Below are 230686 nucleotides of genomic sequence, written 5' to 3'. Positions count from 1 at the left end.
GATTACGGGGATCACTCGTCCTGACCGGGGAACGGTGCTGATCAATGGAAAGGATATTTTGACCGATACAGTTGCGGCCAAGCGCCAGTTTGGCTTTGTACCCGACAGCCCGGATCTGTTTTTGCGGCTGAGAGGATTGGAATACGTCAATTTCATGGCGGATATGTACGAGGTTCCGCACAGCCTGCGCAAGGAACGGATCGAAGTTCTGGCGAAACGGTTCGACATGATCGATGCCCTGACCGATCCCATCCAGAGCTACTCGCACGGAATGAGGCAAAAAATCATTATCATGGGAGTGCTCATCCACGAGCCGGAAGTCTGGATTATGGACGAACCGCTGACCGGTCTCGATCCGAAATCATCCTATACCCTGAAAGAAATGATGCGGGAGCACGCCGACTCCGGAAGGACTGTGCTTTTCTCGACTCACGTACTGGAAGTGGCGGAAAAGCTGTGCGATCGGGTAGCCATTATCAACAAAGGAGTCCTGCAGTTCTGCGGTACATTCCGCGAGATGCAGGAGCACTTCCAGTCCGATGAATCACTGGAGCGCTTGTTCCTGGAGATGACCGATCATGAATAAGACCTGGCAATTGACAAAAGTGATGCTGAAAAACGGCAGCGGCTTTTTGGGAGGCAAAGCAAAGGACAGGTGGAAAAAGATTGCGCTGCTGCTGTTGGCTTGTCTCGGCCTGTTGCCGTTGATGTCGGCCTACGTCATGATTGCATCAGCGCTCTATGACGGCCTGAAGCTGGTCGGACAGGAAACGGTTCTGTTGGGGTTGGGGCTGGCTGCAGCCTGCTTGGGCATCTTTGTTCTCGGCATTTTTTACGTTCTATCCGTCTTTTTTTATTCACAGGACATTGAGCATCTGCTCCCTCTGCCGCTCAAGCCCGCTCAGATTATCGGCGCGAAGTTTCTCGTCACGCTTCTGTACGAGTATGCGACGGTGGCGATCCTTTTAGGACCTCTTTTGATTACGTACGGATTCAAAAGCGGCGCAGGCGTCCTTTACTACCTGCACATGCTGATCACTTTTTTGGTGCTGCCGGTCATTCCTGTCGTCCTAGCCTCGCTTGTGGCGATGGTGTTCATGCGGTTTACCAACATCGGCAAGAGTAAAGACCGCTTCCGGCTGATCGGCGGATTGGTGGCCATCGCGATCGCGATCGGGTTTCAGGCAATCGTGCAGCGGGGGGCAAGTACGATTGAGAACGCAGAGCAGCTTCAGGAAATGATTTTGTCAGACAAAAATATGTTTTTGTCGCTCGTCACACAGATGTTTCCGACGAGCAGACTGGGCGCGATGGCTTTGGCAGAAGCAGGCACGTTAGTCGGCATCGGCTATCTTGGGGCTTTCCTGTTCATCTCCGCAGCCTTCGGAGCAGCGCTCATCATTCTCGGTGATCGGTTGTATTTGAAAGGCGTTATGGGCATTTCGGAAACGGCTGCGAAGCGCCAGCGGGCCAGTGCGGAAGAGTTTGACCGCATGACGGGAAAACGTTCCGCCTTCCTCGCCTACGCGATCAAAGAGTGGAAAACGCTGTTCCGGACACCTGCCTTTCTGCTCAACTGCGTGCTTTCCAGTCTCTTTTTGCCGTTTATTGCTTTTCTGCCCTTGGCGACACGCTCAGATGGCTTGTCCGGCCTTTCCGCATACGGGGAGATGCTTCAATCGGAGACAGCGGCAGGGATCGGCATTGCAATCGCAGTGGCCGCAGCCATGTTTATTACGACCACGGGGAGCATCTCTGTAACGGCAATTTCTCGGGAGGGACAGAACTTTTTCGTCAACAAGTTTCTGCCGGTTCCCGCTTCGGTGATCATCTTGGCAAAAATTGTACCGGGATGTATTTTAGGCGTTTTCAGCCTGCTATTGATGGAGGTTCTGGCGGGTATCGCACTGCAAGCTCCTGTCTCCTTTCTGCTCCTGTCTTTTGTGGCGGCTGTCCCGGGAATCCTGTTTATCAATCTGATTGGGATCATGATCGACCTGAACATGCCCAAGCTGGATTGGGACTCGGAGCAAAAAGCGGTGAAGCAGAACATGAACACGCTCATACCGCTCATCATCATGCTGGCTGTTTCCGGATTGATTTTCTTCTTTGTGATCCAGGGAGATGCCGCAAGCTCCATGGTTGCCGGCACTGTATGCGTCCTGTTTGTGATCGTGGACCTGATTCTGTATCGTATATTGATGAAAAAAGGACCAGGCTGGATGGAAAAAATCGACTGATCATCTGCAAGCTGTCACCGGGGGCCTCAGGGTCTCCGGTTTTTCTGTTTTCAAAACGATTCTTTGGAACTAACGATGATTGTACATAAAGCCGTTTATTTTTCCTGGTGATGGGCGAAAGGAACTATTTTTAGTTCCTGAAGACTACTTCTATCTGTTCAATTTTTCTGGCAATCTTTACAATTGTAGAAATGATTGGTATTTTTGTCTCGGGTCATATAGTGTTTTAGTAAGGGAAAATGCAACCATTCGGCTAGGTGGACCTGCCAAATGGAGAGGGAATAGTTGGCTTACATATTAGCTTAGCTTTAAAAATAATCTGAAAGGAGTATAGTATGCGCAAACGGCATTCTCTTTTCCTACTCATTGTCGCAATCCTGGTGCAGTCAGTTTTTGCTGTCCAGGCGGGGGCGGCGGAAACTTACTACGATGATATCAGAGGGCACTGGGCTGAAAAGGAGATCCTCTTTCTTGAACAGCGGGGCATATTCAAGCACGGAGGGAACCGCCACTTCAACCCGGACAAGACGGTGTCGCGCGGAGAAGCGCTGGCACTGGTCAACCGCGTTCTGGAGGATGTGTACGGAAGACTTGCAACCCCCGTCCCCCAGCCGTATCTGGATCATCGCTATCCGTTGAAAACGGAAATCGAAGGACTGGTTGCCAACATGCAGGTGTTGCTCGATGTAAACACCGGGTTTGTCAACGATTTCAGGCCGGGCGATCTGATGGTCTACAATCTGCATCTCGCATCAAATGGCATGCTGATGAAAAAACCGCAGAAAGTCAATCCCGAATGGTGGGTGCCTACGCCTTACCTGCAATATCCGATGTCGAGGGAAGAGGCGAGCATGATCCTGTTCCATGTGCTGTCGCCATACAAGCTTCGCATCGTCGAGCCCAAAATCAATGACGTAAGACTGTTTTATGACGGCTATTCCCAGTGGAAGCACAAGAGCAGCTACGTCGATACCGTTTCTCCTTATGCGGAAGCGATTCGGGAATTCCAACTGTTTGGCGGGCAGCGAAATTTTGACCCGTACTCCAACATGACCAGAGCCCAGTTTGCGGTTGTGCTCACCCGCTTGCATCATTTTTTGGAGGGGGACGCCAGCAAGCAGTTCAAGGAAAGCACGAAGCGGCAGCAGATCGCAGCCAACCTGCTGTTGACGGCGGCCAATCGGGCGTTTTTGGACAAAGATCAGCAGCGCTTGTCTTCCTATGTAAGCGAAGCTGCCATAGAGAGTCTGACCAAATTGCAAGCAGCTTTGCCGCTGCATAGTTACATGGCGGAATTGAAGCTCAAAAGGGACGAAAACAGTTCCGATAAATTATGGGTGACCGGCAAGTACGAGCATCGCCAGGTGGGACCCTATGAGCTGGAGTTCCTATTTGAAAAAGACGAATCCAATCCGTTTGGACATAAGATTACGTCGATTGCGTACAGAGAGCGGTAAGAAGAGAAGGGAAGGGAGCAGCCGACAGAAACGTTCGGCATCCCTCCTTTTTTGATTGATTGTCCCAAAAGATGAAAAAGCGTACAGTCTTGCTGTTGCAAAAAATCGGCAAATGGAGATTGCAACGGCTTCTCTTTTCGATTACAATAAAAACTGAACGGTGATTCAGTGTCGGCTGAACTGCCAGACATCTCACGAAAGCGCAAGCAAAAAGTGGTGAGATGTTTTTTTACAAAACAAAAATGAATGAGCATTCATTCAAAGGAGACATGTAAAGCGGAATACAGGAATATTTTTGAACGAGTAGAAATCAGAAAGCAAGGATTTTTTGTTCAGACTATTTCGTATTTACCGCGAGATTCTAGTTTACATGAGGGAGGGTATTGGATGGAACGCAAAATTCGCAAAGCGGCTGTTCTCGGTTCCGGCGTGATGGGAGCAGGTATCGCCGCTCACTTGGCCAATGTGGGTATCCCTGTCTATCTGCTCGACATCGTGCCGCGTGAATTGACGGAAGAAGAGAGTAAAAAAGGGAAAACGCTGGCAGACCCTGCCGTTCGGAATCGGATTGCGCAAAGCGGCAAAGAGCGGCTGTTGAAGGAAAAACCGGCTCCGCTCTACGACAAGGCCAATCTTGAGCTGATCACCGTCGGCAATCTGGAGGATCACCTGTCCTATCTGGGTGAAGTGGATTGGATCATCGAGGTCGTCGTCGAAAATCTCGACGTCAAGAAAAAGGTGTTTGAAACGGTAGAAGCCCATAGAAAGCCTGGAACGATCGTCTCCTCCAATACATCCGGTGTCTCCATCAACGAAATGAGCGAGGGTCGCTCCGAGGAATTCCGCCGGCATTTCCTGGGCACCCACTTCTTTAATCCGCCTCGTTATCTGAAGCTTCTGGAGATTATTCCGGGGCAGGATACCGATCCGGCGATTGTCGACTACATGATGCATTTCGGAGAATTTGTCCTCGGCAAAGGGACGGTTCTTTGCAAGGATACGCCCAACTTTATCGCCAACCGGATTGGCACATACGGCCTCCAGGTCTCCATTCAGGAAATGGTTCGGCTCGGGCTTGGCGTGGACGAAGTAGACGCGTTGACGGGTCCGGCGATCGGCCGTCCGAAAAGCGCCACATTCCGCACGCTTGATGTCGTCGGTCTCGACACCTATGTGCACGTTGCAAACAACGTCAAACAAAAAAGTTCGGACGCGCAGGAGATCGCCGTGTTCGAGGTCCCGACCTTTGTCCTGGAGATGGTGGAGAAACGCTGGCTTGGCCAAAAAGCCGGACAAGGTTTTTTCAAGCAGGTGAAAACAGCGGAAGGCAAGGAAATCCTTGCGCTGGACTACAATACGATGGAGTACCGCCCGCGGGCGAAGGCAAAATACGCTTCGCTGGAGGCGGCCAAGACAGCCAAAACGCTGCCGGAAAAGCTGAAGGCTCTCGTATACGGAAAAGACAAGGGAAGCGAATTTGTCTGGAGCGTCTTCAAAAAGGTCTTGCTCTACTCGGCTGAAAAAGCGCATGAAATCGCGGATGACATCGTCTCTGTCGACCAGGCGATGAAGTGGGGCTTCGGCTGGGAGCTGGGACCGTTTGAGACTTGGGACGCCATCGGGGTGGAAAAATCGGTGGCCCGGATGCGCGAAGAAGGAGAGAGCATCCCGGCACTGGTAGAGGAGCTTTTGGCAAGCGGAAAAACGTCTTTCTATCAAAAACAGGAGGGACGCCGGGCAGCATTCGCAATCGGCGGCGCCTATAAAGACATAGAGGAGAAAAAGGAAAAGATCAACCTGGCCGCGCTCAAGGAGCAAGGCAAGCTGATCAAGAAAAACGCCGGCGCAGCTCTGGTGGATCTGGGCGATGGCGTAGCCTGCCTCGAGTTTACATCGCCGCACAACGCTTTGGGCATGGATGTCCTGCAGTTGGCCGGCTACGCCGTGGAAGAAGTGCAGCGCAATTTCCTCGGCCTGGTCATTGGCAATCAGGGGAAAAACTTCTGCGTCGGCATGAACCTCGGCTACGCCCTGATGGAAGCCCAGGATGAAAACTGGTTTGAGCTGGATATGCTGGTCAGCCGCTTCCACAAGGTAGGCAATGCGATGAAAAGCATGCACAGGCCGGTCGTTGCGGCTCCATTCGGGATGACGCTCGGCGGCGGAGTGGAGATCTGCTACCTCGCAGACCGCGTTCAGGCGTCGGCAGAAACCTATCTCGGACTCGTCGAGGTCGGCGTTGGCCTTTTGCCGGGGGGCGGCGGCACGAAGGAAATGCTGTTCCGCGCCATGGAGCACGTACCGGAGGGAGGCACTGTCCCGGTAGACCCGTTCCCGTTTGTGGCCCGGGCTTTTGAAGCGATTGCCATGGCAAAGGTATCGACCAGCGGCAAGGAAGCGATCAACCTCGGCTATTTGCGCTCCACTGACCGGATCAGCATCAATTCCGACCACCTGCTCTACGATGCCAAGCAGCTGGTGCTGGCGATGGACCGGGAAGGCTATACGCCGCCCAAGCCGCGCAAAATCCGCGTCATTGGAGAGAGCGGCTACGCCAATCTGCGCCAGAATATTTACTCGATGAAAAAGAGCGGGTACATCAGCGACCACGATGAGCTGATCGCCAGCAAGATCGCCTATGTGATGTCGGGCGGAAGCGTTCCTGCGGGCACAGAGGTGTCCGAGGAGTACATCCTGGAGCTGGAGAAGCAGGCGTTTCTGGAGCTGATCAAAACGCCAAAAACACAGCAGCGGATGCAGCACATGCTGACAAAGAACAAGCCGCTGCGGAACTGATCATAACGAGCTTTTGCGGGAGCGCGTCTGCACCTGTAATAGTGATAGGCAAAAGGGGAAGATCCCAGGAAGATCGCCAGAAAGAGGGGAAGAGCCATGAAGGAAGCAGTAATCGTCGCAGGTGCCCGCACTGCTGTTGGCAGAGCCAAGCGGGGCAGCCTGAAGGACGTTCATCCCGTTGATATGGGCGCTGCAGTCGTCAGCAATCTGCTCGGCCGGGTGCCGCAGCTGAATCCGGCTGACATCGAGGACATCATTATCGGCAACGCTGTTCCAGAAGCGGAACAAGGAATGAACATGGCCCGTCTGATCGGTTTGCGGGCAGGGCTTCCGACGAACGTATCCGGCATTACGGTCAACCGTTTCTGTTCATCCGGTCTGCAGACGATCGCCTATGCGGCCCATCAGATCATGGTGGGCGGGGCTGACGTAATCGTCGCTGGCGGTGTAGAAAGCATGAGCCTGCTGCCGATGACCGGTCACAAGGTAGCCTTGAACCCGACGCTGGTCGAGACCATGCCGGAGGCGTACATGGGCATGGGGCATACGGCCGAAGAGGTGGCGAAGCGCTACCGGATCAGCCGCGAGGACCAGGATGCTTTCGCGCTGAGGAGTCACCAGCGTGCGGCAGCCGCACTGGCAGCAGGCAAATTCAGCGGAGAAATCGTCCCGATCACTGTCAAGTCGCATTATCTCGATGAAAATCACAAGCTGCACGTGCAAGAGCGCGTTTTTGATACGGACGAAGGAGTCCGGGCAGACACTTCGCTGGAAGCGCTGGCCAAATTGAAGCCGGTCTTCCACGTCAAAGGCAGCGTCACGGCAGGCAACTCTTCGCAGACGAGCGATGGCGCCGCGGCCGTTCTGGTCATGTCGGCAGAAAAGGCGGCAGAGCTGGGTGTCCAGCCGATCGCCAAGTTCAGATCGTTTACGGTCGGCGGTGTCGATCCGGACGTGATGGGGATCGGACCGGTGGTGGCCATTCCGAAGGCGCTGAAAATGGCGGGACTGAGCATTGCCGATGTAGACCTGTTTGAGCTGAACGAAGCGTTCGCCTCCCAGTCGCTGGCAGTTATCCGAGAGCTTGGCCTTGACGAGGAAAAGGTGAATGTAAACGGCGGAGCGATCGCGCTGGGCCATCCGCTCGGCTGCACAGGCGCCAAGCTGACCGTCTCCCTCCTGAACGAACTGAAACGGCGCGGCGGCAAATACGGCGTCGTGACGATGTGCATCGGCGGCGGAATGGGAGCCGCAGGCGTATTTGAAATGGTGTAGGCAAGCGCATTGACGTTATTCAATCGAAAAGCTAAAGGAGAGAATGGCAATGGCTGATACCAAAGAATTGATCCGCGGCGGCAGCTTTCTGATTGACGCAGGCAGCGCCGACTCGATGTTTGTTCCTGAGGAATACACGGAAGAACAAAAAATGATCGCCAAGACGACAGAAGAGTTCGTCGTCGGTGAAGTTCGCCCCCATTTGGAAGAGATCGAAAACCATAACTTCGACATCTCGGTCCGCCTGCTGAAGGAAGCCGGCGAGCTGGGCCTGCTGGGCGGCGACGTGCCGGAAAAATACGACGGCCTGGGTCTGGACAAAGTGAGCACGGCTTTGGTGACAGAGAAGTTTTCGCTGGCACGCGGCTTTGCGCTCAGCTACGGAGCCCATGTGGGCATTGGTTCCCTGCCGATCGTCTACTTCGGCAATGACGATCAAAAGCGCCGCTACCTGCCCGATCTCGCCTCCGGCAAACGTCTGGCTGCGTATTGCCTGACCGAGCCAGGCTCCGGTTCAGATGCGCTGGGTGCAAAGACGACGGCCAAACTGTCCGAGGACGGCAAGCATTATATTCTGAACGGCGAGAAGCAATGGATCACCAACGCAGGCTTTGCCGATGTCTTTATCGTCTACGCAAAAATCGATGGCGAGCACTTTACCGCTTTTATCGTGGAGCGCGAATTCCCCGGAGTGTCATTTGGACCGGAGGAAAAGAAGATGGGCATCAAGGGTTCCTCTACTCGCACTGTCATTCTGGAGGATGTTCCGGTACCGGTGGAAAACCTGCTGGGCGAGCCGGGCAGAGGCCATGTCATCGCCTTCAACATCCTCAACGTAGGCCGCTACAAGCTGGCCGTAGGAGCGGTCGGCTCCGCGAAACGGGCGCTGGAGCTGGCGACCAACTACGCAAAAGAGCGGAAGCAGTTCAAGACGCCGATTGCCAACTTTACGCTGATCAAAAACAAGCTGGCCAACATGGCGCTGAAAACATACGCATCGGAAAGCTCCGTGTACCGGACCGTCGGCTTGTTCGACACCGCTCTCTCCAGCCTCGGCGACAAGCAAGATGACGGGCGCGAGGTGGCGAAGGCAATCGCCGAATACGCAATCGAATGCTCAATCAACAAGGTGTTTGCTACAGAGGTACTCGACTACTGCGTGGACGAAGGTGTGCAAATCCACGGGGGCTACGGCTTTATGTCGGAGTACGAGATCGAGAACATGTACCGCGACTCCCGGATCAACCGGATCTTTGAAGGGACAAACGAAATCAACCGCATGCTGATCCCTGACATGCTCGTCAAGAAAGCGATGAAAGGAGAGCTGCCTCTGCTGCAAGCGGCAGCCAACCTGCAGGAAGAGTTGATGAGCTACTATCCGGAGGAGATCGAAGACGCACCGCTGGCTCAGGAGAAGCACCTGATCGATATGACCCGCAAAATCATCCTGATGGTGGCCGGTTCCGCCTTGATGAAGTATCAACAGGCGATTGCGAAGGAGCAGGAGCTGCTCGCTCTCGCGGCAGACATGCTGATCGAGCTGTACGCGATGGACAGCGTCGTCAAGCGGACAGAGAAAGCCATTGCCAAAAACGGCGTTGAGAAGGAGCAGCAAAAGCTGGATCTGACGACCGTTTACGTGAGCGATGCGTTTGACAAGGTTGAAGCATGGGCGAAGGAAGCGCTGGCTGCGATGGAGGAAGGCGACGATCTCAGAATCCGCCTCTCGATTTTGAAAAAGCTGACGCGCCGCACTCCGATCAACACGGTTCAGATGAAGCGTGTCATCGCTGATCGTGTCATCGAAGCCGGCGGATATGTGCTGTAGAGTCGGGGGAAGGCCATTTCAATGTAACAACATGCGGCGCTGACCACGTCGACTATTGGCAAAACAGAAGCAGATCACGAAAGGCTGCCTGGCCTGGTGATCTGCTTTGTTATGTTCCGGCTACTTTTTCTGCGTATATATCCGCTGTCCGAAGCGAGCCGCTCCATCGGCGGCTCAGCCCTGTCATCTCCTGTCATCCGCGCCTGTTTTCCGCTGACGCACTTTCGAAATGCCTCCATCGGTTATTTTGACCTCGACCTCAATCGATTTCAAAGAGTCTGGTGTCAAAGGAAGCACGCCCTCCTGATTCAAGTGATGCCATTCGCGGGGAAATTTTCGATAAAAGGAATGTCCCAATTCAAGCGTATCGATTCCCAGCTTCAGCCCGCGGTCATAGAGCGAGCGGACCTCGGCTTCAATCTGTCTGGCTGCATCCTTTTCCAAGAGCGCTATACGGGTTGGCTGAAACAATTGAGTCACGTAGCCCGTTGTCTTGATGGATATGCGAAAGATGGGACGGCCTTTTTCCAATCCCGGTATTATTTTGGGGCGTGGGGACTCCATCACCAGCAGAGCCGATTTTTTTCCCGACTTAAGAAGAGTCCGCCGCGTCTCTTTCTCCAGCCACCGTACGCCTGCGACCTGCTCGTGGGGCAAGCACCCCTTCAGCTCTTTGTTTTGCAGGAAGCAGATTCCGTTAATCTTCAACTGCGGAAGTGGCTTTTTGTTTTCGGTCCACGGTTTTTTTTCCACTGACAGGAAGGGAAGGCGGACTACTCCATTCGGCTCGTTTCTCTCGGAAATGACTCGAAACAATAATAGGGGCCGAATGTACGAAAATTGGCCGTAAATGTCTTTGGGGTCGGCCAGTTGGGAGTAAAGGACGGATATTCCCAGTATCGGCCTGGCGTTGAAGACGTCCTCAAGCGATTCTTTCGTGGCAAAGGACCATACGGAATAACGAAATTCTTGGTACCTGTCTAGCGCATCCATGACCTGATCAAACTTTCCGTGCTTCAAGGCCCGTTCAGTGAAAACAATGGAGTGCACGTGGCTCCATATGAGCCGCTGCTGAGTGGTCGTATAAATCTGATAGATGGCTGAAACGTAGGTGTCGCCTTCGCCTTTTGCAACGGAGACTGGTTCTCTCGTCAATTGTGTATTGCTTTCTTTTTTGGCGATGTTGGAAAAGCCGAGAATTTGCAGATAGACGACTACCTTGTGATTGACGTAATCGACTCCAATCGCATCGATGTAAATAAGCTGTTCGATATCCCGGGCGTTCCAGCAGCCGCCCAGCAGGATCGAAGCAGCCAACACGACGGCTATCATCCGCTTTGTTCGTACCATCCTAAGAATCGTTCTCCTTGCGCGAAGAGCGTTTCAAAATGCTTGCTTTTCCTTCCCATAACCGCCATGGCATGCGAATCAGGACCTTGGCCATGTCTCGCAGGACAGGGGGGGAGAGCGGTGTCAGGTAGTAGACGCCAAAGGAACGGGAGTTGGCAAAGAAGAGGAGTACGCCAATCAGCGCCATCATGAATCCGAATATCCCGAAGACCGAACAAATGATAAGAACGGCAATGCGGAGGAGACTGAGGGTCCCGACTACACTCTGATTCACCATGGTAAAGGTAGCCATAATGGAAATGGCGATAATGACCAGGCTGCCGGGAGCAGTCAAACCGGCAGAAATGGCTGCCTGTCCGACGATCAGTCCGCCGACGACAGAGAGTGTTTGTCCGATGGCCATCGGCATACGCAAACCCGCTTCGCGAAACAACTCAAAAAGCAGAAGCATGAACAATGCTTCCAAGGCGGCCGGAAGCGGCACTCCTTGACGGGAAATCACCATGGTGGCGATCATGGTGTAAGGTAGCTGGTCCTGATGGTATGTTACCAATGCCACCCAAAATCCGGGCAAAAACAAGGCCGCGAACACACTGCACAGGCGAATGATGCGGACAAACACGACCATGTAGATCGAGGTGTTGGCATCCTCCGACGTGTTGATCAAATACGTAAAGTTGGCCGGTGCGACCAATGCGGTCGGAGAACCGTCAACCAAGATGGCAAAGCGCCCGGTCAACAGGCTGTTTACCACGAAATCGGGTCTTCCCGTATGCTCATACAACGGCAGAATCGTAAACGGGGTATCCAGCAAAAGCTCTTCCAGTTGGGTGCTTGTTACGATCCCATTGCTTTTGATCGAGGAGAGCTTGAGCCGGATTTCATCGACAAGCTTTTGGTCAATCGTGTGGTGAAGGTACAACAATCCAACCTTCGTCCGTGTCTGGCTTCCCAGAATGTACGACTCGTAATGCAAGAGCGGAGTTTTCAGCCTCTTGCGGATCAGCGCGACATTCGTCGTGATATCTTCGGTAAAGCCGTCGCGAGGTCCGCGAATGGAAACTTCCGTATTCGGTTCTTCGGGGGAGCGCTGCGGACGATTATCCGCATCTATGCTGTACAGTGCTCCCCACTCGTTGAACAAGATCAGCAATTTTCCCTCGAACACATGGTTTACGATCTCGTCTGCATTGGCCTGAGTCAACTTCCTTAGAAAAAAGGGGCGTTTCTGCTGCAAATCTTGCTCTTCGGTGATCTCTCCGGAGCGAAATAGTTCACTCATTTCCGGGAGGATGTACTCCATGAGGATATGCTTGTCACAAAGGCCTTCCGCATAGATCAGATATACAGTGACGTCTTGCAAATGAGGGAGCATGCCGTAGTGTTCCACAGAGACATCGTGGCAGCCTGAAAAAAGCTGGCGGATCGCTTCAGGACGGAGGCTGTCCAGATGGGGAATCTCACCCGGGGAATTCACTTGATCGGAAGGGTGCTCTCGCGTTTTATTGTTCATGGAGATCCTCCTTCTTGCTGGAGAGTAACGCCAGTAACGTAAGTGTCAAAGTCAGGAGCAAGGCGGCAATGAGCAGGCCGGGCAGCAAAAATCTGGTCAGTGACAAATAGAACCCGATATCGTCATAGGGCCACAATGCCAAACACATGCTCACCAGACAGGCGAAAACGAGGACCCAAACCCGCTTGCGGCCGTCCGGAAAATTGAATATCTCGACGAGCAAATAAAAGGCGAGAGATACGCGGATGAAAGCCCCGCTAAACCATTGATAGATACTGAGAAAATCGACGTGCTCGATATACAGGCCGATTTTCACCAGCCGCCATTCCTCAAAAGCGGGATAACGCAGCTTCGCCGCTTCTGCAGGTCCAAATTCGGTAATGGCACCGGTAAGCGGCCCGATTGTAAGCCATACCATGATGAGGCCAAGGATGGCCAGCCTCCAGAACGTCACCTTTACCCCGACGTGATGCTTGATCAGCAAGAGCAGGAATAATTCCGAAAATCCCGCACCAGCGTACACCATTCCCCTCAAGACGGGCTCCCACCCATACTCCAGTACGGGGAACAGATAAGAATAATCTTTGTACTGCAGGTTGGTGCTCATCACGAAAAAACCCAGAAGAACGACGATCGGCAGCAGAAAGACAGATACCATCGAGATCGAGCGTATGCCAAAGAGAGAGTTGATGAGACAGACAAGAGCAAAAAAAAGCGCATGAATAAACATAGGGGCTTGTGGAGCGAACGTAAGGTTCACCCAGGTAATCGTGTCTTTTATCGTGATTACGGCCAGTCCCACCACATACAAGGCCAACAAAAGAGAGAGAAACCGTGTGACACCGGTTCCGTACTTCCTTTTCATCCATACGAGCAAAGGCTCGTTTCCGGTTTTCCGATAAACGTAGGAAATCATCCAAATCAATAGGAGGTACAGCGGAACTACAGCGATAACAGAGATCCAGGCATCTCGTCTCGCTGCATCCAGAAGTATCGGAATGACAATCACGTGGTTCATCAATCCGTTGGAGAGCATGAGAATAAAGATCAACTGAATAAACGAAATGCCATTTTTCATAGGTTTCCCGCCAGACTTTTCCTGATCTCTCCTAAAGTATGAGCAATTGATGGGGGAGTATACGGCACCCCCGAAAGTTCCGTCCATGTGGGGGCGAAGGTTGGGCGCTGTCAGGACGTGCATATTTTTACAGCAGTTTCCTCACTCTATACGAAAGAATACATTTTTGCTCAAGGGTAGGATCTCATGAGAAATCTGCGAGACTGGCTGCGTGGCAAGAAATCGTTTTTACAACAGGCCGGGGATGCTCAGGTTAGACAACCTGGCTCACCTTCAGCAAAGCCCATAAGTACGAGTCTGTCGGATAATATGCTAGAACTTCGTAAGAGATTTCCCTTAACACCAGATTTGATCATTCGCCATATGGACAATCCTGTGACGAGAGAGCGGGCCATACTGGTTTATCTGAGCGGATTGGTGGATAGAAACGCGATTAACAACAACGTCATCCGGCCGTTTCTGGACAAGCGGCGGTCGAGAGAAAGCAGTATTTTCAATGTCCTTACAGTGGGGAACATGGATTTCATCACAGACTGGAATGACGTCGAATCCTCGATTCTGTTGGGGAACAGCTTGTTGTTCCTTGAGGGGCAAAGCAAGGTTTTCGTGATCGAAGCGCGCGGCTGGCCGCAGCGGGCTATTGAAGACCCCCAGTCCGAAGCATCGCTCCTGGGTGCCCACCAAGGCTTTGTGGAAACGAGCATACAAAATATAGCGATGATTCGCCGGTATATTCCCAACCGCGAGTTGAAAATTCAGGAGTATACCCTCGGGAGTAGAGGGATCAGCAAAGCCTCCGTTCTATACCTGGCTGACGTGGCAAAGCCGGAAGTAGTCAAAGAGATGGTAGACCGGCTTCAACAAGTCAATATCGACACGATCCTAAACACAGGGGAACTGCGGGAAATCATCGAAGACAGCAGGTACTCTCCGTTTCCTCAACTGATCACGACCGAGCGGCCGGATACGGCTGCCTCCCATATCCTGCAAGGGAGAGTTGCGGTCGTCGTGGACCGGACGCCCAAAGTATTGATTGGACCTGCCGGCTTCGTTACCTATTTCCAAAACGTGGACGACTATAATTTGCGCTGGCCTGTCGCTACCTTTATCCGGACACTCCGGTTCATGGCCTTTTTGGTTGCCACCTTTTTGCCAGCCTTGTACATCGCGGTTGTTTCCTTCAATTATGAAATCATCCCGTTGGATTTGCTGCTTTCTGTCGGGGAGTCGAGGGAACGCGTCCCATTTCCGCCGCTTTTGGAGGCGATGCTGATGGAGATTACGCTGGAAATGCTCAGGGAGGCGGGGATACGCCTGCCTGCCCCGATCGGGCAAACCGTCGGCATTGTCGGGGGGATCGTGATCGGCCAAGCCGCCGTACAAGCGGGGATTGTCAGCAACATCATGGTAATCGTCGTCGCGTTCACGGCGATTGCCTCGTTTATCATCCCCAATTACGATATGGCTTCCGCCGTCCGCCTGGTTCGCTTTTTGATGATGGGGCTGTCGGCCATGTTCGGCATCGTGGGGATTGTCATCGGCTTGATGGGATTGATCGGGCATATGATTGCGCTGGAAAGCCTTGGCGTCCCCTATGGGGCTCCGCTGGCGCCTGCGAGATTTGCCGATTGGAAGGACCTGATTCTCCGGATCCCCTTGTGGGATATGGACAAGCGGCCGGTCAGCGCCAGAGCGGTCCAGACCAAAAGGCAGGGTACATCCGGCTCGGGGGAGGAAGGACAGTGAACCCATACGCGACCCGACAGATTACTGTCCTCCAATACATTCTTTTTATCCATGGAGCCCAGGTAGGAATCGGCATTTTGACCATCCCTCGCGATGTAGCGGAAATTGCCGGTACGGATGGATGGATCGGGATTATTCTCGGATGGCTTGCCGCGATTATGGCCAGCTTGATCATTGTCAACACGATGAAGAGGTATCCGGAATGCACCATCATTGACCTGATGCCACTATTCTTTGGAAAATGGCTGGGGAAGTGCCTGATCGCGGTGATTGTGCTCTATTGCGCATACGCTGCCACTACTGTGTTGGCCAATACGGGCGGCATCTTGAAGGTTTGGCTCCTGCCGCTCACTCCTTTTTATCAGATCATGATTTTGCTTTTGATTCCTGTTCTGTTTTTGGTCGGCAAAGGAGTAAAGACGTTGGCGCGGTATGCGGAATTGATTTTTTACTTAAGCCTATGGGTGCCGATCGCTTTGATCGTTTCTCTGAAGGAGCCTCAGTATCTGTATCTTCTGCCCGTTTTGAAGGAGGGCTGGGGACCTGTTCTGAAGGCTGTGCCAACCACGATTCTCTCCTTTTTAGGCTTTGAGCTGGCCTTTTTTCTGTACCCGCATCTGCAAAAGAAACAGTTTGCCGCTGTTGGAATTGTCATTGCCAATACGCTATCGATGCTTCTGTTTCTGTTCGTCACCCTGATTGCTTATGTCATCTTCAGCCCGGATCAAATCACAAAGTTTATCTGGCCTGTTTTAAGCATGTGGAAAGGGGTAGAATACCGGTTTCTGGAAAGGATCGACATCCTGTTTCTTGCTTTCTATCTGTTTATCATTTCGACAACCTGGATGCCGTACATGTACTTTACGGTTTTTGGAGCAGGCCGGTTGTTCAAAAAGTCCAATGAGAAAAAATACCTGCTTGGCTTTATGGCTTTGCTCGTAGCAGTGACAATGTTTTACACCCCTTCCTTTTTCGATATTCGAAAGCTGGGGGAAACATGGAGCAAAGCAGGGATGATTTTCGGATATGCTGTTCCCTTTTTCTTGTGGGGGTATGAGCGCCTGTTTCACAAATACCGGCAGAGGAGGATGCCATGATCTGGCGATTGCACTTCCTGATCCTGACAATGCTGTTGGCCATACTGCCGGGGTGCGCTGATTTGCGAAATCTGGAGGATGTCACCTTGGCGCTCATGGCGGGGATAGACCTGAGCGAAAAAAATGAGCTCTTGTTCTACGTATCAAGTCCTGTATTCAGCAAAGACGCGAAAAAGAAGGTAGAGGAGTACGGAGTAAGAGCCGATAGTATCCGCCAGTCGACCAAAAGGTTTGATGCGCTCGTGACGGCCCTGACGGTAGGAGGAAAAATCCAGCTCATCGTTCTGGGCAAGCGGCTGTTGCAGCATCCCGACTGGTTTTCGCTGCTCGACACTCTCTACAGGGACGGGCGAATGACGGTTAACTCTCGCGTCGTGGTAGTAGATGGTCCCGTGCATTCCGTCTTTCATTTGAATCCTGCGGATAAACCGCGGCTGCCACTTCATTTAACCCAATTGCTCGATACGGCCAACCGCCGGAATTTGACGGTCAAGACAACGACGCAGGAGTTTCACCGCATGATGGCTGAGAAGGGAATGACGCCCTCTATAACGGAGTTCAAAGAGCGAAATAGCGTTGTAGAGGTCATGGGTACGGCTCTGTTGGACCACCAAGGGAAATACGTCACGCTGCTCCTTCCCAAAGATACCATTCTGCTTCAGATTCTCATTCACAAATTGCAGGGAGAAATGACGCTGACAGTGCCGTTGCCAGGGCAATCAGATCAGCAGAAAGTAATCAAGCCGCGGGTCTCCTTCTTTGTGAAGGATGTAACCAGAACAGTAAAAACCGGATACCGCGACAACCGTTTTCGATTTGATGTAGAATTGCAAATGGAAATCTCCCTGGCGGAGCAAATGTTCCCGGTTGAACCGGCAAAGCAATACAAGAAACTGGAACAGTTGATTGAGAAGCAGTTGGCCCAAAAGTACGCCGACCTGATCAAACAATTTCAAAAACAAAAGGTAGATCCTGTCGGCTTCGGGGTGTACGCCCGGGCGTACCAGTACAAGGAATGGAAAAAGGTTCAGGATGATTGGCCGGCGGCATTTGCCAAAGCAGAGGTGCGGGTCAAGCCTGTTATCTCTATCAAAGGAATTGGCATTACGGAATAAAAAACTCTCTTGAGCCAGGCGGAAATGCCGGATGCAGCCAATCCGCCAAGCTCAAGAGAGGGCTCTTTCTGTTATCCGTAAATTAATAAATCGCTTCCCAGCCTGCAGGAGTGACGAACAGGCGGATCGCCTTGATCTTGCGGTCGTCCATCAATGTAAAGTAGTGGCGATAGTTCGGAGGAACGGAGATGAGGTCGCCCGGCTCCATTTCCACATCGAAGTAGCGGTCGTCTTTTCCTTTGATGGCAAAAATGCCGTGGCCGTCTACGCAAAAACGGCATTCGTCATCTGTGTGGTGATGCTCGTTCTTGAATTTGACCAGCAATTCATCCAGATTCGGTGTCTTGTCGGACAGGACAATGATGTCAGCGGTCAAATAGCCGCGGCGCTCGCTGATCGCATCGATTTCCGGTTTAAAAGCGTCGAGGATCTGCTGCTTTTCTTCATCGGTCGGGCTGTAGTTGCTCTTGAGCTGTTCGTCGAGACGGTCAACGCCCCAGTGCTCGTAAATGATTCCCTGCGTGTCCAAAAACGAGATGACACTCTCGCCGGTCAAATACTCGTTGTTGTCGTGAAAGCGTACTTTTGCCATGTTACAGGCCTCCTTGGGGTGGTTGTTTATGGAGCAGCCACAGCGGCTTGGCGAAGCTGCAGCCAGCGCGCGTGGTATTCAAACAGAAATTCAAATGCTTCCAGGTGCCTCTTCGCCGCAAAGTCGCTGTCGCCCCAGGCGTAAATGCCGTGGTTGCGGATCAGCACGCCGGGAACCTCGGGCGTAATGACTTTTTCGATGGCGGAAGCGAGCGTCGGAATATCGGCAAAATTCTCGACAATCGGGACGGTGATGCGGGCGTTTTCTTCCCAGATGCCGAGCCCCTTGATCAATTCCTGTCCTTGTATGGAAAAGGCTCGCTGGCCGAAGTACAGCTCAGAGATGAGGTTGTTCCAGACAGTGTGGACATGGAAGCATGCTTTTGCCGTAGGAATGACGCGGTAGACGACAGCGTGGACCAGCGTCTCTGCTGACGGCTTGAGTGCTGTAGGTTCTACCGGCTGAGAGTTGCCGTCTACGACCAGATAGTCCTCGGGCGAGAGCTTTGTCTTGTCCTTGCCGCTGGCAGTCACGGCAAATTGCAAGGGTTCGTCGCTCAATTTGATCGAAAGGTTGCCGCTGGTGCCGGGAAACCAGTCCCGGCGGGCAAAGGTCAGCTTGGCTTCGTCCAGGCGGCGAAAAGCGTCCAAGCGCTGTTCAAGTGTAATCGTCATGATGATGGTACCTCCTGCCTGCGTTTCAGCTCCTGCAAGATAGCGATGACGTCGTGGAACGTCGCAAACGACTTGAAGGGCAGCCCCAGCTCCTCGCTTTTTTGAGCCAGGAGCGAACGGGCAATGACAAAGTCGGCGATTTTGGCTCCGGCCAGATCGGTGATCGAATCGCCGATGACGACGCGGTAGTATCGCTCTGGATCGTAGCGGCGGATAATGGCTGTTTTGCACATGCCGCAGTTGTTGTCGCAATGCTCGTCGCACGCATGCGGCCAGGTAATCGTGATGCGCGGTCCGCTGAAGTCGCTGCCGTTGCAATAGATCGGCACATCGAGTGCAAACGGGGCAAGGATCGGCTCGACAAAAAAGTCAATGCCGCCGCTGGTGATCAACAGCTCGATGCCTTCCTCCCGGCAGAAGCGGACGAATTCGGCAAATCCGGGGCGAATCGTCGCCTCTTTGACGATGTAGTCTATGATCTCCTGCTTTTTCTCGGATGGGATCAGCTTGAACAACGCGCCGACACCTTCGCGGATCGACACCTTTTGGGTGAGAATCTGCTCGATCAACTCTTCCCGCTCAGGCGGAGCAAAACGTCGCATAATCGCGACAATATTGTCTTTTTCCGTAATTGTTCCGTCAAAATCGCAAAACAGCACGAGTGGCTTGGTCATCATTTTGTTCCCCATTTCTGCAAAGCCTGTGACAGTTCAGCAGATTCGGAGGAAGCGTCCTCCAGCGTTTGTCCTGCCACGACTGCGTTGATCGCTGCGACAAACGCTCGGGCGCCTGCCGTCGCACCACCTGGATGGCCGTGAATGCCCCCACCGGCATTGACCACCTGGTCCAGGCCAAAATCCTCGTACAATTGCGGGACAAGGCCGGGATGGATGCCCGCAGACGGTACCGGAAATGATTTGCGCAAAGTTCCGGTCGGTTCGGTCAAATGCTCCGCCAGCTTGAGCGCTTCTTCTTTGTTCAACGCCACATTTCCGTACGGCGATGGGAAGAGCACCAGGTCTGCGCCAGCCAAGCGCATCAGCTTGCCCAGGAGCAGCGGTGTCCCAATACCGTAGTCGGGCGACGGATAGTAGGCTCCGGCGAGCGCCGGGTGGGCCATAATCGGCACCTGAACATCCGGGTCTGCAGCCAGTCGGTGCAGGGCATCGTAGCCAAAGGCAAGCACGTTAAACAGCAGGCAGTCTGCGCCGGCTTCCACAGCTCTCTTGGCACGTTCGGTCAAGTCGGTGACCGGCCCGGTCAGATTGGCCGCATACAGAACCGGTTTCCCTGTTTCCGCTTCTGTTTCCCGGGCAATCTGTTTAAACGCCCGGATTCGTTCCAGAAAGGGAGCACGGTCATCGGCAAAGAAAATTTCGTCATCTTTTACTAGGTCAACGCCGCCCAGAGCCTGTGCCCGAAACTGGGTTTTCAGATCGTCAAACGGCAGGCCGAGGCAGGATTTGAAAATGCTCATCAAGAGTGGGCGATTATGCGCTCCGAGCCGATCTCTGATGCCTGAGATGCCGTATTTCGGGCCGGGAAAAGCGGCCAAAAACGCTTCCGGAAACTGTATGTCAATCAGCTTGATTTTTCCGTCCATGGACAGTTTCCCAAAGACGCCTGTCAACAAGGACGGAATGTCAGCGGTAAAGTTGCGAACCGGGTAGCTGATCGTAATCAATCCGCGGCTTTCGCCGTTTTCCAGGGTATCGAGCACCTGGGCGCCGACAGCTTCACCCAAATAGGGCTTCAAATCTGCCTGCTTGGCTGCGGGCAGATCGGTCCAACTGCCGACAGTCATCCCGACGGCGATCGCTTCCGCCTTTTTTTGCAAGTCCTTTGCCTGAGTCAAATAGGTGACGAGGATGCGTTGTTCGCTCAATGAGGAAACCTCCTTTTCTCGCAAAAAAACCTCCCCTTCGAGAGGGGAGGCGCTTTCGTCCGATAACGTTTTCGTCTCCTCTCATCTCTCGGTTCAGGGTCGAAGTGGCAGACTTTCGTCAGCGGCTTCGACTCTCACCGTTGGAATTAGCACCGTTTCGCCCCCCTTGCAGGGTAAGCGCCGGTTGCCGGGCATCATAGGGCCAGTCCCTCAGCCAGCTCGCGATAAGAGTTTCATGTACAGTATGCATTTGACTTGCGATAACCCCATGATATGCTGTTCCTTTTCGGGAGTCAACCCTTGTTTTGAGCATTAAAAATTTTGCTGCAGGTGGAACTTTTTCTAAAAAAAGGCGTGGTATCAGGTGAAAGGGTGTGAAGGAATGGGAAAGGCAGGAGTGGAGGATGTGTACCGCCTGCACGTCAATGACATATACCGCTACCTCCGCAAGCTCACCGGCGATGCAGGCTGGGCGGAGGATCTGACGCAGGAGACCTTTTTCCGTGCCTTTCAGCACCTGGATACCTATCGGGGAGAAAAAGTGCGTCCTTGGCTGTTCAAGGTAGCGTACCACGCGTTTATCGACTGGCACCGCAAGCAAAAGCGCAGGCCTGTTCAACTGATCGACACCTTGCCTGAGCAGGCGGATCAGGCGGCGGTCAGTCCGGAATCGGCGGCACTGGCTAGGGAGACGGCGGCCCTCGTGCAGACTGTTCTCCGGGGGCTGCCGGAAAAACAGCGACAGGTGCTGCTGCTTCATGCGGAAAAGCTCAGCTATGCGGAAATAGCCGACGTCCTCGGCATCGATGTGGCCGATGTGAAGCGGTCGATCTACCGGGGACGATTGAAGATGCGAAAATGGTGGGGGGACGGTCAACATGGCGGATAACGGCAAGCTGGAGGATCATAAGCAAAAAAGCCGGGAGCGCGATCAGCTCCTTCTCGCTTATCTGCGGGGGGAGCTTGGCGCTGAGGAGACAGCGCGATTGAGGCAGCGTCTCGCAGACGACCCGGAGTATGCGGAGCGACTGGAGGAGCTTTTGCTGGGAGGCGGGCTGATGCAGACAGAACCGGAAGACAAAGCCGCGGATTTTTTGCCGGAGGAGAAGCAGCGCTCCATCATCCGCTGGGGAAAGTGGAAGAGCAGGCTGTCCAACGCCGCCTACACGGTGGGGATCTCGCTGCTGATCGGCTTTGTCCTGTTGTTTGTCAACTATTGGATTGGCCGGTCGCTGTATGAAGATATGTTTCGCGTCTCCAAGGATTTGGTGAATTTCACTCAGCCGGGGATCGTAGCAGGCAGCAGCGGCGCGCAGGTTGGCCTTTTTTATGGCAGCATTCAAATGGAGCTGCGCGAAAAGGTGGGGGGCGACCGTCAGCAGCCAGGGTATTTCGAGACTACGAATGTGTTTACCAAAGTATCCTCCCGCCCGGTATGGAACGACGGCGTTCGGAAGAAAAATCTGTTTTTCCTGTTCCCGCTTCAGACGAAGCTGCAGGAGGATACCTCTTTCAGACGCGAGCCCGCGTGGAAGACGCTTGAAATGCTGCCGGAGGGGACGGTATCGCAACTGGCGATTTCCTTTGACCGGTTTATGAGCCTGGAGGAAATGTACGCTTTCCTGGCTCCGTATAATTTGGACCTTACCTGGCTGGCCGTGGATACCGGACAGGAGGTGCTGCATGAGGATGCCAAAGAAGGCGTGCTGCTGCTTTCGGCCGGTGACGTCTGGGGTTTTTCCGAACATGGGCTGGACTATGGACCGGGACCGATTCAGGTAAATGGCGAAGCAGATCGCCGCACCCGGGCGTACGTGGAGGAGATGAAATACCTCGCCGAGCAGGAGAGGCTGAGCAGATCGATCGGACAAAGCCTGTTCAACAGCAGATCAGGATTGAAGATCGACGAGCGCTATCGGTATTTGGAGAAAAACGGTATCAAAACGTATGGAATCGTCGTCACCGGTCCGACCAAGGAACTGCTCAAGCTGAAGCAGGAAGCTGCCATCACCGCCGCATTCGTAGGACAAATTGACTGGTGGAACTGGAATCGTCCGAGTGCAAGCGGACAGCAAAACAGCTGGTAAGGCCGAGGATCAGCCGACTGGCAAAAAACAAAAAAGAGTGTTGACAGCGTGCATAGCCGCGTGTATGATTCAAACTAATCAAAACAGCATACGTTGGATACCTTATCCAGAGAAGGTGGAGGGACTGGCCCGATGATACCCGGCAACCGACACAGCGCTTGCCTGTCAGCTAGACTGACGGCGCGATTGCAAGCGATGTGCACGGTGCTAATTCCTGCAGAAGCAAAAGTATTCTGGAAGATAAGGGGGAGACGACACGCCCTGCCGCGTACGTATACGACCTCTTTTCTTCGGGAAAAGAGGTCTTTTTGCATGTCTGGCTGCAAAAACGGCTTGATCGGAGGCGCAGCCTGCAACATACCGTGCGGAATTATCCCCTGCTGAATGGGCCGGGAAAGCCGCTGGAAAGATCCAAATCGATTCACGTGAGGGGAGAAACAAGTTATGGCTTATCGTGCTTTGAGTGAACAAGAAGCAGTACAGTATGTAAAAGAGCTGCCCGGCCTGTTTGAAGCAGGGGCTATCCTGTCCTCCCGCGAGATAGGCGACGGCAACCTGAATCTTGTCTTTCACATCCGCGATGAAGCGACCGGCAAAAGCGTGATTGTGAAGCAGGCTCTGCCTTATGCCCGCGTCGTAGGCGAGTCGTGGCCGCTGACGCTTGATCGCGCCCGCATCGAGAGTGAAGCGCTGCGCATCCAGTACAAATACGTTCCGGACCTCGTGCCGCAGGTGTACCACTACGATCAGGAGCTTGCCTTGACCGTCATGGAGGATCTCAGCGATCACATCCTGATGCGCAAAGGATTGATCGAGGGGCGACGCTATCCAAATTTCGCGAAGCAAATCGGACGTTTCATGGCCCACACGCTCTTTTTCACGTCTGATCTGGGAGCGCATCCCTACGAGAAAAAAGCGCTTGTCGGAACATTCTTGAATCCGGAATTGTGCAAAATTACGGAAGACTTGGTGTTTACCGATCCTTACGAAAATGCGCCGACCAACAGCTTCAACCCGCTGATTCGGCGGGAAGTGGAGGAAATCTGGAAGAACAAGCCGCTCAAGCTGGAAATCGCCAAGCTGAAGTACGATTTCCTCACCCGTGCAGAGGCGCTGCTGCATGGCGACCTTCATACAGGCAGCATTTTCGTCACCGAAACCTCGACCAAGGTCATCGACCCGGAATTCGCTTACTACGGCCCGATCGGCTTTGACATCGGCGCGGTAATCGCCAATCTGCTCCTGAATTATGCCGGCCAGCACGGACTGGAGAAGGATGGAGGAAAGCGGGAGTCTTATCGCGAATACCTGCTTACAACTGTCGAAGACGTCTGGAACGAGTTCGTCTCCCAGTTCGTCCAGCTATGGCACAAGCAGGCGAAAGAGCGCAGCGCACATGTAGAAGGGCTCTGGCAGAGCTACGTGAAGCGGTTGATCCAGGATACGGCCGGGTTTGCAGGCTGTAAAATCCTTCGCCGCGTGATCGGGCTGGCGGGTGTCGCCGATCTGAACAGCATCAGCGACGAAAAAACCCGTGCCGAAGCGGAACGGCTGGCACTGCTGATCGGTCAGGAGCTGATCCTGAAGCGGGGCGGCATCGAAGATTCGACCGACATCACAGACATCGTTCGCAATGCGACAACAAGATTTGATCAGGAGGCAGCAGCGGTATGACCACAATTCATGAAGCATTCGCACCTGTAAAGTGGGAAGGAGACTCTCTTCTTCTGCTCGACCAGACGCGTTTACCGGTAGAAACAGTCTTTCTTTCCCTCCATACGTCTGAGGAAGTATGGGCGGCAATCCGCCACCTGCAGGTTCGCGGCGCCCCTGCGATCGGGATGGCTGCGGCATACGGGCTTTACCTCGGCGTGCGGAACAGCGAAGCGGCAGATTCGTCAGCCCTCTGGAATCAATTGCTCGAGCAGGCTGACTACCTGGCGACAGCACGCCCTACAGCGGTGAACCTGTTCTGGGCGATCGATCGGGTCAAAGCACGCGTCCAGCAGGAGGGAGAAAAACCGGTAGACGCGTTGAAAGCGGCGGTTTTGGACGAAGCTCTCGCGATACAGCGCGAGGATGCCGAAGTATGCCGGACGATAGGCGAACACCTCCTCACCTTGCTGCAGGATGGAATGGGCATCCTGACCCACTGCAATCCAGGGGCGCTGGCTACCGCCGCTTACGGGACGGCGACAGCTCCGCTCTATCTGGCCAAGGAACGCGGCTGGAACCTGAAGGTATACGCTGACGAAACGAGGCCGGTGCTCCAGGGAGCGCGGCTGACCGCCTACGAGCTGCAGCAGGCGGGAATCGACGTCACGCTGATCTGCGACAACATGGCGGCCATGGTGATGGCGCAGGGAAAAGTGCAGGCTGTCATCGTAGGAACCGACCGCGTAGCGGCGAACGGCGACGTCGCCAATAAAATCGGAACGTATGGCGTTGCCGTGCTGGCGAAAGCCCATGGCATCCCGTTTTACGTGGCTGCACCGCTGTCGTCTGTCGATCTGGAAACGCCGACGGGAGCGGACATTCCGATCGAGGAGCGTCCGGCGGAGGAAATCACGCACGGCTTGGGCAAGCAGGTGGCTCCGGACGGCATCAAGGTCTACAACCCGGCATTCGACGTAACGCCAGCGGAATATATAACGGCAATCGTCACCGAAACCGGCATTTTCAAGCCGGAAGATATCCGCAATTCCAAGCAATAAATCGTGGCTGTATAACAAAAGCGCCCTCGGGCGCTCTTTTTCACTTTTGAAGAAGGGGAGAGATGACATGAAGGTTATTCCGATAACGCAGCATGCAGCGTTGAGGCGCTTGGAGCTTGCCGATGCAGAGGAAATGTTCTGGCTGACCGATACCAATCGTCTCCATCTGCGCGAATGGCTTCCGTGGCTGGATATCGTCACAAACGTGGCGGATACCAGAAGGTTCATCTCTGCCACTCTGGATCAGGACAGCCGCAGGCAGGGCACCCATTTCGGGATTTGGTACAACGGTCGTCTGACAGGAACAGTGGGCGTACATCATATCGACTGGACAAACCGGAAGACGTCCATCGGGTATTGGCTCGGAGCCCAGTACACCGGGCACGGACTGATGACGGCCGCCGTCTCGGCCTATCTGGATCACTTGATCTTTGGCGAGTGGGACTTGCAAAAGGTCGCCATTCACGCCGCTACCGAGAACAAAAAGAGCAGGGCCATTCCGGAGCGCCTCGGGTTCAAGCTGGAGGGAATCCTGCGAAGCAACGAATTTCTCTACGATCATTACGTCGATCACGCCGTCTACGGCATGCTGGCGTCAGAGTGGCGTTGAGTCCTTCAGTTTTTTGCTGCCGATAGAAAAAGCTGGATTGACAAGAAATTTTGTGTAAACTACCATGAAGATATTGGAAAAGGGATTGCGTATATCGCATCCCTTTCTTTTGATCGACAGGGTCAAAGTCGTCCCTGTTGATAACCGGATTACGGAGGCTCCGCCACAATCATGGCGGAGCCAAGTTTTCTAATAGGATAAGGAAGGAGGGACGGACGGCGTGGATATTTTGCGGCAATTGTCCTGGTTTTTCAGAAAATATTGGAAACGATATACAGTAGGGATTGCTTTTCTGTTTTTGATTGATCTGCTCATGCTGTGGCCTCCCCGGCTGATCGGGCAAACGGTGGATCAAATCCGCAATGGATCGCTGACGACATCTGGATTGGCGACGACGATTGTCACGCTGCTTTTGATTGGCCTTATCTTGTACGGGCTCCGTTTCTTTTGGCGGTACCTGCTGTTCGGCGGTTCGCTGATGCTGGAGCGGACGCTTCGCGAGCGGCTGTTTGGCCATTTGACCCGGATGTCGCCGTCCTTTTACTCGCGCCGTCGTTCCGGTGATTTGATGGCGCTGGCTACCAACGACATTCCCGCAATCGAACAGACAGCAGGGATGGGCGTACTGACGCTGGTCGACTCCCTGTTCGCCACGCTGTTGACTTTGGCTGTCATGATGGTGGCCATCGACTGGCAGTTGACGCTGGCGGCACTTATTCCGATGCCGTTTTTGGCCTGGGCGACCGCTTATTACGGCAAGCTTTTGCACGACCGGTTTTACCTGGCCCAGGAAGCGTTTGGCGAGATGAACGACCATGTGCAGCAGTCCGTCTCAGGCGTCCGGGTCCTGCGGGCTTTTGTACAGGAAAAAGAGGATGTGGAGGCGTTTCGCCGGGTCAGTGAGAAGACGATGGAGCGGAATATCAGCGTTTCCCGGATCGACGCCCTGTTCGAACCGACGATCGGCATTATCATCGGCTTCAGCTTTCTCATCGGGCTTGGCTACGGGACCTACCTTGTCTTTTCCAGCGCGATTTCCCTGGGCGATCTGGTCGCATTCAACCTTTACCTCGGGCTGCTCATCTGGCCGATGTTTGCCTTTGGCTGGCTGATGAACATCCTTCAGCGGGGGAGCGCTTCGCAAAAGCGGTTGTCGGAATTGTTCGCCGAACGGCCTGACGTGGTGGACAGCGAAACTGTGGTGGAAGATGTTCCGGACAATACTGTCGAGGCGAGAGGCTTTACCTTCCGCTATCCGCAGGCAGAGAAGGACGCCTTGTCGGATATCAGCTTCATGCTGCACGAAGGAGAGACGCTGGGGATCGTGGGCAGGACGGGAAGCGGGAAGTCAACGCTTTGCCGGACTCTGTTGCATCAGTACCCGGTAGAGTCGGACGCCCTGTTTGTCGGAGGGAAGCCGGTAGAACGGATTTCGCTGTCTGCCCTGCGCGGGAAAATCGCCTACGTTCCCCAGGAGCATCTGCTGTTTTCCCGAACGATCGAAGCGAACGTCGCTTTCGGCTCGCCGCAGGCGACTACAGAGGAAGTGTGGCATGCGCTCTCCCTGGCCGAAATGAAAGGCGATGTAGCGCAATTCGCGGAAGGGCTCGGAACCATGGTCGGTGAAAAAGGGGTCACCCTCTCAGGGGGACAGAAGCAGCGCATCTCGATTGCCCGTGCCCTGCTGATGAACGCTGACATCCTCATTCTCGATGACTGTCTGTCCGCAGTCGATGCGAGGACGGAGGAAAGCATTCTTCGCCACCTCCGCGATGAACGCAAAGGAAAGACGACGATCATCACCGCCCACCGGCTCTCTGCGGTCCAGCATGCCCAGTTGATTTTGGTGCTGGACGAGGGCAGGATCGTGGAGCGGGGGACGCATGATGAATTGATGGCGCAAAACGGCTGGTATGCGGAGCAGTACCGCAGGCAGCAGATGGAACAAGACGTCGCGGGTTAAGGGGAGAGAGGGGAACGTGTAATGAACGGCAAACAAGTATGGAAGCGGCTTGTAGAGTACGCCATGCCGTTTCGCAGACAGATCGCAGGGGCCCTGCTGCTGCTCCTGCTCGGTACTGCCGCGGAACTGGCCGGCCCCTTTTTGGCAAAAGTGATGATTGACAATCACATTCTGGCGGTTCAGAAGACGTGGTATCGCTTTGAAAAGGAACCGCTTACCATTGAAGGAAACCAGATCGCGATCCGGCTGGCGGATGAGTATTACGTCCGGGAGGATTGGCTGTCGTCCTTGCCTCCGGATGATGCACAAAAGGCGAAAAAGACACAGGTCGTGACCGAGGGAACGACCTACTATATGCTGGACCGTGAGTTGTCCGAGGACGGGGAGCCGAAGCTTTTGCCGCTTCCGGCCGTCGAGGGAAGGGAGCGGGTCAAGGCGACGCTCGTTCGCTCGGGGCAGGAGGTTGATCAGGCGGAGGGAATCCGCTTGACGGCGGACGAGGTGAAGGCGCTGTACAGCAGGGAGATTGCGCCGATATTGCTTTTGGCAGGCGGCTATGCCTTGTTGATCCTGATCAGCGCGGCATGCAACTATACGCAAATTTTGACGCTGCAGATGACAGCTCAACGCATCATCCAGCGCATGCGGATGATTTTGTTCACCCACCTGCAGAAGCTGCCGGTCTCCTTTTTTGACAAGACACCGGTCGGTCAGATCGTCTCCCGCGTGAGCAACGATACGGAGGCCATTCGTGAACTGTACGTCAGCGTTCTGGCAACTTTTGTGCAGAACGGGGTATACCTCGTGGGGATTTTGATCGCGCTTTTTGTCCTGCAGCCGCAGCTTGCCCTGTTTTGCTTTTTAAGCGTGCCGTTGATCGTCGCGCTCATTATCGTTTACCATCGCTTCAGCTCGCGCTATTATGCGGTCATCCGCAGCAGGCTGAGCGATATGAACGCCACGATCAACGAGATGATTCAAAACATGACGATCGTCCAGGCGTTTCGCCGAGAGTCGGGGGTTCAAGAGGAGTTTGCCAAGGTAAACGAAGAGTATTTTCGGGTTCGTCTGAAGGAGAACAACCTGGAGTCGCTTTTGCTCAGACCAGCCGTTGATCTCATCTGGAAAATCTCTCTCACGGTGATTGTCTGGTATTTCGGCTCGACTTCGTTTCACAGCGCCATTTCGTTCGGCGCGCTGTTTGCCTTCGTCGATTACATGGGACGCTTTTTCGAGCCGATCAGCATGATTATGAACCGTCTTTCGCAATTGCAGCAGGCTGCCATCTCCTCGCAGCGCGTGTTTGACATTCTCGATACGCCGGCTGAAGAGGAGAAGGGAGGCAAGGCTATCGAGCGCTCGCGCGGAGAGGTAGTCTTTGACCGCGTTTCTTTTGCCTATCAGGGTGATCAATACGTCTTGAAAGATGTGTCGTTCACGGCCAAGCCGGGACAGACGGTAGCGCTGGTCGGCCACACCGGGTCGGGAAAAAGCTCGCTGATGAATCTGTTGCTCGGCTTTTATCCGGTGACGAAAGGGCGCATCCTGATCGACGGCATGGACATGGGCGAAATGGATACGCGGACGCTTCGCCGCCATGTAGGGCTGGTGCTGCAGGACCCTTTTTTGTTTACCGGCAGTGTCGGATTCAACATTCGCTTGTACAATGACAAGCTTACGAATGACGATGTAAAACAGGCGGCGGAGGCAGTCAGGGCAGATGAGTTTATACGCCACTTCCCCGAAGGATACGAAGAACCCGTCGTGGAGCGGGGGATGACCTTGTCTGCCGGACAGCGGCAGTTGATTTCGTTTTCCCGGGCGCTCGCAGCCGATCCGGCTATTTTGATCCTGGACGAAGCGACAGCGAGCATCGACAGCGAGACAGAGTCGGCGATCCAGGAGGCGCTGCACGTGCTTTCGGCGGGGCGCACGACGTTTATCATCGCGCATCGCCTGTCTACGATTCAGCATGCCGACCAGATTCTCGTTCTGTCCCGCGGCGAAGTCGTCGAGCGGGGCACGCATGACGAGCTGATGGCGCAGCATGGCCTGTATCAAAAAATGTACCAGCTACAGCAGGGGCAAATCTCTGCTACAGTAGAACAATAGCGATTGATCTTGACCTTGCCGCCGGGTGAGGGGAGATTATGAATAGAGAGAGTGAGTGCAGGAGAGGAGAACGCATACATCATGTCTTCAACACGTTTTACCTTTTGGGTGCTGATATTGGTCGTAGTCATTGCGGGAGCCAGCCAGGGGCTGACGATTCCGCTTTTGGCCGTGATGCTGGAGCAGCAGGGAGTTTCATCGGTCGCCAATGGGTTGAATGCAGCCGCTTTGTATATCGGTATATTGCTTGTGTCACCCTGGCTGGAAATCCCGCTGCGCCGGATCGGTTATCGGTCGACGATTCTGTGCGGGCTGTTAATGGTGACCGCAGCCACCGTCCTGATTCCGGTGTTTTCCCATCTGGCGGTCTGGTTTGTTCTCCGCATGCTGATGGGAATCGGCGACTCCGGTCTTCACTACGCCAGTCAAATGTGGGTGACCAAGATCGCCGCTCCGGAGAGGCGCGGACGGGATTTGTCGCTCTACGGTCTGGCCTACGGCATCGGATTCAGCATAGGGCCGCTGGGGATCAACCTGCTTCCGATAGGATTTTGGGCGCCGTTTGCCGCACTGACCGTGTTGTATGCGGCAGCGTTTATTCTGCTGGCGCGCATCCGCAATGATTTTCCCGAAGAGATCAAGGCAACTGAAGCCGGTGTGAAAAAACAGAACAAATACACCACTGTATTCCGGTTAAGCTGGCTGGCGCTGATCCCGTCGTTTTTGTACGGATTTATGGAAACGTCTTTAAACGGAAGCTTTCCGGTTTACGCTTTGCGGACCGGCATTTCCATCGAGTGGGTATCGGTTATCCTGCCATCCTTTGTAGTGGGCAGCATCATTTTGCAAATTCCGTTGGGCTCATTAAGTGACCGGATCGGCCGGAAGCGGGTCATGTTTGCCTGTGCGCTCGTCGGAGCCGTGGCGTTCATCCTGTTCCCGCTCAGCGGCGACAACGTCTGGATGATGATGTTCCTGCTGGCGATTGCAGGTGCGGCTGTCGGTTCCTTTTACTCGCTCGGTCTTGCCTTTGCGACCGATATTTTGCCGGGTGCGATGGTCCCTACAGCCGGGATCATTGCCAGCATGAATTTCGGCGTCGCCAGCATCCTGGCCCCCAATGTAAACGGACTGTTGATCCAGGTCTGGGACCCGCGGAGCATCTTCTGGCTGATGGGGCTTTTGCTGTTCGGTTTTGCCGCTGCTTGCCTGTTTTTCCGCACGACCCGCTCTTCTCAGGAGACCGCGGTGGCGTCATAAGCATAAAAATGTGAAGAGAGGGGAAGCGTAGGGATACAGTCATCTTTCCCAGAAAGGGGTTTGCCTGATGATGACGCCCTGTGTTTTCAAGCGGGGAATGATCTGGATTCTGTTTTTTATCATCAGTCTGATCGTGATCCCGTTCTTTTCCGATGACACGCCATCCACGCCTGCTCCGACTGTGAACAATGCAAGCAGGTAAAACCCGGGCAAAAAGGACTCGTCTTTTTCCATAAAGGCGAGTCCTTTTCTTTTGCTTCGGCTTACGTACGTTTGCTGTCTCGGATGACATACGTCCTGGCAATCAGATCGTGCCAGCCTTGCTTTTTCCGGTTCCACCCTGCCCACAAATACCCCAGTCCCAGCGGCAGGGCAGAGAGAAATTTGCCCACAACCTCTCGCAGCAATACCTGCCCCAGCGTCAACTGGCTGCGGTGCTGGCGGGCATTGACCACGCGGATGCCGGTGATGAGCTTTCCGAGTGTCTGTCCCGTCCACCAGGTCAGCAGGATGGCATAGGCGAAGTCGAATACGATTTCCAGCAAGTCGATGTACGAAAAGACGTCCGGCCCGGCAGTGAAAGCCCGGCGGAGCGGATTGAAGATCAAAAAGCTGATGCCGGTGAGAAAAAGTCCATCCAGCAGAGCAGCCCCGACCCGAATCCAGAAGCCGGCAAACGCATAGCTGGCCTCCTGGGAGGCATCCTCGCTTCCGGACGGCTCGGCTCCTGCGAAGCCTTGGACAAGCGCGGTCCGTGCGGCGGCATCAGCGGAGAGCAGGGATTCGGGAAAATCAGCTTCAGACGACGATTGGTCCCGCATGGCGGACACCTCCATTAGAAATGGTTACGGGATAAACTGGTACAACAGCTTGGGTGTCGAGCCCTGCTGCAAAATGCGCTCAAGGCCGAGCGGATCAGGGTTGGACCAGTAACGCTGCATGCGGAAGATCAGATTGCCAAGCGATATGTTTTCGGTAAAGCGAACAATCTGCGCTTCCGGCAGTCCAGTCAGGGTCAAGGCATAGCGGGTAGCATCCTCCAGATCGCCAAAGCGATCCACCAGTCCCAGCCGCTTCGCCTGCTCGCCGGAGTAAATGCGGCCGTCGGCTATTTGCAGGACGCGCTCCCGGGGGAGGCTTCTTCCCTTTACGATTACATCGACAAAGCGATCGTAGCTTTGGTTGACCAGCGTTTGGAAAATTTGCCGCTCGGGCTCTGTGAGCGGACGGGCAGGACTGCCGATATCCTTGAAGCGTCCGCTTTTGATCGCATACTCCTGGATTCCCAGCTTGTGTATGGCATTGCTGTAGTTGGTCAGGGTAAAAATGACGCCCAGACTGCCTGTCAGCGTATTGGGATTGGCGAAAATGGCATCTCCCGCTGTAGCCAGGTAGTAGCCTCCCGATGCGGCAGTCGAGCCCATGCTGACAACGAGCGGGATTTGGCGAAGCTCCTTGAGCCGCAGCAGGCGGCGGTGCAGTTCATCCGTAGCGACTACCTCTCCGCCAGGGCTTTCGATCCGCAGGACGACTGCCTTTACTTGCTCGTCCTCCTCGATGCACCTGATTTGTTCGGTCAACAGGTCGGCCATCGGTGTGACAGATGCAGTGGAGCGCTCACTGGTGATCGTGCCATTGACGTAAAGCTGTACGATTTTGGCCGTACCGGAGCCGGAGACGACATGTTCATCCCAGGCATACTCGGGATGGTCGGTCAGATTGCGCATGCCTCCAAAGATGCTTTCGACGCCGATGCCAAGGACAAAAACAGCCAGTACAAGAAAGAGTGCCGTCCATCTTTTACGGTTCATGGAAAACCACCTCAGATGTAGCATTTGCTCTTCTCTTTCCGGTTACGCATGCCTGTCATTTCACAAACTCATGCAATTTTCTAAAAATTGCGGTACAATTGGTCATAAGACAAGAGAGAATATGTTCGGGGGGTACGGAAGCGTGATTATCCAAGTAACGGATTTGAAAAAAAATTACGGCAGCCTGCAGGTGCTCAAAGGAATCACGACACAAGTGGCGGAACGCGAGGTCGTATGCGTGATCGGCCCGTCGGGTTCGGGAAAAAGCACGTTTCTGCGCTGCTTGAATCAATTGGAAGAGATGACGGCCGGGCGCATCGTGATTGACGGCCACGACCTGTCCGATCCGAGGGTGGACATCAACAAGGTGCGCGAAGAGGTAGGAATGGTGTTCCAGCGCTTCAACCTGTTTCCGCACAAAACGGTTCTGGAAAACGTTACGCTCGCGCCGATCAAAGTAAAAAAGATGACCCCCGAGGATGCGAGAAAACAGGGCCTGGCGCTGCTGAAAAAGGTGGGGCTGGAGGACAAGGCCGATGTATATCCGGATCGCCTTTCCGGAGGACAGATGCAGCGGGTGGCGATTGCCAGAGCCTTGGCGATGAACCCCAAGGTCATGCTGTTTGACGAACCGACCTCGGCACTGGATCCGGAGCTGGTCGGAGAAGTCTTGACAGTGATGAAGAATCTGGCCAAGGAAGGCATGACGATGATCGTCGTCACGCATGAGATGGGATTTGCCCGGGAAGTGAGCGACAGAGTGATTTTCATGGATCAAGGCGTCATCATGGAGGAGGGAGCACCCGAAGCCCTGTTGTCCAATCCGAAAAACGAGCGGTTGCGGGCATTTTTGCGCAAGACCTCGGCATAGCGACCGGTATAAAAAAATCGGCCCCCGATACAGGGGGCATTTTTACTTCTTGTTCGCGTCTCGCTTGCTTCCTTTCACATCGAGCAATTGACTGACCGTAACGAACCGATAGCCCTGCCTCCGCAGATCGGTGATCAACTCCTGCAGCGCGGCAATCGTTTCCCGCTGATTCAGCCCGCCGTCGTGGAACAGGATAATGTCTCCGGGAGCCACGTCGTTCTTGACGCTTTTGGCGATGTGGGAAGCCGTCCGGGCCAAAGACCAGTCGCGCGGGTCGACCGACCAGTGGATGATGTCATAGCCGCAGGACTGGACTGCATTCATGACGTCATGCGTCAAGACTCCCCCCGGGGGCCGGTAATATTGGGCAAGCACGCCGGTAGAACGGAGAATCGATTTTTCCCCCAGCTTGATTTCTTCGTAAATCTCCTGCTCCGTCAATTTGTTCAAATCGCCATGATGATAGCCGTGGTTGCCGATTTCATGCCCTGCTTTCTTGATCCAGTGCATAATCTTGGGATACTTGTCTACTTGAGAGCCAAGCACAAAAAAGGTGGCGGGAACCTTGTTGCGGTGCAGAACCTCCAGGATGATGGGCGTGTATTTGGGATCGGGGCCATCGTCGAAAGTAAGGGCAACCACTTTGTTGGTTGTGTCGATCCGGTGAATCGGCTCATAGGCAGGAAGAGGGCTTCTTGCCGCATCTGTCGGCACCACCCCGAACAGCAGACAGGCGATGAAAGACAGAATGAACGCTCGATAGCGCAGAACAATCCCTCCTTCCAAGTAACTATCTTTTAGCTTCACCCGCACAACTCAAATCATCCTGCCAAAAGAAAACAGCAATCAGCCTGCGAGCGGGATATGGTAAAATGAAAGGACTGTACATAGGAGAGGAGAGAATACGGTGGAACTCCGCGGTATTTTGCACGGGTTGACCCATCAGTATCACGGCAAGGATCAGCCTGTTGACTACTATTTGCAGCTGGGCGAAGAGAGACTGCCGTTAAATGAGCTGCTGGGCAGCGAAATAACGATCTCATTTCTGGGCGAGAAAAACTGTATCGCCTGTGGACGAAAAACGAACAAAACCTTTAACAGCGGGTATTGCTATCCCTGTTTTACGAAGCTTCCGGAGAACGATCTGTGCATCGTCAAGCCTCACGAGTGCCACTATGATCAGGGAACATGCCGGGATGCCAGCTTTGGCGAGACTCATTGCATGATTCCGCACTACGTTTATCTGGCTGTTTCCAGTGATGTAAAAGTCGGCCTGACGAGGAAAAACAATCAGCTAAAGCGCTGGGTCGACCAGGGAGCCATTCGCGCGATCCCGATCGCAGAGGTACCGACACGCCGCATGGCAGGTGAGCTTGAATTCCATCTTAGCCAATTTTTGCCGGATAAGACGAACTGGAGAAAAATGCTCAAGGGCGATGTCCGCGAGGTGGACCTGCTCAGCCTCAGAGACGAGGTGTACGCGCATTTCCCGGACGAGTTCAAAGCCTTTCGCTACCGTGAGGACGAGTGGATAGACATTACCTATCCGATCCTGGAGTCATTGGACAAGATCAACTCGCTCACATTGGACAAGCAGGAAAGCGTCGGCGGCAAGTTGGTCGGCGTCAAGGCACAGTATCTGATTTTTGAGAACGGCGTATTCCAGGCGAGAAAGCACGCCGGCTATCAGGTGCAAGTCAGCGCTTCTGCATAAAGCGGCCGCTTTTCCTCCAGACTGAAACAAAAGACTGGAGGAGGCGATCGGCATGGCACCGGAGCGCATTGAATATACGGAACCGTTGACGGGTACCTTGGCAGAAGCAGCCCAGGCCGATCCGCTGGGCATCCCCTACTCGCCGCTTGCCAGGACGTGGCAGGCGAACCCCCGGGCGGAAGCAGATCCTGCCGAGCGGGGTACGGGGAATGTGGCAGAAACAAAAACGGAATAAAAAACGTCTAGAAGGAAAAAGGCAGCCAGACATGATCGGCTGCTTTTTTCTTATCCAAATAACTAGCCATTGGGGAAGGGAAGGGCACTTCATGCGTACATGGGCATTATCCGTCGCGACAGCGTTGCTGATCTGTGGAAGCGCTTGGGCCGGGTATATGGTAGGAACTGATGTGGAAAGCAAAAGAAACGAGGAACAGGCAGGCAGGGTCATAGCGGAAAACGAAGCGTTGCGGTCAAAGCTCCAGAATCAGGCTCCCGCCGCTGAAGCATCCCCTCCGGCAAACAGTGCTCAACAACCGGCTGAGGCGGCCGAGCAAAACGCGAAGGAGCCCGCTTTCATCGACCACGATGCAATCCTGGATGCTTTTCGGCGGACGGACGACAAAGGCGGAAGCTTTGAAATCACGGAAAAAGACAAGCAGGAAATGATGGCCGAACCGCGCAGCAGGGATTACAAATGGGTGCTGCGCACATTTGTAGAGAAAAAGCTCGGAAAAAAGCTGAATACCTTTCAGACGACCAGCCGGACGGTGAACCCGCGTATCCTGCTGGCAACCACTACGGATGGCACCGCGTATGAAATCGAGATGAAAAAATGGCTAGCCTATGACCAGATTTGGACAGTCGAGCGCTTTAACGGCATGTCCCCGGGAGATGTCGGTTCAGTCGCTCCGCTCTATCAGGCGGTGAAAAAGGAGGAAGTGCCCAAAAACGTGCAGGACTGGCTGGAGCCGCTGCTTGCCTCACCGGAATGGAAAACGGAATACTTGCGCGATGGCAAAAAAACGTATGTGCTCATCAAAACGTCGTCTTCGCCGACGGATTCGGTGGAAGTAGAGGATGTTTCGCTATGGATAGAGGAAGTAACGGTGAAGTACCAGACGTACGACTATGCAAACAGTGAAGACCGCTCGTTTGCAAACGATTACGCTTTGTTGGAAATTCCGTATGAAGCCAAGGACGGGGTCCAGTTTACGAAAACATTGTCGATTGTTCGGTAGACAGGCTCTTACGGACAAGTCTTGATCCGGCAGACTGGCGATGTGCCGTCGCGTTGTTAAGGGAGCCGTTTGATAAACGCGGGAACTGCGTTAAAATAAAGGAAAACACTGGGGATACAGCAAGCAGGTATTCGAGACACCATGATGCTTGATAAGAAAGCGAGGATATGCTCCATGACAATCAAAGCCTATCTGTACGACAAATGCGGCACCTGCCGAAAGGCCAAGCAATGGCTGAACCAACACAATATCGCCATCGAGGAGATCCCGATCGTGGATGCCCCTCCGACAGAAGACGAGCTGCGCAGCATGTGGCAGGCAAGCGGACTTCCCTTGACCAAGTTTTTCAACACGAGCGGCCAGTTTTACCGCGAGCTCGGCTTAAAGGACAAGCTGCCATCGATGACGGAAGACGAGATGCTGAAGCTGCTGGCCTCCAACGGGAAGCTGCTAAAAAGGCCGCTCGTCTCTGACGGAAAAACAGTTACGGTCGGGTTCAAGGAAGAGGAGTATGAAAAGGCTTGGGGGGGACGCTGACGATGCGTACCCCTTCCAGGCGCCTTGAACAGCTTTCTTCGGCAATCTTTTCCGAACTGGCCGAACGAAAAAAGAGCGTTGCAACGGGGCGTTCAGTGATCGATCTGAGCATCGGCAGCCCTGATCAGCCGCCAGCTCCGGAGCTGGTGGAGGCGCTGGCCGAGGCGATCCGGGAGCCGGGTGCGTTTGGCTACCCGATGAGTGACGGAACAGAGGAGTTTCGCCAGGAGGTGGCCCACTGGTATCAGTACCGTTTTGGCGTCGAGCTGGACCCGCGCTCGGAGATTCACTCCCTGATGGGTTCTCAGGACGGTCTTGCTCATTTTGCCCTGGCCTGGTCCGATCCCGGAGACATCGTGCTGGTGCCCGATCCCGGCTACCCGATTTATGCCGGCAGCGTTCATCTGGCAGGTGCGGAGCCATACCCCATGCCGCTGCGGGCAGAAAACGCTTTTTTGCCCGATCTGAATGCCATACCGGAAGAGGTGGCCAAACGCGCTCGCTTCATGATTCTGAACTATCCCAATAATCCGGTATCGGCGGTCGCGACGCTTTCCTTCTTTGAAGAGGCTGTCGCTTTTGCCAAGCGGCACGATGTGATTGTCGTGCATGATCTCGCTTATTCCGAAATGGCCTTTGACGGCTACCGGCCGCCCAGCTTTCTGCAGGCAGATGGGGCCAAGGACATCGGCATCGAATTCAATTCCTTTTCCAAAAGCTTCAACATGGCCGGGTGCCGCATCGCTTATGTGGTCGGCAACGCGGAGATCATCAAGCCGCTGGCAGTCGTCAAGTCGAATGTAGACTACGGCGTCTTCCTGCCGGTTCAAAAAATGGCTGTTGCCGCGCTCAGGCGCGACCGGGAAGCGGGGGAGGACAACACGGTTGCTTCAATTTATCAGGAGCGGCGCGATGTCCTGATCAAAGCCCTGCGAGAGGCAGGCTGGGTCATCGAGCCGCCCAAGGCGACGATGTTCGTCTGGGCAAAAATTCCGTCTGGCTGGAACTCCCGCGAATTCGCTTTTGCGCTTTTGGAGGAGGCTGGGGTCGTGGTCGTGCCTGGAAGCGCTTTTGGCGAGCAGGGAGAAGGGTACGTGCGGATCGCGCTGGTGCAGCCGCCGGACCTGCTGCGGGAAGCGGCCAAGCGGATCGCAAAAAGCGGCCTGTTGAACGGCAGAAGATAGCAAAACAGATGTATATCGTGCTGTGAAAGCGGAAAGGATACATCTGGCACCACAAAAACGACAATCAATTGAAAATGATTCCTACATTGTATTGACTATAAACAACAAGGTTGCTATGATGGAACATGTAGGTGAAAAAACTTATTCCAAGGAGGTTTTACATATGGCACAACGTCTTGTAGGTCTTCCAGCTCCTGATTTCACAATGGAAACAGCTCTGGGCAATGGTCAAGATTTCGGAAAGGTATCTCTCTCCGACTACCGTGGCAAATGGCTGGTACTGTTCTTCTATCCACTCGACTTCACGTTCGTTTGCCCGACTGAGATCATCGCGATGAGCGATTCGATCGAAGATTTCAAAGACCTGGATGCGGAAGTTCTCGGTGTATCCGTAGACTCCAAGCATTCCCACCGCGCATGGATCAACACTCCTCGCGATCAAAACGGTCTGGGCGGCCTGAACTACCCGCTCGCTTCCGACTTCCTGAAAACAACCGCTCGCGATTACGGCGTACTGGATGAAGAAGGCGGCGTAGCATTCCGCGGTCTGTTCATCATCGATCCGGAAGGCGTTCTGCGTTACCAAGTTGTAACCGACCTGAACATCGGCCGTTCCGTAGAAGAAACACTGCGCGTTCTGCAAGCTCTGCAATCCGGCGGTCTCTGCCCAGCTAACTGGCGTCCAGGTCAAAGCCACCTGACTGCGAAGTAAGCATCCGCATTGGAGCGCGATTGATCGGGGCAGCCATATAAAGCTTGCTCCTTTTACGAAAAAGGGTCTAACACAACCAGTTGTTAGGCCCTTTTTTTACAAAAAAGAGGCAAATAAGACGGGAAGATTGCTGTCTTTCTCGTTCCACGATCATTTGAAAGGGGTTGTTTTTGATGCGTTTGCGCGAAGAATTGCCCGATTTCCCGGGGATTACCGAATGGGTAAACGGCCAGGTGAGCAAAGCTGATTTGGCAGGAAGTCCCGTATTGATCCATTTCTGGTCCGTAAGCTGCTATATGTGCAAGGAATCGATGCCGCAAATCCTGGAGTGGCGCGACAAATACGCGGCGAACGGCTTGAAGGTGATCGGAATCCACATGCCACGCTCGGAGGCCGATACAGACATCCAAAAGATCAAGGAAACGATCGTCGAGCACAAGCTGACACATCCGATCGCGATCGACAACGAAATGAAGACCGTAGACGCCTTCCAGAATGAGTACGTCCCGGCTTTCTACCTGTTCGATGAAAACCTGCAGCTTCGCCACTTCCAGGCTGGCGAAAAAGGCTTGAACCTGGTGAAAAAACGTCTCCACCGAATTTTGGGGATTGAAGAGGATTCCTAGGCCCTCTGTCCAATTAATATGGAGTACCTGATTGAACCTGATAGGAGGATACGTGAACGATGGAATTTCCTAAACATCTTCTTTACAGCGAAGAGCACGAGTGGGTTCGTGTAGAAGGAAACAAGGCGTATATCGGCATTACTTCTTTTGCTCAATCCGAGCTGGGCGACATCGTCTTTGTCGAACTGCCAGAGGTGGGCAGCACGATTACACAGGACGAACCTTTTGGCAGCGTGGAATCGGTAAAAACCGTTTCTGAACTGTATGCTCCTGTCAGCGGGAAGGTAGTAGAAGTAAACGGCGAATTGGAAAACGCGCCGGAGCTGGTAAACTCTTCTCCTTATGAGCAAGCATGGATGATCGTTGTGGAGCTGTCTGACGAAAGCGAGCTCAAAAAGCTGATGGACGCAGACAAATACGAAGCGATGGTACAAGAGTAAACAACAACTGAAAGTGTGTATCAAGCCAAAAGGCTGGAGACTAATCTCCGGCCTTTTTCCTGTTTCGCAGGCATAAGAGCTCTCCTCTTGCTCCGTTGTACCCACTGGATTTTCATACTTTTGCTGCATGTGGCCTTTTCATCCAAATACTACCATATGGAAAAGAGACGATTGCAGAAAAAGGAATGTCCGGAGAAATAAGGAGGAGCACTGGTGATTCGGAAGCACTATTTGTTATTGATTCTGGCAATGATTCTTTGTCTGCCGCTGGCCACGTATGCAGCAGACAAGCCAAAGCCAAACATGCTGCGCGCAGATGAGCGAAATGATGCGATTTCGGGCGGAACCAGAAGAGAGGGCGCACCTCCCGACGAGCTGATGAGATTCAGGATCATGTACGCGACATATGCGGAAGGAATGTGGGACGGGCGGATACCGGGCCATTTGCGCGGGGATGGGGATGACCTAGGCAGAGGCGGAGACGACCGGGGCAAAGGCGGAGACAACCTGGGCAGAGGCGGAGACGACCGGGGCAAAGGTGGAGACAACCTGGGCAAAGGTGGAGACGACCTAGGCAAAGGTGGAGATGACCGAGGCAAAGGCGGAGACCCGGAGCACGGTACTCCAGCCCATGAAAACACCCGCGCTCCTTTTGATCCTACAGCCAGCGATCTTGACCCAAAAAGCGGCGACCCCGTTGGGAAAGGTGACGAACTGAAAGCAAAAGAGGGCAAGCCAGGCTTTTGGGATTGGCTGATCGGCGGAGCCTCCGAAGCGCTCGACAAAGGCTTGGAGCTTTGGGAGTCCACCGTGGATAGCGTAAAAGAAACAGTAAAGGACGCTATTGACACCGTCGTAGATACTGTGAAAGACGTCGCGACTACCGTCGTTGACGCGGTCGTCGATGCAGGAAAATGGGTTGCGGACCACTGGGAGGTCGTGTTGGTCACGACAGCAGGTGTCGCCCTCACCGTGGGCGGCGTGTTCTTTCCACCGCTGCTGCCGTTTGGCGTCTCGATCCTGGTCGGCGAAGGGATTTCCGGTGTGATCGGGTACGCCTTTGGCATGCGCGGCGATGAGCTGCTGCGGGAAATGGCGCTTGGCGGCGTACTGTCGGCAGCGGGCTTTGGGGCCGGCGCTTTAATTGGAAAGGCGGCTACGGCAGTCGCTCGCCTCAAACCGGTGGCAAATGCCCTTGGCAAAGCATCCGCTTTGACGAGCCGGGCTACCAGCGCTGTCCGGACCGCCGTTGGCAAAGGAGCGCAAGCGGCAGGGGCGGCAGCCAGATGGGTGCGGCAAACCTCGGTTGGCCGTGCCGCAGCCCGCTTGGGAACACAAGCAGCAAATGCGGTACGGTCGGCAACGAGCGCGGCAGGCAAGGCGGGGAATGCTCTTCGCAGCGCTCTGGCAAGCACAGCGAAGCAAGCAGGCGGCGCTCTGAGAGCTGTTGCAGCACGCATCGGGCAAACGCGCCTGGCCCAGAGCGCAGCGTCTGTAGCGAAGAATGTAAGAAGTGCTGTCAGCAGCGCAGGAAATGCTGTGAAAAACAGCAGTGTGTACCGGGCAGTGGCCAGCCTCGGACGAAATACGGGGAAAGGCATCGGGAAGCTGGCAAGCAACGTGGGAAGCGGCTTGCGTACCGTGGCGAAGACGACGGGCAGCAAAATGCAGTCCATCGTCCAGACCGTGAAAAAGACGGTACCTGTCCGGGCTGTCACAGGGTTCACGAGAAAAGCAGGGACGCAAATCAGCCAGGGCTTTCGGCAAATCGGCAGTGCGATCTCCCGCAGTTTGGCAACGACAGTCCTGCGGAGCAAAACGGCGGGGGCTGGCGAAGGCTTTGCCGTCAGCGTGATGGATGACCGGGCGCGTGGGGAAAAGGTGGATTACCGCAAGGCGGTAATTGCTGCGGCCATCGGGGCGCTGCTGGTGACCGGCGGATCGATTGGACTAAACAAAGCGTATTCTACCGGGCAGGAAACGGCGCAGGCTGTGGTGAAGAGCAGTACTGAGCAGAGTGGATCAAAATTCTTGTTACCGATGGATTTACAGTATTTTTCTTCTAAGGGGACGGGTAACCTCACCTATGCCCAAAAGGTTGAAATGTTCCAAGCTAGAGCACAAGCTATTCGTGATACATTGCCAAACAAGTATAAGAATTACGGTAATGTTGCGGTGGCAGATGTGAATATTTCCGGACTTAAAACAGAGTTTAAAGCCCATAGTAGGATTCATAAGGAGAATGCCGACGGTTTTTCAACAGTAACAGGCGAGGGTCAATTCCCTGCAAAATCAGTAAACCAAAAAGGGGAAGTTAACGGTGAGGGGGCTTTTCCTAGGGATAATGACACTGAACGCAAAATTTTAGAGGATATAGCAAATCAATTAGGGAATAACAAGCAAGTTAAAGGCACAATTGATTTATTCACGGAATTACCTGCTTGCGGAAGCTGTTCCGATATTATTCTGAAGTTCAGACAAGAATACCCAAATATCAAATTGAATGTCTACTCAGGGGAGTTTAAAAATTAGAGAGGTGAAGATGCCAATGCTAAGCAGTTATAAGGAACTTGAGCAGTATATTATTGATGATTTTGAAGAGTTCCTAGATGAGGGGCTATCTTTATCGCAAGTAACGGAAAAATTGCTTGTCGAATATCACCGTGGGATTGTCAACAGTCAGGTTGAAAAGTTAGTTGTTTATCTGACAATCGCTCTTCTTTGTCTCGATAAAGGCTATCTTAGAGAGGATATAAAAGATGAATTGAATATCATGATTAGTGATATTGCATCAATGTCATTGAAGGAAGAGTTAGAATCCGAAGATATTACGAAAATTATGAACGGAGTTGAAAAATATAAAGAACAATTAGGGAATATATAGTATGGGGCTACCCAGTAAGGGTCTGTCAAGATTTTTGTGTAAACTCAATCAACCAATATATGAAAAGGTTTCATCCCCCTAATTGGGCCATTTTTCGAAACCAATAGAGTCAAGGGCGTGAGGCGAAGTGAACCCTTGACGCGTTGGTGGAGAAAAAGATAATCCCTTCGGGGATGAAGCCTTTCATTTGTTAACGGATGTACGGCTGTACCCGATCTTCAAAGAAAACGGATAGCTGTAAGAGAATCTGGCCCCAGTTCTGAACTCGTCCCGTCCACTTTCGTAGAACATCCATGGTTACGAGATATAACATCTTCAAAAGGGCATCATCTGTGGGAAACATGGCTTTTCCTTTTGTCACCTTTCGAAGCTGTCGATGATAACTCTCGATCACGTTAGTTGTATAAATCAGCTTTCGAATCTCTGGAGGATATTTAAAGAAAGTGGCAATCTCGTCCCAGTTATTCCGCCAGGAACGAACCATCAAGGGATATCTACTGCCCCAGGTTTGTTCAAACTGATCGAGTTCTTCCAACGCGGCTTGCTCCGTTGGAGCCTTGTAGATAGGTTTTAGCTCGGACGTGATCTTTTTGAGATCCTTATAGGAAACATACTTGATGGAATTTCGGATTTGATGGATAACACATTTCTGAATCTCCGTCTTCGGATAACATGCAGAGATGGCTTCTGTAAAGCCACGAAGATTATCGACGCTTGTAATGAGAATATCCTGGACTCCACGATTTTTCAGTTCGTTGAGGACATGCAGCCAGAATTTTGCCGATTCATTCTCCCCAATCCAGATCCCAAGCACATCTTTATGACCGTCAAGGTCAATACCAATGACCATATAGGCGGCTTTATTGACGATAGCTCCGTCCTGTTTTACCTTAAAGTGAATGGCGTCAAGGAAAACAACAGCATAAACCGCTTGCAAGGGGCGATTTTGCCACTCTTTGATCATCGGTACAATCTTATTCGTTACATTTGATATGAGCGTTGGTGAGACTTCGATGCCATAGAGCTGCTGCAGATGGTCTTGGATATCGCGTGTGGATACGCCTTTGGCATAGAGAGCAAGAATTTGATCTTCGATCCCTGTAACATTGGATTGATGTTTCTTTACAATGTTTGGTTCAAAATCACCCTCTCGATCCCGAGGGACTTGGATGTCGACATCCCCGTACTCAGAACGGACGGTTTTCTTGCTATACCCATTGCGACTGTTGGTTGTCCGCTTGTTTTTCATGTCATGCTTGGCGTATCCAAGAGAGGACTCGATTTCAGCTTCCAGCATTTCTTGGATTGTGTCTGCGAATAGATCCTTTAACGCTGACTGTACGTCGTCCACTGACTTCATGTTTTTCTCTTTGATCCACTGCTTGATCTGCTCTTTTGACATCATAAAAATCTCCCAACCTTTCTACTCCTAATTGTAGTTTAGAGGTTGAGAGTTTACACAAAATATTTTACAGACTCAACCAAAAAGGTCATGAGAGCTTTTACGCCCTCATGACCTTCTTTACTGCCAGCCATCAGCCATCCTATCCTCTACTCACCAAGCCTACAACTTAAACGAACGAATCGAATCGTACAGCTCCGTCGCCATCCGGGCGAGCATTGCGGAAGCTGCAGAGATTTCCTGCATCGAAGCGTTTTGCTCCTCGGCAGCGGCGGCTACCGTCTGGGTATTGCCGGCGGATTGCTCCGAGATCCGGGCGATTTCCTGAATAGCCTCGATCATCGTCTCCATCTGCTTGCTGATCTCCGCCATATACGATGAGACTTCATCGGTCTGGCCAAACAGCACGCGGGTCGACTGTGAAATCTGTTCAAAGGCTTGTCCCGTGGTCTGCACATACGTCATTCCTTCCTGCAAGACGTGAGATCCGTTTTGCATGGCGGCGATGACAGCGGTCGTGTCGCTTTGAATGTCTGTCACGATACGGTGTACCTGGTCGGCGGATGCCGCCGTCTGTTCTGCGAGCTTGCGGACCTCATCGGCAACAACGGCAAAGCCGCGTCCCTGTTCTCCGGCCCGGGCTGCTTCGATCGCGGCGTTGAGCGCGAGCAGGTTGGTCTGGGCGGCGATATCCGTGATCAAGGCGATCATCTGCCCGATCTCCTGCGAACGCTGTCCGAGAATGTTGACCACGTCGGAAGTGTGGGTCATCTGGCCCTCGATCAGATGCATTTGCTCAACGGCTTTGCTGGCCATCTGATTGCCTTCGGCTGCCTGATCCCGCACCGTGGAGGTAGATTCGGTGACGGTTTTTACCGCTTCCTCAATTTGCGAAATGTGGGAAGCGATCTGTGTGACGATTTCTGTGCCCCGTGAAGTCGCTTCCGCTTGTTTATCTGCCCCGTAGGCGATGTCCTGCACGGCTTCGGCGATCTGCTCGGTAGCCTGGCTGGTCTGCTGGGCGCTGGCGGTCAGCTGCTCGGATGTGGCCGCGACTTGCTCGGAGTGAAAGCTGACGCGCTGCAGCGTCTCGCGCAAGGTAGCGGTCATCTCGTTGAATCTGTTTGCCATTTGCCCCAGTTCGTCGGCTGTGTCCAATTGAATCGTTGCAGTAAAGTCTCCCGAGGCCAGCGACTGTGAAAGCCTGTTTGTTTTGTCGAGCTGTCGGGACAGATAACGGCTGAAAAAGTGAATCACCACGACCAGCACGAGAATTCCGGCGACGCTTGTCAAAGAGAGCTTCCAGAGAAGCGAGTTGACCGGTGCCAATAGCTCCGCGTCTGGCATCACGAGAGCCAGCGTCCAGTTCGTTTGGGGAATTTTGTGAAAATAAACGGTATTGCTGCCGTTTTGATCGGTAAAAGCAGCTTGCCCCTCAGGCTCGTCCAGCAAAGTACGGCTGATGGCCGCCAGTGAAGCGTTCTCGTCAGCGGAAATATTCGCTTTCAACAGCTTGGCGGTGTCGGGGAACGAAAGATAGGTTCCCTCGCTGTCGATCAAGAACGACCAGCCGGTTTCCCCGACTTTGATGTCAGAAACCATCTTTTGAATGCTTCCCAGCTCGAGGTCATCGGTAGTCACGCCCATCAGCTTGCCGTTTTGGTCGTAAAAAGGAGCAGTGACGGTGACCATGGCAGCCTTCATTTTTTCATCGTAATACGGGCGCGAAAAGACGTAGGGCTTGTCGGTAGACGCACCGTTTTTGTACCATTCCTGCCCCGTATAGCCAAAGCTCGGGTCATTGTATTCCTCGGTCATGGTGACTGTGCTTTGTGAGCGTTGGCCATATGTCGAGAAGTACTGGATAGCGGGGTCGTATTTGTACGGCTCCATAAAGATGCCCATCCCAAATGATGTCTCATGCAAAGGTACAGTCTTTTTCAGCAGAGCGTGCAGGTCTTGCAGCTTGTAGGAGGAAGGGGCGATCTCAATGGTCTTTGCCAAAGCCTCGGTCACCTTGCCATGGGATTCCAGTTGGCTTTCAATTCGCGCGCTAACCATGCCAAGCTCTTTGCGCATCTTCTCTCCGATTTCTTCAGTTAGGAGGGAATGCGCGGTAAAGGCCGACACGCCCATCACGAGTGCCAACGTCCCCATGATCACAGGGAGCATGATAGCTAGTGTGCGGGTACGAATGCTTTTAAATCGAAACATGATACCTCTCCTCTCAAAAAGGCGTCTCTATTCTATTCCCAATCTGTGGAAGCTTAAAACCGCCGACTCTAACCATTATACAAAATTGGCAGGATAGGCCTATTGTTGGTAAAATGTTCAAATTAGTCAGAAAACATTGGTCATCCCGGTCATTTTTCGCTACAATAGAAATACGTTCCAACCTTTGCAAACTGGTATGATTTTCGACTAGAGACAACACCTTCTTATACGCTACAATGCAAGAAAGACAAAAGACCGCAAAACTTTTTTGAGAAAGTTGCATTTGCGATTTTTACAGGGAAGGAAACAGAAATGCTTTGCGGTCGGGACTTTTGTTCCTCTGATGGACGAGGGAGAATGGTCATACGTTTTGTTTGGCAAAAAGGAGGGAGAGGCATGAGTTTTTGCTGTGGTGCCGGAATGATAGGCTCGATAGGCTCGGTTCGTCATTACAAGACGCTGGTTCACAACGTGCCGATCATGTTTTGTCCGGTTTGTGATAGAATAGAGGTTCACCCTGCTATTGAGGGAGAATACGAAATTTTGGTGGAATACGCACAAGGGGATCGGGCGCCGGAAGTTGACTTTGCCGATTTCGTTAGTGTTGACAATACATCCGAGTTGTTTGAGAATTGTACCATGACGGATGAAGCGGGCAGCTTCGCCGACGTGCTGAAGCAACAGATTGATATATCGCTTGATTTGCTGGGCGTCGCAAAAGAACTGAAAGACGACGACTGGCGTGAAGCGCTGATGCTCAGGCTCAAACGACTCAGTGATCGTTTGAAGCAATACAACCGACGGAAGGAAATGTCAAAGCGCAGCGCGTGACCTGAGTTGACGTGGGAGGCAGTGTAAATGTTTCATTTGAAAGGCGTGCATCACATCGCGTTAAATTGTCAGGATGTGGTGAAGGTAGCTCGTTTTTTTAAGGATATTTTGGAAGTCCCCATCCCGGAAGAAGACATCGAAGAAGGAGCGCCTATCTACTTTCAAATTGGCACTTACACACGGATTGGTCTCCATGCCTATGAGGGCGAGGAAGGAAAAAACGGTGTCGGGCAAGTGGACCATATCGCTTTTTCCCTGACCAGCCGTGCCGAGCTGGACTATCTGGTAGACAAACTGGAAGCGGAAAATATCTGCTACCGCGGACCGATTACGCGTCCGACCAGCTTCAACCTTTACTTTGAAACGCCGGACGGGCATCATCTGGAGGTCCGGCTGGATAAAGACGAGCTGGATGAATAGATATACGAGAGGCACCTTTGGGAGATGCTGCAGCGTCTCGCAACAGGTGCCTTTTTTGCATGCTCCACAAGACAAGCACAGGCCAATGGGCGTTTCCGTGCAAGCAAAAGCTTGTCGAGAAAAAGGCAAACCGTTTGACAGAGACCGACAGCGCTTCTCACCTCTCGTCAAAGGATTCGACTCTGGCTGCCCAGAACCTTGATGGGAGAAGGCGAAGGGGGCGACGGTGATGAATGGAGAAGGTTTGGATTCCTTGCTGGAACGGGTGGCTGGTCAAATACAAGGCAAAGCTTACTTGAAGGGCATCACAGGCGGCTGGGAGAGATGTGTGGGAATCGTCGCCGAGGATGCACAATCGCGGCATTGCCTGCGCTTTTCGCCGGGGGGAATTACCAGGGCAGGGTGGCAGGAGCCGGTGCACCTGGTGGTGAGCGGACAGGAGCGCGATTTGCAGAGACTGTTTGCCGGTGACGAGCTGCTCTACATCAGTGCCAGACAGTCTGTTACCATAAGAGGGCCGCTGCGGGACCAATTGAAACTCGATGCGCTGCTTCGACTCACGTGCTCGTGAGCGAAGCGGCGCTTCTTATTTTTCAGGCATGCTATAATATCCCAGGGAGGGGTACATGGCGTGAGGACAAGCATACTGGGGAAAACAGGATTGACTGTATCGAAGCTAGGCTTTGGCGCCATGCGCCTGCGGGCCATTAGCCATACGGAAGCGGATCGCGTGATCAATCATGCGCTGGATCGCGGCATTACATATATTGATACCGCCGCGAGTTATGGAGACAGCGAGGAGAAGCTGGGGAGCGCCATCAGCCATCGCCGTTCCGAGTATGTGCTGGCCACAAAGACGATGAAGCGCAGCTACGGGGAGGCAAAACAGGAGATCGAACAGAGCCTTCGATTGCTGCGGACCGACTATGTGGACATTTTGCAAATTCACTACGTGAACTATCCGCAGGAGTACCGGGAGGTCAGAGCGGCAGACGGCGCCATACGCGCGGCGGAGGAGCTGCAGTCGAAAGGATACATCGGGCATATTGGGATTACCGGCCATCGTCCTGAGCTGCTGGCCCGTTGGCTTCGGGATTATCCGTTTGCCACCGTGCTGTTTCACCTGAGCATGGTACAGCCCTTTGCCAAACGGGAGCTGATGCCGATGGCCGAATCGCTGGATGTCGGAATGATCGCGATGAAGCCGATCTCCGGTCCCTTTCTGTCGAAGGTAACGGAGTCGCTGCGTTATTCAGCCGCATCATCAGCCCATGTCGTGCTCTCCGGAATGCAGAGCATCGCCGAGGTAGATGCCAACATCGCGGCGCTGGAGAGAAGCGAAGACGCGGAGGAACGCGCCGCTCTGGAGGAAATGGCAGCGGGGCTGGATGAGCACGGCTGCAGACGCTGCAACTATTGCTCATGTCCCTTGGGGATACGGATTCCGGATACGCTGATTCCTTCGAGGTATCGCCAGAAATACGGGCTTTTGGAAGCGGGGGAACTGATGTGGCAGCAGTCGGCTGACAAGTTTGCGCAGTGTATGACCTACGAGCCGTGCAGGGAACAGCCGCTTTGTCAGCAAGCGTGTCCGTATCATTTGCCGATCCAGGCCGAAATCCGCAGGGCGATGGGGTAGTCTGCGAGATTGAGAAAGGATAAAAGGGGATATGGACAAGTGAGGACCTTTGTCATAAGCGATATTCACGGAATGTATGATGAATTTTGTGAAATGCTTGAACAAATTTCGTTTGACGCCGATTCTGACAAGCTGATTCTTCTCGGGGATTACATTGATCGAGGCTGCAAAAGCAAGGAAGTCGTGCAACGGGTGAAAGCATTGACAGAGCAGCAGCAAGCGATTGCCATCAAAGGAAATCACGATGAGATGTTCCTCGAGTTTCTCTACAGCGGCGAGCCGCAAAAGACGGAACGGTATTTGCGCAATGGCGGCAAAGCCACGCTGGAGAGCTTTTGCGGTACCGACTGGTTTCAAAATGAAGTGTCGGACCAGAAGCTCCAGAGTGCCAGGGAGCATATTTTGCAGCACTATGCGGAGGAAGTCGCATTTTTGCAGCAATTGCCCTATTATTATGAGACGAAAGAGCATATTTTTGTGCATGCAGGCATCAATCCGGCGTACGAGGACTGGAGAGAGACTCCTCCCTACGAAATGATCTGGATCAGGGATGCCTTTTATCATCAGCCGGTGAAGGAAGCGCGAACGGTTGTATTTGGCCACACGACTTGCAGTACGCTGCACGAAAAGCCGGATGTATGGTTTGGGGAGAGGAAAATCGGGATTGATGGCGCTTGCGTGTATGGATCTCAGTTGAACTGTCTGGAAATCAAGCCGGATGGGTACGCGGTTCATGTAGTCCGGACCAAAAACCCTCCAAACCTGGCAGAGAAGCAATAAAGGCTGCAGATGTGGCTAGGGAGGCAGCGACGGTCTGTTGCTCTAATCCTTTGCTATTTTCCGCAGGTTCCCTGTTTCTTTGAATGTTGTTTTTCGACAAATGTCATATAATATAGGGAGTCTTGCGTTTGTGGGACGAGCCTTCACATTTTCTTCACACCTAAAAATTAAAATCTTGTAGCTTATTTGATCAAATGTGATATACTAATTGCAAATCAACGATGATTAGAAAACATGTTAACGGATAGATACGGGAAGGAGATCGTTCACACATGGAAACCAAGACGGTTCACAAGCTTGCTGACGTACTGGCTAATACAAAGGTGTATGCAAACTTGCCAGTCGCAAGGCTCGTTGAGATGGCGGTACAGCGCGGCGAAGGCATGATGACAGATAGAGGGGCGCTCAACGCGTTGACAGGTAAGTTTACGGGCCGTTCCCCAAAGGACAAATTCGTAGTGGACGAAGCATCCGTACACGATAAAGTAAACTGGGGCCCTGTGAACCAGCCGATTACCCCGGAAAAATTCCAGGTGCTATACCAGGACGTCATGGAATATCTGCAAACAAAAGAACTGTTTGTCTTCGACGGCTTTGCCGGAGCGGACGAAACCTACCGCCTGCCGATCCGGGTGGTCAATGAATACGCGTGGCACAATTTGTTTGCCCGCCAGCTGTTCATTCGCCCGAGCGCGGAAGAGCTGGCAGCCCATAAAGCGGAGTTTACCGTAGTATACGCACCTACCTTCAAGGCAAATCCGGAAGTGCACGGCACCAACTCGGAGACGTTCATCATCACCAGCTTTGAGCAAAAAACCGTTTTGATCGGCGGTACCGAATACGCCGGCGAGATGAAAAAATCGATTTTCAGCGTAATGAACCTGCTTTTGCCTGAACAAAACGTTCTCTCGATGCACTGCTCAGCAAACGTAGGCAAAGACGGAGATGTGGCTCTTTTCTTCGGTCTGTCAGGAACAGGAAAGACAACATTGTCCGCTGACCCGGACCGCTTCCTGATCGGCGACGACGAGCACGGCTGGTCTGACAACGGCGTGTTCAACATCGAGGGAGGCTGCTACGCCAAGTGCATCCGACTGTCCGAAGAAGGCGAACCACAGATCTGGAAAGCGATCCAGTTCGGTACAGTGCTGGAAAACGTGGAAGTCGATCCTGAGACTCGCGAGGCAAATTACGACAGCGACAAATACACGGAAAATACCCGGGCAGCCTATCCGGTCGAAGCCATTCCAGGGGCTGTAATCCCAGGTGTCGGCGGTCATCCGAATGTGATCATTTTCCTGACAGCTGACTCGTTCGGAGTGCTTCCGCCCATCTCCAAACTGACAAGAGAACAGGCAATGTACCATTTCCTGTCCGGATATACAAGCAAAATGGCTGGGACAGAGCGCGGCGTGACCACTCCGCAAACCGAATTCTCCACTTGCTTCGGTTCCCCGTTCCTGCCGCTTCACCCAGTCGTCTACGCGGAAATGCTCGGGAAAAAGATCGATGAGCGCGACGTGCAGGTGTACCTGGTCAATACCGGCTGGACCGGCGGACCGGTCGGCGTAGGAAAACGCATGAAGCTGTCCTACACCCGCGCAATGGTCACCGCGGCTCTGAACGGCGAGCTGGCCAAGGTCGACTATGTGGCAGACCCGACTTTCGGGGTGCAAGTGCCAACCTCTTGCCCGAACGTCCCGGCGGAAGTCCTGCTCCCGCGCAACACGTGGGCGGACAAAGACGCCTACGACAAGCAGGCCCGCGATCTGGCCAACCGCTTTATCGAAAACTTCCAGAAGAAGTTCCCGAATGCAGCCGAAATCGCTGCAGCAGGTCCAAAGGTTCAGTAAGACCGGGAGCAAGGAACAGGGAATAATGAATAGCGAACATGCGTGGCAACGCCGAGTCGGCAATGTGCAGGCAAAGGCGACCTGAAATCGCATGCGAGAAATCAAGCTATCAAGCGATACAGAGAAATATAGGATATTCCTGGGGCTGTCCCTTTGCATCGGTTCAAACTGCTGCAAGAGGGAACAGCCCTTCTTGAATTGCTTGCAATAAGTTGCGGTCGAAGAACCAAGCTGTAGAGATGAAAAAGGAGAAAACGGAAAAGGTCTTTGGGACACCTCCCAGGCGGAATGGAAAAAGCAAAACACGCTTTTAGCGTCCAACTCTGAGACCCCTCATCGTGTCTACTGCTTTTGGACGCGGTTTTGCTTTTGGAATGGAGCCGGACAGTTCAGCTCCCTCGCAGTGGCCCACCGAACCTGCAGCCGTTTTCTCCTTTTTTCATCTCCACCACCAAAGCCCGGACCGCACCAAAAAACATATCCGCAGCCACTTTGAGAGCAATCCGCATGATTTCTCCAAAATTAGCCAAAATAAGCAAATGCCCGGTCAACGAGGTGATACTTTTTAAATATAATGATTTAAAAATTACAGATATGTTTCATTCCTTGATTTATAATTATTCTTATTATAAGATGGGTATTGAGAATGGATTGAGAATAAGTCAACTCATTTTTGAGTGTCTATGGAGGGAAAAGAAAATGACAGCAGTACCGCATTTGCAGATAAAAAACCTACGCGCCAAGATTGAAGACAAGGAAATCATCAAAGGTCTCAACCTCGAGATCAAAGGCGGAGAAGTGCACGCGATCATGGGACCGAACGGGACGGGGAAATCCACCCTGGCTTCCACTTTGATGGGCCACCCGAAATACGAAGTAACCGATGGGGAAGTGATCCTCAACGGCGAAGACGTTCTGGAAATGGCAGTGGACGAGCGCGCACGCGCAGGTCTGTTCCTGGCGATGCAATATCCGTCCGAAATCAGCGGAGTTACCAACACGGACTTCCTGCGCTCTGCGATCAACGCACGCCGCGGCGAAGGCAATGAAATTTCGCTGATGAAGTTCATCCGCGAGTTGGACAAGAAAATGGGCGCCCTCGAAATGGATGAAGCTTTTGCCCACCGTTATCTGAACGAAGGCTTCTCCGGCGGTGAGAAGAAGCGCAACGAGATTCTGCAAATGATGATGCTGGAGCCTGCCATTTGCATTCTCGACGAAATCGACTCCGGTCTCGACATCGACGCGCTGAAAGTGGTAGCGAACGGCGTAAATGCAATGCGTTCCGCTGATCGCGGCTTCCTGATCATTACCCACTACCAGCGCCTCTTGAACTACGTCAAGCCTGACTTCGTACACGTGATGATGCAAGGACGAATCGTGAAGTCCGGTGGTCCTGAGCTGGCTGAACGCCTGGAGGCGGAAGGCTACGACTGGATCAAGGAAGAACTCGGCATCGTCGATGAAACCGTCAACGCAAACGTGTAAGAGAAGGAGGCAGCAGTGAGATGAGTGTAGATATACAGCTCCGCTTCGATTCCGAAGCGATCACCGAGTTCTCCAAGGCTAATTCTGAACCTGCATGGTTTTTGGAAAAGCGCTTGGCCGGTCTGAAGGCAGCGGGCGAGCTGCAACTGCCCGTCTTGGAGAAAACGAAAATAGACAAGTGGAATATCGATCAGTTTGTACCGTTCCAAACCTCCGGCAAAGTGGCAACAGCCCAAGAGCTGGACGATCTGGTCAAAGGACAAATCGATGCAGATAGCGTAAAAAGTCTGATCGTGCAGAAAAACGCATCCGTCGTTTTTCAGTCCGCAGACGAAGAGCTGAAGAACCAGGGCGTTATCTTTACCGACCTGGCAACTGCGCTGAAAGAACACGGCGAGCTCGTGCAAAAATACTTGGGCACTGTCGTAAAATATGATGAGCACAAGCTGACCGCGCTGCACACAGCAGTGGTCAATGGCGGCGTTTTCCTCTACGTTCCCAAAAACGTGGAAGTAAGCGTGCCTGTGCAAGCCGTATTTGAAGTGGCAGGCGATGATGCGCTTGTTTGTCCGCACGTGCTGATCGTTGCGGAAGCGCACAGCAAGGTTACTTACGTAGACACGTATGTATCCGGCGAAGGCAAAAATATGGTAGCAAACAGCGTTGTTGAAGTATATGTAGGCGCAGGAGCAACCGTGCAAGTCGCATCCGTGCGTTCTCTTTCCACCGAAGTGCACGACTACTCCTTCCGCCGCGCCAGCGTGGACCGCGACGGCAAGATGGAGTGGATCTTGGGCGAGATGAACGACGGAAACACTGTGGCAAACAACACGACCATCCTCCAAGGGGTCGGTTCTATCGCCGAGACCAAGAGCATCTCGGTAGGTACCGGTTCCCAGCGTCAAAACCTGACATCCCAAGTACAGCATATCGGTACTCATTCCGAGTCCGACATGGTCAGCAAAGCCGTCATGACGGATGAAGCGACCAGCATTTTGAACGGAATCACCAAAATCGAAAAAGGCGCCGAAAAGGCAAATGGCGTACAGGCTGAGAACATTCTCATGCTGAGCGAAAAAGCCCGCGGGGACGCCAACCCTATCCTGCTGATCGACGAGGATGATGTAAAGGCAGGCCACGCAGCGTCCGTAGGCCGCGTCAGCGAAGAGAGCATCTACTACCTGATGTCTCGGGGGATCACCCGTCAGGATGCAGAACGCCTGATTATCCTGGGCTTCCTGGACCCTGTCGTAGCCGAGATTCCGGTTGAAGAGGTTCGCAACCGGCTTCGTCAGGCGCTCGAAAGGAAGTTGGGTTAAATGAATGCCAAGGAGCTTCGGAAATACTTTCCCATTCTTCACCAAGAGGTAAATGGCCACCCGCTGGTGTATTTGGACAATGGGGCCACCTCGCAAAAGCCGATTCAGGTTATCGAAGCAATCGATGCGTATTACAAGGAGGTCAACTCCAATGTGCATCGCGGGGTTCACACGCTTGGAAGCCGGGCCACGGACAAATTCGAGGAGGCGCGCGAAAAAGTGCGTGCCTTCGTGAATGCCCGTGAAACGGCAGAGATCGTCTTTACGCGGGGAACGACCACCGCGGTAAATACGATAGCGTACGGCTATGCCCGCGCTACTCTCAAGCCAGGCGATGAAATTGTGACCACCGTGGTTGAGCATCACAGCAACTTCATCCCTTGGCAGCAGGCGGCAAAGGCTACCGGAGCTACCTTCAAATTCATTCCGCTGGCAGAGGACGGTACGATTACGCTGGACGCTGTCAGGGAAACCATAACCGACAATACGAAAATCGTAGCCATTCACCATATTTCCAACGTGCTGGGCGATACGACGCCGATCAAGGAAATCGCACAAATCGCCCACCAGCACGGCGCTGTCCTGTTTGTCGACGGGGCGCAAGGAGCGCCGCACACGAAGGTCGACGTGCAAGATCTCGATTGCGACTTTTACACGTTTTCCGCTCACAAGATGTGCGGGCCGACCGGGATCGGCGTGCTCTACGGCAAGCGCGAGCTTCTGGAGAAAACCGAGCCGATGGAATTTGGCGGCGAAATGATCGACTTCGTAGAGCTGTATGACTCTACCTGGAAGGAGCTGCCGTGGAAGTTTGAAGGCGGCACGCCGATCATCGCCGGCGCGATCGGACTCGGCGCGGCGATCGACTTTTTGCAGGAGATCGGCATGGAAGAAATCGAGCGCCACGAGAAAAAGCTGGTGGCGTACGCGATGGAGCAAATGCTCGAAATGGACGGAGTTTCCGTTTACGGCCCCAAAAAGGACCGCAGCAGTTTAATCACTTTCAACCTGTCAGAGGTTCATCCGCATGATCTGGCCACAGTGCTCGACAGCCACGGGATTGCCATCCGGGCGGGTCACCACTGCGCCCAGCCGCTGATGCGCTGGCTGAATGTCACCGCTAGTGCGCGTGCCAGCTTCTATCTGTACAACACCGAAGAAGAAGTGGATGTTTTCCTGTCGGGCTTGAAAAAGGCGAAGGAGTTTTTCGGCAATGTCTTCTCTTGATGATCTGTACCGCCGCGTGATTATGGACCACTACCAGAAACCGCGCAACCGCGGCAAGCTGGAGGAATCGGAAGGACTCATCGTCAATTTGAACAATCCGACTTGTGGCGACAGCATTTCGCTCTCTTTGAAAGTGGAGGACGGAATTGTCTCGGATGCCAAGTTCCTCGGAGAAGGCTGCTCCATCAGCATGTCATCCGCTTCGATGATGACGGACGCAGTCAAGGGAAAGCCTGTAGAGGAAGCGCTCAAGCTGGCTCAGCTCTTTTCCGATTTGATGCAGGGAAAAGAAGTCGACGATTCTGTCGATCTGGGGGACATCGAGGCGCTCTCCGGAGTAACGAAATTCCCGGCGCGGATCAAATGTGCTACCCTGGCCTGGAAGGCGCTGGAGCAGGGAATCAAGCAGGCTGGACATGAATAAATCGTAAGGAGTGAAATCACATGGCGAAAAAAGCCCCGGAAATACAGGAATACCAGTACGGCTTTCACGACAAGGACGTCTCCATTTTCCGTACCAAGAAGGGTCTGACTCGCGAGATCGTGGAGGAAATCTCCCGCATCAAGGAAGAACCGGAATGGATGCTGGAATTCCGCCTGAAATCACTGGAAATTTTTGAAAAGCTGCCCATGCCGAAATGGGGCGGCGATCTGGACGACCTCAACTTTGACGAAATCACCTACTACGTGAAGCCGTCTGAAAAAGCGGGCCGCAGTTGGGATGAAGTACCGGAAGAAATCAAAGCTACCTTCGACAAGCTGGGTATTCCGGAAGCCGAGCAGAAGTTCCTGGCCGGCGTATCCGCCCAGTACGAATCCGAAGTTGTGTACCACAACATGCAGGAAGACCTGGAAAAACTGGGTGTTCTCTTCTGCGACATGGATTCTGCCGTGAAGCTGTACCCTGACATCGTGAAGGAGTACTTCGCGACAGTCATCCCGCCGGCGGACAACAAGTTCGCGGCGCTGAACTCTGCTGTATGGTCCGGCGGTTCCTTCATCTACGTGCCAAAAGGCGTCAAGGTAGAAACGCCGCTGCAAGCGTACTTCCGCATCAACTCGGAGAACATGGGTCAGTTCGAGCGCACGCTGATCATCGTCGATGAGGATGCGTTCGTGCACTACGTAGAGGGTTGTACCGCACCGATCTACAGCACAGACTCCCTGCACTCCGCAGTCGTGGAAATCATCGTCAAGGAACGCGCTCGCTGCCGTTACACGACCATCCAAAACTGGTCCAACAACGTGTACAACCTCGTGACCAAACGTGCGGTTGCATACGCTGACGCCAACATGGAGTGGATCGACGGCAACATCGGTTCCAAGCTGACGATGAAATACCCTGCGGTGATCATGAAAGGACCGCGTGCCAAAGGTACCGTTCTTTCTATCGCCGTAGCAGGCAAAGGACAGCATCAGGACGCAGGTGCGAAAATGATCCACCTGGCTCCGGACTGCACATCCACGATTATTTCCAAGTCCATCTCTCGCGATGGCGGAAAAGTAACGTATCGCGGACTGGCTCAGTTCGGCCGCAAGTCGGAAGGCTCCAAGTCGAACATCAAATGCGATACGCTGATTCTGGATAAACTGTCCACCTCGGACACGATTCCATACAACGAAATCATGAACGACAACATCACGCTTGAGCACGAGGCGACGGTTTCCAAGGTATCGGAAGACCAGCTCTTCTACCTGATGAGCCGCGGCCTGTCCGAAGCCGAAGCGACTGAAATGATCGTCATGGGCTTCATCGAGCCGTTTACAAAAGAACTGCCGATGGAATACGCTGTCGAGATGAACCGACTGATCAAGTTCGAGATGGAAGGTTCTATCGGTTAACGCTTGCACCACAAGGGTTTCCGGCTTCCGAAACGGGCTTTGCCCCCATTTAGCCCATATTTGGTTTTGGACGCATTGCTCATATAGTGCGAGTGAATCGTCTTCAATCTTCTTTGTAACAAACAGATACGTGTCCATTGCGACCTCACGCTTGCGTGCCTGGTTGCGTGGGCACGTATTTTTGTTTGCACCATCCTCACGTTCCAGATGAAGAGCGATAAAAAATGAACCATTAGTTTTTTAGGGATTTACTTTTTTAAACAATTGGATGATACAATAGATGGAAGCGAGTCTCAGTACAGACGGAGGGACAGTATGTAAAGATGAACTACGATGTTCTCATGAGTCGAATTTATACATTTGGAGACCGAATTAAATCCTTGAATGGCGAGGTTTACGAGATCATTAAAAAACAACCCGCTTCGGATAAACAGATCAAGGATATTGAAGAGCAATTACATGTTTGCTTGCCGGGAAGTTTCAAAAAAGTTCTTTTGGAATTTTCAGCCCGATTCCGTTTCAGATGGTTTCTCCCTGATGAAATTGCATTACCGGAAAAGTTTAGAGGAATATTTTCCGGAGATATGCATTGGGATCTGTCTAAATTAGTTGAGTTAGAACAGGACAGACTAGAGTGGATAAGAGTGGTATTTCCTGACCCACATGATCCTTATGATGCTGTATGGCATGACAAGCTGTCTTTTTATGATGTAGGGAATGGTGATTTTCTTGCCTTTGACCTAAGCCAGGGGGAAGATCCTCCAATTGTTTATCTAAGCCATGATGGATGCACGAGTCATGGCTGCATACTTGCAAATAACTTCATTGACTTGCTTGATAGATGGTCACAACTTGGCTTTGTCGGAGGGGAAGATTGGCAGTGGATGCCATTTACTTCAGATGCAAAGAGCGGGATACTTCCAAACAGTACACAAGGGATTGAGTTTAGAAAGTTTTTGAACTTGAAACAACAAAATTGAACCTTCTTGGAACTTCCTTACCTTCAAACCCTGTCCAGAATAATAGGAATGTACAAGCAGCCCTCCAGCGGTTCTATCGACGGAGGGCTGCTTCTGTGTATTCAAATCGTTAGGACAGGCCTGGTTCCGATGACCACAGTGGCATCCAGCTCCTCGGAGCTAGCTACCTGCGGTATCAGTCCGCTTTGAGAGAAGATCTCGACAGTCAACGGAGCCTGGCGCTGACTGGTTTCGACCAGCAGATGGCCGCCCGGTGCCAGCCAGAGGGGCGCTGTGCCCGCTACACGCCGCTGGATGTCAAGCCCGTCTGTACCTCCGTCGAGGGCCAGCAATGCCTCGTGCATACGGGCCTCTGGGGGTAGCCGTCTGATCGCCTCGGTGGGGACGTAAGGCGCGTTGGCGACCAGGACGTCGATACGTCCCCGGAGGTTGCCTGGGAGAGGTTCGAAGAGGTCTCCTTCGTATACATGGCCGCCAGCGGCGGTGACGTTGCGGAGTGCGCACCGGACCGCGACGGGGTCGATGTCTGAAGCGTACAGCTCGATTCGTTCCGAGGCTGCGGCCAAAGCGGCTGCCACCGCACCGGAGCCGCAGCACAGGTCAACGACGACAGCTTCCGGACGGACGAGCGCAGCGGCCTGATGAACGAGAAACTCGGTGCGGCGGCGGGGTACGAAGACTCCCGGGTCTACGGCGATCCGCAGGCCGCAGAACTCTGCCCAGCCGATGACATGTTCGAGGGGCAAGCCGGCCGCCCGCCGATCTACCATGGCGGCGAGCGACGCCGGCGTTTGCGCTGCAGAGAGGAGCATCCGGGCTTCCTCTTCAGCAAATACACACCCCGCGGCCCGAAGCTTCGTAACGGCCATGGCATACATGGAACTGTCGGGGAAGAGAGCACTGTTCATCCATGGACCCGAGTCTGGCAGCAGTCTTGCTTCGTCTACATTTTGTAAAGACTCACTCTTCCCGCTTGTTTTTCTTTTCTTGCCCGATGACGCTTTTTTTGAGTCCAAATAGGTACCCCATTCCTGACTTGTTATTGTTATATAATGGTTTGTTCCAAAGTCTAACAGTTTCGTTTCAACGATAAAACAATATTTTTTATATTCGCTACTCTTTTAGCCTTTATGAAGCTTACCAACGTAAGAATTTGTTTAAGCCGATACAGCAAACCAGGGAATTCTCAAAATGGTTTCATGCGGGTTTCTGGTTGTCACGGTTTCACTCAATGAATGTCCGATGCATATCATAGATGTGGGATCATCCGGGCATCATATTGGAAGGCTGTTAAACACGCAAGCAATTGCGTTTGGAAGAGGCTATGGGCCTCGAAGCTATGTTATAATGTAAAAGGGCCTGCAAGTAAAAGTCTGGCTATATCAAGAAATTCTACAAGCAAACAGACATGCTTTTGGTACAAACAGTCACGTCTTGCCAAGAGGTCCCGCCTGGTGCAGCATTTGCTGACCGGGTGGGTTCTTTCCATTGGAAAGAAAGCCTGGGCTTGTCTTGTAACAGATGAAGTCATCATTTTACGACTAAAAAGAACGGGGACGCACATATGTTGGTGGCAAGGCAGCTGTACGACCACTGCTCCCGCTTGTTTGGCAGTGACGGAGAGCTCTATTATACGGAAAAGGCGGATACTTTGCTTGCCGTGTTTCCGCCTACGCGCGAGCGCGGCTGGTGGACATACACTACGCTGGAGCTGCACAGGAGTGGAGGAGTCGAGTGCATGCTCTACTCGTACCATTTTGATGGCGCTTTCATTTCGCACTTGGGTCGGGTCGCCGCCGAGGTCGCACGCCGCTGGGAAGAAACAGGCAGAGGATTTGCAAACGGGGATGTTTTCGCACTCGGCAAGCCGATCCAAAAGGGCTCGAGTCTGCAGTTTGTCCTCGCTACCCCCGCTGATTTTGAAGTAGAGGGGTTTGATCTCTTTACCAATGGCAGCGATGTAGTCTGGTTCAAAATGCTGCACGCGATATCCGGGTCGGAGGCAGAGTTTTTGAGCCGCGAAGGCTTGGCAGCTTTGGAGAGACAGTTTGCGGATGCTGAGGTCAACTCTCTGGATGTCATGCGTCCCCCTGTCATGTAAAGGGAGCGAGCAAAAATGAACGAAATTCGTATGCGGGTCACCGTCGTGGTGGAGCATCAGGGTGAGATTTTGGTGATCAAGGAAAAATGCTCAGGCCATCCCTGCTACAATTTGCCTGGAGGGGTCGTCGATTATCTCGAAACAATCCCGGATGCCACTCGCCGGGAAGTGTGGGAGGAAACCGGTTTGCTAGTCGAGTTTGACCGGATGCTATGGGTGGACGAGAGAATTGATGGCACCGGCAACGGGAAGCACACCATTGGCATTGGGGTGCTGGCCAGGCTGATCGGGGAGGACCAGACGCCAATCCCGGGAGGACTAGAGGATGAAGAGATTGAATGGGCGGGCTGGGTTCCGCTGGAGGAGTTCCGCTCCCTGCCGCTGTTCCATCCAGGCCGCCGCGAACAGGTGATACAGGCTTTGACAGAAACCGGCTATATGCCTCGCTATCTTGGCAATATGCTTTCATAGAAACAGCGGTCCTGTTTTGCAGCAGGGCCGCTGTTTCATGACAAGACAAGAATCCGAATGCCATTTGGTCCGTCTTTCTTACTAGAGGGAGTAGAGCGGAACGATGCATATACATACGTGGATTTTCCTTCCAGCGAGTGCGCCGTAAATGCCCCAGGCGACAGTGATCCTTCGGAATCGGCACCGCCCGACAAAAACATTCACCATTTTGAAACATTTTCCGTCCTGGTTCGTATGAACAATAGAGACATAAATGGAAAGGGGTGACAGGATGGATACGTGGGACATCATTTATCTTGTCTGCATGGGTACGGGACTTCTGTATACGTTGATAACGCTCTTTTTCGGGGATACCGTTTCGGACTTGCTAGGTCAAATCGATCTCCCGGTGCTGCAGCCGATTCTTTTGGTCAGCGCCTTGACAGCATTTGGAGCCAGCGGCTTTTTATTGACCCGGTTTACTGCCTTTTCACAATGGTTCGTCTTTGCGATAGCTGTAGCGATTGGGCTAATGCTGGCTGCTGCCGCTTACTTTGTCTGGGTCAAACCGATGGAAAATGCGGAGAGCTCGATCGGCTATTCGATGAAACAACTGGAAGGCATGGTAGGCGAGGTGTTGACGAGCATACCGGCTGAAGGGCTGGGTGAAGTATTGATTACCATGGTCGGCGGCACGACCAATCACATGGCGGCCAGCATTGACCGTGAAGCCATTCGCGAGGGAACGCGCGTCGTGGTCATAGATGTCCGGGATCACGTTCTGTATGTCACTCCCTTTCAAAATCCAATGGAAAAGGAGAGCGTGTGATGAGTATGATGGATTCGACCTTTTTCGTACCAGTCGTCGCTGTCGTCGCCGTCTTTGTCGTCTTGGGAATCGCATTCTGGGCCCGCTACAAGACAGTCGGCGCAGATGAGGCGATGATCGTGACGGGAAGCTTTTTGGGCAGCAAAAACGTCATGAGCGATGAAACCGGACGCAAAATGAAAATCGTCCGCGGCGGCGGCGCCTTTATTTTGCCAATATTCCAGCAAGCCAATTTCCTCAGCCTGCTGTCGCACAAGCTGGATGTATCCACGCCCGAGGTGTACACGGAGCAGGGCGTTCCGGTCATGGCCGACGGTGTGGCTATTATCAAGGTAGGCGGCTCGATTGAGGATATCGCTACGGCGGCCGAGCAGTTCATGGGCAAAACGGATGACGCCCTCAAGTCAGAGGCGCAGGAAGTCCTGGAAGGCTATTTGCGGGCCATCCTGGGCAGTATGACGGTAGAAGAGATCTACAAGAACAGGGAGCGCTTCGCCCAAGAGGTGCAAGCCGTTGCCGCGAAAGACCTGAAAAAAATGGGCCTCTCCGTGGTCAGCTTTACGATCAAGGATGTCCGCGATAAAAACGGTTACCTGGCAGCGCTGGGGATTCCCCAGATTGCCGCTGTGAAGCGGGACGCGACGATCTCGCAGGCGGAGGCGGACAAGGAAGCGCGGATTCGTCAGGCACAGGCCGAGCAGGAGGCGCGCAAGGCAGAGCTGTTGAAAGAGACGCACATCGCCGAGTCGGAAAAAGAAAAGGAACTGAAAATCGCTGCGTTCAAGCAAGAGCAGGACAAGGCGAAAGCTTCCGCTGACCAAGCCTACAAGCTCCAGGAGGCAGTCGCCAAGCAGCAGGTAACGGAAGAGGAAATGAAGATCGAGATCGTCCGAAAGCAAAAAGAGATCGAGCTGGAAGAGAAGGAAATTCTGCGCCGCGAGCGTCAGTACGATGCCGAGGTCAAGAAAAAGGCGGATGCCGACCGCTATGCTGTAGAGCAGGCGGCAGAAGCGGAAAAAGCGAAGAAAATCCGCGAGGCGGACGCGCTCAAGTACCGCATCGAGGCAGAGGCAAAGGCACAGGCCGAGCAGAAGCGTCTGGAAGGGCTTGCGATTGCCGAAGCCGAGAAGGCGCGAGGAAGTGCGGAAGCGGAAGTAACCCGCCTGAAGCTGGAAGCAGAGGCAGAAGGGAAACAGAAGCTGGCGGAAGCATTCGAGAAATTCGGCCACGCCGCTGTCCTCGACATTATCGCCAAGATGCTGCCAGAGCTGGCAGGCAAGATTGCCGAGCCGATGAAAGCGATCGACAAGGTAACGATCGTCGATGCCGGCGGAGGCCAGGGAGACGGCGTCAACCGCCTGAGCGGAAACGTCACCAAGCTGATGGCCCAACTGCCGGAAATGCTCAAGGACGTCTCCGGTGTAGATATGAATAAGATCATTTCCAGCTTCATGAAAGCAGATCAGACCGGCGGATACGCTCCGCCCGTGCAGACTGCGAAAAAAGTTCCTGTAGGCGAGGATACGAGCTCGATTGCGACAATCGCTCCACCCGATGCTGTCAGCCAAGCACAAAGTCCGGGACAAGAGAAATAGCCTGATTTCTACATAAGCAGGATGGAGTATGGTTTTGAGCTGACCAGGCTGGACCAGACCGGACTAAACCAGAACAGACCAGACCGGACATAACCAGACACAAAACCAGACACAAAACCAGACACAAAACCAGACACAAAACCAGACCGGAAGCTTAAAGTAGAGGCGAATCATAAAGCTGGAAAGTACGCTCCAAAAAGGACCCGCCCTCCCACTGGTAGAGCCTCAGTTCGGGGTCATCACCCGCCAATCCCAGTATCCAATAGCCCAATTGGGGGTAATGCCAGCCGCGGTGATCGGCCGCGGAGGGTACAGGCGGGGCAGTCGGGTGACTGTGCAGGACTCCGAGCCATTGCAGCTCTCGCTGTCTGATGATCTGCAGCGCCTGGAAAAAAGCGGAGCCGTCCCATCTGAAGGCATCGGTGGTGTGATGGGCGGAGGGCATCGGGATATGGCCGGTAATACTGGCTTTATGGCCCACCAACAGAGCAGAATACTCCAGAGGGAACGTCTCCTTGGCTTCGGCCAGGAGGCGTTTCGCTACTTTTCGGTCCAGACATGTTTTGGTATGCTTAAACCCAAAGGGTTCGCCTAGCAGGTCGGGAAACATAGAATATACCTCCTGGAGGTTGTCTATCCATGAATACGATTCATGTGGGAGTGTGCGGCTGGGGAGACCATTACGATCTGTATACCCAGGGAGTGCGCAATCAGGACAAGCTCTCCGTCTACGCAGGTCATTTTCCTATCGTGGAATTGGACAGCTCCTTTTACGCCATTTTACCACAGACTCACTATCAAACATGGGTGCGCGAGACACCCAAGTCATTTGGTTTTATCGTCAAGCCTTATCAAGCGATGACCGGTCATCAGCGAGGCGAAGCTCCGGCAGACCGGCGGGAGCTGTTTCGCCAGTTTGAGGAAAGCATTCAGCCATTGGTAGAAGCGGGCAAACTAAAGACGCTTCTGTTTCAGTTTCCGCCTTGGTTTGACTGCACGCGTGAGCATGTTCAATACCTCCGGGCTTGCCGTCAGACGATGGCCGCTTATCCGGTTGCTGTCGAGTTTCGTCACCAGAGCTGGTTTGAACCCCGTTTTCGGGAAAAGACACTGGAGCTGCTGAGGAATCTCGATGCGACACACGTCTTGTGCGACGAGCCGCAAGCGGGGAAAGGCTCTGTTCCTATCGTAGAGGCGGTGACCAATCCGTTCCTGGCTCTGGTGCGCTTCCATGGGCGGAACGTCTCGGGATGGCGTGATCCGGGCGAGGGACAGAAATGGCGAGATGTCCGCTACCTCTACAAGTACTCGGAGGAAGAGCTTGCCGAGTGGGTCCCGCGCATTCGCAGAGTAGCAGAGGAAGCGCAGGAAGTATGCATCCTGTTTAACAACAACTCCGGCGGAGACGCAGTGGGGAACGCCAAGCAGTTTATGAAAATGCTGGGTGTCGACCCTGTCGGTCTTAATCCCCGCCAATTGGAGCTCTTCTGACCCGTTCCGGGAAGGACGGGGAGGCGGAGTCTAGATCAGAGAGAAGGGTAGCACATGATTTATGCTTTGGCAGGCATGTTTCTCATTATCGGCCTGTTCGCTGGAGTCGTCGGCAGCATCGCCGGTTTGGGCGGAGGCATGTTTTTCGTCCCGGCGTTGCTTTATCTCGGCAACGTATATGCACCAGGTTCTGTCAGCCCGCAGATGGCGGCAGGTACGTCATTGATCGTGATTGGAGTGACGGCCCTGTCCTCCTCCGTTTCTTATATCAAACAGAAAAGAGCGGATATCCAAACCGCGCTGCTCTTTTTTTTGGGCAGTGCTCCCGGTGCTATTGTCGGTGTCTATCTTAATACATTACTACCAATAAAGGCATTTTCACTGTTGTTTGGCTTGTTTCAGCTCAGCATGTTTGCCTTGATGATGGTAAAGGACAAACTGAAGCCGCGCAGCGTGAACTGGGATGTCCGGCGGCGATTTGTCGATGCGGAAGGCGTGGAGTACGAATACGGCTACAATCGCTGGCTTGCCGTTTTTGTCGCTTTTTTGGTCGGGATCGTCTCCTCGCTGTTTGGCGTAGGCGGAGGGATTTTGATGGTGCCGGCGATGATGATCCTGTTTCGATTTCCGCCCCATATTGCCGCTGCCACGTCCATGCTGGTTATCTTTTTCTCCGCAATGGTCGGGTCGGCGACAAATATCCTGCATGACCATGTGAACTGGTTGTACGCGGCGATGCTGGCTCCGGGTGCATGGGCAGGAGGCAAGCTGGGGGTACTGGCGGCTAACCGGATGAAAGGGCAGACGATCGTGCTGGTGCTCCGCATCTTGATTTTGGGCATGGCGATTCAGATGATCGGGGAAGCGGTGACGAAGTAAATCGGGCTTGCAGGAAACCCAACGCAATAGACGTCATAGCGGAAAAGATACCAGAGAGAAAAGGGAGGGAAAGTCGTGGCGGACACCTGTACCTTGCATATTTTGCACACCAATGACGTGCACAGCCATTTTTCCAGCATGTCCCGCATTGCCACTTGTCTGCGGCAAAACAGACAGAGGTGGGAAGCGCTGGGAGAGCATGTATTGACAGTAGACATCGGCGATCACGCTGACCGGATGGATGTGAAGACAGAAGCCACATGGGGACGGGCCAATGTAGAAGTGCTGAACCACAGCGGCTATGAGTATGTGACGATAGGAAACAACGAGGGAATCACCTTTCCGAAAGAAAGACTGGATGCTCTCTATGAGCAGGCGACCTTTACAGTTGTACTGGGAAACCTGATCGATCCGGCAACCGGCAGGATACCGCCTTGGGCGGCCTCGCATGCCGTTCATGAGTGGGACGATCTCCGTGTCGGCATTTTGGGTGTCACGGCGTCCTTTCCCCCGTTTTACAAGCTGCTCGGCTGGGAATCCAAAGAGCCTCTCGAGCATTTGCGGGAGCAAGTGGCAGCCTTGCGTCCGAATGTAGACGTTATCGTTCTGTTGTCTCATCTGGGCTATCCCGACGACTGCAGGCTGGCCCGAGAGCTTCAGGGAGTAGACGTCATTTTGGGAGCCCACACTCATCATCAGTTGGAGCGGGGCGAACACATCAACGGCACACTGGTGGCGCAAACAGGCGTGTTTGGCCGCCACGTCGGACATGTGCGGCTGGTGTGGGACAGAGTGGCGAAACGAGTGCGAGAGGCATCTGCAGAGCTGCTTGTTTCCAGCGAGTATCCGTCTGAACCGGTATTAGACGCCCTCTTAGCCAAAAAACAGGAGGCGGCAGAAAAACGGCTCGATCAGACGGCGGTTGAGCTTTCGGTCAACCTGAATATCTCCTGGACGGAAGAAACGGCGTTCGGCTCGATTCTGGCCGCCTCGCTGCGAAAATGGACACAAGCAGAGGTGGGCCTGGCCAACAACGGCCTTTTGCTCGCTCCTTTGAAAAATGGAAGGGTGAGCTATCGGGATTTGCTTCACTGCGTACCCCACCCGATCAACCCGTGCGCTGTTTCGATAACCGGCGAGCAGCTTTACAAAGTGCTGCAGCAGTCGATCCAGCCGCAGACCGTGAATCGGGAGCTGCGGGGATTCGGCTTCCGCGGCAAGGTGACGGGATGGATGGGAATAGACGGTCTCCACGTATGGTATGAAACGGGGGACAGCCCGCGAATTTCAAGGGTCGAGGTCAACGGAGAAGCGCTGGATGCCGGACGCACCTATCGCGTAGGTACCATCGATATGTTCATGTTTAATCGAATGTTTCCCGAACTGGCGGAAGGGGCCGATGTCCGTTTTTACCTCCCGGAAATGCTTCGGGAAATCCTGGCCCAAACATTGGCTGATACGGAGCTGATTGCCGCGGCTCTCCAGCCTCGCTGGCTCCCCCTGGCGCCTTCCTGACGAAAAGCAGGCCGTGGAATAGGGCATGCTAACAGGGAAAAGGAGGGGGCAGCCCATGCGGTTTATCGATGAAGTATACGAGATGTACAAAGGGCACTTCAACGGCGACGAGGAAGACATCGTTGCGATTATCGTAGGTATTCTGGACGAACAATCCCATCAGGATCTCATCAAGCTTGTGACGGAGATGGACGAAGAAGAGCTGTTTCATATGCTGGCCACCTACATGATTGAAGTCATGAAGCGAAAGGTAGCGATGGATGACGAGCGTCCGCCCGTCTCTCTGATCCACTGATGACTGACACCTTCCGGCCAGCAATATCATAGGATGGTAGCGCGCCTACGTGAAGCTGAAAAGAAGGAGGAACTCACGATGATTGAGGTACAGCCTGTTCATTTTGCCGAAGGAACTGCCATCGCTGTTACGGTTCGCCTGCCGAAGACCACTCTGCTGGCGGTTACGACGGATAAAGGATATATCATGTGCGGAGCCCTGGATGTGGGTCTGTTGAATGAAAAGCTGGCTAGCCGGGAAATTATTGCGGGCCGGGCGGTCGGTGTCAAAACGATCGAAGAATTGCTGGACGCTCCGCTGGAGTCAGTCACTCTCACTGCCGAGAAGCTTGGCATTGCCGCCGGAACGATTGGGCGGGATGCGGTACGAAAAATGTTTTAAGAAGAAAAACGCCTTTGTCCTGGGGACGAGGCGTTTTTTCGACAAAATACAACAAAATCAGGAAAAAGAAATGTAGAAGAATCTTGAATCGCGGTATAATAGGGGTACTTTGAAAGAAAGGCGAAGAATGGAAATGAGATTACTCTCTATTCATAAATGTCAGCCTGGTGTCACGCTGGCTCGCTCTGTCTACGCGGAGAACGGAACCATCCTGGTAGGCGCAGGAGTAAGCCTGACACAGCGCATGATCAATCGGCTGATCAATATGAACATCACCAATGTATACATACAGGACAAACGGACAGAGGATATTGTAGTAGAGGCGCCCGTTTCGGAAGAGACACGGCGGGAAGCAATGGGGCTAATCAACGAGACATTCCGCGCTTCCCACCAAAGTCCCCAGAAATGGCAGCAAATGTTTTCAGACAGGCAGTTTGGCAGGCAAATCAGGCAGGTACTTGCGACAGTCGCAGATGAACTAAAGGGCAAGGACTCCGCCATGAACCTGCTGGCTGATGCCTGCGCGTTCGACCATTACATTTTCGCGCATTCATTTAATGTGATGCTCTATTCTACAGCCTTGGCCCTGAAATCCGATTTTGGGGAGAGAGAAGTGCTGGATATCGGCGTGGGAGGCATACTCCACGATATCGGAAAAATGTCGATTCCCGATGAAATTCTGAAGAAACCGGGACGCCTGACCGATGATGAATTTCAAACAATGAAAAAGCACACAGAAATAGGCTTTGAAATGCTGCGGCGCCAGGATGACATTCCGCTGTTGGCGGCACATTGCGCTTTTCAGCATCACGAAAGAATAAATGGGACAGGCTATCCACGCGGGCTGAAGGGAGACGAGATCCATCCCTACGCGCAACTGATGGCGGTCTGCGACGTTTTTGACGCGCTGACGACCCATCGCGTCTATAGACCGCCCATGCTGCCCCACGAGGCGATGGAGCTTTTGTACACAGGTGTCGAGACACTGTACGCCAAAGAATATGTCGAAAGACTTCGCGATACGATTGCGCTTTACCCGCTGGGATTGACGGTCGTGTTAAATACAGGTGAGTCTGGCGTTGTCGTGGACTACAACAAGGGGACACCGAGCAGACCGATCGTTCGCATCTTGTACGATGAGAGCGGAAGTCCCGTAGCAAATCCGTATGAATACGATTTATCCAAACGGCTCCACCTGATGATCGTCTCCTGCGACGGGCTGTTTTAGCGTCCGTGCCCGCCCGTACCGTTAGAGCCATTCCTTCTTTTTGAAGATCAGGTACATGACGATTCCCAGAGAAGCCATAAAGGCCAGAACGATATAATAGCCATGCGGAGATTTCAGCTCGGGCATATACTCGAAATTCATGCCGTATATTCCGGTCACAATCGTGAGCGGCATGAAAATTGTGGTCAATGCTGTAAAAATCCGCATGATATCATTGGCACGGCCAGCTACCGAAGAATGATAGGCTTCACGAAGGTTGCCGATCAGCTCCCGGAACGTTTCGAAGCTCTCCACGATTTTTACTGCGTTTTCCAGGATGTCTCCAAAATACTTCCGCAGTTTGCGGTCGATCAACGGCAGATCTTTTTTGTGCAGAGCATCGATCAGATCCCGCTGCGGCAAGAGCATTTTACGTGCATACAACACTTCACTCCGCAGTCCGATAATCTGGTGGAGCTGCGCCTTTTTTGCATTCACCAGGATTTCTTCCTCCAGCTTTTCGATCAAGTCCTCGATTTTCTCCACGACCTCAAAAAAACTCTCTACAATTTGATCCACCAGATGATAAAGAAAGGCATCCGGCCGGTTGACCTCTTCTTCTCTGATAATTTGCAGCACCCGCGGGTAAAGGCCGGTGTCGTGCTTTGCAACGGTGATGATATAGTGACCGCCGAGAAACAGATTGACCTCGCGCAAAAAAATATCCTGGTTCCCAAATTCCACACTGTTGATCACGATGAAGTAATGGTCCTCGTACACTTCCAGCTTCGGGCGCTGCTCCTCCTCGTCGATGCAGTCCTCGATCGCCAAGTCGTGCAGGCCAAAGAGGTGCTGCAGCACATCGAGGTCAAACAGCGAGGCATCGATCCAATAAAAGCCGTTTCTCGGCGGGAACTGGGTCTGTTCAATATCGTCAATCAGGGTGATCATTCCGTTTTGGACGAGACGAATCTTCATACGCCATACTCCTGCCAGGAATTGATGTATCGGTGCTTGCGCCAGACCGGACTTTTTGTCCTGCCTGTCTGTTCACACGCGGAAATACGTGGTGGATCAGAAAATCACAGGCCGAGCGCAGAGCCGACTCGCTCGGGGAGCGACGGTTTGGGTGCTCCGGGGTAGATCGTTTCATGGCGACGCCCTCCTCATCCAAAGGTTGTTTAGACCAAAGTATGAGGCTGCGTTTGTCCGTTAGCCCTGTTTCCAACAAGAAGGGGAGCAGATGAGTTTTCAGTGAAGCCGCAGAGAGAGCATCTGTCCGGGCCGCTACATGGAATAGTGTGCCTCAGTTACCGGCTTTTGTTGCACGATGGGTTTTAAGTCTTCCTGAGTAGAGATTTTCGCTCTATTTTTTGAAAGCGTTAACATTGTGGACTGGTTTGGGATACAATGGTAGGGGTACGGCCGCACAAGAGAGGGAAGGAAGTCCTTGTTCGCTTGCGGAAAACGGTAAAATTTCTCGTCGTGCTGGGCATTTTTATCTAGGGAGGGCATACCAAACTGGAAAAAATTATAGTATAGTTACTGTAAATACAGTGAAAACGAAAGATTCCAAAGGAGACCATACAATGAGCAAGTGCCCGTTTTCCAGCTGGTTTGGCTTAAAAAAAAGCAAGCAGACGGAATCCTTTTTCCACGGCAAGATGGAAACAGGAGAAGTGATAATTGAATCAAAGTCTGAGCTGTTAAAGCAATTATCCTTGATTGATCTGACTGAGGATGATCTGGCCGCGGTAAAAATGCTGCAACCGCTCGTTGTTCAAAATATTGGCGATATTGTAAATTGTTTCTACGAAAACCTGGAAAAAGAGCCGTCTTTGATGGCTATCATTGATAAGAACAGTACGATTGAAAGATTGAAGGGAACGCTGACCCGGCATATCACGGAGATGTTCAGCGGAAAGATTGATCACAGCTATATTGAACAGCGCAGCCGAATCGCGGTCATGCATTTGAAGATCGGTCTGGAGCCGAAATGGTATATGTGCGCCTTTCAAAACCTGCTTGTATCCTTAATCAATCTTTTGGAGCGGGAAATCGCGGACAAGCGTGAATGTATCCGTGCGATTACCGTTGTCACGAAGATTTTAAACATTGAGCAGCAAATCGTGTTGGAGGAGTACGAAAACAAGCATGAACAAATAAGGCAGGAGGCCCAACGCAAGAAGGACGAGCTGCGGGTCGTCCTCTCCAACTCCGCCCATGAGCTGGCGGCAGTTTCCGAGGAGACGAGCGCATCCGTGCATCAATTGACCGAGCAGTCGCGGGAGGTGCTGCGTTATGCGGAGAACGGAACCGGTTTCTCCAACAAGGCTCAGCACCTCTCTGATGAGGGCAAGCAGAAGCTGGAAAATCAGCAGCAGCAAATGAAGCTGATCCAGCAAAGCGCTGAGCAGATCGCGTCGGAAATGCGGACACTGGAGGAGATCTCGGAGAAAATTCGCGGGATTGTAGATGTGGTCACGGCGATTGCCGAGCAGACAAACCTGCTGGCCTTGAATGCTGCGATTGAAGCAGCCCGTGCCGGAGAGCAGGGCCGCGGCTTTGCCGTCGTCGCCGGGGAAGTGAGAAAGCTGGCTGAACAGACGAAGCAGTCGGTGTCGGGCGTGACCGAGCTGATCGAAAAAACGAATGCGCAGACGGCCAGCCTGTCTGCTGTCGTGGCCGAAGTACGAGAGCTGGTTGCGTCTAGTACGACGATGACCAGCGAGACCAACCGGTTTTTCGATGAAATTCGCAGTGCTGTCACAGACAGCAAAGAGCAGAGCAGCCGGATCCAGCGAGAGCTTGAGAACTTTTTCCACGTGATGGAAGAGATGAACCATGCCGTTTCACAGGTAGCGATTTCCGCTGATCAGTTGTCGGAAATCACGGAAAATCTGTAGGAAACAAGCACACCTTTGCGGGTGTGCTTATGTTTGTTTCCGCAGTAACCGGTTGACGGTCTCCCTGCGCAAACCGAGGAATTGACCGATTTCTTCCTGGGTCAGCAGATCGGTAATCGGGTAATTTCCAATATATTTGCCAAACCACTCTGTCATCAGAGCCAGCTTCTCCTTTGGAGAAGAGGCAGTGAGCTGGTCCATGCGCTGTTGGGTAAACCGCAGCTTCGATTGGAGCTGGAGGGCAATCTCCCTGTATTTGTATGGGTCTTCCTCCAGGGACCGGTACCATTCAGCCGGAGTAATCACATCGACTTCACAGCTCATCAGGGCAACGGCAGTGCCATGGTACTCTTTTGCCGTCAACAAGGAATGGTGAGGTATAGTTTCTCCGGGCAAGATCAGGTTAAAAAGAAAGGGCGATCCGTCCTCTTGCAGGCGAACCACTTTCAAAAGGCCGGTCCGGAGATGAAACAGCGGCCCCGTCTCTCCCTGCCGAAAAAGAACGTCACCTTTGTTTAGTTTCACGCAAATCACTCCCTCCCCCCACCATACCACTTCGAAGCGGATCTAGTAAAATGTTTGCTTGATGAAAAGAAAAAGCTGCCCCACAGTCAGAGGGCAGCGCCTTTTCCGGTGCTCTCCGTTTCAGGCAGAAGACAGTCAGGCGAGATGCGATACTCTTTGCAGCCAGACAGTGGCGGCGAATAGACGTTCAAAGAGATGACCGGAGTCTGTCGTATCTGTCCTTTTTCAATAAAGTACACTTGTCCAGATGCAACAGACATTGTTTCCTGTACGCTGACGTAAGCGGGGGCGCGGGAAGAGCCGGGGATGACGGAATGATTGATATTCATCAATTCACCCTGGAGCACGTATTCCCACCCAAACGACGAACCGTGGTCGTGAGGGGCGGACTCGTGGCCGGGCGGAAGGTAAATGAGAACGATTTCAACATCGTTCGTGCGAAAGAGGACTTCTCTGCCGTAAGGAAGTCCGTCGGAGGACGGCATGCAGGAAGCGAATGCGTCCGCACTGAGCGGGAGGCGGGACAAAACCTCCTTTATTTCACTGGGGGTTGGCTCAGTCAGTATAGCAAAGGCGTTACGAATTTCCTCTACAATCATTTGCATCCTCCAAAGCGTAGTTTTTCTCGCTTATCTGTATGTGTAAAATCGGGAAGGTGTGAAGGGAGACGACAAAATGTTTTTGCTGTTTTGACGTTTTGGCGTTGGAGAAGAGAGCAAACAGGTATATCATGAAAGAGAGACACAAATCGTGTCCATGCAGACGTTTGGGGAGGACGCCCCTGTCAAACAGTGATTTCTCTTTTCCAGCAAAGCAATGATGGATCAAGACCCGTGTATAAGGCAAAGGAGGCTTGCGCATGTCAACTGCCATAATCAGTGTACAAACGCCCTGAACAGGGGCGTAGGAGCTGAACCGTCTGACCGATCAGGGGGTTTAGCAGATGAAAACAAGAAAGTGGTACGTGTATGTAAATGCCTTGTCCGACCTTGGGTCGCGTATGGATTTAATCGCGTTTTCCGCGTTGATTTTTACTTTTGAAAATAGTGCGATGTGGCTGACCGCTTTTTTTCTTGCCAGACAAGTGGGAGGCCTTCTGTTCAGTCTGGCGGCGGGGGTAGTGGCCGACCGCTTTGACCGGCGAAAGGCAATGATTGCAAGTGATCTCGGCTCGGGCCTGGCGATCGCGGCTGTCGTCCTCTTTCCGCATCCGTATACGGTGGTGGCTGCCGCGTTTGTAAAAGGCATCCTGTTCAGCGTATTCCAGATCAGCTTTCGGGCATCGATGCCGAAGCTGTTTCCGGGAGAAGGGCTGGCTGCTGTGAACGGATTGATTGTACGGCTGGAGGCAGTGGCAGGAATGATCGGATTTGTCCTCGGCGGGGTGGCCAGCGACTTGTTCGGGCATATATGGGTCATCGGGTTTGACGCCGCCACGTTTTTTGCTTCTGCGCTTGTCTTGGTGCGGCTGCGGTGGGACAGTTATCCGGCAGCGGCCAGACACAAGCGGCAGCGTGTTTCCTGGATAAAGGACCTGCAGGAAGGCTGGTCATATCTGCGGCAAAACGATGTCTTGCTTGCGGTGATAATCCTGTCTTTCTTCTGGACCGTCAGCGTGGCGGCGTACAACTATGGCCTTCCGCTGCTCGCTGAAATGTCGGTCCGATCCCACGCTTCTTTTCACGGATTGATGTGGTCGCTCTTGAGTGTCGGCACACTCGTCGGGGCGTGGCTGGCGCCGCGTCTTGGCTGGAAGGAGTTTTCGGCACTGAGCATCTCGTTGCTCGCGATGGCCATAGTCATCTCGCTCGCCTTTGCCGGGTGGCATCAGCTGATCATCCTGCTGCTGCTAACCGTGACCGGTGTGCTGGAGGGATGGCGGGAGGTGTTTCAGAGGACGATCGTGCAACAGGCGGACAATACGGTTCGCGGGCGTGCCTTGGGGATGCAGACACTGCTGACGCGTGGAGGGTTTTTTCTCGGCTTTTTGCTGTCCCCGATGATTTTTCAGGCTTATGGCCTGTTTGCCATGGTTGCCGTTTCGCAGGCGGTGCTGGTGCTCGCGGTATCGGGTACGTACTTGTTTGCTCGAAAAAAGACAGGCCAGGGGTAAGGCTGGTCGCATGATAAAAAACGCTCGCGGGCTGTTGATTCGCCTGTGAGCGTTTTTCTGCTGGGAAAGAGTAACATTCCGTTTCATATGCTGAACAAACATAATTGACACTCTTTTTGCAATTGTATTACTATTTTAAAAACATTTTTGTATACAGAATACAGTTTTCATGTTTGGGGTGGGTTGAGCTTATGGCCAAAATGATCAAGCGGAGTGAGACACTCCAGTCCCAGGTGTACGAGTATTTGCGGGAACAGATACTGTTTGGCGGTCTAGCCCCGGGTCAGCGACTGATTGAAGAGAGGATTTGCGAAGAAACTGGCGTGAGCCGGAGCCCGATTCGAGAAGCAATCCGCCGTCTGGAAAAGGACGGCTTAGTTATCGTTCAGGCGCAGGGAGGCGTAACCGTCTACCAGCCCACTCCGGACGACTTTACTCATCTGTATGAGTGCCGTCTGAGTCTGGAGCCGACCGCAGCCATGTTTGCTGCCGAACGCAGGACTGAGGCGGAGGTAAGAGAGCTTCGGGACCTTTTGGAACGGATGAAGGAACTGAACTACCCCAGTGACTCTCGGCGCACGCACGAGTTGAACTTCACGTTTCACCAGCGCATTTCGGAAGCGAGCAAGAATCCGTACCTGACAAAAATCATGAATGAACTGAAAGTGTTGATCTCGTTTTACCGCAATGCCATCCTGGAGGTTCACCCTCGCCGGCCGGAAACGGTCATCTCCGAGCATCAGGCCATCGTAGAGGCGATTGCCCGGCAGGATGGAGAAGAAGCCAAAGCGAGAATGACAGAGCACATCACACGCGATTTTGAGCTGTGCATGGAAGCCGATCGAAAACAAGCAGATGATCAATGAGGAGGGGCCAATGACTACGACGAAGCCGCTGCAAGGCGTGCGTGTTCTGGAGCTGGGAACGCTTGTGGCCGCACCGTTTGCCGGTAAAATTTTCGCTGAATTCGGCGCGGAAGTAATCAAGGTGGAAACCCCGGAAAAGGGCGATCCCTTGCGCAACTGGCGGACGATGCACAAAGACACGTCTGTCTGGTGGTATGTGCAGGCACGCAACAAAAAATCAATCACAGTAGACATGCGCATGGAGGAAGGGCAGGAGATTATTCGCTCCCTGGCCCGGGAAGTGGACATCATCATTGAGAACTTCAGACCCGGAACGCTGGAGAAGTGGGGGATCGGGTACGATGTCCTCAGCGAACTGAATCCCGGCTTGATCATGGTGCGGATTTCAGGCTATGGCCAAACGGGTCCCTACCGCAACAAACCCGGATTTGGAAGCGTGGCTGAAGCCATCGGCGGCCTGCGCTATCTGACCGGCTACCCCGAACTGCCGCCAGTGCGAGTCGGTGTCGCCATCGGCGATTTGACCGCGGGGCTGTACGCCGTGATTGGCGGGATGATGGCCTTGCACGCGCGAGACAGGTCACCTGAGAAAAAGGGACAGATGGTTGATGTGGCGTTGTATGAAGCCGTTTTCAGCCTGCTCGAGGGCGTCCTGCCGGAATACGACTTGAAAGGGCTCGTCCGCGAAAGAACAGGGAGCACGCTCCCGGGAATCGCGCCGTCCAACACGTATTTGTGCGCTGACGGGAAATACATCGTGATCGGAGCAAACGGCGACAGCATTTTCAAACGGCTGATGCATGCGATCGGACGAAGCGATGTGGCGGAAAATCCGCGCTATGCGAACAATCAGGGACGGGCGGAAGACGTCGCCTACATCGATCAGGTGATCGAGGAGTGGACAAAGCAGCATACGCTCAAGGAAGCACAGCGGTTGCTGGACGAGGCTGCTGTTCCCGTCGGACCGATCTACAGCATCGAGGAGATCGTCCAGGACGAGCATTATCGGGAGCGCGGGATGGTCGAAGAAATTGATTTGCCGGACGGTGAAAAGGTGCTCTTTCCCGGCGTAGTGCCGAAGCTTTCCGAAACACCCGGTACCCATGAGTGGGTAGGGCCTTCTCTGGGAGAGCACAACGAGGAGATTTTCGAAAAGCTGCTCCAGCTGGACCCGGCCGTATTGGCCATGCTGAAGGAGAAGAGAGCGATATGACGAGAGATGTAACCATTCTGGAGGTAGGGCCGCGAGACGGATTGCAGAATGAGGCGGGGTTTATTCCTACGGAGAAAAAGCAGCAGTTGATTCGCACGCTGGCCGACGCTGGTCTGACAAGGATTGAAGCCACTTCGTTTGTCCATCCCAAGCGGGTACCGCAGATGGCGGATGCCGAAGAGGTCGCGAGGTCGCTGGCTGACATTCCGCATGTTTCGTTCAGCGCTCTCGTTCCCAACCGGAAAGGGTACGAACGGGCAGCCGGCTACGCACTGGGCGAGATCAACTGGGTGACTTCGGCAAGTCCGGCCTTTAACAAAGCGAATATCAACCAGACGATTGAGGAGAACCTGGAGGCGTTCCGCGAGCTGGTCCCGTTGGCTGGTGAATCGGGACGCTTGCTCAGGTTTTCCATTGCGACCAGCTTCGGTTGTCCGTTTGCAGGCAGAGTGGACCCGGATGTCGTGGTGCGGCTCGCCGAGCAGGCGCTTGATGCGGGCGCAGGAGAGATCAGCATCGCTGACACCATCGGCATCGCTGTCCCGGATGAAGTATTCTCGCTCTGTGATCGCCTGGTCAAAGCGGTGGGCTCTGAGCGATTGTCCCTGCATCTTCACGACACCCGCGGCCTGGCCTTGACCAATACGTATGCGGCATATACCGCAGGCATCCGGACGTTTGAGACGGCTGCAGGGGGCTTGGGAGGCTGTCCGTTTGCGCCCGGAGCTGCGGGCAATGTAGCGACGGAAGACGTCGTGTATATGTTTGAGAGGATGAAGGTAAAGACAGGTATTGAATTTTCAAAACTTTTAGACGCTTCGGAGTACGCCGTCAGCCTCTCGATGAGAATGCCGCTCGGGCGCATCCGTCTCGTAGAAAAGAAAGAGCAATCGACGATTGGCTTTTAAATAAAAGAGGAGGGTTTCGACCATGAAAAAGAAATGGATAGGAGTACTGACGACAATCAGTTTGCTGGGAGGACTGCTGGCAGGCTGTGGAGGAGCCCCTGCGCAAAGCGGGGCCGGAGGCAGCGGAAGCGCTCCTGCAGCGAACAGCTCGCAAGGCGGCACGGCGGCGGCTACAGACGAATACCAGGAAGCGACGATTCGCCTGGCTTACAACCTGCCGCAGGATCACCATATTTCCAAGGGAATCGAGGAGTTTGCCAAAAAAGTAACCGAGCGCTCCGGCGGCAAGGTAAAAGTGCAGGTGTATCCTGCCGGCCAATTGCTCTCTGACAAAGAAATGAACCAGGCCATTTTGACAGGCGGCGTGGAAATGGGCGTCAACTCCACGACGCTGTGGGCATCTGTGGTTCCGGCAATGGGACTGTTCGACGTTCCGTTTGCGCTTCCGACCTCGTACGAATTGGCGGGGAAAGCGCTGTCCGGATCGGTCGGCGAGAAGCTGAACGCGGAAATGGAGAAGAAGGGTGCCAAGGTATTGCTGTTTGCGGACTATGGGTACGCGCAATTTGCAAACAGTGCACGTCCGTTGACCAAGCCGGAAGACTTCCAGGGTCTGAAGATTCGCAGTATCGGCCATATTCCGTCCGTGATGATCCAGGCGTATGGCGCGGCACCGGTCTTTATGGGAGCAGGCGAGGTTTACATGGCTCTGCAGCGCAAGACAATCGACGGTGCGACCTCTGGTACGACAGCGATGGTTCAGCGGAAATACGATGAGGTATCCAAATATTTAACCGTCGTCAACTACGCTTATCTGGAGTTCGTACTTGCCGTCAACAAGAAGTACTGGGATGCTTTGCCGCCAAAAACTCAGGAGCTGCTAACCACTACAGCCAAAGAGACGGAAGACTGGATTCGCCAGCAGGCTGAAGCAGAAGACAAGAAAACCGCCGACGAGTTAAAGCAAAAAGGAATGGAAGTCTACGTTGTGCCAGAGGCGGAACTTCCTGCGTGGAAGGAAGCGGCCAAGCCAGCCTGGGACGAGTACCTGAAAACTGCCGGCGACTTGGGCAAAGAACTGCTGGGAGATCTGCAAAACATCAAGTAAAGCCTGAGGCGAGGAGCAAAGAGGGGACGTTTTCATGAAATTTTTTCAAGTGTTGTATGGCTGGATCGACAGTTTGATCAAGTTCGGCGGAGTGATCGCCGGTATCTTTATCGTATTGGCAACGGGGATGACCTTTTACGAGATCGTCTCCCGCTCTCTTTTTAACGCGCCGACGATTTGGGCAACCGAGCTTACCATTTATGCAATCATGGGAAGCTGCTTCATCGGAGCGGCTTACGCGGTTCGGGTGGACGCCCATATCAAGGTGGACCTGCTGCTGCACAACGTATCTGCGTCCGTGCGCCGCTGGATGCTGATCGCATCGGCCCTGATCGGTCTTTTGTTCAGCTTGGTGTTTTGCTATTTGAGCTGGGAGCATGTCCAACAGTCGATGGAGCTGGGATTCACCTCCGCTTCCCTGCTTCAAATCCCGATGTACATTCCGGAAATGCTGCTGCCCATCGGCGGCGTGCTGCTCGGTCTCGCCTTCCTCTTGCAACTGGTTGACTACATTCGCGGACAGGAAGGAGGCGAGGCGTAATGGGATTGTTTTTTGCGGGAGGAATGGCCTCGCTGATGCTGGTAGGGGTGCCGGTCGCCTTCACCCTCGCGGTGCTGGCGGCAATCGGCATGTACTGGTTCAACGGAGGGGCTCTCGGGCTTTCTCAAGTCCCTATCATTGCATACAAGGCATTGGATGATTTCACGATGAGCGCCTTGCCGATGTACGTGCTGATGAGTCAAATTCTTTTGTTCAGCGGAGTCGGCAAGGAGCTGTATGAGATGGCGAGCCGCTGGCTGCGCCATTTGCCCGGCGGTTTGGCATTGGCGACGCTGGTGTGCTGCGGAATTTTTGCTGCGATCTCCGGGTCCAGCGTCGCGACTGCGGTCACGATCGGGATGGTGGCGATCCCCGAGATGACGGCTCGCGGATATGACAAAAAGGCGGTGCTCGGCCTGCTCGCTGCGGGAGGAACGCTGGGCATTCTAATTCCGCCGAGCGTGCCGATGATCATTTACGGCTCAGTCACTGGCGAATCTGTCGGAAAGCTGTTCATCGCCGGTGTCCTTCCGGGGATCTTGCTGCTGCTGATTTTCATGGGATACGCCTCCTGGAAAATGCGACACATCAAGGAGGCGCCAGCGACCTGGTCAGAGCGCTGGCAAGGAACACGCAAAGCGATTTGGGGGCTGATGATGCCGGTACTGATCATCGGCGGCATCTACTCCGGTATCTTTACCCCGACAGAAGCGGCTGCTGCCGGTGTCGTCTTCAGCGTACTCGTAGCCGGATTCGTGTATCGCAGCCTGTCCTGGGACAACATCAAGAAAATATTGCTCTCGACGGTGGCAACCAATGCGATGATTTTGTTCATCATCGTGGGTGCGATGCTGTTCGGTTTTATCCTGACATCGCTGCAAATCCCGCAGGCCATGACCGAAATGGCGACAAGCCTGCCTGTTTCCAAATGGGTCGTCTTCATTCTCATCAATATCCTGCTGCTCGTTCTGGGCTGCTTTTTGGAGACGGTATCCATTCTCGTCATTACGCTGCCGATCCTGTATCCGATCATCACAGCGCTGGGATTCGACCCGATCTGGTTTGCCATCATCATGGTCGTCAACATGGAGCTGGCGTTGATTACGCCGCCGGTCGGACTCAATCTGTTCGTGCTCAAAGGCGTAGACCCGTCGTCGCCGATATCCACAATCGTTCGGGGCGCCGCGCCGTATGCGGTTATCATGGTTTTGTTCATTGTGCTGCTCGCTGTCTTCCCGTGGCTGTCGCTCGGGTTTATCGACGGCGTGAAATAGAACGAGCAGAAATCCTCTGTACCTTATTGGTTCAGAGGGTTTTTGCTATGCAGGGGAAACAGACGGCAAAACGAAAAACAATAGGAACAATAGAAAAGCCGAGGAGGGGAAACAAGTGAGCAGATGGAAGGAAGTAAACCCGTCGCTTCGCACGATCATGACTCCGGGTCCGGTTGAGGTAGACCCGCGGGTGTTGAGGGTGATGGCTACTCCTGTACTGGGGCAGTTTGATCCCGAATTTACCGATATGATGAATCGCGTGATGGAAATGCTGCGAGAAATGTTCTGCACTCGCAATCAGTGGGCGTATCCGATCGACGGGACTTCCCGCTCGGGGCTTGAGGCCGTGCTGTGCAGCCTGATCGAACCGGGCGACAAGGTGCTCGTTCCCATCTATGGCCGATTTGGCCATCTTCTTACGGAGATTGCCCAGCGCTCAGGTGCGGAGGTGCACACCATGGAAGTGCCGTGGGGCGAAGTGTTTGACGAAGAGGAGATCATCAGGGAAATGGACCGCGTTCGCCCGAAAATTGTTGCGATTGTGCACGGCGAAACCTCGACCGGATGCATGCAGCCGCTAACCCGGATCGGACAAGCGTGCCGTGAACGGGAAATGCTGCTCGTGGTAGACGCTGTGGCAACGCTGGGGGGAACTCCTGTCGATACGGACGGGTGGATGCTCGATGCGGTCATCGGCGGAACGCAAAAGTGCCTGTCCGTTCCCGCTGGAATGGCTCCGATCACCTACAATGAGCGTGCCGAACGTATTATCCAGGCGAGAAAAAGCGTGGAGCGCGGGCTGGCGGGGAATCTCTCTGAGCCGTCAGAGCGGAGAATTCGCAGCAACTACTTTGATCTGGGCATGCTGCAGGACTACTGGAGTCCCAAGCGGTTAAACCACCACACAGAGGCGACCTCGATGCTGTACGCTCTGCATGAAGGGCTGAGAATCATCCTGTATGAAGGGCTTGCAGAACGCTTTGAGCGGCATCGGGTAAACGAACGGGCATTGGTGGCCGGGCTGCAGGCGATGGGTCTTTCGCTTTTCGGAAATCCCGACTGCAAGCTCTCAGTCGTGACGTGTGTCAACATTCCAGAGGGCATCAACGGTGATGCAGTGAGAGAACTTCTGCTGCAACAATTCGGCATCGAAATCGCCAGCTCATTCGGCCCGCTGCATGGCAAGATTTGGCGCATCGGAACGATGGGCTTTAGCTGCCGGAAAAAGAATGTCCTGCACGTGTTGGCCGGTCTTGAGGCGGTGCTGATCCGTGTGGGAGCGAAGGTTCATCGCGGAGAAGCTCTGCAAGCCGCGCTGGATGTATACGAAATTCCTTCATAACTCCTTTTTGGTTACGTATTTTTTACGCCTCCCAGCCATAGGATGTACCAACTGGGAGGTGACGGGCGTGGCCGTGTTTCGACCCCGTCGGCGGTGGAGGAACCCGCTTTCTCGTTCGAAAGCGTTTTTTATCGCACTGGTCATTTTTTTGGCGATGAGCATTCAATTTTTGTTTTTTATCGAAAAGCGCCTGGAACCGACACTGAAGATTCTCGCATCCCAAAAAGCCGAGCAGTTGGCCAAACAAGCGATTACAGATGCGGTCACCAAGCGGATTGCCCAGCAAGGGGTAGATTTCAACCAGATCGTCAAGATTGAAAAAGACAATCAGGGGAGAATCCAGGCGTACCAGTTCAACTTCAAGGAGTATGCCCGGATCGTAGGGGAGACCACCTCCCGCGTACAGAACAGGCTGAAGGAGTTTGAAGAGGAAAAGGTAGACCGCTATATCCCTTTGGGCCTGGCGACAGGCAGCAGTTTTTTTGCCCAAATGGGTCCGGATCTGCCGGTTACGTTTGTGCCGATCGGATCTGTCAAGACAATGCTGGATACGGAATTGACCGAGGCCGGCATTAATATGGTCCTGGCAACCGTCTACATTTTTGTTGAAGTGGATATAAGAATCGTCATTCCTTTTGCCACTGACCAGAAGACGATTACGACGAAGATTCCCATTACCCATTCGCTGATCATTGGAGAAGTGCCTCAGTACTTGTACAACAATCCGGAAGGAAAGCCGGATGTGCCCAGGCTGGAAGACGTATCCGGGCAACCGTAAAGAGCCAAACAGGCGGCTGCCACAAAAACGAGCACTTTCCCGTTGCTTTGGGGAGTGCTCGTTTGGGCATTTCCGGAACAACGCAGTCTTCGAAGTGAGGGAGCGGTTAGGCGACCGCTTTGTGAACGCTGAATCCATGCTCTTCATTTTGCAAAAGCCGATTACGGATTCGGTTGCCTTTTTCACGGAGAAACACGGCATTTATCTCAAGCCGACTGCGAGCATCCAAAAGCTGCTTGTGTTCTCGCCGTTGTCGACAGGAGGGAAACGGCCGACTTCCAATAAAAAAGTGTAGTACTTGTAAAAAAACGTGTTATAATGCAAGCAACTGAATATCCAACCTTCAGGGTAGGGTGAAATTCCCGACCGGCGGTGATGACGAACGCACGTCCGAGCCCGCGACTCGCCCATGAAAGATCTTTCGTGAGCGACTGACTTGGTGAAATTCCAAGGCCGACGGTAAAGTCCGGATGGGAGAAGGTGGCTATAGTCTTTGGCTTTGTTTAAAAAACCGAGCACCAAAGGCTTCTTCTTCTATGCCCTGAAACTTGTTCAAGGGCATTTTTTATTGGGAAAGGGTGATGGCGACTCGCGCGACAGGAAGTAGGAGACATGCCTTGGTAGTCTCCTGGCTCGTGATTGCGGGCTGGCGGCTCGGCAGCAACTGAATAGATGACCTTCAGGGCAGGGTGAAATTCCTGACCGGCGGTAATGACGAAAGCAGCGTCTGAGCCCGCGACTCGCCCATGGCTGAAGCCATGAGCGACTGACTTGGTGAAAATCCAAGGCCGACGGTTACAGTCCGGATGGGAGAAGGTGCATGTGGCCTTCGTTTCTCTGTGAAAAAACAGAAAAACGAGAGGCTTCTTTCCCAATGCCCTGAAGCGTGCTTCGAGGGCATTTTTCATTGGGGAGGAGAGGAACTCATGTCAGGAAATGACTTGTCGTATATGGCGTTGGCACTGGACTTGGCGAGGGCGACAAGAGGACAAACCAGTCCCAATCCGGTAGTGGGAGCCGTTGTCGTCCGGGACGGAGCAGTCGTGGGGATGGGCGCTCACGTAAAAGCGGGTGAACCACATGCCGAGGTGCATGCACTGCGGATGGCTGGTGAGCATGCGAAAGATGCCGTGCTTTACGTCACATTGGAACCTTGCAGTCATCATGGGAGAACCCCTCCTTGTGTGAATGCAATCATTGAAGCCGGCATCAAGCGAGTAGTGGTTGCAGTGGCGGACCCGAATCCGCTTGTCGTCGGTACAGGAATCGCTCGCCTCAGACAGGCGGGTGTGGAAGTAACAGTGGGAGTGGGAGAAGCACAGGCGAAGAAGGCAAACGAAGTCTTTTTCCATTTCATCACGACGAAAACACCGTTTGTGACCGTCAAAACGGCAGCTTCGCTGGATGGGAAAATCGCTACGCATACGGGGCACAGCCGCTGGATTACGGGTGAAGAGGCCCGCCAGCGGGTCCATCAGCTACGGCGAGAGCACGATGCTATTTTGGTTGGGGTTCAGACAGTGCTCGCGGACGACCCTGAGCTCACGGCCCGCCAACAGGGAATAGCCAGGGGAAAGCAGCCGCTTCGTGTCATTCTCGACAACCAGCTGCGGACCCCTTCGGAAGCCCGCGTGATACGGGACGGCAAGGCGCCGACGCTCGTTTTCACAGCGGATGACGCACCCATCGGCAGGCAAAAAGAGCTCGAGAGCCACGGGGCCGAGATTGTGAGACTGGAAGGGCGCGTAACAGTCGAGCAGGTGCTTGCGGTGCTGGGGGAAAGAGGGATCACTTCTCTGTTTGTCGAAGGCGGAGCGGCGGTCAACGGCTCTTTTTTGCAGGCACGGGCCATTCAAAAGGTCGTGCATTTTCTCTCCTACAAGCTGATCGGCGGACAGGGGGCGCCTGCTCCCTACGGGGGACTGGGCGCAGCTCATATGGGGGAAGCCATCTCTCTGGCGGACGTGGATGTCGAGCCGATCGGAGGAAGCGATCTTTGCATTACCGGCTATCCGGTATGGCCGGATGGAGCCAGCAATAGCGAAACGCGCAGGAATGCGGGCTGCAAATGATAGGAGGGGAAGCCGTGTTTACCGGATTGATTGAAGAAGTAGGTACAGTAGATTCCATTGCGGTCACCGAGCGGTCCAGCAAGCTGACGATACGGGCCGCGGCCGTTTTGGAGGATGTTCGCCTGGGTGACAGCATCGCTGTCAACGGCGTTTGTCTGACGGTCACCTCGTTTTCCGCGAGCCGCTTTCAGGCAGATGTCATGCCGGAAACGTGGCGGGTGACGGCCCTGTCCAGCCTGAAGCCGGGGATGCGTGTCAACCTGGAGCGGGCGCTGCAGCTCGGAGATCGTCTCGGCGGCCATCTGGTCTTGGGCCACGTAGACGGCACAGGAAAAATCCTCTCCAAAAAAACGGACAGCAATGCGGTGAGACTTGCGATCCAGGCGAAACCGCACCTGCTTCGCTACGTAGTGCCGCGCGGCTCGATCACTGTAGACGGCATCAGTTTGACCGTAGTGGCCGTTGACGAGGAGAGCCTGTCCGTTTCGATCATTCCGCATACGCTCAAGCAGACCAATCTGCTGGAAAAACAGGTCGGCGATCCGGTCAATCTGGAGACGGATGTGATCGCCAAATACGTGGAGAGGCTGCTTGGCGGCAGGACTCCGGGCGAACAACAGAAAGCACCAGCAGGCCTGAACCTGGCTTTTTTGCAGGAACACGGCTTCGCTTAAGGAGGGAACAACGATGTTTCATACCATTGAAGAGGCGATTGAGGCTTTGCGAAGCGGCCGCCCTGTCATCGTCGTGGATGACGAGGATCGGGAGAATGAAGGCGATTTCGTTTGCCTGGCCGAAGCGGCAACGCCGGAGATGATCAATTTTATGGCAATGCACGGACGCGGTTTGATCTGCGTCCCTGTCACACAAGAGCATGCGGAACGCTTGAAGCTGGCTCCCATGGTGGAAGCAAATACGGATCGCCAAGGCACTGCCTTCACGGTCTCTATCGATGAAACTGGGACGCATACAGGCATTTCTGCGCATGAGCGCTCCCATACGGTGCAATCCATGCTGGACGAGAGCAAAGGCGCAGACGATTTTCGCCGTCCGGGACATATTTTCCCCTTGATCGCCAAAGCAGGAGGCGTGCTGAGGCGCGCAGGACATACCGAGGCAGCAGTCGACCTGGCCAGGCTGGCCGGAGCGAAGCCGGCTGGCGTCATCTGCGAAATCATGAACGAGGACGGGACAATGGCTCGCCTTCCGCAGTTGATCGAGATCGCCAAGCGGTTTGAGCTGAAGCTGATCACGATTGCCGACCTGATCGAGTACCGCATGCAGCATGAAAGATTGGTAAAGCGCGAAGCAGAGGCCAAGCTGCCTTCCGCCTTCGGGGATTTTCGCATTGTCGCCTACACCAATGAACTGGACGGCAAGGAGCATGTGGCGATTGTAAAAGGAGAGATTGACAGCAGCAAGCCCGTCCTGGTAAGGGTCCATTCGGAGTGCCTGACCGGGGACATATTCGGTTCGCATCGCTGCGATTGCGGCCCGCAATTGCATGCTGCCCTGCGCATGATCGAGGCCGAGGGCCGAGGCATCGTTCTCTACATGCGCCAGGAGGGCAGGGGCATCGGACTGATCAACAAGCTGAAGGCTTACCGGCTGCAAGAGCAGGGCTATGATACAGTGGAAGCCAACAAAAAGCTCGGTTTTCCCGCTGATCTTCGCGATTACGGGATCGGGGCGCAAATTCTGCTCGATCTGGGCGTAAAGCAGATGCGGCTGATGACGAACAATCCGCGCAAAATTCGCGGCCTTTCCGGCTATGGAATGCAGGTCGCCGAAAGGGTTCCGCTGCAAATGCCGGAGCATCCCGAAAATGAAAAGTATTTGCACACAAAACAGGACAAACTGGGCCATCTGCTCCAGTTTGCAGGGGAGTGAAGGATCATGAAACATTGGGAAGGAAATTTGATCGGAACTGGCTTGCGTGTCGGGATTGTCGCAGGGAGATTTAACGAGCTGATTGTCAGCAAGCTCGTCGGTGGCGCTCTCGATGCATTGAAGCGGCACGGTGTCGAGGAAGACGCGGTAGAGGTTGCCTGGGTGCCGGGGGCATTTGAAATCCCGCTGATCGCCAAAAAGATGGCGGAGTCCGGAAAGTACGATGCAGTCGTGACCCTGGGAGCGGTCATCCGCGGTTCCACTCCGCACTTTGATTACGTGTGCAGCGAATGCGCCAAAGGGGTAGCATCGGTCTCGCTGAATACGGGGATTCCCGTTATCTTTGGCGTACTCACGACCGACTCGATCGAGCAGGCGATCGAACGAGCGGGGACCAAGGCAGGCAACAAAGGTTGGGAAGCGGCTTCGGCAGCCATCGAAATGGCAAATCTGAGCCGGCAATTTGCTTGACATAGGGGTATCCTATACGGCAAAGCAAAAGCGGGGGCAGGCGCGAGGGCGCATCGTCCCCGCTTTCCTTTTGGATAATTTGACCAGGGATGGGCAAAGTAAGAAGGATTTTCCTGTGCACAGGGGGCGGGATCCATGGATGTAAAAGCGTGGTGGAGAAAGAACGCTGACAAGGTACTGACACGTCCCGGTTCTGGCCATTCTGCGAAAAGGCGCCCAAAACAGGCTGCACACAAGGTCCGAGCCTTGCTGCAAGCGCGAATGCAAAACGTGGATGATTTTACAGTTCTCCATCTGTCGATGAACGATGAACCTGTAGAGGTTTACTTTCTGAATACCTTGGTAGATGAGTCCAATATTTACGAGAGCATCCTTCTTCCTCTTCAGCGAGAAGACGGGCGCCGCCCTGTGCGAGCCCTTCCCTTGGGCCAGTTGGTCAATCCCGATGAGGAAATGAAGATAACGGACAACCTGCTGCGTGGACATACGATTCTCATCTTTCCCGAGCGGGACGAGGTGCTGCAGGTAAATACATTCAAAGCGCCGCACCGTACGATCAGCCCGCCGGAGACGGAATCGACGGTGCTTGGTCCGCAGGATTCATTTGTGGAAATGCTTGAGGTGAATCTCTCGCTGATTCGCCGCCGGATCGCAAACCCTGACCTGAAAATCGAGGTACATAGCATCGGGACTCAATCCAGAAACAAAGTAGCCATCCTGTACCTAGAAGGCATCGCCAACCCGGAAAATATCACTCGCGTTCAGGAACGAATTAAAAATACGGAATATCACGGCTTTGTCGGGATGCCGATTTTGAAGCAGATGCTGGAGGACAAGCCTTATTCGCCATTTCCCCAGTTTGGACTCACCACACGGCCGGACAATGCGGCGGCGGCTTTGCTGGATGGGCGCATTTTGCTCATTTTGAGCGGAAGTCCGGAAGCGGCCATTTGTCCCGCTGCTTTTTTGGAGTTATTCAGCAGCCCGGAGGATTTTTACAACCGCTGGTCGACAGCCAGCCTGCTGCGGATGATCCGTTTCCTGGGACTTTTCCTGACCGTTTTGCTCACTTCCAGCTATGTTTCGGTATTAACCTATCACCCGGAAATGCTGCCCCCGCCACTGCTGACGATTTTATCCGAATCGCGCAACAGAGTGCCGTTTCCGCCTGTAATCGAGGTGCTGATCATCGAGCTTGTCATCGAAATTCTCCGTGAGGCCGGAATACGCATGCCGACCAAAATCGGCCAGACGATCGGTATTGTCGGGGGTATCGTGATCGGGACCGCCTCCGTACAGGCGGGCCTTGCCAGCAATATCTTGATCGTTCTCGTGTCCGTCTCTGCTCTTCTGTCCTTTGTCCCCCCTAACTTCCTCATGAGCAATGCCATTCGGCTGGTTCGCTACGGATTTATTCTGTCGGCCGGGTTCTTGGGGATGTACGGACAAATGTTGATGCTTGCTCTGATGTTTGCCCACTTGCTCAATCTGACCTCGCTCGGTACGCCTTATATGAGCACAGGTATTCCACGCGTCTGGAGCGATGTCTTTAACAGTTTGCTGCGTACTCCATTTAAATTCATCGCATTTCGGAGCGGAATGGCGAACGCCAAGAAAAAGCAGATTTTTCCCATAGACGAGGAGTAGCCGATGGATAAAGGGAAGCTTGAAAAATTGAATCCGTTCCATGTCACGTTTTTGATCATCAACGTGATTGTGGGCATGAATCTGCTGACCTTGCCGCACAGCCTGAGCATGCTTGGATACGATCAATGGTGGATGCCGGTAGTGATGTGCCTCCTAGCGCACTTGACGCTTTTTCCCATGGTGGCTCTTTGCAGGCGTTACCCTGGCGACACTTTGTTTGTCATCAATGAAAAGCTTCTTGGAAAATGGCTTGGCTACGCAGTGAACGGTGTCCTGATTGTTTACGGCTTGCTCATGGTGGCGTCCATCTCTGCTGGCTATATCAGACTGGTGCAAACATCCATGCTGAATACGTCGACAATCACGTATCCGCTCTTGGGTTTGCTTTCGGTCATGATCTATATTTCTCTCGGGGGGATCAAAGCGATCGCCCGTTTTTGCATCTTGACCTTCTTTTTTACTTTTTGGATGCTGTATTACCTGCAGTGGGGGTTTCAAAAAGGGAACATCATGCATATTTTCCCGCTGTTTCAGGTAAATGTCATGGAGATCGTTGCAGGAGTCCATAATGGGTTCTTCAGTTTCCTCGGTTACGAGCTCATCCTTTTTTATTACCCCTACGTGCAAAAGAAGGAACAAGTCTTCAGGCACGCATCGATTGGGCTGTGGGTTGTCTGCGCTATCTATGTGTTCGTCCTCATTGCCAGTGTCAGCTATTTTTCGGTATGGCAGGTTACGCAAGTCGTTTATCCCATTCTGAATCTGTTCAAGGCCGTGGAGCTGTCCTTCATAGAGCGAGTGGAGAATCTCGGGATTGGCCTCTGGGTGTTTTTAGTTCTTTCAACAGGCGCTGGCTATCTGTGGATGGCGAAAAAAGGCATAGACCGGTGGAGGAGAAAAAACAGTGTCCTGCACTTGTACATCGCGACCATAATCGTATATTTCAGCGTCCGCGGTCCGCTTCCGATCCCCATGGAAATTTTATTGTATGGAAATGGAAGCATCTACTTTGCTTACGGGGTCATCCTCTGGCCGTTGGTGCTTCTGCTATTGCATGCCATTCGGGAAAAGCGGGGAGGAGACACGCTGTGAAAAGCGCGCGATGGAGAAGGCTGATGTTCGGGCCGCTGCTGGCCGTTTGTGCGCTGTCTGGAAGCGGATGCGCTCCCGAGATCGAGAAGCCGACGCTCGAAGATATGGCCCTGATCGGTGTCATGGGTATCGACTATGTCGACAAGAAGCATATGAAGGTATCCGTTTCTGTACCAGTACCCTCGGAGAAAGAAAAGGAAAGTACACAGTTGTATGCAGCGGTCAGCAAAATCCCGAGCGAAGCGACGATTATGCTGTCTAGCAAGGCGGATCGAACCATATCGCTTTCCCAATTAAGGGTGATCCTGTTTGGCGAAAAATTCGTCCGCGAATGGGGGCTTCGCGAGACGATCCTGGATTTCTACCGGAATCCGGCCGTCGGAGAGAATGTGGTCGTGGCTGTTGTGGGTGGCAAGGCGGAGGATGTCATCAAAGGCAAGTACGAAAACAAGCCGGAGATCAATACGTATCTGAACAATCTTTTGCGTCCCAGAGAGGAGACGGCGTTCACGTCCTTTGCCACGCTTCACGACCTTGTTTTCATGCTGACCAATCAGGTGAGCGATCCCGAGCTTCCGTATTTGAAAAAGGAAGATGGGGAAATCGTCATTTCAGGGGTTGCGGCTTTTCGGGGAGAGCATATGGTTGGTACCCTTTCGCAAAGGGAAGGGCGATTCATACAGATGGTAAAGGGACGCAGGCATCTTCCCTCCATCAGTTTCATAATCGAAGATGAATACGCTGCCGGAAAAAGGTCACAGCTAGTCTTTGATATTATCCGCTCCCATTCAAAGGTGCGCAGCAACGGGGCTCTCAACAAGCCAGTCGTGGATGTTGCGGTCGAGGTTCGCGGCATCCTGTTCGGGTATACGGGTGCGCGAAATCTGGAGGACCCTTCGGAGCGCAGTGAAATCACCAGAAAGTTAGGAGCGGAAATAGAAAAAGAGATCACATTGCTGCTCAAAAAGCTTCAAAAGAAAAAGTGGGACCCCGCAAGTATCGAAGAGAGCTTCCGGCAAAAATACCGCGGGGAGTGGGGCCGATCAATCGGTCTTGAGCTGTATCAGAAGGCTGAGTTTCGGGTAAAAGCGAAGGTGGAGATTATCGGAACAGGTACGATGAATTAGCGGTTTTGCGGCAAGCTAAAACAGACGTTTCCACTCTCGCCAGGCAGCAAGCAGATTTCGGCTGTTCCAGGTTTGTCCCTTGCCAAACAACGTCTTGGTCAAGCCGACAAACAGCGTCTGCTGCTCCTCCGTATACGGGTACCAGTTGATCTCGCGTTTCTTCTTCCCGGGGTCGTGGATGATCGAGACAGCATGGGTAAAGGCTTGCAAGCCTTCAGGGCCGCGATAGCGCCCGATGCCGCTCTGTTTGACACCGCCGAACGGAAGGTTGGGATTGGCGAAGCTGATAATGACGTCGTTGATGCAGACATTGCCGCTCTCGAGCTGGAGTGCGACTCTTTTTGCCTTTGCTTTGTTCTGTGACCAGACGGAGGCGTTCAAGCCGTAGGGCGTATCATTGGCGAGACGAATCGCCTCTTCCTCTGTGGAAAAGGTCATGATGGGCAGGATCGGGCCAAATGTCTCCTCCCGCATGATTTTCATCTCATGGGTTACGCCGGTCAGTATTGTAGGTGGCAAAAACATGCCGTCCTCGGAAAAGCTCCCGCCGAGCTCTGCAATCGCCCCTTTGGCCAGCGCCTCTTCGACATGCTGCCGAACGATGCCAATCTGCTGCGGCGAGGTCATCGAGCCGACTTCGGCCTGATCGGGAAAACCGTGACGCAGGGCTGCCGTTTTTTCTTTGACCAGGCGAAGGAATTCCGGGTAGACGCGTTCATGCACGTAGACGCGCTCAACAGACATGCAAACCTGCCCGGAGTTGGTAAAGGCACCCCAAACAGCGCCGTTTGCCGCCCGTTCGAGATGGGCGTCCTCCAGCACGATCATCGGGTCTTTGCCGCCGAGCTCCAATTCTACCGGGATCAAATGCTCCGCAGCCTGTGCCATGATCTTTTTCCCTGTGGCTACCGAACCAGTGAAAAAGATTTTGTCCGGCCGCGCCGCCACCAGCGCTTGCCCGACTTGTCTGCCTCCGTGCAGCACCTGGACGATGTGCTGCGGGGCAGGGACAGCCTGAAACAGCTCCTCGATCAGCACACCGACCCCGGGAGTTATCTCGGAAGGCTTCAAAATGACGGTATTCCCCGCAATCAGTGCCGAGAGAACCGGAACGACAGACAGTTGAAACGGATAGTTCCAGGGAGAGATGACGGCGACAACGCCCATCGGCTGGTAGTGAATAGACGACTTCTTCGGAGAGAGGGCGATCGGCGTCGGCACTTTGCGGGGTGCCAGCATGCGCTCCGCGTTTTTTTCATAGAAGTGGATGGTGTCTGCGGTCACGAAAATCTCGGTCATGTACGCTTCCAATGCCACTTTGCCGGTCGCCTCACTGATTTTTTTCGCCAGTTCTTCGCCATGATCCACCAAATAATGGCGGAGGTTGCGAAGGTAGTGAACCCGCGCGGAAACAGGCGTGCTGCCCCAATGACCAAATGCCAGTCTGGCCCGTTCCATGGCCTTGTGAACCTCTTCAGGGGAGTTTTCCTGCAGTGTCCCCATCACTTCTCCGGTAGCCGGATTGCGCAGTGTGAGAGTGCCCATTTGCTTCACCTCGTCTTATGGGAGTCGAAAAGCATAGCCAGCAGCCGGGACAAGTCGCTGTCCAGTTTGGCGATCATTCGGTCTGCTTGCTCTGGTTCCATCAGCAGGGCCTGGAAGAACATGCCGTCCAGCGCAGTGTAGAGGAGATGTACCCATTCCTGGGATGGCGGCGGGGTGTTCTGCCCTTTTTCAGAAAGCAGTTTTTCCAGCATCCGCGAGATCAGGGTGTAAAGCCGTTCGCGAATCTCTCGGACAGGCTGGCGGAAGGCGTCGACGTACATGGCCTGCACCTGTAAGTCGTACCAGAGACGGTGGAGGTTGCGGTCTTCTGTCATAACCTTGCGCAAAAGCGAAGACAGGCGCGTCTGCCACCCGGTGACAGGACCCAAGATGAGATCTTCCTCCAGCTCTTGTAAAAAACGTTCCTTGTAACCGGAAATAACGGAGAGCAGCAGGTCTTCCTTGCTGGCAAAGTAATAGTGCAATATCCCGAGAGAGACTCCCGATTCTCGGGCGATATCCCGAAGCGAGACAGAGGCGTAGCCTTTTTCGGCGAGACATCGAGTCGCCTGTTCGATCAGATGGGCCCGCTTTGCTTCTGCTTTGGCCTGTGCACGGGGAGAACGAGTCATCAGATATGCACCAACTTTTTTGGACGAACGTCCAGTTTTTCTATCTTGATTGTATGTAGGGGAAATGTCCGTGTCAATGGTAAAAGGAAAGTTTGGAAAACGGAGGAACCAACCAATCGAACAAGCTGTGTCTGCATACTGGCAAGCAGCCAAAAGACGCGGGAGAGCAATTCCCGCGCTCATCTTCACCGCTTTTTCTTTTTGCTGTACATCTGCCGCTCCCATCGCTTCAAGTAAGGATACGGATCGAACGCCCACTCATTGCTCCCCGTGTCACTGTACATGCCGTAGTGCAGGTGGGGCGGAAACTTGCCGGAGGTGCCAGGTTTTCCATAGCCGGAGCTGCCGACGTACCCGATCACTTCTCCCGGCTCCACGATATCGCCCGGTTTCAAACCCTTTTTAAACGAAGAAAGGTGGGCGAAATAGTGATAGACGTTGCCGATGTCTCGCATGCCGATCCGCCATCCGCCGTAGCGGTTCCAACCGACGACTTCAATTACTCCATAGCCTGTGCTTAGCACCGGCGTGCCGTATCCGGCGAAGATGTCCGTTCCCTCGTGGATACGTCTGCCTCCCCAGCCGCGGGGATCGCCCCATGTACTGCGATAGCTGTATGTGTAGCGTTTCGGGATGGGAAAATGGTGGTCATCCAGATCAAGCCGCTGAAATTTCTCGAAGACAGAAGCAAACTGGTCGATCGTTTTAACGGCCCTGTCGCGTTTGTAATACGACCAGAGCCCGATCTTCCAATCCTCGCGGGTAAAGCCGTATCGAGACAGAAACAGGGTCATCGTAGTCAGCACGTCGACATCATTTTCCCTGTCTGCTCTGCCGTCCCCATCTCCATCCACACCCAGTCCGCCGAAAAATTGGATGGAAGCGGGAGTGGCATCCCGGTCGTCCGGGTTCAATGGTCCGCCCCACAAGGCAGGAGGAATCTCAATGGCTGTCAAGCGCTGGGGAGCTTGCTGCCGGTTGTCTTTTTGCCTTGAGCGTTTGTTGATGGAACGCTCGTACTGATCCACCGCCGCCAGATATGACCAGGGAATGCCGTATACGGATTCAAAGCGCTGAAACAGCGCCAGTCGTTCCTGATAGATGGGATCTCCTGAAGTAGCCGCCGGGACGGACAAAGCTGCCTGTGAAACAGGAGGCCATGAACACAAGGTTAAGAGTACGCACAAACTGATTTGCATCATCAGGCGAAACGTAGTCATGCCCGTCTCCCTCCAGCAGTATTCTCCTTTGTAGGTTCTGCCAGCACACTGTGATTATCCGAGATAGTTTTTGCCAGTCCCGGGAGCCAGAATGGGCCAACCCCGGGTTTTGGTGTATGATCGTATCAGAAGACAGAACGGAGGAAACTGGATGCAGACGATGATGATAAGAGGCGATCAGCCGCTGTTTTTCCACAAATTGCGTGGTCCGCTGCTGCGGTTGTGGGAGAAGGCCGGGATTGATTCTCTGGAGCAGGTGGAAGGTGCAGCGTGCAGCGGACTTGCAGGACGGGTTCGGGCGGAAGCAGAAAATCAGGAGGCCCGGCTGGGAGTTGCAAACCAGAAGGTCCGTCCGGGAGCTGCAAATCAAAATCAGGCGGTCCAGCCGCATAAGACGCATTTCGAGGCTTTTTTGCAGCGTGCCGAGAACTTTCGCACCACATGCCCACCCGACGTATGGCAAAAGGAAACGGAGGCGTTGCGACAGCTATGGACCATGATAGAGCCGGAAGCGTGCAGAAAAAATGTGCAAATCCTCGTTCAGCCTTTGGTGATTCCGGCCAGATTGCCGGTAGCCGCTCTGCCCTTGCTGGATGGATGGAACGTACATGAGGACCCGCACATTCCGCCAGAACAGTTTTCTCCGCTTGTGCTGCTGTGGCTGCAGGAGACCGGGGCAAAACCGATCGGGACGATCAGCGGCAAGATAAAGCGCGTGGAGGCCGGAGATGGAGTGGCTGTCTTCTTTGCCGATATGAACGACCCTGCCGGCTGTGGAGAATCACGGACGGGCATTCCCGTGGTCCATGAATACCGCGATCACGGCGTTGAACATATTGACGAAGGGATGTTCCTCCTGCAGGCCAATCTGGACGACAGCAGTCCGGAATGGATGGCCCACGCCATGGAGCGTTTGCTTGAGGCGGGAGCCAACGATGTCCACTTTCTTCCGGTTACGATGAAAAAAAGCAGGCCGGGCGTATTGGTGCAGGTCTTGTGCTACCAGAGCAGACTGGAAGAGCTTAAATCTGTCTTGTTTCAGGAGACAACCACCTTCGGTATCAGGTATTTCCCCGTGGCCTGCCATCGGCTGGCAAGACAGTTCGCAACCGTGAAAACACAATGGGGCGAGGTTCCCGTAAAAATCGGGCTGCACCGCGGAAAACAGGTACAGTGTTCACCGGAGTATGCCGTTTGTGCTCAATTGGCGAAAGAAGCCGGCATCCCGGTGAAGCAGGTGCATCAAGAGGCGCTTTCGCTTGCCCTTGCGATGAAAGTACGCTGACGCGTGATGCTGCCAGCAGGAGTTCAACGGTCCGTGAAGAAATGGGTAGAGAGAGGTTTTTTCCTCAAAAATCCAGCGGGGAGGCTGTACTATGAGCAAAAAGGTGCTGATTGTAACCGGTGACGCGGTGGAAGCTTTGGAGATCTTTTACCCCTATTATCGCTGCCTGGAGGAGGGGCTGGAGGCCGTCATCGCTTCGCCTGCCAAAAAGACGCTGCACACGGTCTGCCACGATTTCGAAGCCCACAGTGAAACCTATACGGAAAAGCCTGCTTATCAACTGGCCTCGCATGTGGCTTTTGCGGATGTAAATCCGGAGGAATACGACGGCCTGATCATTCCGGGGGGCCGTGCCCCTGAATATATCCGGCTGAACGAGCATTTGAAACCGATCCTGACTCACTTTTTTGAGGCAAACAAGCCTGTGGCCGCCATTTGTCACGGTTCGCAGGTGCTGGCGCTCGTAGGCGAGCACGTTCGCGACCGCGAGATGACTGCCTACCAGGCATGCCGCCCAGATGTAGAAGCGTGCGGAGCCATTTATCGCACGGAACCTCTGCACGTTCACAATAACCTCGTGTCAGCCCACGCATGGCCTGACCTTCCGGGATTCATGCGTGAATTCCTGCGCCTGCTCCGCGAGGCTTGATCGGAAGCTTGTGCATCCGTGGGCCTGCCTCATGCAGAGCAGTGGCAGCAGACATGAAAAAGCCTTGTCCTGATTTTGCGGACAAGGCTTTTTTGCTTCCGGATGTCTCGGACTTAAATGAGATCACATAGTGCCGACCAGCACCCGCAGTACGTTAGGCTGATCGGGAAGATCGCGGGTCCCTGCCCCGTAGCCGATGGCGTCCACGGTCATCGCCGGAAGCGGCCCGAACTGCTTGACCAAGGCGGCCGCAACCCCTGCTCCGGTCGGAGTAGTCAGCTCTTTTTGTATGTCTGTTTGGCGAAGCGGAATTCCTTTCAGCATTTCCATCGTCGCGGGTGCAGGGACCGGGTACAGGCCATGGTCACAGCGGACGTAGCCGTTTCCGGTCGGAACAGGGCCGCTGTACAACTGATCAATGTCCAGGTCTTCCAAAGCCAGGGCGATGCCGACGACGTCGACGATTGAATCCAGCGCCCCTACTTCATGAAAATGAACCGTATCTACCGGCACATTGTGAATTTTGGCTTCGGCAATGGCGATTTTCTCGAAGATCGCTTGCGCTCGGGTGGTCACACGCGGTGAGAAGTCAGCCTCGTCGATCATCGCAGAAATTTCTTTGTACCTGCGGTGATGATGATGTCCGTGATCATGGCTGTGATCGTGCTCGTGGTGGTGATGTCCGTGATCATGGCTGTGATCGTGATGATGTCCGATGTTTAGCACCGGCAATGTTTTCAGCGCTTTGAGCTTCTCCAGCTCTTCATCGATCACATCCAGCTTTAGCGAGCTGACCCCTTTTTTCACCACCGTCTTCCACTCCATGCGGAAATTCCCCAGCGGCAGCTTGCGCAGTTCACGTTCAATCGTTTCGCGGTTCGCACCCGCATCGACCAGTGCAGCGAGCAGCATGTCGCCGCTAATTCCCGAAAAACAGTCCAAATAGGCAATACGCACAGCAATCGCTCCTTTTATCCGGTACTCTTTTCCTGTATCATAAAAGGGAAAATATGTTCGTGTATGAGACAGGGGAATCTGCTGACCAAAGTGTACCATTTCCTCCAGCAGTCTGTCATGCCAAGGAGTGAGTTTTCATGTTGTCGTTTATTCATATAGCTGACGTCCACCTGGACGCGCCGATCCGTGCCATGTCCGTTTCTTATGAGCTGAGGCAGGACGACTTTCGGCGGACGATGCGGACGGTTCGGGATCTCGTGTTGGAAAAGCGGGCAGATGTTTGGCTGATCGCCGGTGACCTCATGGAGCTGCATGGCGGGAGAAGAACCACGGCGATTTTTTTGCGTGATCTGTTTGCCAGCGTGGCTCCTACACCGGTCTGTATCGCTCCGGGGAATCACGACCCGTGGCGGGCCGATTCCTTTTACCAGTCGTTGGAGTGGCCGGGAAACGTGTACTGGTTTACGCCGGAGTGGGGGGCTTTCGAATTTCCCGAAAAGTCTTGCGTCGTCTACGGATGGGGCTTTCCCCAGCCGCATGTGTACGAGTCGCCGTTGGCGGAATTCCCCGGAAAGCTGCCTGGCTACCGGCACCATCTGATGGTTTTGCACGCCAGTGTGGTCAACGGGGGAGGCGAGGAGCATCATCCGTACGCACCGGTAACCATAGAGCAGCTCGCAGAAACGGGAATGGATTACATTGCGCTCGGACATATCCACAAGCCTGCGCGCTTCGCTCATCCGGTACATAGACGGACGTTTGCCGCATACCCGGGTTCTCCCGAAGGCTTGTCTGTCAAAGAAAGCGGGCCCCGTCACGTCCTGTACGGCGAACTGAATGAAGCGGGCGAGCTATTGCTTGAGGAGCTCCCGGTCCAAACGCGAATGATCGTGAGACGGGAGATCGATATACAAGGGGCGGAAACGGTCGATCAAGTCGCCGACATACTGGAAAGCGGGCTGGCCGATGTGCAGGACGGGCAAATTTTGGACATCACCTTGACAGGGAACAGGCCCGTACATTTTACGCCAGCTACAGATGTGCTCGAAAAGCGCTTTTCCCGCTTTTTTGCCATCCGCATCGCAGACCGGACGAGACCGGACCTGGATGCGGGCAAGCTGATCGCCGAGGGCGGCATCTGGGGACGCTGGCTGCAGCGTCTCGCCGAAGAGGAAGCGGCTGCGGCCGCGTCTTCCGATGAACAGCGCCAGGCAGTGGCTCGCATGGCCATGAAAATAGCGCTGGAGCGGATCGGAGGAATGATCGGATGAAGATTCACGAGCTATCGATCAAAGGCTTTGGCAAATGGCGCGGAGCCGATTTTCGCTTCGCCCCGGGACTGAATGTATTTGCCGCTCCCAACGAAGCGGGAAAATCTACGCTGCTTCAGGCGATATTTGCTTCGCTGTACGGGCTGAAGCGGGATTATGTTCGTTCCGCCCGGTATTTGCCCGAGTACGACAAATACTTCCCGTGGCATTCGGGCAGCTACGAGCTTAGCGTTCTCTACGAGGTAGACGGCAGGCGCTATCGGCTTCACCGCCGTCTGGAAAAGGAAAGGGAACAGGCTCAGGTTTTTCTCGACCCCGACTGGACAGAGGTAACGAACCTGTATCAGGAAGACCGGCGCAAAGAACGAAACTTTCTTGAGCTCCATCTCGGCTTGACACGCAGCTTGTTTACTGACCTGACCTGGATCAGGAGAAGTCCGCTGGAAGCTTCGGAATACCTCCTGCCTTCGCTGTTTGGCACGAGCGAAGCTGATCCGGCGGTAAACAGAATGCTGGCAGCCCTGGACAAGGAATTGACGCTGATCGGAAAAAAGGAACGGGCGGAAAATACGCTGCTTGGCAAGGCAGGAGCGCTGGTCGCGCAAAGAGAACAGGAGCTGGCCGAAGCGGAAGCCGGCTGGGCAGCCGTTCAAACATTGACGCAGCAGATCGCCCACTGGGAGAAGGCAAAGCAGGAAATGGAGCGGACCCGGGAGCGGATGCGGCAGCGGCTTCTCGTCCTGCAAAAGGAGGAGCAGGCTTGGCAAAGGAGATGGCAGGACAGCTACAGGGAGCCTGATGAGGAAGGCTGGCCGCAGTGGGAAGCGACAGCCCGCACAGAAGAAGAGCGTGCGCTGCATCGCCAGGTTCAGTCAGTTTTGGCTGCCCAGGGGGATTGGGGTGAAGCTGAACAAGACAAAGGAAATGCGGACGTACCTGAAAGCGATGCTTTGGAAAAGCTGGAAGCGGCTTACCGGCAGGCATTGGAATTGCGGAAGGAGCGAGACGAGTACAAGGAGCAAGCCGACCGGTTGGCTGAAGCGGCGCTTAGGACCGCTCCGAGCCGTGTGGGCCGGGGGAAAGAGAAGCGGACCGGAAAAGTCCGTCTGTGGTGGACAAGCTGTCTGGCGAGCCTGGTCGTCGCCGCATTATTTCTGCTTGCGGGCAACGCTCCGGTCGGCTGGATCGCTGCAGGAATCTCAGCTGCATGTGCCCTTGCGGCTGCAGCCGCGAATCGGGGACAGACAAGGCAGAGAGAAAATCGTTCCGCCGGCAACGAGCACGAATGGCAAGCCTGGCAGGACAAGGCTGCCCGCTGCGACCAGGAGCTGCAGCAGCTTTTGCAAAAGTGGAATGCCGCTGACTGGGATGCCTTCCTGATCATGAGGGAGGAGCGGAAAAACCGCGTGCAAGACAGACAAGCGAGTCTGGCAGCGCAAGAGTGGAAACGCCAGGAGGAGAGAGCCCGCCTGATAAAAGAGTGGGGAGAAGCTTTGCGGGCACTGCTGGAACAAGAAAAGGCAGTACGCGAGCAGGAACGGACAACCCTTGAGCGCGAGGCCAAAGAGCTGGATCGGGAGCTCCTCGCAATTCGGGAGCGCATCGCCAGGGCATCGGGAGAGCTGGGCCAGCAGGATGAAGTCTCACTGGCAAAAGTACGCGGGGATTACGAGGAGGCGGTCGAGGGGCTGCGCCAACTGCAATTGAACCGGGAAGCGCTCACTCTCGCCAGGGATACGCTGCAGCAGACTTTACACGAATGGAACAAAGAGCTGTCACCCGCGGTCAATCGGATTGCCTCCGACATCATGGCCCAAATGACCGGAGGCAAATATGAGGATGTCAGGCTGGACCCCCAGGAGAAATTTGGCATAAAGGTCTGGGACAAGCCGCACCAGCGAATTGTCGAGCATGATTGCTGCTCTTCGGGAACGCAGGACCAGCTTTACTTTGCCCAGCGACTGGCGCTTCACAGGCATGTCAGCCAACAGACGGAGCCGCTGCCCCTGTTTTTGGACGACCATTTTGTCCATTACGATCCGGAAAGGCTGGAGCGAGCCCTCCATACGGTCATGCGGCTGGCTGAGGAATATCAGATTTTTTTGTTTACCTGCACAGATCGGGAGAGCAAGCTGTTGCAGCCGCTTCTGCAGGGATCAGACCGCCACTGCCTGCATTCCTTGAGGGAAACGGCCAGCAGCGAGACGCAAATATAGGAAAGATACAAAAAGCCTCCAGACAGGAAAAGGTCCTTTCTGGAGGCTTTTACATGTATTACATTTTTTTACTTCAGTTTAATTCCTTGTCCAGCATCGTCAGGAACAAGCCGACATCGGTTACGACGCCGACGGTTTGGGCGGAACCGCGGTCCATCAGCTTGGTGACAACGGCAGGGTTGATATCCACACAGACGGTTTTGATCCAGCTCGGCATCATATTGCCTGTTCCGATCGCATGCAGCATCGTAGACAGCATGACGACCATTTCCGCGTCGGCGACCTGATCCGCGTATCGGGCCTGCGCTTCGATCAGGTCCATCAAGGTGTCCGGAAGCGGACCGTCATCGCGGATGGAACCGGCCAGCACGAAGGGCACCTGGTGTTTGACACACTCGTACATGATTCCGCTTTTCAAGGTTTGATCCGCTACCGCTTCCGCGATGGAGCCGGAACGATTGATCGCATTGATCGCCCGCATGTGGTTTTTGTGCCCGCCGCGGACCACTGATCCGGTGTCCAGGTTGACGCCGAGGGACGTCCCGAACAGCGCTCTTTCAATATCGTGCACGGCGAGTGCATTCCCCGAGAGCAGTGCATTTACATAGCCTTTGCGAATCATGTTCTGAAAAGCTTCCTGCCCGCCAGTGTGAATGACGACGGGACCGGCGACGAACACAATGCGACCGTTGCGTTTGCGAATGTCCCGCATTTCTTCTGCCAACTGCTTGACGATGACTTCGACACGGCGCTCCGAGCTTACTTCATTGTTCATGAAAGAAAATTCGGAGGAGCGTTCCTCTGTCGGTTGCAGGACGAGACGAACTCCGTTGCTGCCGCAAATGACATGATCGTCCTTTTTAATATCGCGCAGCTTGACGCAGTGAACCTCTTCGCCCTTGACCACAAGACAGGCATCCATCCGCTGATGCTTGGCCCGGACCCATTTGCCGTTCAGAAACACTTCGGTGGCATGATTGGTGGTAGAGTAAAAATCGTCAGGCACCACCTTGTCCTTTTCCGCCAGTTTGATCGTTGGAGCCTCTTCCCCGGTAGGAATCGTACAGCCGAGGTTGATCAGCTCGTTTAAAATCAGCTCGAGCTTGTCTTCCGGCAGGTTAAGAGCGATCTTGGCGACTGATTCGTCGTCTACCTGATCGCCTACGGATAATTCCAAAACGCGGTAACGCCCGTTGTACTGTACGACAGAAGCGTCGATTTGCTTGAGAATGTTATCGCGGATAATGTGTCCGCGCACCTCGATGACACGTTCCATGGTTGCTCCCTCCCCATTGTTGTCAGTATTGGTTCTTCTTAGTATATCGGTTGGAGGGACCGGCTAAAAGAGGATGCTGATAAACGGATAATTATACAGGTGTTGCCCCATTCCAGAGCAAACTCTATAATGAATGGAGAGACCCAAGTCCAATGAGGAGTGAGCCCTAATGTCGCAACGCAAGCCGGAGTGGCTCAAGATCAACCTTGTATCAGGAAAAGAACTGGCCAACTTCAGAGAATTAAAGCAAACGATGCGCAGTCAGACGCTACATACAGTATGTGAAGAGGCGAAATGCCCCAACATCCACGAGTGCTGGGCCAATCGAACCGCCACTTTTATGATTTTGGGCGATATATGTACGCGTGCTTGTCGATTCTGTGCGGTAAAAACGGGGCTGCCCACTGAGCTTGATCTGGCAGAACCGGAACGCGTTGCGGAGGCCTCGGAGCAAATGGGCTTGAAGCATGTCGTCGTAACTTCTGTTGCCCGTGACGACCTGGCAGACGGAGGAGCAGCTGTTTTTGCAGAAACGATTCGCGCTATTCGCCGGCGCTTGCCACTTGCTACCGTAGAAGTGCTGATCCCTGATTTTATGGGGAACTGGGATGCGCTCAAGGTAGTGATGGATGCCCGTCCGGACGTCCTGAACCACAACATTGAGGCAGTTCGCCGCATGTCCGACCGAGTCAGAGCCCGGGCGAAGTACGACCGTACGCTGGAGCTTTTGAAAAAGGCAAAGGAATTTCAGCCTGACATTCCGACCAAGTCCAGCCTGATGATCGGTGTAGGCGAAACGTTCGAAGAAATCATAGAGACGATGGATGACCTGCGCAGCGTCGATGTCAACATCATGACGATCGGTCAATACCTGCAGCCGACCAAAAAGCACCTTTCTGTTGAAAAGTACTACCACCCTGACGAGTTCGTCCGCTTGAAAGAGGAGGGCATGCGTCGCGGATTTTCCCATGTGGAAGCAGGGCCGCTGGTACGCAGCTCCTACCATGCTCATGAACAGGCGAATGCAGCCAAAGCGACAATTGCACAAGCGCAATGATAAAAGAACCCCTATGCGAGCATAGGGGTTTTACGCATTTATCGGGAGGAGGTTCCCATACCTTGTTTTGCTTTGTTGGTACGATTGTTTTCGGTCGTCATCGTTGACCCTTTTGTGCGCATTTCTTCGCCGTCCACTGTTCCGCCCATCCGCTTGATCAAGGCGTCGATTTGACGAGTGTCTTCAGCCCTCGTAACCGGGCCGTTGGAAGTGCGGCTCGCAATTCGGGAAATCTCGTCAATGTCTTGTTGGTTGTCCGTTACGTACACTTTGTAGTAACGAGGAGAAACCGACATCGCGTTCATTCTCGCCTGATCCTTTGCTGTCCGTCCATCCGGGCCTTGCGTATTGAGACCGACGAATACTTCTTCGTCTGTCACCAGGACGGTGGAACGATCTACCCCAGGGCAGCTGACAGTCACATTGCCCACTGCACGGGCCAGTGCATCGCGATCCACGAAGACGTTATTGGCACCACCGCCAAAGCCTGTGCCATTCGCACCGCCAACACCGGCAGCTTGCATGTCAGCGCGATGTGCCTGGGCATAACCCATGTGCGGCATCGTGTTGGTCGCCATTGTACCAGCACCTTGATTGGTACGGTAAATCGACTGGTTGTTGGTACCGGCGCGATTCAGAGGGCGCATGCCATTGTCCGTAAAGGCGTTGTAGCTGTTGATGCCGCCGTTGTAGCCTGTATCCCCAAAGACAGTGCCTCGGGTTGTCCCGGCGGTCCCGTTCATGGTACCGAATCCAGTTCCGGTTCCGGCAGCCCCGAACCCGGTTCCGGCAGTACCGTTTCCGGTTCCGGCCGTGCCGAACCCGGTCCCGGCAATACCAGCAGGACGGTTGGCGTTAGTATACGGAAAGTTTGTTCTGGCATTGTCCGGCAACCCGGGTGCATTGTTGTAGACACCCGCTTTGTCAGCATTGAAAAGACGCGGAGCGGCTTGATTGACCGTAGTGCCGTTAGGACGATTGGCGTCAGGCGCAGCGTTGTTCGCACATGCGGAAGTCAACAGAGCAATACCTGCAACTGCTTGAAGCAACCAAGTTTTTTTATTCAATGGTTCCACCCCCTACAGCTAGGGTGTCCTCGGAGCTGGTCTCGTTTTCGTGGGAATTTTATCTCTCTCTGCAAAAAATGTGGTAAGATGGACGTAGTATGCATTGGTAAGGAGGAAGCGGCCTTGATTCGCACCCAAGCAGGCACTTATGAGGTCATGGAAGACAATCGCGACGGTTGGAATTCGGAAGCGTTTAAAGAGCGCTACAGCGACATTCTTGACAAGTACGATTATATTGTGGGCGATTGGGGTTACGGCCAGCTCCGCTTACGTGGTTTTTACGAAAGCACCAACCGGAAAGTGCCGTTTGAGCAGCGAATTTCCGCTCTGGACGAGTATTTGCATGAGTTTTGTAATTTCGGCTGTCCCTATTTTGTCCTGAAAAAGGTGAAAGCTACTCCATATACATCTGATCAGCAAGCAGATGATCGCGATGACCTCAGCGGGGATACCGCGAGGGAAAGTCAAGTGGACGATGAGATCTTTGTAGAGCGCAAAGAGCGCAAGCGCGTTCATCCCAGGCAGCACCGCGCAGAGCGAAATGACCGCAATCAGGGGCAGGGAGCGGGAGAGCGCAAAGAACGGGGAGACAAGCCTAAATACAGATCGGATAAGAACGCACGAGACGGTGGAAAGGATCGCCAAAAGCAAAGTCAAGGCCGCCCAAATCGGGAGCGGGACAAAGTCCCAACCGGGCAGGGCCAGCCTAAAAAAGAATAATGCGTGAAAAAGAAGAAAAAGGCACTGCCTCCTGAAAAGGGCAGATGCCTTTTTTACGTTTTCCATCAGTTATTTCAGACCGCTTTTTTGTTTCTATGTCATTGAGATTCTTCCACTCCGGAAACCGGCCAGTAGCCATACGGATAATAGTACGGGTAGGGGGAAGGAAACGGAGGATAGTATGGATAGAAGGGCTGGCGGAATCCAAAATGAAACGGAAAGACAAACGGAAAAACAAAGTCTATTCGAGGTCTCCTGCGTCTTCTCCATTGAACAGGATAAGCATACTCCTCCAGATACGCTTGATAATTGTGGGAGGGATAACCGGCAGAGGGATAGCCGGCAGAAGGATAACCGGCAGAAGGATAACCGGTCGAAGGATCAATTGGCTGCTGGTAATACGGTTGCATGGTGCGAATGACACTCCTCTCAAGGTTTCTATCTGTTTTCCAGTAGCAGTATACGGGGTATTCGCCCTGTCGGAGCATTGTCCGACAGAAATGGGCGGAAAAAACCCCAGTGCCGAAAGGACTGGGGATCAATAAGTATCGAATGTTAAGGGAATCTATCGTGGATGTGATTTCGCTGCTCGTCTAAAAACTGTTCCTTGTAAACGATATTTGCGGGTCCCTCATGTTTTACGCTCTCCGACAGACGTTCGCTTCTCCGCTTCTTGTTTATTGTCAGCTCATAAACAATCCCGAAAACCATGAATCCTGCAAAAAGATACAGCAAAAAGGCCCACATTGGCAAGAGAGATTCCTCCTTTACCGGTCTGTATAGAATAAGACGAAAAAGTCGGAAAAATGTTTCCATCTTCGTAAATAAAAGGGAGTAGATACGGAAACTGCTTTACTTATCTACCATAATTATATATACTTACTTTTGGTAACTTAAAAACGCATTCAAAATCCCAGGGACATAGTCAGTAGTGCTGATTACATTTCGTACATAGTTCGTCTTCGGGGAAAAAGCAGAGGAGAGAGAACGATGAAAGACCTGGTTTCGGTTATAAAGGAACGACGCTCTGCCAGCAAATTTATAAAAGGGCAGGAGATTTCAAAAGGAGAACTGGATGACATTTTTGCTCTTGTAAAGTATGCTCCTTCCGCATTCAACCTGCAGCATGCCCATTACATTGTGGTAACGGACCCGCATTTGAAGGAAAAGGTCTATGAGGCCGCTTACCGGCAGTACAAGGTTCAAACCGCATCAGCGGCAATTGTCGTTCTGGGAGATACGCTGGCTTATGAGCAGGCGGGGCGGATTTATGAAGGACTTCTGCATCTCGGCGTATACAACCAACAGGAGTATGACCAAATGGTCAGGGAAACTGTTCAGTTTTATCTGGATCGCGGAGAGGTATTCGCGAGAGAAGAGGCCATCCGCAATGCCAGCTTGTCTGCCATGCAATTGATGCTGGTCGCCAAGGAAAAAGGCTGGGATACCTGCCCGATGATCGGTTTTAACCCCGAGGCGCTCCGAGAGGCTCTCGACATTCCCGAACGCTACGTGCCGGTCATGCTGATTGCACTCGGAAAAGAGGATACTTCCAGCCAGAGACCGAGGGGCTATCGCAAGCCGGTAGGAGAGTTTGTCACCTACGACGAAAGCCCGAAGTAAAATGCAGCCACAGAAAACGTTCATTCATAGAAAAACTGCACCCCATATGTTCGCAATCGCTGACAAATGGGTGCAGTTTCTTTTTTTGCGTTTTTTCAATCGTTCTGAAATAGCTCATCCAGCCAGCTTTACGCTGCTTTGGACTTGCTCAATCCGTCTGTAATGACTGCAATTGCGCCGTCTCCTGTCACGTTGCAGGCTGTACCGAAGCTGTCCTGAGCGATGTACAGGGCTATCATCAAGGACGTGAGCGTGGTGCTGAAGCCGAGCATCGATTCCAGGAGACCGAGCGCTGCCATGACCGCACCGCCGGGAACGCCCGGGGCGGCAACCATCGTGATACCGAGCATGAGAATAAACGGAAACATGACTGAGAAAGATGTGGACATGCCGTTCAGCATCATGACTGCCATAGAACAGGAAACCAGGGTAATGGTGCTGCCCGACAGGTGAATGGTCGCACACAGCGGGATTACGAAGTCGGCAATTTTATCCGTGACTTTGTTTTCCTTTGTTTGACGCAGGGTTACCGGGATGGTGGCTGCAGAAGACTGTGTCCCGATCGCGGTAAAGTAAGCCGGCATCATGTTTTTCAAAAGAACAAACGGATTTTTCCGTCCGAACTGTCCGGCTACAATGTACTGGATGACCAGGTAAAGCAAATGCATCGCGATAATAATCACAAACACCTTGGCGAATACAGACAGGATCATACTGACCTGCCCGCCATAAGTGAGGTTCGCAAAAACGGACAAGATGTGGTAAGGCAGAAGCGGAATGATCACCGAAGAGATCATTTTCTCCACGATCTCCCTCAAGTCAACCATGACCCGCTGGAGCGAGTCTCCCTTGATCACGGAAGCGCCCAAGCCAAGGGTAAATGCCAGCAAAAGTGCGGTCATAACGCCCATGATCGGAGGCATATCCACGGAAAAGTAAGGCTGGACAAGCGCTTCTTCCGGATTGGCAAACGTTTTGGTCAATCCTCCAACCTCCAGAATGTTGGGGAACAGCCCGGAACTTACAAGATAGGCGATTGTGCCGGCAATAATGGTGGAACCGTACGCGACAGCGGTCGTCAATCCGAGGAGCTTCCCGGCTCCTTTGCCGAGCTCGCCAATACCCGGCGCGATGAAACCAATGATGATCAACGGGATGGCAAAACCAAGAAAATTGCCAAAAAGCCCGCTGTATGTAGCCAATGCCTTAATGACTGCCTCCGGTGAAATGGAGCCGATCAGAATCCCCAAAATAATTGCGATAATAACCTTGGGCAACAGGCCCAACCTTTTCATGGCGTAAACCCCCTGTAGAACTGTTTGTTTAAGGTGAACACATATCCACGTGGAATGGATTAAAGCAAAAGTAACATAAACAGATGTTGATGTCAGTATAAACGGGAAAAATAATAATATTTAAAATATTTAGTGCAAATAAAAAGAACATGCTTTTTTTTGCATGCTCTTTTGGATCATTGACCGTTTTCTTGTGTTTCTTTTCGCAAAGGGTCTTTAGTCGCTGTCGCCCGCCCCTGCTGTGTAGATGATCTGTTCCAGAAACGCCTTCAATTCTGCTGCCTCTGTTTCATTCAAATTAAAGGCGAACTCCAAGTAGCCCTCTTCCTCCAGGTCATCGCTGCCGATGATGGCGGAGCGGCCGTTTTGTATGTTTATGACCAGCTTTTTTCCGTAAAAGCGATTCGTCGTCATGATGGCCAGATCGAAGCGGGTCGACTCAGCCATAAAGCTGACGAACCGGGTCTTCGTTTCCTCTGACTCGTCGTATAGATAAAACAAATCGTTGGACATGTTCTTCCCTCTACCTCCCGATAAGATATTGTTTTTGGGTGAGATTGTGCAATGCCCGAACGAACCGGATGGTTTTCGTTTTGGCACGCATTACGATCGAATCGGTTTCTACCAGGTCATCACCCAGGTAGCGGACGCCCTTCAAGAGCTCGCCGTCCGAAACGCCCGTCGCAGCGAAGATCGCGTCGTCCCCCTTGACGAGATCGCTCAGGGTAAGCAGCTGCTCGGGGTCCTTGAGCCCCATTTTGATGCATCGCTGGCGTTCGGCCTCGTTTTGAGGCCGTAGCTGTGCTTGCATATCCCCATCCAGGCATTTGATCGCAGCCGCGCTGATAACGCCCTCCGGAGCACCGCCGATCCCGAGGAAGAGATCGATACCCGTTTGCGGCATGCAGGCTGCGATAGCCGCACCGACATCGCCGTCGCCAAACAGCTTGACGCGAGCCCCTTTTTCCCTTACAGCGTTGATGATTTCCTGATGCCGCTCCCGCTCCTGGATGATGACGGTAACATCCTGGATTCGTTTGCCGTTTGCCTGAGCGACGACTTCGATCATCTTTTCTACAGGGTCGTTGAGATGAATTTTGCCTGCGGCTCTTTTGCCTACGGCCATTTTCATCATGTACATGTCCGGCGCGTGCAGAAGCGTGCCTCTGTCTCCGATCGCAACGACCGACATCGCGTTGTTGTGGCCTTTGGCGACGATGGTCGTACCCTCCAGCGGGTCTACCGCCACGTCTACCTCCGGGCCCGTTGATTCGGCATGGCCCAGCTTTTCGCCGATGTACAGCATCGGGGCCTCATCCAGCTCGCCTTCGCCGATGACGACCGTTCCCCGCATATTGATGGTGTCAAACATCGTCCGCATGGCGTTGGTAGCGGCTCCGTCCGCTTCGTTTTTCTTGCCGCGTCCCAACCAATGGGAAGATGCCAGGGCTGCCATTTCCGTTACACGTACGACTTCCAATGCCAGTTCGCGTTCCACTGTTTCAAGCTCCTCCTTGTGCCGCAAAAAACTCAAAACTCATTGTAACACAAAAAACCACAGGTTTTCGTGACAGCACGTACAATTTTGGTATACTGTTGGATGAAAAGAGGTGAGTCGAATGAGCAATTCCTACTTGCAGGAAGGGGAATTGGTTCTGGTTGTTTTACTCCTTACTTTTGTCATTACGATATGGTACGCAAAGCGCAAAAAACGGAACAAATAACCATTCGCAGAAAATGATGCCTCTTCCTCACTAGTTATTCCCAGTTTACCCGGGTTGGCTTTGCGCAAATATCGGAAGAGAGGCAGTATCGCATGAGGGGGATTGTCATGTACGACGTAAATACAAAGCGGATCGATGAGGTATTGGGGTATATGTCGCAAATGCTCGCGCTCCTGGAAACATTGGCATCTCGCAGGCAAGATGCTTTGCTTGAAGACAGGGTGGCGGTTGCAGCGATGGAAAGAGCCCTGCATCTGTCCATTGAAGCGATCCTGGACGTCGGCAATGCGCTGATTGACGGATTTATTATGCGTGATCCGGGGAGCTATGCGGATATTGTAGAGATTCTGCGGGACGAGCAGGTCATCAGTGACGAGCAGGCGCGCGTTTTGACTGAGATAGTCGAATTCCGCAAGTTTTTGGTCAATGAATACGCAAAGATTCCACACGAAGCGATGATTCCACTGGCCGCAAATGGTTTGCCTGTGCTGCGGCAATTTGAGCCGGCAGTCCGGGCCTATTTGGAAAAAGAGCTGTTTTAAGGGCGCTCGTGGATTTTATATACAAAACGATTTCTTTTGTTTACTAAAGTGGCTAAGTTCGGTACAATGGAGGAAAGGGCGGTGATACAATGAGTACCGAAAACACATCTACCCGCGACCAGATTTTGAGTATGCTAAAGGTGAAGGGGTCGCTTTCTGTCAGTGACATGGCCGTAGATCTGGGGATTACGGAGATGGCCGTACGGCGCCACCTGAACACCCTAGAGCGGGATAACCTGATCAAGTCGACGTTGGTTCGGCAGGCTATGGGACGCCCGACGAATGTGTATTCCCTGTCGCAAGAGGCTGATGAGCTGTTTCCGCGCAATTATTCCCATCTTACCTTGGATTTCTTGCGCGATTTGCAGGATATAGATGGAAATGGAAAAGTAGAAATGCTGTTCCGCCGTCGTGAAAACCGACTGGAGGAGGCGTATCGCAACCACGTCCAGGGGAGCCTGGAAGAGAGAGTGGCCAAGCTGGCTGAGCTGCAAAACGAAAAAGGATACATGGTAGAATGGGAAAAGGCGGATGAGGAAGGGCATTATCGCATCCGCGAGTTCAACTGCCCCATTTCACAGGTAGCCCGTGAATTCAACCAGGCTTGCAGCTGTGAGCTCTCTTTGTTCCGCCGGGTTTTGAAGGCAGATGTCGAACAGACCACCTGCATGGCCAAAGGCGGGGAGAAATGCGTGTTTGAGATTCGCGAAGCGAACAAAGCATAATCTCGGAAAACAACAACGACAATCATCCACTCGGTTTCGGGTGGATTTTCTTGCATAGAGGAGGATATTTTGTGAAGACATACCGAGGCTACTTGCTTGATCTTGACGGAACCATTTACCGGGGCAAGGAAGTCATACCCGGTGCAGCAGAATTCATTTTGCATCTGCGTAAGGCGAAAGTGCCGTACCTTTTTCTGACCAACAACTCGGCTGCCACATCGGAGCATGTAGCTTCGCGTCTGCAGGCCATGGGAATTGCCGCAGCGGCAGATGATGTGTATACCTCTGCCATGGCAACGGCTCATTTTCTGGCAGAACATGCCTCACCGGGCACGCCGGTCTGCGTCATCGGCGAGGAAGGCTTGCGAACGGAGTTGACGCGTCAGGGCTTCGTCTTGACAGAGGAAAAGCCGCATTACGTCATCGTCGGAATTGACCGGGCCTTTACCTATGAAAAACTGACAGTCGCCGCACGTGCTATCCGCGACGGGGCTACGTTTATTGCAACGAATAGAGATGCGGCCCTGCCTTCGGAAAATGGACTGTTTCCCGGGAACGGTTCACTGGTAGCCGCTGTTTCCGTCGCTTCCGGAAAGGAGCCGATTGTGATTGGGAAACCGGAGCCGATCATTGTCCGCCTTGCCCTGGAAAAGCTGGGAACAGCAGCGGAGGAGACCCTGATCGTCGGTGACAACCTCTTTACCGACATCGATGCAGGGGCCGGAAGCGGGATCGATACGCTTCACGTCCTGACCGGTTTTTCCAGTGCAGAGGATGCGCAGAACCATCCCAATCGTCCCACGCATTCGGCAGCCGATTTGTCGGAGTGGCTTCGCCGCATCTCCTCGTAGATCATTCGCAGAGTCGCAGCCTCATAGACAGGACTCTTCCTCCTGTTTTTGCCGATGGGCAATGCGGCTGGAGGCTGCCGCTGCGACTGCGCCTACCAGATCGTCTAAAAAGGTATGGACACCAAAGCTTTTGTCGTTTAACTGCTTCAGTTTCCCGTACTTCAGTTTGTCTACATAGCCGTAGTTGGTAAATCCGATGCTGCCGTACAGATTGACGATGGCCAGCGCCATCACCTCGTCGATGCCGTAGAGGGATTCATCAGTTTCGATAATTTCTTGAAGCGGGGAAAGAAGCTGCTTTTTTTCCGCAAGCATGTCCAATTGAATCCCGGTCATCAGCGCATTTTGCACCTCGCGTTTTCTCAGGACGGCGGCTACGCTTTCTCTGCAAGCTTCCAAGGTCAGATGAGGGAAGTAGTCCTTTTGCAGGAACAACACGATTTCTGCGATATCATCCACCTGTACTCCTCGCTGCTTCAACAGCTCCAGCGTGACTTCATAGCAGGTCATGCTGTTGAGCGGACTGTATTCTTTCATCAACCGGACCTCCTCGCACGCTTATTCGTGGCACGAAGGTAGTATTTACAAGGAAGTAGGCACCTATCCCGGTGTTCTGACATACCTTGCTTCATGAGAAGGTGTGCAGGGAGGGTTGTTCTGATGGAGTATCATACGATTTTGCAGGAGGCATACGGACTGTCTCTCGTCAACTACAGTCGAAGCGGAAACGCTGCGCGGTTGAAGACAGACCAGGGATTGTTCTATCTCTATGAAGCTCCAGCTGTTTACAAATACAAAAACAAGTTCATTGAAAAGGTAAGAAAACATCTCAGCGGGCAAAAAGTGCTGAAGCCTCTTGCGCTGATCAAGACGGTCAAAGGCCAGCAGCACGTCGTCCACGACGACCAGATTTTGTATGTGTACCGGGGACTTAGGGAAACGGTTCCGGAAAATCAAGCATTCCAGTGCGGGCAGGCACTCGCCCACTTCCATCAGGGGACGGGATCGCTCAAAGGGGATAAGCTGTTTTTGCCCTACAGCTCGCTTGGTACCTGGCCTGCGATGTGGCGGAAAAAGCTGCGCCAGTACGAAGGATATCGCGATGATATGGACGAAGTTGATGTGGAGATCACTGCTTTTGACGAGTACCTCTTGACCAGCTACACCTATGTTCATCAGCTCGGAGAGACAGCGGTCCAATATTTGTACCACGCCGATTACGACAAAGTGGTCAAGGAAACATCTGCCTGCGGGAAAGTGGCGTACCAGAATTTTGAACAGGACTTCATTCTCTGGGACGAGGAAAGAGGCGCCCATCTGACAGGAGAGTGGAACTGGGTCTTGGACATGCGCTCGCGCGACATCGGGCAGTGGATCAAGGCCGAGGTCAAGCGCAGCGGATGGGAAGAAGAGCGGATCGCGAGCTTTCTCGACGGGTACAACAGCGTGACGCCCCTTTTGGAAAGCGAGTACGCCGTCATTTACGGTTTGATGCTGTATCCGGGGAGATTTCTCAAAGTGGTGGAAGCCTACCGGGAGCTGTCCCCCGAAGAGAAGCAGGAAGTCGACGGCAGAGGATGGCAGGAGCAGCTGGATGAGGAACTGATAAAAATGGAAGAGGCGCTGCTAGCATACCCGGTGTTCATTCACCGGCGGTACGGCGTTTCGATTCCGCAAATTGATTGGTTGTGGAGGCCAGAAGATGAAGAAACCGATCGTGTTCGTGACGAGGCAAGTAGCGAATGAAGCAATCGCGTATGTAAAAGAGATAGCTACGGTCGACGTATGGGAGGAGGACCGTCCCTGCCCGCGGGAGATTTTGCTCGAAAAAGCGGAGCGGGCTGACGGACTTCTTGCCATGCTGACTGACCGGGTCGATGAGGAACTGCTGTCCCGGGCCAAACGGTTAAAGGTTGTGGCCAATATGGCGGTAGGATACGACAATATCGATGTTACGGCAGCGAAAAAGCGCGGCATCCAGGTAACCAACACGCCTGATGTGCTGACCGAGGCAACCGCCGATTTGACCTTTGCCCTGTTGATGGCGGCAGCCAGACGAATCACGGAAGCAAACCGCTTTTTGTTGGCGGGTCAGTGGACGTCGTGGAGCCCGACATTGCTGGCGGGGCAAAATGTATTTAATGCGACGCTGGGGATTGTCGGCATGGGGCGGATCGGGGAGGCTGTAGCCAGACGAGCCAAGGGCTTTGGCATGAGTATTTTGTACTGCAACCGCCACCGGAAGCCGGAAGCAGAGCAAGCGGTCGGTGCCCAGTATCGCGAGCTGGATGATCTCTTGAAACAGGCGGACTACGTCGTCATGCTGACGCCGCTGACTCCGGATACGGCGAAAATGATCGGGGAGCGGGAGTTTTCCCTGATGAAGCCGACGTCGGTATTCGTCAACGTGTCCAGGGGCGGTACAGTTGACGAAGAGGCGCTTTACAAGGCACTGGCAGAGAAAAAAATCTGGGCCGCCGGATTGGATGTATTCCAGAAGGAGCCGGTTCCGTTGGATCATCCGCTGCTCACACTGCCCAATGTGGTCGCCCTGCCCCATATTGGCAGTGCTACATATCAGACACGCATGGAGATGGCAAAGCTGGCCGCGGTCAATATCCGGGCAGTTTTGGAGGGAAAGGAGCCTGTTACACCAGTATGAACATCATGATGATCGCAGTCGTGATCGCAGTGGCAGCAATCGCGGCTGCAGCAGCGGTAGCCCTGCGTGTTACCTGGAAGCTGACTCATCCCCGCCGAAAGCCGGTGGAAAGCAGACCGGAGGAGTATTCGCTGCAGGCCTATGAGTCCGTCTCCTTTCCGAGCAGAGAGAGCGGGATAACGATTCGCGGCTGGTATATTCCGGCAGAAGGAAACGGGTTTGAGAAAAGCGACAGGACGCTGATTTTTTCTCATGGCTATGGACAAAATCGCCTGGAGCCTCATCTTCCCGCCTTGTCGCTTGCCGCCGACCTGGTCTCGAAAGGCTACAATGTGCTCCTGTTTGACTTTCGCAACAGCGGGGAATCCTCGCCGGCATTGACGACGATCGGTCTTCGGGAGCAGCAGGATTTGCTGGGAGCGATTGACTTTGTCAAAGCGACGCGGCCCGAACAAAAAATCGGCCTGGTCGGCTTTTCCATGGGGGCAGCCACCTCCCTGATGGTGGGAGGACTGGACGAGCGGGTAGAGACGATCATTGCTGATTCGCCTTTCTACTCCCTGCAGGAGTATCTCGAGGAAAATTTGCCGCAGTGGACAGGCCTGCCCCGCTTTCCGTTCAACTGGCTGATTTTGACGCTAAGCCCGCTCATGCTTCGGGCCAACCCCAGGCACGTCAGGCCGTATGAAGCTGTGAGACAGGCGGATAAGCCGATTTTGTTCATCCACGGAACGAAAGATGCGACTGTGCCGTGCTCCAACAGCGAGCAATTGTATCGGCTTGTGACTCACGAAGCTTCCCGTCTCTGGCTCGTACCGGGAACGGGGCATGTGCGGAGCTATCCGCATGATCCGGAAGCGTATATAGACCATGTGATCGATTTTTTGCGGCACGCCTGGAATAGCGAGGCGGAGACGAAAAGCTTCGCACATGCAAAAAAGCCCTCGCCGATCGACTGACCGGAAAGGGCTTTTTCAGCTTAGAATACTTGTTGTACTTCCTTCACGCCTGGAATCTCTTCCAACAGTGCGCGCTCAATCCCTGCTTTCAGGGTGATGGTCGAAGAAGGGCAGCTACCGCAAGCTCCCATCAGACGAAGCTTGACAATGCCATCTTCCACATCGACGAGTTGCACGTCGCCGCCGTCGCGTTGAAGATAAGGACGCAATTTATCGAGGACTTCTTCTACTTGGTCGAACATGTTATCCATGGGTACTCACTCCTTTCATTCCTACCTCTATTATAATCCTCGTGTCAAAAGAAATCCATGACCGGTTCCCCGGCCGCTGCACTTTGTATAAATTGGGCGGCTTGCGCTCCGCGCGTGGACTTTTTGTTATGGCCTCATGTTATAATAAAACGGAAACGAAACAAATACGATGAGGGGTCTGGTGCCGTGAACGTATATGGAAATATTAAAGAACTGATCGGAAATACGCCGATTGTCGAATTGACGAAGTTTTCGCTCCCGCAGGGCGTCCGCTTGTTTGCCAAGCTGGAGTATTTCAACCCTGGCGGAAGCGTCAAGGACAGGCTGGGTGTCGAGCTGATTCGTGCTGCTGAGGAAAGCGGCCAGCTTCAGCCGGGCGGCACGATTATCGAACCGACTGCGGGAAATACGGGGATTGGCCTGGCTCTGGCGGCCGTCGGGACTGAATACCGCGTGATCTTTTGCGTTCCGGAAAAATTTTCCGAGGAAAAGCAAGAGCTGATGCGCGCACTTGGCGCAGAGGTCGTCAATACGCCGACCGAGCTGGGCATCAAGGGTGCCATCGCGAAAGCGCAAGAGCTGGCCGCAAGCATCCCGGGCTCGTTCGTCCCGCAACAATTCGCCAATCCGGCCAATCCGGACGCACACTACAAAACAACGGGACCGGAAATTTGGGAACAAATGGAAGGGAATGTGGATGTGTTTGTAGCGGGAGCAGGCTCCGGCGGTACGTTTATGGGGGCAGCCCGGTACTTGAAAGAGAAGAATCCGCAGGTCAAAACCGTGATTGTCGAGCCGGAAGGGTCCATCCTGAACGGCGGCGAGCCCGGTCCGCACAAGACGGAAGGCATCGGCATGGAGTTTTTGCCGCCGTTTATGGATACCGGCTATTTCGACGCGATCCATACCATCCTGGATGTGGAGGCCTTCAAACTGGTGAAGGAGCTCGCTGCGAAAGAAGGGATTCTGGTCGGCAGCTCTGCAGGTGCGGCCATGGCAGCGGCACTGCGGGAAGCGCAAATCGCCAAGCCGGGGACGAATATCGTTACCTTGTTCGCGGATGGAAGCGAACGCTATCTGAGTAAAAAAATCTATCAAGGGGGCATATAAGATGCGCATCAAAACGCGCCTGATTCACGGAGGAATCGAGGGAGATCCACACACAGGAGCAGTTTCCGTCCCGATTTATCAAGTGAGCACATACAAGCAGGAAGCGATCGGCCAGCACAAAGGCTTTGAATATTCCCGGACGGGGAACCCGACCCGGCATGCCCTGGAAACGTATATCGCCGAGCTGGAGGGCGGTGCGCGTGGACTGGCGTTTGGCTCCGGCATGGCGGCGCTTTCCACGATACTCTCCATGTTCAACAAAGGCGATCACGTGGTAGTCGGGGACGATGTGTACGGGGGAACATACCGCGTCATTACCCGCGTGTTCTCGCGTTTGGGCCTGGAAGCCACCTATGCGGATACGAGTGACGGAGCTGCTGTAGAAGCAGCCATTCGCCCGGAAACAAAGGCGATCATCATGGAGACGCCGACCAACCCGCTCCTGAAGGTAAGCGATATTGAGTCGCTGTCGAAGGTTGCGAAGAAGCATGGCATTCTGTTGATCGTCGACAATACGTTCATGACGCCGTATTGGCAAAATCCGCTCGACCTTGGAGCAGACATCGTCTATCACAGCGCAACCAAATACCTTGGCGGCCACAGTGATGTCGTCGCCGGTCTGGTCGTAACCAAGGATGCGAAACTCGGGGAAGAGCTTCATTTTCTGCAAAATGCGATTGGGGGCATTCTCGGTCCTCAGGACTCCTGGATTCTGCTGCGCGGCATGAAAACGCTCGGCATCCGGATGGAAGAGCACGAGCAAAATGCTCGTACACTGGCCGAATGGCTGGAAAAACGAAGCGATATTTCTCGGGTGATTTATCCTGGATTGGCCAGCCATCCGCAGCATGAGCTGGCGAAACGCCAAGGTCGCGGCTTTGGCGGCATGATCTCCTTTGACGTGGGAAGTGCGGCTCGTGCAGATGAAGTGCTGTCCCGAGTGAAATATTTTACGCTCGCCGAGTCTCTGGGTGCTGTCGAAAGCTTGATCAGTGTTCCGGCACGGATGACGCACGCCTCGATCCCGGCAGAACGCCGCGCCGAGCTCGGAATTACCGATGGCCTGGTCCGCATCTCTGTCGGAATCGAGGATGTACAGGATTTGATGGAGGATCTGGAACAAGCGCTCTCCAAGTGATAAGATGGAGAAAATGTGGAGGGGGCGGAAAGCGTGAGTGTGGAGATAAAGGTGTACGGTACAGAGCAGTTGTGTGCAAGCTGCGTCAATTTGCCTTCAGCCAAGGAAACGGCTGAATGGCTGCAGGCAGCGGTTGGCCGCAAGTACGGGAACGACAATGTCCGCATCACGTATAGCGACTTTCAACAGCCGGAGACAGAAGAAGACAAAAGCTGGGCGAAGCGCATACTGGAGGAAGATTTGTGGTATCCGCTTGTCGTAATTTCCGGGGAAATTGTCGGCGAGGGAAATCCCAAGTTGAAAAGTGTTTATGAAAAGCTGGAGAGCATGGGCTTGCAGCCTTTGGCTGCTCCTGTTGACAGCGATGAATAGATCAATGGTTTAAATAGCAGTAGGAAGCGGTCAGACGAGATTTACGGTCTGGCCGTTTTTTTGTTTATGGAAACGGAAACCGATCGTGCTGTTGAAATGTGAGAAGACGTTCGACAAATGGAAGGGATGCAGGAAATAAGGTAAAAGTAGAGGCAGAGATAGATGGAGATTGAGTTTTTCTTGCTTGCATCAATAGGTCCGGATGATTACATAGAGGAATACGCCTACGAAAGATTATTTGATTTCATCACGTTTGTTTAGCTAGGAAGGAAAACGGCCAATGGCTGGGAATACTACCGCCTCCAGCTCAAGCCGGAAATGGTTCCGATGCAATACCGGGATGTATTGTTCATCAACGGAAGAGCGTATCAGGAAGGCTCAGACCCGTGGCCATCCGATGATAGAACCTATACCATACGAAAAAAAGTAACGGAATTTGCTGTTCCGCGCTTTGACCAAATGCTTGCGCAGGCAAGAGCGGACGCGCTGAAGCCGCGGGCCTGGGACTGGAGCCGCGACCTGATCCACCATCCGAAGTTTACCAAGCAGGTAGCTGCCTATCGGAAAAACAAGACAAGCAAAAATTTGAATGCCGTCTATCAAGCGGTGCGCAAGCATTATAATCTGAACCGCAAGCAAGATTCGGTCGAAGTGATCAAAAGCGTGCTGAATCATGTGAAATAGCAGATTTTTACCTCTTTGTTTTTGTTTCGTCATCCGTTTGTAACGAAAGATAAGGGGTTTCGTCCTATAGTTATGAATGTAACCATCACCAAGGAGGAAATCACAATGAATAACAAATGGATGAAGCCCGTTACATTCCTGCTGCTTGCCGGCGTAATCGGAGGTACTGGTCTGACGGTGGCCCATACAAAAGTAGCTCATGCGGACGCAGAGAAAGGAAAGCCGTTTGCAGCAGCAGCAGAACTGAAGCTGGACAAGAACACCTATGTCATCGACCAAAAATCTGCTGATGTCAACGGCGATAAAGTAGCGGACACGGTATACCTGGTAGGAGTAAAGGAAAAGGCGGACGATATATACGCCGCCGATATGAACATCGTGGTTCAGGACGGAAAGACAAAAGCCTACAGCAAAACCGAGATGAAGGACCTTGGCGGCTATGAGGGCGAGCTGACTCTGCTCGACTTTACGGGAGATCACGTCGCCGATGCCTTTGTCAAAACGGCGACAGGCGGCAGCGGAGGCATCTACAACCATGTCATTGCGACATTTGCGGACAACAAGGGGAAAGTAATCTTTGGCGAAGAAGAAAACGAAGGAATCCGCTACGAGGGCAAATTCGCAAACGGTTTTAAGGTGGAAGGAAAGGGGACCCATCTGCAGCAGCCGTTGACTCTCGATGTACAGGCAAACAAAGAGCTTTATCAGATGGCCAAGCTGTACGACAAGGACGGCAAGCTGCTGAAAAAAGATGACGACTTGTCCGTCTATTCCTATCCGTTCGGCTCGCTGCAGCCGATTGATATCGACAACAACGGAACGTTTGAACTGATGGGCGAGCAGCGGATCGTCGGGTTGAACAATACGGATACCGTTTCCACACTCAAGTCGATCTGGGGCTTTGGCAGCGAAGGCAAATGGGCACCATGGGAAGTGGAATACTCCACCTTCCTCTTGAAGCATCCGAATGAAGCGATCAATGTCACGCCTGATGCAAACGAATAAGACAAGCTGCGACCTGCTCAAAAATCTGTAGCAGGCAAGGAAAAGACGCGGTGACTGCCGCGTCTTTATGCTGTTATCAAGTTGTTTTCTGAAACCAAGTTTTTTCTGTTACCAAGAATTTTTCCTGTCGCCAAATTGAATGAAGCCCGCTAAACCCATCTCTGTCTAACCCGAAATAAGCTGCCAGTCACTGTTCTACCCCTCCTGTTTTGTTCATATATATCGACCGACATGGACAAAGGGGGAGACGATGGAATGGAAGCGCGGTTGGCACGCTATTATCAGCTAAAAGAAGAGCAGAAAAAAATCGAGGAAGAATTGCAGGGGATCAGACAGGAAATCCTTGAAGAATACCCTGACGCGGGGTCCGTAATCCTTGGTGATTACAGGTTGGCGATCAGCTTTCAGGAAAGGCGCGAATATTACGACGACAGACTGTACAACGCCCTGCCTGAGGCTTCTTTGTGGAGGCTGGTGTCGAGAGCGGATGCAGGAAAAATATCCAGCTTGCTAAAGCTGAACGTCATCCATGAAGGAATATTGGAAGGGACGTATGAACTGAAACGAGTCCCGGTCGTAAAGGTTCAAAAAAACTGAATAAATGAGGCTAACCACGGAACCACTGGTGGATTAAACATTTAGGCAACTTCCAAAGAAATCATTGTAGGGTGACGGATTATTGGTAAAACCAAGAAGGTATTTGTTCTATAACGAATAATAATATTTGTTATCGAAAGCTTCCTGTGACACAAATAATAATGAAGGAGAAGATCGGATGGAAAAATTGATCGAGGATTATAGCCAAGACTATGCGCTGCTGCGAGAAGCCGTCGAAGGATTGTCTGAGGAGGAACTGCGTTTCCAACCTGGACCGGACAAATGGAGCATCCATCAGATTGTGATCCATGTGACGGATGACGAAATCCTGTCGACACATCGGCTAAGAAAAGTCTTGGCTGAGGAAGAACCGCTTCTGCTATCATTTGATCAGGAAGCCTGGACGGATAACCTGGGATATGGACGGTTGGACCGAGAGCAGCATCTGCTCCTGTTCCAAAATCTGCGGGCCAGCATGTTGCCACTTCTGGAAAATCTGACTCCCAAGCAGCTTGAGCGGGTCGGGAAATATCCCGATGGAATGCGGTACACGTTCAAAGAGCTGCTTGAATTACGCGTCCAGCATGTCCGTGACCACCTCGCTCAGATCGAGCGAGTAAAGCAGGTATTCCGGAAAGATAGGGGATAACACGATACTAACAAAGAGCTCTCGTTTAACAACAAAAGCCGATCATTCTTCTTTATAAAGAATACCGGCTTTTACTTTTTATCCATCCTTATGCCATTCATTTTTTGAAAATAGGTTTTTCTCGTCAGTCTGACCGGAGCGATGCTCCGGTTTTTGTGTCTTGCATGTCTGAAGCCAGTTTAAGAGAAAACGATGGCTGCAAGCAGTTGCAACTCTTTACTTCGCAGCGTATTTATTCGGTTTGTCCTTTCCCTTGCTGAAGAAAAGCATCCACCAAACCAGCAAATACAAGTAACCCGCGCTGACATACACAGACCAGACAGCACCTTCTTGCAGTTGACTGATCAAATGATTCAATTCATGGGTGCCCTCTGCTCTTCCGATGCTGTTGACCAAACTGACAAGAGGGACGGTGATTGCGAAGATGATAGCGACAATCGACGCGCTTTTCATTTTCTTTCGAGCAAGGCTCCACAGGCCCAAGGCTAATGTAGCAAACAAAAAAAGGTAATAAATCGCCCAAAACCAGGCAGGGAGGGTTACCATACTCATTTTTTTGCACCTCTTTCCATTCGACTCTCTTTACGATCGATGTCCGATACAAACAGGGAGCTATCCTGCACTGCAATTTCCTTGCATAGAGGATGGATCATTGCCCTTTCCTTTTCACATAGCTGAGATAAGCAATAAAAACAGCCGCAATGGAAACCAGCAGTCCGATTATCCACACGTTTTCCTGCTTTTCCCAAAAATCGCTTGGTTGGCTATTTTCTAATGGTGGCGGGTACGCGGTTACAGGCGTTCCCGGGCCGATGGCAAGCAAATCACCCGAGGCATCGGAGAGAAGCGCCGTTCTAGTGCAGATATTGGTCGCCAGCCCGCCTGATTCACTGTAGTACGTATCCGGGTGGGCATACACAAGATAATCATTGCCTGCTTGGAAGGCGATGCCGCAGTCGCCGTCTCCGCTGCCCGTTGCAACGAGAACCTGGGATTGATTCACTCCTTTCCACGTAGTGTTGACCTGAAATTGCACCTCATGTCCATACTCTGCGGAATTGACTGCTGTAACCGTACCTGCAAAGACGGCTTCGGCCTGTTCAAGCGCTTTTTTCGGAGTCGGAGGCTGGGCGCAGGAACAGGCATAGACACTCGACGGAGTGAAGACAAACGAAAAGAGAAGCAGGAGAAGCACCAATCCGAATGCAAACCACCTTGCCATACAATCACCTCGACGTAAAGACGCAGCAGCTGCAATGCACGTTACATAAACGAGGAAAAAATGTCATGAGTCAATCCCTTAAAGTCAGTAATCAGGGGAGTTTTCCTTGCAGCTCGGAAGGAGAGAACACGAAGAGACAACTGAAGAACAGAGACGTGAACTACATGTTGAGAATAATAATCTCGATTTGCCTATTTACAGAAGTCGAACAAAAAGTCATAATTTGATTATATGATCAATAATTTGGTTAATCGATCAAATCATTTCATCCACTTGTCTCGCTCCTCAGACCTGAGAGTTAGGGAGATGTAATATTGGGTGTCTGTTGCACTCCCATTCTCTAGATTCAAAGACGTTTCTTATGAAAAGGGGTAAGGTAGTTTATGTTCAAATCTCAACAGAGCAACAAGCATATGACAGTTATTGGACTTGCGCCAGTCGAGCGCGTTCTTGTGATGCTTACTCCACCTGTTTTGGGAATGATTCTAGGGTATTTCTTGCCGTCAATTGCTGATTGGGTTGCCGGATTGCCTTGGTTCCCACTTCAAGGTCCTTTGCAGTTGGTCGCTTCCTTTGATGAGAAGTGGGTGGCGATTGTAACGACTTTTTTAGGTTTGATTGCAGGTGTATGGCTCTCTGCTGTGGCGATAAAAGAAAGCCTTGTAATCGCTGTTTCCGATGATGAAGTAACAATGAAAATCAATGATGGTACTCAACGGTATTCCAAATCCGAAATTGCGTCGGTGTTTATTGACGGCAAGGAGCTTGTCCTGCTTGGAAATACCGGTCAAGAGTTAGCGCGCGAAGCTTATGAATCAACGCCTGCCACTATCGCTGATGCGTTTGTCAAGCACCGTTATCCATGGTCGGTAGAGGGGGACCCCTATGAGGCAAAATATCGCCTTTGGGTGGATCAAACGCCAGATTTGTCCCCAGCCTTAAACGCTCTTTTGAAGGGCCGCGAGCAAGCATTGCAAGAGAAAGACGTGGAATCGGCCAAAGAGATGCAACGCGAAGCTTGTAAATTTGGCATAATGGTAAAAGACAGAGGGAAGTTTCAGTACTGGAGAAACCTAAGCAAATAAACGAGGTCGATCAGGATGAGAACGAAAAAAACAGATGAAAAAAAATCTTTTATTTCCGAGGCCAGGCGCGCGCAAATCGTCGATGCGGCGATTAAGACCCTGGATGAGATCGGGTACATCCACGCCAGCATGGCCCAAATAGCAAAAAAGGCTGAAATTAGCACGGCATTGATCTCATACCATTTTAAGGACAAAAATGATTTGATGGACTATACTTTGATGAAGCTTTTATCTGACATGTCCTCTTATGTTTTGGAACGTACGCAAACAGCAACCACTCCCCGCGACAAGCTCCGCGCCTATATCGAAGCCAGTATTGCCTATCATGCCAATAAGCCTGAATACAATATAGCTTTGATTGAGATCGTCTTTCATGCGCGGACGGCCAATAACGTCCCCTATTATAAGCTGGACGACGATGAAGAGAATCCTCTGGAGAGCGAGCTGCAGCAAATTCTGGTTGCGGGACAGGAGAAAAAGGAATTCGGCGAGTTCAATGTTTTGGCTATGGCAAGCGCAATTCGAGGAGCGATTGACGAATATATATTCAACAGGAAGCTGAACGGCAGTATCGATCCGCAGTCGTATAGTACCGAACTTGTGAATCTTTTCTACCGTGCGGTTTTAAGAGAATGAAGGAAAATTTCTTTGAACACTTACTGCACGAACCAGCGGCATCGGTTTTTATATTCGTCCTCGGAAAGATTCCGCTGCTTTTCAATTCCGGTCAGGCTTACGAGGTCCGGACGATCCCGTACGGTTAGGGAGACGAGACCATACGGGGGCTGTCCAAATGCCTCGCCGAATGTAACGACTTCGATGACTACCTCGAAGGCCGGGAGTCTGGGGTCGCCCAAACGCTTGATGCCGGCGATTTTTCCGCAGCCAAAAGGCCTTTGAAGAGTGCTGCCGATCAACTCCAGGTAGCGGTTTAGCAGGGCGCCTTCGAGAAGCTGCTCGCGGCCAGGTGCGGGAGATGCAAATGAAAGCCGTACTTTCTCCGACGCGGCGGCGGCAGCTTGTAGCTGTTCTTGCCCAAATGCCGCGGCGGTAGTGTGAAGTGGCACTCGCTCAGATTCCGAAGCAGAAGTGTAATGCGGCACTCGCCCGGCTATTGAAGCGTCAATGTATCTGTAAGTAAATGTTACAGGGACCAACAAAAGGAAAAGGAGTGCATGTTTCATTGACTCACCTATACGGGGGAAGACTTTCGTACGAATATGCCGTTAGTATGAGGAGACCATCAACAAACCATGCAGCAGAGCAAACAAAAAAGCCCTCGGCTTACGAGAACCGATAGGCTTTCTATTGCCGGGCTAGCCCAGATGTTTCTTGTACATCCAGAGAATGCCGCTTTTTATGACACGAGGCATCTGGCCGACCAGGGATACTTTTCCGAGGACGCCGAAGCCTTCTTTTTTACCCAGAGAGCCGAACATTCCCTTGTGCTTGATAACAGGCAGCGAGGCAGGGTACTCTTCGCCTTTCATATCCTTTTTCAGCATGAGTGCAATTTGCTCTCCCTGCAGTTCTGCTGTTTGTGCGCTCGGCGCGTAAGGAAGGCTCGCACAGTCGCCCACTACGTATACATTGGGGTAGTTGGGAACCTGGTGGTAGGCGTTCAGCTTGGCTCGTCCAATGTTATCCGTTTCGATCGGCAGCCCGCGGACGATCCGGTTTGCTTGAATACCTGCGGTCCAGACGATGACATCGCTCTCAACCGGTTCGTTATGGTTGTACACCACACCCGGTTCGACGCGATTCACGTTTGCCATCGAGACCAGTTGGACATCGTGCTCAATAAACCATTGGGAAGCGTATTCTTGCAGCTTTTTCGAGAACGGGCTGAGAATGCTCTCGCCGCGGTCCACGATGCGAATGTTCAGATCGGCACGGCTTTCCCGGAGTTCGGAGGCAAGCTCAACGCCGCTAAGTCCTCCACCGACGATGGTAACCATACTATATGGATTGAGGTTATTGATTGCCGCATACGTATTTCTTGTTGCGGCCATGGTCTGGATCGAATTGGTGAACTCTTCGGCTCCGGGAATATCGTGATAACGGTCTTCACAACCCAGTGCCAACACCAGCCAGTCATAGGAAAGCGTATCGCCGTTGTCAAAGTTGACGATTTGTTCGTCCAGGTTCACTCCTGCTACTTCTCCGTACTTGATTGTTAAACGAGGATCGCTGGGAAAAGCGACGCGTACGGCCATTTCCGGCTCCGTACCTGCAGCCAGAGCGTAATACTCCGTCTTCAATCCGTGAAACGGCATCCGGTCCACAAGCGTGACAAAGACGTCATCTGGTAAATCAGGGGACAGGATGCGCTCAATAATTCGCAGACCCCCGTATCCTCCGCCAAGGATAACAAGTCGTTTCATAGAAGGTCTATCCTTTCTTCTGTCCGTTATTTTACAGCACCCACTCTATTGTTGTTCTCTTTCGCTTAAATTGCAAGCAGAATCTTTTTCCCAGATAACGGTGCACTTGTGTACTGAATTTTTCCTTGAGAAGCGGTACAATAAAGAACGAAATACGAAGCCGATAACTATGGCAGGTGAGAAATAGATGAAGCCCTTAGTAGAATTTTGCGCGAGTAACGTTTCTTCCTATACAAAGCCAGTAATGGAAGCGCTCGAAAATGACCCGGAGCTGGATGTCGACGTGCTGGAATACGGCTGCCTCGGATACTGCGGCGAATGCTACATGCAGCCCTTTGCCTTGGTAAACGGGGACCTGGTGCAAGCGGAAACGGCCAATGAGCTGTTGGAAAAAATCAAAGCGAAGCTCAAGGCAGATGAAGAAGAGCTGGAGGACTTTCCCTTTTGAGCAATCGGGAAGGGAAATGAGCAGCTTCGTTTGACCTGTTGCGATAGTGAAGGGCTGTCCCCTCGTAAGTCTTTACGAGCGGGACAGCCCTTTTTCATTGCATGCGAGTGCTTTTTATAGGAAACGGCTACTCGCTGCCTGCGCTTGCTTCGGCTGCCCTGTCGCGAAAGAACAGCCTGGCGAACGGCAGATGGGTGACCAGCATAAATCCGAGGCACACTAGCAGTACAGAGAATATCGGCAGTGTAGTGAGGAGCGCACCCGATAACATGATGCCAGCCGCATAGCATGTATCCAGTACCGGCAAGGTCATGCTATTGAACAAACCTTGCTGCTCATACGGAATCCGTGTCTGTATCACCGAGAAGTAAATGATCGTCGCCACGATTTCAAACACAGCAGCCAGGACGAGGACGAAAAGGGTCCAGGTAAGCCCGAGCGGAAAGGCAAGGCCGGTCAAAAGGACAGCTTCCCCCAGTCCAAACAGGAAATAGACCCAGGTCAGGGAGTACGTCCGTGTCAGCCGGTTTACAACCCTGTCGCAGACAAGTGCTCCTGCGAGCGACCCCAACCCCTGTGCTGCCAGAAGCAGCCCCCAGTATTGCTGGGGATCTCCGTACAAGCCGGCAAGTGACAGCAGAAAGATCTTCAGCATTCCCAACAAAAGGGAATACCCGATGGCTGTCACGACAAAAGCAGCGATCATCCGGTCACGAGAAAGCAATCCGAAAAAGGCAGGGAGCGCCGAGAAAATCGCTTTTGTAAAGCCATTTTCGTTCTCTGCCTGCTTTTGGCTTTCCGCTGCCGGAAGCATGTAAAACAGAGCAAATGCAGCAAGTCCGGCAAAGGAGCAGAGCAGAAGCATCGTTCCGATGCCAAAAACGAGGATGGCCATGCTTGCGGCCAAGGGCCCGATGATTTTGCAGAGGCGCTCGATACCCATGATTGCTGCGTTTCCCTGAATCTCCAGCCCTTTTGGGATGACCCTGGCCCGCAAGGTGAGCGAAGCGGGAGACCCTGCTGTTTTCGCGATGCCGATGCCGAGCAGAATGAGCTGCACCTGCCACAGCGAGGATGACAGGGGCAAGAGCGTGACCAGGATGCTGTAAGCCGCGATATCCAGGGTCGTCACTCTTTTTGCGCCCCAGCGGTCAATCCAGGAGCCGATGATTGGACCGAGCAGGATGCCGGGCAGCAGTTCAATGACAATACTGAAGACAAATTCTTTCCCCAGTCCGTAGCGTTGGTGCAGAAACAGCGGGATAGCGGTAACCAGCATCCACTGCGTCCACTCCCACAGAAACAAGGCAGCGAGATAGCGTCGGAACATCTTTTCATTTTTTGCTATTTTCCAGAAAATCAATTGAGATCCCCCCAAGTTATGAATTGCCTAACCGGGGGGCTGCAACAATTAAGAGCGGCACGGTTCACACCTCCTGAACATTTGAAAATGTCTTACAATCAGTAACGTAACAAAAATGGCTGATAAAAACAAATAAAAAGACAGGACACCGGTTAAGGCGTCCCGTCTGCAGACTTCAACAGCGTATTCGTTTAGTGTTCTTTGACAACATTGTAGAAGGTGTCGCGTTCCAGCGCGCGTTTGCCGGCGCCCTTGATCAGCCAGACCAGCTCATCGACAGTGAGCGCTTGCTGTGTAAGCGCCCCGGCGGAGTGGCTGATGCGCTCCTCGATCAGCGTTCCGTGCACATCGGACATCCCCATGGTCAGGGACAACTGGGTCAGCTGGGTGCCGATGTTGATGAAGTAAGCCTTGATGTGCGGGAAGTTGTCCAGCATCAAGCGGCTGATCGCCATTGTTTTCAGGTCGTCGATAGCAGAGTTGCGGCGTTTGATGCCGGCTGTCGCTTTGATCGGCTGGACCGCCAGCGGGATGAATACCAAAAATCCGTTGGTTTCATCCTGCAATTCACGCAGGCGGAGCATGTGGATCACGCGTTCTTCCAATGTTTCGATCGATCCGTACAGCATGGTGGAGTGAGTTTTCATACCCATTTGATGGGCAGTACGGTGCACTTCCAGATACATATCTGTCGATGCCTTTTCCGGACTCATTTTCATGCGGTACCGCTCGGTCAGGATTTCCGCGCCGCCTCCCGTCAAGCTTTCCACTCCGGCCTTGCGCAGCTCCTCGAGCACTTCACGGATGGACAGGCCAGAGATGCGGGAAAAGAACTCGATCTCGGCACCGGTGTACGCCTTCATCGTGACATGCGGATACGCTTTTTTCAGCGTGCGGATGTTGTCGAGATAGTAATCAAACGGCACATGCTGGTTGTGGCCGCCGACGATGTGAAACTCGCGGATGCCTTCGTGGTAGCGAGTCTCTACATAGTGAAGCAGCTCTTCGGTGTTCATCGTATAAGCGCCGTCTTCGCCCAAGTCGCGGCGGAACCCGCAGAATTTGCAATGAGCCTCGCAGACGTTGGTCGGATTAATGTAGAGGTTTTGAATAAAGTAAACATTGTCTCCGTTTTTCCGTTGGTTGACCAGATTGGCAAGCTGGCCGATCGTCAGCAAATCATTAGAATTAAAAAGGGTGAGACCGTCCTCCAATGTAAGTCGTTCACCGGCAATTACCTTGTTGGCCACTGTGGACAAATTTTTGTCCTGAAGAACAAGGGTGTCGAGTGCCATCATAAACACTTCCCTTCAGCTAGAATTACTCGCAATTCTGTGATGTTGTTCGAAAGGGTATCAGTCTCTGCCGGGCACTAAAAGCCAAGGAACACTCCTCCAAATGAAGCCTTCCGTTCAGCGAGAGCGTCGACAATCAGCGCCCCGTAAGCAACGACAATAGTTCTACTCTTCACATGAGCAGTCTGGTGATCTGTAATCAATGATTACCCTTTTCCTCACGATAACAAAAGCACCTATATTATAAACCTCTTCAGGAAGGGGAACAATATGAGAAGTTCTGAGAAGTATCGTTTGTAAAAATATAACAAATGTCGCCAAATTTCCAGATCTTTCATGGTTATAAAAGGAAAATTTGTTTGCCTAATGTCTTATCATCTTGTAAAATAAAGGTACGAAAGCCTTAATGATCTTTAGGAGGAGCTTCAGCAATGCGGGACGTTTTGCTTGAAAAAATTGAACTCCTTCGACAGCGTATGGTTAGTATGGGGTTAGAGTTTGGGTTGGATCATCCAGAAGTACTGGAATACAGCAAGAAGATTGATCAACTTCACAACGAGCTGAACCAAATGGATCATAATCTGTCCAAGGTAGGTAAAAAGAAGCAGTCCTACTGCTTTTATATTTTGGATAAAAAGGCCTATTTTGCATAAGAGGGGGCAACCCTCTTTTTTTGCTGCCTTTTTGGGCCCGCCAAAGTGCAGCGCAGTCTTGAGAGCACAGGTGCTTCTTCGGTATACTGTAAGGAGAACGCCGCATCATAGTAACAACGGCTGACAAGGAGGGAAACGAATGATTACCATGTCCGAGCAAGCCGCCCTGAAGGTAAAAGAAATGCTGGCGGCAGAGAACAACCCTAACCTGTTTTTGCGCGTAGGTGTCCGCCCGGGTGGGTGCAGTGGCTTTACCTACGGGATGGGTTGGGATCAGGAAATCAAAGAAGGCGACCAAACCTTTGAACAAAATGGAGTCAAGATTGTTGTCGACAAAGACAGCTACCTATATATCAAAGGCACGGAAATCGACTACAAGGAATCGATGATGGGCGGAGGGTTTTCCATTCATAATCCGAACGCGGTCGCTTCCTGCGGCTGCGGTTCTTCTTTCAAGACCGCGCTGGCTGAGGGGAAAGCGGAGAAGTGCGACGACTAAGGAAAGACAAAAGCTGAAACGAGAGACCTCCTTGGGCATATGCAGAAGCTGGATGCATTGCCCAGGGAGTTTTTTTTGTACCAATCATGCAGATCTATCTCTACGACATGTCCGGTTGGCAAAAGGAAAAGATCGGTCTTGCAGGGGAGGGGAATCTGAATCTTATGATCTACATGGTCACAATGCTGAGTGTGGCGATTGTTTTTGTTATCTGGAGCTGTGTGCTTTCGCGTAAGTACAAATGGAACAGAATCACCTTGGTTCCAACCATCGTTACACTTGTTTTGCTATTTTACTTGCTGGGAAATTTTTTAAGAATGTAAAGGTTTCACGCGAGTCCGTTTTTTGTAGAATATCGTTTTGCTCCTGCAGTCTTATAACCTCTAAACGAAGACCTTACGGGACCCCTTGACTCTCATTGAATGTAGTGTTTGCGTTCTCCCGCAATACCAAGGAAAAGGCTACGGCCATGATATGCTTGCGCGTGTAGGGAAACTCCTGGCAGAGCGCTGCAAACAGGTTCGTCTGGGAGTGGTCACTCATCACAGGCGTGCTTTGAACCTCTATCAGTCGATAGGTTTTGAAGCTGTTGCCGAGTTTCACTATTACGTCATCGATCTCAAAGACATATAGAGAAAGGGTAGGGCGCGAATACGCGCCTCAGGCTGTCGAGAAACCCCACAATATGTTGGAGTTTCTTCTTTCATAACAATAAAATTGAGCACGAAGTGCTGGAAGTCTTAGATAGCACCACACCTAACATGCCTTTGCAAGGTGGAGTGCTATCTTTTTTATATTTTGAACGGTTGCTGTCAGCAACGCTTGCTCTTGGACATTTTCACGTCCGCGCAACCTACAATAGCGAAGTCCATGCAGTTCTTTGGCATCTGCAAAACTTCGCTCTATCGTTTGGTATCTCAACCTGTATAGGTATTTTCCTGACTTACTTAAGCGGTTCTGTCGAACCCATTCTTTACTCTCTTCCCATACATGCCTGGTTATCACCTTTTGGTGATTTTTTGACCGTGTACACATAGTGAGCATCGGACATGCCTTACATATTTCTTTATTTGACTTATACATTCTGTATCCGTTACGGTCAGTTGTCGAATAAGCAAGCTCATGTTTTTGGGGGCAAATATAGACATTCTTTTCGGGATCATATTTAAACCGCCATTTGGCGATAAGGCCTTTAACAGGTGAAAAAGCTCGATGGCCAATGACGGCAAAGATATTTAGATCGTGCAGAGCCTTGCAGATTGGAGTAGTTAAATAGCCAGCATCCAATGCAACGGCTTCAATGGTATCTGTAAACCCAAACTTCTCAATTTGGTGTTGTAGCCGATCTACATAAGGAACAGAATCATGAACGTTACCCGCAGTCACGTGTACATCAGTTATGATATTGTACTTATGATCGACTGTCCGATGATCGAGATAGAAAAAGCCTTCAGGCTTTCCGTCACGAACCATGTAACCACTGTCCGGATCAGTAGTACTCACCTTGATTTCCTTTTCTTCCTTCACATCCTCTCTAGGCTTCAATCCTTTTTTCCGTGTGCTTCACGGTCTTCATTAATGGCTGCTTCTAAATCACTAAGGTAGGCTCGACTAGATTTTTCAATAACATGCTTCTTAAATTTACGTTTGTTCGCATTTGCTTTCAGATGAGTGGAATCACTTATCAAAACACGTCCGCCAACCATGCGATGTTGGATAGCAAGGCGAACGATTTCATCAAAAATCTCTTGGAAAACATTTGTGTTTTTAAAACGAGTTCGACGATTCCAACTGATGGTAGTGTGGTCTGGAACTCGATCTGTTAGTGAAAGGCCAAGAAACCAGCGGTAAGCGATATTCGTCTGAATTTCCTTTTCGAGTTGTCTTTCTGACCGGATACCGTAAAGGTATCCAATGAAAATCATTTTAAATAAAACCACCGGATCAATGGCTGGTCTACCGTTATCTTCACAATAGTATTGGCGTACTTTTTCTCGGATGAAAGAGAAGTCTACATGCTTTTGAATAACTCGTAGCAAATGGTCCTCCGGGACCAACTCATCAAGGCATACAAATTCATATTGCATTTGTTGCTTTTTTTCATTAGAGGAAAGCACAATAATCACCCGCCAGTAAATGTAATTACAAGAATATTATAACACATTAACGCGGTGTCGTCATAAAATACAGGGAAATAAAAATGGCTGTCGACTTTCTCGACAGCCTGGGGCGCGAATACGCGCCTTTTCCTGTTTCAGCAAGCCACCCCACGAGCTGCGATCAGCCTTTCGGCGGGGGCGCAGCAGCATGTAGATACTCCATCACCTCTCGATCTGCAACATAGCTGTCCACCAGCTTCACCTGTTTCTCTGTTACCTCGTAGGTCCAGTAGCTAGGGATCGTCATTTGGCGATTGTCGCCACCCTGAATCGTCCACATCCGTTCAAATGTAACGAGATAGCTGTCTCTCGTCTGCAGCTTGACCTTCGTTCGCAGGCTGGTGGTTGCCAGTGTCTCGGGTATTCCTTCGACACGGACTTGCCTGGTTTCACCTGTGCGGGCAGGAAACTCCGGCTGCTCCGACAGCGCCCGCTCAATCGCTTCCTGGACGGTAAACTCTCGATCCCGGTATAGCTCCTCCAATGCCTCTTCACCTCCTTGCAGCCCCCAGATGAGGATGTAGCGGCCGTCCCAGTTTTTCGTCAGACCGAGCCCAAAGAAGGGGCTCCATGCCGAACTCGTTCCCGATTCAAGCGCTTCTTCTTTTGGCGAGCCAAAATCGCTTGCATAGAACGTCTCCAGCTCGGCTTTTTTCTGCATGATCCTCTGTTCGTCTTTGCTTTCGATCTGGTATCGGGCAGCATAGAGGAAGCCGTGTTCAAAAGAGAGCGTCAGCTGTACCTGCTCGTCTCTCAAGGTGACGGGCATGAAGGCTTCTTGCAAGCCGTCCGCACCCAGGCTTTCAATTCCCCCAAGCGGCTGCAGTTCTCCCAATTCGGGGAAGAGCGCCTTTGCTTCGTCATAGGTCATGCCGAGCGAAAATACGCGGTAAAAAGCCAGTTTATCCGCTTCTGTCTGCCAGGCGACAGTCTGTTTGGGTGCTTCGGGCAGTGCAGGGGCTGGCGTCTGCTGGTGATTGGGCGTCGTCACAGGAGGAGAAACCAACTGGCTTGGATTTTCTTCCGGAAGCTGAGCGAGCGGACCGGCCCAAAGAAGGATGGCGGCCACTGCCGCGACGCCAGCTATGGCACATGTGCGGACAAGAAATCGTTTTTTTCCACTTTTAGCCATTGCTTGGGAAGCGAGCGTTCTTTGTTCCAGCCGGGACACTTCCTCCTGGGTCAGTCTGAGCGAGTCGTGTACCAGTTCCTTTCGTTGTTTCAGCTGTCGGTCAAGGATGTCCAATCCTGATCTCCTCCTTTCAGCAATTGCCTCAGCTTTTCCAAGCCTCGCGAAAGCCTGACCCGCACTGTTGAATCCTTCAGTCCCAAAAGCTCGGCAATGTCGGGCGTTCGCATCTCTTCAAAGTAGTAGAGCACAATGACTTCCCTGTATTTGGTCGGAAGCCCCATGACGTTTTGGACCAGCTCGTCATTTTGAAACTGCTGCATAACCTGCTCCTCGATAGACTGAGAGGAGCTCCTTTCAAAAAAAACGGAAGTAAAAAAAGATGCCGATGATTCCATGATCGCAAATAATCCTTGGCGGTGTTTATGGCAATCCGGTAAAGCCAGGTCTTCGGATTGGCGTCTTCGCGAAAGGAATCAAATTTTTGAAAGGCTTTCACGAACACCTCCTGGGTCAAATCCTCGGCGATTGCTCTATTTTTTACATAGTAATAGGCTGTTCGAAAGACCAGGGCATGGTGCGTGGCCACCCACTCCTTGATGACCTGCTCTCTTCTCTTGGCTAGCGGTTCGAAGGGAATCACCTCCTTGCTCATTGCTTATTTGACGAAGCTGGGGGCAAGAGCGCTACAAAATCCTCCATTTGCATATTCGCAAAAAAGGAGTAGAATAAGAACAAATGTTCCTGTTGGAGGGTACCGGAATGGCTAAGAACATCGAAGACTTTTCAGGAAGTATGGAGATGGCAGTTTTGAAACACGCGTTGTCGCTGACGAAAGGCGGCGAGGAAAGCCCGGCGCTGCCTCTTGTTGGACGCCCGGTCGTGGACGAAGACGATTTTGGCGAAATGTGCTTCCGCGTCTACGATTCGACGCAGTACGACTACGCGATCACCGTTTCCTGGTTTCGCGAAACAGCCGGGGGACTGGGAGTGGTCGAGACAGCCTGGGGGGTCGTGCGGAATATCGATGTGGGACAAAAGAAATTCAAGCTGGTCAACGACTGGGAGGCGCAGTGGATCGGGGTTGAAGATCTGGTGCGCGTCGTTAAAACAAAAAGGGCGAGCTTTTAGGATGTACAGCTCAGTGCGTGGTTTGCCATAATAAGGAAGAAACTCGTGAAGTTGTGTCGAACTTGATTTGCGATCAAATCTTGAGGCTCACTCTCTTCTTTCGGCTCAGGGACAGCCCTTTCGCTGGAAGTGCTTTCCCGAAATGACCGTCTTCTATATCTCTCCTGTCGCAGAGCAGGGAAACATAGTAAAAGGTAAGGGCTTTCCTAGTTTTTGCCAAAGTTCACCAATCGTTCTCAGGTTCGTCAAGATTCATTCACAGACTGCCAGATTTTGGACGGCCTTCTTTCGCTATAATGAAATTGTAGAACTTGCAGAAATTGCATGAAAGAAGGGTGCCTTATGAAAAAAACGTGGGGTTTACTGATTTCGGCAGTGGCCATTTCCGCTATGCTTGCGGGCTGCGGAGGAGACAAAAAAGAAGCAGCGGCAGGAGGCGAACAAGCGCCTGCAGCAGCCACTGAAAACGCAATCAACATCGAAGCTAGCAACTGGAAGTTTAACCAGGAATCTTTCGAGGTGAAAGCAGGAGAGCCGTTCACGATCAACTTCAAATCGACTGAGGGCTTCCATGGGATCGGCATCGAAGGCCTGGATGTAGATATCCAAAACGAGGGCAGCAAAACGATGACCATCGACAAAGCAGGAGAGTACAAGATCTTCTGTAACGTGATTTGCGGACCTGACCACGGCAAAATGATCGCCAAGCTTGTCGTGAAGTAACAACTGGCCAAAGCGCCGGCAACGATTTGAATAACAAAACCCAAACACTCCGGCCGCTTTCGGTCGGGGTGTTTTTTGTTGATACAGCGCATTTGGCCTGGACGGTTGCTCGCAAAATAGTTTCAAAGATGCATAGAGAATACAGTCCCAACTGGAAAGGCTTATTTGTCCCGAAAAGACGAGCCTTTCTTTTTTGCGAAAAAAAGGGTGACAGAATGCTATTGAGTAAATATAATCAAAACAGAAACTATTTTCACAATTCGGAAAAGTATATGTATGCATTTTCATGATTTGATTATTCACCACGAATTACCGGAAGGGGGGCAAGCACAAAAATGATTGAAGTGAAAAATTTGTACAAGTCGTTTGGCTCGCTTACCGTCTTGAAAGGCGTAGATCTGCAGGTGGGCGAGAGAGAAGTGGTAGTTTTGCTGGGGGCCAGCGGCTCGGGAAAAAGTACCTTGCTGCGATGTCTGAACTTTTTGGAAATGCATGATCAGGGGGAGATTCACGTCAACGGCCAGAGGATCGACCCGAAGACGACGGATTTGAACAAATTCCGGACAGAAGTCGGGATGGTCTTTCAGCACTTCAACCTGTTTCCGCACAAGACGGTCCTGGAAAACGTGATCGAAGCGCCTGTCCACGTAAAAAAGACTCCCCCCGACAGGGCGCGGGAAGAAGCGTACGCCCTGCTGGAAAAAGTGGGAATGAGGGACAAGGCCGACGTTTATCCGGACATGCTCTCCGGCGGACAAAAGCAGCGTGTCGCCATCGCGCGGGCACTGGCGATGAAGCCGAAAATCATGTTGTTTGACGAGCCGACCTCGGCGCTCGATCCCGAACTCGTCGGGGAGGTACTGCAGGTGATGAAGCAGCTGGCGAAGGAAGGCATGACGATGGTCGTGGTCACGCACGAGATGGGCTTCGCCCGCGAAGTGGCCGACCGGGCTGTTTTCATGGACAACGGGCAGATCCTGGAGCAAGGGGAGCCGGAGCATTTCTTTACCAACCCGCAGCAGGAAAGAACCCGACAGTTTTTAAACAGCATTTTGTAAAGCAAGGAAAGACAACGATAAAAGGGGGCATCACGATGAAAATGAAAAAGAAATGGACGATGGGGGTACTCTCCACCTTGCTTTTTGGCTCGCTCGTATTGTCGGCCTGTGGAACGTCCCAGAGCACGGGGGGAACAGCCGGGGAACAGGGGGCCAAAGACCCGAACAAGAAAGACTTTACGTACGCGATGAGCGGTGTGTACAAGCCGTTTAACTTTAAAGAAAACGGGGAGCTGATGGGCTTCGACGTGGAGATCGGGCAGGCGCTGGCAGAAAAAATGGGGATGAACCCCGTGCCGATCACCAACCCGTTTGAAACGATCATCCAGGGGCTGCAAGCGAAGAAATACGATACGGTCATCGGCAGCTTGACGATTACGCCTGAGCGGGAAAAAGCCGTTGCGTTCTCCAACGTATACTATCGCTCCGGCGCTCAAATTTTCGTCGCGGCCGGCAACGACTCGATCAAGTCAGCCGACGATTTGAAAGGCAAGCGAATCGGTGTCCAAAAGTCATCCAGCTATGAACAGCAGGCGCTGAAATTGACAGACAAAAGCAACATCACGACGTATGACAGCGATGTCACGGCATTGATGGATCTGCCGACAGGCCGCCTGGACGCGGTGATCACGGATCAGATGGTCGGCTTCCGCTACATGAAGGAAGTGCCGGACAAGATCAAGGATGTCGGGGAGCCGCTCAGCCATGACAATCAGGGGATTGCGCTGCGCAAGGACGATAAAGAGCTGCTGGAGAAGGTGAACAAGGCTCTGGACGAGATCATCAAGGACGGCACCTATCAGAAGATCAGCGAGAAATGGTTTGGACGCAACATTTTGGGAAGTGAATAACCCTTTCCGCGGCCAGTGGGCGTCTGTTACGGGCGCCCCTATTTTTAAAAATGGGGTGAACCAATATGTTTGACATCCTTTTGTCCAGCTATCCCATGTTTTTGGAGGCGACATTCTTAACACTCCGGTTAACGGCGATCTCCCTGATCATGGGGTGTGGCGTCGGTCTGCTGATTGCCTTTTTCCGCATCTCTCATTCCAAGGCGCTGCAAACGATTGCCCACGTGTATATAACGGTCATCCGCGGAACGCCCCTGATCGTACAAATCATGGTGCTCTACTTCGGGATAACCGAGATCGTCACGCTCTCTTCCTTTTGGGCCGGCGCTTTTGCGCTCGCCATTCACAACGGGGCCTACATTGCCGAGATTTTTCGCGGCTCTATCCAGTCCATCGACCGCGGACAGATGGAGGCAGCCAAATCGCTGGGGATGTCCTATCCGCTGGCGATGCGCCGGATCATCCTGCCGCAGGCATTCAAACGGGCCATCCCTCCGCTCGGCAACCAGTTTATCATCGGGTTGAAGGATTCGTCGCTTGTCGCTTACGTCGGGATGCAGGAGCTCTGGGGTACCGGGCTGGGCGAAGCGGCATCAAACTACCGGCAGCTCGATACGTATTTGGTAGTCGGTCTCTACTACCTTGTGCTGGTCCTCATTTTCACCTACGTGGTAAATCGACTGGAAAACCGCTTGAACACGGGGGCGGCAAAGAAAAAGAGCAAAGGCTATGATTCGGCATCTCAATCCGTGTGAGGAATGTCGGTACAATCGGGGTAAGGATGGGGAGTTTAGCCAATGGTACAGTCAATTGACAGGGCAATGGAACTTATCAATGTGCTTGTCTCCGATGAAACGAAGTCGGATTGGTCCATCTCGGAGCTGGCACACGCCACCTCTCTGCCGCTCAGTACGATTCATCGCATCCTCGGGACGCTGAGCTCACACGGATTGATCAGTCAGGACCCGGTGACCAAGCACTACCGGATCGGTTACACCTGGATGACCATCGGCATGCGCATGCTGGACAAGATCGATATTCGCGTCGTCGCAAAGCCGGTGATGGAGCGCCTCGCCCGGGAAGTGGAGGAGAGCATCTGCCTGAACATTCCGAGCGGCCTGGATGCCATTTTGATCGAAAAGGTGGAGAGTCCGCTCAAGCTGCGTGTGGCGGAGGATTTGGGCGACCGGATTCCGCTCACGATCGGTGCTCCCAACAAGACGATGCTGGCTCATATGCCGCAGGCGGACATGGAGCGGATCGTCAGCCAGCTGCTTCCTCGCCATCAGCAAAGCGAGTTTATCGAACAGTTGGCAAAGATCCGGGAAAACGGCTATGCCATCAGCTCTGGAGAACGGACGGAGGGAACGACGGCGATCGGCGCTGTGATCATGGGACGGAACCAGAAGGTAGCCGGCGCCCTCTCGATTAATGCCGTTGCTTTTCGCATCACCGACGAAAGGCTTCCCATGCTGATCGGGAAAGTCAAAGAGGCGGCGGAGGAAATCTCGCTGCTGAGCGGGAATAGATGACCCGAGCGGCAATATTGTGACTCGAACGGGGACTGCATGGCGGAACGGACTTCAAGACCGGAACAAGTCTACACGACCGGGGCGGGACTGTATGGCGGAACAGGTCTGCAAGATCGGAGCAGCACAATATGACCGAAGCCAGTGGCCATATTTGGCCGCCTATTTTTTCACCATCATTCAGAAAATGATTCCATGATACGGAAAGTAGAGGGGTTCCATTATGGGAAATGCATGGAAATGGCAAACAAAAGAACAACTGATCGAGCTTTTGGGCAAGCTGGTAAGCTATCCGTCCGTCACGGGCTCTAAAGCTGAAATCGAGCTGGCCCGATTTGTCGCCGGAGAAATTGCAGCGCTTCCCTATTTCCAGGCCAATCCGGGCCATGTGCAGCTTCATCCGACAGGCGACGGCCGGTTTTTCGTCACGGCGCTGGCGAAAAAAGCGGAAGGGGTTCAGCCTACCGTTGTCCTGGTCAGCCACTTCGACGTGGTAGATGTACAGGACTTTGGCGAGTGGAAGCCGCTTGCTTTTGATCTCACCGCATTGACCGATGAGTATTTGCGGCACCGGGATGAGCTACCGCAGCATGTCCAGCAGGACCTGGCTAAAGGTCAATGGCTGTTTGGACGCGGCTCGATGGATATGAAAGCAGGACTGGCCCTGCAGATGTCGATGCTGGAGCGGGCTTGTGCCGGCGAGTTTGACGGGAACGTGCTGCTTTTGACAGTACCGGATGAAGAGGTGAACTCACTCGGCATGCGTGCGGCTGTGCCGGTATTGCTGCAGCTTGCCGAGCAGCACGATCTCGACTATCGCGCCTGCCTCAACTCCGAGCCCGTCTTCTCCACGTATCCGGGGGATGAGAACACGTACATCTACAGCGGATCGCTGGGAAAAGTGCTGCCCGGCTTCTACTGCTACGGCAAGGAAACCCATGTGGGCGAGCCGTTCTCGGGATTGAATGCCAACGCGATGGTATCCCGGCTTACATGCGAACTGGAGCTCAACACCGATTTTTGCGAGGTGGTGGAAGGAGAGGTCACGCCGCCGCCAACGAGTCTGCTGCAAAAGGATTTGAAGAAAGAGTACTCGGTGCAAATCCCCGACCGTGCCGTCGCCTTGTACAACATGTTCGTGATGGAAAAACCGATCGACGAGGTGACAAAACAGCTCCGTCAGCTTGCGGAGAGGACCGCAGACAAAATCGAGCGGGAGTACGCAGAGCGGGCGGCAATTTTCGCCAGTCTGAACCAGTCGCAGCCAATCTCGATGAAAGTAAAGGTATTGCAATACGAGGAGCTGCTTGCCTATCTCATCGGGAAAGTCGGACGGGAGCAGGTGGAGAGCATCCAGGAGCAGGTCATGGCAGGCCGAGGCGAGCTGGACGACCGCGAAGTGACGATCCGCCTGATCGACGAGCTCGGTCTGTTGTGCAAAGAGCTGGCGCCGATGATTGTGCTGTTTTATGCGCCTCCGTACTATCCGCCGGTCAGTTCGCGGAACGATCCGCTCATCCAGCACGTGATCGGGGAGGTCAGCGCCCGAGCCGCTGCAAGCCACCAGTTGGAGCTGAAGCACCAGCACTACTTTCCGGGTCTCTCCGATCTGAGCTACACCGGTCTCCCGGAAGCTGCTCAGGCCATCCAGCCATTGGTGGACAACATGCCGCTCTGGGAAAAAGGGTACGCGCTGCCGATCAAGGAGCTGGTCGCCCTGAATATGCCTGTGATGAATCTCGGACCGTTTGGCAAGGATGCCCACAAATGGACAGAGCGGCTGGATGTTCACAGTGCGTTTGAGGTGCTGACCGACCTGCTGCCGTTTGCGATCGAGCAGCTTTTGCAAAAAGGAAGCGACGTAAAAACAGGCTGACGCTTACAACTATGCTGCCGTCAAGAACAACGCTTCAAGCATCATACATGCTGGCAAAGAGGCAGGCTCCCGCAGACACCTCAGCGGAGAGTGATGTCCATCCCGCTACCTGCAAAAGGAAGAATGGGAAGGATCGCGGAGAAAAGCAAGTGCTCCAGGTTCGTTGAACAGGCGGGGAGCTCCGAGCCCTCCAAAAGGCAAAGAGCAAAAAGGGAGAAAAATGCGAGGGCCGGAAGAAGCCCATGCGTTTTTCTCCCCTTTTCGATGGAAGGAAGTCTGTTGGTCAGATTACTTTTAAAATTATTGCCCGGTCGGCAATATACGAGGGTTCAATGGCAAGTAAACAAGCGAGGGAGCAGGAGTTCCTTTGGGCCAAACGTAAACAAGTGAAGCCGGATGCTTGCTCACAAATTCCCGCGCGGCTTCCCCGGCCGACTGCAGGCTTGCATCAGCCCTACGCTCACGGTTTTTTCGGGAAAAGTCTCCTTTAAACCCGATTACCTTTCCGGATGAAGGATCGACATCTACCGAGTAGGTGTCATCCCATATAGGAAGCTCCCGGTAAATCCCGGTGAACGTAATCCGGGTAAATGACGGTTCTTTTTCCACCTTGGCTATCTGCAGCATTTTCGTATCGGAATCAAGGTATGTTTCAAGAAAGGAGGCGGCAATTTCGGCAGCTTTTTCTGCGGTCGTTTTGGCATCTCCGACAGGGTGATGATTCACGTATTCGATTTCAACAATTTCTCCCGATGATTCCTTTGTCACGACTGTGACTGCGCTGTCATTCCCTACGGCCCAGCGATACTCTTTTACATGATTGATCCCATCGTTTAAGCGCTGCGGCTTGCCCCCAACCGCAATGCCAAAATCCGTTTCCAGCACGGCAGCAGCCTCCTCTGCTGTACGGGCAATCAAGGGCTTTTCGGCAGGCACGATTTCCATCCGCTTTCCGAGCAGCCGGGAATGTTCCTGTCCGGACCCGGCTGGTTGGCCGTCCAGTGCATGTACATAGCCCATCAGGCCGGGATCGTAAACCATGGCCGAAGCGCCCGCCGGCGATTGTTCTCCGGTTTGACCGGCGTAGAAGAGCTTGAGTTTGTCAGCGATAAGCTGCTCGGCTTTTTCCCTGGGAATCGCCTTGGCCGGATCGGGAAACACGCGCTCGTCCGTCCATTTGCGGTTGCTGCTCGACTGCAGCTTTTGACCCTGATTGGAATTATCCAGGGTTACGACAAAGCAATCATCAAGAAACGGAACGCCATTCACCATTCGGGTGAAGACATATTGCCGCTTTGCCGGATCGGATAATGCCTCGATGAGCCGGTAATGCCGGCTCTCCCGGCCGATCATTTGCTGGAGGTACGCTGCCGCCGGATGATTGTCAGTCACTGCGCTGTCGGTACTGTCTCCGGGAGAATCTGGCAGGCTTGGTGCTGTTGCCGGAGGTGCGTTCACGGATGAATTGCCCAAAGGAGCGATGGATGGTCTGCGGCTTTGGGGTGGCTGCGGATTCGCTGTTTTCCGTGAGGCGTCATCCGGCTCTTTTGTCTCAGTCTGCGAATGCTTCTGATCAGCCTGCTGCTTCTTGGGAGCCGCAACGGAGAATTCGGGCCCCTGCTTGTCATGTACTGAGGAGTGAGGAGTGGCCATCGGTATTTGTTCCGCAGAGGGAATGGCGAGTACAGCCCCCAATGCGGCAACGAATAGAAAGCTGGCTGCTTTCAAGGCGAAGACAACATACGCTTCGCTGCCTTTTGCCTGATCCATCCTTCTGGCTTTTTCGGCCAGCATCGTCTGCAGCTGCTCTTTGGCCTCTATTCTGGGGGCTGGAACGCGGCTGTTCAGTTCCCGTAATTGCTGGTGCAAGCTGTCGTTATTTTCCCAGTGCATTTACGACCCTCCCTCCGTGGCATTCCGGGCCGAGCTTCTTTTGAATGAGCTTGATGGCTCGGTGAAAATCGACCTTTACTTTCGCTTCGGAGATACCCAGTATTTCAGCCGTTTCCTTTATGCTGCACCCCTTGATGGAGCGGATGATAATGACCAGCCGGTACTTGGCCGGCAGCGCGAGGATCGCCTCTCGCAGTTCCCGCTCCTGTTCCTTTTCGGCAAACTCTTTTTCCGGCAGTCCGGTTTTGGCTGGCAGCCCGTGAAACCAGCTGTCGACGAATATTTGCTGAAATCGTTTCCGGCGATACTGATCGATGGCAACGTGCTTGGCGATGGAGAATATCCACGTTTTGAGCGCCACGCGCCCGTCATAGCGAGGGAGCGCCTGCAGCACACGGGCGAATACCTCCTGCGTAATATCCTCCGCATCGCTTCGATTTCCCACAAAGTGATATAAAAAATAATAGATTTCCTGGTAATAAGCCTCGCAAATTTCGCGGATGCGCTGTTCGCAGCTTCCAGACATCCCGTTCCTCCTTTCAGAGACGGTGCTTGCCTCCAGGTAATGGAGAAGCAAGCACCGGCGCGGTTGCCTTTCTTAACGCGGAACGATCTTTCCTGTGACCGCATCCACAAATTCGAGCACGTCGGGATTGATCTGGGCTTTGTACACGAGAACGGGCTGATCTGCTTGCTTGGATTGGTTGATCGGATAAAAATACGTCAGCTGGAGCGGATGGTATTTGAGATATTCTTGCATGGCCTGTTCCGCGCTGATCGCGTTTTTGGGGTCGGGAAGAGTGAATTTGTCGCGAACGGAAGGGCCGATCAAACGAATGGGCTTGCCTGTATCGCTGTTGATGGTTACCTGAAACGCTTTCTCCACGAAAGGTATTCCGTTTGTCGCAGGATAAACCGCGAAGTTGAAATGCCCCTGTGGTTCAATGTACAAGCGAGTCTCCAACACAACGGCTTTGCTGTCTGGATCAAGGAATGGCTGAATCAACTGAACAGCAGCCTTTTTCGCGTCTTCCAGAGAAATTTTGCTGCTGGCTGGCGGCTGTACAGAATCTTCGCCGGTATCGAGTCCTGCGGAGAAGACCAGTCCGCTGGTTGGATCGACGGTTACGAAACGGTTCTCATTGTTTTTCGTCCACCTGTACTCTTTATAGCTTTTCCCCGCCGCAGAACCGTTTTGTTCCGAAAAGGAAGCGCCAGCGAGTTCAAAGCCGAAAACGTTTTGCAAAATGGACGCAGCTTCTTCTTTGCTGCGGGCAGCCAGTGGCTGGCCAGGCGGAGCAACAGGTATATCATAAAAGAACTCTCCGGTGAAGCTCTTGAATTTTGCATGCTCAGTGTCCACCCAGGAGCCTGTCTTGGCATCCATGTACCCGGAGCCGACAACCTGATAGACCAGGCTGGGTGTTTTGTCAGGGCCGGTCAGACGGTAAAACGGCTTCATCATGTTGGTCATAGCTTGCTTGGCTTGTTCCGGGGACATGGCCTCAGACGGGCTCGGAAGCTTGGACGGATCAGGTGAGCCGTTCAGTGAGGCTTCGTTGGAAAACTCCACAACATTTCCTGCTCCATCCAAGGACACAAACACTTTTTTCTGTTCGACGGGGATGCGGTTGATCGATTTGGCGAACACGGCTCCATTCAGGCTCTTTGACGACGCTTCGTTGTATTGCAATTCCGCCAGGCTGCAGTCAACCAATCCCTTTTGATGAGCGGCAGTCAAAAACGCCTCCGCCTTTTTCTTTTGTTCGCCGAGTGAAAGCTCCTGGTCCATTTCATTAGCGCCGCTATCCAGCGAAAAGCTTTTGATCTCTCCGGTTTTCTGCATAAAGATGGTCATTTCCGGCAATTTTGCTTTTTCGGCTTTGCGGGTAATCACGACCGTGCTGCTGTCCGCAGCCATTTCCACTGTTTGAACGGGGAGCTCTTTCATGTAGGGCAGCAGCGTAGATAATTGCTCCAGGTTTTTTTGGATGACGTCATTCAAAGGGGCTGGGCTGCTGGCATAGACTGCCGATGTCCCGGCAGCCCAAAGAGGGCTTGCGCTTAAAAGGCTTGCTGCCGCGATTGTCAGCATTGCTTGATTCAGCTTTTTCATGCTACGAACCTCCTAGGTTTTCTTTTCTCACCTGCGTTATTCGCATGAAACAGCAAAAGGTTACAAAATTTTTCCGGATTTGTTTGTTTTTATTCCAATTTTGCTGTTCGGGCAGACTGGCGCTCCATGAGCTGCTTCAGCTTTTCCTCCGTCGAGGAATCCGGAGCGGGGGTGTAGATGCTGCAGCGCAGATCGGCATCGCCCTGTACCTGCAGAGACGTCAGATGGAACAGCATTTTGCCTGCTTTGGCGTGCCTGAATTCAATCAAGACCTCCGGGGCAGAGCTCACCCGGCTTTGCTCCCACAGCGGATGGAAGTCGGGATGGGTCCTTTTCATCTCGTCGAGGAACTGCTCGTACCATTCGTCCTCTACGTACTGGCCGTAATACGCGCGGAAAATGGACAAAAAGCCGCTGACGAAGTGCTCCCAGTTCACCGCCAATCGGCGAAGCTCTCTTCTGGCAAACAGTAGACTGATGAGATTCCGTTCCTTGGCGGGAATTTGTTCAAAATCGAGGAAGACATGGGAGGCCGCCTGATTCCAGCCGACGATCTGGCAGCGCCTGTCCGAGATAATCGTCGGGCAATAGCGCAGCTCCTGCAAAATCCTTTGCAGCGACGGACTGATTTTGGGCTGCTCCTCCTGTGAAAGAATGGGTCCTGTTCCGCTCTCGAACGCGAGGGCATACAAGTATTTGCGCTCATCGACGGTCAATTGCAGGGCGTTGGCGATCGCATCGAGCACGGATGCCGATACGCGAATGTCCCGCCCTTGTTCCAGCCATGTATACCAGGTAAGGCTGACTCCGGCCAGTTGTGCGACTTCTTCCCTGCGCAGTCCTGGCGTTCTTCTGCGCTTCCCGGCGGTCAACCCGACGGACTGGGGCTGCACCTTGGCTCTCTGCGTTTTTAAAAAAGCGGATAATGCCTGCAATCTGGTCTGGTGGTTCATCATCGATCCCTGCCTTGTTTTAGTCGGTAAGGTGGTAGTTGTTATACTAGTATAAACGACAACTTGTAATAGGATAACGGGTGTGACAAGATTACTTCCAGAAAGACATTTTCAGGGAGGAATCAAACGATGGAACGAGTTGTGATCACAGGTATGGGTGTCATCTCGCCGCTAGGCAATGACGTCCAGTCTTTTTGGAGCAAGCTGATCCGGGGAGAGTCGGGGATCACGCGGATCGATACGTTTGACACGGATGGACATAAAGCAAAAATAGCGGGCCTGGTCCGGGATTTTGATGCCGAAGCGCGATTCGGGCGCAAGGAAGCGCGGCGGATGGACCGTTTTTGCCAGTTCGCCCTGGCGGCGGCAGAGCAGGCCTTTGGGGATGCCGCACTTGATCCGGAAAAGGTGGATCGGGAGCGGATGGGCGTATACGTCGGCTCTGGCATCGGGGGGATTCAGACGCTGCTGGAGCAAGAAGCGCTGCTCCAAGAGCGGGGACCTGGACGGGTCAGCCCGACGCTCGTGCCGATGATGATCGCCAATATGGCGGCCGCGATGATCAGCATCCGGTTTGGCGCCCACGGTCCGACAATGGCTCCGGTGACGGCGTGCTCCATCGGAAACACGGCGATTGGCGAGGCATTCCGGCTGATCCGGGCCGGAGGGAGCGACGTCGTCCTGGCCGGGGGGACGGAAGCGGCGATTACCGATATTTCGCTCGCCAGCTTTGGCAATGCCACAGCGATTTCCACCCGCAATGACGAGCCTGCCAAAGCGAGCCGGCCGTTTGATCTGGAGCGTGACGGCTTTGTCATGGCCGAGGGAGCGGGCATAGTGGTGCTGGAGTCTCTCACGCACGCGCTCAAGCGAAATGCGAGGATTTATGCAGAGGTCATCGGCTATGGAGCCAGCTCGGACGCCTATCATATGGTAGCCACGCATCCGGAAGGCATCGGGGCGTATCTGGCCATGAAAGCGGCGCTGAAGGAAGCGGGAATAGAGCCGCAAGAGGTCGATTTGATCAGCGCCCACGCGACGAGCACGGAGATCGGCGACAAGACGGAGACAGCGGCGATCAAAAGACTGTTCGGGGAGGCCGCCTACAAAATCCCGGTAACGGCCAACAAATCGATGATCGGCCATATGCTCGGGGCGGCAGGCGGAGTGGAAGCGATCGCTCTGGTCAAGAGCCTCGGGGAGGGCGTCATTCCGCCGACAATCAACCTGGAGAACCCCGATCCCGCATGCGACCTCGACTACGTGCCCAATCGGGCGAGAAGGGCCGACCTTTCCATTGGCATTTCCAACTCCTTTGGCTTCGGCGGCCACAATGCGGTGATTGCGCTGAAAAACTTTGCCGAATAAATACATGTTTTTCCTCCGAAACGAGCATGGTAAAAAGGAGAAAAGCTGGAGGCAAAAGGAGGGATGTGCGTCCGTGGAAAAAAAACGGTACTACATCACGCTGCAGTCCGGCACGACAGTGGCCGAGATTCGGGATGTGAAAGGGGAATCCACCTACGATTTTGAAATCGAGGCATCCCCGATGGAAGCAGGAATGATGCGCGATTTGTTCGAACACTGCGCACATGGCGACTTTATGATGTGGATGCATGGCCACACGTTGTGGACCGACATGCCTGACAGGGACAATGACGAGTACGACGACAACCTCCGGGAGATTTATCGCATGATGTATCGTCTGGGGACGCCGAAGACGAAGCAGGATCTCGAACAGATGGGTCTGGTGAAGGCACTGGGGCTGAATCAGGACGAAATGCCGCAAGAGCTGAAAAATCCGGCTGCTGGCCAGGTGGAAGACCCGCCGCAAGGACCTTTGGAAGGCATTTTGGAGCGCTAGGACAAGACTTTACTGACAGCATGAAAAGGAGTGGTCCTCGATGAAATGTTGGAAAAGCAAGCTTTTGGCAGCAACACTTGTGATCGGGCTGGCGGTGCCGAGTGCAGCTCTGGCGATGGAAAGCCGCTCGGATGGATTGTCGCCCCAAACCAAACAGCAGCAGGAGCATGGTGAACACGGCGGGGGACATGGCGAGCATTATAAAATGAAGCGTCTGCATCATTCCCACATGGGGGTTCATCGCCAGATGTACTTGACGCTGCTCGCGGAAAAGTACACCCCGGAGAGCGCCGAAGAGTGGAAGGCTGCCCTGGCAGAACGCAAGCGGCTAAAAGAGGCCTACAGGGCGCAAAAAGCGAAGCAGCAAAACGATGCAGGGCAGCATCAGGAGCACAAAGAAGCGATGCACGCGTTAAAAGAGAAGTACAGGGACACTCATAAAGAGTTTCACGCGGCGATCGAATCAGGGGATGCCGCGAAGATCAAGATCGTCCTGCCCAAGCTTTTGGCTGAGGTAAAAGAGGGAAACAAGCTGCTTGCAAAAAAACTGGAAGAAAAGAAAAACTAGCAGAGCCCGAACTCGCTTCGTACAATAAAATAGCGTATGGCAAAAAGGACGTGTCCCGTGCGCGTCCTTTTGCTTTTACCAGGAATTGCTTTTTACGAAGAAGATTGCCCTTGCAGAAGGCTGCGACATAGCTGAAAAAAGCCTTGCTAGCAAGCATAATACGTTCACATGGTCAGGCAAGGGGAGAGGAACATGAGCTACTTGATTTATCTGGTGGAGGATGAGGAGAATCTAAACCAGGTTCTGGCCTCCTACCTGGAAAAGGAAGGCTGGCAGGTGCGCTGCTTTTCCGACGGGAATGCAGCAAGGGCTGCGATCATGGAGGCGCCGCACCTCTGGATTTTGGACATTATGCTTCCTCATGTGGATGGATACCAATTGATTCGCGAGATTAAAGCCCGCCAGCCACATACTCCCGTAATCTTTATTTCTGCACGCGATGCGGAGCTGGACCGTGTCATCGGTCTGGAAATGGGCAGCGACGATTATTTGCCCAAGCCTTTTTTGCCGAGGGAGCTGGTGATTCGGGCCGGAAAGCTGCTGCAGCGGATCTATGCGGCAACGAGCCCGACAGCGGCCAATCAGACAGCAGCGGCTCTTGGCCGGTCTGTGCGGATGCTGCCGCCTTACGAAATCGACGAAGGCTCCCGAATGGCCCGAATCGACGGGCAAAAGATTGAGCTGACCACCAAGGAGTTTGATTTGCTCTTGCTGCTGTCCGCTCATCCGGGACAAGCGCTGTCGCGGGAACAGATTCTGCTGCGGATTTGGGGAGAAGAATATGATGGCAGTGACCGCGTCGTCGACGATTTGATGCGCCGGCTGCGCAAAAAGCTGCCCAAGCTGCGTGTGGAGAGCATATACGGGTATGGATACAGGCTGGTGGAGCGATGAAAAACTATCCGTTGGCTGTTCAAATTTGGCTCATTTTTGCCAGTATTACGCTGGGGGTGACCTTGCTGCTCGCGCTGCTGTTTCCATGGGCGCTGCGCGGCTTCTTTACCAAAGAAATTTATGCGCAGATCGAAGCCTCCCAAGACGTATTCCTTGCATATGCGACCTCCTCCGTGGACGGCTGGGAGGACAAGGGGCTCTTGAAGCGGGAGCTGGAACGCCAGAATGTTCGGGCCGTCACACATGTCATTTTTCGCGAAAATGGAAAGGTGATCGGCGGGAAGGCACTGCCCGAATCGCTTGTAAAGATGCTGAACGAGGATATCGGAGAACAACTGGCCGATGTCCAGCAATACGTTCGGCCTGTGGAGGACGAGTCGATCTACTACGTAATCCGGCGAGAGACGCTGGCCGGAAAGACAATCTATCTGGTCTCTTATGTTTGGAACTCGTATTTGAACGGATTGGTAAGTACCTTGTTGTGGCGGCTTATTCTCATCATGGCGGCGGTGCTGCTCATAAGCTGGCTTCCGTGCTTGTGGCTGGCCCGTTACTTGACCAGACCGCTGGTGGAGATGGAACAGCGGGTCAAGCGAATCGCCGACCGGGATTGGAGCGAGCCGTTCGTGCTGGAGCGTGCTGACGAGATCGGCCGTTTGGCGGGCTCCATCGAGCGGATGCGCGAACGGCTCGTATCGCAGAACGAGAAGCAGCAATCCTTTTTGCAGCAGGTTTCGCACGAGTTGAAAACGCCGGTTATGGTCATCCGCAGCTATGCCCAGTCCATCCTGGACGGCATCTTCCCAAAAGGAGATATACCGGGGAGCGTACGGGTGATCGACGAAGAGGCGGAAAGGCTGGAGGAGCGAATTCGGGGACTGCTGTACATAACGAAGCTGGAATATTTGGAGCAGCAGTCCTCCCGCAAGCTATTTCGCCTTGATGAACTGGTCGTAGAGGTGTGGGACCGGCTCAAGTGGAAGCGGACCGATGTCGACTGGAGCTGCTCTGCGGAAGCCGTGACCATATCAGGGGACCCGGAGCAGTGGAAGGTAGCAGTGGAGAACCTTCTGGACAACCAAATGAGGTATGCGCAGAAAAAAATCACGCTTGCTTTGGGACAAAAGAACGGAAATGCCGAGCTTCGCATCGGCAATGACGGACCGCCGATCCCTGAGGAAAAAACGGAACACCTGTTTAACCGTTTCAGCAAAGGGGAAAAGGGGGAGTTTGGCCTGGGACTTGCCATCGTCAAGCAGATCGTCCAGCTCCATCATGCGCGCATTCAAGTGGAAAACGGAGCCGGTGAAGTGTTTTTTGTCATTTCCATTCCCCTCATGAAGCGGTAGCGGCCGGGCTGGTAGTTCCGATGCCTAGTCGCTCGCAGCCTGCATATAGCGAAACAGGGTGTTTTCGTCCCATTCCTCTACGGCCAGGATGTGTTCCTCCGAACAGTTGGGGCACCAGCCGAGATGCAGGCAGCGATGTTGCAGGGCATCGGGCACGCCATTGCTCAGCTTTGAATCTTCGATCTCCCTGTACGGGCTGTAGTCCCCGTAGTAATCATAAAGCCGGCCGCTGTCATCCAGAGGATGGGAGCATAGCGGACATGCCTCGCGCAGATCGAGGAGACCGTTGCATACGGGACAGAGATGATCCATCAGGCGCATAACTCCTTTTACGTGTCTGGTTCTCTCCCTACTTTGCACAGGGGAAGCGGTGTCTATACAAAAATGCGAAAGGTCTGCTGCTTGCCGGGGAACCGGCAGCATAAAAAAGCTCTGCGGCCCTTCAACAGGGTGGCAGAGCTTTGATCTTGTCTACGCCTTGAAATTGTCCATGCTGGAGGAGTGGCCGGGCTGCAGCTTCGCATCCGGATTGATGTAGCCCACGGCGTTGTTCACCGCTGTCGGCGCTTCGCCGAATCCGACGGCGATCAGCTTTACTTTGCCCGGATAGGTCGAGACATCGCCTGCCGCGTAAATGCCGGGAATGTTGCTCTCCATCTTGGAATTTACGACGATCGCGCCCTTTTCCAGCTCGAGTCCCCAGTTTTTGATCGGGCCAAGCGATGAGATGAAGCCGAAGTTGACGATGACGGCGTCTACTTCCAGTTCCTTTTCTTCTTTTGTGGTGCTGTTTACGAGTGTGAGGCGTTCGATTTTCTCGTCTCCGTGGATGGCTGAGATTTCGTATGGTGTTGTTACGTTTACTTTGGAGGACATGAGCAGCTCGACGCTGTGCTCGTGTGCACGGAATTTATCCCGGCGGTGGATGAGTGTGACTTCCTTGGCGATCGGCTCGAGCATCAAGGACCAGTCAACAGCAGAATCCCCGCCTCCGATGACGGCAACGCGCTGCCCTTTGAAGGAGTTTAAGTCGGTAACGAAGTAATGCAGATTGGTTTTTTCGTATTTGACGGCGTCTGGATGCTCTAACTTTCGAGGTTCAAATGCGCCGACTCCGGCGGTAATAATGACGGCACGCGAATAGTGTATGCCTTTGTCTGTCGTAAGCTCGAAGATGTTGTCTGCTTTCTTTTCGACATTTTCCACCTTTTCCTCAAGGCAGATCGTCGGATTGAATCGGGACAATTGCTCTTTTAGATTGTTAATCAAATCTTGCGCAAGCACTTTCGGAAACCCGGCCACATCGTATATGTATTTCTCCGGGTAAAGAGCGGAAAGCTGTCCGCCCAGTTGGGGCATACTTTCAATAATTTTTACGCTTACCTGACGCATTCCGCCGTAAAATGCAGTGAACAGGCCAGCAGGGCCTCCACCGATAATCGTAATGTCGTATACCTGCTCGTCCTTTTGCAGAAGATTCAACCTAAGCACCTCCGAAATATTCTGAAAGCATCATTTCCTATTATACCCATACTTGAAAATGAAAAAAAGCAAAGAAAAGAACAGCGTAGGCAAATATGGCTTGCAAAACTTGTCGATTCCCCTTAATATGATCTTGAATGTAAAGAAATTGACACATTTTTTTTATCCCAGCGTTTGTGCCATTTTTCACAGATTGCCGCATAGGATGAGACATGGCAATAATTCCGTTTATTCATTGGCGATCAAAAAGGGAACCTTAAAGCGTAGCCAATCACGTGAAATTTCGCACAAACCTTCAGGGATTACTATCATTCATGAATGGAAGGGATATCCATGAGTACACCCAAAATCCTCATCCTCGGCGCCGGGTACGGGGGCCTGTTGACCACTCTGCACCTGCAAAAAAAGCTCAACTACAATGAAGCAGAAATCACGCTGGTCAACAAGCACAACTATCACTACATCACGACCTGGCTGCATGAGCCGGCTGCGGGAACAGCACCTGCGGATCATGCCCGCGTGCCTCTCGATCAAATTATTGACATGAACAAAATCAATTTTGTCAAAGATACCGTCCAATCGATCCAGCCGGAAGAGCGTACGGTTACACTGGATAGCGGAAACGTTTTGAGCTACGACTACCTCGTGATCGGCCTCGGAAGCGATCCGGAAACCTTCGGCATCGAGGGCCTGAAAGAGTATGCGTTCAGCATCCGCAGCATCAACGCTGTTCGTCAAATCCGCGAGCATATCGAGTACATGTTTGCGAAATATAAAAATGAACCGCATCGCACGGATTACCTGACATTCGTCGTGGGCGGAGCCGGATTTACGGGCATTGAGTTCAGCGGCGAGCTGGCTGACCGCATTCCTGAGCTGTGCCAGGAATTCGACGTTGACCCGAGTTTGGTAAAGATTTACAACATTGAAGCGGCTCCAACCGCACTGCCAGGATTCGATCCGGAACTGGTTTCCTACGCGGTCGATATTCTGCAGAAAAAAGGCGTCGAGTTCATGATCGGAACGGCGATCAAGCAATGCACGCCTGAGGGCGTAGTGCTCGCCAATGGAGAAGAAATCAAGGCTGCTACAGTTGTCTGGGCCGCAGGTGTTCGCGGCAACAGCATCGTGGAAAAATCCGGATTTGAAGTCATGCGCGGACGTGTCAAAGTAGACGAGTTCCTGCGTGCTCCAGGGTACGACAACGTATTCGTCGTCGGCGACTGCGCCCTGATTTTCAACGATGAAGGCCGTCCTTATCCGCCGACTGCTCAGATTGCCGTACAAGAAGGGGAAGCGCTCGGTGACAATCTGGCGGCTCTCATTCGCGGCGAAGTGATGATGCCGTTCAAGCCAGCTCTCCAAGGATCTCTTGCTTCGCTCGGAAAAGGCGAAGGAATCGGTATGGTCGGCACGAAAAAACTGTTCGGCACCTCGGCCGCACTGATGAAAAAAGCGAGCGATCTGCGCTACCTGTACAAAATCGGCGGCGTTGGTCTCGCTCTGAAAAAAGTGCGCCTGTAAAAGGAGAAACCTATGCGCCACGCCAGTATCCAGGTCAGAGGATTGATGACCCGCGAAGAGATGGAGCGCTACAACGCGCTGATGGACGTAGGCGCCTACCTGGAAGACCAGGGGCGCCACGATCTCGCCCATCATATTCAGCGGGAAGTGGACATACTCATCCTGCCAGCGATTGATCGTTTGAAGGAAAAGGGCCGCGAACGCGACCGAGAAAACCTTCGCTACATGATTGACAACGGACTTCTGGATGAGGACGACGATTGACCAAGCTAGCGAATAGATGACTCGAAGATGCCCTCGGCGAACCAGAAGCCGGGGGTTTTTCATTGGAGGAACGAGCCAAATGGGCCGGCTGTTACTTGAAATGCCTCACACGGAGCTTCCTTGTTTTGAAGACATCCGGGCTTGCGTTTCGGTGCCAAATCGTATGTTCCGAGCTGGCGCTGTACAACCGGTTTCGCTATACTGACGAAAGAAAGGTGGGAGACCGTGTGCGAAAGACGAATGTATGGCTGGGCGCCTGCGGAATTGTGATTCGCGGCGAAGAGGCGCTGGTCGTGAAGAAAACGTACGGGGGTCTCAAAGGACAGTGGTCCTTTCCGGCCGGATTTGTGGAGCCGGGGGAGACCGTAGATGAAGCCGCCGTGAGAGAAGTTTGGGAGGAGACTGGAATACGCGCGGAAATACGGCGGTTGGCAGCCGTCCGCTCCGGAGTCATCCGCGATACGATCAGCGACAATATGGTGGTCTTCTGGATGGATTATGTCAGCGGTGAACCGCGTCCGCAGGAAGGGGAAATCGAGGTGGCAGCCTTTGTACCGATCCGGCAGCTTCTGGAAGATCCGCTTTCCTCGACCTATTTGAAAATCATCCTGCCCACGTACCAGAAGCGAGAACAGAGCTTGGGCGGAGACGAATACCCGATCGACCCCGTTTTTCAATACACACGCTATAAAATCTTCTCGCAATCGTGAGTATACGCTAGATAACAGCCATTGTTGCCGCTTACATAGCGGTTTTTTTCTGTTTTTCCTCGCTTTTTTCAGTTGAAGAATGCTGTCTTTTTCTGATATAGTTAGACACATCCAAAAAATCAGAATTTTAAAAAATGTCGGTTATGCGAACCCGGCGCCATGGGAAAGGAGCGATCATCATGAGAAAAGAACAGGAACAATGCCCATACTGCAATGGACAAGGCTATTTTCAATTGCTGCTGGGTGGGACAGAAAACTGTCCGGGATGCGAGGGCTCAGGTGCCCACTCGGAGGAGATGTCCGCAGCTGCCGGCAATCGATGAGGGAAGTCTTTGAGAAGCCGATGAAAGTCGGCTTTTTTTGTGCGCCGCCAAAAGCGAGGCAAGCCCCAGTTTCCCAATTGACCTTATGCTTTGATTTCGATAGACTAGAAGCGATAACGGGCCGTCGGCTGCCGCGGTCCCATTTCTGTCGGAAGAGAGCAGGAGGTCTAAAAGCTCATGAGCTTGCTGCAATTTGTGGTGTCTGTTGTCTTGTTTGCTGTGCTTGGATTCGGGATCGGCTTTATTATAAACATGATATTGCGTACCACCTGGATGCCCGTCATCCTCGTCTTCGGAGTGGTCGTGGGCGCATTGATCTACAAAAACATCGTTCCCGGCCTTTGGGACTCCATCATTCTCGGCGTCGGCCTGATTGGAGCGGTGGCCAGCGGCTGGACGATCCAGACACTTCGGAAAAAAGGATATCGGATGTTTTAACTGACTTAGAAAGCGGACCTTACTCGGGTTCGTTTTTTCTTTTTTTAAAAGCGCTTGGAAAGCGGCTGCGGGGGAGAGAAGCATATTTCCAGTCCTGCGCTCCGGTCTTCGTCCTGCGAGGAAGCGCAGACTGTCCGCTACACAACGATTCGCGGGGGAGCGTAAAAGTGGCAGCCGCTTCGTAGCGGAATCAGGTTACGCTCCTGATTCCCGCGAATCGTTGTTCCGCTGGGATGGACTTCGCTAGTCGCTTTGACTGGAAATATGCTTCTCTGTAGCGGTTGATTTACGAATGATCAGGAAGCGGGAAAGACAGGACAGACAGGTAATTTTTGATATTATTTTTATGTACATGAAACAAAACGAATAACCCATTTAAGAGGACGCGAATAAGGAGGAGTTATGAAAAGGGTTATATCGATTGTAACGTTAACTACCTTCACACTCCTGGCAACAGGATGCTCAAATGATAAATCTACAGTCGAACGTAAAGGTCTTACAGGATTCGTCGTAGAGGCAGATTACCAAAAAAACAGACTTCTTGTAGTTGAAAGTGATGAAACAAAACAGGGTGAGGATTATGAAGCTGAATGGTACTCGTTGAACAAGGATGCGATAATCCTTGACAATAATAGTAATCCAGCTTTGTTTACCGATGCTGAAGTAGGGTCTAAGGTCGAAACGTGGTCAACTTCACATTCTTTAGAATCGTATCCAGCGTCTACAGACCTGAGTAAATTGATAATTGCAGATGATGTGAAGCATCCTGATTCCCCCATGCTCCAAAAAACAGCCATACAAGCTGCTATCATTTATATAAAGAACCTTACAAATAGACCGGGAACGATCATTATCCAGAATGTGAGCACAAACGAAACAGAGTGGATCATTCAAATCTATCATTACATTTACAATGAAGAGAAGAGTTATAAGTTAGGAATTGATGCAACAACCGGAGAGGTCAGGGAGATCCAATAGTAGTAGTTCATCAATTCAGTGATGAGGGGCAGTTTTTCCTTACTTCTTAGACGAGACGATTCCCCACTTTTTTAACTTTCTAAGAAAAGCAACGAAAAACCCAACAGCTGTAGAGATGAAAAAGGAGAAAACCGCAAAGGTCTTTGGGACACCTGCCCAGGCTTGCGAGCAAAAGTGGAACGGCATTTGCGTCCAACCTGAGAGACTTCGAGGAATGGGCTGCTTTTGGACGCAGTTCCGCTTTTGCTCGCAAGCCGGACAGTATCCGCATCCAAGAAGTGTCCCACCGAACCTGCCGCGGTTTTCTCCTTTTTCATCTCCTCCACAACAGTCTGAACCAACCGTTTTTCCACCGATGAAAAGCCTCAAAAAAGAAACGCAAACCGCCCAAACTATCCCGAATATTTCAGCTTCTGGTTGAATTTGTGTATAGTTTCCTCCTCTCCGGGACAAGATTAGTAGCGAGAGGAGGTTTTTTACAGAATGAATGTGAAGCGATTGGTTAGTGTCATCGTTTTGGCTGTAACCGTCCTGACAGGCTTTGCGAGCGATGGATTGGGCTACAACGCGATCGGTGATCGATCTGTCCAGACCGCTTATGGAATTAGGGAAACCAGGGAAGGGCAGCAGGTCGTGAAAAAACGGGCTGTCTCCACCAGTTCATTTAGCCAGGTCATCGACAAAGCAGATGCGATGCTGGAGCAATATCCGAAAATCCGCGTTGTCGCTACCGGATACTACGCCGGATATGAATCAACGGGGAAACATCCGAGTCATCCATCCTACGGGATTACATATTCAGGCGTGAAGGTCCGTCGTGGCGAATACTCCACCATTGCTGCTGATCTGCGCGTGTTTCCACTGGGGACAGTGTTGTACATCCCCGGCTATGGTTACGGAGTTGTCGCTGACAAAGGAGGGGCTATACGCGGCAACAAAATCGACCTGTATTTTGAAACCAAGCAGGATGTATTCAAGCAGTGGGGGAAGAAGTCCGTAGACGTATACCTGGTCCGCCGGGGCGACGGGAAAGTAACAGAGGCGATGATGCAAGGGTTGAATGAAAAAGGGATTGCGGCGATGGCCGAACCTATTGACTAGTGTGATCGAAAGCAAACGAATGTGACTTTTAAAAAAGGATTTGCTTTAGCTATTTCAGCTGGCAAATCCTTTTTTCGCATGAGCTCTGATCAAAATCTTGCAGCGTTCCATGCAAAGCTTAGTTTCGAGAAGCGGGCAGCTTTTCGGCGAGCTCGGGGTGGATCAGGGAGACAAGACGCTCCAATCCGTCCAGGATACGCGGAGAGGGCCTGCAGTAGAGGCCTTCTTCCAAAAGGTGCACCTGCTTTTTCCGAATAGCCGCCATCTCTTGCCATTCAAGGCGATCAGTGATCATAGCCGGTTTAATCCTTCGAAGCTCAATGCCGCACCAGACTACGCAAATATGGTCGGGATTGCGTTCCAGGACCATCTCGCGGGTCGCTTTTACATTGGGGACGGAAAAATCGGCAAACACATTCATGGCGCCCGCGATCTCGCTTACATCCGTCAGCCAGTTGTCCCGGCCCGGGGTGTAGATCGGATTGGGCCACCACTCCCAGTAGAGCTTTGGCGTAGTTTCAGCAGCCAACGCTGTTTGCCTGATGGTTTCAGATCTTTCGACAAAGTGATTGGCAAGCCGCTCTGCTTCCAGGTGTCTGCCGGTCGCTTCCCCGACGAGCCGGATATCCCGCGGGATGTCGGTGAAACGCTGCGGGTTGAGGACGATATGGGGAATCCGGCGGGCAATCAATGCTTCCACATTCTTTTCCATTCCAGGGACACTGAGCGAAGCTACGACCAAATCCGGTTTGAGGGCTTCCACCTTTTCCATGTCGATGGTCAGGTCAGGTCCGACGCGAGGCAAATGCTGCCACTCGCCTGGCCAGTCAGAGTGATCATCCAGCCCTACCACTTCCTCTTTCAACCCCAGATAATAGAGAATCTCCGTATTGCTCGGACAGATGGAAACGATCCGCATAACCCTTCCCCCTCCGGTTGTGTAAAGATCAGACCAGGACAGATTTTTCGTCTCCTGGTCTTTCTGTCGCCTGCTTATGCATAGAAGAGACGATCGACGATAATGGCGATCACGATTCCCAGCCATCCGCCGATAAGCACCTCGATCGGCTGGTGACCGAGCAGTTCCTTCAGCTTCTGGGCCTTTTCCTGATTCGGACGGACCTTGAAGGTTTTCATGCCTTCCAGAAGGTGATTGAATTCATCTACCAGCTTATTCAGAACGACAGCCTGCATTCCTGCATGGCGGCGAACGCCAGCCGCATCAAACATGACGATGATGCCGATAATGGCAGAAATGGCAAACATGCTGCTGGTGAAGCCTTCGCGAATGCCGACTGCTGTGGACAGTGCGGTAACAGCTGAGGAATGAGAACTGGGCATACCGCCTGTGCTGAACAAAAGCGACCACTGCCACGTCTTGGTGGCAAAGTAAGTAAGGGGAATCTTGACAAACTGGGCAATTCCTATGGCAATCAAAGCCGCCCATAAGGGAAAGTTGTCAAATATCGCTGCCATAGTGAAAATCCATTCCTTTCTGCTGTGCACTTCTAGAGATTATTGTAACAGAACGGCGTTATGCTCATCCGTGAAGTTTTCGTTGGGATTTCGAGACAAGCCAATCTGTGTTACCATAAAGATGGAAGGTTTGAAACGGAGGCAACGCTTATGAGTTACCCCGAGCAGTATCTCCAGTTTATTGATTTGTTCAATAAAAAAGAATACTACGAGTGTCACGATCTGCTGGAAGAAATCTGGATGGAGGATAAATCCAACAAGTTCCTTCAGGGACTCCTGCAGATGGCAGTCGGGCTGTACCATTTCTCCGGCGGCAACATCAAGGGAGCGCGCTGGATGTTCGAAAACAGCCGCAAGTACCTGACGCCCTATGCGCCCAGGCACTGGGATCTGGACGTATCTGCCGTGCTTGCTTTTCTGAATGAATGCATAGCAGCACTTCCCGAGGAGAATGCCATCCCGTACACAGAGGCAAAGGCGATGCCGTTTCCTGACTTGCACCTGACGCTGGGCACGCGCTGAAAATCGGAAAACAAATGTGCCCATAATTGTATCCTATCACAGAGAAAGAAGGAAGAGTATATGAACGTCACTGTAGAAAAACGTATGGATGGGTGGAACGTCGCCTGCGACGAGCTGATCATTCCTCTCTGGAAAGGAGAGGAGATTGCGGCGGCGTATCCGGAGTTGGACCAACGCTTTGACGGCGGTCTTGCCGCGATGCAAGCGGATAAGGAGTTCAGCGGCGAAGCGAAGACAGTGGCTATTGTTCACACGATGGGAAAACTGGCGGCAAAAAAATTAATCATCGCCGGCATGGGCAATCCCGAGTCGTTTGACTTCGTTTCGGCACGGGCTGCATGGGGACGCGCAGCCAAGGTTTCCACGACGAAGGGGAAGGAAAAGCTCGTTGCGATCGATGTGCGGACGAAGGGAAGTCTGGAGCTGGACCGTCTGGCTCAGGCGATGACAGAAGCGTTTGGGCTCGCTTCGTACCATTACGAGGGCTACCGTCAAAAGCCGAAGCGCGAAGCGGAACCGCTCAGCACCGTTCAGCTTCTGGTCGGCAGCGATGAGGAAGCCGCGACCGCTATGGTCGGCGTGATGCGCGGCGAGGCGCTGGCGCAGGGAACCAATTTGGCCCGCACGCTTGTCAACGAGCCCGGCAATTACTTGACGCCGACCGCGTTGAAGGACGCTGTCGTGGCTGTCGCCGAGCGCTACGGTATGGAGTATGAAGTGCTGGCAAAAGATAAACTGGAGGAATTGGGGATGGGCGGCGTTCTGTCCGTTGCAAAGGGAAGCGCGGAGGAGCCGTTCGTCGTCGCCGTCAAATACCAGGGCAAGGAAAACTGGGAAGACGTCATCGGTCTGATCGGAAAAGGCGTTACCTTTGATACGGGCGGTATTTCCATCAAGCCGGTAGCCGGCATGGAGGACATGAAATCGGATATGGGCGGGGCAGCGGCCATGATCGGGGCTCTGGAAGCGATCGGGCAGCTAAAGCCGAAAGCAAACATCCTGACCGTGATCGGCTGTGTCGAAAACATGCCATCATCAACGGCCTACAAGCCTGGGGACGTCATCACTACGATGAGCGGGAGAACCGTTGAAATCATCACCACCGATGCGGAAGGCCGACTCGTTCTGGCGGACTGCATTACATATGCCAAACAGAAAGGCGTTTCCTGCCTGCTCGACGCGGCTACCTTGACCGGGGGCATCGTCGTCGCACTGGGCCACTACTGCTCCGGTGTCATGACGAACAACGACGCTTTGGTGGGAGAGGTACTGGATGCTGCCGGCCAAGCGGGTGAACGGCTCTGGCAGCTTCCGACCTTTGACGAATACCGCGAGCTGAACAAAAGCCGTTTTGCCGATCTGAAAAACTCGGGCGGACGTTACGGTCACGGCATTATCGGCGGAGTCTTTTTGCAGGAGTTTGCCGAAGAGACGCCGTGGGCACATCTGGACATCGCGGGCACAGCGTATTCTGCCAGCGCGAATGATATGAACCCGGCAGGCGGTACAGGCGTCATGGTACGTACCATCGCCCAGTTTGTGATGAACCGCAGCCAGGCATAAGTACAGATACACGATCAAATAGCCAATCATAGCGGAATGAAGGAGGAAGTTATCCATGTTCCAAAATCCAAGCGATGAAAAACGCCGCCAGCTCCTGCAGGAGGCAAACACAATCGCAGTCGTAGGTCTTTCCGACAAGCCGGATCGGACCAGTCACATGGTAGCGGCAGCCATGCAGAGCGCTGGCTACAAGATCATCCCGGTCAATCCGGTGATCGCGGGAAAAACGGTACTGGGTGAAAAAGTCGTCGCCTCGCTTACCGACATCGACGAGCCTGTCGACATTGTAAACGTCTTCCGCCGCAGTGAGGATACTCCTCCCGTGGCCGAAGAAACGCTGAAGATGAAGCATAAGCCGAAGGCATTTTGGCTGCAGCAGGGCATCTCCAACGAGCAGGCGGCAGAGCAGGTGTCCAAGGAAGGCATCGACGTCATTATGGATCTGTGCATAAAGGTGGACCACGCTCTTTTACGCATTGGCAAGAAGTAATGGCTGCACAAAAACAACCGTGGAATGGTTTCGGCGAAGGAGTGAAGTCAGATGTTTTACAACAAGACAGCAGAGGCAAAAAATGACCGTGTCCCACCGAATCAAAAGGTGACGACCGGCTTCCCTGTATTGCATTACGGCGAAGTGCCGGAGTACACCGATCTTGCTGCGCAGTGGAGCTTCCGCATCTTCGGGCTCGTGGAAGAGGAAGTGACATTGTCGTACGAGCAGATGATGGCTCTTCCAAAAGGAACGACCACGAACGACATTCACTGCGTTACAGGCTGGAGCAAGCTGGACAACGTCTGGGAAGGCATCCCCGTAGAAGAGATCGTCAAGCTCGTCAAGGTCAAGCCGGAGGCCAAATACGTCATGCTTCACGCGGAGCACGGCTGGACAGCCAACATGCCGCTCAGCGACTTTTTGACGCCGGGCAATCTATTTGCCAACAAGCATAACGGCGAGGAACTGACGCCGGACCACGGCTGGCCGCTCCGTTTTGTCATTCCTCACCTGTATTTCTGGAAGAGTGCAAAGTGGGTGCGCGGCATCGAGTTTTTGGAGCGTGACAAGCAGGGCTTCTGGGAGAAAAACGGGTATCATATGTATGGCGATCCCTGGAAGGAGCAGCGTTTTGCGTGGGATTAAATAGACGTAGAAAGGAGGCGGAGAAACCGCCTCTTTTTTTTGAACCATAGCGGGACTTCTACTGTTCAATCCTCGGCCTCGTAGGATAACAGTCCGGCATTTTCACATCCGATACCTCAGACAGCTTCATCAAGTAATAACACTCCTCCCGCGACATGTGGTCGGCCATCAGCGGAGACAGCACGCCCAATACTTCATCCCGCAAGCGCATTTCCGTCAATTCATGCAAGAAGGATTGGAAAAGCTGAATCTCCATTTCTGCCTGGTGATGGAAACGGCTTAGCGCAGGAAAGCTTTGCAAATGGGTACGGAGATATCCGGCCAATTCAACGGCTTTTAGATAAAAATGTTCAAACTGCTTCGTAAAATGATGGCTTTTTTGCTTATAGTCATGTTCCACCATGTCCAGAAGCGAACTGATCGTAGCAGCGTGCCCGGCAGCGTCAGACAGCCACAGCAGATGATAATGAACGGCATGAAAAGTGGGAGTTTCGCTTCCGGAAAGGACATCGTTGAGGATTCGTTCGTATTCCTCCAATTCGTTTACCATGTGGTTTAAAAAAGTGGGAGGCAGGCTGATCGCAATCTTTCCAATAAGATGCCGCTCCAATAGATGAAGCTTAAATTCACGCAATTTCTCCGTGAAGAGGCTTGCCTGTTGATTCAGCAAATGAATGTCCTCGCCAGAAAGATTTTGGCGTGCGCATTCAAGCAGCTTGTCAAAGGACTTGATAAAGTGGCTTGCTTGCTCAATCTCACGGGTCTCTTTTGGCGCCAGTGACTGATGAATAAACCGGGCATGATCGCCGAGTATTTGCAGCCAAAATCTATGTTCAAACATAATGTCACTTTGTACATCGACTTTGTTTTTCATGTCATTCCCTCCCTTTGCACACTTCAGGGTATGTGCAGGAGCCCAAATGTGTGTAAAGGGTGAACAGGGGAATCGGATGCACCCCGTGGAAGTGAGATTGGCCAGTTATCTGTTGTCTGTCTGCTTTGATGCAGCCGATTCCCGGTTTCAAGGGCAATTGAGCACAGCCAGTCTGAGGGATGCCGCGAACTTAATCGGAACCAGCTACCGACATCTGAACAGGGTCATCCGGCAGTTTTGCACGGAGGGTCTGATCGAACGCAGCAAAGAGTACATCCTGGTTGCGGACAAGGAAGGGGTAAGAGCGCTGGCAGGCGATAATATTTACGAATAGACACATGGCAATAGGCTTCAGAAGAGCAGGGCGGCGATCAATCATCATCCAGGGTGCAATCACGGGAGAGGAAAACGTATGATATCGGGACGGATACTTGCAGTTCTCGCAGGTTCGCTGGTCAGTTTGCAAAATATTTTCAACAGCAAGATAAATGAACGAGCGGGATCCTGGGCAACCACGGCGCTCGTATTAGGCATGGGATTTTTGGCTTCGCTTGTGATCGGTCTGCTATTTGAAGGCGCAGAGCTGTCTGTCTTGGAAAAGATGCAGCCCTGGTACTGGTTTAGCGGTTTGATCGGAGTTGGAGTAGTCATTTGTCTGGTGCAGGGGATCAGGCTGCTCGGCCCAACGTACGCCAGCTCGGTCGTTTTGTCAGCGCAGCCCGGATTTGCGTTATTGTGGGTCTCTCTAGGCTGGTTCGGTTTGGAGCAAGTCCCGTTTACTTTCAAACAGGTGGTCGGCGTGCTGGTCCTCGTCGGCGGTATCATCGTTTTTAAATTTGGCGGTAAACATGAGGCGCAGGAGTCGTCCAAGCAGCCAGCGTAGATGATCCGTTGAGCTTTCTCGCAGGCGATGACCTGTGTGCACATTCCGTTTTCGTTATCGGAAATAGCTGCCATCCGTTTGCCTCTTCTCCCTGGCGGTTGCGCTCAGGGATTTTTTATTGGGCAGGCGGGTACTGCCACTACAGCTTGACAGCGAACAGCCAGAGAATCACCCCAGCTACGGCAGCACCTAGCAGGAGCAGCACCGCCCATTTTGTGCTATTTCCCTGCTGCTTTGCTTGTACTTGTTCCTGACCCTGGCTCTGTTCTTGTTCCTTTGGTTGTTTCTTTCTGAACAGCAGCGGCAATTGAGAAGCGGCTATCGCGGCAATGCCCGAAAAAATCCAGAACCGCATCGTTTTCTTCGTTTCGTTGTCTTCCATGCTCTGCACCCTCCTAATAGCTTCAGTATGCGTCAAATGCCGGGAAATGTTGTAGGAGGAACGGGTTTGTCCAACGGAGTCTAAATTGGCTGTATGGGCAGCATCGCTGCATAGAAATATTGCGTTGGGAAATTTTATGGTTAAAAAGGGTGGGCTCATGAAGATCAAGGATAGGGTTTCTTTATTGCTCGCCGTCAGCCTGTGCCTGTTGACCATCGGTTGCCGGACAGACCCCGGCCAGCAGCTAAACCAGCAAAGCGTCAAATCCCCGGCATCTGCCAACCAAACGGCAAAACCAGTCATACTGATTGTCATTGATTCGTTGATGGACAAGCCATTGCAGGAAGCGATTCGGCAAGGCCGCGCCCCCGCTTTGAAGCATTTGCTAGCCAACGGGCACTACTTTCCGAAGGTCGTCAGCTCGTTTCCGACGATGTCCGTCACCATCGACAGCACTTTATTGACCGGGACATACGCAGATCGGCATCATGTTCCGGGCCTTGTCTGGTACAGCGGCAAAGAAAAGCGGATGATTTTCTATGGAAACGGCCCAAAGGAGGCCATGAAAATCGATCAGCCGCAAGTATTGATAGACTCCGTGCAGCAGTTAAACCAGGTTCAATTGAACAAGGAAACGAAAACGATTCATGAGGAGCTGGCGGAAAAGGGAAAAAAATCGGCGTCGATCAATGCGATTGTATTTCGGGGAAAAACGGAACACAGCTTGAAAGTCCCCGGCTGGATCTCAGCCGCCACTCATATGCCAGACGCATTGAACGTAACGGGACCTGAATGGCTTTCCTATGCGGCGTTTGCACAACTGGACCCGAACAACCGCCACGACCGTCTGTGGAAAAAGTACGGGATGAACAATGATTTTTCCGGTCATGACGTGGCCTATTTGATCACGAAAAAACAGCTTCCGCCTTTTACAATCGCATACTTCCCGGAGAATGACATGACCGTCCACAGAGGGGGCGTCGCCAACCTGGATGGGATAGCAAAAGCGGATCAGGCGCTGCAGGTCGCGCTTAACGCTTACGGCTCGTGGGATCGGGCGGTGAAGAACGCCGTTTGGATCGTTATGGGGGACAGTGCACAGAGCGCCGTGTACGACGACCGGGACAAAGCGACGGTCGACCTAAGACCGCTATTGGCTCCGTATCGGATCGCGAAAATCGGCCAACCGGTAAGGCCCGAGGATCAGGTTGTGATTTCCACCAACGAGCGCATGGCTTACATCTATGCGATTGATGAGAAGGTCCGGTTAGCCGACATCGTGAAGCGGCTGCAGGCCGAGGACAAGCTCGATATCATTGCCGTGAAAGACGGCAAAAACGTGCGGGTTACTGCAGGCAATACCAGCGATCAGTTTTCTTATCGTCCCGGCGGAAGATACACGGATGAGTACGGGCAAACATGGACGATATCGGGAGAACCGAAGCTGGCGGATATTGTGATTGCCAATAAGCGGATCAAATACGGGAAGTATCCGGATGTTTTGGCGAGACTGTACGGTGCGGTGCATTCTCACGAAGGAAGGTATGTTGTCGTCACGATCAAACCCGGATACGAACTGGTCACGGAAAGCTCCCCCACTCATCTCGGCGGAGGAGCTCACGGTTCGCTTCATGAAAAAGATTCGCTTGTCCCGATGATTGTAGCCGGAACAGACACCCGGCCAAAAACGCTGCGCCTCATCGATATGAAAGACTGGATTTTGCAATTGGCAAATCAGTAGAGAACAAACTCCCTCGCTGCCTGGACAGCACAGGGAGTTTGTTTGAAGCATTACAGGCTGCTCGCCCCGCGACTGATTATGCCTTTGACGGATCACCCATAAACCAGGATATATACGTGCACCGCTTGCAAATCAGGATGGCTGCCTCTTTGTTTGCCCAATCCAGCCCGAAAAAGGTAGCTCCCCGCGAGTTTAACTGTCTATAGTCCTTGTCAAACGTGTCGTTTTGACAGCACGGACAAGTGAGAATCGTCCCGCCGATTTTATATTTCAAACCCATTCACTCCCTGTCATTTGATACATAAAAATACGAAATTACCCAAAAAAAGGTTTCAAAAGGAGGCGGTCTGTGTGTCGTGGCAGTGTCCTCAAAAGGAGCGGCTTCCTCCCAAAACAAGTGATTTGGGGACTGAAGCGGAGCTTTTTGCAAAAAAGCAAGCGGCCATAGGAAATCAATGAGTCCATGGCCGCATGCCGTTTATTGGTGCTTGTTATGTAATCGGTTCGAAATCTCATCCAGCGTGTGGATGATCAAAAAGAGCTGGTCGGAGGTAGCAGCCACCTGTTCAGCAGAAACAGTGGAAAAGGCTATCTGTTGGTCAATTTTTTGCAATTGGTTGGTAATCTTCAGCAGAGATTGATGGATATGTTTGGAGGAGGCATTCGATTTATCCGCCAATTTTCGCACCTCATCCGCAACGACGGTAAAGCCGCGGCCGTGCTCGCCAGCTCTGGCAGCTTCTATGGCGGCATTGAGTCCAAGCAAGTTGGTCTGCGAAGAGACTTCCGAAACGAAGTCGCTGAGCTTTTCGATTTCTTCGTTGTGCGTTTTCAGAACATCCATGGAAAGGGCAATCTCTTCATTGCATTCGGCAAGCTTTGAAGCCGACTCGGCAAATACGGAAGAGATCCGAACGGCTTCCTGTGTCGTGGTCGTAAGCTCTGTTGCCATTTGCTCCATTCGCTGGCGATATGCCAAATTTTCTTCCATGGTATCCCCGATGTACTGCTCGAGAATGATGGCAGAATCAAAGAAAACTCGTTTGCTAAGCGCGCGATAAAAGGCATGCCCATCAGGCAAGGCTTGGATTCTTTCAGCAAACAGGCGCAAATAGAGAGAGTATCCGCCCAGAAACCAGGAAGCGGACAACCCGATCTTGGCATGGATAGCGCCTATTTTTTGCCGAGTGTGTATATAGTCAGCATCAATGACGGTAGAAGAGAGAGATTCCAGGTACCGCAGTTGTGTTTTCTTTAGTCTGTCTACAGTACTGTTGGTACGAATGAGTTGGTCGAGAATCGAGTGTCTCTCCAACTCCTGATAGAAACAGTCTACGATCTCTTCCGAGTAAGTCTGAAAAAAGTCGCGATGTGAATGCAAAAGATTCAGATCGTCTTTTGTCAGGTCATAAAACGCGAGGAGTTGGCTCCATTTGTTCTCTAGCGTAACCATGATGTGTGCCCCTTTTAGAAAAATAGAAAAATATATTCTCAAATTTTACCAGAGTTGAAAGTAGGATGAAACCCAAATTTTTCATGCACGGGGTTGTCATTCCTTCTTCTCGAACTATTCCCGAATGTTTCTGCATGCGAAACCTGATGGGTTTGGCACTGTGATTCAGCACAGTTTGGAGAATAAAATCGCAAGATCCGGGCATAATAAAAAATACGCTGTTAACAACCTTTTTCATCCCCCCGCTTTGGCGGGGGCTTTTTTTGTGCGCCCAGCATGGGCGATAGCTATAGGGTGAAAGTCCCGAACGGGGGTTGGCTGTACCAACCGTTAGCTCAAGGCAAGGGTGTCGACCGCGAGGTCGAATCTGAAGGAAGCCGGCGGCAAAATCCCGACCTGAGGTACACGAACCCAATTTGAGGCTGTTGTATCCGGGCGAGTCTGCCAAACAAGACAAAGCCCCATACAGCCAAGGGATACAGTAGTAAACTTGGGCAGGTACATGGGATGAAAGTTATCGTTCTTACCTGGGGAGGTCTGCATGAAACGCCTTCAACTGTTGGTAACCGTCTCCGTAAGGAGACGCTGAACATGCAGAAGTCAGCAGAGGCCATAGTACCCGAGTAGAGGACGCTTGAATGGGGAAGGGCCGAACATCAAGTCAGCATGCGATCCATGTCTTTTGATACGGTACGTCGAAGCAGAATTCTGTCAAGGAACTACTTTTGAAGAGCAGGGGTGAAGCCCCGAGGGTACAAAAGAGGGCTGAGTATCGTACAGCAAGCACGGAGTCCGCATGTGCGAAGGAAGGAACATCATTATGGATTTGCTGGAAAAAGTCTTATCACGGGAAAACTTACGGATGGCACTCCAACGAGTGGAGGAAAACAAAGGTGTCGGTGGAGTCGATGGTGTTTCAACCGAACAACTACGCGATTATCTACGTGAACACTGGCAAGCCATCCGCGAGAAGATGGAAAGGGGAACCTATAGACCTTCACCTGTTCGCAGAGTCGAAATCCCGAAACCTGACGGTGGTGTAAGGTTATTAGGCATTCCCACCGTGGTAGACCGCTTTATTCAGCAGGCCATCCTCCAAGTGTTAACGCCGATCTTCGACCCCACCTTCTCGGAATCTAGCTATGGGTTCCGTCCAAAACGTAGCGCTCACATGGCAGTAAGGAAAGCGCAAGCGTATATCTCCGAAGGATATCGTTTCGTGGTGGACATCGATCTAGAGAAATTCTTTGATCGCGTAAATCATGATATTCTAATGAGCCGTGTGGCTCGAAAAGTTCAGGACAAGAGAATTTTAAGACTGATTCGTTCCTACTTGAATGCGGGGATCATGATAAATGGCGTCTGTACAACATCAAGTGAAGGAACACCGCAAGGTGGGCCGTTAAGCCCACTTTTGGCAAATATCCTACTTGATGATTTGGACAAGGAACTCGAAAAGAGAGGCCACCGTTTCTGCCGCTACGCAGACGATTGTAATATCTACGTGAAAACAAAACGGGCAGGGGAACGAGTAAAGAAGAGTATTCAAAACCACTTGGAGAAGGTACTAAGGCTAAAAGTAAATGAGGAGAAAAGCGCGATAGACCGACCATGGAAACGAAAATTCTTGGGCTTTAGTTTTACCTTTGCAAAACAGACAAGGATTCGCATCCACCCCAAATCCCTCCTCAAGCTAAAAGAGAAAATCCGCACGATCACGAATCCGGTGTGGAGCATCTCGATGGAGAAGCGGATTGAAAGAATAAATCAGTACCTCATGGGCTGGATTGGATATTTCGCCCTTGCAGACGCGAAGGGCATTCTACAATCCATTGAGGAATGGACAAGGCGCAGGCTCCGTCTTTGTTTGTGGATGCAGTGGAAACGCGTGAGAACCAGATATCGAGAACTTCGTTCTCTTGGCATATCTCACGTAAAAGCCATTGAAATTGCAAATACCCGCAAGGGTGCATGGCGTACCACAAAATCTCCGCATATACACAAAGCCCTCGGCATTGCCTACTGGCAACAACAAGGGCTGAAAAGCTTAGTGCAACGATATTCTCAAATTCGTCAAGCTTGGTGAACCGCCGTATACCGAACGGTACGTACGGTGGTGTGAGAGGACGGGGGTTAGTCGCCCCCTCCTACTCGATTGCTTTTTTACAGCAATCATTGTAACAATTACTTATTTAAATTTATTATAAAAAAGTATTGATTTTATTTTGAGAAGTGTTATCATTTGTTTTGTAAGAACAAACTGGTGAGGTGAATAGGTGATGAGTGCAAACAAGAACAACAACCTGACGACTAGCTGGGGTGCTCCGGTCGGGGACAACCAAAATTCGATGACAGCCGGTTCCCGCGGTCCCACATTGATTCAGGATGTGCATCTGCTTGAGAAATTGGCGCATTTCAACCGGGAGCGCGTGCCAGAACGGGTCGTGCATGCCAAAGGCGCCGGTGCGCATGGCTATTTTGAAGTCACAAATGACCTGACAGCGTACACCAAAGCTGCTTTCTTGTCAGAAGTAGGCAAACGTACACCTCTCTTTGTTCGCTTCTCGACGGTTGCAGGCGAGCTGGGCTCGGCCGATACAGTCCGCGACCCTCGGGGTTTTGCCGTCAAATTTTACACAGAAGAAGGCAACTATGATTTGGTAGGGAACAACACGCCTGTTTTCTTTATTCGGGACGCGATCAAGTTCCCGGATTTCATCCATACACAAAAAAGGGATCCGAAAACGCATTTGAAAAATCCGACAGCGGTATGGGACTTCTGGTCTCTTTCCCCAGAATCCTTGCATCAGGTGACGATCTTGATGTCTGACCGCGGCATCCCTGCTACTTACAGACATATGCACGGCTTTGGCAGCCATACCTTTAAATGGGTCAATGCAAAGGGAGAGTCCGTCTGGGTCAAATACCACTTCAAAACGGAACAAGGGATCAAGAATCTAACGCCCGAAACAGCGGCTCAAATTGCCGGTGAAAACCCTGACTATCATACAGAGGATCTGTTCAATGCGATTGAAAAAGGCGACTATCCTGCGTGGAGGCTATACGTGCAGATCATGCCGCTGGAGGATGCCAATACGTACCGCTTTGACCCATTTGATGTGACGAAGGTATGGTCGCAAAAAGACTATCCGCTGATCGAAGTTGGGCGCATGGTGTTGAATCGCAACCCGGAAAACTACTTTGCCGAGGTTGAGCAAGCGACATTTTCACCCGGCACGCTTGTTCCCGGCATTGAAGTGTCTCCTGACAAAATGCTGCAAGGACGCCTGTTTGCCTACCATGACGCACACCGTTACCGCGTAGGGACGAATCACCAGATGCTGCCGATCAACCGGCCGCGCAACGAGGTGAACAACTATCAACGCGACGGACAGATGCGTTTTGATCAGAACGGTGGCGGCTCGGTGTATTATGAGCCCAACAGCTTCGGCGGTCCGACGGAGGCGCCCGAGCACAAGCAAACGGCTTATCCGGTGTCAGGCTTGGCCGACAGCGTCGCCTATGATCGGGATGACCACTACACGCAGGCCGGAGATTTGTACCGGCTGATGAGCGAGGATGAGCGCGCGCGTCTGGTTCAAAATATTGTGAATGCGATGAAACCGGTGGCAAAAGAAGAAATCAAGCTTCGCCAAATCGGACACTTTTACAAAGCGGACCCCGAATACGGAACACGTGTTGCCGAGGGACTTGGCCTGTCTGTACCGGAAGAAGTGAAATAAGACGGTCGGGACTGTCTGCTTCAGCCGTTTGGCAAAGCGGGAAATAACGAAGAGGTGAAAGACGATGAACCTTCAAAAGGTGCTATGTCCGGTCTGCCAATCGGAAATCAGGTATTTGAAGCACAGCATTATTTGTGATTGCGGCATGCGGCTGAAGCCAAAACGGAAACGGGCGTAGGCAAGATAGGCGCCTTTTGAGGGTGGATACGAGAGCAAAAAGACGCGGCAGCTTCAGCCTGCCGCGCCTTTGCGTATCGTGATTTGCCACTGGGCATCATCGGTTTGTTCGAAGGAGACGACCTGATGTCCGTTTTTGACGGCCCATCGGGGCAAGCTTTCTGTCGCTTGCGTGCAGTCAAAATCGATGATCAGCTCCTGTCCCGGCGCCAGCTCCTTAATGGCGCTTTCCGCTTCGACCAGCGGGAAGGGGCAAACCATGCCGATGACCTGCAAATGTTTTTTCATGCGGATTCTTCCTTTCTTAGAAGAGTATGAGGCAGTGAAAGCATTGTGCCTGGCCGCAGCAAAGCCAGTCGGCAGCAAAGCCGGTCGCAGCAATGCTAACTGCCAAAGCCCACGGCAGTCACAGTTTCGCGAGGGTAAAGCTTACGATCGTCAATCTGCTACCGATCGTCAAACCGCTACCGACTGGCTCGGGGCTGCTCCGCTGTTGGCTTTGCGTTTTCCGCGAATGATCACAAAATAGGTGGCAACCCAGGTGCCCAAAATGATGAACAAGGTGGCGACCCAGCCCTGCCAGGTGAACAGCGACGTGTTGACCAGCCCGTTTCCGATCGTGCAGCCGCCGGCGATACTGGCGCCGAAGCCCATGAACAGGCCGCCAAAGAAGTTGTTCCGGATCGTTTTGATGTCAGGCAGCCGCCAGCGGAACTCGCCGCTGCCCTTGGCAGCGACGTAGGAGCCAAGCGCGATGCCGATGACCAGAAATACAGCCCAGTCGAGAAATTTGATGTCGCCGGTCGTGATGTAACGCAAAAGGTTGCCGCTCGGAGTGGTAATGCCCAGTCCAAACATGCGGCCGGTAGCTTCGCTCATCGGCCATGCCGCAATGGCGATTACGCCGACGATCAGAGCGGTCACAAACGGATGCCAGCGTTTTTCAAACAGCAGATGGGCAAGCCCTGTTTTTCGCCGTTTCAACGTCGGTACGGCGAAGGACGGCTGGCGCAAATGCCTCCAGACGATCAGCCCGACGAGAACAGCAAACAAGGCGACGAGCACCCAAGGGGAAATCCCCAGAGTCGTATAGATAAACACATCCTCGCTCTTTTGTCCGGTCAAGGCATCGGAAGCCGGCTTTAAAACGCCCCATTTTGTCGCCACGGTCCCCAGCATGTAGGCGAACAGCGCGATCCAGCTGCCTAGTAGCCCTTCGCCCGCACGGTACCAGGTGCCGGTTGCGCACCCTCCGGCAAGGACGATCCCCAGGCCGAAGATAAATCCGCCTAGTGTCGCTCCGAGCCACGTGAACGGCACTTCCGAAAGCTGGATCAGGCCGAGGCCGGCCAGAGCGTAGACGCCGATGCTCTGAACGGCGATGGCAATCAAGACGGCGATGAACATGCGATTGTCCTTGACCAGAATGACATCGCGATAGGCGCCGACCACGCAAAACCGTCCCCGCTGCAAGACAAATCCGAGAGCGAGCCCGCAAAGAAGTCCCAATACAATTTTCGCTGCCATGTTCATCCTCCCCAAGCGTGGTGTTTTGATTGTAAATTATAAATACAGTAATTCCGATATGTCAAATATGAATTGTGTGGAAACTTGTTTTTGTTTCTTGCTTTGAACAACGCGTTGGAAAGGAAAACGGGCATAAGAAGAATCAGGTTTACAACTTCGTCTGGTATACTATTCTCAATCAACAATCGACTCGGAAGTAGGTTGCTATCATGATCTTTTTTGAAGTCATATTGCCCGTTCTGCTTATTTTTTTGAGCGGCTACGTCTTGCAGCGCATTTTCAAGCTGGATCTAAAACCGATCTCCACGCTTGCCATTTACGTTTTGACGACCGCCCTGGTGTTCCGCACGTTTTACAAAACCCCGCTGGATCTGCAGTTGTTTTACATTGTGATCATTTCGCTGCTGCTTCTGGCCGGATTGATCGTCATTACGCAGCTGACCGCAAGATTTTTCAAGTACGACAAGCAGCAGGAAAGCGCGTTGATGCTGTCGACGGCTTTCATGAACAGCGGAAACTACGGAGCGCCGATCATTCTTTTCGCGTTTGGGGAAACGGGCTTTCACTACGCCGTGCAAATCATGGTGTTTCATTCCATCATCATGGGCGTGTTCGGCGTCTATTTTGCTTCTCGCGGGGAAAATGGGGCGAGAACAGCGGTCAAGGCGGTATTGAAGCAGCCGTCCAATTATGCGGTCATCGTGGCGGTTGCGATGCAGCAGTTCCAGGTGGCCATTCCGGAGAGCTACTACCAGGCGATTGATCTCGTAGCGCAGGCGGCGATCCCTACCGTTATGCTGATCCTCGGGATGCAGCTGGCGAATGTATCGTCGAGCACCTTTGAATGGCAAAGCTTGAGTGTGGCCACCGTGATTCGACTGGTGGCCTCGCCGCTCCTGGCATATCTCATCTGTCTGTGCTTTCCGATTGATCCGCTATTGCAAAAGGTTCTGGTCATTCTGGCTGCTATGCCATCGGCTGCCACGACAGCGATGTATGCGATCCAGTTCAACATGCGCCCCCAATTCGTCTCCAGCAGTGTTTTGGTCACAACGTTGATAAGCGTGGGGACGCTGACGTTTTTGCTCAATATCATGCAGTAGGAAAAAAATGCCTGACATCCTGTCTGCGGCTATCGGCGGCGGGTTTGCTTCAAGCGTAAAGGTTGACATTTTACGTTTAACGTCTAAACTCGAAAAGTCTATCGTTGTTCACTTATAAAAATTGTTTGGGATTGTGGCATGCCTGTCCCGTGCTTCCCTCGCTCCGGCGGGGGATTTTTTTCGGACAAAAAATAAACTCCGCCCAAAAACTGCGGAGGTAGTAGGCATATGGCTTGCAGGCTAGCTGCTGAAAAAACCGCTGCTGGAGCGTTTCTTCTTTTTGTAATAGGAGCTGCCGTAGTAGGCATGCCCGTTTCCGTGAGGATGGCTGTGGCCTTTTCTGTGATGGTAATCGCTGCTGCTGTACTTGCGGTATTTGTGTGAATGAGTCGTTCCATGTTTGCCGAGCAGGTTGTTTAACAGTTTTTTAAACACGTTCATCACTCCCGCAGGTAATGGTTGCTCTATCCTTTACGATTGTGACGGCTGGAGGTTTCAGTCTAAATGGTATCCAGCTTGGCGACGGTCCTCTCGTTGTTCACATTTCCTGTGTTCAATGTGCTTTTCGGCTCGATCAGAATGACGTGGCATTCGCCTTCCGGTACGGACGGTTTGTGCTCCACGCCCTTGGGAACGATGATAAACTCGCCTTCCTCGACCCATTCATCCCGGTCGCGGAAATGCATCAGCAGTCTTCCTTTGACGACCAGAAAAAGCTCATCCTCATCTTCATGATGATGCCAGACGAACTCTCCCTGAAACTTGGCAAGTTTGATGTAGGAATCATTGAGGTCGCCGACAATCTTTGGACTCCAGTATTCCTGGAACAGCGCAAACTTTTGCGAAATATTGACCTTTTCCATCCCTGCACCTCTTTGGTTTATATTTGTCCACGTGCAAGTATGATTACGTTAGCCTTTTGATTATAGCACGCTGCTGATGTACCAAACGGGAGGGATTGCACTTTGACGAACAAAAACAGGCTGCCACAAAGGGCGCCTGTTCAGTTGTTTTTCGTGTATGCAGGTATCGGTATCGTTACGCTTCCCACGGCTGGATGATCCCGCAGGCCAAGCGCTTGCCGGAATTGCCTGCCGGCTGGGTGCGATAGTCGTCCGGGTTTTGATGGATGATGATCGTTTTCCCGATGATGTCTCTCACCTGGAACCGATTCGTGAAAAAGCTCATGCGGGCGTATCCATCGTTGGAGAACAGCACGGGAAAATCGCTCGCGTGATTGCCGTGGGGCTGATTCGTCGGATTCCAATGTTCTCCCGCCCGCTTGAATGGGTCCTGCGGATCGCCGATTTCGCAAGTGGTTCCATCATGTATATGGAAGCCATGGGGCCCGATTGGCTGCCGGCCCGCTGATCCCGGTCGGTAGGGAGGAAGGCCGGTTACTTCGACAAGAACGTCAGTGCCATAAGGAACTTCGGTAAATGTCACATAGCCTTGGAGATTGGGCGCCAAGGGACCCCCTTGTATCCAGGCAATCGCCCGGGCCGGTTGAGCGTGCACTTGCTCGGAATCCGCGACTGGATAGGGATAGGGAAAGCCCTGTTCTGAATAACTGTACATAACACTCCTCCACTTTCTGTTTTTGAGACTGCCTACTGTATCTTACGGTGAGCATAGGCATTGTGTTCTGGCTTTTGAAAGGTTGCCGATGATGACTGCCCGATTGTTTGCGATTCCGGTTTTGTCATGCTTCATCAGGAATCGAATGGAATACTTCTCACCGATAGATGAACAACTGCCATATGTCTGTCGATCAGAGAAAAAGGGTGTAGGCCCTGCGTTCTTCCTCAACCTAGGGCTACATGGAATTGCCTGCTTCTCAAGCTTTTCAACGAGTCAATAGGACAGAAGCAACTGCTGGGAATTACACCCAACAACCTATGTTTTATTGCAGGTAATTTACCTACTATTATGATTAATCAGAAATTTAATGGCGGTAAGGGGGAGTCTGCTTGAGCAAGCTGGAATCTGCATCTTTATGCGCAAGGAAAGTTTCTTCGCTGTTATTGGGTCTCACTGTTGCTTCGACACTGGTCTTCACGTCAGCCGTTCCGTCGCTGACATACGCTGCATCGGCAACAGCAGCTTCAAAAACCGCAACAGGCTTTTCAGCGGAAAAAGCGGATTGGCAACTGGAGTATGAACAGACTTTTGCCCAACTGGTCAAAAAGGAATCGCTGGCCCGCTATTCCAAAGATTTGAGTGAACGCTCCTCGCTGGTGGGATCGCCCGGCAATGAGGCCAATGTAGAGTATGCCGTGCGGGAGTTGAAAAAGGCGGGGCTTCAGCCGGAAGTGAAGACCTATCATGTCTACATGTCCGTTCCCAAAAAGATTTCGGTCACGCAAACCTATCCGCAAAAACGCGAGCTGCAGGTCATCGAGAAGCTGCCCAAAGGGACGAAGCACGCAAACGAGATTGTGCCGGGATACAACGCATATTCACCCGCTGGCGAGGTGGAGGCGGAGCTTGTATACGCCAACTACGGCAGGCCCGAGGATTTCGAAGAGCTGGAAAAACGGGGCATTTCGGTAAAAGACAAGATCGTCATCACCCGCTACGGTGCCAACTTCCGCGGCGTCAAGCCGGAACAAGCGGCGAAAAGGGGAGCCGTCGGCATGCTGATGTACAGCGATCCGGCCGATGACGGGTACATAAAGGGACTCGTCTATCCGGATGGTCCATGGAGACCTGCAGACGCCATCCAGCGCGGAAGCATCCTGTACATTTTCCGATATCCGGGCGATCCGCTGACCCCGGGAGAGCCGTCAACGCCCGATGCCAAACGGCTCGATCCGGCTGATGCGGATTCTCTGCCGACGATCCCGACGACTCCGATCTCTTACGGGGAGGCACGTTCCTTGCTGGAAGCGATGGAAGGAGAAGAAGCGCCGGAGTCCTGGCAGGGAGGACTGCCGTTTACGTACAAGATCGGACCGGGGCAGACGAGAGTAAAGATTTCCCTCGACATCGATTACAAGCAGCAGCCAGTCAATGACGTGATCGTCCGCATTCCCGGGGCAAAATATCCGGAGCAAATGGTGGTGATCGGGGCTCACCGTGACACTTGGGTAAAAGGGACAAGCGACGATCTGTCGGGCTGGACGGCCACGATGGAGATTGCCCGCGTCCTCGGGGAAATGGCGAAAAAAGGCTGGCAGCCGGATCGCACGATTGTCCTGGCCGGATGGGACGGGGAGGAATACGGCTTGCTTGGCTCGGTCGAATGGGCCGAGGATGAGCGCGAGGAATTGACGAAAAACGCCGTCGCCTATATCAACATGGACGGATTGGGCGGTCAGTTCTTCGGCGCATCTGCGGTGCCTTCACTGAAGCAGCTCGTATACGAGATCACGAAAGAAGTAACAGAGCCAAGAAGCGGCATGTCGATCTACGATGATTGGTATTTGAGATCGGGACGCAAAGAGCCGGCGATTGGAAAATTGGGCAGCGGGTCGGACTACACTCCGTTTATCCAGCACCTCGGCGTGCCGTCGCTCGATATGGGGTTCGGCGCTGCTGGCGGGCTCTATCACAGCGCCTATGACAACCTTGATGCGATGGAAAGGTTTACCGATCCCGGCTATGAGCATCATGCTGCCGGTGCCCGTTTGGTCGGAATGACAGCGCTTCGCTTGGCAAATGCGGAAGTAATACCGTTCAAATACTCCGATTATGCGGCCGACGTTCGGGCAATGCTGGAGGAGCTGGCCGATAAAGGAACGCTCGGTGTCGATCTGTCTCCGGTGATCGCTCAGGCTCAGGAGTGGCAGGCTGCGGCCGCTGCACTTGAGGAGAAGGCGGCGAATATCATCGAAGACGGCGTAACCGAAGAGGAGTACGGCGATTTGGCAAAGCTGAATGCGGCACTGCTCCAGCAGGAGCGCGACCTGCTCAAGCCAGAGGGGCTGTCCGGCCGTCCGTGGTATAAGCATCAGGTATGGGCGCCGGGGCTTACGACCGGTTATGCGGCGCAGCCTCTGCCAGCCATCGCTGAGGCCCTTGAAGCCAATGATCCCGCGGCATTGCAAAAGGCGGCGGAGCAGCTGAAGGAAGTGTTGGCAAAGGCGGCAGAAACGGCTCGTTCGGTGAAAGAAGAATAGGCAAGCACTCGGGGGTGTACAGCCAAGAGGTCCGCGTGAATGCGGACCTTTTTCGTGTACCGAACCAATGTCGGGTGCGGAACCAATATCGAGTGCAAACCACTATCGAGTACCGAACCAATTTCACGGATACGCACATAATCAAGACGGTTTTGCAAACAGGGCCAGGTTCACTCGTTTGACAGAGAGAGCGGATGGTCCGTCACGGGTGCTTTGAACAAGACAAAATCGCCGGACCACATTCTTGAAGTGATCACGATCTTTTCCGTCCCTTGCTGAAAAAAATAACCCGAGCCTTCTTGCTGTAAAAAAGTCCAGCCCGCTTTGCCCATTTCTTCGATCAGCTTGTCTTTTTCTGCTCCTCTTTGGGCAGTAATGCCGTACCAGACATAGCTTCGTTCGGTTGCCAGTTTTCTGAACCGGCCGTTTGCTTCTCGCAATTGGGATACGACCGTCTGTTTCGAAACGGATGGAAAGGGCAGTTCGGGATAAAGAAAGGCAGGGCGGTCGGCAAAAAGGAGCATGCCGCCCAATAGACAAATCAGCAAAAAGAGAAAAACTGTTTTTCTCGCCATATGTTCGCAGCTCCATTCAATCGTGGTCGGGTCATGCGATAGAAATCTTTTTACCAGCGAACCATTTGAGAACATGAGTTCGTTTGTGTACAATGTAATTTATGATGCTTGGTTCACACGATCTCTAACTTTTATATACAACATGCTCGTCAACGGAGGGATGACAATTGATCGAAACCATCATGGTTCCATTGGACAGTAAAATGCAGCGGGTGCCCGTGCTGACTTCCAAACATCTGAAGGTGTACGGCTTGCTGATCAAGGGTACGGACATAAACGAGCTTGTAGCTGACAGAAAGACGAGACATATTATAAATGAGCTGTGTCGTCTCGGGTGGGTAAAGCCTCGTGCCGAGAGGAAATATTCTTCGCAGAGATATATCTGATTTTTCAAAACTGAATTGTTTTACAAAGATTCATGAAATTTTAACACATTGCAAGAAAAACGATCACATTTATCGGATATAATGGGGGTGAAGTACACAGGAAGCATCGAAAGGGGTAAATACTCTTGAATCTGGTGTTAACGGAAGTACAATGCAAGGAATGCAAGGCTCGGCTCACGGAGTATGAGATCGAAAACAACAACTCTGTTTGCATGGATTGCTATAAGGAGACTCAAGAAGATAATTAATCTGTTTGGATAGAAGGACCCGTCTTTGCGATTGCAGCAGAGACGGGTTTTCTTTTGCCGCGTCCATTCAAAAAGAGATTCGCCTGCATTTAAAATTTGCATTCACCATTGAAAACCAACAAATCTTTTCCGGCAGACCTCTGGATCAGCGCTTCCGACCCGTGGTTTTCGGCGAATTGTCTTTCCTCATCGGTTATCGGAATCATCCAGAGCAGGTTGACCGGGTCTTCTCCCATGTCCGGAAAAGAAATAGCAGGAGCATTCGCCGGTTGGGCGAGCAGGACAGATGTGAACCTCTCGTGAATCTGGCCGATTTCGCGGCAAGGAATAGTATGGCCGCGGGCGAAAAAGGTGAGGTATGACCAGGGCAGCGAGGTTTGCCCACTGATGTATTGCAGCATCTGCTTTTCGTTTTTGGCCAGCCACTCTGTTTCGCAGGCAAAGGCGAGCTCAAAGCGCCGTAGCTGCTCCGGTGTTTCCGTATACTGCTCGACCTTGGGCTGCGGCAGGATGGAGACGCCGAGTGTGACGACATAGGTGATCTCTTCCTTGACAATCTTGACCATCGCTTGAGGCGGCCAATGGCCACCGTCGATCGCGTAGTAGTTGTCGATCGGGCCCAGCTCTCGGGTGATGGCGTCAAGGTATTGCTGCTGCAGGTGCGTCCATGGATTCGCGTCCCAGCTTTGCCAAAACTGCTTGGCAGACTCTACGCGCTCATACAGTGCATTCGTCTCGGACGTTCCCAGCGGAAAGCACAGGTCCGACTCGCCGATGCAATCCCGGGCATAGGAAGGGTAGAAGGAACGTCCGTCGTCCGAAGGGCCGGCCCATCCGGGGATGACGCTGAGAATCTCCTCTTTGTAAAGAAGGGCGGCAGCATCGCATTCCTCAAACCAGACGATAGACAGGTGATCGGGGTCCAATCTTTCGGCACCTTCGGGATGGGCGCACAAGGCTCGCGGCAGCATCGGACCTTTGCCGCTTTCCATCGCCTCCAGATCGAGCGATTCCGGCGCTTTTTTGTAGTTTCGGACCCAGCAGGAGCGGATGCGGGCATACTCCTCGCCGGGGTAATCCCATAGGTAAAAGTAGACGCAATCGTCGTATTCTTCTACAAAGGCCTGGATAGGACAAAAGGGGGATAATTCCTCCAAAAGAATGTTTTTCATCTATTCACCTCAATAATCATGTTCTCCCAACCGATACATATATGGATTGATATACAACTTCAGGGTGGATATGGAAAAAGGATAGCACAGTTGTTGCGAAGGAAACAAATTTAGAAATAGTAAATCAATTTTCTGGAAGAGAGGGTTTGCCATGCAGCAGTGTACATTGTACGTTTCCATTCAAGATCGTGAAAGCGTAACGGATGCCATTCGGAAGGCGTTTTCCGAAAAAACGGTTGAAGTCTCAACAGATGGCCGGGCTGTGACCGTCAGCAGCAAAAAATGGTTCAGCAAAAGCACGATTACCTTCAATACGCTGAGAGAGGACCTCGATCCGGAAGCGTTTGACCAGATGAAAAGAGGGATGTACGGTTATTTTTCGCAGATTGAAACGCCTCATGTGCGTGTTCAACAGAAGCTGCTCATGCAAATCACGGCTCTCAATGTCGCAGTAGGAATCGTGTCGAGTGACGGGATCGACAAGGAAACGTTTCAAAAAATACTGGAGATTGCCCGAAGCGTGCATGGGATCGTTTTCCTCCCTACAGGCGAGATGCTCGACAAAGAGGGCAAACTCATTCTCGACACGGCAGGCGAATCAGAGCTGGAGGATTTTATCTTGACTGTCAGTGTTGATCTGATTGATGGACATATACACCCCACGCCATCGGGAGAGGCGCGCAAACAGAGAAGCATGCAGCTTCTCAGGGAGCAGGGAATCCCGGTGATTGATCACCTTCCTGTAATCGTCGGGGACGAAGATGCGGTGATCCGGACAAAGGATGAGATCGTCCAGCGAGCAATCGCACTGTGTCTGATCGCGGTTTATTCCGGCGGCATTGCCGAGAATGGCAATGTTGAGGAAGAGCGAGAGTTTATCGAGGGAATCATCGAGCAATACGGCGCGGAAGGATTCTTTACGGAAAAAGAGCGGGCCTTCCTGTACAACGATGCTCCCGACCGGACGGACACGATCCAGATGGTATGGATGTACGAATGCTACTGGGTGCTTCTATGGGCGCTCGGTTACGTGGAGACGCTTGATTTCCCATCAGACATTTGCGATGTGCAATCTGCCATTGACTGTCTGCGTCTCGCCGAAAACTACGATGCCTTCTACCAAAATGCGACGGTACGCAGCAAAACAGAAATCCTGGACCAGGCAGATTTGATATACCGTTACGACTGGGCATGTGTAGACGCGAGAATCAACAATCGTCCCGTCGCAGGCGGTTTAAACGACGAGGTGGTGCTGGAGAGGCACAGAGCGCTGAACTGGCTGGTGCGTTATATGGATGCCGACTGGGATGACGTTCAGATGGATACGTAAGGCAAGCCGTTTTTCGACATTTTGCTTCTATTTATAGAACATTTCTTGTCTATTTGCACAGACGGGCCGCTGCTGTTGTTTACTAGACGAATCGGCTGCTGCTGTCGGTTGAGCATGTTCTCTCATCGGGGTAAGATATGATCAACATCGTGTCAATAAAGTGATGGACGAACCAAAAAGGGAGCGTGCGACAGATGAACAACAGCCCGACGATGAAACAAGCATTGCTTGCGTATGTAGACGCATTCAACGCCGGTGACGCGGAACGTCTTCTCGCGTTGTTCGCTGAGGAAGCGACGGTGGAAGACCCGGTCGGTCTGGAGCCGAAGAGGGGACGAGCAGAGTTTGAGCAATTTTTCCGCTATGCCATCTCAGGCGGGGCCAAGCTCGAGCTGGTTGCGCCGCCGCGCGCTTCTTTCAGCAACCATGCAGCGGTCACCTTCATCGTGCACACCGAAATGGAAGGCCGTGCCGTCGGGATTCACGTCACCGATGTGATGACTTTCGACGAGAACGGAAAGATTGTCCACATGCGGCTTTTTGGGGACAGGATGACGTGCGTCCGGCGGATTCCCCCAACGCGTAAACTCCTCCAACACGTAGTCGAAGACATTGTCCGAGCGGATCGCAAATAGATTTGCAAAAATGATCGTCGGTTTTGAAGAATAGCATTTGGCAGGCAGCCAGGCTTGGATGTAATTCCGCCCGGCTGCCTTTTTTTGTGCGCCCAGCATGGGCGATAGCTATAGGGTGAAAGTCCCGAACGGGGGTTGGCTGTACCAACCGTTAGCTCAAGGCAAGGGTGTCGACCGCGAGGTCGAATCTGAAGGAAGCCGGCGGCAAAATCCCGACCTGAGGTACACGAACCCAATTTGAGGCTGTTGTATCCGGGCGAGTCTGCCAAACAAGACAAAGCCCCATACAGCCAAGGGATACAGTAGTAAACTTGGGCAGGTACATGGGATGAAAGTTATCGTTCTTACCTGGGGAGGTCTGCATGAAACGCCTTCAACTGTTGGTAACCGTCTCCGTAAGGAGACGCTGAACATGCAGAAGTCAGCAGAGGCCATAGTACCCGAGTAGAGGACGCTTGAATGGGGAAGGGCCGAACATCAAGTCAGCATGCGATCCATGTCTTTTGATACGGTACGTCGAAGCAGAATTCTGTCAAGGAACTACTTTTGAAGAGCAGGGGTGAAGCCCCGAGGGTACAAAAGAGGGCTGAGTATCGTACAGCAAGCACGGAGTCCGCATGTGCGAAGGAAGGAACATCATTATGGATTTGCTGGAAAAAGTCTTATCACGGGAAAACTTACGGATGGCACTCCAACGAGTGGAGGAAAACAAAGGTGTCGGTGGAGTCGATGGTGTTTCAACCGAACAACTACGCGATTATCTACGTGAACACTGGCAAGCCATCCGCGAGAAGATGGAAAGGGGAACCTATAGACCTTCACCTGTTCGCAGAGTCGAAATCCCGAAACCTGACGGTGGTGTAAGGTTATTAGGCATTCCCACCGTGGTAGACCGCTTTATTCAGCAGGCCATCCTCCAAGTGTTAACGCCGATCTTCGACCCCACCTTCTCGGAATCTAGCTATGGGTTCCGTCCAAAACGTAGCGCTCACATGGCAGTAAGGAAAGCGCAAGCGTATATCTCCGAAGGATATCGTTTCGTGGTGGACATCGATCTAGAGAAATTCTTTGATCGCGTAAATCATGATATTCTAATGAGCCGTGTGGCTCGAAAAGTTCAGGACAAGAGAATTTTAAGACTGATTCGTTCCTACTTGAATGCGGGGATCATGATAAATGGCGTCTGTACAACATCAAGTGAAGGAACACCGCAAGGTGGGCCGTTAAGCCCACTTTTGGCAAATATCCTACTTGATGATTTGGACAAGGAACTCGAAAAGAGAGGCCACCGTTTCTGCCGCTACGCAGACGATTGTAATATCTACGTGAAAACAAAACGGGCAGGGGAACGAGTAAAGAAGAGTATTCAAAACCACTTGGAGAAGGTACTAAGGCTAAAAGTAAATGAGGAGAAAAGCGCGATAGACCGACCATGGAAACGAAAATTCTTGGGCTTTAGTTTTACCTTTGCAAAACAGACAAGGATTCGCATCCACCCCAAATCCCTCCTCAAGCTAAAAGAGAAAATCCGCACGATCACGAATCCGGTGTGGAGCATCTCGATGGAGAAGCGGATTGAAAGAATAAATCAGTACCTCATGGGCTGGATTGGATATTTCGCCCTTGCAGACGCGAAGGGCATTCTACAATCCATTGAGGAATGGACAAGGCGCAGGCTCCGTCTTTGTTTGTGGATGCAGTGGAAACGCGTGAGAACCAGATATCGAGAACTTCGCTCTCTTGGCATATCTCACGTAAAAGCCATTGAAATTGCAAATACCCGCAAGGGTGCATGGCGTACCACAAAATCTCCGCATATACACAAAGCCCTCGGCATTGCCTACTGGCAACAACAAGGGCTGAAAAGCTTAGTGCAACGATATTCTCAAATTCGTCAAGCTTGGTGAACCGCCGTATACCGAACGGTACGTACGGTGGTGTGAGAGGACGGGGGTTAGTCGCCCCCTCCTACTCGATTGCCGGCCCGATCAGCTTCATGAGCAGGAGCATCGCGTAGAGAAGCCTGTTTTTCCGATGCATCGCAAGAGTTTTCAGGTCTCGGAGCGATACGATTTTCCCATTTGTGCGCCCAGGCCGAAGTAATGGCGGAAATTGTAAATGAGCGGAGACCAGGAGGCAGGATCGATGTAATTTTCTCCGAGGACGATATCCTCTGAGGCGTGCACCTTGACTGCCTTTACTTCCACAATGGCAAAATCCGGGCTGTGCTCGGGCGTGCGGATGTTTACGACCTTGGCCTCTATCTGGAGCGGGCATTCGAGAATCCGCTTCGGCTCTACGGTAGCGGAAGGCATCGGCGTGAAGCCGGCAGCCGCAAATTTGTCCTTTTCATAACGGAAGCCCATTTGCTCTTTATAGGAAGGAACGGGGTCCTTGCCGGTGAGCGGCGCCAGCAATTCTACCTGTTTCCACAGGGAAGGGTCGGGAAGATTGAGCACGCATTCGGGATGCTGACGCAGGTTCTCTACTGCTTTTCCGCCGTATCCGATGCCCATGACGATGCAGTCGCCGAGCGCCCAGGAAGAAGAGATCGGGCTGATATTGGTCGAGCCGTCTTCGTTTTTGGTTGTCAGCAATACGACAGGTGTGCCGTAATACAAAATGTTGGGCTGAATGCTTTTGTGAGCGAGTGCGTTTGTTTTCATAACCTACCTCCATCGTTTCATCATAAGACGAAACGATTATAGCAAGCAGATATTTCGGCAGGGATCGAAGTATGGAATTATTTCGGGAAAGCTTTTGGCTGAAGCAGGCTCTTGTAATGATCGCGATACGCCCAGAGCAGGAAGCATTGCAGAACAAAGACGATGATTCCCAAAGGAAGCAGCGAAGGATCGGCGAACAGGTGAAACGTCAAAATATTGACGGCAACCGGGGCCAGAATGACCAGTGATAAAGGCACGAAAAAATTCAGAAGCAAGCCCAGTCCGCAGACGATCTCCACCGTTTTGACCAAGACCAATAAATACCCTTGCAAAAACTCCATCGCTGGCGGACTCGTCGGAAAGATCGGCGGCTGTCCGAAAATAACGAGGTAGCCGTTGAAGCCTGCGCCTAAAAAGATAAGTCCGAGTAACAGGCGGCACAGCAAAATGGTGGTTCGCATGATCATGACATCCTTTCTGGAAGGAGATAGGATATGCCACCGGGTGTGTGACCGGGTGGTCAATAAGGAAAGTATAGTCCGTTTTGACCGGGTGGTCAATACAGGGTGTGAACACTCAATTTTGCGGGGCCAAGCAATGCTCTGGAACGAAGGGTTGCCATTCCAAGCAGCATTGTCATTGTCATCGGTACGGGGGGCCGTGTCTTTGAGGAGGCAGCACTTGTGCAAATTGCCGGGCAACAAAAAAGCCTCGAAAAACCGATGGTTCCGAGACTCCAAGTATTGATGATGTATGCTTATTCAAGCAGATGCTGCTTGAGTCTTAACAAGCGCTCGGGCTGGATGCTGCAGGCCTGACACAAATAGGTTTCCATGTCTCCGTACTCATTCAGAATGCCCTGACAAACCTCCTCCAAATAGTCCCGGCGCACCTCCAGCATCGGCTTTACCTGATCCGGCGAAACTCGAAACAGACTCATCCACCTGATAAAGGTCTCGATTTTTTTCATGCGCGGCCCGATGGCATCGTTTGAAAACAGGTAGTCTTCCAACACATTTTGATAAGGGACCCCGACGAGAAGCTGAATGACGGCGGAGACAAAGCCAGTCCGGTCCTTTCCTCCTGTACAGTGAATCAGCGCCGGCAAATTCCTTTGTTCGGAGAGATGCGTGATGATTTCGTTCAACTGAGCATGGCTGTTAAAAGCCATGTTGTGATACATGTCCTTCATGATGTGCTCAAAATTGATCGTATTTGCTTGACTGACCAAAAACTTGAAAAACGCCAGGCGTGTAAATTCCTGGCTGCTGTCATAAAGAGATACGCGAATGACTTGGATCCCGTGCTGGGAAGTAATCCGGCTGGTCTTTGAACTTCGCTCGCGCGGCGTTCTTAAATCACAGATGGAGGCGATTCCCAGTTGCTTGAATTTTTCTATGTCTTTTTGCGACAACCGGGACAAGTCTGCAGAGCGAAACAGCACACCTTTCTTCATTACACCGCCATCTGTGGTTTGAAAGCCGCCTGCATCGCGAAAATTATATACTCCGTCGAATGGAAGGACCGAACGTGGCTCCAAGGTTTTCATGAACATTTCCCCCATGCAAGCAGATGAAAAACGGGTACATCCTGGAACGTTCTCAAAAAAAATGTGCACATGTGACTGAAATGGTTTTTATGGTCACATAAAAGCCGGAAGAAAAGACTGCGTCTCATACAGTCCCCGGTTTACTTCTAGGTACTGAGCGATTATGATAAGTATAATGACCATGTGACGAAAAGTCCATAAAAAGTCACACGATTGTAAAAGGGAGTTTGTCATGCCGAAATTCACCGAGCAAGAAAAAAAACAAGTTCGCCAATCTCTCTTGATAAAAGGCAGGGAATTATTTATTCAATACGGGCTGGCCAAGACCAGCATTGATGATGTCATCCTCGCGTGCGGAATTGGCAAGGGCACCTTTTATAAATTTTTTGCTTCCAAGGAAGAGCTTTACTTTGAAATTTTGAAGAATGAGGAGGAAGTCAGGGAGACGGTGCTAAGGGAGCTGTTTCGAGAAAATCTGCCTCCAAAGGAATTGCTGGCTTCTTTTTTCCGCACCTCATTTGAACTGGTCGAGAAGAACCCCTTTCTTCAACGCGTTTTTCAAAATGATGAACATGAGCGGCTTGCCCGCAAGCTTCCTGAGCAAATGAGGCAATTTTCACAGGAGAACACAGAGCGAGGCATCCGTGCAGTCGAGCTCTTGATCGAGCGCGGGGCGCTCCCGAAGGATGATCCGCAAGTCATCGTCGGCATTATGCAGGCTGTTATGATGATGCGGCTGCACAAGCAAGACATTGGCCACGAGATCTTTGCCGATGTGATGGATAAAATCATCGAGTTTGTAGCGGAAGGATTGACCCGAGAGAAGCAGCATGCGGAAAAATGATTGCTGTTTCCCGTGAAAGGGTCCAGCTACGCAAAAAGAAGAAGGTGACGAGGTGCAAACCATTCATTTATGGAGCCAGGACGAAGAACCGAACAAAGTCAAGCTGCTGAATGCGGCTTTGCTTGAGTTTGCCGAAAAAGGCTACACACTTGGCTCTACGAACCAGATCGTGCAAAATGCCGGCATCTCCAAAGGGATGCTGTTTCACTTTTTTTCCAATAAAAAAACGCTGTACCTGTATATCGTGGATGCTTGCCTTGATTACTTCCAGACTTACCTGAAGGGGCACATGCAGATGCGTTCAAGCGACCTGCTGGACCGTGTGGCGGAGCTTGGCATGGCGCGAATGAAGCTGTTTTTCGAGGAACCTTTGATCTACCGGCTGGCGGTCGAGACCTTTGTCCGGTACCCGGCGGAGATCAGGGAGGAGATTGCGGGGCGGGAGCAGCAGGTGTATGAGAGCTATTTGACGATGCTGCTTGAGGGATTGGACAGCTCCGTCCTCCGCGAAGGCATTTCTCCGGCGAGAGCGGCCGACTTCCTGATTACGGCTGTCGAGGCTTTGATTCAGAAGCACGTCCGGGCACATGTAAATCAGGAGGACAAGGGGCTGGACGCTCTGCAGCAATTTTTCGGCGAGCTGTCCACCTATATGGATATGGTGCGCTATGGACTGTACCGTTAGACGGTGAATGAAGAAACGGCTGTCTGGCCAAGATCTGTTGATCGATCTTTGCAGGACAGCCGTTTTTTCGCGGGTACGACAAATACCTTTTTGCAGTATATGAGCAATGGAGTCGGGGGTAACGAAAGGCGGTTGAAGTGTAAGAAGGTTATTGCTGTGCAGGGGGGTGGCAGAATGTGACGATGTTCCCTGTTTAAAAGGCTGGACCGAACAGGAGGCGTCATGCCTCTTTCTCTGACTGGCGATACAGGGCGGTGATGGCCTTTGCCTCTGCGATGACCTTCTCGCGCAGCTCGAGCGGCTCAATGACTTCTATGCGCGACCCGAGTCCGAGGACAATTTCACAAGCAGAGTCCAAAGTCTGAAATTCGACTTCGGCTTCGATCCACCCGTCGGCAGCGGGAGCGGTATGAATGACTTTGGCATAACGCTCCTGGCGAAAGCGGGACAAACTCGTTTCCACAAGCTTCACGCGCCCGGGATAGGTCGGCAGATTCGCCTTGAACTGCTCGGTAGACTGCTCCCAGTAACGGGCGAGGTCAAAATCGGCCGGCCGCTCAAAGGCTTCGTCAAGCATCCGGGCAGAAAGCAGGCGGGAAATCCGATAGGTGCGAACTTCGCCGTCCACCTGCGCGACCATGTACCAGACGCTTCGTTTTGCCACCAGTCCTAACGGCCAAACAGTTCGTTCCACAGCGGTTTCCTCTCTTTGGTAGGAGATGAACAGCTTTCGGCTCGCCCATACAGCCTCTTGTACAGCAGGGAGAAAAGGAAACGACTCGTCGGACTGGTGCCAGCCAGCTCCGTCGATGTGGATGAGCTGGCGAACAGCTTCGGCGTCACGGCGTGCTTTTGCCGAGGACGCTGCCAGCAGTTTTTGGAAGGCAGCCTCGAACCGATTTTTGAGGCCGAGATCGCTCAGCAGGCTGGAAGGATGCACAAGCAGCAGCGATTGAAGCTCCTCCGTCGTCATCCCTGTCAAATTGGTCCGGTATCCCTCCGACAGCGACCATCCGCCCTGTGAACCGCGTTCGGCAAAAACGGGGATTCCCGCCGCGCCTAGAGCCTCCATGTCGCGGTGAATCGTCCTTTCGGAAACCTCGAGCATTTCCGCAAGCATCCGGGACGTCAGCCGGCCGTGGTTTTGCAGCAGCAATAAGATGGAAAGCAATCGATCTGCCCGCAAGGAAAGTCCTCCTTTGATCCGAAACGGTTTTCCGGTTTTCATACCGGTTGCTTTTTTGATCATACCATTTTTATATGACAGGAGCTGTCATATATCATGTTCAGTAAGAACTTCAGTAGCTGGGACTGTCAGATGAGTACGGTCTCACCGCGCGGGACGGAAGCCGGCCGCACTGGGGCAAGTGCGTGGCAGAACGGGCTTTTGAATACTGGCCTTCTTTTTTTAGGAAAAGAAGTGTACAATCCATCATATAGTTAGAATATTCTGCATAAAAAGGCGGAGGAGGAGCAGATCATGGACTTTGACGTACATCGTTACCGGAACCACTTTCCTTCCTTGCAGCGGAAGGTTGGGGACAACTGCGCAGCCTATCTGGATGGCCCGGGAGGAACCCAGGTGCCAGCGCAGGTCATCGCCGCCATCGCACAATACTATGAGACGAGCAATGCCAATGCCCACGGTCCGTTTGTGACAAGCGAGGAAACGGATGTGATCGTGGAGAGAACGAGGGAGGGGATGGCCGCTTTTTTAGGGGCTGCTTCTCCGGACAGCATTTCATTTGGGGCCAATATGACCACGCTCGCCTTTTCTCTCAGCAGAGCACTGTCACGCCTCATTTCTGCCGGAGACGAGGTCATCATCACCGATCTCGACCACGAAGCCAATCGCGGACCATGGCAAACGCTGGCTGAAAAAGGAGCAGTCATCCACTCGGTCAGGATGACATCGGGCGGGCAGCTCGATATGGACCATTTGCAGTCGCTTCTATCCCCCAAGACGAAGATCGTCGCGGTCGGGTACTCATCGAACTCGCTCGGTACCGTCAATGACCTGACTGTAATAAGGGAATGGACACGGGCTGTCGGTGCCTGGATGATCGTGGATGCCGTCCACTACGCCCCGCATTTCCCGATGGATGTGGCGGCGCTTGATCCCGACTTTTTGCTATGCTCCGCCTACAAGTTTTACGGTCCCCACGTCGGTGTGCTGTACAGCCGTCCCGGATTGCTGGACCACATTCCGACCGACAGACTCCGGCCGCAGCTGGCGGAGGCTCCCTACCGGATCGAAACGGGCACGTTGAACTTTGCTGCATTGGCGGGGGTGAGAGCAGCCGTCGATTATATCGCTTCGTTTGGGAACGGTGAAAGCCTTCGCGAGCAGCTCACGAGCGGCATGGCGCTGATCCATGACCATGAAGAGCATGTCGCCCATTACTTGTACGACAGGCTTTCAGCCTTGCCGCAGGCAAGTGTATATGGCCAGCCGTTTGGAGAAGGGCTGCGGGCGCCCACTGTTTCCTTCACTGTACAGGACGTACATACGGCAGACGTGGCGAAGGCTTTGGGCGAACAGGGCCTGTTCGTCTGGGGCGGCCATTTTTACGCCATGCGCGTAGTCGAGACTCTGGGACTGGAAGATATGGGCGGGCTGGTCCGCGCAGGCATCTCCTTGTACAATACGGTGGAGGAAATCGATCGATTGATTGACTGTGTCGAGGCGTTGAAAAAGTAAAAAATACAGGATGCAGGCAGGCTTTTCTTCGGTTAAAGCCTGCTTTTTTTTTGTGCTTTTTTGTGTGCCGTTTTTTAGTCGAGCAGAAGAATAGCCGGACCGAGCAAAACAGGGAGTATCGTATATTCCTGCGAGAAAATGGAATGCTGTACGTAGTGGCATTGGGCAAATCCGGTTTGCATGAAGGGAGGTACAGTGCAAGGTGATGGCGATGGAGCCGAGAGATTGCGATATGTCTCCGATGAAACTGCAGGTAGAGAGTGATTTGCAACAGCTAATCCTCGACATCCAGCACAGTTTGGTCTCGATGAGAGATGAAAATCACTGCGTTCTGGGAAACCTGGACCAGATCAAGCGGAGATTCTTCCAGATTGAATCGACAGCCGCTTCCTTTTATCTCTATTGTTACTTGGCGCCCTTTACCGATAAATACCCGGATTTATCCCTGACCATCCAACATCTGTCCAGCCGCAGACACGGTGCCTTGATCGTCATTGAGCGAAATGAGCCGCTCGACCAATGGATATACAAGGGGACACCGGTTGGGGCCACGGTAAGCAGCTCGCTATTGGAGTCCATTTTTTATCCCGGAAGTCCGCTGCACGATGGCGCTGTGCTGATCCAAGGAAACTCGATTGTCTCAGCGGGGAATGTGCTGCCTCTCTCCGACAACAATCTGGGTGATCCCAGCCTCGGTACAAGGCACCGCGCTGCCTTGGGATTGACAGAACGGAGCGACGCACTCGTGCTCGTGGTTTCCGAAGAGACGGGAAGAGCTCGCTTTGCCTATCAGGGAAAACTGTACCCGCTGCCGACTGTGTAAGAACAATGCGTGCAGCGGGTTTTCGTTATGCCATCCGCCCGGCAGCCACCCCTTTTTGCAAAGAGGGGCGACAACGTATCACATTAATTCCGACTTGACATATATGTATTATATGATTTATCTTTACACATAATCCTTTTCGTCAACATGGCACGTATAGCGCGATTGGGAGGAATCGATATGGAATTTTATTGTCCCGCATGCGAGCAGGCATTCTCGAAAAAAGAGGAGATATGCAGTCATTTGACGTCCTTTTTTCAATCCTTGCACGGCAAAAAAGTGTGGCGAATCCGCTTTCTTCATCATCATCCGTATCACATTTACAGCGATGAGCAAATCCACGAAATGCTGCAGAAGCAGCCGTTGACGGTCACTCATGCCATGTGTTTGACAGATTTTGATTCCGACTTGTGTACGGGCACTGACTCCCTTGGCAAAACCGTTTCGATTTTTGACTAGAAGCTGAGATTTTTTCCGTACTGGGAAAGCCGACAGGTTTTAGAAAGCCTGGACAGATTTCTGTTCCAGTCCAGGACGAAGACCGGCACGGTGAATGGGAACAGGCTTCTCTGCACTACAGCCGCTTTTCTTTTTTGTAGTTGGACGGGCTTTAGTGGAGGAGATGAAAAAGGAGAAAACCGCTCAAGGTTCGGTGGGACACTGCGGGGAGCTGGACTGGCCAGCTCCATTCCAAAAGCAAAACCGCGTCCAAAAGCAGCCTGCTCGGGGGAGGCATCTCAGAGTTGGCCGCTAAAAGCGTGTTTTGCTTTTTCCATTCCGCCTGGGAGGTGTCCCAAAGACCTTCGCGGTTTTCTCCTTTTTCATCTCTACAGCTGCTGGGTTATATCAAAAAACCGTTTGGACATAAGCCCGTAAGGTTATGAGAGTGGCTAGACCGTTTCGGACATAAGCTCGAACGGATTTTGAGAGCGGCTGGCTTGAAAGAGGCTTGCTTCAAAGGAAGTTCTTATCAAGAACCGCCGTCAACTTATCGAAATCAGGTTTGCCGCGAGCCTGAGACAACCAGAAGTTAGCCTGCTGAAAAACCTTGACTTGATTCTTTTGGCGCCATGAAATATCCCGCAAGCTTTTAAAAGTTCGGAGAAGAAGTTTTGCTCATCAGAGAAGCCTGTTTCCATTCAAAGCGACTAGCGTAGTCCCACCCAGCGGAGCGATGATCCCGAGGAAACAGAATCGCAACCTATGAATCCGCTGCGAAGCTGCGCGCCGTTTTGCGATTCCCTCGGGATCATTGCGGAGCGGACAGTCTCCGCTACTCTGCAGGACGAAGACCGGAGCGCAGAATGGAAACAGGCTTCTCTGCACCGCAGCCGCTAAAAAAGCATCCTAGCTTTGCAAACATTCTCTTACAAACGCAACTCGTTTGCTAGTCAAAAAGGGGCAAACCGCTAAGGAGCAATCAACCCCAAATCCTGCGCCTTCAGCAAAGCTTGCGTCCGGGAGGAAACCCCCAGCTTCCCGTAAATGCGGTTCAAATACACCTTTACTGTCCCCACGGTTAAATCAAGCTCTGCCGCGATCTGTTGGTTGGTTGCGCCTTGTCCCAATAGTCCGAGAATGACGCTCTCACGCTGGGTAAGCGGCTCCAGAAAACCGTCGGCAGGAAGGGCAGGAGGACTACCGGCTCGCGGCTTCCCTGCGGCAAACCGATCCAGCAGATTATTTACATAGTCCCAGGAAACTCCTTCCCACTCCTGGCGTTTCGCAACGATTCTCCGCTGTTTCCCGTAATCCCGCAGCAAGCGGGCCATCCTTTCTCCCTCGTCCAGGAAGCTGCGAATATAGCCGTTTTGCTCTCCGAGGGCGAGTGCTTCATGCAGGTAGCGGAATGCTTGCAGGCGGTGCCCCAGCTTATGATGGATCAGTGCCTGGAGAACCGGGATTTCCACCATGCTCAAAAGACAGCCATCGCGTTTGCCCAAAGGCTTGAGGGTTTCCAATATGCGCAGTGCATCGGTGGTGTTCCCTTTTGCCTCCAAAAGACGGACAAAAGTCAGATACTCCAGCTCCTTGTCCAGCGTCGGTTTATCCTGTGCGGACAGGTGAAGCAAGTCCATGACGCGCTCTGCCTCCGATGGATTGTCTTCCAAAAGATCGATCCGCGCCCGAAAGGCGTACAGAGAAGGCAGCCAGTGATATTCCGTCCATTCTTTCACAGTGACAATTGTTTCGTCGATCGCTTCTTTTGCAGAATCGTACTCGCCTTTTACCAGGCGCAAGCGGGCAAGCGTAATCCGATTGGGGACGAGCAATCCGGCCACCTGCTTTTGGAGGGCGATCCATTCCACCTGCTTCAGAAGCGTCCCGCTGTCTTCCTGCCTGTCCCATTCATAGTACCCTTCGGCGAGGGCCTGGACTACATACAGGTTGATCAAGGAATCCTGCCAACCGTGGGATTGGAGAATGGCAATGAATCGTTTGCCCACTTCTTCTGTTTGTGCAGAGAGCAGTCCCTTGAGTCCAAATGCAGTCCGCCTGATGAGCGGTTCACTCGTATTGAAATTCAGATTGTAAAAAAGCGGATTTTCCGGCAAGACGTCATAGATGAGATCGGCATGGGCGAACCATTCCTCAAAGCGACGCGTAGAGAACACGAGATTGGCTTTGACAAAAAAGATGCCGCTCCGGATTTCCTGACGCTGCTCTTCAGTGACATCCGCTATGCTCCGTTCCAAATCGTCCAGCAGCGGATCGACGCGGTCGAATTTCCCGACGACATTCAAGGTAAAGGCGTAGAGCAGCAGCAGCACGGGGGAAAGAGTCCTGACGGGTTCGGGAAACGCTTCGAACCAGCGGAGCAGGGTGGAAAATTCGCCTCGCTTCAGCACTGTGACGATATGCTGCTCCAGCCACTTGACCGCCAGCGCATAGTCTTTGGCGAGCAGGGCATGCTCGATGGCCTCATCCATCATCTGGCGTTCGGCAAAACACGCGCTTGCCCTCCGGTGAAGCTCGCTCCATGCCTGAGGATGCTTGATGAGCAGTTCCTTTTGCAGAAATTCCGAAAACAAATGGTGGTACCGATACCAGGTGCGTTCTTCATTTAGCGGGAGAATAAACAGGTTCAGAGTAATAATGCGCTGCAGCATGGCATGGCTGTCCGTCCTTTGCAGCACAGCATCGCAGCTTTGAAAGTCCAGTCGCTGAAGCACGGAGGTTTGCAGCAAAAAGTCGTGAATATCCTCCGGCAGTCCGGAAATGACTTCGTGCAACAAGTAATCGGCGACATTTCGGTCATACCCGGACATCCGCTGCAACAGCCGGTCGTAGTTCGAGCTGGCCAGCAGGGAGATGGCAAATAGCTGCAGTCCCGCCACCCAGCCTTCGGTAAATCCGAGCAATATTTCAAGCTCGCTCGAAGAAAGGGACAATTGCGCTACATCCTTGTAAAAATGGGCAGCTTCCTCCCGCGTGAACAGGAGTGAAGGAGCGTCAATCTCGTTATATTCGCCGCGTACTTTCCACTTTGCTGCAGAGAAAGGCAGGGCGGCGCGGCTGGAAAGGTACAGATGGATGTTTCCAGGAAGATATTCAATCAGGTAGGAAAGACTTTGATGGATCTGCTGATTCGCAATCACATGCAAATCGTCCAGAATCAAGCTGGCGTGATCCGGCAGCAAATCAAGCTCGTTGATCATGGCGTCAATCATCGTATAAACAGAGCTGCCGGAGAGCGAATCGAGCAAGGGAGTCATGCGCTCAGTCAACTGCGGGCAACAAGCGGAGGAGAGTGAGTAGGCCACGTATCGCCAGAACCTGCTGAGGTCATTGTCTTTTTCGTCCAACGATACCCAAGCCGCGCGGACGTTTGTGTGGAAAATCCATTGCCCTAAAAGCGTTGTTTTGCCAAAACCGGCAGGAGCGCAGATAGATGTCAGGCGGCAGTGCTGGCCGGTGCTGAGCATCTCCAGCAAATGTCCTCGGTTCACGGCTTTATCCTTGAATACAGGCAGGTTGATCTTCGTTTTTAACAGCACATCGGCAGGATTAAGCATGCTCCCTCCATGAAGGTGTTTTTCCAAGCGTCAACATGGATGAAAACCCTGAGTATTTCGGTTATTCCCATTATAGCCCATCTTCCCTGAGCAAAAAGAAAAACATTCGGGTCCGAGTAAGGCAAAAGATGATGCCAGCAAAACGAGAAAAGTCCCAAGGGATTCAATAGCTCGCCAAACGGTGGCGAGTTTTTGTTTTCACGTAACACTATAGGCCTCTGTGCCATAGGCTGTTGTATGGTTCAGATGCTGAGGTGATGATGTGAGACTTCCGTATAACCTGCCTGACTTTTTTGGTGCCTTGCTATCCATTGCGATCGGAATCGTCGTCAGCCTGGAGGCTTTTCGCCTGCACGCATATTCTCCCTCACAGTATGTCGGGGACCACACCCTGCCCGCCACCTTGGGGCTTCTGCTCATCACGCTAGGCACGGGATTGCTTTTTCATTCCTTTCGGGACAAAAAAGAAGAGAGGAAGACTGATGCAGAGAGTGGCTTCCGGCCAAAGAGCGTACTCCCTTGTCTTCTTGTGCTGCTTCTCTACGCGCTGGTGATTGACATTGTGGGATATGTGCTGGCTACCTTTCTGGCTTCCATTGCCTTGTTTCGCGTCATCGGCTCGTACAAATGGAGCCGTTCCATCGCGATGGCGATTGTCCTGACGGGGTGCTTGTACGCGGTTTTCGTGGTTTGGCTGAAGATTGCGTTTCCGACCGGATTCTTCTTTTGAAAGGTTGCTGCTTATGGATACCTTGCATCTTCTGCTGTCCGGCTTTGCGGAGGCCCTGACGCTGGAAAATGTGTTGATGGCTGCTCTAGGCGCTCTGGTCGGGACCTTTGTAGGCGTACTGCCCGGACTGGGGCCTACATCAGCTATTGCCATCCTGCTTCCGGTTACGGCTGTTCTCGAACCTACGCAAGGCATCATCATGCTGGCCGGCATTTACTACGGGGCCATGTACGGAGGCTCCACGACAGCGATTTTGCTTAACATTCCGGGAGAGCTGTCCTCGGTGCCGACCTGTCTGGATGGATACCCTCTGGCGAAGCAGGGGAAAGGCGGACCGGCTTTGGGCATCTCGGCTATCGGCTCGTTTGTGGCTGGAATCATGGGCGTGATCGGGCTTGTCTTTTTTGCTCCCGTCTTGGCGGATCAAGCACTCAAATTTGGCCCGCCCGAATACCTGGCCTTGATGGTGCTGGCCTTGACCTTGATGGTCAGCCTCTCCGGGGGTTCTTTTCTCAAGGCGTTCATCATGGGGGCATTCGGGTACGCCCTGTCACTTGTCGGACTGGGTCCTTCCACGGGGGTCCCCCGGTTTGATTACGGCAGCGCAAAGCTGGTCGGCGGCCTCGATATGATCAGCATTATCATCGGGTTGTTTGCCATCACGGAAGTATTGAAGGGAATCGAGGAAAAACGGGTGACGACGGTGATCGGCAATCCGGGGAGCGTTTACCCGTCCAAGGCTGATCTGCAAAAAAGCGTAAAGCCGATGGTGCGGGGAGGACTCGTAGGTTTTTTCCTCGGACTTCTGCCGGGCTGCTCGGCCGCTATTACGTCGTTTCTCGCCTATGATCTGGAGAAAAAGGTATCGAAACACCCGGAACGGTTTGGCCATGGGGCGATGGAGGGGGTAGCTGCGCCGGAAGCGGCAAACAACGCGACGAGCAGCGCCGGTTTTATTCCCCTGTTCTCGTTGGGAATCCCTTCTTCACCGCCGCTCGCCATTCTGTTGGCGGGATTGATGATTTACGGTCTTACGCCGGGACCCGTGCTTTTTGAGCAAAATACCACATTCGTCTGGGCGGTAATCGCCTCCATGTTCGTGGGAAATGCCATGCTCCTGGTGCTCAATCTGCCGATGGTCTGGCTGTGGGTCAAATTGACGAGAGTGCCGTATGGAATAATGGCCCCGATCATTTTGATCTTTTGCACCATCGGGTCCTATTCGGTGAGAAACAGCATGTTCGACGTCTTCGTCGCCTTTCTTTTTGGCGGGCTCGGGTACCTGTTCTCCACGTATAAATGGCCCGTGGTACCGCTGGTGCTCTGCTTCATCCTCGGACCGCTCCTCGAGGAGTCGCTCATCCAGACGGCGGCCATGTCAGCGGAGGGACTGGCGATTGTCCTGCAGCGCCCGATCTCATCGGTGATCCTTGTTGCGGCCGCAGCGCTGCTGATCATTTCTCTTGTGTTGAACAGGCGGACGCAAAAGAGGGTGCAGGAAGAGCGGGAGCGGGGAATAGACGTCAGCTAGATACACAAGTACGGGAGGAATTTTGGTTGAAAGCAGCCCATGTTTGGTTTCGCATCGCTTTTTCTCTCTTGATCGCAGTTGCCACGACGGCTTGCGGTGCCGGGCAGGCCCAGCCGCCTGCATCCCCGGCGGTTCCACAGCAGCCGGCCACAGATCAATCGGCTGGACAGTCGGAGCCCGCCTACCCGACGAGACAGATTGAATACATCGTCCCTTATTCGGCAGGAGGCGGGGTAGACCTGGTAGCCCGGGCTGCCGCCGACTATGTAAGCAAAGAGTGGGGCCAGCCCATCGTCGTGGTCAACAAGCCGGGAGGCGGCGGTACAGTAGGCGCGGAATACGCGCTGAAGCAGGCAAAGCCCGACGGATATACCGTATTGGCCGTCAATGTATCCAACACGACGATGCTGACTGCGGGGATGAAGGACTCCCTGATCACCAGTAACGACCAGATCTACACCGCCCGCATCGGGAAAGGAACGATGGCCTTTGCTGTGAAGGAAGACGCTCCGTGGAACGATTTTCACGCTTTCTCCCAATGGGCGAAGGAGAACCCCGATCAGTTGACCTGGACATCGGTAGGTCCAGCAGGCTTTTCAGCATTTGGCGTAGCTCAATGGTTTGACATGATTGACGCGGACTTTGCCAAGACGCGGATGATCGTGACAAAAGGGGCGTCCGACTCCGTTCCGAAGGTAGCGGGAGGCCACGCGGTAGTGGCTATCCATACGATCGGGGAAATCAACCCCATGCTTCAGGCGAAAAAAGTGAAGATATTGGCCGTCGGCGGGACAGAAAGAAGTCCGTTTCTCCCCGATGTACCGACTGCAAAGGAGCAGGGCATTGACGGACTGACCGTTTTCTGGTGGACGGGTGTGTCGTTCCCGAAAGGCACACCGGAAGCGGTCATCAAGAAGTGGGAGGCTGTCGTTGCCAAAATGACCAGTGACCCCGACTTTGTGAAAAAGCTGCACGAACTTCAAGTGGAGCCTGCTTACGCGGATTCGGCACAGTTTACGGCTGATGTTGAGAAGGAGACCCAGTATTATACCGATCTGGCTACGAAGAGCAATATACGGAAATGAATCTACGCTGCTGGTGGGGGACTTCCCTCCACCGCAGCCTCTTTTTTGGGGTGGTCGGACAGGCTTTGGTGGGGGAGATGAAAAAGGAGAAAACAGCAGCAGGTTCGGTGGGACACTGCGGGGGGACTGGACTGTCCGTCTCCATTCCAAAAGCAAAACCGCGTCCAAAAGCAGCCTGCTCGGGGGAGCGTTTCAGTGTCTCCAGATCGTCAGAGAAGCCTGTTTCCATTCAAAGCGACTGGCACAGTGTCCTTATGCATTCCACCTGTTCTCCGCAAACCTCCACAGTTTTTCCCCCACTTTTCCACAGTTCTCAAAAACAAATCAAAATTTCCCCGACTAGACTAAAGCTGTGCCTAGGTACAAGACGAAAAATCGAGAAAGGTGGATGATAATATGTTTAGCAAAGCAAAAGTGGGAATCGCGCTGGGGGCGCTGGCTGCGGTGCTGAGTGCAGGAACGATCAACGGTGTATACGCTGCAACCAACGATCAGGCAACGTCTGTGCAAGCTGCAAACAAAGCCGACCAACATAAAATTGTGATCAAAGGCTTCAAGGGAGGCGAAGGAAAAGGCTTCTTCCTCAAAGGAAAAGGGCTGGATCAAAACGAAGACCTGCTGAAGCTCTTGAACCTCTCCGCAGACGAGTTGAAGGAGGCACTGAAGGCAGACAAGTCTCTCGCGGACGTGGCCAAAGAACAAGGCGTGTCTGTAGAGGATGTCGTCAAACTGATCGCAGAGCAGGAGGAAGCACAGCTAACAGAGGCTGTGAAGGCCGGAAAGCTGACCCAGGAGCAAGCGGATAAAATGAAGGAAAACGCCGCTGAGCGCATCCAAAAAATGGTTGAAGGCACGCGCCAGGACAGAGGCTTCGGCCCACACGGCGGTTTCGTTTTCTTCAAGAGCGAAGAACTGCTGAAGCTGCTCGATCTCACCGCCGAAGAGCTGGATACAAAGCTGAAGGCTGGCAAATCTCTCGCAGACGTCGCCAAAACACAGGGCGTATCCGTGGAGGACGTCGTCAGCCTGATCGCCAAGCAGCAGGAGGAGCAGTTGGCAGAGGCCGTGAAAGCAGGCAAGCTGACCCAGGAGCAAGCCGATAAAATGAGCGAAAACGCGTCTGAGCGCATTCAAAAAATGGTCGAGAGCACCCATCAGGATAAAGGCTTCGGCCCGCGCGGCTTCGGATTTATCAAAAGCGAAGAGCTGCTGAAGCTGCTCAATCTCACCGCTGAAGAGCTGGAGACAGAGCTGAAGGCCGGCAAATCGCTGGCAGAAGTCGCCGAAGCACAAGGAGTGGATACGGATGAAGTGGTCGCCCTTTTAACGAAACAGCGCGCAGACCAGCTTTCCGAGGCAGTCAAGGCGGGCAAAATCACACAGGAGCAGGCAGACAAGCTTCAGTCTAACCTGACAGAGTCCATCCAAAAACAGCTTGAGCACAAACGGGGAGAAAAGCCGGAGAAGGTCGTCGTAGAAAACTAAGCGCCTCCGCTTCCACACAACGAGAGCAGTTTCGGGCAGGTGAATCGATCACCTGCCTTTTTCAAATCTTTTTCAAAAAAAGACGTGCTTTAATTGGACCCAAAGACCTAATTGGAAGAGACAGGGATTTTTCATGCGGGTTGATTTGTCACAGTTTGGTAGAGAAAGAAGGAGGAAGCCAGTTTGAGGTCCAGCAAAATAAAAACGACCGCCGCCATCCTCGCGATTTTTGGCCTGTTGGCCGGATGCTCGCCGCAGCAGGGCGGCATGGGACAACGGGCAGGAGCCGCACAGAGGGCCATCCCGGTAGAAGTGAAAAAAGCAGACAAGGAGCTGTTTGGGCAAAAGCTGTCTCTCAGCGGCAGGTTGGAGGCGAAAAGCCAGGTGGCGCTGACATCAAAAGCGAGCGGCCGGATTACCCAGGTTCATGTAAACGTAGGCGACCAGGTCAAGGCGGGGCAGCCCATCGTGACGCTGGATGGCGAAGAAGCGAAAATCCAGTTGCAGCGGTCCCAGGCGTCTCTTCTCTCTGCGCAAGCGAGATACGAGGAAGCCAAGGAGGGGACTCCTGAAGAAACGGTAGCCCAGACGCAAAATCAGCTTGCCGATTCGCAAAACAAGTACGACGCGGCCAAAAAGGAGCTGGAGCGCACAGAAGCTTTGTACAAGCAGGGAGCCATCTCGGCGGCAGAATACGAAAAAGCGAAGGCAGCGCTCGACAGTGCCGCGATCAGTCTGGAAAACCAGAAGCAGAAGCTGAAGCTGGATCAAAAGGGACCGACCGCCGCTTCGCTCGCATCGGCGCAAGCGTCATTGAAGCAGGCCCAGGCCGATCTGGCACTGGCTCAGCTCAACGCGTCCAACCTGGTCGTAAAAGCGCCGATTGACGGCGTGATCGGTTCCCTTCCTGTTTCTGTCGGCGCGAATGTCGGCAGCAATACAGAGATCGCGCAAATCATCAATATGACGACGATGAAGGTGAAAACGCAGGCTACGGAAAGCCAGGTCGGTCTGTTCCAGAACGGCCAGGAGGTCGAGATCAACGTTCCTGCCGTTCAGCTCACGACGAAAGGAAAGGTGGCTTCTGTCAGTCCGCTGGCAGACTCGACCAAGTCGTACCCCATCGAAATCGAGATCGCCAATCCGAGTCTGAAGCTCAAGGCAGGCATGATCGCTTCCATCGAGATGACAGGCAAGCCGCATGATGCGTTGATCGTCCCCCGCGAAGCGATTATCTCCCGGGAAAATCAGGACTATGTCTACATCGTAGATGAGCAGAGGGCAAAGCTCGTCCCGGTCAAGCGCGGAGAATCGGACGGGGAGCGGGTCGAAATCCTCGAAGGACTTTCCGGCGGTGAAGAGGTCGTGGTCAAGGGGCAGAACACGCTTGCAGACGGATCGTCTGTCGTCGTCATTGATCCAAACCAGTCCGCCGCTTCGCAGGATGCAGGCAAGCAGGAAAATAGCGGCAAGCGCCAGCGGGGCCCGCAGAATCAACAAAACCCGGAAAACGCACCGACAAACGGATCGGAAAATCAAGAGCGTCCGGCAAGACCAAAAGGATAGGTGAACCCCATGCATATCTCTGATCATTCGATTCGTCGTCCGGTGACCGTGATGATGGGCATTCTCATGGTTGTAATTTTGGGAATCCTCTCCTTGACGCGAATCCCGATCGATCTTTATCCGCCGATTGAAATACCGACTGTGGCCGTAACGACGAGCTACTCGGGGGTCGGCCCGAAAGAGATGGAAAATCTGGTGACCAAGCCGATCGAGCAGGCTGTGGCGACGGTTGCAGGCATCAAGTCGGTCACGTCCATCTCCCGCGAAGGCTCGTCACAGGTCATCGTCGAGTTTGGCTACGGAACGGATATTGACGGGACCGTCGCCGAGATTCAGCAGAAGGTGGAACGGGCCAGAAGGTCGCTGCCGGATGATGCCGATTCCCCGACAGTGATGCGCTTTGACCCAAACAGCTCACCGGTATTGACTTTGGCTCTCTCCTCTGAGATGACCGCTGACCAGCTGCGCTCTTTTGTGGACGAGCAAATCGTACCCTATCTGGAACGGGTAGACGGTGTTGCGTCTGTGACCGTGTCCGGCGGACTGGAGCGGGAAATCACGGTCCGGGTCGATCCGGGCAAGCTGGAGCAATACGGTATTACGCTGGCCGACATCAGCCAGCAGCTCCGCAACCAGAATATCGATTCGCCGGGCGGCACCATCACAGAGGGCGGGACTACTTATACGGTTCGCTCTGTCGGCAAGCTCGCCTCTATCGATGACATCAAGAAGGTATCCATACCGCTGCGCGGCGAAGGCCAGGTATTTCTGGAGGATGTCGCACTCATCACGGATGGCTATAAAGCCGTAACGATCGAGAGCAAAATGGACGGGCAGCCGACGGTTACCCTTTCCATCATGAAGCAGTCCGGCACCAATACAGTTGCCGTCGTCGATCAAATCAACCAGGAGCTGGAGAAGCTGCAAGGCACTCTGTCCGCCAATCTGAAGGTGTTCAGCATTTCCGATCAATCTGCCTTTATTCGCGCATCGATCAATACGCTTGTCCACGATACGCTGATCGGGGGCATTTTGGCCATCTTTATCATCTGGTTTTTCCTGAAGAGCATAAGCAACACGCTGATCATCGGCACAGCGATTCCGATCTCCGTCATCGCCACGTTTGCCCTGATGTTTTTTACCGATATGTCGATCAACACGATGAGTCTGGGCGGGCTTACCCTTGGCATCGGGATGATCGTGGACGATGCCATCGTCGTGCTGGAAAACATTCACCGCCACCGGGAAAAAGGACTGTCCATCAAGGAAGCGGCTGTCTCGGGCACGAAGGAAGTGGCGATGCCCGTGATCGCGGCTACATTGACCACGGTTGCCGTGTTTTTCCCGATCGTCTTTGTCGAAGGCGTGACGGCACAGTTGTTTAAGGATATGGGCGTAACCGTTTCGTTTGCCCTGCTGGCTTCACTGGTGGTGTCGCTGACCGTCACACCGATGCTCGCGGCCAAATGGACGGCTTCACATGCGAAAAAGCTAAGTCACGAGGAAGCAGACGCGAAAAGCAGGCTGGTCCAATTTTACAAGCGAGTCCTGGCCTGGTCTCTCGGCCACCGGAAGAGCGTCATCGCGATAGGCCTCGCCTCGCTGGTCGCCGGCGCGGGGCTCGTACCTTTTATCGGCATGGAAGTGATGCCCACATCGGATCAGGGACAGGTCAACATCTCCATCTCCTTGCCGAACGGGACGGAGCTGGAAAAAACGAGAGAAGTCCTGACGAAAGCAAATGAGATCGTGTCACATGTCCCCGAAGCGAAGACGATCTTCTCCACGCTGGGCAGCGCCAACGCAACCCGCGGCGGCAACGCGAACAGCTCGGCGGCTTCCTTTTTGCTGATCCTGTCCGATTCGTCAGAGCGCAGCCGGACGACAGCAGAGGTCGTAGACGATCTGCGGAACAAACTGAACCGCTTCCCGGGAGCGCGCGTACGGATCAGCGAGACTGGCGGCATGATGCTTCCCGGTATGGGCGGACAAGGCTTTTCCGGCGGATCTTCGCCGATTTCCTACGCGCTGCGGGGAAATGATGAGGCGACCTTGAAGGATCTCGCCGAAAGGTTGACTGCCGCTATCAGCGAGGTGGACGGCATCCGCGAGGCGGACAATACGCTGGAGGAGTCCCGGCCGGAGATCCAGATCAAGCTTGACCGCATCAAGGCGGCTGGTCTCGGCATTACCCAGTCGTCTCTGACCAGTACGATCCAGACCGCCTTGCGCGATCAGGTGGCGACCCGGATGGAGGCGGGGGGAAGCGAGATCGACATCACCTTGAAGCTCGACAAGGAAGGGCAGGCCAGCATGCAGGATATCGAAAACCTGCTGATCACCACTCCGAAGGGAGAGGTTGTCCAGGTGAAGGATGTGGCGACCGTCGCCATTGCCGGGGGACCGCAAGCCATCCAGCGCTACAATCAGGCCCGGGTGGTCAATGTGACGGGGATGCTTGCTCCGGGAAGAGATTTGGGCAGCGTCGCCGAGGAAGTCAATCGAGTCGTAGCAAACTTCCCTGTGCCGCCCGGCTACGTCATCGAGCAGCAAGGGCAAAACCAGCAGTTGGATGAAACGACCCAGGGAATGATTCTCGCCTTTGGCCTCGCCGTGGTGCTTGTGTACATCATCCTGGCGGCACAGTTCGAGTCGCTCGTCTATCCGCTGTCGATCATGCTGTCCGTGCCGCTGTCTTTCTTCGGCGCGAGCTTCAGCTTGTGGATGACCGGACGGACACTGAGCATTCCCGCCTTTATCGGGATCATCCTTTTGACCGGGATCGTTGTCCGAAATGCGATCGTTCTGATCGACTTTATCAACATTCTCCGCAGGCAGGGGATGGAGCGGAGCGAGGCGATCCTGACCGCTTCGCCGATCCGGCTGCGGCCGATTTTGATGACGACGCTGTGTACGGTGCTGGGCCTCTTCCCGCTCGCCCTCGGGATCGGCGAAGGAGGAGAAAGCCAATCGCCGATGGCCACTGTCGTGATCGGCGGGTTGCTATTCTCGACAATGCTGACCTTGATCGTCATTCCCGTCGTCTACACGATTCTTGACGACTTCTCCGGCAGGCTGAAAAAGCTCTCCAACATCTTCCGGCCTTCGCGGAAGCTGAAAACGGCGAGCATCGAAAAATAGAATAGTATAATGAATAGATAACATGGACAGGGGTGGCATTCTTCGGGTGCCACCTTTCTGAAGCATCAGGAGGTGTGACGATGCGGATTTTGGCAGTAGAAGATGAACGCGCATTGCTGGAAGCGGTTTGCGGCGTTTTGCAAGAGGAGGGCTATCAGGTGGACAAGGCCGAGCGGGGCGATGAAGGGCTGCTGCTCGCCGAGCGCGGCATCTACGACTTGCTCATCCTGGACATCATGATGCCCGGTCTGGATGGCGTCTCACTCGTGAAAAAGCTGCGGGCAAAAGGACAGCTTACGCCGGTTCTGCTCCTCACCGCCAAAGACAGCGTAGAGTCGCGGGTCGAAGGTCTGGACGCCGGGGCTGATGATTACCTCGTCAAGCCTTTTGCCGTGGAGGAATTGCTGGCCCGCACGAGAGCGCTGCTGAGAAGAAACGGCAAGTATTCGGCCGACGGAGAAGTATCCTACGGGCCGATTTCGCTGAAGACAAATGAACACGACGGCTTCGTGGGCGAGCATCCGTTGAAGCTGACCGGAAAGGAATACGATCTGCTGCAGTATTTTCTTCACAACCGGGAGCAAATATTGACGCGAGATCAAATCTTCGACCGAATCTGGGGGATCGATTCGGAGGCGAACTACGGGATCGTCGACTTGTACGTGCATTATTTGCGCAAAAAACTGGCTGAGTACGGATGCGACAACTACATCCGGACGATTCGCAATGTCGGCTACATTTTGAAGGGACAAAAGGAGAATGTTTAAAAAGACGAGGATTCGCCTGGTTATTTTGAATACGATCGTGTTTGTGCTGCTCTTGAACGCGCTCGGAAGCGCGCTCTACTTCTCCATTCAGTACCGCTTGTTTTCACAGGTGGACAGAGAGCTGGTCCGGTCGGGCAAATGGTTCGTGCAGGTGCCGCCTCCGTTTCTGAAGCCGGAGCGCAAGCGGCTGCCCGATGTCGACAGGCGCATCGTCTTTTTGCTGTGGGACGACCGGGGCGGGCTGATCAGCAAGGATTACGGCGAATCGCTTGAAAATGGCGACTTGAACCTGTTCCACCCCGTAGATCGGAGCAAGGAAATCGAAAATGTGACGGTCGGCGGGCAGGTGTACCGAGTCTATACGATGACCACGGACAAGCGCGTCATCGACCGCGGATTCATCCGAAATGTCAGCCACATTCAGCTGATTTACAATCTGGAGCCGGAGATGAAGATGCTCGATACGCTCCTCTATGTGCTCGGAATCGGCGGTCTTGCCAGTATTTTGATCGCGCTGTTTGCGGGGCTGTTTTTGGCCAAGCGGGCGCTTGTTCCGATTCAGCTTTCCTGGGAAAAGCAGCAGCAGTTTATCGCGGACGCTTCCCATGAGCTGCGAACGCCGCTCTCCGTGATTCTGGTCAATCTGGAGAGGCTGTTTCGCTCTCCGGAGCGGACGATTGAGGAGGAGAGCGAGCACATTATGGTCAGCATTCAGGAGACCAGGCGGCTGAACAAGCTGGTCGGCGATCTCTTGACCCTGGCCCGCTCCGACTCCAATGAGCTGCAAATCCTCAAGCAAAAGGTGGCCATGGATGAGCTGGTCCAAAAAAGCGTCCACACGTTCCGGCAACTGGCTGTTGTCCGAGGCATCGAAATCGAGACGGACATCCAGCAGCCGCTGGAGCTGAACGGGGACCAGGAGCGGATTCAGCAGCTGCTCGTCATTTTGCTCGACAATGCGCTCAAATACTCGAATGAGCAAGGAAAAATTGCGGTGAGCTGCAAGCGGGAGGGGCAGGGCATTACCCTCGTTGTAAAAGACAACGGGATCGGGATCGCCAAGGAAGACATTCCGTACGTGTTCGACCGCTTTTTCCGCGCGGACAAGATGCGCTCCCGCCAAACAGACGGGACGGGGCTGGGACTGTCCATCGCCAAGTGGATCGTCGACGCCCACGGAGGGAGAATCCGCGTCGAGAGCGAGGAAGGGGCAGGGGCCACCTTTACCGTCTGGCTGCCTGCCAAACACGGATGAGGAAAAATGGCTCTATGCCATTTTGCAAAGCCGAGCCCGGCGGCAAATAAGGTTATCGACTGGATATGAGAGCATAGACAAGCCGAGTCTCTGCCATGTCAGCTTGTTCCCATGAGGAGCAAGCTTTTTATTTGCACATAAATAATTTGCATACAAACTTTTTGTGTACAAATCGTGTGAGCCTATGTTATTCTTTTCAAAAAGTTTTGGGAATGAACGGGAGGGTCATCATGGAGCGAATCGAGGACTGCTTTGGTTTTTTGTTGGGAAAGGCGTACCAGAAGGTTTTCCAGCTGGAAAAAGTGCGATTGAGCGCGTACGGGGTTACGCCGGTGCAATTTGTCCTGCTGCACGTGCTATGGGAGAAGGATGGGCAAAAAGGAGTGGAGCTGGGCACCCGGCTCCGTCTGGATGGAGCGACGATTACAGGCCTCTTGGATCGGCTGGAGCAGATGGGCTTGATCGAGCGCAGGCCGTCTCCGACCGACCGCCGGACGAATTTGATTTACCTGACTCCGCGGGGGAGAGAATTGGAAAAGCCGCTCAACGAAATCAGCGACGAGGTAAACCGGGAGGCCATGTCCATTTTTCGGGAAGAAGAGCTTGCGATGTTGAAAAGCATGCTGACCAGGCTCGGATTGGAGAAAGAAGCGTAATCCATCGTCCGGATGCCCGGATGGCCTTTACGGCGAATGGACTGACTTTCGGTCTGCCGTAGGGACGGATAGATGGGCAACTCCGAGGATCGGACGCCTGAACGGCAAAGAAGCATCTTTTACAAGTGGGGAGAAGCAGATGGAGAAAAAGATTCACTATGCTTGGATTGTATTGTTTGTCACGTTTTTGGCTTTGCTGGCCGTCCAGGGCGTTCGCCTTTCCTTCGGCGCCTTTATCGAGCCGTGGGAGACCGAATTCTCGATGGACAGAGGCACGATCTCACTCATTTCTACGCTGAGCTTCATCGTATACGGCATATCCCAGCCGGTGGTGGGCAAGCTGGTCGACCGCTTCGGCGCTCGGATGATTTTGTCAGTCAGTGCACTGCTGGTCGGGATAAGCATCGCCCTGACGTATTTTGTGACCTCGCCGTGGCAGCTTTTTCTTCTGTACGGCGTGATCGCTTCGCTCGGAGTGGGCGGGGCGTCGAACGTGGCAGCCACCGTTGTGGTGACAAACTGGTTTCAGGAAAGGCGGGGCCTCGCTTTCGGGTTGATGGAAGCCGGCTTCAGCGTCGGGCAAATGATCGTTGTGCCAGCCTCGCTGTTTTTGATTCACTGGTATGACTGGCAGATGGCCGTCGCAGTATTGGGCGCGTTTCTGATTTTGATCGTCTTTCCCGTCCTGCTGCTTTTGCTGCGCAATCATCCTTCCGAAAAAGGTATCCAGCCGATCGGAGGCGACAGAGCTGCGGAAGGCACTGAAAACGGGACAGACGAGAGCCCAGGCGGCCAATTGGCGGAAAACGTGTTTCGCACGAGAAGATTCTGGTTTCTGATCCTGCCGTTTTTTATCTGCGGTTTTACGACGACCGGTTTGATGGATACCCACCTCATCCCGTTCGCCCAGTTGTGCGGCTTTTCCGCGGTCGTAACCGGGTCGGCGGTCAGCCTGCTCGCGGCCTTCAATACGCTGGGAACGCTGCTGTCGGGAGTGGTCGCAGACCGCTGGAGCAATAAAAAATTTCTGGCCCTCCTGTATGCGGCAAGGGCTGCAACTATCGTACTGCTGCTCGTGTTCGTCAGCGATCCCGAGCTGCTGCTGGTATTTGCCGCACATCCGTCTCTGTTGTTTTTGTTCTCCATTTCCTTCGGCCTTGTTGACTTTGCGACGGTCGCTCCCACGCAAATGCTGGCGACGCAGTACTTCAACAAGCAGTCGCTCGGCTTCATTGTCGGCTGGCTGTTTCTCAGCCACCAGCTAGGCTCCGCGCTTGGCGCTTACCTGCCTGGATTATTGTTTAGTCAGACTGAAAATTACAATATGTCATTCTACATTGCGGTGGTTTTGCTGGTCGGAGCTTCCGTGTTGAATCTTCTCCTTCCTGAACCCGCCCGAGTCAAAAGGAATGTCGCCTCGGAGAGCTAGAGGCTTGGAAGCCGGACATGCTCTACAGCCACAAAGAGTTGCAGAGCCCCTTTCTCAAAAAGGCGGCCTGCTCCGACAGTCTGCAAAAACAACACAAAAAGCCGGCTCCCCCCTCGATACGGGGCGGAGCCGGTCTTCCTATTTGAAAGCATATGGTTTACGAACGAGCTTTTCCGTTTTTGTACGGCGATCTCTTTAGTCTTTAAACAACAGCGAAGCGCCGGCGATTCCCGGATGGGTCATCTCGTACGGATCGAGAATCAGATCGAGCTCTTCCTCGGTCAGAACATTGTGCTCAAGGCACAGCTCCCGCACCGATTTGCCCGTCAAAATCGCCTCGCGGGCGATGCGTGCCGCCACTTCGTATCCGAGGTGAGGGTTGACGGCGGTAATGACGCCCACGCTCTTCTCGACGTAAGCCTTCATCACTTCTTCGTTGGCACGGATGCCGTCCAGGCAGTATTCCTTGAATGCACGGAAGGCGTTGTTCATGATGCTGATCGATTGCAGCAGGTTAAAGACAAGCACCGGCTCCATGACGTTCAGCTCCAGTTGTCCCGCTTCGGAAGCGAGGCAGATGGTGTGGTCGTTTCCGATTACCTGGAACGCCACCTGATTGACCACCTCGGCCATGACCGGATTGACTTTCCCTGGCATGATGGAGGAGCCTGGCTGACGGGCAGGCAGGGAGATTTCCCCGAGTCCGGCGCGCGGTCCGGAAGCCATCAGGCGCAGGTCGTTGGCGATTTTGGACATGTTGATCATGCACACCTTGAGGGCCGCGGACACTTCTGTGTAAGCATCCGTGTTTTGCGTGGCGTCGACCAGATCGGATGCGCCTTTGATCGGCAGGCCTGTGATCGAAGCCAGATGCTTGATGACACTCTCGATATAGCGCGGCTCCGCATTCAAGCCGGTTCCCACGGCAGTCGCGCCCATGTTTACTTCGTACAGATGCTGGCGGGAGCCGGAGATTCGCAGGATGTCCCGGGACAGCACTTTGCGGTACGCTTCAAATTCTTGGCCCAGACGGATCGGAACCGCGTCCTGCAGATGGGTTCTGCCCATTTTGATAACGCTGTCAAATTCTTTCGCTTTTTGCGAGAACGACTCCTGCAGGCTATCCATCGTCGCGAGTAGCTGGTCCAGCATCATCAGTACGGAAATGTGGATCGCAGTCGGGAAAGCGTCATTCGTAGACTGGGACATGTTCACGTGCGTATTCGGGCTGACCTGGAAGTAGTCGCCTTTTTCAAAGCCGAGAAGCTCCAGCGCACGGTTGGCGATGACTTCGTTGGCGTTCATATTGATCGAGGTTCCGGCGCCGCCCTGAATCGGATCGACGATAAACTGGTCGTGCAGATTGCCATCGATAATCTCTTGTGCCGCCTGAACGATCGCTTCTCCGATGCGGCGGTTGAGCTGGCCCGTTTCCATATTGGCAAGTGCTGCCGCTTTTTTTACCATCGCCATCGCCTTGATCAGCGATTCGTGGATTCGATATCCGGTGATCGGGAAGTTTTCCAGGGCACGAAGCGTTTGTACACCGTAGTAGGCGTGTTTCGGCACTTCTTTTTCGCCGAGGAAGTCTTTTTCTACCCGTTTGGTTACTGCTGTATCCATGTGTATACAACTCCTACAGGATATTTTTGATGTTAAACAACGTTGTTTACTTTCATCAAAATCGTAACATAGTTTCAAAGAAAGAAGTAGCTTTAAATCAATTGAACGAACGAATCGAAATGATTGTAGAACCCGATCAGTGTTGATAAGATGGGATAAATCTTTGTGAACAAGGAGGCGGACCGCATGCATCGGGTTGACCTGCTGCAGGAGATCACGTATATTGACGGAATTACGATCATCGATACGTCGGGAACGATCCTCTTTTCGGTGAAATTCAACCCCCGCTTCGCATCCGGGAGCGAGAAGACGGATGAAATCGTCGGGGAAAATCTGTTTACTTCCTTTCCTATGCTGAATGAACAAACAAGTACACTCTACCATGCGCTGAAAACGGGGCGTCCGACTTTTCGCAAGCGTCAGGAAATCATTGATTTTACCGGCAAAAAAATCGAAACGACCAATGTTACGCTGCCGATCAAGACAAACGGGCGGGTGATCGGGGCGATTGAGCTGTCCAAGGATATCAGCAAGCGGGGGGAGCCGGTAGACGAGCTGATCGAACTGGACGCCAGCCTGTTCATACCAAGCAAAGCGGAGCAAGCGAATATCCAGCCGGAAGGAGCCAGATACACGCTGGACGATATCGTGACGGGCAACGAGCAAATGCTGGAGCTGAAGAGGCAAGCAAAGAAAATGGCTCGCGGCCGCTCGCCGCTTTGCCTGTTCGGTGAGACGGGCACGGGGAAGGAGCTGTTCGCCCAGGCCCTGCATCATGCAAGCGGCCGCTCGCACAAGCCTTTTATCGCCCAGAACTGTGCGGCCATTCCCGAAAGCCTGATGGAGAGCATCCTGTTCGGGACGAAGAAAGGCAGCTTTACCGGGGCGGAGGACAATCCGGGGCTGTTCGAGCTGGCCGATGGCGGCACGATTTTTCTCGACGAATTCAACTCGATGCCCCATTCCCTGCAGGCAAAATTGCTGCGTGTGCTGGAGGATGGCCTCATCCGAAGACTGGGGGACAAGCATGTCCGCAAAGTAGACGTGCGGGTGATCGCTGCCACCAACAAGCATCCCCGTCAGTGCGTCAAGGATGGACAGCTCCGCCCAGACCTGTACTACCGGCTGTGCGTGATGGCCTTGCACCTGCCGCCGCTGCGCGAGCGGCCCGAGGATATCGAGCTGCTCCTGCCCTATTTTATCAACAAGTACAACCATCTGATGGGCAAAAGCGTCCGCCACATCGCCAAAGGCGTGTACGAGTATTTGCAGATGCACGATTGGCCGGGGAATATCCGGGAGTTTGAATACGTCGTCGAATTTGCCCTGCAGCTCAAGGAAGACGGTGACGAAACGCTTCAACGCAGCGATTTGGAGCCGATCATGAACCACCTGAGGGACGAGCAGGCACCCGAACAGACAGCCGCTTCGGAAGGAAAAGCGTGGGGAGCAACAATTGGAGAGGATTACGGGGAAGTGACGGGAGCAGGCGAGGGCCAGGAAAAACAGGAGGCACAGGAAGCACAGGAAGCACAGGAAGCACAGGAAGAACAAGATGAGCTTGTGCCTCTCAAGGAAGCGGTCGCTTCTCTGGAAACGCGGCTGATCCGGCGAGCGCTGGCGAAAACAGGGGGAAATGTCTCGAAAGCGGCACTTTTGCTGAACATTCCCCGGCAGTCGCTGCAAAACAAAATCCGCGACTATGAAATCAAATAGCAGTAAAAACGGGGCTCCAATCGATTTTCTGCCAATTTTGCTTCTGCCCAAAAACGTACAAAGAAGTGCCCGGAAATTAACACGCTGTGCGAATGAAACTGGAATTTTCCTTTCGATAGATGGTGTATCCTCCCGAAAAAGGAGAGATGCCCGTCTTTTTTTTGAGAATATTCCACAAAATGGCTGGCATGGTCCTTGCTTTGAGAAGACGGCATCATTGCATTTGCAAACAAGGAGGATGCCTTCCATGATTATCGGAACGTTTAAAGAATTGAAGCCGGGGGAGTCGCGCGTCGTGCTTACCCCGACGGAAGTGGCCGAATTGACCGGCGGCGGCCACACCGTCCTGATCGGCAAAGGGACAGGCGAAAATGCCGGGTTTCCCGATCAGTCCTATGCCGAAGCGGGCGCCGAGCTGAGAGACGGCATGGAGGAAATCTACGCCGAAGCGGAGCTGATCGTAAAGGTAAAAGAGATTTTGCCGGAGGAATACCACCTGCTGCGGGAAGGACAAATCCTGTTTACTTGCCTTCATCCCGCTGCCAACCGGGAAGAGGTGAATGTACTGCTGGACAAAAAGGTCATCGCCTTTACCGCCGAGGATACGCATCAGTACGGCTCTCCCAATGGAGAAGTGGCTGGAAAGCTGGGAGCGCTCTGGGGCGCCCATTATTTGCTTAGCGTGAATGGCGGGATGGGCAAGCTTGTCGGCGGCATCGGAGGCGTACCCGGCATCCAGGCGCTCGTCATCGGTGCGGGAATTGTCGGACGCAGCGCAGCCAATGTCCTCTCCTCGCTTGGAGCTCGGGTAACAATGATGGACGTGAATATCGGCGTCCTTCGGGAAGCGCAGTATTTGCTGCCAAAAGGGGTAGACACGATGTTTTCCAACCGGAGCAACATCCGCCAGGTGCTGCCTCACGTCGATTTGGTGATGAACTGCGTCAAATGGCCAAAGCACCGCAAGGACCATCTGATCACACGCGATATGCTGCAGCTCATGCGCAAAAAGGCGGTTATCGTCGACATTAGCGCAGACGTCGGCGGAGCAGTGGAGACATACAGACCGACGACGTACGAGGAGCCTGTCTATGAAGTCGACGGCATTATCCACTTCGGCGTCGACAACATTCCGGGCGCTGCCCCTCATACGACTTCGATTGCTTATGCGGCATCCGTATTTCCGCACATCAAGTCGATTGCCGACCACGGAGCGGACGAGGCAGCTCGTCGCAATCCGTATCTGCGCCGGGGATTGACGTCGTACAAAGGGATATTGACTCATGAGGAAACCGCTTTGATCCAGCAGCGCGAGCGTACGACAGCAGAAGAACTGCTCGGCTTGCCGGCGAAATAGCATTTACAAACAAAAGGAAAAAAGGGGGAAGTGCTGTCTATGGAGGCGACAGAAGCAGTTCATCTCGGCATCATTTCGCTGGTTCCCGCGACGGTCTCTGTCATTCTCGCGTTTTGGACCAGAAATACCGTGTTTTCGCTTGCAGTAGCCTGTTTTCTCGGCATCCTGCTGTCGGGACAAGGCCTGATGGGATTTCCCGCCTTGCTGAAAACCGCGCTCGGTACGACCAGCTTTTCCGGACTGTTGCTCCTGGAGCTGTTTATCGGCGTGATGATCGCATTTTTCCAGCGGACCGGAGCGATCCAGAATGTAACACTGATGCTGGAGCGCAGGCGGTTCACACGTGTGAAAACACAGCTTGTCGCCTGGTTTTTGGGCATGTTCGTGTTCTTCAGCGACTATTTCAGCCCGCTGTTTGTCGGCTCGACGATGCGCAATCTGGCTGACAAGGCGAGAATCTCCCGGGAAAAGCTGGCCTATATCGCCGACTCCACCTCGGCGCCGGTCAGCGTGCTGGTGCCGATTACGGGCTGGGCGGCCTACTTTACCGGCCTGCTGATCGGCGTCGGCACCATCGCCAATGAAGCAGACGCCATGTCCCTGTTCTTAAAGACCATCCCGTTCAACTTTTACGCCATCCTGTCGGTTCTCTTCGTCGGTTTGCTTGCGCTCCGCGTCATTCCGGAATTTGGCCCGATGAAAAAGGCGGAGAAACGGGCATTGGAGGAAGGGAAGGTGCTTCGCGACGGCGCAGACCCGCTGATGGGCTCGGAGCTGACCGACACGCCTCCTTACGAGGGAATCAAGACAAATGTGTTCCTGAATTTCATTCTGCCTGTGATCATCGTGATCTCTATCGCCGTCGGCACCTTTATGACCATGAAGTCGGCCAAAACGATGGAAGCCTTTTTGGCGGCAGCGGTCATACTCGGCATTATCATGCGTATTCAAGGGGTGCCGTTTGCCGACATCATGAAGACGGCGACAGCGGGGATGAAAGGCGTCATGCCGGCCATTCTCGTTCTGGCTTTTGCCTTTTCGCTCAACCAGCTCAGCAAAGACATGGGGACAGCCCACTACATCATTTCCGTCACGGAAGGCTGGCTCACTCCTCATTTGCTGCCGTTCCTGATTTTTATTACCTGCGCCGTCATTTCCTTTGCCACCGGGACCTCGTGGGGCACCTTCGCCATCGTCATGCCGCTGGCCGCTCCGCTCGCTTTCACCTTTTCCGGCGGAGAGGTTTCCATTCTGGTCGTCGCCACGATTGCAGCAGTCGCCGGGGGAGGCGTCTTCGGGGACCACTGCTCGCCGCTGTCCGACACATCGGTCCTCGCCTCCACAGGAGCGGCTTCTGACCACATCGACCACGTCAAGACGCAGCTTCCGTACGCGCTGACAGTCGCGGTCATCTCGGCTTTGCTGTATCTGGTGATCGGGTTTGTGTTTGTGTAGAGCGGGTGATTGCCGTTTGTGGGTAAGATCAAACAGTTAAATGCGCACCAAAAAAACCGGAGGGTATTCCTCCGGCTTTTCTTTTGGCAGGAAGAAAGCTGTGCATTGATAATCCAACACCCTCTCACAAATGTTCTCCTCATTTATATAGTCGAACGGAGCCAAGCTCCGGTTCATGAATTTTTTGCAAGGCACGTTGACATGAGCTGATCAAATGATTTAGACTAAAACTGAAAAAGTTAAAAGTATTAACTATTAAACGTTTTAATAAACTAGGGAGATGGTATAGCCTGCCATGGATGTAAAACAGTCACTATCCAAACAGTTTTCCATCATGATGCACAAGTTTATCGTGGCCTATGGCAAGGCCCTCGACCCGGATATTTCCGGTTCTCAGGTGTATATGCTGGAGATCTTGCAGGACGAGGGAACAAAAAAGAGCTCGGATGTGGCGGCACAACTGGAGATCAGTCTTCCAGCCGTTACGAATCTGGCCAACAAGCTGGTCAAAAAAGGGTATATCAAACGATCTGTCTCCGCAGAGGATCGCCGGGTAACGCTCCTCGAGATCACACCGACCGGGTCGGACGTTTTGAAGCGGATTCTGGACAAGTACCATCATTTGACGGAAACGCTTTGGAGCGGCTTTGCTCCCGAGGAATTGACGCAGCTTCTGCAGCACTACGAAAAAATGGTTGCCAACCTCAAGCATTACCAACCTGACAAGGAGTGAAATGACATGACAACACAACAACAAGTAGCTGTAATCACTGGTGCAGGGAGCGGCATGGGCCGCGCGACTTCGATCAAGCTGGCCGAGCTCGGCTATCGCCTGGTACTGGTCGATTTCAACGAGCAGTTCGGTGAAGAAACGCTCGCGCTCGTAAAGGAAAAAGGCGCAGAAGCGATCTTCGTAAAAGCAAACGTGGCCGAAAGCGCCGATGTGCAAAACTATGTCAATCAAGCGGTCGAGACGTTCGGCCGGATCGATGTCTTTTTCAACAACGCGGGAATCATCCAAAAACCGTACCTGTTCGCAGATATTCCGGATTCCGAGTTTGACCGCATTTTCGCCGTAAACACCAAAGGCGTGTTCCTCGGCATGAAATACGTCATCAAAGTAATGGAAAAGCAAGGCTCCGGCGTGATCATCAACACGGCATCCACGGCAGGCGTGAAGCCCGAGCACAGCCTGGGCGTTTACTCCGCTTCCAAGCACGCAGTCGTCAGCCTGACCAAGTCCGCTGCGATGGAATACGCGAAAACCGGCGTCCGCATCAATGCCATCTGCCCTGGCGGCGTAGCGACCAACCTGGTAGCCGGTTTTGAGCAAACGATCAAAGAAACCGGAAATGTTCCGGAAATCCAATTCCCGCGCATCGGCTACATGGCTGATCCGAATCAAATCGCGAGTGTGGTCGCTTTCATGGCTTCCCCGGGCGCGTCCTACATGACAGGCTCTATCGTCGTTGTTGACGGTGGTCTCACGCTGTAAGCGGCTGTTTCCGCGATCGAACACCATTTGTCAAAACCTGTTCATGCCAACTAGCCGAGAAGGCTGTCCTCCAAGCAGATGCTCTTGCTTGAGGGACAGCCTTCTTTTTTGGATGCATGGTCTTGCGGGGGGTGTACATGTATTACGAAGCTTGCGGCAGCGTACTGCTTTTTGCGAGTCCCAAATGCTCCTGCAGCGTTTTGCGGATCTCGGCCAAGTCCTGCTCGTCCAGCTTGTAGTAATAAATGTTGTTCTTGTACATGCTGCTGCCTTTCAACTGCAGCTTCTCAATATTGACGCTGCTTCCCTTGGCAAAATGATAGAACGCCTCCAGGTCAGACAGCCGCAGGTTCGTCTTCACATTGTCGCCCAGCGCCTCCAGCAGCGCTCCGTACTTGGTGACAGAGCCGAACGACAGCGTTTTGTGGAAGATCGCTTCCAGCACGAGCTGCTGGCGTTTGCCGCGCTCCATGTCGCTGTCTATTTTTCGGGTCCGGACCAGCGCCAGGGCTTCTTCGCCGTTTAACGTCTGCAGCCCTTTTTTCAGCTTGATCGCACGCGGCCTGTCTTTGCTGTCCTGCTCCGTAAACGTGATCGGAACATCTACCTCGACCCCGCCGAGCGCGTCGACGATTTCCATAAACGCCGTGAAATTTACTTTTACGTAGTAATCGACCGGGACGTCGAGCAGACCTTCCACTGTTTCCACCGCAGCGTCCACGCCGCCGAAGGCATGGGCGTGATTGATCTTGTCCTTTTTCTGCTCAACCGGCACGTATACGTAAGAATCGCGCGGAATGCTGAGCAGCTTCACGGAGCGGTCTTTTTTGTTGAAGGTCGCAAGCAGAAGGGCGTCCGTGCGGATGGCTTCCCCGTACTGCTTATGTCTTTGCTCGCTGTCATCGACACCCATGAGCAGGACAGAAAAGCTGTCTGCCAAAGCATCCTTCTTTTCCACACGCTTGGGTGAGATCGTTCCCCGCTGCAGCTCCTGATGGGACTTTTCCTCCAGCATGGCTGCCTTGCGGTACAGATCGACCGCATACCCGGTTGAGACGAACAGCAGGACCAGAATGGGGATTAGCAAAAAAACGATGCGACGCTTGCTCTTTCGTTTTCTTTTTAGATTTTGAGTTTGGTTATTTTTCACAATAAACTCCACCTCGATAGGATGTACACTGAGTGTAGACGATTTTCGACAAGATTTCGTTACAGGGGGGTAACAACTGGCAGAAAGGGGGCATTTTTTGACGAGTTTTTGTTTTCTTCTGAAAACAGGCAGGAAAAATGGCGAACAAGCTGTAAAATTAGGAGAGAGGTAATAGGATAAAGTACCGCGAATATGTTGGCATCGGCAGCACATGTCTGAACGGAAGCTTTCGAATCAAAATGATGAGGGAGTGTAGGACGATGAGCACAAACGAACTTTTGCAAAGTACCTTGCCGCAAATGCTGGAACAAACTTGTAAGCGCTTTCCTTGGCGCTGCGCCGTTTACTTCAAAGGACAGCAATGGGATTACGGGACACTGGGAGTGCTGGTCAAGAAGTTCGCCGCCGGATTGCACAGTCTCGGGATCGGGCAGGGAGACCGAGTGGCGGTCATGCTGCCCAATTGTCCGCATTACGTGGCAGCCTACTACGGCATTCTGCAGCTGGGCGGAATCGTCGTACAGGTCAATCCCATGGCGGTCCCGGCCGAGCTGGAGCATTATTTGACCGACTCGGGTGCCAAAGCCTTGATCACCTTTGCTCCCTTTTTGCCGGTGGTCGAAAAGGTAAAAAGCGCTGAAGGCTTGGCGGCGAGAATCATCGTTGAACTGCCTCCTACGGATTCGGAGCTTCCAGCCGGATGGCTCCGTTTTGAAAACGTCATGGCACTTGCCGAGGATTTGCCGGAGGTGTCCGTGTCTCCGGATGACATCGCGGTTCTCCAGTATACAGGCGGTACCACAGGGCGCTCCAAAGGGGCGATGCTGACTCATCAAAATCTGTATGCCAACGCCTATCAGTCACACATGATCATGGGAGGAGACGTCGACAATCCCGACCGGATCTTGACAGTGATTCCGCTCTTTCACGTTTACGGCATGACCGTTTGCATGAACATGGCCATTTTTGGAGGATCGCAGCAGGTCATGCTGCCCCGCTTTGACCTGGAAGAAGTGCTGCAGACGATCAAGGATACGAAGCCGACGGTATTCCCGGGGGTGCCGACGATGTACGTGGCTGTCAATGCCCATCCGCAGGCGGAAGAGTACGGCATCTCGTCCATTCGCCTCTGCGCAAGCGGCTCCGCACCCCTTCCGGTAGAGGTCATCAAAGGCTTTGAAGCCAAGACGCAGGGCATGATTCTCGAAGGCTTCGGCCTGACGGAAGCCTCCCCGGTCACTCACTTCAACCCGAGGGATAAGCGAAAGGCCGGGTCGATCGGGACGGCTATACCGTTTACAGAGTCCAAAATCGTCAGCCTCCAGGACGGCGAGACGGAGCTGGGGCCGAATGAAGCGGGAGAGCTGGTCGTGCGCGGTCCGCAAGTGATGACCGGCTATTGGGGAATGCCGGAAGAGACGGCGGCAACGCTCAAAGACGGCTGGCTGTACACAGGGGATATCGCCTACAAGGATGAAGAGGGATATTACTATATCATCGATCGGAAAAAGGATTTGATTATCGCCGGGGGCTTCAATATTTATCCGCGTGAGGTAGAGGAGGTCCTCTATCAGCATGCGGCGGTGCAAGAGGCTGTCGTCATCGGCGTGCCCGATGCGTATCGGGGAGAGACGATAAAAGCGTTCGTGGTTCCGAAAAAGGGAGTTGTCCTGACCGAAGAGGAAATCACGGATTTTTGCCGGGAGAACATGGCCGCCTACAAAGTGCCGAGAATCATCGAGTTCCGCGACGCCCTGCCGAAAACGGCCGTAGGCAAGATTTTGCGGCGGACGCTGCGGGAGGAAGCAAAAGGAGCAGGCGCGACGCAAGAATAAGGCTCAGGCGCGACGCAAGAATGAATAAGGGGCAGACAGGACGCAAAAACGGACGGATAATCAGATTGGACGCAGGTGCTGCAACAGCCTTTTTTGTCCGCCCCAAGCTGTTCCAATACGAAACAGCGCTCCTTAAAAACAGAAAACAGAGGGCCGCCTGGGCATCCGGGCGGCTTTCGCTTTTCGTCATGTTTCACGCTCTTGCCCTCATAGAATGAGGCAAACAAGCAAAGAGGTGAAACAAGATCGACATGTGGAAAGCGGTTGTCTCCATCCTGACTGCCTGGTCGCTTGCCAATCTCAGCCTCTTTCCCGCGTTTGCGGGGGCGGAAACGAGCGCGGCAGTGCAGCAATCGGCCCAGGCGCAGCAAGACCCGCCTACTCCGCAGACAGATGAGCCGATCACGGTGACGGTGGTGGGCGACATTTTGCTGGACAAGAGCGTCGGAGCGCAAATCGAACGCTACGGGGTGGACTATCCTTTTGCCAAAACGGCGGAGCTGCTCAAGCAGGCTGATCTGACAGTGGGGAATCTCGAGACTGCCGTCAGCAGACGGGGATCCCCCGAGCACAAGGAATTTACCTTCCGGGCCAAGCCGGAAGCGTTGGCGGGCCTTGCGAATGCCGGCTTCGACGTCGTCAATTTGGCCAACAACCACACGATGGACTTCGGAATGGACGCCTTTTTGGATACGATGCAGCATTTGCGCGAGAACGATATCGCTTACGTAGGCGGAGGAAAGGCGGAGGAGGAGGCGTTTGCCCCCTGTATCCAGACGATCAAAGGAAAGAAGGTAGCAATCATCGGGCTGAGCCGTGTACTGCCCAATCAGAAGTGGTTTGCGGGGAAGAACAAGGCGGGGCTGGCTCACGCCTATTCACGGGAGCCGATGCTCGGCTATGTTCGCAAGGCTGTGGCAGAGTCCGACATCACCATTGCGATCATGCATTGGAATTTGGAGTACAAGGACTACCCTGAGCCGTACGCCCGCCAGATGGCCCGTTTGCTGATCGACAATGGAGTGGATGCGATTGTGGGGTCCCATAGCCATTCCCTCATGGGGGTCGAATGGTACAAAGAGGCCCCGATCTTTTACAGCGTGGGCAATTTCGTCTTTACGACGCCGCGAAATCCAAAGGGCTCCGAGTCGCTGATCGTCACTTTGACGTTTGCCCAGAACAAGACAGACGGCAAGATCATCCCGGCTAAAATTGTAAATGGCCAGCCCGTTCCCCAGGCAGGAGACAATGCGAAAAAGCTCAGGGAGAAGGTTGCGAAGCTCTCGTATGGGGCAGGGGTTGACGAGGCGGGAAATATAACGAGGAAATAAAAGGCAACGAGTTTCGGTGAAAGCAAAAAAGGGTATCTCCTCTATTGTTATGTAGAGGGGAGCAAACCTGATGGATTCCTATAAACACTTTACCCTGCGCTTCTGGCTGATCTTTTTGTTTTCCGTCTCGACGTTTTTGATCGTGCTGAGCTGCGGCGCCGGCATCTATCTGGTGGTCAAGCAGGTGATGACAGATGACATCCTCGACATCAACCGCGCCTATAGCGAGAGGATGGCCCAGACTACCGATCTTATGTTTCAGAGTATGAAAAAGAATCTGGAGACGAGCGCCGGCGAGATCGCCCCTCTTCTGAAAGACCGCCAGAGGCTGCAGCAACATTTGAAGCTGTGGCAGGAAAGCACGTTGTTCTTCAATTCCATCTTGGTCGCAAACAGCAAGGGAAAGATTCTCGCAACGGAGCCGAGGATGGAAGTCGATGGGCGATTTCTGATGTCGAGCGGTGCGAGAGAAGCGCTGGAAAAGAAAAAAACAGTAGTGTCGCAGCCATATAAAGCGATTACGGGCAGACTGATTGTTTTGGTATCCACGCCTCTGTGGGACGAGAACGGAAATTATGCCGGTTTTCTGGGCGGAACGTTCTACCTGGAGCAGGACAACACGTTGCATGAGTTCCTCGGCAAGCATTTTTACGAAGACGGCTCATACTTGTACGTTGTCGACCAGAATGGCACGCTTATCTACCACCCGGAGGAGGAAAGAATCGGTCAAATGGTAGACGGCAACAGCGTCGTCCAAAAACTGATGGACCAAAAATCGGGCGCGGAGCGAGTGGTCAATACGCAAGGCGTCCCGATGCTGACCGGGTACGCCTATGTGCCATCCGCCAATTGGGGGATCGTTTCCCAGACCCCGGAAGAGGAGGCGCTGGCTCCAACCCTGAAGGTCGTCCTCGACATGTTTGGATATATCAGTCCCTTCTTCATTTTGCTACTCTTGATCTCGTTCTCTCTGACCCAGAAAATGGTCAATCCATTGCGCCAATTGGCCAACTACGCCAAAAGCGTGCGAACGGCGGGAACAGAGGTACAGCCGTTTCCGACGATCCCGACCTGGTACTACGAGGCCGAGCAGATCAATCACGCTTTTCAGCAGTATGCGGAGACGCTGCGCCACAAAATGAACGTGATCAAACGAGAGTCATTGACCGACCCGCTGACCGGACTTGCGAATCGCAGATACATCGAAAATACGTTGCGTCAGTGGACGGAAACGAAAAAACAGTTTTCGGTTCTTCTGCTGGACGTAGACGGATTCAAAAAGGTAAATGACGAATTCGGTCACCAGACCGGAGATGAGGTATTGCGCTTTCTCTCCCAGGCGATGAAGCAGCATGTGCGGAAAGGGGACATTTGCGGCCGCTACGGCGGAGAGGAATTTATCGTGCTGCTGCCGGAGACGAGTGCAGAAACGGCGTATCTGATGGCAGAGTCTCTGCGGATGTTTATGAGCGATACCGTCAGTCCCACGGGCGAGCCTGTGACGATCTCGCTTGGAGTGGGGACGATCGCCCCGCAGATCGATACAAAGACATTGCTGGCTCTGACTGACGAGGCCATGTACAAGGCAAAACAGGAAGGACGAAATCAGACGAAGCTGATGAGAACCATTGTGTAGCCGATCCTTAAAAAGCCCGTTCTTTGACGAAATTTGGTCAAGCAGCGGGCTTCTTGCTGTCAACATCCAAGAGAGAGCCGGTGCGACTCAAATCAAGAGGAATAAACAGAGACCTGTCCCAGTAATTATGTAGTATATTTCAGAAAATTCAAAACAACATAAGGAGAGATGAATGGTGAAACGCTGGTTTCCCGGACTTCTGGCGACGATTGTGTTGTCACAGGCAGGTATTGTATCGGCTGCTGCTTCTCCAGTCGGTCAGGTACCGTTTCTGAAACGCCCGTTTATCCCTGCGCAAGCATCCTTTGAGGTAAAGCAGTACGCATATCCGGAGACCAAGCCGATACAAGCTGGCAAGTTTGACATCCAGCACTATCCCCTTTACGACGAGGTGCTGTATTGGCTGGAGACGTGGGCGAAGCAGTATCCTGATCTCGTAGAGCTTCAGTCAGCGGGGAAGTCACTGGAAGGCAGGGACATCTGGCAAATTACGATCACCAACAAAAAAACCGGTACTGCTACCAGCAAGCCGGCTATGTGGGTAGGGGCAAACCGGCATTCCGGAGAAGTGACGACAAGGGTGGCTGCGCTGCATTTTGCGCATGAACTCCTCTCCAAGTACGGGAAGGACCCTGAGATTACCCGCTTGCTGGATACCCGCACATTTTATGTGAGACCTGTTGAAAATCCCGACGGCTCCGAGCTGTACCTCAATACCATTCAAACCAATCGCTCCACCAATCGGCCCGTTGACAACGACGGAGACGGCATCATGGACGAAGATATTCTGGAGGATTTGGATGGTGACGGCTATTCCCGGCAAATGCGTCAGTATGTCGGGATGGGAAAGGGGGACTACATAAAAGACCCGTCTGATTCGTCCGGACGTTTGATGAAGCAGGTTGGAGAAGGAAAAGGAGACTATCGGGTATTGTCCGAGGGCATCGATAATGACGGCGACGGAAAATACAATGAGGATGGCATTGGCGGTTTGGACATTCACCGCAATTATCCGGAGAACTGGCGGCCCATGACGGAACAGACCGGGATGGGATGGACCCAGGGGGGAGCGGGAGAATATCCGTTATCCGAACCGGAGATGCGGTCAGTCGTCTTGTTTCTACTGGAAAATCCCCACATTTCGGTCGTAGAGACGATGGATACCACGGTGCCGATGCACCTGCGTCCCCCATCCACCAGCAAGAGTGAGGAGTCCATGTTTCCGGAAGATCTGAAGTACTATGAGCATTTGGACAAAAAGGGCCAGGAATTGACCGGCTATCCGTGGGCGGGAGACGTTTACTACACGTACCACACCCGCAGGGGCGGCTCGGAAGGGACACCGCTGTTCGGGCATTCGCCTGACTGGGGGTACTTTCAGTATGGAGCGATCTGGTACGGTGACGAGCTGTGGGGGAAACAGGAGTATGTCAAAGACTACAACAAGGACGGCAAGACCGATGAATTGGATCAGCTATGGATGAATGATCACATACCGGAATTGAAGGGCAAGCTGTTCCAAAACTGGATGGCCTACGATCACCCGCAGTTGGGGAAGGTAGAAATTGGCGGCTGGAACCCGAAATTTTGGAACCAAAACGCTCCTGCGGGAAGCTATTTGAAACAGGCGGTCGAAAAACAAAGCAAATTCAATCTGGAGTTGGCCAAATCGCTTCCATTGCTGGTCGTTACAAAGACAGAGGTGAAAAAGAATCAGGACGGTACTTCAACGGTGAGTGTGACGGTGACAAATGAAGGCTTTTTGCCAGATGCGTTAAAGCAGGCATGGCTCGTCAAAATCGTGCGCAAAGGCTCCGCGAGCATCGAACTGGGGGATGGCCTGGCTTTGGCCGACGAGAATACGGATAAAATCCAGGATGCCGGATTCTTTGGAGGCGCCTTGGAAGAGGAAGAGCGGACGAAAACATTTTCCTGGACCGTCAAAGGAAAGGGGAATGCCGAGGTGACCATTCGCTCGACCCGCGGCGGGACCGTGAACGTGGTGATACCTGTCAAATGAGACTCCCACGGCTAGAACCACAGGCTTTCAGTCGGCAATGTCTGTAAAAAAAGCACCAAACGAATGAGGGGCTGTCCAAAAAAGCAGTGAAGCTGCTTGACGGAAGAGCCCCTCGTCTCTTTTCGTGCGCCTACACCATCTTCACTTGGAAATGGTCAAGTCCATTTTTTTCATGCGCTCCTGTCAACAAATCGTTGCAACTTGCACAAGGCCCCAGCCCGTCTGTTTCATTAAGAAGGCAAAGAGGCAGATGCCTGAAAAAAACAGGGCGAAGGAGGCAGCCATATGAGCACGATCCCCGCTAAAAGACGATGCAAGCGAGTACACCGGTACCTTTGGCTAAGGCTGCTGCTTACCCTGACGATAACAGCTACGATGCTGTGGCTTTTTTTCGCGTCGGCCCCGAGCATAAGAGCGACATGGCTTTGGAACACGGAGCTGATCACAGAAAAGGGTGAGGCCATCCTTTCTTTTGCCGAAGAAAACGACATCAACAGAATTTATCTGCACATCGATCAAAAGAATGTGCCGCCGGAAGCGTATCGCACATTCATCAAGGAAGCGAGCGCAAGGGATATACAGGTGGATGCCCTTGGCGGCGACCCTGCCTGGTCGCTCGTCTCCAGTCAAAAAAGCATTGCCTCCTTTATAGACTGGGTGCATGTCTACAACCGTGCTGCGGCTGAAGACGAGCGCTTCACCGGAATTCACGTCGACATCGAGCCGCATGTGCATCCGCAGTGGAAGCGTGACAAGGAAGCCTTGAAAAGCCAATGGATGGAAAACATGCAGCTTGTGGTCCAGGAGACGAAAAAAGATCCCGCTCTGCAGGTGAGCGCCGATATTCCATTCTGGATGAACGAGCTGCCTGCGAGCGAGACGCAGAGCGTCAGTGAATGGCTGATCGGGCAGCTCGATCATGTGACATTGATGGCCTACCGGGATTACGTGGAAGGCTCCAACGGGGTGCTGGACATCTCGAGCCGCATCCTGGACGAAGCAGGATATGATCGGCAAAAAGTGGTGGTCGGCCTGAATGTGCTGGAAAGCGACGAAGGGGACCGGACGACGTTTTATGAAGAAGATACCAAGATCATGCGAGAGCAGGTAAGCATACTCGAGACGCGGATGAAGAAATACTCCGCTTATGCGGGATATGCGATTCATGATTACGAGCAATGGGAAAAGAAAAGCAGGCGTGAAAAAGAACGGTCCTCAGCCAAGAAAACATCGGCGGAATCTGAAGAAAAGCCAAAGGAGGGCAAGAGTGCGGCCGAGGAAAAAACATAGTGTAGTGGAGATGCTGCCGGTAGAAACTCCCTGCAAATTAGGCTATGATGAAGGCAATCTTGAATGTGATCATGCAGCCAATCAGGCAGAACACATATGAACGTAAGCAACTCACGCAGTTTCCAAAATCGCAAGCGATTGTTGGAGACAGGAGAGGAGACGAGCAAAGTGAACCACATCCGTTATGAGCGCAGACGGTATACGAACGGACAGACACCGATCGAAGAGCTGAAACGCTTATCCGAAGCATTAGGCGGCCCTGCCATCTATATCAAGCGAGATGATCTGCTCGGGCTTGCAGCGGGAGGAAACAAGACGCGCAAGCTGGAGTACCTGGTGGCGGATGCGCTCAAGCAAGGTGCGGATACGCTGATTACCTGCGGAGCCGTACAGTCCAACCACTGTCGGCTGACTCTCGCCGCAGCAGTGCGGGAGGGGCTGCGCTGCCAGCTGGTGCTGAGCGAACCGGAAACGGGGGGCTACAATCCCCAGACGAGCGGCAATCATCTGCTCTTTCACCTGATGGGAGCCGAGAAGCTGCAGATCATTCCTGCGGATGGGGATATGCCGGCAGAGATGGAAAAACTCGCTGCAGCCCTGGAGAAAGAAGGACGAAAAGCGTACCCGATCCCGGTCGGCGGCTCCAGCGAGGTAGGGACACTCGGGTATATGGCTTGCGCCGAAGAGATCGAGCAGCAGGCATGGGAGATGGGCATTCCGTTTGACTATGTGGTGACCGCGACGGGAAGCGCCGGGACGCAAGCCGGACTGATCGTCGGTTTTGCCGCCCGCCAATCCTCTGCTTCCGTCATTGGCATCAATGTCAGCCGGGACCGCGAAACGCAGGAGAAAAAAGTCCATGAGCTGCTGCTCTCTACGGCAGAGCTGGTTGGACTGAAGGGAGAATGGCCTGCTTCGCTGGTTCGCTGCGAGGACGAATACGTGGGCCCCGGCTATGCGATTCCGACACCTGAGATGGTGGAGGCCGTGAAGCTGCTGGCCCAAACCGAGGGGATTCTGCTCGATCCGGTCTATACAGGAAAGGCCATGGCCGGTCTGATCGGGTTGATTCGCAAGGGAGCGTTTCGCAAAGAGGATCGGGTGTTGTTCCTGCACACCGGAGGGGCACCGGCGCTGTACACTTATGCAGATGTGTTCTTAGCGGAGAGATAAGGTATGAACAAGTCCGTAATCCGTAATAAGAGGAGAAATACGCCTGCCTTTTGTCGCACTCTCCAGAAGCCGACGCAATGATGCGTCGGTTTTTTTATCTCCTCTGCCGAAAACTGATCCATAAATGTAATGAATTACAAAAGATGGAATTTAAATAACGGTACGATACATACAGAACGAAAATAAGAAGATGAAGCACAAAAATGCGATTATGAAAATAGATAGAATGTAACATTTATGCAGGTTATTCATTGACGATATGTAAGGTTAAGAAATTTCTATTTTTTCTTATATTTACAGATAAGATAGAAATAGAAAACATACAGGGGGGATTTTCGTGAGTCAAAAAAAGTTGACTACCGTGCTGGCGTCCATGCTGCTCCTCAGCATGTCGCTTGTCGGCTGTAATTCGCAAGGTACAGCTCCTGCTCAGAACAACCAGTCGGGCGGCAATACCGCATCGTCCGGCGGCAGCAGCAGTGGGGGCGGCGGGGGCGGCGAAAAGATATTGATCGCCACGCAAAGCCCGCTTTCCGGATCACAGTCCGCCATCGGCGATGCGATCAAGACCGGAGCCGGATTTGCCATTGAAAAGCGGAAAGAGGAGTTCAAGCAGCTCGGCTTTGACTTGCAGTTGTTCCCGCAGGACGATCAGGCTGACCCGAAAATTGGCGTATCCAACGCGGAAATGCTCGTAGCCAACCCGGATGTTTTGGGTGTAGTCGGCCATTTCAATACGGGCGTAGCGATCCCCTCTTCCGTAAAGTATGAGTCGGGCAGTCTGGTCATGGTATCTCCGGCAAACAGCGGGGTTACATTGACGGAGGAGGGCAAAAAGACCGTTCACCGGATCTGTGCCCGCGATGACGCCCAAGGTCCAAAAGGAGCCAAGTATGCCAAAGAAGTGCTCGGCGTGAAATCCGTCTTCCTGATCCACGACAAGACCGCTTACGGGCAAGGGCTGGTCGATCAGGTAAAAGCGCAGTTCGAGAAGGACGGCGTTCAGGTACTGGGCTACGAAGGGGTAAACCAGGGCGAGAAGGATTACAATTTCGTCGTGAATACGGCCGTCGCCAGCAAGCCCGACATGATCTATTTCGGAGGCATCTATCCGGAAGCGGGCATCATCGTGAAGCAGGCGAGGGAAAAAGGATATACCGGCATGTTTATGGGCGGGGATGGCATCGATTCCCCTGACTTGATCAAGATCGCCGGTGCCGCAGCCGAAGGCGTCTATCTGACTGCTCTGGCTGGAGACGCGAAGCAGTCCGAGGAAGGCCGCAAATGGGCGGAAGAATATGAAAAGGTAATGGGCAAAAAGCCGGGAACCTATTCCGACTACGCATATGAGTCGGCCAATGTGATTCTCGACGGACTGGCAGCCGCTATCAAAGAGAACGGCGGGAAAAAGCCGACCCGCGAGCAGGTTCTGGAAAAGGTCCACAGCACGAAAGATTACCAGGGCAAATTCGTAAAGGTCACCTTTGACGAGAAAGGCGACAACGAGTTCGCGGATGTCTTCATGTACAAGTTTGAGAAGGAAGGCACGAAGTTCATCGGAAAAATCGAATAGGAGAGTTATGCAAGAGGGGTTCTGCAAATTTGACAGAGCCCTTCCTTCCTGTCTATTATATACCCATAGGGGTAAGGAGATTGCGCATGCAAACCCTCCTTCCCAGCAAAAAGATCGGCCGGCATAGGTCAGGAGGAAGCCAAAATGAAATACGGAGACAATGTGAAAAACCGCCTGAAACGGGTAGAGGGGCAGGTCCGGGGAGTCCTCAGCATGATGGAAACAGACAAGGATTGCAAGGAGGTCGTCAGTCAGCTCTCGGCCATTCGCTCGGCTGTGGACAAAGCGATCGCCCTGATCGTGGCGGAAAATTTGGCGGCATGCATCAAGGAGGAGCTGGCGGAAGGCAGGGATACCGATCAAGTCGTGCAGGAAGCGATTCAACTGCTGGTCAAGAGCCGATGATGCACTCGGTCTTGACAGCAAAACGCGGCTTACAATATACTAATAGGGGTAGGGGTATATAACGATTGGGAAGCCAGTCTGTTTTTTTGATCTCATAAATACCCCTGTAGGTATAATGGGAGGGAGGAGTTCAAAAATGGAAGCTCAAAAGCAGACGACCATGGTCGTATTCAGCGGTGATCTGGACAAGGCGATGGCCAGCTTCATTATCGCAACCGGAGCTGCAGCCATGGGAAACAGGGTAACGATGTTCTTCACCTTCTGGGGCTTGAACATCTTGCGAAAAGAGCAGCATGTACCGGTGCAAAAAGGATTTTTGGAGAAAATGTTTGAGCGGATGATGCCCCGTGGTCCCGGAAAACTGGGGATTTCCAAGCTGAACATGGGCGGAATGGGCCGGACGATGATGAAGCACATCATGAAGAAAAAGAACGTGGCTTCGCTGCCCGAGCTGATCCAGCTTGCCAAGGAGCTGGATGTGGAGATGATTGCCTGCACGATGTCCATGGACGTCCTGGGAATCAAGGAAGAAGAGCTGGCAGACGGCCTGAAATTTGCAGGAGTGGCAACCTATTTGGCGGAAGCCGAACAGTCCAGGGTCAATCTGTTCATTTAAGCGAAACATTTGGAGCCGTACGTGTTTGAAAGCAAAGAGTGCCGGATCATAAGGGGAAAAAACATCCAA

221 protein-coding genes, 1 pseudogene and 4 riboswitches (1 of these 226 cut by a window edge) are annotated in these 230686 nt (G+C 52.9%); of the genes and pseudogenes, 158 read left to right on the top strand and 64 right to left on the bottom strand.

The annotated features are described in order from the left end of the window. The 6 genes from NST37_RS20690 to NST37_RS20665 all read left to right on the top strand — a co-directional run. Positions 1–586 carry the 3' portion of an ABC transporter ATP-binding protein gene (locus NST37_RS20690; RefSeq protein WP_003391310.1) on the top strand. It extends 140 nt beyond the left edge of the window, so 586 of the gene's 726 nt are visible here — the last part of the coding sequence; its start codon lies beyond the left edge, outside the window; it ends in the stop codon at positions 584–586. After that, complete coding sequence (locus tag NST37_RS20685) at positions 579–2240, top strand: hypothetical protein (protein WP_243014659.1); 1662 nt, start codon at positions 579–581, stop codon at positions 2238–2240. Before NST37_RS20690 ends, NST37_RS20685 begins: the two co-directional genes overlap by 8 nt. Positions 2241–2575: 335 nt before the next feature. Next, the gene (locus NST37_RS20680) at positions 2576–3697 is read left to right on the top strand and encodes an S-layer homology domain-containing protein (RefSeq protein ID WP_003391313.1); all 1122 of its coding nucleotides are present in this window, start codon (positions 2576–2578) and stop codon (positions 3695–3697) included. A 387-nt stretch (positions 3698–4084) separates the two neighbouring features. Beyond that, positions 4085–6493 carry a 3-hydroxyacyl-CoA dehydrogenase NAD-binding domain-containing protein gene (locus tag NST37_RS20675; RefSeq protein ID WP_327956711.1) on the top strand — a complete coding sequence of 803 codons (2409 nt, stop codon included), beginning with the start codon at positions 4085–4087 and terminating at the stop codon, positions 6491–6493. A gap of 96 nt (positions 6494–6589) precedes the next feature. After that, positions 6590–7768: an acetyl-CoA C-acetyltransferase gene (locus tag NST37_RS20670; protein WP_024985577.1), complete on the top strand. Its 1179-nt coding sequence runs from the start codon at positions 6590–6592 to the stop codon at positions 7766–7768. Positions 7769–7817: 49 nt separating this feature from the next. Beyond that, positions 7818–9596 carry an acyl-CoA dehydrogenase family protein gene (locus NST37_RS20665; RefSeq protein ID WP_024985576.1) on the top strand — a complete coding sequence of 593 codons (1779 nt, stop codon included), beginning with the start codon at positions 7818–7820 and terminating at the stop codon, positions 9594–9596. 183 nt (positions 9597–9779) lie between these two features. On the opposite strand, the gene NST37_RS20660 is transcribed toward NST37_RS20665, so the two are convergent. The 3 genes from NST37_RS20660 to NST37_RS20650 are packed head-to-tail and all read right to left on the bottom strand — an operon-like array spanning position 9780 to position 13537. Beyond that, positions 9780–10946, bottom strand: coding sequence for a Ger(x)C family spore germination protein (locus NST37_RS20660; protein WP_039071006.1), 1167 nt, complete (start codon positions 10944–10946; stop codon positions 9780–9782). Position 10947: 1 nt separating this feature from the next. Further along, positions 10948–12459: a spore germination protein gene (locus tag NST37_RS20655; RefSeq protein WP_024985574.1), complete on the bottom strand. Its 1512-nt coding sequence runs from the start codon at positions 12457–12459 to the stop codon at positions 10948–10950. After that, a complete protein-coding gene (locus NST37_RS20650) occupies positions 12449–13537 on the bottom strand; it encodes an endospore germination permease (protein WP_031931608.1) in 1089 nt (362 codons plus the stop codon). Before NST37_RS20650 ends, NST37_RS20655 begins: the two co-directional genes overlap by 11 nt. Before the next feature lie 186 nt (positions 13538–13723). Here NST37_RS20650 and NST37_RS20645 point away from each other — a divergent pair, with 186 nt between their 5' ends. From NST37_RS20645 to NST37_RS20635, 3 genes are read left to right on the top strand one after another with little or no spacing between them, the layout of a single operon-like run. Beyond that, positions 13724–15283, top strand: a complete 1560-nt coding sequence (locus tag NST37_RS20645; RefSeq protein ID WP_081607824.1) for a spore germination protein — start codon at positions 13724–13726, stop codon at positions 15281–15283. Continuing rightward, positions 15280–16380 carry an endospore germination permease gene (locus NST37_RS20640; RefSeq protein ID WP_339185730.1) on the top strand — a complete coding sequence of 367 codons (1101 nt, stop codon included), beginning with the start codon at positions 15280–15282 and terminating at the stop codon, positions 16378–16380. Before NST37_RS20645 ends, NST37_RS20640 begins: the two co-directional genes overlap by 4 nt. Next, positions 16377–17495 carry a Ger(x)C family spore germination protein gene (locus NST37_RS20635; protein WP_339185728.1) on the top strand — a complete coding sequence of 373 codons (1119 nt, stop codon included), beginning with the start codon at positions 16377–16379 and terminating at the stop codon, positions 17493–17495. The genes NST37_RS20640 and NST37_RS20635 overlap by 4 nt, the downstream gene beginning before the upstream one ends. A gap of 82 nt (positions 17496–17577) precedes the next feature. On the opposite strand, the gene NST37_RS20630 is transcribed toward NST37_RS20635, so the two are convergent. From NST37_RS20630 to NST37_RS20615, 4 genes are read right to left on the bottom strand one after another with little or no spacing between them, the layout of a single operon-like run. After that, positions 17578–18087, bottom strand: coding sequence for a cupin domain-containing protein (locus NST37_RS20630; protein ID WP_024985571.1), 510 nt, complete (start codon positions 18085–18087; stop codon positions 17578–17580). A gap of 26 nt (positions 18088–18113) precedes the next feature. Beyond that, the gene (locus NST37_RS20625; RefSeq protein ID WP_003391341.1) at positions 18114–18761 is read right to left on the bottom strand and encodes a methylthioribulose 1-phosphate dehydratase; all 648 of its coding nucleotides are present in this window, start codon (positions 18759–18761) and stop codon (positions 18114–18116) included. Next, the gene (locus tag NST37_RS20620; protein ID WP_003391343.1) at positions 18758–19435 is read right to left on the bottom strand and encodes a 2-hydroxy-3-keto-5-methylthiopentenyl-1-phosphate phosphatase; all 678 of its coding nucleotides are present in this window, start codon (positions 19433–19435) and stop codon (positions 18758–18760) included. The genes NST37_RS20625 and NST37_RS20620 overlap by 4 nt, the downstream gene beginning before the upstream one ends. After that, a complete protein-coding gene (locus tag NST37_RS20615; RefSeq protein ID WP_003391345.1) occupies positions 19435–20646 on the bottom strand; it encodes a 2,3-diketo-5-methylthiopentyl-1-phosphate enolase in 1212 nt (403 codons plus the stop codon). The genes NST37_RS20620 and NST37_RS20615 overlap by 1 nt, the downstream gene beginning before the upstream one ends. Positions 20647–20724: 78 nt before the next feature. Then, positions 20725–20877, bottom strand: a riboswitch (SAM riboswitch). A 151-nt stretch (positions 20878–21028) separates the two neighbouring features. Here NST37_RS20615 and NST37_RS20610 point away from each other — a divergent pair. From NST37_RS20610 to NST37_RS20570, 9 genes are all read left to right on the top strand, one after another. Further along, a complete protein-coding gene (locus tag NST37_RS20610) occupies positions 21029–21535 on the top strand; it encodes a sigma-70 family RNA polymerase sigma factor (protein ID WP_003391347.1) in 507 nt (168 codons plus the stop codon). Further along, positions 21525–22733 (top strand): anti-sigma factor, encoded by a 1209-nt coding sequence (locus tag NST37_RS20605; RefSeq protein ID WP_003391350.1) that lies wholly within the window; start codon positions 21525–21527, stop codon positions 22731–22733. Before NST37_RS20610 ends, NST37_RS20605 begins: the two co-directional genes overlap by 11 nt. 99 nt (positions 22734–22832) lie before the next feature. Beyond that, a riboswitch (SAM riboswitch) is annotated at positions 22833–22980 on the top strand. A gap of 197 nt (positions 22981–23177) precedes the next feature. Then, positions 23178–24407 carry an S-methyl-5-thioribose kinase gene (gene mtnK, locus NST37_RS20600; RefSeq protein WP_003391352.1) on the top strand — a complete coding sequence of 410 codons (1230 nt, stop codon included), beginning with the start codon at positions 23178–23180 and terminating at the stop codon, positions 24405–24407. Then, positions 24404–25447 (top strand): S-methyl-5-thioribose-1-phosphate isomerase, encoded by a 1044-nt coding sequence (mtnA, locus tag NST37_RS20595; protein ID WP_003391354.1) that lies wholly within the window; start codon positions 24404–24406, stop codon positions 25445–25447. Before mtnK ends, mtnA begins: the two co-directional genes overlap by 4 nt. A 67-nt stretch (positions 25448–25514) precedes the next feature. After that, positions 25515–26057, top strand: a complete 543-nt coding sequence (locus NST37_RS20590) for a GNAT family protein (protein ID WP_003391355.1) — start codon at positions 25515–25517, stop codon at positions 26055–26057. A 220-nt stretch (positions 26058–26277) separates the two neighbouring features. After that, on the top strand, positions 26278–28020 hold the full coding sequence (locus NST37_RS20585; protein WP_024985567.1) for an ABC transporter transmembrane domain-containing protein: 1743 nt from the start codon (positions 26278–26280) through the stop codon (positions 28018–28020). A 21-nt stretch (positions 28021–28041) separates the two neighbouring features. Continuing rightward, positions 28042–30132 carry an ABC transporter ATP-binding protein gene (locus NST37_RS20580; protein ID WP_339185726.1) on the top strand — a complete coding sequence of 697 codons (2091 nt, stop codon included), beginning with the start codon at positions 28042–28044 and terminating at the stop codon, positions 30130–30132. A gap of 81 nt (positions 30133–30213) precedes the next feature. Next, complete coding sequence (locus NST37_RS20575; protein ID WP_327925993.1) at positions 30214–31392, top strand: MFS transporter; 1179 nt, start codon at positions 30214–30216, stop codon at positions 31390–31392. Positions 31393–31459: 67 nt separating this feature from the next. Beyond that, complete coding sequence (locus tag NST37_RS20570) at positions 31460–31594, top strand: hypothetical protein (RefSeq protein ID WP_255320332.1); 135 nt, start codon at positions 31460–31462, stop codon at positions 31592–31594. Positions 31595–31655: 61 nt separating this feature from the next. On the opposite strand, the gene NST37_RS20565 is transcribed toward NST37_RS20570, so the two are convergent. Continuing rightward, positions 31656–32213: an RDD family protein gene (locus NST37_RS20565; protein WP_003391365.1), complete on the bottom strand. Its 558-nt coding sequence runs from the start codon at positions 32211–32213 to the stop codon at positions 31656–31658. A gap of 24 nt (positions 32214–32237) precedes the next feature. Continuing rightward, entirely contained in the window at positions 32238–33203 is a 966-nt protein-coding gene (sppA, locus tag NST37_RS20560) for a signal peptide peptidase SppA (RefSeq protein WP_339185724.1), read from the bottom strand. 142 nt (positions 33204–33345) lie between these two features. Between sppA and NST37_RS20555 the strand changes: the two genes are divergently transcribed. Continuing rightward, complete coding sequence (locus NST37_RS20555) at positions 33346–34074, top strand: amino acid ABC transporter ATP-binding protein (RefSeq protein WP_003391369.1); 729 nt, start codon at positions 33346–33348, stop codon at positions 34072–34074. Positions 34075–34116: 42 nt separating this feature from the next. On the opposite strand, the gene NST37_RS20550 is transcribed toward NST37_RS20555, so the two are convergent. Next, on the bottom strand, positions 34117–34803 hold the full coding sequence (locus tag NST37_RS20550; protein ID WP_227278116.1) for a polysaccharide deacetylase family protein: 687 nt from the start codon (positions 34801–34803) through the stop codon (positions 34117–34119). 178 nt (positions 34804–34981) lie between these two features. Between NST37_RS20550 and NST37_RS20545 the strand changes: the two genes are divergently transcribed. The 10 genes from NST37_RS20545 (at position 34982) to NST37_RS20500 (ending at position 43409) form a co-directional block, all read left to right on the top strand. After that, positions 34982–35788: a DUF2797 domain-containing protein gene (locus tag NST37_RS20545; protein WP_339185722.1), complete on the top strand. Its 807-nt coding sequence runs from the start codon at positions 34982–34984 to the stop codon at positions 35786–35788. A gap of 52 nt (positions 35789–35840) precedes the next feature. Next, positions 35841–36023, top strand: coding sequence for a hypothetical protein (locus tag NST37_RS20540; RefSeq protein ID WP_035990993.1), 183 nt, complete (start codon positions 35841–35843; stop codon positions 36021–36023). A gap of 91 nt (positions 36024–36114) precedes the next feature. Beyond that, complete coding sequence (locus tag NST37_RS20535) at positions 36115–37026, top strand: hypothetical protein (protein ID WP_339185721.1); 912 nt, start codon at positions 36115–36117, stop codon at positions 37024–37026. 174 nt (positions 37027–37200) lie between these two features. Beyond that, complete coding sequence (locus tag NST37_RS20530; RefSeq protein WP_003391378.1) at positions 37201–37563, top strand: arsenate reductase family protein; 363 nt, start codon at positions 37201–37203, stop codon at positions 37561–37563. A 2-nt stretch (positions 37564–37565) separates the two neighbouring features. Beyond that, positions 37566–38747: an LL-diaminopimelate aminotransferase gene (locus NST37_RS20525; RefSeq protein ID WP_031931594.1), complete on the top strand. Its 1182-nt coding sequence runs from the start codon at positions 37566–37568 to the stop codon at positions 38745–38747. A gap of 163 nt (positions 38748–38910) precedes the next feature. After that, positions 38911–39459, top strand: a complete 549-nt coding sequence (locus NST37_RS20520) for a peroxiredoxin (RefSeq protein ID WP_003391382.1) — start codon at positions 38911–38913, stop codon at positions 39457–39459. Positions 39460–39632: 173 nt separating this feature from the next. After that, positions 39633–40085 carry a redoxin domain-containing protein gene (locus NST37_RS20515; protein ID WP_003391383.1) on the top strand — a complete coding sequence of 151 codons (453 nt, stop codon included), beginning with the start codon at positions 39633–39635 and terminating at the stop codon, positions 40083–40085. A gap of 59 nt (positions 40086–40144) precedes the next feature. Continuing rightward, positions 40145–40525: a glycine cleavage system protein GcvH gene (gcvH, locus tag NST37_RS20510; RefSeq protein WP_003391386.1), complete on the top strand. Its 381-nt coding sequence runs from the start codon at positions 40145–40147 to the stop codon at positions 40523–40525. Between the two features lie 213 nt (positions 40526–40738). Continuing rightward, positions 40739–43057, top strand: a complete 2319-nt coding sequence (locus NST37_RS20505; protein ID WP_339185718.1) for a deaminase domain-containing protein — start codon at positions 40739–40741, stop codon at positions 43055–43057. Positions 43058–43073: 16 nt separating this feature from the next. Continuing rightward, positions 43074–43409 (top strand): Imm3 family immunity protein, encoded by a 336-nt coding sequence (locus NST37_RS20500; RefSeq protein WP_024984113.1) that lies wholly within the window; start codon positions 43074–43076, stop codon positions 43407–43409. A 190-nt stretch (positions 43410–43599) separates the two neighbouring features. On the opposite strand, the gene NST37_RS20495 is transcribed toward NST37_RS20500, so the two are convergent. After that, positions 43600–44814 carry an IS256 family transposase gene (locus NST37_RS20495; RefSeq protein WP_251247396.1) on the bottom strand — a complete coding sequence of 405 codons (1215 nt, stop codon included), beginning with the start codon at positions 44812–44814 and terminating at the stop codon, positions 43600–43602. 159 nt (positions 44815–44973) lie between these two features. Further along, positions 44974–47025 carry a methyl-accepting chemotaxis protein gene (locus tag NST37_RS20490; RefSeq protein WP_024983052.1) on the bottom strand — a complete coding sequence of 684 codons (2052 nt, stop codon included), beginning with the start codon at positions 47023–47025 and terminating at the stop codon, positions 44974–44976. A 396-nt stretch (positions 47026–47421) separates the two neighbouring features. Between NST37_RS20490 and NST37_RS20485 the strand changes: the two genes are divergently transcribed. The 12 genes from NST37_RS20485 to NST37_RS20430 all read left to right on the top strand — a co-directional run bounded on the left by NST37_RS20485 (position 47422) and on the right by NST37_RS20430 (position 59404). Continuing rightward, the gene (locus NST37_RS20485) at positions 47422–47856 is read left to right on the top strand and encodes a hypothetical protein (protein WP_003392418.1); all 435 of its coding nucleotides are present in this window, start codon (positions 47422–47424) and stop codon (positions 47854–47856) included. Between the two features lie 27 nt (positions 47857–47883). Further along, positions 47884–48276, top strand: coding sequence for a VOC family protein (locus NST37_RS20480; RefSeq protein WP_003392416.1), 393 nt, complete (start codon positions 47884–47886; stop codon positions 48274–48276). A 229-nt stretch (positions 48277–48505) separates the two neighbouring features. Next, on the top strand, positions 48506–48847 hold the full coding sequence (locus NST37_RS20475) for a hypothetical protein (RefSeq protein WP_003392414.1): 342 nt from the start codon (positions 48506–48508) through the stop codon (positions 48845–48847). 60 nt (positions 48848–48907) lie between these two features. Continuing rightward, entirely contained in the window at positions 48908–49915 is a 1008-nt protein-coding gene (locus tag NST37_RS20470; RefSeq protein ID WP_024983053.1) for an aldo/keto reductase, read from the top strand. A gap of 39 nt (positions 49916–49954) precedes the next feature. Next, positions 49955–50695, top strand: a complete 741-nt coding sequence (locus NST37_RS20465) for a metallophosphoesterase family protein (protein WP_024983054.1) — start codon at positions 49955–49957, stop codon at positions 50693–50695. A gap of 272 nt (positions 50696–50967) precedes the next feature. Further along, on the top strand, positions 50968–52548 hold the full coding sequence (gene pckA, locus NST37_RS20460; RefSeq protein ID WP_003392406.1) for a phosphoenolpyruvate carboxykinase (ATP): 1581 nt from the start codon (positions 50968–50970) through the stop codon (positions 52546–52548). A gap of 699 nt (positions 52549–53247) precedes the next feature. Then, positions 53248–54036 (top strand): Fe-S cluster assembly ATPase SufC, encoded by a 789-nt coding sequence (gene sufC, locus NST37_RS20455; RefSeq protein ID WP_003392404.1) that lies wholly within the window; start codon positions 53248–53250, stop codon positions 54034–54036. Between the two features lie 20 nt (positions 54037–54056). Continuing rightward, on the top strand, positions 54057–55355 hold the full coding sequence (gene sufD / locus NST37_RS20450) for a Fe-S cluster assembly protein SufD (protein WP_003392402.1): 1299 nt from the start codon (positions 54057–54059) through the stop codon (positions 55353–55355). Continuing rightward, positions 55356–56582 carry a cysteine desulfurase gene (locus NST37_RS20445; RefSeq protein ID WP_003392400.1) on the top strand — a complete coding sequence of 409 codons (1227 nt, stop codon included), beginning with the start codon at positions 55356–55358 and terminating at the stop codon, positions 56580–56582. Continuing rightward, complete coding sequence (gene sufU / locus NST37_RS20440) at positions 56569–57006, top strand: Fe-S cluster assembly sulfur transfer protein SufU (RefSeq protein ID WP_003392398.1); 438 nt, start codon at positions 56569–56571, stop codon at positions 57004–57006. The genes NST37_RS20445 and sufU overlap by 14 nt, the downstream gene beginning before the upstream one ends. 20 nt (positions 57007–57026) lie before the next feature. Continuing rightward, the gene (gene sufB / locus NST37_RS20435; RefSeq protein ID WP_003392396.1) at positions 57027–58424 is read left to right on the top strand and encodes a Fe-S cluster assembly protein SufB; all 1398 of its coding nucleotides are present in this window, start codon (positions 57027–57029) and stop codon (positions 58422–58424) included. Between the two features lie 323 nt (positions 58425–58747). Next, on the top strand, positions 58748–59404 hold the full coding sequence (locus NST37_RS20430; protein WP_003392394.1) for an SMI1/KNR4 family protein: 657 nt from the start codon (positions 58748–58750) through the stop codon (positions 59402–59404). A 101-nt stretch (positions 59405–59505) separates the two neighbouring features. Here the strand turns inward: NST37_RS20430 and NST37_RS20425 are convergent, their stop codons facing one another. Further along, the gene (locus NST37_RS20425; RefSeq protein WP_228006871.1) at positions 59506–60312 is read right to left on the bottom strand and encodes a putative protein N(5)-glutamine methyltransferase; all 807 of its coding nucleotides are present in this window, start codon (positions 60310–60312) and stop codon (positions 59506–59508) included. A gap of 656 nt (positions 60313–60968) precedes the next feature. Between NST37_RS20425 and NST37_RS20420 the strand changes: the two genes are divergently transcribed. The 4 genes from NST37_RS20420 (at position 60969) to NST37_RS20405 (ending at position 64379) form a co-directional block, all read left to right on the top strand. Further along, positions 60969–61505, top strand: a complete 537-nt coding sequence (locus tag NST37_RS20420; protein WP_003392389.1) for a suppressor of fused domain protein — start codon at positions 60969–60971, stop codon at positions 61503–61505. A gap of 15 nt (positions 61506–61520) precedes the next feature. Continuing rightward, positions 61521–61976 (top strand): NUDIX hydrolase, encoded by a 456-nt coding sequence (locus NST37_RS20415; protein ID WP_003392387.1) that lies wholly within the window; start codon positions 61521–61523, stop codon positions 61974–61976. A gap of 271 nt (positions 61977–62247) precedes the next feature. Continuing rightward, a complete protein-coding gene (locus NST37_RS20410) occupies positions 62248–62784 on the top strand; it encodes an NfeD family protein (RefSeq protein ID WP_024983060.1) in 537 nt (178 codons plus the stop codon). Positions 62785–62789: 5 nt separating this feature from the next. Then, complete coding sequence (locus tag NST37_RS20405; RefSeq protein WP_051925517.1) at positions 62790–64379, top strand: flotillin family protein; 1590 nt, start codon at positions 62790–62792, stop codon at positions 64377–64379. A gap of 154 nt (positions 64380–64533) precedes the next feature. Here NST37_RS20405 and NST37_RS20400 read toward each other — a convergent pair whose 3' ends face one another. After that, positions 64534–64989, bottom strand: a complete 456-nt coding sequence (locus tag NST37_RS20400; RefSeq protein ID WP_003392381.1) for a M67 family metallopeptidase — start codon at positions 64987–64989, stop codon at positions 64534–64536. A gap of 29 nt (positions 64990–65018) precedes the next feature. Between NST37_RS20400 and NST37_RS20395 the strand changes: the two genes are divergently transcribed. From NST37_RS20395 to NST37_RS20370, 6 genes are all read left to right on the top strand, one after another. After that, on the top strand, positions 65019–65870 hold the full coding sequence (locus NST37_RS20395) for a DUF72 domain-containing protein (RefSeq protein ID WP_339185716.1): 852 nt from the start codon (positions 65019–65021) through the stop codon (positions 65868–65870). A 54-nt stretch (positions 65871–65924) separates the two neighbouring features. Continuing rightward, positions 65925–66749, top strand: a complete 825-nt coding sequence (locus NST37_RS20390; protein ID WP_024983062.1) for a sulfite exporter TauE/SafE family protein — start codon at positions 65925–65927, stop codon at positions 66747–66749. 75 nt (positions 66750–66824) lie between these two features. Continuing rightward, a complete protein-coding gene (locus NST37_RS20385; protein ID WP_003392378.1) occupies positions 66825–68264 on the top strand; it encodes a bifunctional UDP-sugar hydrolase/5'-nucleotidase in 1440 nt (479 codons plus the stop codon). A gap of 55 nt (positions 68265–68319) precedes the next feature. After that, positions 68320–68559: a DUF6154 family protein gene (locus NST37_RS20380; RefSeq protein ID WP_003392377.1), complete on the top strand. Its 240-nt coding sequence runs from the start codon at positions 68320–68322 to the stop codon at positions 68557–68559. Positions 68560–68637: 78 nt separating this feature from the next. Further along, positions 68638–68940, top strand: a complete 303-nt coding sequence (locus NST37_RS20375; protein ID WP_003392376.1) for a DUF1805 domain-containing protein — start codon at positions 68638–68640, stop codon at positions 68938–68940. 127 nt (positions 68941–69067) lie between these two features. Next, entirely contained in the window at positions 69068–70168 is a 1101-nt protein-coding gene (locus NST37_RS20370) for an HD-GYP domain-containing protein (RefSeq protein WP_003392374.1), read from the top strand. A gap of 21 nt (positions 70169–70189) precedes the next feature. On the opposite strand, the gene corA is transcribed toward NST37_RS20370, so the two are convergent. After that, positions 70190–71125: a magnesium/cobalt transporter CorA gene (corA, locus tag NST37_RS20365; RefSeq protein ID WP_024983064.1), complete on the bottom strand. Its 936-nt coding sequence runs from the start codon at positions 71123–71125 to the stop codon at positions 70190–70192. A 611-nt stretch (positions 71126–71736) separates the two neighbouring features. Between corA and NST37_RS20360 the strand changes: the two genes are divergently transcribed. Then, the gene (locus tag NST37_RS20360) at positions 71737–73053 is read left to right on the top strand and encodes a globin-coupled sensor protein (RefSeq protein WP_122958452.1); all 1317 of its coding nucleotides are present in this window, start codon (positions 71737–71739) and stop codon (positions 73051–73053) included. 27 nt (positions 73054–73080) lie between these two features. On the opposite strand, the gene NST37_RS20355 is transcribed toward NST37_RS20360, so the two are convergent. After that, the gene (locus NST37_RS20355) at positions 73081–73578 is read right to left on the bottom strand and encodes a Crp/Fnr family transcriptional regulator (RefSeq protein ID WP_003392371.1); all 498 of its coding nucleotides are present in this window, start codon (positions 73576–73578) and stop codon (positions 73081–73083) included. A gap of 86 nt (positions 73579–73664) precedes the next feature. After that, positions 73665–74177: a cysteine dioxygenase family protein gene (locus tag NST37_RS20350; RefSeq protein ID WP_170208333.1), complete on the bottom strand. Its 513-nt coding sequence runs from the start codon at positions 74175–74177 to the stop codon at positions 73665–73667. A 344-nt stretch (positions 74178–74521) separates the two neighbouring features. Between NST37_RS20350 and NST37_RS20345 the strand changes: the two genes are divergently transcribed. The 17 genes from NST37_RS20345 to NST37_RS20265 all read left to right on the top strand — a co-directional run bounded on the left by NST37_RS20345 (position 74522) and on the right by NST37_RS20265 (position 92020). Next, on the top strand, positions 74522–75691 hold the full coding sequence (locus NST37_RS20345; RefSeq protein ID WP_227277514.1) for an MFS transporter: 1170 nt from the start codon (positions 74522–74524) through the stop codon (positions 75689–75691). Positions 75692–75882: 191 nt separating this feature from the next. Then, the gene (locus tag NST37_RS20340) at positions 75883–76557 is read left to right on the top strand and encodes a GntR family transcriptional regulator (RefSeq protein ID WP_003392368.1); all 675 of its coding nucleotides are present in this window, start codon (positions 75883–75885) and stop codon (positions 76555–76557) included. A gap of 10 nt (positions 76558–76567) precedes the next feature. Then, positions 76568–77770, top strand: coding sequence for a CoA transferase (locus NST37_RS20335; RefSeq protein ID WP_003392364.1), 1203 nt, complete (start codon positions 76568–76570; stop codon positions 77768–77770). After that, positions 77767–78678: a hydroxymethylglutaryl-CoA lyase gene (locus tag NST37_RS20330; RefSeq protein WP_031932731.1), complete on the top strand. Its 912-nt coding sequence runs from the start codon at positions 77767–77769 to the stop codon at positions 78676–78678. The genes NST37_RS20335 and NST37_RS20330 overlap by 4 nt, the downstream gene beginning before the upstream one ends. 22 nt (positions 78679–78700) lie before the next feature. Beyond that, positions 78701–79786: a DctP family TRAP transporter solute-binding subunit gene (locus NST37_RS20325; protein WP_003392360.1), complete on the top strand. Its 1086-nt coding sequence runs from the start codon at positions 78701–78703 to the stop codon at positions 79784–79786. Positions 79787–79820: 34 nt separating this feature from the next. Further along, positions 79821–80327 (top strand): TRAP transporter small permease, encoded by a 507-nt coding sequence (locus NST37_RS20320; protein ID WP_003392359.1) that lies wholly within the window; start codon positions 79821–79823, stop codon positions 80325–80327. Continuing rightward, entirely contained in the window at positions 80327–81601 is a 1275-nt protein-coding gene (locus NST37_RS20315; RefSeq protein WP_339185712.1) for a TRAP transporter large permease subunit, read from the top strand. Before NST37_RS20320 ends, NST37_RS20315 begins: the two co-directional genes overlap by 1 nt. A gap of 115 nt (positions 81602–81716) precedes the next feature. Next, a complete protein-coding gene (locus tag NST37_RS20310; protein WP_339185710.1) occupies positions 81717–82943 on the top strand; it encodes an alanine--glyoxylate aminotransferase family protein in 1227 nt (408 codons plus the stop codon). 67 nt (positions 82944–83010) lie between these two features. Continuing rightward, positions 83011–83721, top strand: a complete 711-nt coding sequence (yunB, locus tag NST37_RS20305; protein WP_243013769.1) for a sporulation protein YunB — start codon at positions 83011–83013, stop codon at positions 83719–83721. A 121-nt stretch (positions 83722–83842) separates the two neighbouring features. Next, the gene (locus NST37_RS20300) at positions 83843–84016 is read left to right on the top strand and encodes a hypothetical protein (protein ID WP_339185708.1); all 174 of its coding nucleotides are present in this window, start codon (positions 83843–83845) and stop codon (positions 84014–84016) included. A gap of 40 nt (positions 84017–84056) precedes the next feature. Then, a riboswitch (FMN riboswitch) is annotated at positions 84057–84207 on the top strand. 185 nt (positions 84208–84392) lie between these two features. Next, positions 84393–84543: riboswitch (FMN riboswitch) on the top strand. A 104-nt stretch (positions 84544–84647) separates the two neighbouring features. After that, positions 84648–85793, top strand: a complete 1146-nt coding sequence (gene ribD, locus NST37_RS20295; protein ID WP_122958455.1) for a bifunctional diaminohydroxyphosphoribosylaminopyrimidine deaminase/5-amino-6-(5-phosphoribosylamino)uracil reductase RibD — start codon at positions 84648–84650, stop codon at positions 85791–85793. Between the two features lie 14 nt (positions 85794–85807). After that, positions 85808–86467 carry a riboflavin synthase gene (locus tag NST37_RS20290; RefSeq protein ID WP_003392343.1) on the top strand — a complete coding sequence of 220 codons (660 nt, stop codon included), beginning with the start codon at positions 85808–85810 and terminating at the stop codon, positions 86465–86467. 13 nt (positions 86468–86480) lie between these two features. Next, on the top strand, positions 86481–87683 hold the full coding sequence (locus NST37_RS20285) for a bifunctional 3,4-dihydroxy-2-butanone-4-phosphate synthase/GTP cyclohydrolase II (protein ID WP_003392341.1): 1203 nt from the start codon (positions 86481–86483) through the stop codon (positions 87681–87683). A 6-nt stretch (positions 87684–87689) separates the two neighbouring features. Further along, positions 87690–88154, top strand: a complete 465-nt coding sequence (ribE, locus tag NST37_RS20280; protein ID WP_003392339.1) for a 6,7-dimethyl-8-ribityllumazine synthase — start codon at positions 87690–87692, stop codon at positions 88152–88154. Between the two features lie 135 nt (positions 88155–88289). After that, positions 88290–89801, top strand: a complete 1512-nt coding sequence (locus NST37_RS20275; protein WP_003392337.1) for a spore germination protein — start codon at positions 88290–88292, stop codon at positions 89799–89801. A 3-nt stretch (positions 89802–89804) separates the two neighbouring features. Next, positions 89805–90893: a GerAB/ArcD/ProY family transporter gene (locus NST37_RS20270; RefSeq protein WP_003392335.1), complete on the top strand. Its 1089-nt coding sequence runs from the start codon at positions 89805–89807 to the stop codon at positions 90891–90893. Then, positions 90890–92020 carry a Ger(x)C family spore germination protein gene (locus tag NST37_RS20265; RefSeq protein ID WP_003392332.1) on the top strand — a complete coding sequence of 377 codons (1131 nt, stop codon included), beginning with the start codon at positions 90890–90892 and terminating at the stop codon, positions 92018–92020. The genes NST37_RS20270 and NST37_RS20265 overlap by 4 nt, the downstream gene beginning before the upstream one ends. Before the next feature lie 15 nt (positions 92021–92035). On the opposite strand, the gene NST37_RS20260 is transcribed toward NST37_RS20265, so the two are convergent. The 3 genes from NST37_RS20260 to NST37_RS20250 all read right to left on the bottom strand — a co-directional run bounded on the left by NST37_RS20260 (position 92036) and on the right by NST37_RS20250 (position 95417). Then, the gene (locus NST37_RS20260; RefSeq protein ID WP_339185705.1) at positions 92036–93565 is read right to left on the bottom strand and encodes an aldehyde dehydrogenase family protein; all 1530 of its coding nucleotides are present in this window, start codon (positions 93563–93565) and stop codon (positions 92036–92038) included. Between the two features lie 5 nt (positions 93566–93570). Continuing rightward, positions 93571–94197, bottom strand: coding sequence for a TetR/AcrR family transcriptional regulator (locus NST37_RS20255; RefSeq protein WP_024983074.1), 627 nt, complete (start codon positions 94195–94197; stop codon positions 93571–93573). A gap of 185 nt (positions 94198–94382) precedes the next feature. Beyond that, positions 94383–95417 (bottom strand): M23 family metallopeptidase, encoded by a 1035-nt coding sequence (locus NST37_RS20250; RefSeq protein ID WP_003392327.1) that lies wholly within the window; start codon positions 95415–95417, stop codon positions 94383–94385. Positions 95418–95568: 151 nt separating this feature from the next. On the opposite strand from NST37_RS20250, the gene larC reads away from it, so the two are divergent. Beyond that, complete coding sequence (gene larC, locus NST37_RS20245; protein WP_339185703.1) at positions 95569–96702, top strand: nickel insertion protein; 1134 nt, start codon at positions 95569–95571, stop codon at positions 96700–96702. Between the two features lie 91 nt (positions 96703–96793). Next, complete coding sequence (locus NST37_RS20240; RefSeq protein WP_003392322.1) at positions 96794–97351, top strand: DJ-1/PfpI family protein; 558 nt, start codon at positions 96794–96796, stop codon at positions 97349–97351. A 123-nt stretch (positions 97352–97474) separates the two neighbouring features. On the opposite strand, the gene NST37_RS20235 is transcribed toward NST37_RS20240, so the two are convergent. Then, on the bottom strand, positions 97475–98308 hold the full coding sequence (locus tag NST37_RS20235) for a LarC family nickel insertion protein (protein WP_339185702.1): 834 nt from the start codon (positions 98306–98308) through the stop codon (positions 97475–97477). Between the two features lie 137 nt (positions 98309–98445). Between NST37_RS20235 and NST37_RS20230 the strand changes: the two genes are divergently transcribed. Both NST37_RS20230 and NST37_RS20225 read left to right on the top strand, forming a co-directional pair. Beyond that, a complete protein-coding gene (locus NST37_RS20230) occupies positions 98446–99579 on the top strand; it encodes a DNA repair exonuclease (RefSeq protein ID WP_122958456.1) in 1134 nt (377 codons plus the stop codon). Next, positions 99576–101795 (top strand): AAA family ATPase, encoded by a 2220-nt coding sequence (locus tag NST37_RS20225; protein WP_031932721.1) that lies wholly within the window; start codon positions 99576–99578, stop codon positions 101793–101795. The genes NST37_RS20230 and NST37_RS20225 overlap by 4 nt, the downstream gene beginning before the upstream one ends. Before the next feature lie 73 nt (positions 101796–101868). Here NST37_RS20225 and NST37_RS20220 read toward each other — a convergent pair whose 3' ends face one another. Next, entirely contained in the window at positions 101869–103071 is a 1203-nt protein-coding gene (locus NST37_RS20220; protein WP_024983079.1) for a TIGR00300 family protein, read from the bottom strand. Positions 103072–103240: 169 nt separating this feature from the next. On the opposite strand from NST37_RS20220, the gene lipA reads away from it, so the two are divergent. Continuing rightward, positions 103241–104128 (top strand): lipoyl synthase, encoded by an 888-nt coding sequence (lipA, locus tag NST37_RS20215; RefSeq protein ID WP_031932720.1) that lies wholly within the window; start codon positions 103241–103243, stop codon positions 104126–104128. 38 nt (positions 104129–104166) lie between these two features. On the opposite strand, the gene NST37_RS20210 is transcribed toward lipA, so the two are convergent. Next, positions 104167–105204 carry a YhcN/YlaJ family sporulation lipoprotein gene (locus NST37_RS20210; protein ID WP_024983081.1) on the bottom strand — a complete coding sequence of 346 codons (1038 nt, stop codon included), beginning with the start codon at positions 105202–105204 and terminating at the stop codon, positions 104167–104169. Between the two features lie 78 nt (positions 105205–105282). Between NST37_RS20210 and NST37_RS20205 the strand changes: the two genes are divergently transcribed. Beyond that, a complete protein-coding gene (locus NST37_RS20205; RefSeq protein ID WP_031932719.1) occupies positions 105283–105915 on the top strand; it encodes a YutD family protein in 633 nt (210 codons plus the stop codon). 98 nt (positions 105916–106013) lie between these two features. On the opposite strand, the gene NST37_RS20200 is transcribed toward NST37_RS20205, so the two are convergent. Further along, on the bottom strand, positions 106014–106325 hold the full coding sequence (locus NST37_RS20200) for a hypothetical protein (RefSeq protein ID WP_122958458.1): 312 nt from the start codon (positions 106323–106325) through the stop codon (positions 106014–106016). A gap of 580 nt (positions 106326–106905) precedes the next feature. Here NST37_RS20200 and NST37_RS20195 point away from each other — a divergent pair. Further along, complete coding sequence (locus NST37_RS20195; RefSeq protein WP_024983084.1) at positions 106906–107538, top strand: nitroreductase family protein; 633 nt, start codon at positions 106906–106908, stop codon at positions 107536–107538. A gap of 128 nt (positions 107539–107666) precedes the next feature. Here NST37_RS20195 and NST37_RS20190 read toward each other — a convergent pair whose 3' ends face one another. The 3 genes from NST37_RS20190 to glpX all read right to left on the bottom strand — a co-directional run bounded on the left by NST37_RS20190 (position 107667) and on the right by glpX (position 110331). Beyond that, complete coding sequence (locus tag NST37_RS20190) at positions 107667–108833, bottom strand: dicarboxylate/amino acid:cation symporter (RefSeq protein WP_003389731.1); 1167 nt, start codon at positions 108831–108833, stop codon at positions 107667–107669. Between the two features lie 216 nt (positions 108834–109049). Further along, a complete protein-coding gene (locus NST37_RS20185) occupies positions 109050–109346 on the bottom strand; it encodes a DUF3055 domain-containing protein (protein ID WP_003389730.1) in 297 nt (98 codons plus the stop codon). Positions 109347–109356: 10 nt separating this feature from the next. Beyond that, on the bottom strand, positions 109357–110331 hold the full coding sequence (gene glpX, locus NST37_RS20180; RefSeq protein WP_003389729.1) for a class II fructose-bisphosphatase: 975 nt from the start codon (positions 110329–110331) through the stop codon (positions 109357–109359). 333 nt (positions 110332–110664) lie between these two features. Here glpX and NST37_RS20175 point away from each other — a divergent pair, with 333 nt between their 5' ends. From NST37_RS20175 to NST37_RS20165, 3 genes are all read left to right on the top strand, one after another. After that, positions 110665–111099: a HepT-like ribonuclease domain-containing protein gene (locus NST37_RS20175; RefSeq protein WP_243013796.1), complete on the top strand. Its 435-nt coding sequence runs from the start codon at positions 110665–110667 to the stop codon at positions 111097–111099. Between the two features lie 89 nt (positions 111100–111188). After that, positions 111189–111824, top strand: a complete 636-nt coding sequence (locus tag NST37_RS20170; RefSeq protein ID WP_003389726.1) for a metalloregulator ArsR/SmtB family transcription factor — start codon at positions 111189–111191, stop codon at positions 111822–111824. Between the two features lie 71 nt (positions 111825–111895). Further along, positions 111896–112675, top strand: a complete 780-nt coding sequence (locus NST37_RS20165) for a TIGR01457 family HAD-type hydrolase (RefSeq protein WP_003389725.1) — start codon at positions 111896–111898, stop codon at positions 112673–112675. Between the two features lie 21 nt (positions 112676–112696). Here the strand turns inward: NST37_RS20165 and NST37_RS20160 are convergent, their stop codons facing one another. Further along, positions 112697–113212 carry a phosphatidylglycerophosphatase A gene (locus NST37_RS20160; protein WP_003389724.1) on the bottom strand — a complete coding sequence of 172 codons (516 nt, stop codon included), beginning with the start codon at positions 113210–113212 and terminating at the stop codon, positions 112697–112699. 123 nt (positions 113213–113335) lie between these two features. Here NST37_RS20160 and NST37_RS20155 point away from each other — a divergent pair, with 123 nt between their 5' ends. The 3 genes from NST37_RS20155 to NST37_RS20145 are packed head-to-tail and all read left to right on the top strand — an operon-like array spanning position 113336 to position 116296. Beyond that, positions 113336–114421 carry a hypothetical protein gene (locus NST37_RS20155; RefSeq protein WP_339185697.1) on the top strand — a complete coding sequence of 362 codons (1086 nt, stop codon included), beginning with the start codon at positions 113336–113338 and terminating at the stop codon, positions 114419–114421. Continuing rightward, positions 114378–115337 (top strand): D-glycerate dehydrogenase, encoded by a 960-nt coding sequence (locus tag NST37_RS20150; protein WP_031932715.1) that lies wholly within the window; start codon positions 114378–114380, stop codon positions 115335–115337. Before NST37_RS20155 ends, NST37_RS20150 begins: the two co-directional genes overlap by 44 nt. Then, the gene (locus NST37_RS20145) at positions 115334–116296 is read left to right on the top strand and encodes an alpha/beta fold hydrolase (protein WP_024983089.1); all 963 of its coding nucleotides are present in this window, start codon (positions 115334–115336) and stop codon (positions 116294–116296) included. The genes NST37_RS20150 and NST37_RS20145 overlap by 4 nt, the downstream gene beginning before the upstream one ends. Before the next feature lie 20 nt (positions 116297–116316). Here the strand turns inward: NST37_RS20145 and NST37_RS20140 are convergent, their stop codons facing one another. Further along, positions 116317–116538 (bottom strand): NifU family protein, encoded by a 222-nt coding sequence (locus NST37_RS20140; protein WP_003389720.1) that lies wholly within the window; start codon positions 116536–116538, stop codon positions 116317–116319. A 195-nt stretch (positions 116539–116733) separates the two neighbouring features. Between NST37_RS20140 and cysK the strand changes: the two genes are divergently transcribed. The 7 genes from cysK (at position 116734) to NST37_RS20105 (ending at position 122102) form a co-directional block, all read left to right on the top strand. Beyond that, complete coding sequence (gene cysK, locus NST37_RS20135) at positions 116734–117657, top strand: cysteine synthase A (RefSeq protein WP_003389719.1); 924 nt, start codon at positions 116734–116736, stop codon at positions 117655–117657. 1 nt (position 117658) lies between these two features. After that, entirely contained in the window at positions 117659–118795 is a 1137-nt protein-coding gene (locus NST37_RS20130) for a bifunctional cystathionine gamma-lyase/homocysteine desulfhydrase (protein WP_024983091.1), read from the top strand. A 33-nt stretch (positions 118796–118828) separates the two neighbouring features. After that, positions 118829–119167, top strand: a complete 339-nt coding sequence (locus NST37_RS20125; RefSeq protein ID WP_003389717.1) for a YuzD family protein — start codon at positions 118829–118831, stop codon at positions 119165–119167. Positions 119168–119494: 327 nt separating this feature from the next. Further along, entirely contained in the window at positions 119495–119851 is a 357-nt protein-coding gene (locus NST37_RS20120; RefSeq protein ID WP_251255237.1) for a hypothetical protein, read from the top strand. Between the two features lie 105 nt (positions 119852–119956). Beyond that, positions 119957–120856, top strand: a complete 900-nt coding sequence (locus tag NST37_RS20115) for a hypothetical protein (RefSeq protein ID WP_003389715.1) — start codon at positions 119957–119959, stop codon at positions 120854–120856. 255 nt (positions 120857–121111) lie between these two features. Beyond that, positions 121112–121453, top strand: coding sequence for a hypothetical protein (locus NST37_RS20110; protein ID WP_003389713.1), 342 nt, complete (start codon positions 121112–121114; stop codon positions 121451–121453). Between the two features lie 178 nt (positions 121454–121631). Then, positions 121632–122102 (top strand): DinB family protein, encoded by a 471-nt coding sequence (locus tag NST37_RS20105; RefSeq protein ID WP_031932712.1) that lies wholly within the window; start codon positions 121632–121634, stop codon positions 122100–122102. Positions 122103–122318: 216 nt separating this feature from the next. Here NST37_RS20105 and NST37_RS20100 read toward each other — a convergent pair whose 3' ends face one another. Next, the gene (locus NST37_RS20100; RefSeq protein WP_003389710.1) at positions 122319–122654 is read right to left on the bottom strand and encodes a hypothetical protein; all 336 of its coding nucleotides are present in this window, start codon (positions 122652–122654) and stop codon (positions 122319–122321) included. 97 nt (positions 122655–122751) lie between these two features. Further along, on the bottom strand, positions 122752–123324 hold the full coding sequence (locus tag NST37_RS20095) for a hypothetical protein (protein WP_339185694.1): 573 nt from the start codon (positions 123322–123324) through the stop codon (positions 122752–122754). A 383-nt stretch (positions 123325–123707) separates the two neighbouring features. Here NST37_RS20095 and NST37_RS20090 point away from each other — a divergent pair, with 383 nt between their 5' ends. Then, a complete protein-coding gene (locus NST37_RS20090; RefSeq protein WP_024983096.1) occupies positions 123708–124409 on the top strand; it encodes a hypothetical protein in 702 nt (233 codons plus the stop codon). A 15-nt stretch (positions 124410–124424) separates the two neighbouring features. Then, on the top strand, positions 124425–125045 hold the full coding sequence (locus NST37_RS20085; protein WP_024983097.1) for a TetR/AcrR family transcriptional regulator: 621 nt from the start codon (positions 124425–124427) through the stop codon (positions 125043–125045). 20 nt (positions 125046–125065) lie between these two features. On the opposite strand, the gene NST37_RS20080 is transcribed toward NST37_RS20085, so the two are convergent. Together NST37_RS20080 and NST37_RS20075 are read right to left on the bottom strand one after the other, a co-directional pair. Further along, complete coding sequence (locus tag NST37_RS20080; protein ID WP_003389704.1) at positions 125066–125476, bottom strand: hypothetical protein; 411 nt, start codon at positions 125474–125476, stop codon at positions 125066–125068. 249 nt (positions 125477–125725) lie between these two features. Further along, positions 125726–126793, bottom strand: coding sequence for an NAD(P)/FAD-dependent oxidoreductase (locus NST37_RS20075; RefSeq protein ID WP_003389703.1), 1068 nt, complete (start codon positions 126791–126793; stop codon positions 125726–125728). A gap of 187 nt (positions 126794–126980) precedes the next feature. Between NST37_RS20075 and NST37_RS20070 the strand changes: the two genes are divergently transcribed. Further along, positions 126981–127241 carry a DUF1450 domain-containing protein gene (locus NST37_RS20070; RefSeq protein WP_327956353.1) on the top strand — a complete coding sequence of 87 codons (261 nt, stop codon included), beginning with the start codon at positions 126981–126983 and terminating at the stop codon, positions 127239–127241. Positions 127242–127368: 127 nt separating this feature from the next. Here the strand turns inward: NST37_RS20070 and NST37_RS20065 are convergent, their stop codons facing one another. Further along, the gene (locus NST37_RS20065; protein WP_122958463.1) at positions 127369–128604 is read right to left on the bottom strand and encodes an MFS transporter; all 1236 of its coding nucleotides are present in this window, start codon (positions 128602–128604) and stop codon (positions 127369–127371) included. 191 nt (positions 128605–128795) lie between these two features. Beyond that, complete coding sequence (gene mqnE / locus NST37_RS20060; protein ID WP_003389698.1) at positions 128796–129899, bottom strand: aminofutalosine synthase MqnE; 1104 nt, start codon at positions 129897–129899, stop codon at positions 128796–128798. 431 nt (positions 129900–130330) lie between these two features. Here mqnE and NST37_RS20055 point away from each other — a divergent pair, with 431 nt between their 5' ends. Then, entirely contained in the window at positions 130331–130552 is a 222-nt protein-coding gene (locus tag NST37_RS20055) for an aspartyl-phosphate phosphatase Spo0E family protein (RefSeq protein WP_003389697.1), read from the top strand. Positions 130553–130691: 139 nt separating this feature from the next. Further along, positions 130692–131051, top strand: coding sequence for an iron-sulfur cluster insertion protein ErpA (gene erpA / locus NST37_RS20050; RefSeq protein ID WP_003389695.1), 360 nt, complete (start codon positions 130692–130694; stop codon positions 131049–131051). A gap of 756 nt (positions 131052–131807) precedes the next feature. On the opposite strand, the gene NST37_RS20045 is transcribed toward erpA, so the two are convergent. The 3 genes from NST37_RS20045 to NST37_RS20035 all read right to left on the bottom strand — a co-directional run bounded on the left by NST37_RS20045 (position 131808) and on the right by NST37_RS20035 (position 134662). Beyond that, a protein-coding gene (locus tag NST37_RS20045) for an IS1182 family transposase (RefSeq protein ID WP_122958896.1) occupies positions 131808–133138 on the bottom strand; the annotation gives its coding sequence in 2 pieces (ribosomal slippage) (positions 131808–132598 and positions 132598–133138; 1332 coding nt in all). A gap of 193 nt (positions 133139–133331) precedes the next feature. After that, complete coding sequence (locus tag NST37_RS20040; RefSeq protein WP_339185692.1) at positions 133332–134456, bottom strand: hypothetical protein; 1125 nt, start codon at positions 134454–134456, stop codon at positions 133332–133334. Continuing rightward, positions 134432–134662, bottom strand: coding sequence for a sigma-70 family RNA polymerase sigma factor (locus NST37_RS20035; protein ID WP_339185691.1), 231 nt, complete (start codon positions 134660–134662; stop codon positions 134432–134434). The genes NST37_RS20040 and NST37_RS20035 overlap by 25 nt, the downstream gene beginning before the upstream one ends. 439 nt (positions 134663–135101) lie before the next feature. On the opposite strand from NST37_RS20035, the gene NST37_RS20030 reads away from it, so the two are divergent. The 7 genes from NST37_RS20030 (at position 135102) to NST37_RS20000 (ending at position 141507) form a co-directional block, all read left to right on the top strand. Beyond that, positions 135102–135470, top strand: coding sequence for a YolD-like family protein (locus tag NST37_RS20030; protein WP_238986183.1), 369 nt, complete (start codon positions 135102–135104; stop codon positions 135468–135470). Between the two features lie 342 nt (positions 135471–135812). Further along, the gene (locus tag NST37_RS20025; RefSeq protein ID WP_003389687.1) at positions 135813–136193 is read left to right on the top strand and encodes a cupredoxin domain-containing protein; all 381 of its coding nucleotides are present in this window, start codon (positions 135813–135815) and stop codon (positions 136191–136193) included. A 335-nt stretch (positions 136194–136528) separates the two neighbouring features. Next, the gene (locus NST37_RS20020; RefSeq protein WP_024983106.1) at positions 136529–137251 is read left to right on the top strand and encodes an amino acid ABC transporter ATP-binding protein; all 723 of its coding nucleotides are present in this window, start codon (positions 136529–136531) and stop codon (positions 137249–137251) included. Between the two features lie 35 nt (positions 137252–137286). Next, positions 137287–138102, top strand: coding sequence for an ABC transporter substrate-binding protein (locus NST37_RS20015; protein ID WP_081787775.1), 816 nt, complete (start codon positions 137287–137289; stop codon positions 138100–138102). A gap of 65 nt (positions 138103–138167) precedes the next feature. Beyond that, positions 138168–138857, top strand: coding sequence for an amino acid ABC transporter permease (locus tag NST37_RS20010; protein ID WP_003389683.1), 690 nt, complete (start codon positions 138168–138170; stop codon positions 138855–138857). Between the two features lie 42 nt (positions 138858–138899). Further along, the gene (locus tag NST37_RS20005) at positions 138900–139634 is read left to right on the top strand and encodes an IclR family transcriptional regulator (protein ID WP_003389681.1); all 735 of its coding nucleotides are present in this window, start codon (positions 138900–138902) and stop codon (positions 139632–139634) included. 220 nt (positions 139635–139854) lie between these two features. Next, complete coding sequence (locus NST37_RS20000; protein WP_003389680.1) at positions 139855–141507, top strand: M20/M25/M40 family metallo-hydrolase; 1653 nt, start codon at positions 139855–139857, stop codon at positions 141505–141507. A gap of 300 nt (positions 141508–141807) precedes the next feature. Here the strand turns inward: NST37_RS20000 and NST37_RS19995 are convergent, their stop codons facing one another. From NST37_RS19995 to NST37_RS19980, 4 genes are all read right to left on the bottom strand, one after another. Beyond that, positions 141808–143400 carry a YcdB/YcdC domain-containing protein gene (locus NST37_RS19995; protein ID WP_327956348.1) on the bottom strand — a complete coding sequence of 531 codons (1593 nt, stop codon included), beginning with the start codon at positions 143398–143400 and terminating at the stop codon, positions 141808–141810. Then, a complete protein-coding gene (locus NST37_RS19990; protein WP_003389678.1) occupies positions 143384–143926 on the bottom strand; it encodes an RNA polymerase sigma factor in 543 nt (180 codons plus the stop codon). The genes NST37_RS19995 and NST37_RS19990 overlap by 17 nt, the downstream gene beginning before the upstream one ends. 72 nt (positions 143927–143998) lie before the next feature. Next, entirely contained in the window at positions 143999–145516 is a 1518-nt protein-coding gene (locus tag NST37_RS19985) for a PepSY domain-containing protein (RefSeq protein ID WP_031931947.1), read from the bottom strand. A gap of 89 nt (positions 145517–145605) precedes the next feature. Continuing rightward, on the bottom strand, positions 145606–146469 hold the full coding sequence (locus tag NST37_RS19980; protein ID WP_003389676.1) for a helix-turn-helix transcriptional regulator: 864 nt from the start codon (positions 146467–146469) through the stop codon (positions 145606–145608). A gap of 129 nt (positions 146470–146598) precedes the next feature. On the opposite strand from NST37_RS19980, the gene fabF reads away from it, so the two are divergent. From fabF to NST37_RS19955, 5 genes are all read left to right on the top strand, one after another. Further along, positions 146599–147837, top strand: a complete 1239-nt coding sequence (gene fabF, locus NST37_RS19975; protein WP_327925676.1) for a beta-ketoacyl-ACP synthase II — start codon at positions 146599–146601, stop codon at positions 147835–147837. A gap of 73 nt (positions 147838–147910) precedes the next feature. Beyond that, complete coding sequence (locus tag NST37_RS19970; protein ID WP_003389674.1) at positions 147911–148333, top strand: hypothetical protein; 423 nt, start codon at positions 147911–147913, stop codon at positions 148331–148333. A gap of 40 nt (positions 148334–148373) precedes the next feature. Next, positions 148374–148901 carry a hypothetical protein gene (locus NST37_RS19965; RefSeq protein ID WP_327925677.1) on the top strand — a complete coding sequence of 176 codons (528 nt, stop codon included), beginning with the start codon at positions 148374–148376 and terminating at the stop codon, positions 148899–148901. 192 nt (positions 148902–149093) lie between these two features. Then, on the top strand, positions 149094–149795 hold the full coding sequence (locus NST37_RS19960; RefSeq protein ID WP_003389671.1) for a response regulator transcription factor: 702 nt from the start codon (positions 149094–149096) through the stop codon (positions 149793–149795). Then, positions 149792–151144: a HAMP domain-containing sensor histidine kinase gene (locus tag NST37_RS19955; protein WP_171506648.1), complete on the top strand. Its 1353-nt coding sequence runs from the start codon at positions 149792–149794 to the stop codon at positions 151142–151144. The genes NST37_RS19960 and NST37_RS19955 overlap by 4 nt, the downstream gene beginning before the upstream one ends. A 24-nt stretch (positions 151145–151168) precedes the next feature. Here the strand turns inward: NST37_RS19955 and NST37_RS19950 are convergent, their stop codons facing one another. Continuing rightward, positions 151169–151456: a hypothetical protein gene (locus NST37_RS19950; RefSeq protein ID WP_003389669.1), complete on the bottom strand. Its 288-nt coding sequence runs from the start codon at positions 151454–151456 to the stop codon at positions 151169–151171. 159 nt (positions 151457–151615) lie between these two features. Continuing rightward, the gene (locus tag NST37_RS19945; protein ID WP_003389668.1) at positions 151616–152626 is read right to left on the bottom strand and encodes an NAD(P)/FAD-dependent oxidoreductase; all 1011 of its coding nucleotides are present in this window, start codon (positions 152624–152626) and stop codon (positions 151616–151618) included. 333 nt (positions 152627–152959) lie between these two features. Between NST37_RS19945 and NST37_RS19940 the strand changes: the two genes are divergently transcribed. From NST37_RS19940 to NST37_RS19910, 7 genes are all read left to right on the top strand, one after another. Further along, complete coding sequence (locus tag NST37_RS19940) at positions 152960–154150, top strand: NAD(P)/FAD-dependent oxidoreductase (RefSeq protein WP_003389667.1); 1191 nt, start codon at positions 152960–152962, stop codon at positions 154148–154150. Positions 154151–154162: 12 nt separating this feature from the next. After that, the gene (locus NST37_RS19935; RefSeq protein ID WP_003389666.1) at positions 154163–154414 is read left to right on the top strand and encodes a hypothetical protein; all 252 of its coding nucleotides are present in this window, start codon (positions 154163–154165) and stop codon (positions 154412–154414) included. A gap of 227 nt (positions 154415–154641) precedes the next feature. After that, positions 154642–155124 (top strand): NUDIX domain-containing protein, encoded by a 483-nt coding sequence (locus NST37_RS19930; RefSeq protein WP_039070672.1) that lies wholly within the window; start codon positions 154642–154644, stop codon positions 155122–155124. A gap of 179 nt (positions 155125–155303) precedes the next feature. After that, a complete protein-coding gene (locus tag NST37_RS19925) occupies positions 155304–155447 on the top strand; it encodes a YuiA family protein (protein WP_003389663.1) in 144 nt (47 codons plus the stop codon). Between the two features lie 177 nt (positions 155448–155624). Continuing rightward, positions 155625–155885, top strand: a complete 261-nt coding sequence (locus NST37_RS19920; protein WP_003389662.1) for a YuiB family protein — start codon at positions 155625–155627, stop codon at positions 155883–155885. A 402-nt stretch (positions 155886–156287) separates the two neighbouring features. Next, the gene (locus tag NST37_RS19915; protein WP_024983116.1) at positions 156288–156863 is read left to right on the top strand and encodes a DUF3221 domain-containing protein; all 576 of its coding nucleotides are present in this window, start codon (positions 156288–156290) and stop codon (positions 156861–156863) included. Between the two features lie 483 nt (positions 156864–157346). Then, positions 157347–157964 (top strand): 3D domain-containing protein, encoded by a 618-nt coding sequence (locus NST37_RS19910; RefSeq protein WP_003389661.1) that lies wholly within the window; start codon positions 157347–157349, stop codon positions 157962–157964. A gap of 118 nt (positions 157965–158082) precedes the next feature. Here the strand turns inward: NST37_RS19910 and NST37_RS19905 are convergent, their stop codons facing one another. Beyond that, on the bottom strand, positions 158083–158883 hold the full coding sequence (locus NST37_RS19905; RefSeq protein ID WP_003389660.1) for a cobalamin-binding protein: 801 nt from the start codon (positions 158881–158883) through the stop codon (positions 158083–158085). A gap of 74 nt (positions 158884–158957) precedes the next feature. After that, positions 158958–159440 (bottom strand): divergent PAP2 family protein, encoded by a 483-nt coding sequence (locus NST37_RS19900; protein ID WP_003389659.1) that lies wholly within the window; start codon positions 159438–159440, stop codon positions 158958–158960. A 150-nt stretch (positions 159441–159590) separates the two neighbouring features. Between NST37_RS19900 and NST37_RS19895 the strand changes: the two genes are divergently transcribed. The 4 genes from NST37_RS19895 to NST37_RS19880 are packed head-to-tail and all read left to right on the top strand — an operon-like array spanning position 159591 to position 162663. Then, positions 159591–159962, top strand: a complete 372-nt coding sequence (locus NST37_RS19895; protein ID WP_003389658.1) for a DUF309 domain-containing protein — start codon at positions 159591–159593, stop codon at positions 159960–159962. Positions 159963–160022: 60 nt separating this feature from the next. Further along, positions 160023–161525 (top strand): leucyl aminopeptidase, encoded by a 1503-nt coding sequence (locus NST37_RS19890; protein ID WP_031931943.1) that lies wholly within the window; start codon positions 160023–160025, stop codon positions 161523–161525. Positions 161526–161580: 55 nt separating this feature from the next. Beyond that, the gene (locus NST37_RS19885) at positions 161581–162015 is read left to right on the top strand and encodes a CoA-binding protein (RefSeq protein ID WP_031931942.1); all 435 of its coding nucleotides are present in this window, start codon (positions 161581–161583) and stop codon (positions 162013–162015) included. A gap of 51 nt (positions 162016–162066) precedes the next feature. After that, on the top strand, positions 162067–162663 hold the full coding sequence (locus NST37_RS19880; protein WP_003389653.1) for a sulfite oxidase-like oxidoreductase: 597 nt from the start codon (positions 162067–162069) through the stop codon (positions 162661–162663). Between the two features lie 58 nt (positions 162664–162721). Here the strand turns inward: NST37_RS19880 and NST37_RS19875 are convergent, their stop codons facing one another. Further along, positions 162722–163537: a DUF2935 domain-containing protein gene (locus tag NST37_RS19875; RefSeq protein ID WP_339185688.1), complete on the bottom strand. Its 816-nt coding sequence runs from the start codon at positions 163535–163537 to the stop codon at positions 162722–162724. 70 nt (positions 163538–163607) lie between these two features. Between NST37_RS19875 and NST37_RS19870 the strand changes: the two are divergent. After that, positions 163608–163871: pseudogene (locus tag NST37_RS19870) on the top strand (helix-turn-helix domain-containing protein); the annotation flags it as partial. A 78-nt stretch (positions 163872–163949) separates the two neighbouring features. Next, positions 163950–164420, top strand: a complete 471-nt coding sequence (locus NST37_RS19865; protein ID WP_339185686.1) for a DMT family transporter — start codon at positions 163950–163952, stop codon at positions 164418–164420. A gap of 139 nt (positions 164421–164559) precedes the next feature. On the opposite strand, the gene NST37_RS19860 is transcribed toward NST37_RS19865, so the two are convergent. Beyond that, the gene (locus tag NST37_RS19860) at positions 164560–164802 is read right to left on the bottom strand and encodes a hypothetical protein (RefSeq protein WP_327969775.1); all 243 of its coding nucleotides are present in this window, start codon (positions 164800–164802) and stop codon (positions 164560–164562) included. Positions 164803–164959: 157 nt separating this feature from the next. Here NST37_RS19860 and NST37_RS19855 point away from each other — a divergent pair, with 157 nt between their 5' ends. Continuing rightward, positions 164960–166543 carry an alkaline phosphatase family protein gene (locus NST37_RS19855; protein WP_339185684.1) on the top strand — a complete coding sequence of 528 codons (1584 nt, stop codon included), beginning with the start codon at positions 164960–164962 and terminating at the stop codon, positions 166541–166543. Between the two features lie 76 nt (positions 166544–166619). On the opposite strand, the gene NST37_RS19850 is transcribed toward NST37_RS19855, so the two are convergent. Next, entirely contained in the window at positions 166620–166817 is a 198-nt protein-coding gene (locus NST37_RS19850) for a hypothetical protein (protein ID WP_081607785.1), read from the bottom strand. A 204-nt stretch (positions 166818–167021) separates the two neighbouring features. Then, positions 167022–167996 (bottom strand): globin-coupled sensor protein, encoded by a 975-nt coding sequence (locus tag NST37_RS19845; RefSeq protein WP_279041813.1) that lies wholly within the window; start codon positions 167994–167996, stop codon positions 167022–167024. An 820-nt stretch (positions 167997–168816) separates the two neighbouring features. On the opposite strand from NST37_RS19845, the gene ltrA (NST37_RS19840) reads away from it, so the two are divergent. Then, entirely contained in the window at positions 168817–170082 is a 1266-nt protein-coding gene (gene ltrA / locus NST37_RS19840; protein ID WP_024985202.1) for a group II intron reverse transcriptase/maturase, read from the top strand. Between the two features lie 193 nt (positions 170083–170275). Continuing rightward, entirely contained in the window at positions 170276–171739 is a 1464-nt protein-coding gene (katA, locus tag NST37_RS19835; protein ID WP_171506682.1) for a catalase KatA, read from the top strand. A 231-nt stretch (positions 171740–171970) separates the two neighbouring features. Here katA and NST37_RS19830 read toward each other — a convergent pair whose 3' ends face one another. After that, positions 171971–172204 carry a sulfurtransferase TusA family protein gene (locus tag NST37_RS19830; RefSeq protein WP_003389644.1) on the bottom strand — a complete coding sequence of 78 codons (234 nt, stop codon included), beginning with the start codon at positions 172202–172204 and terminating at the stop codon, positions 171971–171973. Between the two features lie 168 nt (positions 172205–172372). Further along, positions 172373–173443: a YeeE/YedE family protein gene (locus tag NST37_RS19825; RefSeq protein WP_031931936.1), complete on the bottom strand. Its 1071-nt coding sequence runs from the start codon at positions 173441–173443 to the stop codon at positions 172373–172375. A gap of 209 nt (positions 173444–173652) precedes the next feature. On the opposite strand from NST37_RS19825, the gene NST37_RS19820 reads away from it, so the two are divergent. Further along, the gene (locus NST37_RS19820; protein WP_024983456.1) at positions 173653–174546 is read left to right on the top strand and encodes an AEC family transporter; all 894 of its coding nucleotides are present in this window, start codon (positions 173653–173655) and stop codon (positions 174544–174546) included. A gap of 240 nt (positions 174547–174786) precedes the next feature. Here NST37_RS19820 and NST37_RS19815 read toward each other — a convergent pair whose 3' ends face one another. The 3 genes from NST37_RS19815 to NST37_RS19805 form a co-directional block, all read right to left on the bottom strand. Next, positions 174787–174981 (bottom strand): hypothetical protein, encoded by a 195-nt coding sequence (locus NST37_RS19815; protein WP_024983455.1) that lies wholly within the window; start codon positions 174979–174981, stop codon positions 174787–174789. Between the two features lie 65 nt (positions 174982–175046). Next, positions 175047–175409, bottom strand: a complete 363-nt coding sequence (locus tag NST37_RS19810) for a cupin domain-containing protein (protein ID WP_171506684.1) — start codon at positions 175407–175409, stop codon at positions 175047–175049. Between the two features lie 175 nt (positions 175410–175584). Beyond that, positions 175585–176124, bottom strand: coding sequence for a superoxide dismutase family protein (locus NST37_RS19805; RefSeq protein WP_003389637.1), 540 nt, complete (start codon positions 176122–176124; stop codon positions 175585–175587). A 392-nt stretch (positions 176125–176516) separates the two neighbouring features. Between NST37_RS19805 and NST37_RS19800 the strand changes: the two genes are divergently transcribed. Next, a complete protein-coding gene (locus NST37_RS19800) occupies positions 176517–178667 on the top strand; it encodes a M28 family metallopeptidase (protein WP_039070648.1) in 2151 nt (716 codons plus the stop codon). Positions 178668–178837: 170 nt separating this feature from the next. Here NST37_RS19800 and NST37_RS19795 read toward each other — a convergent pair whose 3' ends face one another. After that, on the bottom strand, positions 178838–179242 hold the full coding sequence (locus NST37_RS19795; protein ID WP_339166494.1) for a hypothetical protein: 405 nt from the start codon (positions 179240–179242) through the stop codon (positions 178838–178840). A gap of 167 nt (positions 179243–179409) precedes the next feature. Here NST37_RS19795 and NST37_RS19790 point away from each other — a divergent pair, with 167 nt between their 5' ends. After that, positions 179410–179628: a hypothetical protein gene (locus tag NST37_RS19790; protein ID WP_003389632.1), complete on the top strand. Its 219-nt coding sequence runs from the start codon at positions 179410–179412 to the stop codon at positions 179626–179628. Between the two features lie 337 nt (positions 179629–179965). On the opposite strand, the gene NST37_RS19785 is transcribed toward NST37_RS19790, so the two are convergent. Then, a complete protein-coding gene (locus NST37_RS19785) occupies positions 179966–181048 on the bottom strand; it encodes a suppressor of fused domain protein (protein WP_339166493.1) in 1083 nt (360 codons plus the stop codon). Positions 181049–181199: 151 nt separating this feature from the next. Between NST37_RS19785 and NST37_RS19780 the strand changes: the two genes are divergently transcribed. From NST37_RS19780 to ltrA (NST37_RS19770), 3 genes are all read left to right on the top strand, one after another. After that, positions 181200–182378, top strand: coding sequence for a DUF4272 domain-containing protein (locus NST37_RS19780; protein ID WP_327985901.1), 1179 nt, complete (start codon positions 181200–181202; stop codon positions 182376–182378). A 194-nt stretch (positions 182379–182572) separates the two neighbouring features. Next, the gene (locus NST37_RS19775; protein ID WP_203421438.1) at positions 182573–183013 is read left to right on the top strand and encodes a nuclear transport factor 2 family protein; all 441 of its coding nucleotides are present in this window, start codon (positions 182573–182575) and stop codon (positions 183011–183013) included. Positions 183014–183654: 641 nt separating this feature from the next. Then, positions 183655–184920, top strand: a complete 1266-nt coding sequence (ltrA, locus tag NST37_RS19770; RefSeq protein ID WP_024985202.1) for a group II intron reverse transcriptase/maturase — start codon at positions 183655–183657, stop codon at positions 184918–184920. Between the two features lie 144 nt (positions 184921–185064). On the opposite strand, the gene NST37_RS19765 is transcribed toward ltrA (NST37_RS19770), so the two are convergent. From NST37_RS19765 to NST37_RS19755, 3 genes are all read right to left on the bottom strand, one after another. After that, positions 185065–185679: a flavin reductase family protein gene (locus NST37_RS19765; protein WP_122958478.1), complete on the bottom strand. Its 615-nt coding sequence runs from the start codon at positions 185677–185679 to the stop codon at positions 185065–185067. A gap of 77 nt (positions 185680–185756) precedes the next feature. Next, positions 185757–186140, bottom strand: coding sequence for a hypothetical protein (locus NST37_RS19760; RefSeq protein WP_003389626.1), 384 nt, complete (start codon positions 186138–186140; stop codon positions 185757–185759). Positions 186141–186436: 296 nt separating this feature from the next. Continuing rightward, positions 186437–187228, bottom strand: a complete 792-nt coding sequence (locus NST37_RS19755) for a tyrosine-protein phosphatase (protein WP_003389625.1) — start codon at positions 187226–187228, stop codon at positions 186437–186439. 232 nt (positions 187229–187460) lie between these two features. Here NST37_RS19755 and NST37_RS19750 point away from each other — a divergent pair, with 232 nt between their 5' ends. Continuing rightward, positions 187461–188072 (top strand): TetR/AcrR family transcriptional regulator, encoded by a 612-nt coding sequence (locus NST37_RS19750; RefSeq protein ID WP_339185683.1) that lies wholly within the window; start codon positions 187461–187463, stop codon positions 188070–188072. A 52-nt stretch (positions 188073–188124) separates the two neighbouring features. Then, positions 188125–188757, top strand: coding sequence for a TetR/AcrR family transcriptional regulator (locus NST37_RS19745; protein WP_039070650.1), 633 nt, complete (start codon positions 188125–188127; stop codon positions 188755–188757). A gap of 220 nt (positions 188758–188977) precedes the next feature. Here the strand turns inward: NST37_RS19745 and NST37_RS19740 are convergent, their stop codons facing one another. Further along, entirely contained in the window at positions 188978–189943 is a 966-nt protein-coding gene (locus NST37_RS19740) for a YafY family protein (RefSeq protein WP_339185682.1), read from the bottom strand. A 294-nt stretch (positions 189944–190237) separates the two neighbouring features. Between NST37_RS19740 and NST37_RS19735 the strand changes: the two genes are divergently transcribed. The 4 genes from NST37_RS19735 (at position 190238) to NST37_RS19720 (ending at position 193619) form a co-directional block, all read left to right on the top strand. Beyond that, positions 190238–191458: a cysteine desulfurase-like protein gene (locus NST37_RS19735; protein WP_339185681.1), complete on the top strand. Its 1221-nt coding sequence runs from the start codon at positions 190238–190240 to the stop codon at positions 191456–191458. Between the two features lie 211 nt (positions 191459–191669). After that, positions 191670–192281, top strand: coding sequence for a sporulation-specific diadenylate cyclase CdaS (gene cdaS, locus NST37_RS19730; protein ID WP_031931928.1), 612 nt, complete (start codon positions 191670–191672; stop codon positions 192279–192281). A gap of 180 nt (positions 192282–192461) precedes the next feature. After that, positions 192462–192740, top strand: coding sequence for a hypothetical protein (locus NST37_RS19725; protein ID WP_003389619.1), 279 nt, complete (start codon positions 192462–192464; stop codon positions 192738–192740). A 744-nt stretch (positions 192741–193484) separates the two neighbouring features. Continuing rightward, on the top strand, positions 193485–193619 hold the full coding sequence (locus tag NST37_RS19720) for a hypothetical protein (protein WP_269320790.1): 135 nt from the start codon (positions 193485–193487) through the stop codon (positions 193617–193619). A 71-nt stretch (positions 193620–193690) separates the two neighbouring features. Here NST37_RS19720 and NST37_RS19715 read toward each other — a convergent pair whose 3' ends face one another. Next, complete coding sequence (locus tag NST37_RS19715; protein WP_339185680.1) at positions 193691–196297, bottom strand: LuxR C-terminal-related transcriptional regulator; 2607 nt, start codon at positions 196295–196297, stop codon at positions 193691–193693. Positions 196298–196559: 262 nt separating this feature from the next. Between NST37_RS19715 and NST37_RS19710 the strand changes: the two genes are divergently transcribed. From NST37_RS19710 to NST37_RS19665, 10 genes are all read left to right on the top strand, one after another. Next, on the top strand, positions 196560–197027 hold the full coding sequence (locus tag NST37_RS19710) for a tripartite tricarboxylate transporter TctB family protein (protein WP_024983438.1): 468 nt from the start codon (positions 196560–196562) through the stop codon (positions 197025–197027). A gap of 13 nt (positions 197028–197040) precedes the next feature. Then, positions 197041–198558, top strand: coding sequence for a tripartite tricarboxylate transporter permease (locus tag NST37_RS19705; protein ID WP_171506689.1), 1518 nt, complete (start codon positions 197041–197043; stop codon positions 198556–198558). 26 nt (positions 198559–198584) lie between these two features. Beyond that, positions 198585–199643 (top strand): tripartite tricarboxylate transporter substrate binding protein, encoded by a 1059-nt coding sequence (locus NST37_RS19700; protein WP_003389614.1) that lies wholly within the window; start codon positions 198585–198587, stop codon positions 199641–199643. A 396-nt stretch (positions 199644–200039) separates the two neighbouring features. Then, positions 200040–201128 (top strand): hypothetical protein, encoded by a 1089-nt coding sequence (locus tag NST37_RS19695; protein ID WP_327985904.1) that lies wholly within the window; start codon positions 200040–200042, stop codon positions 201126–201128. Between the two features lie 183 nt (positions 201129–201311). Then, positions 201312–202694, top strand: coding sequence for an efflux RND transporter periplasmic adaptor subunit (locus tag NST37_RS19690; protein WP_339185679.1), 1383 nt, complete (start codon positions 201312–201314; stop codon positions 202692–202694). A 9-nt stretch (positions 202695–202703) separates the two neighbouring features. After that, positions 202704–205835, top strand: coding sequence for an efflux RND transporter permease subunit (locus tag NST37_RS19685; protein ID WP_003389610.1), 3132 nt, complete (start codon positions 202704–202706; stop codon positions 205833–205835). A gap of 80 nt (positions 205836–205915) precedes the next feature. Then, on the top strand, positions 205916–206602 hold the full coding sequence (locus NST37_RS19680; RefSeq protein ID WP_003389609.1) for a response regulator transcription factor: 687 nt from the start codon (positions 205916–205918) through the stop codon (positions 206600–206602). Then, on the top strand, positions 206595–207857 hold the full coding sequence (locus NST37_RS19675) for an ATP-binding protein (protein ID WP_003389608.1): 1263 nt from the start codon (positions 206595–206597) through the stop codon (positions 207855–207857). Before NST37_RS19680 ends, NST37_RS19675 begins: the two co-directional genes overlap by 8 nt. A gap of 230 nt (positions 207858–208087) precedes the next feature. Beyond that, complete coding sequence (locus NST37_RS19670) at positions 208088–208513, top strand: MarR family transcriptional regulator (RefSeq protein ID WP_003389607.1); 426 nt, start codon at positions 208088–208090, stop codon at positions 208511–208513. 139 nt (positions 208514–208652) lie between these two features. Then, positions 208653–209942 carry an MFS transporter gene (locus NST37_RS19665; RefSeq protein ID WP_024983432.1) on the top strand — a complete coding sequence of 430 codons (1290 nt, stop codon included), beginning with the start codon at positions 208653–208655 and terminating at the stop codon, positions 209940–209942. Between the two features lie 195 nt (positions 209943–210137). On the opposite strand, the gene aspA is transcribed toward NST37_RS19665, so the two are convergent. After that, the gene (gene aspA, locus NST37_RS19660) at positions 210138–211565 is read right to left on the bottom strand and encodes an aspartate ammonia-lyase (protein WP_003389605.1); all 1428 of its coding nucleotides are present in this window, start codon (positions 211563–211565) and stop codon (positions 210138–210140) included. A gap of 186 nt (positions 211566–211751) precedes the next feature. On the opposite strand from aspA, the gene NST37_RS19655 reads away from it, so the two are divergent. The 5 genes from NST37_RS19655 (at position 211752) to NST37_RS19635 (ending at position 217588) form a co-directional block, all read left to right on the top strand. Next, a complete protein-coding gene (locus NST37_RS19655; protein ID WP_031931921.1) occupies positions 211752–213281 on the top strand; it encodes a sigma 54-interacting transcriptional regulator in 1530 nt (509 codons plus the stop codon). Between the two features lie 247 nt (positions 213282–213528). After that, positions 213529–214638, top strand: coding sequence for an alanine dehydrogenase (locus NST37_RS19650; RefSeq protein WP_122958488.1), 1110 nt, complete (start codon positions 213529–213531; stop codon positions 214636–214638). A 39-nt stretch (positions 214639–214677) separates the two neighbouring features. Continuing rightward, positions 214678–216093, top strand: coding sequence for a Na+/H+ antiporter NhaC family protein (locus NST37_RS19645; RefSeq protein ID WP_003389601.1), 1416 nt, complete (start codon positions 214678–214680; stop codon positions 216091–216093). Between the two features lie 295 nt (positions 216094–216388). Then, complete coding sequence (locus NST37_RS19640; RefSeq protein ID WP_003389600.1) at positions 216389–216826, top strand: MarR family transcriptional regulator; 438 nt, start codon at positions 216389–216391, stop codon at positions 216824–216826. 6 nt (positions 216827–216832) lie between these two features. After that, complete coding sequence (locus NST37_RS19635; RefSeq protein ID WP_003389599.1) at positions 216833–217588, top strand: glucose 1-dehydrogenase; 756 nt, start codon at positions 216833–216835, stop codon at positions 217586–217588. Between the two features lie 142 nt (positions 217589–217730). Here NST37_RS19635 and NST37_RS19630 read toward each other — a convergent pair whose 3' ends face one another. Beyond that, the gene (locus NST37_RS19630; protein WP_024983427.1) at positions 217731–218741 is read right to left on the bottom strand and encodes an LCP family protein; all 1011 of its coding nucleotides are present in this window, start codon (positions 218739–218741) and stop codon (positions 217731–217733) included. A gap of 257 nt (positions 218742–218998) precedes the next feature. On the opposite strand from NST37_RS19630, the gene NST37_RS19625 reads away from it, so the two are divergent. The 9 genes from NST37_RS19625 (at position 218999) to NST37_RS19585 (ending at position 230617) form a co-directional block, all read left to right on the top strand. Then, positions 218999–220573 (top strand): long-chain fatty acid--CoA ligase, encoded by a 1575-nt coding sequence (locus tag NST37_RS19625; protein WP_003389597.1) that lies wholly within the window; start codon positions 218999–219001, stop codon positions 220571–220573. Positions 220574–220824: 251 nt separating this feature from the next. Further along, the gene (locus tag NST37_RS19620) at positions 220825–221904 is read left to right on the top strand and encodes a CapA family protein (RefSeq protein WP_339185678.1); all 1080 of its coding nucleotides are present in this window, start codon (positions 220825–220827) and stop codon (positions 221902–221904) included. 70 nt (positions 221905–221974) lie between these two features. Continuing rightward, the gene (locus NST37_RS19615; RefSeq protein ID WP_339185677.1) at positions 221975–223540 is read left to right on the top strand and encodes a sensor domain-containing diguanylate cyclase; all 1566 of its coding nucleotides are present in this window, start codon (positions 221975–221977) and stop codon (positions 223538–223540) included. Positions 223541–223712: 172 nt separating this feature from the next. After that, positions 223713–225560, top strand: coding sequence for a M14 family metallopeptidase (locus tag NST37_RS19610; protein ID WP_051925355.1), 1848 nt, complete (start codon positions 223713–223715; stop codon positions 225558–225560). A gap of 285 nt (positions 225561–225845) precedes the next feature. Beyond that, on the top strand, positions 225846–226850 hold the full coding sequence (locus NST37_RS19605; RefSeq protein WP_003389591.1) for a hypothetical protein: 1005 nt from the start codon (positions 225846–225848) through the stop codon (positions 226848–226850). 168 nt (positions 226851–227018) lie between these two features. Next, on the top strand, positions 227019–228023 hold the full coding sequence (locus NST37_RS19600) for a D-cysteine desulfhydrase (RefSeq protein WP_171506453.1): 1005 nt from the start codon (positions 227019–227021) through the stop codon (positions 228021–228023). A 373-nt stretch (positions 228024–228396) separates the two neighbouring features. Continuing rightward, positions 228397–229596, top strand: a complete 1200-nt coding sequence (locus NST37_RS19595) for a branched-chain amino acid ABC transporter substrate-binding protein (RefSeq protein WP_051567342.1) — start codon at positions 228397–228399, stop codon at positions 229594–229596. Positions 229597–229740: 144 nt separating this feature from the next. Next, positions 229741–230001, top strand: a complete 261-nt coding sequence (locus NST37_RS19590; RefSeq protein WP_003389588.1) for a metal-sensitive transcriptional regulator — start codon at positions 229741–229743, stop codon at positions 229999–230001. Between the two features lie 136 nt (positions 230002–230137). Further along, positions 230138–230617: a DsrE/DsrF/DrsH-like family protein gene (locus tag NST37_RS19585; protein WP_003389587.1), complete on the top strand. Its 480-nt coding sequence runs from the start codon at positions 230138–230140 to the stop codon at positions 230615–230617. Positions 230618–230686: the final 69 nt, after the last annotated feature.

Origin of the sequence: Brevibacillus sp. FSL K6-6036, assembly GCF_037964015.1 — a bacterium.
GTDB classification, from domain to species: Bacteria; Bacillota; Bacilli; order Brevibacillales; family Brevibacillaceae; genus Brevibacillus; species Brevibacillus borstelensis.
The sequence above is the reverse complement of the archived record's forward strand: the minus strand, read 5'-3'. Positions and strand labels throughout refer to the sequence as shown.

Excerpts from the sequence above, each read along its gene's own strand:
- NST37_RS20485 (WP_003392418.1), top strand. The coding sequence starts at position 47,422 with ATGAGTTTTTGCTGTGGTGCCGGAATGATAGGCTCGATAGGCTCGGTT.
- NST37_RS19985 (WP_031931947.1), bottom strand. The coding sequence starts at position 145,516 with ATGAAAAAGCTGAATCAAGCAATGCTGACAATCGCGGCAGCAAGCCTT.
- NST37_RS20405 (WP_051925517.1), top strand. The coding sequence starts at position 62,790 with ATGATGGATTCGACCTTTTTCGTACCAGTCGTCGCTGTCGTCGCCGTC.
- NST37_RS20480 (WP_003392416.1), top strand. The coding sequence starts at position 47,884 with ATGTTTCATTTGAAAGGCGTGCATCACATCGCGTTAAATTGTCAGGAT.
- NST37_RS20570 (WP_255320332.1), top strand. The coding sequence starts at position 31,460 with ATGATGACGCCCTGTGTTTTCAAGCGGGGAATGATCTGGATTCTGTTT.
- NST37_RS20260 (WP_339185705.1), bottom strand. The coding sequence starts at position 93,565 with ATGGGCACTCTCACACTGCGCAATCCGGCTACCGGAGAAGTGATGGGG.
- NST37_RS19905 (WP_003389660.1), bottom strand. The coding sequence starts at position 158,883 with ATGCGGATCGTTTCCATCTGTCCGAGCAATACGGAGATTCTCTATTAT.
- NST37_RS20320 (WP_003392359.1), top strand. The coding sequence starts at position 79,821 with ATGAAATTTTTTCAAGTGTTGTATGGCTGGATCGACAGTTTGATCAAG.
- NST37_RS20110 (WP_003389713.1), top strand. The coding sequence starts at position 121,112 with ATGGAAGCGCGGTTGGCACGCTATTATCAGCTAAAAGAAGAGCAGAAA.
- NST37_RS19830 (WP_003389644.1), bottom strand. The coding sequence starts at position 172,204 with ATGAAAAAACATTTGCAGGTCATCGGCATGGTTTGCCCCTTCCCGCTG.
- NST37_RS20025 (WP_003389687.1), top strand. The coding sequence starts at position 135,813 with ATGAAAAAAACGTGGGGTTTACTGATTTCGGCAGTGGCCATTTCCGCT.
- mtnA (WP_003391354.1), top strand. The coding sequence starts at position 24,404 with ATGACCACAATTCATGAAGCATTCGCACCTGTAAAGTGGGAAGGAGAC.
- NST37_RS20685 (WP_243014659.1), top strand. The coding sequence starts at position 579 with ATGAATAAGACCTGGCAATTGACAAAAGTGATGCTGAAAAACGGCAGC.
- NST37_RS20680 (WP_003391313.1), top strand. The coding sequence starts at position 2,576 with ATGCGCAAACGGCATTCTCTTTTCCTACTCATTGTCGCAATCCTGGTG.
- NST37_RS19750 (WP_339185683.1), top strand. The coding sequence starts at position 187,461 with ATGCCGAAATTCACCGAGCAAGAAAAAAAACAAGTTCGCCAATCTCTC.
- corA (WP_024983064.1), bottom strand. The coding sequence starts at position 71,125 with ATGAAGATTCGTCTCGTCCAAAACGGAATGATCACCCTGATTGACGAT.
- NST37_RS20535 (WP_339185721.1), top strand. The coding sequence starts at position 36,115 with ATGCGTACATGGGCATTATCCGTCGCGACAGCGTTGCTGATCTGTGGA.
- NST37_RS20030 (WP_238986183.1), top strand. The coding sequence starts at position 135,102 with ATGGCTAAGAACATCGAAGACTTTTCAGGAAGTATGGAGATGGCAGTT.
- NST37_RS19885 (WP_031931942.1), top strand. The coding sequence starts at position 161,581 with ATGTTCCAAAATCCAAGCGATGAAAAACGCCGCCAGCTCCTGCAGGAG.
- ltrA (WP_024985202.1), top strand. The coding sequence starts at position 168,817 with ATGGATTTGCTGGAAAAAGTCTTATCACGGGAAAACTTACGGATGGCA.
- NST37_RS20495 (WP_251247396.1), bottom strand. The coding sequence starts at position 44,814 with ATGATGTCAAAAGAGCAGATCAAGCAGTGGATCAAAGAGAAAAACATG.
- NST37_RS20620 (WP_003391343.1), bottom strand. The coding sequence starts at position 19,435 with ATGACCAAGCCACTCGTGCTGTTTTGCGATTTTGACGGAACAATTACG.
- NST37_RS20155 (WP_339185697.1), top strand. The coding sequence starts at position 113,336 with ATGGAGTATCATACGATTTTGCAGGAGGCATACGGACTGTCTCTCGTC.
- NST37_RS20010 (WP_003389683.1), top strand. The coding sequence starts at position 138,168 with ATGTTTGACATCCTTTTGTCCAGCTATCCCATGTTTTTGGAGGCGACA.
- NST37_RS19650 (WP_122958488.1), top strand. The coding sequence starts at position 213,529 with ATGATTATCGGAACGTTTAAAGAATTGAAGCCGGGGGAGTCGCGCGTC.
- NST37_RS20285 (WP_003392341.1), top strand. The coding sequence starts at position 86,481 with ATGTTTCATACCATTGAAGAGGCGATTGAGGCTTTGCGAAGCGGCCGC.
- sufB (WP_003392396.1), top strand. The coding sequence starts at position 57,027 with ATGGCGAAAAAAGCCCCGGAAATACAGGAATACCAGTACGGCTTTCAC.
- cdaS (WP_031931928.1), top strand. The coding sequence starts at position 191,670 with ATGGAGCCGAGAGATTGCGATATGTCTCCGATGAAACTGCAGGTAGAG.
- NST37_RS19685 (WP_003389610.1), top strand. The coding sequence starts at position 202,704 with ATGCATATCTCTGATCATTCGATTCGTCGTCCGGTGACCGTGATGATG.
- NST37_RS20655 (WP_024985574.1), bottom strand. The coding sequence starts at position 12,459 with ATGAACAATAAAACGCGAGAGCACCCTTCCGATCAAGTGAATTCCCCG.
- NST37_RS19920 (WP_003389662.1), top strand. The coding sequence starts at position 155,625 with ATGAGCTTGCTGCAATTTGTGGTGTCTGTTGTCTTGTTTGCTGTGCTT.
- NST37_RS20375 (WP_003392376.1), top strand. The coding sequence starts at position 68,638 with ATGATTGAGGTACAGCCTGTTCATTTTGCCGAAGGAACTGCCATCGCT.
- NST37_RS19665 (WP_024983432.1), top strand. The coding sequence starts at position 208,653 with ATGGAGAAAAAGATTCACTATGCTTGGATTGTATTGTTTGTCACGTTT.
- NST37_RS20170 (WP_003389726.1), top strand. The coding sequence starts at position 111,189 with ATGAGTACCGAAAACACATCTACCCGCGACCAGATTTTGAGTATGCTA.
- NST37_RS19670 (WP_003389607.1), top strand. The coding sequence starts at position 208,088 with ATGGAGCGAATCGAGGACTGCTTTGGTTTTTTGTTGGGAAAGGCGTAC.
- NST37_RS20370 (WP_003392374.1), top strand. The coding sequence starts at position 69,068 with ATGGAAATGAGATTACTCTCTATTCATAAATGTCAGCCTGGTGTCACG.
- NST37_RS20340 (WP_003392368.1), top strand. The coding sequence starts at position 75,883 with ATGGCCAAAATGATCAAGCGGAGTGAGACACTCCAGTCCCAGGTGTAC.
- NST37_RS19895 (WP_003389658.1), top strand. The coding sequence starts at position 159,591 with ATGAGTTACCCCGAGCAGTATCTCCAGTTTATTGATTTGTTCAATAAA.
- NST37_RS19605 (WP_003389591.1), top strand. The coding sequence starts at position 225,846 with ATGAGCACGATCCCCGCTAAAAGACGATGCAAGCGAGTACACCGGTAC.
- NST37_RS20195 (WP_024983084.1), top strand. The coding sequence starts at position 106,906 with ATGAAAGACCTGGTTTCGGTTATAAAGGAACGACGCTCTGCCAGCAAA.
- NST37_RS20190 (WP_003389731.1), bottom strand. The coding sequence starts at position 108,833 with ATGAAAAGGTTGGGCCTGTTGCCCAAGGTTATTATCGCAATTATTTTG.
- NST37_RS19680 (WP_003389609.1), top strand. The coding sequence starts at position 205,916 with ATGCGGATTTTGGCAGTAGAAGATGAACGCGCATTGCTGGAAGCGGTT.
- NST37_RS19720 (WP_269320790.1), top strand. The coding sequence starts at position 193,485 with ATGAATCCGCTGCGAAGCTGCGCGCCGTTTTGCGATTCCCTCGGGATC.
- NST37_RS19595 (WP_051567342.1), top strand. The coding sequence starts at position 228,397 with ATGCTGCTCCTCAGCATGTCGCTTGTCGGCTGTAATTCGCAAGGTACA.
- NST37_RS20325 (WP_003392360.1), top strand. The coding sequence starts at position 78,701 with ATGAAAAAGAAATGGATAGGAGTACTGACGACAATCAGTTTGCTGGGA.
- NST37_RS19735 (WP_339185681.1), top strand. The coding sequence starts at position 190,238 with ATGGACTTTGACGTACATCGTTACCGGAACCACTTTCCTTCCTTGCAG.
- NST37_RS19635 (WP_003389599.1), top strand. The coding sequence starts at position 216,833 with ATGACAACACAACAACAAGTAGCTGTAATCACTGGTGCAGGGAGCGGC.
- NST37_RS20665 (WP_024985576.1), top strand. The coding sequence starts at position 7,818 with ATGGCTGATACCAAAGAATTGATCCGCGGCGGCAGCTTTCTGATTGAC.
- NST37_RS20580 (WP_339185726.1), top strand. The coding sequence starts at position 28,042 with ATGAACGGCAAACAAGTATGGAAGCGGCTTGTAGAGTACGCCATGCCG.
- lipA (WP_031932720.1), top strand. The coding sequence starts at position 103,241 with ATGTCGCAACGCAAGCCGGAGTGGCTCAAGATCAACCTTGTATCAGGA.
- NST37_RS20400 (WP_003392381.1), bottom strand. The coding sequence starts at position 64,989 with ATGTTTCCCGACCTGCTAGGCGAACCCTTTGGGTTTAAGCATACCAAA.
- NST37_RS20275 (WP_003392337.1), top strand. The coding sequence starts at position 88,290 with ATGGATGTAAAAGCGTGGTGGAGAAAGAACGCTGACAAGGTACTGACA.
- NST37_RS20055 (WP_003389697.1), top strand. The coding sequence starts at position 130,331 with ATGCGGGACGTTTTGCTTGAAAAAATTGAACTCCTTCGACAGCGTATG.
- NST37_RS19890 (WP_031931943.1), top strand. The coding sequence starts at position 160,023 with ATGAACGTCACTGTAGAAAAACGTATGGATGGGTGGAACGTCGCCTGC.
- NST37_RS20175 (WP_243013796.1), top strand. The coding sequence starts at position 110,665 with ATGTACGACGTAAATACAAAGCGGATCGATGAGGTATTGGGGTATATG.
- NST37_RS19715 (WP_339185680.1), bottom strand. The coding sequence starts at position 196,297 with ATGCTTAATCCTGCCGATGTGCTGTTAAAAACGAAGATCAACCTGCCT.
- NST37_RS20120 (WP_251255237.1), top strand. The coding sequence starts at position 119,495 with ATGCAATACCGGGATGTATTGTTCATCAACGGAAGAGCGTATCAGGAA.
- NST37_RS19845 (WP_279041813.1), bottom strand. The coding sequence starts at position 167,996 with ATGGTTACGCTAGAGAACAAATGGAGCCAACTCCTCGCGTTTTATGAC.
- NST37_RS20240 (WP_003392322.1), top strand. The coding sequence starts at position 96,794 with ATGAGCAAAAAGGTGCTGATTGTAACCGGTGACGCGGTGGAAGCTTTG.
- NST37_RS19960 (WP_003389671.1), top strand. The coding sequence starts at position 149,094 with ATGAGCTACTTGATTTATCTGGTGGAGGATGAGGAGAATCTAAACCAG.
- NST37_RS19825 (WP_031931936.1), bottom strand. The coding sequence starts at position 173,443 with ATGGCAGCGAAAATTGTATTGGGACTTCTTTGCGGGCTCGCTCTCGGA.
- NST37_RS20635 (WP_339185728.1), top strand. The coding sequence starts at position 16,377 with ATGATCTGGCGATTGCACTTCCTGATCCTGACAATGCTGTTGGCCATA.
- NST37_RS19935 (WP_003389666.1), top strand. The coding sequence starts at position 154,163 with ATGCGCCACGCCAGTATCCAGGTCAGAGGATTGATGACCCGCGAAGAG.
- NST37_RS19965 (WP_327925677.1), top strand. The coding sequence starts at position 148,374 with ATGAAATGTTGGAAAAGCAAGCTTTTGGCAGCAACACTTGTGATCGGG.
- NST37_RS19950 (WP_003389669.1), bottom strand. The coding sequence starts at position 151,456 with ATGGATCATCTCTGTCCCGTATGCAACGGTCTCCTCGATCTGCGCGAG.
- NST37_RS20220 (WP_024983079.1), bottom strand. The coding sequence starts at position 103,071 with ATGGAACGTGTCATCGAGGTGCGCGGACACATTATCCGCGATAACATT.
- fabF (WP_327925676.1), top strand. The coding sequence starts at position 146,599 with ATGGAACGAGTTGTGATCACAGGTATGGGTGTCATCTCGCCGCTAGGC.
- ribE (WP_003392339.1), top strand. The coding sequence starts at position 87,690 with ATGAAACATTGGGAAGGAAATTTGATCGGAACTGGCTTGCGTGTCGGG.
- NST37_RS19645 (WP_003389601.1), top strand. The coding sequence starts at position 214,678 with ATGGAGGCGACAGAAGCAGTTCATCTCGGCATCATTTCGCTGGTTCCC.
- NST37_RS19775 (WP_203421438.1), top strand. The coding sequence starts at position 182,573 with ATGAACAACAGCCCGACGATGAAACAAGCATTGCTTGCGTATGTAGAC.
- NST37_RS20070 (WP_327956353.1), top strand. The coding sequence starts at position 126,981 with ATGAAGCCCTTAGTAGAATTTTGCGCGAGTAACGTTTCTTCCTATACA.
- NST37_RS20160 (WP_003389724.1), bottom strand. The coding sequence starts at position 113,212 with ATGAAAGAATACAGTCCGCTCAACAGCATGACCTGCTATGAAGTCACG.
- NST37_RS20230 (WP_122958456.1), top strand. The coding sequence starts at position 98,446 with ATGTTGTCGTTTATTCATATAGCTGACGTCCACCTGGACGCGCCGATC.
- NST37_RS20610 (WP_003391347.1), top strand. The coding sequence starts at position 21,029 with ATGGGAAAGGCAGGAGTGGAGGATGTGTACCGCCTGCACGTCAATGAC.
- NST37_RS20185 (WP_003389730.1), bottom strand. The coding sequence starts at position 109,346 with ATGTCCAACGATTTGTTTTATCTATACGACGAGTCAGAGGAAACGAAG.
- erpA (WP_003389695.1), top strand. The coding sequence starts at position 130,692 with ATGATTACCATGTCCGAGCAAGCCGCCCTGAAGGTAAAAGAAATGCTG.
- NST37_RS20645 (WP_081607824.1), top strand. The coding sequence starts at position 13,724 with ATGAGAAATCTGCGAGACTGGCTGCGTGGCAAGAAATCGTTTTTACAA.
- NST37_RS20445 (WP_003392400.1), top strand. The coding sequence starts at position 55,356 with ATGAATGCCAAGGAGCTTCGGAAATACTTTCCCATTCTTCACCAAGAG.
- sppA (WP_339185724.1), bottom strand. The coding sequence starts at position 33,203 with ATGAACCGTAAAAGATGGACGGCACTCTTTCTTGTACTGGCTGTTTTT.
- NST37_RS20005 (WP_003389681.1), top strand. The coding sequence starts at position 138,900 with ATGGTACAGTCAATTGACAGGGCAATGGAACTTATCAATGTGCTTGTC.
- NST37_RS20335 (WP_003392364.1), top strand. The coding sequence starts at position 76,568 with ATGACTACGACGAAGCCGCTGCAAGGCGTGCGTGTTCTGGAGCTGGGA.
- NST37_RS19675 (WP_003389608.1), top strand. The coding sequence starts at position 206,595 with ATGTTTAAAAAGACGAGGATTCGCCTGGTTATTTTGAATACGATCGTG.
- NST37_RS19795 (WP_339166494.1), bottom strand. The coding sequence starts at position 179,242 with ATGGCGAGAAAAACAGTTTTTCTCTTTTTGCTGATTTGTCTATTGGGC.
- NST37_RS20145 (WP_024983089.1), top strand. The coding sequence starts at position 115,334 with ATGAACATCATGATGATCGCAGTCGTGATCGCAGTGGCAGCAATCGCG.
- NST37_RS20430 (WP_003392394.1), top strand. The coding sequence starts at position 58,748 with ATGAACTACGATGTTCTCATGAGTCGAATTTATACATTTGGAGACCGA.
- NST37_RS19780 (WP_327985901.1), top strand. The coding sequence starts at position 181,200 with ATGCAGCAGTGTACATTGTACGTTTCCATTCAAGATCGTGAAAGCGTA.
- NST37_RS19760 (WP_003389626.1), bottom strand. The coding sequence starts at position 186,140 with ATGCGAACCACCATTTTGCTGTGCCGCCTGTTACTCGGACTTATCTTT.
- NST37_RS19855 (WP_339185684.1), top strand. The coding sequence starts at position 164,960 with ATGAAGATCAAGGATAGGGTTTCTTTATTGCTCGCCGTCAGCCTGTGC.
- NST37_RS20225 (WP_031932721.1), top strand. The coding sequence starts at position 99,576 with ATGAAGATTCACGAGCTATCGATCAAAGGCTTTGGCAAATGGCGCGGA.
- NST37_RS19925 (WP_003389663.1), top strand. The coding sequence starts at position 155,304 with ATGAGAAAAGAACAGGAACAATGCCCATACTGCAATGGACAAGGCTAT.
- larC (WP_339185703.1), top strand. The coding sequence starts at position 95,569 with ATGCAGACGATGATGATAAGAGGCGATCAGCCGCTGTTTTTCCACAAA.
- NST37_RS20605 (WP_003391350.1), top strand. The coding sequence starts at position 21,525 with ATGGCGGATAACGGCAAGCTGGAGGATCATAAGCAAAAAAGCCGGGAG.
- NST37_RS19940 (WP_003389667.1), top strand. The coding sequence starts at position 152,960 with ATGAGTACACCCAAAATCCTCATCCTCGGCGCCGGGTACGGGGGCCTG.
- NST37_RS19880 (WP_003389653.1), top strand. The coding sequence starts at position 162,067 with ATGTTTTACAACAAGACAGCAGAGGCAAAAAATGACCGTGTCCCACCG.
- NST37_RS19995 (WP_327956348.1), bottom strand. The coding sequence starts at position 143,400 with ATGCACTGGGAAAATAACGACAGCTTGCACCAGCAATTACGGGAACTG.
- NST37_RS20395 (WP_339185716.1), top strand. The coding sequence starts at position 65,019 with ATGAATACGATTCATGTGGGAGTGTGCGGCTGGGGAGACCATTACGAT.
- NST37_RS20035 (WP_339185691.1), bottom strand. The coding sequence starts at position 134,662 with ATGCAGCAGTTTCAAAATGACGAGCTGGTCCAAAACGTCATGGGGCTT.
- NST37_RS19625 (WP_003389597.1), top strand. The coding sequence starts at position 218,999 with ATGAGCACAAACGAACTTTTGCAAAGTACCTTGCCGCAAATGCTGGAA.
- NST37_RS19915 (WP_024983116.1), top strand. The coding sequence starts at position 156,288 with ATGAAAAGGGTTATATCGATTGTAACGTTAACTACCTTCACACTCCTG.
- NST37_RS20490 (WP_024983052.1), bottom strand. The coding sequence starts at position 47,025 with ATGTTTCGATTTAAAAGCATTCGTACCCGCACACTAGCTATCATGCTC.
- NST37_RS20075 (WP_003389703.1), bottom strand. The coding sequence starts at position 126,793 with ATGAAACGACTTGTTATCCTTGGCGGAGGATACGGGGGTCTGCGAATT.
- NST37_RS20650 (WP_031931608.1), bottom strand. The coding sequence starts at position 13,537 with ATGAAAAATGGCATTTCGTTTATTCAGTTGATCTTTATTCTCATGCTC.
- NST37_RS20090 (WP_024983096.1), top strand. The coding sequence starts at position 123,708 with ATGTTCAAATCTCAACAGAGCAACAAGCATATGACAGTTATTGGACTT.
- NST37_RS19910 (WP_003389661.1), top strand. The coding sequence starts at position 157,347 with ATGAATGTGAAGCGATTGGTTAGTGTCATCGTTTTGGCTGTAACCGTC.
- NST37_RS19820 (WP_024983456.1), top strand. The coding sequence starts at position 173,653 with ATGATCTTTTTTGAAGTCATATTGCCCGTTCTGCTTATTTTTTTGAGC.
- NST37_RS20130 (WP_024983091.1), top strand. The coding sequence starts at position 117,659 with ATGCGCATCAAAACGCGCCTGATTCACGGAGGAATCGAGGGAGATCCA.
- NST37_RS20345 (WP_227277514.1), top strand. The coding sequence starts at position 74,522 with ATGAAAACAAGAAAGTGGTACGTGTATGTAAATGCCTTGTCCGACCTT.
- NST37_RS20095 (WP_339185694.1), bottom strand. The coding sequence starts at position 123,324 with ATGGCAAGGTGGTTTGCATTCGGATTGGTGCTTCTCCTGCTTCTCTTT.
- NST37_RS19640 (WP_003389600.1), top strand. The coding sequence starts at position 216,389 with ATGGATGTAAAACAGTCACTATCCAAACAGTTTTCCATCATGATGCAC.
- NST37_RS19705 (WP_171506689.1), top strand. The coding sequence starts at position 197,041 with ATGGATACCTTGCATCTTCTGCTGTCCGGCTTTGCGGAGGCCCTGACG.
- NST37_RS19980 (WP_003389676.1), bottom strand. The coding sequence starts at position 146,469 with ATGAACCACCAGACCAGATTGCAGGCATTATCCGCTTTTTTAAAAACG.
- NST37_RS20660 (WP_039071006.1), bottom strand. The coding sequence starts at position 10,946 with ATGGTACGAACAAAGCGGATGATAGCCGTCGTGTTGGCTGCTTCGATC.
- gcvH (WP_003391386.1), top strand. The coding sequence starts at position 40,145 with ATGGAATTTCCTAAACATCTTCTTTACAGCGAAGAGCACGAGTGGGTT.
- NST37_RS20015 (WP_081787775.1), top strand. The coding sequence starts at position 137,287 with ATGAAAATGAAAAAGAAATGGACGATGGGGGTACTCTCCACCTTGCTT.
- NST37_RS20540 (WP_035990993.1), top strand. The coding sequence starts at position 35,841 with ATGGCACCGGAGCGCATTGAATATACGGAACCGTTGACGGGTACCTTG.
- NST37_RS19725 (WP_003389619.1), top strand. The coding sequence starts at position 192,462 with ATGGAATTTTATTGTCCCGCATGCGAGCAGGCATTCTCGAAAAAAGAG.
- ribD (WP_122958455.1), top strand. The coding sequence starts at position 84,648 with ATGTCAGGAAATGACTTGTCGTATATGGCGTTGGCACTGGACTTGGCG.
- NST37_RS19860 (WP_327969775.1), bottom strand. The coding sequence starts at position 164,802 with ATGGAAGACAACGAAACGAAGAAAACGATGCGGTTCTGGATTTTTTCG.
- NST37_RS19990 (WP_003389678.1), bottom strand. The coding sequence starts at position 143,926 with ATGTCTGGAAGCTGCGAACAGCGCATCCGCGAAATTTGCGAGGCTTAT.
- NST37_RS20380 (WP_003392377.1), top strand. The coding sequence starts at position 68,320 with ATGCGGTTTATCGATGAAGTATACGAGATGTACAAAGGGCACTTCAAC.
- mtnK (WP_003391352.1), top strand. The coding sequence starts at position 23,178 with ATGGCTTATCGTGCTTTGAGTGAACAAGAAGCAGTACAGTATGTAAAA.
- pckA (WP_003392406.1), top strand. The coding sequence starts at position 50,968 with ATGGAAACCAAGACGGTTCACAAGCTTGCTGACGTACTGGCTAATACA.
- ltrA (WP_024985202.1), top strand. The coding sequence starts at position 183,655 with ATGGATTTGCTGGAAAAAGTCTTATCACGGGAAAACTTACGGATGGCA.
- NST37_RS20590 (WP_003391355.1), top strand. The coding sequence starts at position 25,515 with ATGAAGGTTATTCCGATAACGCAGCATGCAGCGTTGAGGCGCTTGGAG.
- NST37_RS20100 (WP_003389710.1), bottom strand. The coding sequence starts at position 122,654 with ATGAGTATGGTAACCCTCCCTGCCTGGTTTTGGGCGATTTATTACCTT.
- NST37_RS19610 (WP_051925355.1), top strand. The coding sequence starts at position 223,713 with ATGGTGAAACGCTGGTTTCCCGGACTTCTGGCGACGATTGTGTTGTCA.
- NST37_RS20105 (WP_031932712.1), top strand. The coding sequence starts at position 121,632 with ATGGAAAAATTGATCGAGGATTATAGCCAAGACTATGCGCTGCTGCGA.
- NST37_RS20250 (WP_003392327.1), bottom strand. The coding sequence starts at position 95,417 with ATGACTACGTTTCGCCTGATGATGCAAATCAGTTTGTGCGTACTCTTA.
- NST37_RS20085 (WP_024983097.1), top strand. The coding sequence starts at position 124,425 with ATGAGAACGAAAAAAACAGATGAAAAAAAATCTTTTATTTCCGAGGCC.
- NST37_RS19785 (WP_339166493.1), bottom strand. The coding sequence starts at position 181,048 with ATGAAAAACATTCTTTTGGAGGAATTATCCCCCTTTTGTCCTATCCAG.
- NST37_RS20670 (WP_024985577.1), top strand. The coding sequence starts at position 6,590 with ATGAAGGAAGCAGTAATCGTCGCAGGTGCCCGCACTGCTGTTGGCAGA.
- aspA (WP_003389605.1), bottom strand. The coding sequence starts at position 211,565 with ATGGATACAGCAGTAACCAAACGGGTAGAAAAAGACTTCCTCGGCGAA.
- NST37_RS20350 (WP_170208333.1), bottom strand. The coding sequence starts at position 74,177 with ATGATTGTAGAGGAAATTCGTAACGCCTTTGCTATACTGACTGAGCCA.
- NST37_RS19765 (WP_122958478.1), bottom strand. The coding sequence starts at position 185,679 with ATGAAAACAAACGCACTCGCTCACAAAAGCATTCAGCCCAACATTTTG.
- NST37_RS20630 (WP_024985571.1), bottom strand. The coding sequence starts at position 18,087 with ATGGCAAAAGTACGCTTTCACGACAACAACGAGTATTTGACCGGCGAG.
- NST37_RS20140 (WP_003389720.1), bottom strand. The coding sequence starts at position 116,538 with ATGTTCGACCAAGTAGAAGAAGTCCTCGATAAATTGCGTCCTTATCTT.
- NST37_RS20315 (WP_339185712.1), top strand. The coding sequence starts at position 80,327 with ATGGGATTGTTTTTTGCGGGAGGAATGGCCTCGCTGATGCTGGTAGGG.
- NST37_RS20255 (WP_024983074.1), bottom strand. The coding sequence starts at position 94,197 with ATGACTCGTTCTCCCCGTGCACAGGCCAAAGCAGAAGCAAAGCGGGCC.
- NST37_RS19875 (WP_339185688.1), bottom strand. The coding sequence starts at position 163,537 with ATGAAAAACAAAGTCGATGTACAAAGTGACATTATGTTTGAACATAGA.
- NST37_RS20205 (WP_031932719.1), top strand. The coding sequence starts at position 105,283 with ATGGACGTAGTATGCATTGGTAAGGAGGAAGCGGCCTTGATTCGCACC.
- NST37_RS20390 (WP_024983062.1), top strand. The coding sequence starts at position 65,925 with ATGATTTATGCTTTGGCAGGCATGTTTCTCATTATCGGCCTGTTCGCT.
- sufC (WP_003392404.1), top strand. The coding sequence starts at position 53,248 with ATGACAGCAGTACCGCATTTGCAGATAAAAAACCTACGCGCCAAGATT.
- NST37_RS19620 (WP_339185678.1), top strand. The coding sequence starts at position 220,825 with ATGTGGAAAGCGGTTGTCTCCATCCTGACTGCCTGGTCGCTTGCCAAT.
- NST37_RS19900 (WP_003389659.1), bottom strand. The coding sequence starts at position 159,440 with ATGGCAGCGATATTTGACAACTTTCCCTTATGGGCGGCTTTGATTGCC.
- NST37_RS19865 (WP_339185686.1), top strand. The coding sequence starts at position 163,950 with ATGATATCGGGACGGATACTTGCAGTTCTCGCAGGTTCGCTGGTCAGT.
- NST37_RS20515 (WP_003391383.1), top strand. The coding sequence starts at position 39,633 with ATGCGTTTGCGCGAAGAATTGCCCGATTTCCCGGGGATTACCGAATGG.
- mqnE (WP_003389698.1), bottom strand. The coding sequence starts at position 129,899 with ATGGCACTCGACACCCTTGTTCTTCAGGACAAAAATTTGTCCACAGTG.
- NST37_RS19585 (WP_003389587.1), top strand. The coding sequence starts at position 230,138 with ATGGAAGCTCAAAAGCAGACGACCATGGTCGTATTCAGCGGTGATCTG.
- sufU (WP_003392398.1), top strand. The coding sequence starts at position 56,569 with ATGTCTTCTCTTGATGATCTGTACCGCCGCGTGATTATGGACCACTAC.
- NST37_RS20425 (WP_228006871.1), bottom strand. The coding sequence starts at position 60,312 with ATGAACAGTGCTCTCTTCCCCGACAGTTCCATGTATGCCATGGCCGTT.
- NST37_RS20150 (WP_031932715.1), top strand. The coding sequence starts at position 114,378 with ATGAAGAAACCGATCGTGTTCGTGACGAGGCAAGTAGCGAATGAAGCA.
- NST37_RS19755 (WP_003389625.1), bottom strand. The coding sequence starts at position 187,228 with ATGAAAACCTTGGAGCCACGTTCGGTCCTTCCATTCGACGGAGTATAT.
- katA (WP_171506682.1), top strand. The coding sequence starts at position 170,276 with ATGAGTGCAAACAAGAACAACAACCTGACGACTAGCTGGGGTGCTCCG.
- NST37_RS20520 (WP_003391382.1), top strand. The coding sequence starts at position 38,911 with ATGGCACAACGTCTTGTAGGTCTTCCAGCTCCTGATTTCACAATGGAA.
- NST37_RS19695 (WP_327985904.1), top strand. The coding sequence starts at position 200,040 with ATGTTTAGCAAAGCAAAAGTGGGAATCGCGCTGGGGGCGCTGGCTGCG.
- NST37_RS20525 (WP_031931594.1), top strand. The coding sequence starts at position 37,566 with ATGCGTACCCCTTCCAGGCGCCTTGAACAGCTTTCTTCGGCAATCTTT.
- NST37_RS19655 (WP_031931921.1), top strand. The coding sequence starts at position 211,752 with ATGCATCGGGTTGACCTGCTGCAGGAGATCACGTATATTGACGGAATT.
- NST37_RS19590 (WP_003389588.1), top strand. The coding sequence starts at position 229,741 with ATGAAATACGGAGACAATGTGAAAAACCGCCTGAAACGGGTAGAGGGG.
- NST37_RS20360 (WP_122958452.1), top strand. The coding sequence starts at position 71,737 with ATGAGCAAGTGCCCGTTTTCCAGCTGGTTTGGCTTAAAAAAAAGCAAG.
- NST37_RS20200 (WP_122958458.1), bottom strand. The coding sequence starts at position 106,325 with ATGCAACCGTATTACCAGCAGCCAATTGATCCTTCGACCGGTTATCCT.
- NST37_RS19805 (WP_003389637.1), bottom strand. The coding sequence starts at position 176,124 with ATGTACAGTTATTCAGAACAGGGCTTTCCCTATCCCTATCCAGTCGCG.
- NST37_RS20270 (WP_003392335.1), top strand. The coding sequence starts at position 89,805 with ATGGATAAAGGGAAGCTTGAAAAATTGAATCCGTTCCATGTCACGTTT.
- NST37_RS20020 (WP_024983106.1), top strand. The coding sequence starts at position 136,529 with ATGATTGAAGTGAAAAATTTGTACAAGTCGTTTGGCTCGCTTACCGTC.
- NST37_RS20000 (WP_003389680.1), top strand. The coding sequence starts at position 139,855 with ATGGGAAATGCATGGAAATGGCAAACAAAAGAACAACTGATCGAGCTT.
- NST37_RS20565 (WP_003391365.1), bottom strand. The coding sequence starts at position 32,213 with ATGCGGGACCAATCGTCGTCTGAAGCTGATTTTCCCGAATCCCTGCTC.
- NST37_RS20575 (WP_327925993.1), top strand. The coding sequence starts at position 30,214 with ATGTCTTCAACACGTTTTACCTTTTGGGTGCTGATATTGGTCGTAGTC.
- NST37_RS20475 (WP_003392414.1), top strand. The coding sequence starts at position 48,506 with ATGAATGGAGAAGGTTTGGATTCCTTGCTGGAACGGGTGGCTGGTCAA.
- NST37_RS20115 (WP_003389715.1), top strand. The coding sequence starts at position 119,957 with ATGAATAACAAATGGATGAAGCCCGTTACATTCCTGCTGCTTGCCGGC.
- NST37_RS20415 (WP_003392387.1), top strand. The coding sequence starts at position 61,521 with ATGAACGAAATTCGTATGCGGGTCACCGTCGTGGTGGAGCATCAGGGT.
- NST37_RS19810 (WP_171506684.1), bottom strand. The coding sequence starts at position 175,409 with ATGGAAAAGGTCAATATTTCGCAAAAGTTTGCGCTGTTCCAGGAATAC.
- sufD (WP_003392402.1), top strand. The coding sequence starts at position 54,057 with ATGAGTGTAGATATACAGCTCCGCTTCGATTCCGAAGCGATCACCGAG.
- NST37_RS20420 (WP_003392389.1), top strand. The coding sequence starts at position 60,969 with ATGTTGGTGGCAAGGCAGCTGTACGACCACTGCTCCCGCTTGTTTGGC.
- NST37_RS20530 (WP_003391378.1), top strand. The coding sequence starts at position 37,201 with ATGACAATCAAAGCCTATCTGTACGACAAATGCGGCACCTGCCGAAAG.
- NST37_RS20625 (WP_003391341.1), bottom strand. The coding sequence starts at position 18,761 with ATGACGATTACACTTGAACAGCGCTTGGACGCTTTTCGCCGCCTGGAC.
- NST37_RS20675 (WP_327956711.1), top strand. The coding sequence starts at position 4,085 with ATGGAACGCAAAATTCGCAAAGCGGCTGTTCTCGGTTCCGGCGTGATG.
- NST37_RS20410 (WP_024983060.1), top strand. The coding sequence starts at position 62,248 with ATGGATACGTGGGACATCATTTATCTTGTCTGCATGGGTACGGGACTT.
- NST37_RS19955 (WP_171506648.1), top strand. The coding sequence starts at position 149,792 with ATGAAAAACTATCCGTTGGCTGTTCAAATTTGGCTCATTTTTGCCAGT.
- NST37_RS20500 (WP_024984113.1), top strand. The coding sequence starts at position 43,074 with ATGCTAAGCAGTTATAAGGAACTTGAGCAGTATATTATTGATGATTTT.
- NST37_RS19615 (WP_339185677.1), top strand. The coding sequence starts at position 221,975 with ATGGATTCCTATAAACACTTTACCCTGCGCTTCTGGCTGATCTTTTTG.
- NST37_RS20330 (WP_031932731.1), top strand. The coding sequence starts at position 77,767 with ATGACGAGAGATGTAACCATTCTGGAGGTAGGGCCGCGAGACGGATTG.